General features: G+C 51.1%; 186 protein-coding genes (2 of these 186 only partly in view). 123 read left to right on the forward strand and 63 right to left on the reverse strand.

The genetic code is table 11. The features are described from left to right. From MKQ68_RS05045 to MKQ68_RS05105, 13 genes are all read left to right on the forward strand, one after another. Positions 1-2,277, forward strand: the 3' portion of a protein-coding gene (locus MKQ68_RS05045) for a SusC/RagA family TonB-linked outer membrane protein (RefSeq protein ID WP_264282338.1). 1,041 nt of this gene lie to the left of the window's left edge; the window shows 2,277 of its 3,318 coding nt (coding positions 1,042-3,318); its start codon lies off the left edge, out of view; it ends in the stop codon at positions 2,275-2,277. A gap of 5 nt (positions 2,278-2,282) precedes the next feature. Beyond that, complete coding sequence (locus MKQ68_RS05050) at positions 2,283-3,677, forward strand: RagB/SusD family nutrient uptake outer membrane protein (protein WP_244845786.1); 1,395 nt, start codon at positions 2,283-2,285, stop codon at positions 3,675-3,677. A 113-nt stretch (positions 3,678-3,790) separates the two neighbouring features. Next, complete coding sequence (locus MKQ68_RS05055; RefSeq protein ID WP_264282339.1) at positions 3,791-4,717, forward strand: ABC transporter ATP-binding protein; 927 nt, start codon at positions 3,791-3,793, stop codon at positions 4,715-4,717. A 5-nt stretch (positions 4,718-4,722) separates the two neighbouring features. After that, positions 4,723-7,005: a Gldg family protein gene (locus tag MKQ68_RS05060; RefSeq protein ID WP_264282340.1), complete on the forward strand. Its 2,283-nt coding sequence runs from the start codon at positions 4,723-4,725 to the stop codon at positions 7,003-7,005. A 152-nt stretch (positions 7,006-7,157) separates the two neighbouring features. Continuing rightward, on the forward strand, positions 7,158-7,727 hold the full coding sequence (locus MKQ68_RS05065) for an RNA polymerase sigma factor (protein ID WP_264282341.1): 570 nt from the start codon (positions 7,158-7,160) through the stop codon (positions 7,725-7,727). Between the two features lie 75 nt (positions 7,728-7,802). Next, the gene (locus MKQ68_RS05070) at positions 7,803-8,960 is read left to right on the forward strand and encodes a FecR family protein (protein ID WP_264282342.1); all 1,158 of its coding nucleotides are present in this window, start codon (positions 7,803-7,805) and stop codon (positions 8,958-8,960) included. Positions 8,961-9,178: 218 nt separating this feature from the next. Beyond that, on the forward strand, positions 9,179-12,598 hold the full coding sequence (locus tag MKQ68_RS05075) for a SusC/RagA family TonB-linked outer membrane protein (protein ID WP_264282343.1): 3,420 nt from the start codon (positions 9,179-9,181) through the stop codon (positions 12,596-12,598). An 18-nt stretch (positions 12,599-12,616) separates the two neighbouring features. Then, positions 12,617-14,083, forward strand: coding sequence for a RagB/SusD family nutrient uptake outer membrane protein (locus MKQ68_RS05080; protein WP_264282344.1), 1,467 nt, complete (start codon positions 12,617-12,619; stop codon positions 14,081-14,083). A gap of 2 nt (positions 14,084-14,085) precedes the next feature. Then, on the forward strand, positions 14,086-15,234 hold the full coding sequence (locus MKQ68_RS05085; protein ID WP_264282345.1) for a TlpA disulfide reductase family protein: 1,149 nt from the start codon (positions 14,086-14,088) through the stop codon (positions 15,232-15,234). A 9-nt stretch (positions 15,235-15,243) separates the two neighbouring features. After that, on the forward strand, positions 15,244-16,332 hold the full coding sequence (locus MKQ68_RS05090) for a TlpA disulfide reductase family protein (RefSeq protein WP_264282346.1): 1,089 nt from the start codon (positions 15,244-15,246) through the stop codon (positions 16,330-16,332). 141 nt (positions 16,333-16,473) lie between these two features. Continuing rightward, a complete protein-coding gene (locus MKQ68_RS05095; RefSeq protein ID WP_264282347.1) occupies positions 16,474-18,084 on the forward strand; it encodes a sensor histidine kinase in 1,611 nt (536 codons plus the stop codon). Between the two features lie 3 nt (positions 18,085-18,087). Further along, positions 18,088-18,501 carry a response regulator gene (locus MKQ68_RS05100; protein ID WP_264282348.1) on the forward strand — a complete coding sequence of 138 codons (414 nt, stop codon included), beginning with the start codon at positions 18,088-18,090 and terminating at the stop codon, positions 18,499-18,501. A 91-nt stretch (positions 18,502-18,592) separates the two neighbouring features. Then, positions 18,593-19,162, forward strand: coding sequence for a hypothetical protein (locus MKQ68_RS05105; protein WP_264282349.1), 570 nt, complete (start codon positions 18,593-18,595; stop codon positions 19,160-19,162). Here the strand turns inward: MKQ68_RS05105 and MKQ68_RS05110 are convergent. Further along, the gene (locus MKQ68_RS05110; protein WP_264282350.1) at positions 19,143-19,460 is read right to left on the reverse strand and encodes a DUF6122 family protein; all 318 of its coding nucleotides are present in this window, start codon (positions 19,458-19,460) and stop codon (positions 19,143-19,145) included. The genes MKQ68_RS05105 and MKQ68_RS05110 overlap by 20 nt on opposite strands. A gap of 267 nt (positions 19,461-19,727) precedes the next feature. Between MKQ68_RS05110 and MKQ68_RS05115 the strand changes: the two genes are divergently transcribed. Both MKQ68_RS05115 and MKQ68_RS05120 read left to right on the forward strand, forming a co-directional pair. Beyond that, the gene (locus MKQ68_RS05115; RefSeq protein WP_264282351.1) at positions 19,728-20,354 is read left to right on the forward strand and encodes a histidine phosphatase family protein; all 627 of its coding nucleotides are present in this window, start codon (positions 19,728-19,730) and stop codon (positions 20,352-20,354) included. A 126-nt stretch (positions 20,355-20,480) separates the two neighbouring features. Then, positions 20,481-22,535: a GH92 family glycosyl hydrolase gene (locus MKQ68_RS05120; RefSeq protein WP_264282352.1), complete on the forward strand. Its 2,055-nt coding sequence runs from the start codon at positions 20,481-20,483 to the stop codon at positions 22,533-22,535. A 167-nt stretch (positions 22,536-22,702) separates the two neighbouring features. Here MKQ68_RS05120 and MKQ68_RS05125 read toward each other — a convergent pair whose 3' ends face one another. Then, complete coding sequence (locus MKQ68_RS05125; RefSeq protein ID WP_264282353.1) at positions 22,703-24,130, reverse strand: glycosyl hydrolase; 1,428 nt, start codon at positions 24,128-24,130, stop codon at positions 22,703-22,705. A gap of 582 nt (positions 24,131-24,712) precedes the next feature. Here MKQ68_RS05125 and MKQ68_RS05130 point away from each other — a divergent pair. The 7 genes from MKQ68_RS05130 (at position 24,713) to MKQ68_RS05160 (ending at position 34,110) form a co-directional block, all read left to right on the forward strand. Further along, the gene (locus MKQ68_RS05130) at positions 24,713-26,824 is read left to right on the forward strand and encodes a HEAT repeat domain-containing protein (protein WP_264282354.1); all 2,112 of its coding nucleotides are present in this window, start codon (positions 24,713-24,715) and stop codon (positions 26,822-26,824) included. Positions 26,825-26,843: 19 nt separating this feature from the next. Next, positions 26,844-27,455 carry a hypothetical protein gene (locus tag MKQ68_RS05135; RefSeq protein WP_264282355.1) on the forward strand — a complete coding sequence of 204 codons (612 nt, stop codon included), beginning with the start codon at positions 26,844-26,846 and terminating at the stop codon, positions 27,453-27,455. A gap of 18 nt (positions 27,456-27,473) precedes the next feature. Continuing rightward, entirely contained in the window at positions 27,474-30,305 is a 2,832-nt protein-coding gene (locus MKQ68_RS05140) for a TonB-dependent receptor (RefSeq protein WP_264282356.1), read from the forward strand. A 9-nt stretch (positions 30,306-30,314) separates the two neighbouring features. Continuing rightward, positions 30,315-31,550, forward strand: a complete 1,236-nt coding sequence (locus tag MKQ68_RS05145) for a DUF4876 domain-containing protein (RefSeq protein WP_264282357.1) — start codon at positions 30,315-30,317, stop codon at positions 31,548-31,550. Positions 31,551-31,570: 20 nt separating this feature from the next. After that, positions 31,571-33,100, forward strand: a complete 1,530-nt coding sequence (locus MKQ68_RS05150; protein ID WP_264282358.1) for a DUF6850 family outer membrane beta-barrel protein — start codon at positions 31,571-31,573, stop codon at positions 33,098-33,100. Between the two features lie 204 nt (positions 33,101-33,304). After that, the gene (locus MKQ68_RS05155) at positions 33,305-33,631 is read left to right on the forward strand and encodes an ArsR/SmtB family transcription factor (RefSeq protein WP_264282359.1); all 327 of its coding nucleotides are present in this window, start codon (positions 33,305-33,307) and stop codon (positions 33,629-33,631) included. Continuing rightward, entirely contained in the window at positions 33,628-34,110 is a 483-nt protein-coding gene (locus MKQ68_RS05160; protein WP_264282360.1) for an SRPBCC family protein, read from the forward strand. Before MKQ68_RS05155 ends, MKQ68_RS05160 begins: the two co-directional genes overlap by 4 nt. Before the next feature lie 108 nt (positions 34,111-34,218). On the opposite strand, the gene MKQ68_RS05165 is transcribed toward MKQ68_RS05160, so the two are convergent. Then, on the reverse strand, positions 34,219-34,698 hold the full coding sequence (locus MKQ68_RS05165; RefSeq protein WP_264282361.1) for a hypothetical protein: 480 nt from the start codon (positions 34,696-34,698) through the stop codon (positions 34,219-34,221). Between the two features lie 136 nt (positions 34,699-34,834). On the opposite strand from MKQ68_RS05165, the gene MKQ68_RS05170 reads away from it, so the two are divergent. The 8 genes from MKQ68_RS05170 to MKQ68_RS05205 all read left to right on the forward strand — a co-directional run bounded on the left by MKQ68_RS05170 (position 34,835) and on the right by MKQ68_RS05205 (position 46,611). Then, on the forward strand, positions 34,835-35,980 hold the full coding sequence (locus tag MKQ68_RS05170; RefSeq protein WP_264282362.1) for a cytochrome-c peroxidase: 1,146 nt from the start codon (positions 34,835-34,837) through the stop codon (positions 35,978-35,980). A 75-nt stretch (positions 35,981-36,055) separates the two neighbouring features. After that, positions 36,056-36,436 carry a hypothetical protein gene (locus MKQ68_RS05175; RefSeq protein ID WP_264282363.1) on the forward strand — a complete coding sequence of 127 codons (381 nt, stop codon included), beginning with the start codon at positions 36,056-36,058 and terminating at the stop codon, positions 36,434-36,436. Positions 36,437-36,557: 121 nt separating this feature from the next. Beyond that, positions 36,558-36,914 (forward strand): response regulator, encoded by a 357-nt coding sequence (locus MKQ68_RS05180; RefSeq protein WP_264282364.1) that lies wholly within the window; start codon positions 36,558-36,560, stop codon positions 36,912-36,914. A 264-nt stretch (positions 36,915-37,178) separates the two neighbouring features. Beyond that, complete coding sequence (locus MKQ68_RS05185) at positions 37,179-39,512, forward strand: TonB-dependent receptor (protein ID WP_264282365.1); 2,334 nt, start codon at positions 37,179-37,181, stop codon at positions 39,510-39,512. Positions 39,513-39,578: 66 nt separating this feature from the next. Continuing rightward, positions 39,579-40,022, forward strand: a complete 444-nt coding sequence (locus MKQ68_RS05190) for a nuclear transport factor 2 family protein (RefSeq protein WP_264282366.1) — start codon at positions 39,579-39,581, stop codon at positions 40,020-40,022. 247 nt (positions 40,023-40,269) lie between these two features. Beyond that, positions 40,270-43,503: a SusC/RagA family TonB-linked outer membrane protein gene (locus MKQ68_RS05195; protein ID WP_264282367.1), complete on the forward strand. Its 3,234-nt coding sequence runs from the start codon at positions 40,270-40,272 to the stop codon at positions 43,501-43,503. Positions 43,504-43,522: 19 nt separating this feature from the next. Continuing rightward, a complete protein-coding gene (locus MKQ68_RS05200; RefSeq protein WP_264282368.1) occupies positions 43,523-45,043 on the forward strand; it encodes a SusD/RagB family nutrient-binding outer membrane lipoprotein in 1,521 nt (506 codons plus the stop codon). A 41-nt stretch (positions 45,044-45,084) separates the two neighbouring features. After that, complete coding sequence (locus MKQ68_RS05205; protein WP_264282369.1) at positions 45,085-46,611, forward strand: DUF5689 domain-containing protein; 1,527 nt, start codon at positions 45,085-45,087, stop codon at positions 46,609-46,611. 54 nt (positions 46,612-46,665) lie between these two features. On the opposite strand, the gene MKQ68_RS05210 is transcribed toward MKQ68_RS05205, so the two are convergent. Genes MKQ68_RS05210 through MKQ68_RS05220 form a run of 3 tightly spaced genes read right to left on the reverse strand, consistent with a single transcriptional unit; the run spans position 46,666 to position 49,095 of the window. Next, entirely contained in the window at positions 46,666-48,234 is a 1,569-nt protein-coding gene (locus MKQ68_RS05210) for an ArnT family glycosyltransferase (protein ID WP_264282370.1), read from the reverse strand. Between the two features lie 6 nt (positions 48,235-48,240). Next, positions 48,241-48,885: a phosphatase PAP2 family protein gene (locus MKQ68_RS05215; RefSeq protein WP_264282371.1), complete on the reverse strand. Its 645-nt coding sequence runs from the start codon at positions 48,883-48,885 to the stop codon at positions 48,241-48,243. Between the two features lie 42 nt (positions 48,886-48,927). Then, positions 48,928-49,095, reverse strand: coding sequence for a hypothetical protein (locus MKQ68_RS05220; RefSeq protein WP_264282372.1), 168 nt, complete (start codon positions 49,093-49,095; stop codon positions 48,928-48,930). Between the two features lie 247 nt (positions 49,096-49,342). On the opposite strand from MKQ68_RS05220, the gene MKQ68_RS05225 reads away from it, so the two are divergent. Next, the gene (locus MKQ68_RS05225) at positions 49,343-50,815 is read left to right on the forward strand and encodes a TlpA family protein disulfide reductase (RefSeq protein ID WP_264282373.1); all 1,473 of its coding nucleotides are present in this window, start codon (positions 49,343-49,345) and stop codon (positions 50,813-50,815) included. Between the two features lie 396 nt (positions 50,816-51,211). Here the strand turns inward: MKQ68_RS05225 and MKQ68_RS05230 are convergent, their stop codons facing one another. After that, complete coding sequence (locus MKQ68_RS05230; protein WP_244845552.1) at positions 51,212-51,985, reverse strand: TerC family protein; 774 nt, start codon at positions 51,983-51,985, stop codon at positions 51,212-51,214. Positions 51,986-52,178: 193 nt separating this feature from the next. Between MKQ68_RS05230 and MKQ68_RS05235 the strand changes: the two genes are divergently transcribed. Further along, positions 52,179-53,570: a M48 family metalloprotease gene (locus MKQ68_RS05235; protein WP_264282374.1), complete on the forward strand. Its 1,392-nt coding sequence runs from the start codon at positions 52,179-52,181 to the stop codon at positions 53,568-53,570. Positions 53,571-53,592: 22 nt separating this feature from the next. Then, positions 53,593-55,128 (forward strand): DUF6770 family protein, encoded by a 1,536-nt coding sequence (locus MKQ68_RS05240; RefSeq protein WP_264282375.1) that lies wholly within the window; start codon positions 53,593-53,595, stop codon positions 55,126-55,128. A gap of 33 nt (positions 55,129-55,161) precedes the next feature. On the opposite strand, the gene MKQ68_RS05245 is transcribed toward MKQ68_RS05240, so the two are convergent. Further along, the gene (locus MKQ68_RS05245; protein WP_264282376.1) at positions 55,162-57,078 is read right to left on the reverse strand and encodes an ATP-binding response regulator; all 1,917 of its coding nucleotides are present in this window, start codon (positions 57,076-57,078) and stop codon (positions 55,162-55,164) included. A gap of 372 nt (positions 57,079-57,450) precedes the next feature. Between MKQ68_RS05245 and MKQ68_RS05250 the strand changes: the two genes are divergently transcribed. The 12 genes from MKQ68_RS05250 (at position 57,451) to MKQ68_RS05305 (ending at position 70,805) form a co-directional block, all read left to right on the forward strand. Beyond that, entirely contained in the window at positions 57,451-58,101 is a 651-nt protein-coding gene (locus MKQ68_RS05250) for a FadR/GntR family transcriptional regulator (protein WP_264282377.1), read from the forward strand. A gap of 10 nt (positions 58,102-58,111) precedes the next feature. Continuing rightward, positions 58,112-59,329 (forward strand): MFS transporter, encoded by a 1,218-nt coding sequence (locus tag MKQ68_RS05255; RefSeq protein WP_264282378.1) that lies wholly within the window; start codon positions 58,112-58,114, stop codon positions 59,327-59,329. A gap of 71 nt (positions 59,330-59,400) precedes the next feature. Continuing rightward, positions 59,401-59,868, forward strand: a complete 468-nt coding sequence (locus MKQ68_RS05260; RefSeq protein ID WP_264282379.1) for a hypothetical protein — start codon at positions 59,401-59,403, stop codon at positions 59,866-59,868. Between the two features lie 31 nt (positions 59,869-59,899). Next, positions 59,900-60,439, forward strand: a complete 540-nt coding sequence (ybiA, locus tag MKQ68_RS05265) for a riboflavin biosynthesis intermediates N-glycosidase (protein ID WP_264282380.1) — start codon at positions 59,900-59,902, stop codon at positions 60,437-60,439. A gap of 124 nt (positions 60,440-60,563) precedes the next feature. Further along, positions 60,564-61,169 (forward strand): RNA polymerase sigma factor, encoded by a 606-nt coding sequence (locus MKQ68_RS05270; RefSeq protein WP_264283635.1) that lies wholly within the window; start codon positions 60,564-60,566, stop codon positions 61,167-61,169. A gap of 144 nt (positions 61,170-61,313) precedes the next feature. Continuing rightward, entirely contained in the window at positions 61,314-62,435 is a 1,122-nt protein-coding gene (locus tag MKQ68_RS05275; RefSeq protein WP_264282381.1) for a FecR family protein, read from the forward strand. A gap of 216 nt (positions 62,436-62,651) precedes the next feature. Next, the gene (locus tag MKQ68_RS05280; protein WP_264282382.1) at positions 62,652-65,984 is read left to right on the forward strand and encodes a SusC/RagA family TonB-linked outer membrane protein; all 3,333 of its coding nucleotides are present in this window, start codon (positions 62,652-62,654) and stop codon (positions 65,982-65,984) included. A gap of 13 nt (positions 65,985-65,997) precedes the next feature. Continuing rightward, positions 65,998-67,431: a RagB/SusD family nutrient uptake outer membrane protein gene (locus MKQ68_RS05285; protein ID WP_264282383.1), complete on the forward strand. Its 1,434-nt coding sequence runs from the start codon at positions 65,998-66,000 to the stop codon at positions 67,429-67,431. Positions 67,432-67,445: 14 nt separating this feature from the next. After that, positions 67,446-68,201 (forward strand): DUF4843 domain-containing protein, encoded by a 756-nt coding sequence (locus tag MKQ68_RS05290; protein ID WP_264282384.1) that lies wholly within the window; start codon positions 67,446-67,448, stop codon positions 68,199-68,201. Positions 68,202-68,226: 25 nt separating this feature from the next. Continuing rightward, positions 68,227-69,267, forward strand: a complete 1,041-nt coding sequence (locus MKQ68_RS05295; RefSeq protein ID WP_244845531.1) for a PKD-like family lipoprotein — start codon at positions 68,227-68,229, stop codon at positions 69,265-69,267. After that, positions 69,261-69,716, forward strand: coding sequence for a hypothetical protein (locus MKQ68_RS05300; RefSeq protein WP_264282385.1), 456 nt, complete (start codon positions 69,261-69,263; stop codon positions 69,714-69,716). Before MKQ68_RS05295 ends, MKQ68_RS05300 begins: the two co-directional genes overlap by 7 nt. 15 nt (positions 69,717-69,731) lie before the next feature. After that, a complete protein-coding gene (locus MKQ68_RS05305; protein ID WP_244845529.1) occupies positions 69,732-70,805 on the forward strand; it encodes a TlpA disulfide reductase family protein in 1,074 nt (357 codons plus the stop codon). A 53-nt stretch (positions 70,806-70,858) separates the two neighbouring features. On the opposite strand, the gene ligD is transcribed toward MKQ68_RS05305, so the two are convergent. The 7 genes from ligD to MKQ68_RS05340 form a co-directional block, all read right to left on the reverse strand. Beyond that, the gene (gene ligD, locus MKQ68_RS05310) at positions 70,859-73,717 is read right to left on the reverse strand and encodes a DNA ligase D (protein WP_264282386.1); all 2,859 of its coding nucleotides are present in this window, start codon (positions 73,715-73,717) and stop codon (positions 70,859-70,861) included. A 26-nt stretch (positions 73,718-73,743) separates the two neighbouring features. Beyond that, positions 73,744-74,649, reverse strand: coding sequence for a magnesium transporter CorA family protein (locus MKQ68_RS05315; protein ID WP_264282387.1), 906 nt, complete (start codon positions 74,647-74,649; stop codon positions 73,744-73,746). A 37-nt stretch (positions 74,650-74,686) separates the two neighbouring features. Then, on the reverse strand, positions 74,687-75,667 hold the full coding sequence (locus tag MKQ68_RS05320; RefSeq protein ID WP_264282388.1) for a GlxA family transcriptional regulator: 981 nt from the start codon (positions 75,665-75,667) through the stop codon (positions 74,687-74,689). Between the two features lie 121 nt (positions 75,668-75,788). Continuing rightward, positions 75,789-76,205: a VOC family protein gene (locus tag MKQ68_RS05325; protein ID WP_244845524.1), complete on the reverse strand. Its 417-nt coding sequence runs from the start codon at positions 76,203-76,205 to the stop codon at positions 75,789-75,791. A 142-nt stretch (positions 76,206-76,347) separates the two neighbouring features. After that, on the reverse strand, positions 76,348-76,863 hold the full coding sequence (locus MKQ68_RS05330) for a DinB family protein (RefSeq protein WP_244845523.1): 516 nt from the start codon (positions 76,861-76,863) through the stop codon (positions 76,348-76,350). A 358-nt stretch (positions 76,864-77,221) separates the two neighbouring features. Continuing rightward, positions 77,222-78,145 (reverse strand): helix-turn-helix transcriptional regulator, encoded by a 924-nt coding sequence (locus tag MKQ68_RS05335; protein WP_264282389.1) that lies wholly within the window; start codon positions 78,143-78,145, stop codon positions 77,222-77,224. A 21-nt stretch (positions 78,146-78,166) separates the two neighbouring features. After that, positions 78,167-79,099 carry a helix-turn-helix transcriptional regulator gene (locus tag MKQ68_RS05340; RefSeq protein WP_244845521.1) on the reverse strand — a complete coding sequence of 311 codons (933 nt, stop codon included), beginning with the start codon at positions 79,097-79,099 and terminating at the stop codon, positions 78,167-78,169. Positions 79,100-79,402: 303 nt separating this feature from the next. On the opposite strand from MKQ68_RS05340, the gene MKQ68_RS05345 reads away from it, so the two are divergent. From MKQ68_RS05345 to MKQ68_RS05360, 4 genes are all read left to right on the forward strand, one after another. Beyond that, entirely contained in the window at positions 79,403-80,845 is a 1,443-nt protein-coding gene (locus MKQ68_RS05345; RefSeq protein WP_264282390.1) for an MATE family efflux transporter, read from the forward strand. Positions 80,846-80,876: 31 nt separating this feature from the next. Beyond that, positions 80,877-81,332 carry an NUDIX hydrolase gene (locus MKQ68_RS05350; protein WP_264282391.1) on the forward strand — a complete coding sequence of 152 codons (456 nt, stop codon included), beginning with the start codon at positions 80,877-80,879 and terminating at the stop codon, positions 81,330-81,332. Between the two features lie 53 nt (positions 81,333-81,385). Beyond that, complete coding sequence (locus MKQ68_RS05355; protein WP_264282392.1) at positions 81,386-81,652, forward strand: SWIB/MDM2 domain-containing protein; 267 nt, start codon at positions 81,386-81,388, stop codon at positions 81,650-81,652. Between the two features lie 101 nt (positions 81,653-81,753). Next, positions 81,754-82,110 (forward strand): VOC family protein, encoded by a 357-nt coding sequence (locus tag MKQ68_RS05360; protein WP_264282393.1) that lies wholly within the window; start codon positions 81,754-81,756, stop codon positions 82,108-82,110. Positions 82,111-82,147: 37 nt separating this feature from the next. Here the strand turns inward: MKQ68_RS05360 and MKQ68_RS05365 are convergent, their stop codons facing one another. After that, entirely contained in the window at positions 82,148-84,553 is a 2,406-nt protein-coding gene (locus tag MKQ68_RS05365) for an ABC transporter permease (RefSeq protein WP_264282394.1), read from the reverse strand. Between the two features lie 142 nt (positions 84,554-84,695). On the opposite strand from MKQ68_RS05365, the gene MKQ68_RS05370 reads away from it, so the two are divergent. From MKQ68_RS05370 to MKQ68_RS05380, 3 genes are all read left to right on the forward strand, one after another. Further along, positions 84,696-85,772, forward strand: a complete 1,077-nt coding sequence (locus MKQ68_RS05370; protein WP_264282395.1) for an SGNH/GDSL hydrolase family protein — start codon at positions 84,696-84,698, stop codon at positions 85,770-85,772. 187 nt (positions 85,773-85,959) lie between these two features. Beyond that, positions 85,960-86,148, forward strand: a complete 189-nt coding sequence (locus MKQ68_RS05375; RefSeq protein WP_244845511.1) for a hypothetical protein — start codon at positions 85,960-85,962, stop codon at positions 86,146-86,148. A 60-nt stretch (positions 86,149-86,208) separates the two neighbouring features. Beyond that, on the forward strand, positions 86,209-87,450 hold the full coding sequence (locus MKQ68_RS05380) for an NAD(P)/FAD-dependent oxidoreductase (protein ID WP_264282396.1): 1,242 nt from the start codon (positions 86,209-86,211) through the stop codon (positions 87,448-87,450). A 34-nt stretch (positions 87,451-87,484) separates the two neighbouring features. Here the strand turns inward: MKQ68_RS05380 and MKQ68_RS05385 are convergent, their stop codons facing one another. Next, positions 87,485-89,572 carry a glycoside hydrolase family 76 protein gene (locus MKQ68_RS05385; protein WP_244845507.1) on the reverse strand — a complete coding sequence of 696 codons (2,088 nt, stop codon included), beginning with the start codon at positions 89,570-89,572 and terminating at the stop codon, positions 87,485-87,487. A gap of 342 nt (positions 89,573-89,914) precedes the next feature. Between MKQ68_RS05385 and MKQ68_RS05390 the strand changes: the two genes are divergently transcribed. From MKQ68_RS05390 to MKQ68_RS05425, 8 genes are all read left to right on the forward strand, one after another. Continuing rightward, on the forward strand, positions 89,915-90,421 hold the full coding sequence (locus MKQ68_RS05390; protein ID WP_264282397.1) for a DinB family protein: 507 nt from the start codon (positions 89,915-89,917) through the stop codon (positions 90,419-90,421). Positions 90,422-90,465: 44 nt separating this feature from the next. Then, complete coding sequence (locus MKQ68_RS05395) at positions 90,466-90,675, forward strand: hypothetical protein (RefSeq protein ID WP_264282398.1); 210 nt, start codon at positions 90,466-90,468, stop codon at positions 90,673-90,675. 58 nt (positions 90,676-90,733) lie between these two features. Then, positions 90,734-91,354 carry an RNA polymerase sigma factor gene (locus MKQ68_RS05400; RefSeq protein ID WP_264282399.1) on the forward strand — a complete coding sequence of 207 codons (621 nt, stop codon included), beginning with the start codon at positions 90,734-90,736 and terminating at the stop codon, positions 91,352-91,354. Between the two features lie 81 nt (positions 91,355-91,435). Further along, positions 91,436-91,912 (forward strand): hypothetical protein, encoded by a 477-nt coding sequence (locus MKQ68_RS05405; protein WP_244845503.1) that lies wholly within the window; start codon positions 91,436-91,438, stop codon positions 91,910-91,912. A 44-nt stretch (positions 91,913-91,956) separates the two neighbouring features. Then, a complete protein-coding gene (locus MKQ68_RS05410) occupies positions 91,957-92,577 on the forward strand; it encodes a FecR family protein (protein ID WP_244845502.1) in 621 nt (206 codons plus the stop codon). A 290-nt stretch (positions 92,578-92,867) separates the two neighbouring features. After that, positions 92,868-96,167: a SusC/RagA family TonB-linked outer membrane protein gene (locus tag MKQ68_RS05415; RefSeq protein ID WP_264282400.1), complete on the forward strand. Its 3,300-nt coding sequence runs from the start codon at positions 92,868-92,870 to the stop codon at positions 96,165-96,167. Between the two features lie 20 nt (positions 96,168-96,187). After that, positions 96,188-97,558, forward strand: coding sequence for a RagB/SusD family nutrient uptake outer membrane protein (locus tag MKQ68_RS05420; protein WP_264282401.1), 1,371 nt, complete (start codon positions 96,188-96,190; stop codon positions 97,556-97,558). A 13-nt stretch (positions 97,559-97,571) separates the two neighbouring features. Continuing rightward, positions 97,572-98,690, forward strand: a complete 1,119-nt coding sequence (locus tag MKQ68_RS05425) for a TlpA disulfide reductase family protein (RefSeq protein WP_264282402.1) — start codon at positions 97,572-97,574, stop codon at positions 98,688-98,690. 89 nt (positions 98,691-98,779) lie between these two features. Here the strand turns inward: MKQ68_RS05425 and MKQ68_RS05430 are convergent, their stop codons facing one another. Both MKQ68_RS05430 and MKQ68_RS05435 read right to left on the reverse strand, forming a co-directional pair. After that, positions 98,780-101,368 carry a fibronectin type III domain-containing protein gene (locus MKQ68_RS05430; RefSeq protein ID WP_264282403.1) on the reverse strand — a complete coding sequence of 863 codons (2,589 nt, stop codon included), beginning with the start codon at positions 101,366-101,368 and terminating at the stop codon, positions 98,780-98,782. A 412-nt stretch (positions 101,369-101,780) separates the two neighbouring features. Continuing rightward, positions 101,781-103,424, reverse strand: a complete 1,644-nt coding sequence (locus MKQ68_RS05435) for a cellulase family glycosylhydrolase (RefSeq protein ID WP_264282404.1) — start codon at positions 103,422-103,424, stop codon at positions 101,781-101,783. A 167-nt stretch (positions 103,425-103,591) separates the two neighbouring features. Here MKQ68_RS05435 and MKQ68_RS05440 point away from each other — a divergent pair, with 167 nt between their 5' ends. Together MKQ68_RS05440 and MKQ68_RS05445 are read left to right on the forward strand one after the other, a co-directional pair. After that, entirely contained in the window at positions 103,592-106,186 is a 2,595-nt protein-coding gene (locus MKQ68_RS05440) for a fibronectin type III domain-containing protein (protein WP_264282405.1), read from the forward strand. Between the two features lie 276 nt (positions 106,187-106,462). Continuing rightward, a complete protein-coding gene (locus MKQ68_RS05445; protein ID WP_264282406.1) occupies positions 106,463-106,690 on the forward strand; it encodes a hypothetical protein in 228 nt (75 codons plus the stop codon). Between the two features lie 8 nt (positions 106,691-106,698). Here MKQ68_RS05445 and MKQ68_RS05450 read toward each other — a convergent pair whose 3' ends face one another. The 3 genes from MKQ68_RS05450 to MKQ68_RS05460 form a co-directional block, all read right to left on the reverse strand. Further along, entirely contained in the window at positions 106,699-108,669 is a 1,971-nt protein-coding gene (locus tag MKQ68_RS05450) for a PAS domain-containing sensor histidine kinase (RefSeq protein WP_264282408.1), read from the reverse strand. After that, positions 108,629-109,060, reverse strand: a complete 432-nt coding sequence (locus tag MKQ68_RS05455; RefSeq protein ID WP_264282409.1) for a response regulator — start codon at positions 109,058-109,060, stop codon at positions 108,629-108,631. The genes MKQ68_RS05450 and MKQ68_RS05455 overlap by 41 nt, the downstream gene beginning before the upstream one ends. Positions 109,061-109,150: 90 nt before the next feature. Next, positions 109,151-110,254, reverse strand: coding sequence for a DNA alkylation repair protein (locus tag MKQ68_RS05460; RefSeq protein WP_264282410.1), 1,104 nt, complete (start codon positions 110,252-110,254; stop codon positions 109,151-109,153). Between the two features lie 89 nt (positions 110,255-110,343). On the opposite strand from MKQ68_RS05460, the gene MKQ68_RS05465 reads away from it, so the two are divergent. Then, a complete protein-coding gene (locus MKQ68_RS05465) occupies positions 110,344-110,841 on the forward strand; it encodes a PM0498 family protein (RefSeq protein WP_264282411.1) in 498 nt (165 codons plus the stop codon). Positions 110,842-110,950: 109 nt separating this feature from the next. On the opposite strand, the gene MKQ68_RS05470 is transcribed toward MKQ68_RS05465, so the two are convergent. Beyond that, positions 110,951-111,238 (reverse strand): hypothetical protein, encoded by a 288-nt coding sequence (locus MKQ68_RS05470; RefSeq protein WP_264282412.1) that lies wholly within the window; start codon positions 111,236-111,238, stop codon positions 110,951-110,953. 126 nt (positions 111,239-111,364) lie between these two features. Here MKQ68_RS05470 and MKQ68_RS05475 point away from each other — a divergent pair, with 126 nt between their 5' ends. Continuing rightward, positions 111,365-111,820 carry a NanQ anomerase/TabA/YiaL family protein gene (locus tag MKQ68_RS05475; RefSeq protein ID WP_264282413.1) on the forward strand — a complete coding sequence of 152 codons (456 nt, stop codon included), beginning with the start codon at positions 111,365-111,367 and terminating at the stop codon, positions 111,818-111,820. A gap of 13 nt (positions 111,821-111,833) precedes the next feature. Continuing rightward, positions 111,834-112,277, forward strand: a complete 444-nt coding sequence (locus MKQ68_RS05480; protein ID WP_264282414.1) for a hypothetical protein — start codon at positions 111,834-111,836, stop codon at positions 112,275-112,277. 2 nt (positions 112,278-112,279) lie between these two features. Here MKQ68_RS05480 and MKQ68_RS05485 read toward each other — a convergent pair whose 3' ends face one another. From MKQ68_RS05485 to MKQ68_RS05495, 3 genes are all read right to left on the reverse strand, one after another. Continuing rightward, complete coding sequence (locus MKQ68_RS05485) at positions 112,280-112,675, reverse strand: hypothetical protein (RefSeq protein WP_264282415.1); 396 nt, start codon at positions 112,673-112,675, stop codon at positions 112,280-112,282. A 99-nt stretch (positions 112,676-112,774) separates the two neighbouring features. Further along, positions 112,775-113,503 (reverse strand): phosphatase PAP2 family protein, encoded by a 729-nt coding sequence (locus tag MKQ68_RS05490; protein ID WP_264282416.1) that lies wholly within the window; start codon positions 113,501-113,503, stop codon positions 112,775-112,777. A 101-nt stretch (positions 113,504-113,604) separates the two neighbouring features. Then, a complete protein-coding gene (locus tag MKQ68_RS05495; protein WP_264282417.1) occupies positions 113,605-114,180 on the reverse strand; it encodes a hypothetical protein in 576 nt (191 codons plus the stop codon). Positions 114,181-114,334: 154 nt separating this feature from the next. On the opposite strand from MKQ68_RS05495, the gene MKQ68_RS05500 reads away from it, so the two are divergent. Then, positions 114,335-114,790, forward strand: coding sequence for a hypothetical protein (locus MKQ68_RS05500; protein WP_264282418.1), 456 nt, complete (start codon positions 114,335-114,337; stop codon positions 114,788-114,790). On the opposite strand, the gene MKQ68_RS05505 is transcribed toward MKQ68_RS05500, so the two are convergent. Continuing rightward, positions 114,787-115,509 carry an EcsC family protein gene (locus MKQ68_RS05505; protein ID WP_264282419.1) on the reverse strand — a complete coding sequence of 241 codons (723 nt, stop codon included), beginning with the start codon at positions 115,507-115,509 and terminating at the stop codon, positions 114,787-114,789. The genes MKQ68_RS05500 and MKQ68_RS05505 overlap by 4 nt on opposite strands. 78 nt (positions 115,510-115,587) lie before the next feature. Here MKQ68_RS05505 and MKQ68_RS05510 point away from each other — a divergent pair, with 78 nt between their 5' ends. The 4 genes from MKQ68_RS05510 to MKQ68_RS05525 all read left to right on the forward strand — a co-directional run bounded on the left by MKQ68_RS05510 (position 115,588) and on the right by MKQ68_RS05525 (position 121,712). After that, positions 115,588-116,262 carry a hypothetical protein gene (locus MKQ68_RS05510; protein WP_264282420.1) on the forward strand — a complete coding sequence of 225 codons (675 nt, stop codon included), beginning with the start codon at positions 115,588-115,590 and terminating at the stop codon, positions 116,260-116,262. Between the two features lie 50 nt (positions 116,263-116,312). After that, complete coding sequence (locus MKQ68_RS05515) at positions 116,313-116,531, forward strand: hypothetical protein (RefSeq protein WP_264282421.1); 219 nt, start codon at positions 116,313-116,315, stop codon at positions 116,529-116,531. Between the two features lie 99 nt (positions 116,532-116,630). After that, on the forward strand, positions 116,631-118,892 hold the full coding sequence (locus tag MKQ68_RS05520) for a S9 family peptidase (RefSeq protein WP_264282422.1): 2,262 nt from the start codon (positions 116,631-116,633) through the stop codon (positions 118,890-118,892). Between the two features lie 114 nt (positions 118,893-119,006). Next, positions 119,007-121,712, forward strand: a complete 2,706-nt coding sequence (locus MKQ68_RS05525; RefSeq protein ID WP_264282423.1) for a tetratricopeptide repeat-containing sensor histidine kinase — start codon at positions 119,007-119,009, stop codon at positions 121,710-121,712. Here the strand turns inward: MKQ68_RS05525 and MKQ68_RS05530 are convergent. Next, complete coding sequence (locus tag MKQ68_RS05530) at positions 121,694-122,176, reverse strand: hypothetical protein (RefSeq protein ID WP_264282424.1); 483 nt, start codon at positions 122,174-122,176, stop codon at positions 121,694-121,696. The two genes, MKQ68_RS05525 and MKQ68_RS05530, sit on opposite strands and share 19 nt — an antisense overlap. Before the next feature lie 81 nt (positions 122,177-122,257). On the opposite strand from MKQ68_RS05530, the gene MKQ68_RS05535 reads away from it, so the two are divergent. From MKQ68_RS05535 to MKQ68_RS05560, 6 genes are all read left to right on the forward strand, one after another. Continuing rightward, a complete protein-coding gene (locus tag MKQ68_RS05535; RefSeq protein WP_264282425.1) occupies positions 122,258-122,818 on the forward strand; it encodes a LemA family protein in 561 nt (186 codons plus the stop codon). Further along, the gene (locus MKQ68_RS05540; protein WP_264282426.1) at positions 122,815-124,761 is read left to right on the forward strand and encodes a DUF2207 domain-containing protein; all 1,947 of its coding nucleotides are present in this window, start codon (positions 122,815-122,817) and stop codon (positions 124,759-124,761) included. The genes MKQ68_RS05535 and MKQ68_RS05540 overlap by 4 nt, the downstream gene beginning before the upstream one ends. 225 nt (positions 124,762-124,986) lie before the next feature. Continuing rightward, on the forward strand, positions 124,987-125,727 hold the full coding sequence (locus MKQ68_RS05545; RefSeq protein ID WP_264282427.1) for an ROK family protein: 741 nt from the start codon (positions 124,987-124,989) through the stop codon (positions 125,725-125,727). 20 nt (positions 125,728-125,747) lie between these two features. Continuing rightward, positions 125,748-127,757 (forward strand): transketolase, encoded by a 2,010-nt coding sequence (gene tkt, locus MKQ68_RS05550; RefSeq protein WP_264282428.1) that lies wholly within the window; start codon positions 125,748-125,750, stop codon positions 127,755-127,757. 1 nt (position 127,758) lies between these two features. Next, positions 127,759-128,367, forward strand: a complete 609-nt coding sequence (locus MKQ68_RS05555; protein ID WP_264282429.1) for an HAD family hydrolase — start codon at positions 127,759-127,761, stop codon at positions 128,365-128,367. Between the two features lie 63 nt (positions 128,368-128,430). Further along, positions 128,431-131,055 (forward strand): MGH1-like glycoside hydrolase domain-containing protein, encoded by a 2,625-nt coding sequence (locus MKQ68_RS05560; RefSeq protein WP_264282430.1) that lies wholly within the window; start codon positions 128,431-128,433, stop codon positions 131,053-131,055. Positions 131,056-131,060: 5 nt separating this feature from the next. On the opposite strand, the gene MKQ68_RS05565 is transcribed toward MKQ68_RS05560, so the two are convergent. Beyond that, positions 131,061-132,884, reverse strand: a complete 1,824-nt coding sequence (locus tag MKQ68_RS05565; RefSeq protein WP_264282431.1) for a glycoside hydrolase family 127 protein — start codon at positions 132,882-132,884, stop codon at positions 131,061-131,063. A gap of 265 nt (positions 132,885-133,149) precedes the next feature. Then, positions 133,150-133,539 carry an SMU1112c/YaeR family gloxylase I-like metalloprotein gene (gloA2, locus tag MKQ68_RS05570; protein ID WP_264282432.1) on the reverse strand — a complete coding sequence of 130 codons (390 nt, stop codon included), beginning with the start codon at positions 133,537-133,539 and terminating at the stop codon, positions 133,150-133,152. A gap of 76 nt (positions 133,540-133,615) precedes the next feature. On the opposite strand from gloA2, the gene MKQ68_RS05575 reads away from it, so the two are divergent. Then, a complete protein-coding gene (locus tag MKQ68_RS05575; RefSeq protein WP_264282433.1) occupies positions 133,616-134,095 on the forward strand; it encodes a DinB family protein in 480 nt (159 codons plus the stop codon). Between the two features lie 35 nt (positions 134,096-134,130). Here the strand turns inward: MKQ68_RS05575 and surE are convergent, their stop codons facing one another. Then, a complete protein-coding gene (gene surE / locus MKQ68_RS05580) occupies positions 134,131-134,877 on the reverse strand; it encodes a 5'/3'-nucleotidase SurE (RefSeq protein ID WP_264282434.1) in 747 nt (248 codons plus the stop codon). Between the two features lie 75 nt (positions 134,878-134,952). Between surE and MKQ68_RS05585 the strand changes: the two genes are divergently transcribed. The 3 genes from MKQ68_RS05585 (at position 134,953) to MKQ68_RS05595 (ending at position 138,266) form a co-directional block, all read left to right on the forward strand. Further along, positions 134,953-135,867 carry a diacylglycerol/lipid kinase family protein gene (locus MKQ68_RS05585; protein WP_264282435.1) on the forward strand — a complete coding sequence of 305 codons (915 nt, stop codon included), beginning with the start codon at positions 134,953-134,955 and terminating at the stop codon, positions 135,865-135,867. 207 nt (positions 135,868-136,074) lie between these two features. Next, positions 136,075-136,929, forward strand: coding sequence for a DUF4349 domain-containing protein (locus MKQ68_RS05590; RefSeq protein WP_264282436.1), 855 nt, complete (start codon positions 136,075-136,077; stop codon positions 136,927-136,929). 197 nt (positions 136,930-137,126) lie between these two features. Beyond that, positions 137,127-138,266, forward strand: coding sequence for a putative sensor domain DACNV-containing protein (locus MKQ68_RS05595; protein ID WP_264282437.1), 1,140 nt, complete (start codon positions 137,127-137,129; stop codon positions 138,264-138,266). Positions 138,267-138,283: 17 nt separating this feature from the next. Here MKQ68_RS05595 and MKQ68_RS05600 read toward each other — a convergent pair whose 3' ends face one another. Continuing rightward, positions 138,284-139,009 (reverse strand): SDR family NAD(P)-dependent oxidoreductase, encoded by a 726-nt coding sequence (locus MKQ68_RS05600; RefSeq protein WP_264282438.1) that lies wholly within the window; start codon positions 139,007-139,009, stop codon positions 138,284-138,286. A 57-nt stretch (positions 139,010-139,066) separates the two neighbouring features. Between MKQ68_RS05600 and MKQ68_RS05605 the strand changes: the two genes are divergently transcribed. From MKQ68_RS05605 to MKQ68_RS05615, 3 genes are all read left to right on the forward strand, one after another. Further along, the gene (locus tag MKQ68_RS05605) at positions 139,067-140,362 is read left to right on the forward strand and encodes a S41 family peptidase (protein ID WP_264282439.1); all 1,296 of its coding nucleotides are present in this window, start codon (positions 139,067-139,069) and stop codon (positions 140,360-140,362) included. Positions 140,363-140,554: 192 nt separating this feature from the next. Further along, a complete protein-coding gene (locus MKQ68_RS05610) occupies positions 140,555-141,859 on the forward strand; it encodes a S41 family peptidase (RefSeq protein ID WP_264282440.1) in 1,305 nt (434 codons plus the stop codon). Between the two features lie 155 nt (positions 141,860-142,014). Beyond that, entirely contained in the window at positions 142,015-144,501 is a 2,487-nt protein-coding gene (locus MKQ68_RS05615) for a glycoside hydrolase family 95 protein (protein ID WP_264282441.1), read from the forward strand. 211 nt (positions 144,502-144,712) lie between these two features. Here MKQ68_RS05615 and MKQ68_RS05620 read toward each other — a convergent pair whose 3' ends face one another. Further along, the gene (locus MKQ68_RS05620; RefSeq protein WP_264282442.1) at positions 144,713-145,357 is read right to left on the reverse strand and encodes an HAD-IA family hydrolase; all 645 of its coding nucleotides are present in this window, start codon (positions 145,355-145,357) and stop codon (positions 144,713-144,715) included. A gap of 86 nt (positions 145,358-145,443) precedes the next feature. Further along, a complete protein-coding gene (locus tag MKQ68_RS05625; RefSeq protein WP_264282443.1) occupies positions 145,444-146,607 on the reverse strand; it encodes an MFS transporter in 1,164 nt (387 codons plus the stop codon). Positions 146,608-146,868: 261 nt separating this feature from the next. On the opposite strand from MKQ68_RS05625, the gene malQ reads away from it, so the two are divergent. The 3 genes from malQ to treY are packed head-to-tail and all read left to right on the forward strand — an operon-like array spanning position 146,869 to position 152,807. Beyond that, on the forward strand, positions 146,869-148,317 hold the full coding sequence (gene malQ, locus MKQ68_RS05630) for a 4-alpha-glucanotransferase (protein ID WP_264283636.1): 1,449 nt from the start codon (positions 146,869-146,871) through the stop codon (positions 148,315-148,317). Further along, the gene (treZ, locus tag MKQ68_RS05635; RefSeq protein WP_264282444.1) at positions 148,314-150,131 is read left to right on the forward strand and encodes a malto-oligosyltrehalose trehalohydrolase; all 1,818 of its coding nucleotides are present in this window, start codon (positions 148,314-148,316) and stop codon (positions 150,129-150,131) included. Before malQ ends, treZ begins: the two co-directional genes overlap by 4 nt. A 3-nt stretch (positions 150,132-150,134) precedes the next feature. After that, a complete protein-coding gene (gene treY, locus MKQ68_RS05640; protein WP_264282445.1) occupies positions 150,135-152,807 on the forward strand; it encodes a malto-oligosyltrehalose synthase in 2,673 nt (890 codons plus the stop codon). 2 nt (positions 152,808-152,809) lie between these two features. Here the strand turns inward: treY and glgX are convergent, their stop codons facing one another. Next, positions 152,810-154,936, reverse strand: coding sequence for a glycogen debranching protein GlgX (glgX, locus tag MKQ68_RS05645; protein WP_264282446.1), 2,127 nt, complete (start codon positions 154,934-154,936; stop codon positions 152,810-152,812). A 147-nt stretch (positions 154,937-155,083) separates the two neighbouring features. Between glgX and MKQ68_RS05650 the strand changes: the two genes are divergently transcribed. From MKQ68_RS05650 to MKQ68_RS05660, 3 genes are all read left to right on the forward strand, one after another. Then, positions 155,084-156,418 carry a cytochrome ubiquinol oxidase subunit I gene (locus MKQ68_RS05650; RefSeq protein ID WP_264282447.1) on the forward strand — a complete coding sequence of 445 codons (1,335 nt, stop codon included), beginning with the start codon at positions 155,084-155,086 and terminating at the stop codon, positions 156,416-156,418. Between the two features lie 2 nt (positions 156,419-156,420). After that, positions 156,421-157,440 carry a cytochrome d ubiquinol oxidase subunit II gene (locus MKQ68_RS05655; RefSeq protein ID WP_264282448.1) on the forward strand — a complete coding sequence of 340 codons (1,020 nt, stop codon included), beginning with the start codon at positions 156,421-156,423 and terminating at the stop codon, positions 157,438-157,440. A gap of 259 nt (positions 157,441-157,699) precedes the next feature. Further along, complete coding sequence (locus MKQ68_RS05660; protein ID WP_264282449.1) at positions 157,700-158,692, forward strand: phosphotransferase enzyme family protein; 993 nt, start codon at positions 157,700-157,702, stop codon at positions 158,690-158,692. 60 nt (positions 158,693-158,752) lie between these two features. Here the strand turns inward: MKQ68_RS05660 and MKQ68_RS05665 are convergent, their stop codons facing one another. Then, entirely contained in the window at positions 158,753-159,259 is a 507-nt protein-coding gene (locus MKQ68_RS05665) for a pyridoxamine 5'-phosphate oxidase family protein (protein WP_264282450.1), read from the reverse strand. An 80-nt stretch (positions 159,260-159,339) separates the two neighbouring features. On the opposite strand from MKQ68_RS05665, the gene MKQ68_RS05670 reads away from it, so the two are divergent. From MKQ68_RS05670 to MKQ68_RS05680, 3 genes are all read left to right on the forward strand, one after another. After that, a complete protein-coding gene (locus MKQ68_RS05670) occupies positions 159,340-159,714 on the forward strand; it encodes a DUF1304 domain-containing protein (protein ID WP_244839856.1) in 375 nt (124 codons plus the stop codon). 134 nt (positions 159,715-159,848) lie between these two features. Further along, entirely contained in the window at positions 159,849-161,633 is a 1,785-nt protein-coding gene (locus tag MKQ68_RS05675) for a hypothetical protein (RefSeq protein WP_264282451.1), read from the forward strand. A gap of 135 nt (positions 161,634-161,768) precedes the next feature. Then, complete coding sequence (locus tag MKQ68_RS05680) at positions 161,769-162,737, forward strand: glycoside hydrolase family 43 protein (RefSeq protein WP_264282452.1); 969 nt, start codon at positions 161,769-161,771, stop codon at positions 162,735-162,737. A gap of 47 nt (positions 162,738-162,784) precedes the next feature. Here the strand turns inward: MKQ68_RS05680 and MKQ68_RS05685 are convergent, their stop codons facing one another. Further along, the gene (locus MKQ68_RS05685; protein WP_264282453.1) at positions 162,785-163,258 is read right to left on the reverse strand and encodes a hypothetical protein; all 474 of its coding nucleotides are present in this window, start codon (positions 163,256-163,258) and stop codon (positions 162,785-162,787) included. Positions 163,259-163,346: 88 nt separating this feature from the next. On the opposite strand from MKQ68_RS05685, the gene MKQ68_RS05690 reads away from it, so the two are divergent. The 4 genes from MKQ68_RS05690 (at position 163,347) to MKQ68_RS05705 (ending at position 166,674) form a co-directional block, all read left to right on the forward strand. Further along, on the forward strand, positions 163,347-164,129 hold the full coding sequence (locus tag MKQ68_RS05690; RefSeq protein ID WP_264282454.1) for a DUF4846 domain-containing protein: 783 nt from the start codon (positions 163,347-163,349) through the stop codon (positions 164,127-164,129). A 90-nt stretch (positions 164,130-164,219) separates the two neighbouring features. Beyond that, positions 164,220-165,017 (forward strand): hypothetical protein, encoded by a 798-nt coding sequence (locus tag MKQ68_RS05695; RefSeq protein ID WP_264282455.1) that lies wholly within the window; start codon positions 164,220-164,222, stop codon positions 165,015-165,017. Between the two features lie 912 nt (positions 165,018-165,929). After that, complete coding sequence (locus MKQ68_RS05700) at positions 165,930-166,289, forward strand: hypothetical protein (RefSeq protein WP_264282456.1); 360 nt, start codon at positions 165,930-165,932, stop codon at positions 166,287-166,289. A gap of 4 nt (positions 166,290-166,293) precedes the next feature. Continuing rightward, positions 166,294-166,674, forward strand: coding sequence for a hypothetical protein (locus tag MKQ68_RS05705; RefSeq protein WP_264282457.1), 381 nt, complete (start codon positions 166,294-166,296; stop codon positions 166,672-166,674). A gap of 935 nt (positions 166,675-167,609) precedes the next feature. Here the strand turns inward: MKQ68_RS05705 and MKQ68_RS05710 are convergent. Further along, on the reverse strand, positions 167,610-168,254 hold the full coding sequence (locus MKQ68_RS05710) for a hypothetical protein (protein WP_264282458.1): 645 nt from the start codon (positions 168,252-168,254) through the stop codon (positions 167,610-167,612). A 32-nt stretch (positions 168,255-168,286) separates the two neighbouring features. Continuing rightward, a complete protein-coding gene (locus MKQ68_RS05715) occupies positions 168,287-168,793 on the reverse strand; it encodes an RNA polymerase sigma factor (RefSeq protein WP_264282459.1) in 507 nt (168 codons plus the stop codon). An 89-nt stretch (positions 168,794-168,882) separates the two neighbouring features. Here MKQ68_RS05715 and MKQ68_RS05720 point away from each other — a divergent pair, with 89 nt between their 5' ends. After that, positions 168,883-169,911: an MBL fold metallo-hydrolase gene (locus MKQ68_RS05720; RefSeq protein WP_264282460.1), complete on the forward strand. Its 1,029-nt coding sequence runs from the start codon at positions 168,883-168,885 to the stop codon at positions 169,909-169,911. On the opposite strand, the gene MKQ68_RS05725 is transcribed toward MKQ68_RS05720, so the two are convergent. Together MKQ68_RS05725 and MKQ68_RS05730 are read right to left on the reverse strand one after the other, a co-directional pair. Then, entirely contained in the window at positions 169,901-170,503 is a 603-nt protein-coding gene (locus MKQ68_RS05725) for a hypothetical protein (protein ID WP_264282461.1), read from the reverse strand. The two genes, MKQ68_RS05720 and MKQ68_RS05725, sit on opposite strands and share 11 nt — an antisense overlap. A 3-nt stretch (positions 170,504-170,506) precedes the next feature. Then, positions 170,507-171,133, reverse strand: a complete 627-nt coding sequence (locus MKQ68_RS05730) for a hypothetical protein (RefSeq protein ID WP_264282462.1) — start codon at positions 171,131-171,133, stop codon at positions 170,507-170,509. 91 nt (positions 171,134-171,224) lie between these two features. Between MKQ68_RS05730 and MKQ68_RS05735 the strand changes: the two genes are divergently transcribed. The 6 genes from MKQ68_RS05735 (at position 171,225) to MKQ68_RS05760 (ending at position 181,742) form a co-directional block, all read left to right on the forward strand. Next, the gene (locus MKQ68_RS05735) at positions 171,225-172,538 is read left to right on the forward strand and encodes a PQQ-dependent sugar dehydrogenase (protein WP_264282463.1); all 1,314 of its coding nucleotides are present in this window, start codon (positions 171,225-171,227) and stop codon (positions 172,536-172,538) included. Between the two features lie 98 nt (positions 172,539-172,636). Then, entirely contained in the window at positions 172,637-174,667 is a 2,031-nt protein-coding gene (locus MKQ68_RS05740; RefSeq protein ID WP_264282464.1) for a TonB-dependent receptor, read from the forward strand. Positions 174,668-174,948: 281 nt separating this feature from the next. Then, positions 174,949-175,284: a heme oxygenase-like domain-containing protein gene (locus MKQ68_RS05745; RefSeq protein ID WP_264282465.1), complete on the forward strand. Its 336-nt coding sequence runs from the start codon at positions 174,949-174,951 to the stop codon at positions 175,282-175,284. Beyond that, a complete protein-coding gene (locus tag MKQ68_RS05750) occupies positions 175,268-176,785 on the forward strand; it encodes a GAF domain-containing protein (protein WP_264282466.1) in 1,518 nt (505 codons plus the stop codon). Before MKQ68_RS05745 ends, MKQ68_RS05750 begins: the two co-directional genes overlap by 17 nt. Positions 176,786-176,802: 17 nt before the next feature. Next, a complete protein-coding gene (locus MKQ68_RS05755) occupies positions 176,803-181,281 on the forward strand; it encodes a chemotaxis protein CheB (RefSeq protein ID WP_264282467.1) in 4,479 nt (1,492 codons plus the stop codon). Continuing rightward, entirely contained in the window at positions 181,278-181,742 is a 465-nt protein-coding gene (locus MKQ68_RS05760) for a response regulator (RefSeq protein ID WP_264282468.1), read from the forward strand. The genes MKQ68_RS05755 and MKQ68_RS05760 overlap by 4 nt, the downstream gene beginning before the upstream one ends. 85 nt (positions 181,743-181,827) lie before the next feature. On the opposite strand, the gene MKQ68_RS05765 is transcribed toward MKQ68_RS05760, so the two are convergent. Both MKQ68_RS05765 and MKQ68_RS05770 read right to left on the reverse strand, forming a co-directional pair. Further along, entirely contained in the window at positions 181,828-182,481 is a 654-nt protein-coding gene (locus MKQ68_RS05765; protein WP_264282469.1) for a MarR family winged helix-turn-helix transcriptional regulator, read from the reverse strand. Positions 182,482-182,795: 314 nt separating this feature from the next. Continuing rightward, entirely contained in the window at positions 182,796-184,595 is a 1,800-nt protein-coding gene (locus tag MKQ68_RS05770; RefSeq protein WP_264282470.1) for an AMP-dependent synthetase/ligase, read from the reverse strand. Between the two features lie 99 nt (positions 184,596-184,694). Between MKQ68_RS05770 and MKQ68_RS05775 the strand changes: the two genes are divergently transcribed. Next, a complete protein-coding gene (locus tag MKQ68_RS05775; protein WP_264282471.1) occupies positions 184,695-185,264 on the forward strand; it encodes a Crp/Fnr family transcriptional regulator in 570 nt (189 codons plus the stop codon). Between the two features lie 201 nt (positions 185,265-185,465). Further along, entirely contained in the window at positions 185,466-186,602 is a 1,137-nt protein-coding gene (locus MKQ68_RS05780; RefSeq protein WP_264282472.1) for an FAD-dependent monooxygenase, read from the forward strand. Here the strand turns inward: MKQ68_RS05780 and MKQ68_RS05785 are convergent. After that, on the reverse strand, positions 186,599-187,063 hold the full coding sequence (locus MKQ68_RS05785; RefSeq protein ID WP_264282473.1) for a hypothetical protein: 465 nt from the start codon (positions 187,061-187,063) through the stop codon (positions 186,599-186,601). The genes MKQ68_RS05780 and MKQ68_RS05785 overlap by 4 nt on opposite strands. A 65-nt stretch (positions 187,064-187,128) precedes the next feature. Then, positions 187,129-187,449: a hypothetical protein gene (locus tag MKQ68_RS05790; protein WP_244839903.1), complete on the reverse strand. Its 321-nt coding sequence runs from the start codon at positions 187,447-187,449 to the stop codon at positions 187,129-187,131. A gap of 269 nt (positions 187,450-187,718) precedes the next feature. On the opposite strand from MKQ68_RS05790, the gene MKQ68_RS05795 reads away from it, so the two are divergent. From MKQ68_RS05795 to MKQ68_RS05805, 3 genes are all read left to right on the forward strand, one after another. Further along, positions 187,719-189,062, forward strand: coding sequence for a glycosyltransferase (locus MKQ68_RS05795; RefSeq protein ID WP_264282474.1), 1,344 nt, complete (start codon positions 187,719-187,721; stop codon positions 189,060-189,062). A gap of 154 nt (positions 189,063-189,216) precedes the next feature. Beyond that, positions 189,217-189,507, forward strand: a complete 291-nt coding sequence (locus tag MKQ68_RS05800) for a PepSY-associated TM helix domain-containing protein (RefSeq protein WP_264282475.1) — start codon at positions 189,217-189,219, stop codon at positions 189,505-189,507. A 5-nt stretch (positions 189,508-189,512) separates the two neighbouring features. Further along, complete coding sequence (locus MKQ68_RS05805) at positions 189,513-190,469, forward strand: PepSY-associated TM helix domain-containing protein (RefSeq protein ID WP_264282476.1); 957 nt, start codon at positions 189,513-189,515, stop codon at positions 190,467-190,469. 8 nt (positions 190,470-190,477) lie between these two features. Here MKQ68_RS05805 and MKQ68_RS05810 read toward each other — a convergent pair whose 3' ends face one another. Continuing rightward, the gene (locus tag MKQ68_RS05810) at positions 190,478-190,915 is read right to left on the reverse strand and encodes a response regulator (RefSeq protein WP_244839906.1); all 438 of its coding nucleotides are present in this window, start codon (positions 190,913-190,915) and stop codon (positions 190,478-190,480) included. Positions 190,916-191,249: 334 nt separating this feature from the next. Then, on the reverse strand, positions 191,250-191,723 hold the full coding sequence (locus tag MKQ68_RS05815; protein WP_264282477.1) for a CinA family protein: 474 nt from the start codon (positions 191,721-191,723) through the stop codon (positions 191,250-191,252). A 297-nt stretch (positions 191,724-192,020) separates the two neighbouring features. Between MKQ68_RS05815 and MKQ68_RS05820 the strand changes: the two genes are divergently transcribed. Continuing rightward, positions 192,021-192,731, forward strand: coding sequence for a DNA alkylation repair protein (locus MKQ68_RS05820; protein ID WP_264282478.1), 711 nt, complete (start codon positions 192,021-192,023; stop codon positions 192,729-192,731). 121 nt (positions 192,732-192,852) lie between these two features. Here MKQ68_RS05820 and MKQ68_RS05825 read toward each other — a convergent pair whose 3' ends face one another. After that, on the reverse strand, positions 192,853-193,599 hold the full coding sequence (locus MKQ68_RS05825) for a rhamnogalacturonan acetylesterase (RefSeq protein ID WP_264282479.1): 747 nt from the start codon (positions 193,597-193,599) through the stop codon (positions 192,853-192,855). A gap of 114 nt (positions 193,600-193,713) precedes the next feature. On the opposite strand from MKQ68_RS05825, the gene MKQ68_RS05830 reads away from it, so the two are divergent. After that, on the forward strand, positions 193,714-194,226 hold the full coding sequence (locus MKQ68_RS05830) for a hypothetical protein (RefSeq protein WP_264282480.1): 513 nt from the start codon (positions 193,714-193,716) through the stop codon (positions 194,224-194,226). Positions 194,227-194,293: 67 nt separating this feature from the next. On the opposite strand, the gene MKQ68_RS05835 is transcribed toward MKQ68_RS05830, so the two are convergent. From MKQ68_RS05835 to MKQ68_RS05845, 3 genes are all read right to left on the reverse strand, one after another. Beyond that, positions 194,294-194,638: a hypothetical protein gene (locus MKQ68_RS05835; protein ID WP_244839912.1), complete on the reverse strand. Its 345-nt coding sequence runs from the start codon at positions 194,636-194,638 to the stop codon at positions 194,294-194,296. A gap of 251 nt (positions 194,639-194,889) precedes the next feature. Continuing rightward, positions 194,890-196,596: a RagB/SusD family nutrient uptake outer membrane protein gene (locus MKQ68_RS05840; RefSeq protein WP_264282481.1), complete on the reverse strand. Its 1,707-nt coding sequence runs from the start codon at positions 196,594-196,596 to the stop codon at positions 194,890-194,892. 16 nt (positions 196,597-196,612) lie between these two features. Then, positions 196,613-199,837, reverse strand: coding sequence for a SusC/RagA family TonB-linked outer membrane protein (locus MKQ68_RS05845; protein WP_264282482.1), 3,225 nt, complete (start codon positions 199,835-199,837; stop codon positions 196,613-196,615). Between the two features lie 338 nt (positions 199,838-200,175). Between MKQ68_RS05845 and MKQ68_RS05850 the strand changes: the two genes are divergently transcribed. Then, entirely contained in the window at positions 200,176-200,925 is a 750-nt protein-coding gene (locus tag MKQ68_RS05850) for a DeoR/GlpR family DNA-binding transcription regulator (protein ID WP_264282483.1), read from the forward strand. 476 nt (positions 200,926-201,401) lie between these two features. Here the strand turns inward: MKQ68_RS05850 and MKQ68_RS05855 are convergent, their stop codons facing one another. After that, positions 201,402-203,255 carry an outer membrane protein assembly factor BamB family protein gene (locus MKQ68_RS05855; protein WP_264282484.1) on the reverse strand — a complete coding sequence of 618 codons (1,854 nt, stop codon included), beginning with the start codon at positions 203,253-203,255 and terminating at the stop codon, positions 201,402-201,404. Positions 203,256-203,591: 336 nt separating this feature from the next. On the opposite strand from MKQ68_RS05855, the gene MKQ68_RS05860 reads away from it, so the two are divergent. The 6 genes from MKQ68_RS05860 (at position 203,592) to MKQ68_RS05885 (ending at position 209,856) form a co-directional block, all read left to right on the forward strand. After that, complete coding sequence (locus MKQ68_RS05860) at positions 203,592-204,329, forward strand: (Fe-S)-binding protein (protein WP_264282485.1); 738 nt, start codon at positions 203,592-203,594, stop codon at positions 204,327-204,329. Then, positions 204,326-205,690 carry a lactate utilization protein B gene (locus MKQ68_RS05865; RefSeq protein ID WP_264282486.1) on the forward strand — a complete coding sequence of 455 codons (1,365 nt, stop codon included), beginning with the start codon at positions 204,326-204,328 and terminating at the stop codon, positions 205,688-205,690. The genes MKQ68_RS05860 and MKQ68_RS05865 overlap by 4 nt, the downstream gene beginning before the upstream one ends. Continuing rightward, positions 205,687-206,262 carry a LutC/YkgG family protein gene (locus MKQ68_RS05870; protein WP_264282487.1) on the forward strand — a complete coding sequence of 192 codons (576 nt, stop codon included), beginning with the start codon at positions 205,687-205,689 and terminating at the stop codon, positions 206,260-206,262. Before MKQ68_RS05865 ends, MKQ68_RS05870 begins: the two co-directional genes overlap by 4 nt. Before the next feature lie 126 nt (positions 206,263-206,388). Continuing rightward, a complete protein-coding gene (locus MKQ68_RS05875) occupies positions 206,389-207,906 on the forward strand; it encodes a sensor histidine kinase (RefSeq protein WP_264282488.1) in 1,518 nt (505 codons plus the stop codon). A 9-nt stretch (positions 207,907-207,915) separates the two neighbouring features. After that, complete coding sequence (locus tag MKQ68_RS05880) at positions 207,916-209,115, forward strand: DUF4407 domain-containing protein (protein ID WP_264282489.1); 1,200 nt, start codon at positions 207,916-207,918, stop codon at positions 209,113-209,115. A 33-nt stretch (positions 209,116-209,148) separates the two neighbouring features. After that, positions 209,149-209,856: a LytR/AlgR family response regulator transcription factor gene (locus MKQ68_RS05885; protein WP_264282490.1), complete on the forward strand. Its 708-nt coding sequence runs from the start codon at positions 209,149-209,151 to the stop codon at positions 209,854-209,856. A gap of 59 nt (positions 209,857-209,915) precedes the next feature. Here MKQ68_RS05885 and MKQ68_RS05890 read toward each other — a convergent pair whose 3' ends face one another. After that, the gene (locus MKQ68_RS05890; RefSeq protein ID WP_264282491.1) at positions 209,916-210,566 is read right to left on the reverse strand and encodes a peroxiredoxin family protein; all 651 of its coding nucleotides are present in this window, start codon (positions 210,564-210,566) and stop codon (positions 209,916-209,918) included. Positions 210,567-211,128: 562 nt separating this feature from the next. Between MKQ68_RS05890 and MKQ68_RS05895 the strand changes: the two genes are divergently transcribed. Beyond that, positions 211,129-213,321, forward strand: coding sequence for a bifunctional alpha,alpha-trehalose-phosphate synthase (UDP-forming)/trehalose-phosphatase (locus tag MKQ68_RS05895; protein ID WP_264282492.1), 2,193 nt, complete (start codon positions 211,129-211,131; stop codon positions 213,319-213,321). 101 nt (positions 213,322-213,422) lie between these two features. Here the strand turns inward: MKQ68_RS05895 and MKQ68_RS05900 are convergent, their stop codons facing one another. Both MKQ68_RS05900 and MKQ68_RS05905 read right to left on the reverse strand, forming a co-directional pair. Continuing rightward, positions 213,423-215,207, reverse strand: coding sequence for a glycoside hydrolase family 15 protein (locus tag MKQ68_RS05900; protein WP_264282493.1), 1,785 nt, complete (start codon positions 215,205-215,207; stop codon positions 213,423-213,425). A 41-nt stretch (positions 215,208-215,248) separates the two neighbouring features. Next, on the reverse strand, positions 215,249-215,803 hold the full coding sequence (locus tag MKQ68_RS05905) for a DUF8685 domain-containing protein (RefSeq protein WP_264282494.1): 555 nt from the start codon (positions 215,801-215,803) through the stop codon (positions 215,249-215,251). A 242-nt stretch (positions 215,804-216,045) separates the two neighbouring features. On the opposite strand from MKQ68_RS05905, the gene MKQ68_RS05910 reads away from it, so the two are divergent. The 3 genes from MKQ68_RS05910 to MKQ68_RS05920 are packed head-to-tail and all read left to right on the forward strand — an operon-like array spanning position 216,046 to position 221,625. Then, entirely contained in the window at positions 216,046-218,736 is a 2,691-nt protein-coding gene (locus MKQ68_RS05910) for a TonB-dependent receptor (protein ID WP_264282495.1), read from the forward strand. A 17-nt stretch (positions 218,737-218,753) separates the two neighbouring features. Beyond that, complete coding sequence (locus tag MKQ68_RS05915; protein ID WP_264282496.1) at positions 218,754-220,058, forward strand: DUF4876 domain-containing protein; 1,305 nt, start codon at positions 218,754-218,756, stop codon at positions 220,056-220,058. 4 nt (positions 220,059-220,062) lie between these two features. Further along, the gene (locus tag MKQ68_RS05920) at positions 220,063-221,625 is read left to right on the forward strand and encodes a DUF6850 family outer membrane beta-barrel protein (protein ID WP_244839951.1); all 1,563 of its coding nucleotides are present in this window, start codon (positions 220,063-220,065) and stop codon (positions 221,623-221,625) included. Positions 221,626-221,788: 163 nt separating this feature from the next. On the opposite strand, the gene MKQ68_RS05925 is transcribed toward MKQ68_RS05920, so the two are convergent. From MKQ68_RS05925 to MKQ68_RS05960, 8 genes are all read right to left on the reverse strand, one after another. Then, positions 221,789-222,409, reverse strand: coding sequence for a hypothetical protein (locus tag MKQ68_RS05925; protein WP_264282497.1), 621 nt, complete (start codon positions 222,407-222,409; stop codon positions 221,789-221,791). Between the two features lie 365 nt (positions 222,410-222,774). Next, positions 222,775-223,086, reverse strand: a complete 312-nt coding sequence (locus tag MKQ68_RS05930; protein WP_264282498.1) for an iron-sulfur cluster assembly protein — start codon at positions 223,084-223,086, stop codon at positions 222,775-222,777. A 3-nt stretch (positions 223,087-223,089) separates the two neighbouring features. Then, positions 223,090-223,521, reverse strand: coding sequence for a SufE family protein (locus MKQ68_RS05935; RefSeq protein ID WP_264282499.1), 432 nt, complete (start codon positions 223,519-223,521; stop codon positions 223,090-223,092). A gap of 2 nt (positions 223,522-223,523) precedes the next feature. Continuing rightward, positions 223,524-224,771 carry an aminotransferase class V-fold PLP-dependent enzyme gene (locus MKQ68_RS05940; RefSeq protein ID WP_285892327.1) on the reverse strand — a complete coding sequence of 416 codons (1,248 nt, stop codon included), beginning with the start codon at positions 224,769-224,771 and terminating at the stop codon, positions 223,524-223,526. Between the two features lie 21 nt (positions 224,772-224,792). Then, positions 224,793-226,121, reverse strand: a complete 1,329-nt coding sequence (sufD, locus tag MKQ68_RS05945) for a Fe-S cluster assembly protein SufD (RefSeq protein WP_264282500.1) — start codon at positions 226,119-226,121, stop codon at positions 224,793-224,795. Positions 226,122-226,127: 6 nt separating this feature from the next. Next, complete coding sequence (gene sufC / locus MKQ68_RS05950) at positions 226,128-226,892, reverse strand: Fe-S cluster assembly ATPase SufC (RefSeq protein WP_264282501.1); 765 nt, start codon at positions 226,890-226,892, stop codon at positions 226,128-226,130. Between the two features lie 22 nt (positions 226,893-226,914). Further along, positions 226,915-228,360 carry a Fe-S cluster assembly protein SufB gene (gene sufB, locus MKQ68_RS05955; protein ID WP_264282502.1) on the reverse strand — a complete coding sequence of 482 codons (1,446 nt, stop codon included), beginning with the start codon at positions 228,358-228,360 and terminating at the stop codon, positions 226,915-226,917. A 62-nt stretch (positions 228,361-228,422) separates the two neighbouring features. Beyond that, complete coding sequence (locus MKQ68_RS05960; RefSeq protein WP_264282503.1) at positions 228,423-228,749, reverse strand: HesB/IscA family protein; 327 nt, start codon at positions 228,747-228,749, stop codon at positions 228,423-228,425. Between the two features lie 133 nt (positions 228,750-228,882). Here MKQ68_RS05960 and MKQ68_RS05965 point away from each other — a divergent pair, with 133 nt between their 5' ends. Both MKQ68_RS05965 and MKQ68_RS05970 read left to right on the forward strand, forming a co-directional pair. Continuing rightward, positions 228,883-229,527, forward strand: a complete 645-nt coding sequence (locus MKQ68_RS05965; RefSeq protein WP_264282504.1) for a helix-turn-helix transcriptional regulator — start codon at positions 228,883-228,885, stop codon at positions 229,525-229,527. A 773-nt stretch (positions 229,528-230,300) separates the two neighbouring features. Beyond that, a protein-coding gene (locus tag MKQ68_RS05970) for a hypothetical protein (RefSeq protein WP_264282505.1) crosses the window boundary here: on the forward strand, positions 230,301-230,686 show its 5' end (the start). 619 nt of this gene lie beyond the right edge of the window; the window shows 386 of its 1,005 coding nt (coding positions 1-386); its start codon is at positions 230,301-230,303; its stop codon lies off the right edge, out of view.

Raw genomic sequence — 230,686 nt, forward strand, 5'->3', positions numbered from 1 at the left:
TATGGTTCCCGCGGAGCGAACGGGGTTATCCTCATCACCACTAAAAAAGGCCGCGCCGGTAAAACACGCCTCGATCTGAGCGTAAATTCAGGTGTTTCCAACGTGATGCGTATGATGCCTACGCTCAAGACGCCTGAGTACCTCGAAATGCGTAAACTCGGCTTCCAGAATTCAGGGGAAACACCCTCAGTGAACAATGCGCCGGACCTGGTGACCTGGGACCAAAACGCTTATACGGACTTCCAGGAACTGTTGATCGGTAATACGGCCAAAGCTACGGATGCTAACATTACGCTTTCCGGTGGCGATGCACGTACCAACTTCCTGCTCAGCGGCTCGTACCATCATGAAACGACGGTATACTACATGGACAAGTTCTACAAACGCGGCTCTGCCAACTTCAGTGTGAACCACCGTTCGCTGGACGAAAAACTGCAGGTAGGCTTTTCTGCTATGTACGTGGCTGATAATAATACGCTGGCAGTAGAGGACCTTACCAGCCGCGCTTACCAGCTGGCTCCGAACTTCCCTTTGTATAATCCGGATGGTTCGCTCTATTTCAATACGTTCTTCCAGAACCCGCTGGGAGCGATGATGCGTACGAACCGCAACAAAAGCTCGAACTTAAATAGCAGTCTTACGGTACGCTACAAACTCGCCGACGGTTTAGACCTTAAAGTGATGGGTGGTTTCGGTAGGGCCGATATGGACCAAACGCAGCTCACACCGCGCATTTCGCAGGATCCTACGCAAGCAACGGCAGTATCCCGCGCGATATTTGCATATGGCGTCAGCAACAACTACATTGTTGAACCACAGCTGAATTTCGAACGTACTTTCGGTAAAGGCAAATTGTCTGCACTCGTTGGCGGTTCATGGCAATACCGTAAGTCACGTCAGCCATTCTATACCCTGGCTAACGACTTCACATCCGATGATTTCCTGGAAAACATTTCCTCTGCAGCGACTGTAAGCACCCGTTCCAGCGCAACAGATTACAAATTCGCTTCTCTGCTGGCGAGGGTAAACTATGTATACAATGATCGTTATGTACTGAATGGCGTGTTCCGTCGCGACGGATCTTCCCGTTTCGGTCCGAATAACCGCTTTGGTAACTTTGGTTCTATCGGTGCCGCCTGGATATTCTCTGACGAGCCGTTCATGGCCGGACAGGATTGGCTGAGCAACGGTAAACTGCGCGGCAGCTTCGGTATTACCGGTTCCGACAATATCGGTAACTATATGTACCTCGATTCTTACAGCTCCAGCTCTTATAACTACAACGGTTACACAGGCCTCGTACCTACCCGTATTGCGAACAACGACTTCCGTTGGGAAGAAACACAAAAGGCGGAAGTAGCGTTGGAATTAGGCTTCCTCAACGATCGTATCCGTTTCACACCGGCTTACTATCAGCACCAGTCGTCTAACCAGCTGATCAACTACACGATCAGCGCGCAGGCGGGCTTCTCCAGCTACCAGGCCAACCTGCCGGCTACGGTGCAAAACAGTGGTTGGGAATTTACATTGAGCACGTCCAACATCACGAAAAAGGATTTCACCTGGACGAGCAACTTCAACCTGTCGGCCAACCGCAACAAACTGAAATCGTTCCCGAACATCCGGGCCAGCTCTTACTACACGAGCTACATCGTGGGCAACCCGCTCTCCAGTGTGTATACTTACCAGTATACCGGCATCGATGCTACCACTGGTTTACCCACTGTAGCCGACCTGGATAAAAACAACACCATCTCATTTGGTCTGTTCCCGATCGGGCGCGGCGACCGTGACTTCTATGGTACAAACTATCCGAAGTTTTTCGGTGGTTTTAATAACGCCTTTACCTACAAACAGTTCGCGCTCGACTTCATGCTGCAGTTCGTGAAGCAGGAGGGTAGCGATATCTTAACCACGACTTCGTATGCACCGGGTTATATCTTAAACCTGTCGGAAGACGCACTGGAGCGGTACATCGCACTTGAGCCCGTTCAGAAACGCCATGTGCGTTCCAATTACAACGTGGCATTCGGCAACCTGTTCAGCTCAGATATCATGCGTGTAGACGCCTCTTTCATCCGCCTGAAAAACGTCGCGATCAGTTATGATCTGCCTGCCGCAATGGCCCGTAAAATTCGCCTGAGCGCGGCCAGGGTGTACGTACAGGGACAAAACCTGTTAACGCTCACGTCTTATAAAGGATTCGATCCCGAAACACAGGGACTGTCGCTGCCGCCTTTGCGCACGATCACTGCAGGTTTAAAAATTTCACTCTAAAGAAGATGACGATGTTTAAATATAGCAAACGTATTATAGCGGGATTGTTGGTAGCAGGTAGCCTGTCTGCCTGTGAAAAACTGATCGAGATCGATCCGCCGGTCACTGAGATGTCGACACCATTAGTATTTGGCTCACAAAAGCTGGCCTTGTCTGCGCTCTCCGGCGCGATGAGCTCCACCGCCAATTCACAGGCATTCGGTATTAACCTGACCCTGCTCACCGGTATGGCCGCCGACGAAATTACCTACGCTGCCGGTGCCAATTTTGATGAAGTGTCGCTGAATACCTACATGCCGCTGTCTACCACCAGTGGTGTGAATACGATCAACAGCATGTGGTCGGACCTGTATAGCGGTATCTATCGTTTTAATGCGGTGATAGAAGGGGTACAGGCATCAACCGTTTTATCTGATTCTGTAAAAACACAGATCACCGGCAATGCAAGGTTTATGCGCGGACTCTGTTACTTCTATCTTACCAACCTGTTTAAGGATGTGCCGCTGGTGCTGGAAACCGATGTAACCAAAACAGCGTTGCTGCCGAAAGATTCTGCTGCCCGTGTTTATCGCCAGATCGTAGCCGACCTGGTGGCGGCGCGCGATGTGTTGCCTGCAGATTTTACTTCGCAGAGCGGCTCCCGTACGGTGGCTACCAAATGGGCGGCAAGCGCGCTGCTGGCAAGAGTATACCTGTACACCGAACAATGGGCGCTCGCAGAACAGGAAGCCACGAAACTGATCGATAACAGCCTGTTCACCATCCGTCCACGCACCGCCATACAGGATATTATGGTGCGGAATAACAGCGAAGCGATCTTCCAGTTTGGAAGTTACCTGAACGCGACCTCCGGTTACACCAACTTAGGCGTAACGCTCGGTGCCTCATATACCCAGTATTCAATGACACCTTCGCTCCGTAACAGTTTTGTGGCCGCCGATATCCGCCGCACGAACTGGGTGCGCGAATTTACCTACCTGGGTGTACTCACCTACCAGCCTTACAAGTATCGTAACGGCGCGGCCAACACCGTTCGTTTAGAAGCGCCTACCGTTTTTCGCCTGGCAGAACAATACCTGATCCGCGCAGAAGCACGCCTGCGCTTGCAGCGCCCGATCGATGGTCGTGAGGATATGAATGTGGTACGCCAGCGTGCAGGCCTGGATGCCAGCACCTCAACGGATCCCGCGGTACTTACGCTCGAGCTGGAAGAAGAACGCCGGCATGAGCTTTTCTGCGAATATGGTCATCGTATGTTCGATCTGCGTCGCACTGGCCGTTCCAACGCTGTGATAGGAGCCATAAAACCTACGTGGACGCCCAAAGCAGTTTACTTCCCGGTGCCACAGAGTTCCATTAATGCCAATCCAAACCTGGAACAAAACCCGGATTATCTATAGTTCCCATCCGGGGCGCTTACGGCGCTCCGGGTTTCTTTTACATAAGGTTATTTTCTTCGTTCACCATGGTGGCGTAGCGGTAGCCATTGCCATTACCAAAGGAAATTTTGTGTATGAATACAAGTATTGTCAACATCGAAAACCTTTCGCACCGCTACAGCAAAGCCTGGGCGATACGCGACATTAACCTGGAGATCAGGCAGAAGGGGGTGACGGGGTTCCTGGGCTCTAACGGCGCCGGAAAATCCACCACCATGAACATCCTCTGCGGCGTATTGAATCAAACCGAAGGAGAGGTGCTGATCGACGGCATCGACCTTCGTAAACAACCGCTGGAAGCGAAGAAACAAATCGGCTTCCTGCCACAGAACGCACCGCTGTACCTCGATCTGACTGTAGACGAATACCTGCGCCATTGTGCCTACATGCGCCTCATCCCCGATAATAAAATTAAGGCGGCGATGCAGGAAGCGAAAGAACGTTGCGGCGTAGCACATTTCTCCAAAAGGCTGATCAAAAATCTTTCCGGTGGATACAAGCAGCGCGTAGGCATTGCACAAGCGATTATTCACAAACCCAAACTCGTCGTACTCGACGAACCCACGAACGGTCTCGATCCTAACCAGATCGCCGAAGTACGCAACCTGATCAAAGAGATCGGGGAAGACCGCTCGGTATTGTTTTCCTCCCATATTCTCGCGGAGGTACAGGCTACCTGCGATACCATTAAGATGATCGAACATGGAGAGATGGTATTTAGCGGTACCGTAGATGATTTCAATAACTATATAGCTCCTTCATCGATGTTGCTGTTCCTCGAAAATCTGCCACCGCTGACGGAATTACTCGCCATCGAAGGCGTTACGCAGGCGAAGGTACTGGGCCGTAATAAGGTAAGGGTAAGCTTCGACACAGCACCTGCTATCGCGGAAAAGATGATCGAAATAAGTGTACAGCGTGGCTGGCGTTTACAGGAACTGCATCTCGAAAGAAGTTCACTGGAAGAGATTTTTGCAAAATTGTCAAATAAGATAAAATAGTTACGATGAAATTGACTTTCAGGATAGCCAAATTGGAACTGAGCAACCTGTTTTACTCCCCGGTAGCCTGGGTGGTATTGATCATATTTATGGTGCAGGGTGGATGGGAGTTCAGCGCCATGCTGGAACGTATGGAACGCACACACCAGATGGGGGCTTCCAGGCCGGGTATTACCGATACCATGTTTGCCAGCTACTTCGGCATCTTCACTAAAATAAAAGATTACCTGTACCTGTACATCCCTTTGCTCACGATGGGCCTTATCAGCCGCGAAACCGGCAGTGGCTCCATCAAACTGGTGTATTCATCACCGGTAAAAGTGAGTGCCGTGGTATGGGGTAAGTACCTCGCCATGGTGTTCTACTGCATGTTGCTGATGCTGAGCCTTGTGTTGCTGGCGGTCATGACAGCCATTTCCGTAAAAGACGCGGATCTGTCGCTGGTGTACTCCGGTATCCTGGGCCTCTTCCTGCAGATTTGCGCATACGCGGCCATCGGCTTGTTCATGTCATCGCTCACCACGTACCAGGTAGTGGCGGCCATTAGTACGTTGGCACTGCTGGCGGGCCTTAACTATGTAGGTAAATTGTGGCAGGACATCGATTTCGTACGTGACATCACTTACTTCTTATCGATTTCGGGCAGGGTAGATGAGTTTATCGGCGGACTGGTATCCAGCAGGGACGTGTTTTACTTCCTGATCGTGATCGTCCTGTTCGTAGGGCTCACTATCTTCAAGCTGCGGGGCGACAGGGAATCTAAGCCATTGCTGGTGAAAAGTATGCGTTACGCTTTGCTCATAGCTGTCGCTTTGGGATTGGGCTACATTACTTCCCGTCCGACTTTATCTGTTTATAAAGATATGACGGCCACCAAACGCCGCACGCTCACACCTGTTACACGCGATATCGTCAGCAAACTGAAAGGCCCGCTGGAAATTACAACGTACGTGAACCTGCTGGACGTAAACTATTTCGCTGGTTTGCCAATGTCCCGCAACAGTGATTTGTCCCGTTACGACCAGTACTTCCGCTTTAAGCCGGATATCGAGGTGAAGTATGTATACTACTACGATACCACCAAAAACGACGACCTGTTTGCTCGCTATAAAGGCGTGCCGGCTCCCGAAGTAGCCAGGCAGATGGCTAAAACCATGAAGCTGGACTTCGACATGTTCCTGTCACCTGCAGAAATTAAAAAGCAGATCGATTTAAGCGGTGAACAAAACCGCCTGGTCCGCAAGCTGACCTGGAACGGCAAAAGCACGATGCTGCGCATGTTCGACGACCTGATGCGCCAACCCGGCGAACAGGAAACTGCCGCTGCACTGAAACGATTGGTAGAAGGTCCTGCCAAGGCCGTTTTCCTTATCGGTCATAATGAAAGAAGCCTGCGTCGCATGGGCGATAAAGACATCAAACTTTCTACTGCTGAAATTACCTTCCGTAACTCTCTCGTTAACCAGGGTTTTGATGCGGTAGAAGTTACGCCAGGTGAAAGTATCCCGGCTGATGCAGCCGTGTTGGTGATCGCAGATCCGCTTACACCATATGACGCTGCTCAGCTGGAAAAAATCAAGCAGTATATCGATGCGGGCGGTAACCTGCTCATCGCCGGCGAACCTACACACCGTGGAAATGTGCAGCCGGTGCTCGACCTGCTGGGTGTGAAACTCGACGACGGCATTGTGCTGCAACGTAGCGAGGACTTTGCGCCTTCGTTGTTCCAGGCGCCGATGACGACGCAGGGCATGCAGTTGCTCGGCAGCAGGCCATCGCCGCGACTGGAGGCTGGTATGGTGTTTCCTGGCGCAGCTACCTTGTCATGGACGGGCGGCGGTGCATTTGATATCACACCGCTCGTGGCTACGAACGCCGGTAATTCCCTCCGTCGCGTAGGGCCCATTGCCGATAGTCTGCGCACGGTCACCTTCAACGCCGATCTGAAAGACGAGCGCGGTGCATTCCCCGTAGTAGCAGCTTTGAAAAGAACAGTGGGGCCGAAAGAGCAGCGCATCATCATATCCGGCGATGCCGATTTTATGAGTAATGCCGAACTGCTGCGCAGCAACCCGCAAACAGCCAATTTTGTGTTTTTGATGGAAATGTTCCGCTGGTTCAGTCACGATGAGTACCCGGTAAGCGTATACCGCGAGCCTTCTAAAGACGATGCCATCCTGGTATCCGCAGGTGGCGCCAATGCGATTAAATGGCTGCTGGTAGGTGTATTGCCTGCCCTCATCGCCCTGGGCGTAGCGGCCATGCTGCTGATCAGGAAGAGAAGATAATTTTAGTACCAACCATGTAGTAAAGGTCGCACCACTATTGGTGCGGCCTTTTTTGTGCGGAGTCCTGTCTGCCTGAAAAGGTTGCCTTGCAAATCCTTTTTCACTACATTTATACCGATTTCAACCAAAATGACCGCATAAGTGGAGTGCGAATGGCCGAGCATCTAAGTAACGAAAAGGAACTGCTGGCGGAAATAGGACGTTCCAATGAACGGGCATTCGAACAGATCGTCCGTTTTTATTTTCCGCACCTGCTGCCTTTCAGCGTGAGTATAACAAAAAACAGGGCGGTAGCCGAAGATATTGTGCAGGAGGCATTCATTCGCCTCTGGCAGCGCCGTCATGACTATGAGCAGTTCTATAACTTACGCGCCTGGCTGTTTACCGTTACTTCCAATCTTTCCCTTACTTACATTAAGAAGATGGCCCTCGAAGGCAATTTGCTCCGCCACCTGGAGCAGCCGGAAGCGTCGCGTGCTACCGAAGCGGAAGAACGGCTGCATTTTAAAGAAAGTGGCCTGCTGCTGCAAGAGGCCATGTTACGCCTGCCGCCACAACAGCGGGAAGTATATCGCCTCAGCCGGTACGAGGAACTGTCGATACCCGAAATAGCAGAAAAATTGCACCTTTCGCCCAATACGGTCAAGAACCATTTGGTAAAGGCATTGCAGTCTGTACGCGGGTTTATCAGCCAACGGGGAACTTTTTTTATATTTTTTTAGCGGGGACTAGTCCTAAACCATTTCCCGTTAGTTATATCATTGTTGCAACCAATTAATCATTTCATCTATTCCACCATGTTAACGGAAAACGAAGAAAAAGTCCGTATGCTCCTGGGCAGGTACTATCAAGGTACGATTGCCGGTGCGGAGGCTGCGGAGCTGGCTGAATTGCTGAAGGACGACCGTTACGACGGTATCGCGGAGGAAACGCTGATGGCGTTTTCCGGCGAGGTTTTGCCCTGGCATGACGAGCAGGTGGCGTTAGACCGGATGGTGGAGCGTTTAAAAGATGTAACGGCAGGTACGGCAAAACCTTTCTGGAGGCGCCCCTTACTACGCTGGACCGCCGCCGCGGCAGTATTGGTACTGGCAGCGACGGCCACTTACCAGTTCTGGCCACGCCCGCAGGCACCAGCGGTAGCGGCCGCCCGTTACGCCAACGATGTGCAGCCTGGCAGCAACCGCGCCGTGCTCACACTCGACGATGGTAAGCAGGTAGTACTCGACGATGCCGGTAACGGTCAGATAGCGCAACAGGGCCAGTACATTGCGAACATTGCGCCCGGACGTATTGCGTATACGGTGAATAGTACCATACCCGGACCGCTTAAATATAATAAGCTCTCCACGCCTAAAGGAGGTAAGTTCCAGTTGGTACTGCCGGATGGCACAGAAGTATGGCTGAATGCGAACAGCTCATTATACTACGAAACAACGCTCTCCGGAAACGAAAGAGTGGTGGAGTTGAGAGGGGAAGGCTATTTTAAAGTGGCGCCGCATGTGTTGCGCCCCTTCATTGTAAAAATGCCGGGCGGACGTAAAGTAGAAGTATTAGGAACGGAGTTCAATGCCAGTGCGTACGAAGAAGATGAGGTGATCACAACTACGCTGGTGAATGGTGCAGTAAAGGCAGACGGAACGTTGCTACGTCCGGGTCAGCAGGCCCGCTCCGGCAGCAATGGCGTACAACTGCAGCAGGATGCAGATGTAACGGCGGCCATAGCGTGGAAGAATGGCATGTTCGTGTTTAACGACGCCTCCATAGAAGACGTCATGAAACAACTCGACAGGTGGTATGATCTGGAAGTCGTATATGAAAAAGGAGCAGTAAAGGAGCGATTCAACGGCACCATCTCGCGTGAGGTGCCATTAAGCAAAGTGTTGGAGTTATTTGAATTAACAGGGCTAGTACATTTTAAAATAAACGGCAAAACAATAACAGTAAACTCCTGATGAACAGCTGCGTCAGGTAACAACAACGAACCATTATCTAGTGTAGATGAACAATGCCGCCAGGCTTAGCACGGCGGTGTTGTACGGCAACTATTCTTTGTAGCGATTATTTATCACCCAAAATCTAATGTATGATTTTTAATGCCTGGCATAAAGTCCAGCAGGGCTCCTCATGCCTGCCAACCAGCCTTTCGCAGCGGTTATTAAAAACCGGGTGCTTGTCCATCTTACTTCTTTTATCTACCATCGCCCTCAAGGCACAAACCGTAACATTGAAACTGCGCGACGAGCAGTTGTCCAAAGCATTTAAAGAAATCGAAAAACAAACAGGTTACACTTTCATTTATGGCAGAGACCAGCTGAAAGGTGCCCGTCCGGTTACGGTCAATGCGATCAATTCGCCACTCAATGGCGTACTGGCATTATTGTTCGCCAACCAGGACCTTACATACGCGATTAAAGACAACAAGTACATCGTGGTATCCGCGAAGCAGCGTTTGAATAATAGTAATGCAGTGCCCAACGAGAGCATCCAGTTTTTGTTGTCGGGGCGTGTCACCGATGATGGCGGTACGCCGCTGCCGGGCGTGAGTGTTCGGGTGCTGCCCACCGCAACGGGCGTAACTACTACTGCTACCACGAACGATAACGGGTCGTTCAGTCTCAATGCGCCCGACAGATCGGAACTGCAGTTCTCTTTTATCGGCCACGAACCGGTAACGGTGGAAGCCCGTGCGGGCAAAGCGTTAAGTGTAGTGCTGAAGCGTACCGCATCCAAACTGGAAGAAACGGTTATCACCGGCTACACTGCTAAAAGCGCCAAAGAACTCACCGGCGCCGTGCAGCGCGTTACGGGCGAGCAGCTGCGGAACAGTGTGATTACGCCCAACGCTTTATCTATGCTGAAAGGCAAAACCACGGGTTTGTATATTACCGAAAACTCAGGTGAGTCCGGCGCAAAGGGACAGGTGATCGAACGCGGACAGTCGTCTATGGCTACACCGACGAACGGTTACTTCGGTCCGTTGATCGTGGTGGACGGTGTGATCACGAACTACCAGAACATGCAGGACGCCGTAAACCCGGCCGACGTAGAAGATATTGCGATCCTTAAAGATGCTTCCTCCACCGCGATCTACGGTTCGCGCGCAGCGCAGGGCGTCATTGTGATCACCACCCGCAGGGGTAAGGCAGGTCGCACCGGCGTAAACCTGAATATGCAATATGGCATGATCCAGCCCGTGCGTGACATCCGTTTTATGAATACGACGGAGCTGATCTCCTTCATGGATAAACAAATGCAGCGATACTGGGAGCAAACGCCGTCTATACAGGCGCAATTCCCTAACGTGGCCGACTTCATCCAGCAACGCCGCGTGTACAACGATGCTGATAAAGCAAATAATTTCAACTGGGAAGATGCGATCTATAGCAATGGCAACTTCCGTAATACAGAGCTGAACATCAGCAGTGGTAATGATAAGACGAAGTTCTACGGCGGAGTAGCCTGGTATAAAGAAAATGGCGCCCTGTACGATAACAGTTTCGATCGCAAAAGCGTTCGTCTGAACATCGACCAACAGGTAAGCAAACAGTTTTCTGTGGCGTTCAACGTAAGCTCTATTATCGATAAAACCATCAAACGTAATGGCATTCCCGAGTTGTACATGATCCAGCCTTTCCAGAGCCCTTACAAGGCCGATGGAACATATGCCGATAGCCTGCCCGTGAAGCAATCCAGCAACTACGGACCGGTGTTTACCACCTGGACGCAGAACTTCCTGGCCGAAACGGCGTACGACAATACCGCGATCACCCGTGTGCAAAACCACCTGGGTGCCATCAAACTGAAGTACGACCTGTTCCCCTGGTTGTCTGTGCAAAGCGCCAACTCCATCAACTACATGAATACGAACGCCAATTCTTACCTCGATCCGCGTTCCTATTCCGGAAAGTTTGGCGGTTATCCATACCTGTTCAACGCTGCCAGCCTGATTATCCCGAACGGTACCCTTACCATCCGCGATACCCGTTATACCGATTACCTTACTTCCAATACCATCAACTTCCGCAAATACTTTGGCAAACATTCAGTGGCCGTGCTGGCTGGGCAGGAGTGGGGCAAACGTACCACCGAAGTGATGGCCGCCGATATGTATAATGTATTGCCTGGCGAACGTAATGCCGGTGCTGCCAAAGGTTACGGCAGCGCGGTGTACCTGGCTTATTATACTCCGGCTACGCCACCCGCAGCGCCAATCGGCAGCCTGCAGGAGCGGGCTACTTTTTCCGTGTTCGGACAGGCAGACTATAACTACGATCAGCGCTACTTCGCATCCGGTTCCGTACGTACAGATGCGACGACCAACTTCGGCCGCGCAAAAAGGTATGGCACGTTCTATTCCATCAGCGGCGGCTGGCTGCTCTCGCGTGAAGGTTTCCTCGATGGCGTAAAAGCGATCAACAACCTGAAACTGCGCGCAGTGTACGGCACTTCCGGCCGCGACCTGGGCGATGGCTATCTTAATACGACGTTCTATACAGATGGCCCGCGTTACGGCGCGCAAAGCAACATCGGTTCGTCGATCTCCCAATTGGCGAATCCCGACATCTCATGGGAAACCATGTATAGCACGAACGTAGGCCTCGATGTAAGCGTGTGGAACAGGATTGATGCAACGATCGATCTGTACCATAAACGAAGCAGTGGCCTGTTACAGAACGTGAGCCTTACCTCCGCACAAGGCTCGCTCACCCAGTACCAGAACGTTGGAGAGATCGTGAACAAAGGCCTTGAATTAATGCTGAACGGCCACGCTGTGAAAACGAAGGACTTCAACTGGATGATCAACTTCAACATCAGCTTTAATAAGAATGAACTCACTTCGCTTTACCAGGATTCACTGCGCGACAGTTATTCCAATACTTATTACCGCAAGCTGGGAGAGGACATCAACGTGATCAAAGCCATCGAGTTCGTAGGCATCAACCCTGATAATGGGAACATGATCCACCGTAACTACGATGCCGCCGGTAAGGCAGTAGATGTGGAGGGCATTGGCGCTACCACCAACCTCGCCAACTGGCGCCCCGTAGGTTCTGCTACCCCGAAGTTCTTCGGCGGCTTTACCAATACGTTTAAGTACCGCCAGTTCACCCTCAGCGCCGAATGGTGGTTCCAGTATGGTAACTATGTGATGATGTCGCTCGTGAACAACTTTCAGTCGCCCACGGCGCCGCGCCTGGGCCGTAACAACGTATTATTCGGCGATAACCAGCACGTATGGGAAGGCCCCGGCGATACCAAAGCTAATTACCCGGATGTGTTCAGCACCAACCCCAATGCATGGAGTGCGCTCACTTACCGCTCCTCCCGCCTATGGGGCGACGCGAGCCACGCGCGTTTGCGTAATGTGCGCTTTACGTACGAGCTGCCGCGTAAACTCATCCAGCAATGGAAAATGCAGCAGTTCAGCGCCTACGTAAGCGGCGATAACCTGTGGGTGTTGAAACGTAAGGACTTTGTAGGGGCCGATCCGGAAGGCGCAACGCTGAGCAGCAATACGGCCTTTGGCGGTGTAGGTACAGGCTTCGCTAACCCGCGTCGTTTCGTAGCAGGTATTAATGTTGGGTTTTAATCTGAAAAGCGTAATCACATGAAAAAATCAAGATACTATATATCCGCACTGCTGCTGTTGTCGCTGGCAGGTGCATCCTGTAACAAACAGCTGGACGAGCTGCGTCCGCATAACGTGATCTTCGAAGAGCAACAGTTTTCGTCACCAGCCGGTTATACGAGAGCCTTATGGGGCGCTTATTCCAGTATTGCGGGACTTGCTGTAACCGGAGGTTTCAACTATAACGACATTCAGCTGTTCCTGGGCGAGGCACATGGTAACAACATCCGCGCACTGGATGCGGGTGTAAACAAAAACACGAACGCCTTCAACTACCTTAATTCTGCGGAAAAGGACTTGTCCTATACCCACGATTACTGGCGCGGCAGCTACCAGGCGTTACTGCTCATCAACAAAATACTCGACAATGTTAAGCCCGAAGAAACGAATGCCGAAATCCTGCAGGCAAAAGGGGAAGCATTGTTCCTGCGCGCATACGTGTACTTTAACATCTCCCGCGTATATGGCAAACCTTATTACCAGGACGCGGCGAATAGTCCGGCCGTGATGTTGGTGACCACCGCTAATAATGGTACGGCATTCGCGCCGCCACGGGCGACCGTGAAGCAGGTGTATGAACAGGTGATCGCCGACTTACAGGCGGCGTTGCCCTTACTGAAGGCCCAGAAAACGAACAGTTTCGCATCCCGCTATGCGGTGTTTGGCCTGCTCTCCCGCGTATACTTATACATGGGCGGTACTTTCACCCAGCCAGATGTGGAGGCTAATAAAAAAGCCCGGGAGTATGCTGATTCGGTGATCCTGCATGGAGGTTACACGCTGTTACAGGGCGCTGCATATACGAGCTACTATGCATCTGACGCACCGGGCAACAAAGAAGACATCTTCGCAGTAAACGCCCAGTATAACAATGGCTCCATCTCCAGCTTGTTCGCGATGCCTTCTCAGATCAATTATAGTGGCGGATTGTATCGCCCTTCACCAGATCTGCTGGCGCAATACCAGCCTGCTGATCTGCGTAAAAAATTCTTCGTGAAAAATGTGACGCCCGGCAACCCGAACGATACGCTGGCCAGTGTTAAGTACATGTTAGGCTATGTATCGATTTATAGTCCATCGCCCAACCGCTACCTGCGCCTGGCAGAAGTGTACCTGAACCGCGCAGAGGCGGCGGTAAAGGCGGGTGACAATGGCGCGGCGCTTACCGACCTGAATGTCATCCGCAACCGCGCTGGTATCGGTGATACGGCTAATATCACCGGGCTGCCACTGTTCAATGAGATACTCAAACAACGCCGGATGGAACTGGCGTTTGAAGGACATAACAGCTTCGATTACTTCCGTAACGGGCTGCCGATGATCCGTAACTATACATCCGGTAGCTCCGGTACGATGAACATCAGTGCCACGGACCCGAAAATACTGCAACGTATACCGGCAGACGAAATCACCGGCAATGGTAACCTTACTCAAAACGAACAATAGTTATGAAACACACATTGTTTTTATCCGCAGCGGTGTTGACGACAGTCACCGCATCTGCCCAAAAGCCATTTACGCTCAAAGGCAAGTATCACGGTAGCCCGATCAGCCACATCTACCTTCAATACGCCGATGCTTCGGGTAAATACCTGAAGGACAGTGCCAGGGTGGTAAACGGTGCGTTTGCCTTCTCCGGTAACCTGTCTGGCACCACGATGGCCGGCTTGCTGGGTAACCCCGCTGCGCGTAGCATGGACGACCCCAATATCGCTTATGTCTTCCTCGAACCGGCTGATATGACGGTGGACGTTACTGCCAACAAGTTCAAAGACATTAAGATGACGGGCTCTGTTACACAGAACGAGATGGCGGCGCTTGACAAACAAAAGGCCGCGCTGAAAAAGGAGTGGGAGCCGTTCATGCGTAAACTCGATTCGGTGAACAAGATCGACAACTTTAAGTTCCAGGAAATGAAATCAGGCTTAAAGCCTTACCAGGAGCAGATGAAGAAGTTTGATTTTGCTTACATCGATAAACATCCCGATACTTATCTGGCTGCTTACCTGCTGCGCGGGCATGCAATGTCGCTGCCAACCGACCAGCTGCAAAAGTATTACGACGGTCTGGGGGCTGATCTGAAAACAACGATCGGCAAAAGTATGCACGACGAACTCGAACGTCGTAAGATCGGCGTGCCGGGCACAACAGCCTATGCATTCGCATCTACCGACATTAACGGTGCACCTTTTAACCTGGCAGACTATAAAGGCAAATATGTGCTGATCGACTTCTGGGCCAGCTGGTGTTTACCCTGCCGCAAAGGCAATCCGCACCTGAAAAAGTTATATGCCGAGTATAAGGACAAAGGCTTCGAGATCGTTGGTGTATCGGACGATGACAGCAAACCGGATGCATGGCGTAAGGCGGTAAACGACGATGGCATCGGCATCTGGAAGCATGTGCTGCGGGGGATGGACAGGGAAAAGCTGATGGCGGGTATTTTTAATCCGAATGACTTGTCAAAACGCTACGGCATTGCTACCTTGCCAACGAAGATACTGGTCGATAAAGAAGGTAATATTATTGGTCGTTATAGTGGGGGAGAAGAGGATGATGCGAAGATGGACGCCCAGTTACAATCCATATTTAAATAAAAGACGCATATGAAGAAAGTACTGTTACCCGCCATCCTGCTGTGCAACGTTAGCGCCTTCGCGCAAGCTACGCTGGAAGGCAACCTTGCCGGAGTGCCCGATGGTACCAGGATTTACCTGTCGCGCCTTGGTGGCGGCAACTCCGATTCTGCCGAAATAAAAGGCGGCAAATTCGTTATCAATTCCGCTGCTAAAGAAGGAGACGTATGGTTCCTGCGTGCAGGGCGAGGACAATCGGCCGGCAGCCTGCTGTTTTACATGGAACCGGGCAAATTGAAGGTAAGCAGCAAAAGCCCTAAACTGGATGATGCGACCTACAGCGGTCCTGCATACGCTGCTGATCAGAACAGCCTGAGCAAATTAGGCCAAACACCTTTGCTGGCTAAGCTGCGCGAGCTTAGCAAAGAGATGAGCGCCACTTACAAAACCGATACGGTCCGTTTTAACGCCGCCCGTAAAGCGTCGGAGTCACTGGAAGAAGAGCGTAAGGCACTTTACGAAAAGTGGATCAGCGAACATACGGCATCGCCGGTAAGCGCCTATGTATTGTCTATGCAACTGCGCTACGAAAATATGGACCAGCTCGATAAAGCGCTCAAATCCCTGAAGCCTGCTGCTAAAAATAACGCGGTGGCCAAAAAGCTGCAGCATTCGGTAGATGCATCCCGCGCAACGGCGATCGGTAAAATAGCGCCGGAGTTTACGCAGAACGATACATTGGGCAACCCGGTGGCGCTAAAAGACTTCCGTGGCAAATATGTTCTCATCGACTTCTGGGCAAGCTGGTGTGTACCATGTCGTAAAGAGAATCCGGCTGTTGTAAAGGCTTACCAGGCATATAAGGATAAAAACTTCACCGTACTGGGTGTGTCGCTCGATCGCCCCGGCGACAAAGACAAATGGATCAAAGCAATCCACGACGATGGCCTTACCTGGTCGCACGTGTCGGACCTTAACTGGTGGGACAATGCCGTTTCCAGGCAGTACGACATCCGCTCTATACCGGCTAACTTCCTGATCGGTCCTGATGGAAAGATCATTGCGAAGAACCTGCGCGGCGAAGCATTGGATAAAGCATTGGAAGAAGTGTTGAAATAGTAAAACTATTTGTGTACGAGCCGCAGCCTGTGAAGAGCTGCGGCTTTTTTATTTGTTAATCGACTGTTAATAGAAGAATGCTGCCCATTGACATATGCGTGCTGGATAGTTTTTTGTGGAAGTATTAACCGATACCACGATATGAATCCGAAACTGCAGCGCCTTATCAATAAACACTTACAAGAACCACCTTCCGATGCCTATGCTGAACTGCTGGCGGCCATCAGCAAGGAGTTTGATGCCATGGGCAAACTGGCGGACGAGAACCGGCACCTTAAAACGATACAATCCGTAGCGAAGGCAGGCAGCTGGGAGGCGCGTCCCGATGGTAACATCAAAACCAATGAGAACTACTGGTCAGATGAGTTGCAGCGGATGTTTGGTGTGGAGGAGATCGACATTCCGCTCACATACGAAACCTATCTCAGCTTCATGCATCCCGACGATCGCCAGCCTTATGAGGCGGCCGTGTCGCAGGCACTGGCCTCTACCTCTCATTTTGATATTGAGTTCCGGATGACGAACAATAAGGGCGAACAAAAGGTGTTACGCGATATCGGGGAGGTGATACGCGACCAGGAAACGGGTTTGCCTGTTACGGTGCTGGGCATTGCGGTCGATATTACGGACCTGCGGAAAACAGAATCCGATTTGTGGGAAGCCACCCGGCAGCTGCGCATCATGATGGAGAATGTGGAAGAGGTGTTCTTCTCGGTAGATCGCGTACATAATAAAATACTACTCATGTCGCCCGGCAGCAAAAAGCTGTATGGGTATGACTCGGATGCATTTATCAATAATAGCCGGTTGTGGATGGATATTATTGTAGAAGAAGATAAGAGCATTGTATACGCCAGCGAATTACAACTGGCACAGGGCGAGCGCGTAACGAACGAATATCGCATCCATCATGGCGACGGCGGCATCCGGTGGATAGAGGCCCGTATTACACCTACTTTGGATATGGACGGGCGGCTGGTGCGCATCGATGGACTTACCTCCGATATTACCCAGCGCAAGGAAGCGGAACTGGCGCTACTCGTGACCAACGAGCAACTGAAAAAGAGCAACGAGGAGCTGGACCGTTTTGTGTACAGCGTGTCGCACGATCTGCGTGCCCCGCTGGCGTCGGTATCCGGCTTACTTTCTTATATGATGGCGGATAACGCCGACCACGAATTTACGGCGGACCTTCAACTGATGAAACGCAGCATCGACAAGCTGGACGTGTTCATCCTGGACATACTCGACTACTCCCGCAACGCCCGTATGGAAATAAGTGCGGGCCAGATCGACTTCGCCGACCTGCTGGACGATGTGCGTAATAACCTCAAGTTCATGAGCAGCAATAAAGGCGCGGTCGACATCCGCACCCGGGTGAAACTCACACGGCCCTTTGTGTCTGACAAAAGTCGCGTTTACATCATACTCAGTAACCTTTTATCTAACGCCATACGATACCATAACCCCAATGCAGGCGACTCCTATGCAGAGATGGCGGTTTACACCGTGAGCGGCGGCGTTATGCTCGAAGTGAAAGACAACGGCATCGGCATTGAGCCGGCGTACCAGGAAAAGATCTTCCAGATGTTCTTCCGCGTGTCCGACAAATCAGCTGGCTCTGGCATGGGGCTATACCTCGTGCAGGAAACGGTGCAAAAATTGCGGGGTACTATCCAGTTAAACTCTTATCCCGGCGAGGGCACCCTATTTAGTATATTTTTACCCGACCTTCGCCACCTAAAACAGTAACGTATGGAGCAGCCCGAATTTGACTTTAGTAAAGTAATGATCGTAGACGATGCCGACATCGATCGCATCCTGGCAGAACGCATCCTGGCTAAAACCGCCTTCGCGGAAGAAGTGGTAACGGTCGATTCTGCCACCAGTGCCTTGGGCTACCTGAACGAAAATGCCACCAACCAGGAGTCCTTGCCCGATCTCATTTTCCTGGACATCAATATGCCCCGTATGAATGGTTTCGAGTTTTTGGACGAGTACCAGAAGCTGCCGGAAAACGTGAAGCGCAAGTGTATTATCGTGATGCTGTCGTCTTCGCTGCACCCTGAAGATAAGGAGCGTGCGTTGAGCAGTCCGTACGTATGCCAGTTCCTGAACAAACCACTCACCCGCGAAAAACTACTCGAAGTAAAAGGTGAGTTTAAATAAGTTTTCGGGGGATGCGCTAACAATTACCCTATGGAAGCCCGGCAAATCAGAAAAAAATGCTATGTTTCGTGTCCAAAAGCAAAAAAAAACTATGATTTCCCGTATCGTTATCCTGATGCTGTTGAGCCTGCCGGCCATGGCCCAGTCTACCACCAATCGCCTGAACTTTAAAAGCGGCCAGTCGCAAATGATCGGCGTTTACCAGGGCACCATTTTCGTAAACGGCCAGCGCGCCCACCAGTTCGCAACAGACAATATCGTGTATAAAAGCAAACGAAATAAGCTGGTGGAAGATAAAAACTCGGTGTTCCTCTTCATCGAAACCCTCGGCGAAGCAGGTAAAAAGAACCGCCTTAACGTATTCAACATCGTCTTCTCCCGCGCCGACTCCATCACCTCGGTCGTAGCCTCCGACGTTAAAGACTTCGACCGCGACGGTTACCTCGAATTTGGTGGCAGCGAAGTAGCTACCCCACACCCGTCTGCCGATTCACTGTATTACCTGCCCGCCGAGTTCTACGAGATCAAAAAAGGGCACGTAGCCTTCGATGCGGAGTATACACAAATGATCGATAACAAGGTAAACGGTACCTACCTGGTAAGTCCGCTCAACAAAAACGGGCAATGCTGTGTAGCCATTCCTAAAAAGAAGAAGAAATAAACAGGCAGTCAATCCCGTCCGTAATCATATGTAATAATAGGCCGATGCCCACTAACCGGGTATTCGGCCATATTAATAACAGGGCATACCCAAACATCGCCGGGTAACTGTGCAAAGGGTGGTACCCGATACTGCAACGGCAGGGATCGAAAATGGGATTGGCCAGTAAATGATCCAGGTCTACCAGCATCGTGAGCAACAGGATGATATACGCCTTTAACCACCCAGGCCTGTAAAAAGCCAGCGCAATAAGCAGCGGGAAGCCGAAGTGAAGGAAGTAATGAATGGTTTGTTGCATAGGCAGTAACGGGGCAAAAGTAGGGATAATTTTGTACGCATTTTCTGCCTGGTTAGAACGGACTATCTGGCTACTAACTGGCTACTTACTGCGGACTAACAGTAGAATAAAAGGCTACTTTCGACGGAAAAGGGCGCCAGTAGCGGCAGTTCAGGAATATGTATCGATATGAATGGGAGGGAAACAGGTGGAAAGTAATAGTATATTAACATTTTATGCGCCGTTGAGCGTCAAATCTACCCTCCATTTTTCGTACCTTTGCGTACCATGGAAAAGGAGATTTACATTATCAGGCACGGAGAAACGGATTTTAACAGGCTCGGCATCGTACAGGGCCGCGGTGTTAACTCAGACCTCAACCCGAAGGGTATTGCCCAGGGCGAGGCGTTCTACGAGTATTATAAACACATCCCCTTTGACAAAGTGTATACTTCGTCGCTCAAACGTACCCATCAGACTGTAAAGAAATTTATTGATAGTAACCTGCCCTGGGAGCAGCTCGACGGCCTCGATGAGCTGTCGTTCGGCGTGTGGGAAGGTGCCGACAACAAAGGCGACTGGCAAACAGCTTTCGCAGATGTAAACGCCTGCTGGTTAAAAGGCGAATGCGACCGGGCCTTTGAAAACGGGGAAAGCCCGAACCAGGCGGCCCTGCGCCTGAAGGCAGCGATGGATACCATCGTTGCTAACACCGAGGAAAAAACGGTGCTGGTGTGCATGCATGGCCGCGCCTTGTTGATCCTGTTATGCCTGTTGTACGAAACGCCGTTGAGCCAGATGAGTACTTACGGGCATCAGAACACCGGGTTGTACCGGGTGCAATATGCCAATGGCAAATACAAAGTGTTGCAGGTAAATGATGCTGCGCACCTCGCGGCACTCTCAGTTGTGTAAGTAAACTCCATCCTCCCGGATAAGATAAGCCGTTCTCAGCCGCTCATCAAATTTAAACAGATCATCATCCCGCACCCGCTGATTACTTCGTACTTTGGGCGCTTTATTAAGAAGAAGTATTAGCGAATGATGATCAGATTGAAGCTTACGGCACTGTGTTTAATGGTGCTGTCGTTACCCATCCGGGCACAGGAAAAGCCAAGAACCTCACAGGTAAACGTATTCCTGGGTACCTCCGGCGACCACGGGCAGCTTTCGCCCGCAGCGTCGTATCCCTTTAGCATGCTGAGTATTGTGCCGCAAACCTATCCCGCTATTCATACCGGGTATGAATACACGGCGAAACAATTCCTGGGTTTTGCGCACACCTGCTTCGAAGGCGTAGGTTGCCGCGGCAGTGGCGGTAACATCCTGGTACGGCCGTTCGTGGGAGCCAGTGATAGCGGCAAACTGCATAAACTCGCGCAGGCCGGCTCTCCAGGCGCTTACAGCGTAACGTTTACAAATAAGATCAGCGCAGCATTTACCGTATACGGGAAAGCAGGTTTACATCATTATCAATTCCCTGCCGGACCGAAAGGCTTTACCATAGATCTGTCGCATACACTGGCAAACGATTTTGTGGCGGAGCAGCACAATGCGCAGGGCAACAGCATCAAAGGCTGGGTAGAAGCGAAAACAACCTGTAATGCAGGCAAATACAAACTGTACTACAGCCTGGAGTTCAGTGTGCCCGTGACCGTAACCAGCACCGGCGACCATACCTTAAAGGTGATCCCGGTGGAAGCCGCCAACGATATCATGCTCCGCGTGGCTTTATCTTCCGTAAGTGAAGCCAGAGCACAGGAAGCATTGTCCACACTTACGTTTAATACCACGCACCAACGTGCCGCCGAAGGCTGGGAACAGTTGCTGGGCCGCATCTCCGTAAAGGGGGATAAGGAACGGGAGGCGCTGTTCTACTCCATGCTATATCGCACGTTGCAGTCGCCGTACGATGTATCTGAGCCGGACGGGCAGTACCGTGCCACTGACGGCAGCCTGCAAAAGACGAGCGGCAAACGTTATAACGGCTGGGCCATCTGGGATAACTATCGCACGCAGCTGCCATTGTTATCACTCATGTATCCTGATAAGTATGCCGACATGGCGAACTCCATTGCAGAAATGTACCTGCGTGGTAAGAAAGATTACGCCACCCAAACAGAGCCTTCTAACACGGTGCGTACCGAACATGCCATGGTTGTATTGCTGGATGCACTGCGTAAAGGCTACAGGATCGATATCGCCGCCATCCGTGAACAACTGATCAAAGAAGCCGACGGACTCGATTTCGGTACACCGGATAAGGCCCTGGAAGCGAGCTACGACACCTGGGCCCTGGCTGAAATACTCGCGATGAACGGCGATAAGGAGCTTGCCGCCAGGTACATGAACAAAGCGCTTAATTACAAAAACATCTGGAACAAAGACTTCCGCGATATCACCAAAAACGATGTGGACCGCATGCAGGCGCGCGGCCTGTACCAGGGCACGATCTGGCAATACCGCTGGTTCGTACCCTTCGATGTGAAAGGCCTTATCGGCTTAACAGGAGGAGAGGAGACGTTCGTAAAGCAGCTGGACCACTTCTTCGATAACGACTTGTACAACCACGCCAACGAGCCGGATTTGCAGGCGCCGCTGATGTACAACGCTACCGGTCAGCCCTGGAAGTCGCAACAGCTGATGCACGCTTACGCAGTGGATACCGTGATCCAATACTACTTTAACGATAACAGCAAAGGCATCGATCCTTTTGTAGACCGCATCTACAAAAACACGCCACAAAGCTACATTCGCACCATGGATGACGATGCCGGTGCGATGTCGGCCTGGTTCGTATTTGCCGCCTGTGGTATTCACCCTGCCTGTGTCGGCTGGCCGGTGTATTATCTGAATGTGCCGCTGTTCCCGGAAGTAAAACTGCAATGGCCCGGTAAAAAGCCGCTGCTGATTACGACGAATAATTTCAGCGATAAAAACGTATACATCGCAAAAGTGGAACTGAACGGCAAAGTATTATCCCGCAATTATCTCACGCAAGAGGAAATCGTGAAGGGCGGAACGCTGGTGATTACCGCTTCCGCGCAGCCGGTGAAAACGCAGGCCACGGAAAGATGGGTGAGTGAAGTGAAATGATCTTTCTTCATAGGTATAATGGTAAAAGAGGTAAGCATTACGCGATAACCCATATATCTTTGTTCATACCCAGACCTTGATAAAGCCTGGTATTTCCCCTGGTACAGAAATTAGAAGGGGGCTGACCAAATGATGATGGTCAGCCCCCTTTTAGTTGTTGCTCGTATTTAGAACGTAATGTACACCGGGCTTTCACCGATCGTTAACTCGATGGCGGTGTCGCCGCTCGCTTTCCAGTCGGCTTCTGTTGCTTGTCCGGTAGCGGTGGTCATGCTTTTTACATGGATGGGCTTAGATGGTACGGTCAGTGTTACTTTCGCGGTACGTGGTTTATAACCATTTTTCTCATGCGATTTTACACCGGTTGGCGACCAGGCCACCCAAATCTTTTTATCGGCATCGTTGCGGAATTCGTACACGTAAGTCTGGCCGTAATCTTTTTTCACCACGCGGGCAAAACGATAGTCACCCAGCACTTCATAGAACTGCTTCACTGCGTAAAAAGACATCTTAGGCACAAAGTTGCGCGTAAGGCCAGATGCTGCGTGAAATGCCGCTTCATCTTCATCATTAAAATAATAGAGGTAAGCACGGTTAATGTCCATCGGCGCGAAAGCGAGGAACGACCTTACCAGGTATTGTGCCTGCTGTAAGTCGGTGTGGCCCTGCCAATCCATTTCCAGGAACCAGTCTTTTCGGTTGGCCATAGCGCCCGGGGTGCAGGCATCATATCCAAACTCCGTTACCCACACTTGTTTGCCGGTAGCGTTGGTATTACGCCAGTTGATCACTTCCTGCACCGTTTTCAGGTAGGCAGCGGTAGAATCTTCCGGGTAGGTGCGGTTCCAGGGGTTGGGGTTGCCGGCACCTTGTGGAATAGTTGCATAGGTATGTACATTCAGTACGTCGTACAGTGGCAATACATCGGCCTGACCGTAAAACGTGCGTACGTCCTGTGAATAATCGTCTGCATTACGCGCCCAGATGGTAGGCGTAACGATCTTCGCCTGTGCATCGCCATCACGCAGTCCCTGTGCCATCTTCTTAAAAATGCTGCGGAATACTGTCTGGTCTACGCGTTTGCCCGGTTCGTTATCAATTTCAAAGGAAGTCGCCAGCTTTTCTGTCCCCGAAGGCCCGAAGTACTTACTCATCGCTTTGCCATAATCGTATGCCCACTGCTCTTTCCCTTTCCAGTAACTGGCAAAGTTCTCACCGGGGCCGAACTTGCCGAATTGCATACAGATGTCGATCTGGAAGCCAGCGGCTTTCCAGAACTTATAGAGGTCGTTTTTCCAATCCACCCCGTTAACAGCCATGGGAAGCGTAATAGGGTCGCCCGTATTGGCCACGTCCCAGTCGAGGTTATGGTAGTTACGCACCGTGCGCGATACCTGGTTGTACAGCTCCGGTTTAAAGAAAAAGTGCCCGTTAATGCCCAGGAAGTCTTTGATAAGTGGCTTGTTTTTGGCCAGCACGATCGTGTCTGGACCTCCGTTGCCCCCGGTGTCGGGGCCTGGTTGGGGCTTGTCTACACTCTTGTCGGCCCGGCAGGAGCATACAGCTACCACTGCCGCCGCGATACACGCTAGCATAAGTTGTTTCAATCTTGACATAGTTAAATTTTCTGGCCAGGCTCACATGAGGCCGGCGGTTTTTCGGTGATATAACGACCGCCAACCGCTCGTATTGTGTGTTGCTGCCAGCTTATTTTCTTCCAGACGGCCACTGCAACGGGGCTTCAGGGGTATTGTTTCACTAAAGCGCTGTAAATCCGGGCGTTCCGGCAAAGCGATCTTGGCTATCCCGCTACAGTAGTATATTTCAAATATAATTCAATTATGCTTTGTGTGAATATGAGTTGGGAATACGTCCATCAAATTTAATTAGCATAATCCATATAAATGCACTAACGTTGCAAAAAAAATGTTAAAGAGATTCCCAATCGGACCTATATTTTTCCGCTTTGCGTAAACGAGACAAGAAGTAGCGCGGTAATTTTGCGCTTTGCCAACTTCTCCATTCGTTAACCTCCGTGAGTGTATTTTATCATCAGTGAAGAACAAAAGAGAGCTATATAGATGAAATGGAGTTTTTTCAAACGGACATGCCTGCTCGCAGTTGGAGTGGCTTTTTTAAGCAGAACCGCCACCGCGCAGCAAATCCAGTCTCCTACCGTGAAGTCGAAAACCAGTTTCGCGATCGTAGTAGACCAGGAAACGTATCAACAGGTAAAAAAAGAAATTGATGCTTATCGTACAGCCGTAGAGCAGTCCGGGCTGGGTACGTACATCGTGGCAGGTAACTTTGCCAATCCCGGTGAACTGCGTAAGCTGCTGAAAGAACTGTATGCACGTCCCCAACAGCTGGAAGGGGCGGTGCTCGTAGGCGACATTCCTATCGCCATGGTACGCGACGCACAGTACCTCACGTCTACTTTTAAGATGAACCAGAAGATCAACTGGCAGCGTTCGTCTGTACCATCCGATCGCTTCTATGACGACTTCGGACTGGAGTTTGATTTTATTAAACAGGATACGGCGCGTAAGGATTACTTCTACTATTCCATCAGCCCTGATGGCGCGCAGCAGATCCATATGAATATTTACACCGCGCGCATCAAACCGCCGGTTATCGCGGGTAAAACCAAGTACCAGCTGATAGGGGAGTACCTCGTAAAGGCGGTAAATGAAAAGAAACAACAGAATAAGATCGACGATGTGTTCATTTCTACGGCACATGGTTATAATTCGGAGTCGATCAACTCGCAGACCGGCGAGCTGCTGGCGTTTCGCAGCCAGTTTCCTGATCTTTTCACGCCGAATCACCAGGTAAAGGTCTTCTCTTTCCAGAATGATCCTGCCCTTAAGTTCAGCCTGCTGTCGGCCCTCAAACAGCCGCAAACGGATATTGCGATCATGCACGGTCACGGTGATACGGATGTGCAGCTGATCAATGGTTATCCGTATGTATCTGCACCGGCACCATCTATCGAAAATATTACGCGTTACCTGCGTTCTAAAATACAGGCCGCAAAAGAAGACGGCCGCGATGTGCAGAAGGCGAAACAAGGTTTCGTGGAATGGCTGGGCGTGCCCATGGCCTGGATGGACAATGCGCTCGACCCGGAAGTGATCAAACAGGATTCGCTGTTCATCCGCAACCAGGACATTCACATCGACGACATCCTTAACACGAAACCCAATGCCCGTTTCGTGATGCTGGATAACTGTCTTACCGGTTCGTTCCACCTCGACGAATACATCGCAGGTTACTATCCCTTTTCCGGCGGCCGCAACATCGTTGCTGTGGCGAACAGTATTGGTGTGCTGCAGGACCTGTGGCCCGACCAGCTGATGGGTATCATGCAACATGGTGCGCGTATGGGTAATTGGTTCAAACACGTAGCGTATTTAGAAACGCATATGATGGGCGATCCTACTTTTGCGTTTGCCCGTAACAGTAACAGTCCGGATGTAAACGCCGCCATTACTGTTAAACAACCGGTAAGCTACTGGAAAGCCCTGCTGCAAAAGCCGGATGCCGACCTGCGTGCGCTGGCGCTCATTTACCTGGGGGCGCAAATGGATGCCAGGGCATATTCCGAATTATTAAAGAACGCGTACTTCACATCACCTTACGAAACCACGCGTATGCAGGCTTTCTCCCAACTGGAGAAACTGGATAATGCAGACTTCCTCGCGGTGCTGAAAGCGGCCACGACCGATCCATACGAGTTCATCCGCCGCAGGGCGCTGTACGAAATTACCGAAGATGGTGGCGACCAGTTTGTAGCGCCGGTGGTGAACATGATCGTCAACGATTATCACTCCGAAAGGATCGCCTTCAAACTGCGTGGGGTACTCACCTTTATTAATGCCGACCTGGCCCTGCAGGAGATCAATAAGCAGATCAACGACAGCACCATGGTACACTTTGCTGCTACCCGTGCCGAACTGGAGAAGTCGATCCGCGCGAACGAAAAGAAGGTGAAGGAGATGATCGACACCATTCTCGATAACTCCAAAACCGATAAAGTACGCCTGTTCGAGATCACGACCATGCGCGCTTATCGCTATCACCAGACGGTGCCGGCACTGGTAACGGTAGTGAAAGATGCAAAGAGCAGCGAGGCGTTAAGACTGGCGGCCCTGGAGGCATTGAGCTGGTTCCCGCGCTCGTGGAGAAAGGCAGAGATCGTAACCCTCTGTAAAGAAATTGGTGCGGACAATAACTATTCTGTAGAACTGAAAAAACAGGCTCGCAAGAATTTACGCCTCTTTATGTAAGCCATTCTAACCAACGAAGATGAAAAGATTACTCCCGGTAATATCCCTCTGCCTGCTGTCGCAACTCTCGTTCGCGCAGGTTAAAAAGAAAGCCATTCTGCCAGCCGATGTACAGATCCGTGCAGCGCTGATGGCGGCTCCGCAAGAATATCGCGACAGTGCTACCGTAATTGGCGTGTCGCCCGAAGGTAAGTGGATCACATTGCGCGAAGGCTCCAACGACATGATTTGCCTGGCGCCAAATCCCAAACAGCTGGGTATTTACGTATATGCCTATCCCAAACGCCTGGAGCCGTTCATGGCCCGCGGCAGGGAGCTGGCCGCACTGGGTAAACGCATCAATGAGAAAGATACTATTCGCGAAGCGGAGATAAAATCAGGCAAACTGCCTTTCCCGAAAGACCCTACCATTTTGTATGGTTACTGGGGTAAAGATGAGGAGCTGATACCTGAAACCGGCGAAATCAAGAACGGGCAGCGCCGTTATGTAGTATACATTCCCTATGCTACGGCCGCCAGCACCGGTATGCCGACAGAACCCAACATCCCGGGCATGCCCTGGCTGATGGGCGCCGGTACTTACAAAGCGCATATAATGATCAATCCAGAAAATATGGGGCATAGCCACTAGTCCCGCTAAAAAACACTTATGGAACAATTCTTTACAATTACACGCCATGTAATAGCGGGCATACTTTTGCTGCTGGTGACCGCCGGCGCTCTGTCAGCCCAGCGCCGCAACACGGCCACCTACAAGGTGTCCGGGGTGGTGAGTGAAACCACCGTGGGCAATACAAAAAAGGCGCTTCCCTATGCTTCTGTATCGTTGCCGGCTTATGGTATTGCCGCACAAACAGATGGCCAGGGTCGTTTTGAACTACAGAACGTACCTGCCGGTAAAACAATGATCAGCATCCGGTACATCGGCAAAGTGAACGTCGACAGCACGATTACGGTAAATAGTGATGTAACGCTTGATCTGCAGATGCAAACATCTGACTTCCGCCTGGCGGATATACAGATCACTGCACGCCCTGGTACAGGCACCAGTGGCACTTCTTCCCGCATTTCCCGCACGGCGATCGATCACTTGCAGGCGAACAGCCTGGCAGACGTGATGGCATTGCTGCCGGGTGGCATAACGGTGAATCCGAACCTCACGAACGCGAAACAGATCAACATCCGCAGCGTAGGCTCGGCCGCATCCGACCTCAATGCCTTTGGCACCACGGTGATGATGAACGGCGCGCCCATGTCGAACAACGCCAACATGCAAACCATGTCGCCCGCAGTAGCTGGCGCCACCGGTGCATTGGCCGGCGGTGCATCTCCCAACGCAGGTTTCGACGTAAGGGGTATTTCTATGAACAACGTAGAATCGGTGGAAGTGATTCGCGGCGTACCGGGTGTAGAGTATGGCGATGTAACCGCAGGTGTGGTAATCGTGAACACGAAGGCTGGCGCACAGCCCCTGAGTGTACAGGCGAGGGTAAACCCGAACGTGTACCAGGTATCTGCCAACAAAGGGATGGACCTGGGTAAAGAAAATGGCGCGCTGAACCTCGGTATGGACTATGCCTATAACACCAATGATCCGGTACAGCAATATCTCACGTACCAGCGCTTCACCGGCAGGGCTTTATACTCGAATCGTTTCTTTAAAATATTGTCCTCCACCACCGCGCTGGATCTTATCTACGGAAAAGATACCCGCAAACGTAACCCGGATGACCAGGTGACTAAAACGGCATCCAGCGGCCGCGATCTCGGCTTCATCTTCAACACCCGTGGTAATCTTTCGTTCGAAAACCTGTGGTTACGTAAGCTTGACTACGTAGCGAGGGTAGGCTTAACGGATAAGTCGAGCTACTACGAAACGCAATACACGGCCGCTAACGCACCTTACTCCATGACGACTGTGGACGGTACCATTCTGACTAACCGTCCGGGGCTGGATGCGGTAGACGCGCAGGGGAATAAACTGAATGGGTCAGATGGTGACAAATACGCCGTGTACCTGCCCAGTACTTATGTAGGTCGATATAACATCGACGGCAAAGAGTTTAATACTTACTTTAAAGCGGCTACCACTTTCTTCAACAAGATTGGTAATACCGACCACCGCTGGTTAGTGGGTGCAGACTTCAAATCAGATAAAAACTATGGCGCAGGTAAAACCTTTGCAGACAGCACTCCGCCATACCGTAACCTATCGGCCCTCAACGCTTCTTTCAGAACAAGGGCTTATAAAGATATTCCTGCACTCACCCAATTTGGCTTGTTTGCAGAGGAGAACTTCAGCGCCAACATCGGTGGTAACAGGCTGGATGTAACAGCTGGTGTCCGCTACGACCGGTTCAGTGGCGACCGCAATGCCATATCGCCCCGTATTAACGCGAACATAGAACTGATTCCCGGCTGGCTGAGCATTAACGGTGCCTGGGGACAACTGGCCAAAGCCCCCTCTATCCTGTACCTGCATCCTGAAAATGCTTTCTTCGAATACGTAAACATCAACGAACTGGCGAACGAAAGCATTCCGGCCGACCAGCGTGTATTGATGACCACCACACATGTTTTCAATACAGAGAACAACGACCTGGAAATCGCGAAAAACGAGAAAGCGGAAATTGGACTGGTGTTGAATGTGAAACAGGCGTCATTACGGGTGACCGGCTTTCGGGAAACGTTGAAGAACGGGTATGGTATGGATAATTCACTCAATACCTTCCGACCGGTGATGTTCAATGAATACACCCGTGTGGCCGGTGCTACATCGCCGGTGTACAACCTTACGGCGAGCAACCGCGTACTGGCGTCGTTCTATACGCCCACCAACAACCAGGTGGCCAAAACACAAGGCCTGGAAGCAGACCTGAACCTGGGTCGCTTTAAATCCATCCGCACCTCCTTTGCTGCCAACGGCGCCTGGATGCGCACCGAGACGTACAGCAACAACTACACCTTCTACGACGACCAGAGCAGCAATGCCGGCGCGTCAAGGACCCATGTGGGACTGTATGAGAAAGGCATGGTGAAACGTAACGACGAAACCGTAGTCACCAGCTTACGCGCTACCCATAACATTCCGCGTATCGGTTTTGTGATCACCTTCACAACACAAGTGATCTGGAACGATCGTAACTGGAACGTGTTCGGTAATGATTCCATCCCGGTAAAATACATTTCTAAAGATGACGGAGAAGTGTATGACTTCGATCCTTCCAAGTCGCAGGAGCCGGAGTTTAAAACCCTGCTGCGTCCTGTAAACCGCGCTACGTCCATCAAAGAATCATATCCTCCTTTGCTCACGTTTAATATCAACGTTACCAAAGAAGTAGCGGAATACCTGCGTGTATCATTCTTTGCGAACAACATGTTCAGGCACTACCAGATCACGGAGTCTAAACGTACGCCGGGTAACTTTGTGAAAAGAGGCGGCCAGTTCTTCTTTGGATTGGAATTATCGTTAACACTATAACAGGCAACCATGAAATACATAAAACAATTAATAGCAGCCCTGTCCATACCCGTATTGCTGGCTGGCTGTGAAAAAATAAACGACGCGCTGGATGCGGAAAAGGTAGGCGCCTACACCGTGTCCGTCACAGCATCCACCGAAATGTCCGGCGTGGCCACCGAAGGATTAAAAGTCGTGTTCGAGAACTTTGCGGAAGGCTTCCGGCTCGAAGCGGAACTGGGTGCGGGTGCTACGCCTATTAAAGGGCTGATTCCCGGTATGTACAGCATTAACGTATCCGGCAGAGTAGAAGGCGCCGACGGTGAAACGTATTACCTGAATGGCAGTAAGATCAACTATGCCATCTTTAAAAACAATGAGCAGCTGGAGATTTCAGTGAGCGGCCTGAAAGTAAGTCCGCTGGTATTTTCAGAAATATTCTTCGCAGGTACGAATCCTTTCTACTTCCGTAACCAGTTTTACGAGATCTATAACAATTCTGATAAAGTGATTTACCTGGATGGGCTTTGTTTCGCCAACTTGATGCCCAGTGCTGTGACGACGAATATGCCGACATGGCCCGCAACGGATGGTAACCAGTACGCTTATGCTGAACGTATCTGGAAAATTCCCGGCAACGGTACCGAATACCCACTGCAACCGGGCGAATCGTTCTCCATTGCACAATGGGCGGCTAATCACCAGTTACCGCAATACAGCCCTGCGTCACCGATCAACTGTTTCCCTGCGGAGTTCGAGTTCAACATGAACAACCCTAACTTCCCGGACCAGCCTGCGGTAGATATGACGCATGTATTTTACAATGCCAGTGCCTCCAAAGGCACATTGCCGCAATACCTGGTATCAGTGTTCGGTGGTGCGTACGTGATCTTCCGCGTACCGGCGGGTGAAACCTACGATCCGGTGAACAATGCCGAATTAAGAACGCGTAACCTCGCCAACGCAACGGCCACACAGCAATATGCAAAAATTCCCATCCGGTATATTTTAGATGCGGTAGAAGCAGGTAATAACCAGAACTCCATCGCTAACAAACGTGTACCATCCGTGTTAGATGCGGGTATGACGTATGTTGGCGCTACCTATAACTCACAGGGTGTTGCCCGTAAAGTAGGTGCTGTAAATGCCGACGGTACACCGATTTACACCGATACCAACAACAGTACCGATGACTTCGAACGTGGGGTAGTACCACAATTCAGGCGCCACGGGGCTAAAATGCCGTTCTGGAACCATATGAACTAACGCATCAAAACAGCACACTCATGAAGAAATTATATATCACCGTGGCGCTGGCCGCCGCCTGTCAGGCCACGGCAGCGCAGGATGCAGGGAATACACCCGCTTCGCTGGAATGGCGCCGCCAAAACAGTTTGTGGGAACAGTCTGGCAACCCGGCCGGTCTGAAACTCGATGCGCCCATCCGTTATTCGCATGTAAACGCAGGTTACGAATCTTACAACGGCGATTTCCGTCGCCCGCAGGAAGGTGCTTCCGGCAACCGCCAGTTCGTGCAAACCGAAGGAGCATTGTATGCCGACAGCTTCTACCTTTCCGGTAAATTCAGTTATACAAGAGATGCGGTGAAAGATGCGAAGTTCAACGCTTCCATCATCGATCCCTTTCGCGGAATGCCGTTCATCGTGGCCGATCTTAACGCCAGTGACTGGAGCATCCAGCGCTACGATCTGCAGTTCAATGCTACCACCCGTGCTTACGGTCGCTGGTCGTTCGGACTGGGCGCGCAATACCAGGCGTCCAGCGGTGCGAAGCAGCGAGACATCCGCACGGAGAACTACTTCTACTCCATCCGGGTAACGCCGGGTGTGGTGTATGCTTTGTCGGACAGGCAGCATATCGGCTTCAACCTCGATTATAGCAACACGAAAGAAGAAGGCTCCATGTCCAACGTAAACGTCTACGTTGATCAAACCTATTACGAACTGTACGGTTTGGGAACGGCAGTAAGCCTGCTGGGCGGCGGTCGTACCAACAACTATGAAGGCGACGCCTGGGGCGGATCGCTGCAATACGCTTACCGCGGCTACATCGGCGTATTTGTAAACGCCGGTTACAAAATCGAGGCCGAAGACCTCCATGTATCCTTCACCATTCCGCGCGACGGAGCTACCATACTACGCAAGTCATGGAATGCAGGCGTTACGCTTACCAACGAAACGCCGGGCCTGTTACACACGCTGGCCCTGCAATACAGGCAGCGCGATATGGATGGCATCCAGTATACAACAGAACGTATACCCACTGCCGGCTGGAAGTCGCTCGCCAAATATGTGCGCTCTACTTTCGCCAGCAAACAGGCGACCGCCATGTACCGCATCGGTGCCAAACGCGGCCGCGAGTATAAATGGATGGCCGATATCTCCGGTGCCTACACGAAGTTAGATGATGTGTACCTGTTGCCTTACTCCTTTAAGAAGACCGAAAACCTGAATGGCGAAATCGGTGGTAAAATGAACTTCGTATTACCCGGCAACAAAGACGCCCGCCTGCTGGTAGGCCTCAGCATCGGTTACAACCGCAACTTTTCCGCGGCTTACGAATACAACGGCGCGCATCCCGACTACCCGACGGTAACGGAGCTGGAAACAAATGATTACCGCTATATGGCATCCGACTATGTAAAAGCGGAATTGCCCGTAACCTGGTCAACCCGCCTGAAAGAAAGCGGCAAACAAACCCTGTTCCTGAAAGCGTACGGCAGGTATGTGAAGACGGGCAGCTACGATTTCAACGATCGGTATACGATCGGTGGGAGCGTAGGGGTAAACTTTTAATACCTTGTAGTGGAAGAGGGGCTGACCAGGAAATCGTGGTCAGCCCTTTTTTATTCATATATACCTGACAGGCCTTCCCCTGGCTTTTAGTTAACCCTGCCGGAGTGCCTTTCATTTACGCTTTCTGATAACCTCATTGAACCATAAAATTTATTTGTGCAAGTAAATGCTTGCATTTATATTTGCAAGCAGATACTTGCATATATGGAAGTCAGACGTGACGTATTTCAGGCAATTGCCGATCCCACCCGGAGGGATATTATTCTGATGCTGGCCGAGCGCCCGCTGAACGTTAACGAAATAGCCGAACACTTTCCGGTGAGCCGCCAGGCGGTATCGCTGCACGTAAAGGTGTTGGAGGAATGTGGCCTCATCATCGTAAAAAAGCAGGGGAGGGAACGCTTCTGCGAGGCACAGTTAACGCAGCTGGACGAGGTAGTAGCATGGATAGCGCATTGCCGGCAATTCTGGACAGGCAAGTTCCAGGCACTCGATCAATATCTACAGAAAACTAAAAATGCTAAAAAATGAGTCAGCATGTATTTAAGCTGGCGCACGAATTCGATGCGCCGCAGGCAATGGTATTTGACGCCTTTGCTACTGAAGAAGCCCTCAATGCATGGTGGGGACCCACAAACAGTCGTAATACAACCATCTCGCTGGACTTCCGCCCCGGTGGTACGTTCCATTACCGGATGGAGTCGGAGCAGGGCACGATGTACGCCCGCTTCTTATATAAGACTATTCAACCGCACAACCTGCTGGTATTTACGATCGCTTTTACCGATGCGAACGCCAATGTAGTACCGGCGCCGTTTCCCAACTTCCCGCGGGAAATAGAGTATACGTTCCGGTTTACGGAGGCGAGCGGTAAAACAAAGATCGATGTGACGGGTGTGCCGGTGCAGGCCAACGAGGTGGAGGCGGCAGCTTTCCGTTCCCTGAACGAAAGCATGCAACAGGGCTTTGGCGGTTCGCTGAAGAAGCTGGCAGCGTATCTATCCGCATAAAACAAAAGGGGCTGTATCAAGAGTTATTTGGTGCCCGATGGCGTGATTTTTCATGTATGCGATGCTCATGTCCATCCAACTACTTTTGATACAGCCCCTTTTTCCTGGTTATCGTGTAATCGTAAAGGTAATATCATTCACTTTTTCCAGTCCGCTCATCCCGCTGGCCTGGTAAGTAGCCGAATATAGTCCCGGAGCAGCCAGGTTGTACCCTTTGCTCAGGTCAATATCTACCGACACGCTGTCGCGCGCAGGTACTTTGATATACGCTTCAGCCGGTGGCGGCATGATGCGTTTGGCCATGGCACCGCGATAATCTACCGGTTGTCCGCCTGCTGTCTTCACATCCAGGAAGGAGCTCATAAAGCCTTCGAAGGGCGTGTGCCACTTGCAGAACTGAAGTTCGGTTTTAGTCGGATTGTACACTACAAAATGAAGCATCACTGGTTTTTCGGCACCGATTTGTGGGGCTACAGACATGGTAGTGACCAGTTTCCCCTTGGGGGCGCCTCCCTGCTGGGTGCTTTTGCAGGCGGTAAAGGCTAATGAAAACAGCGCAATGGCTGGCATGATCCCGTATCTTTTCATGTTTCCTGTTGGTTTGAGGCCGGGAAATTAAACCATTTTTTCCCGATCCGACATCAGCCGCCCGGCAAATTTGTCTTAAATTTGCGGCTTTCGGGCCTGGCGTGCCAACTCAGCCAGGTATTTAAGATTGGAAGCTATGAAGAAAATGCTCGTTCTCAGTGGGATTGCACTTGTTATGTTTGCGGGATATGCGTTTACCGGTACTACCATGCCGGATGAGCCCCTCGCTCAATCGTACCTCGACAGCATCCGCTCCCTGTACGCCCGGCCTGTGGCCGAGTGGCCACGCGCGCATGTAGACGATTCCATCCAATTCGAAGAAATGGCCGTATTGCCGCCATCGCCCTTCGCCGAAGACTCCTCCCTTAAAGAAATGGCCGCCCTGGGCAAAATGCTTTTCTTCGAGCCCCGGTTATCCGGCTCCAACCAGATTTCCTGCGCTACCTGCCACGAGCCCGAATTGGGCTGGAGCAACGGTCGTACCACCGGCATCGGTCACGATCATGCATTGGGTGAAAGAAACGTACCCTCGCTGTTTAACGTATGGCAGTACAAATCGTTCTTCTGGGACGGTCGCGTAAACAGCCTCGAAAAACAGGTACTGGCGCCACTTTCCAACGATATTGAAATGCACGAGCTGCCCGGCGCACTGGGAGAGGAACTTGCCCGCATTCCTGAATATAAGCAACGCTTCAAGTCGGTATTTGGCGGCAAAACCATCGAACTGGAACACGTCGCGGAAGCACTGGCCATGTACGAAAAGACCATCACCAGCCGCAGGGCGCCGTTCGATGCATTCGTATCCGGCAGGTACAACGCCATGAGCGATCAGCAGGTACTGGGCATGCATATTTTCCGCACTAAAGCTCGTTGTATGAACTGCCATAACGGCCCGTTCTTTACAGATAACAAGTTTCATAACATCGGCCTGGCCTATTACCAACGTAAGTTCCAGGACCTCGGCCTTTATAATATCACCCACAAAAAAGAAGACGTTGGCCGCTTCCGCACACCTTCCCTGCGCGATGTAGCCCTTACCCGTCCGTATATGCATAACGGTTTGTTCGACGACCTCGAAGGGATCGTAAGTCTGTACAATGCTGGCGGCGCCCGCACCAAACGGAAAGACTCGCAGATAGGCGATACACTCTTCCCCGAAACCAGCACGATACTCAAACCGCTCGGTATGACCGTGCAGGAAAGAGAAGCTGTCGTCGCTTTTCTGCACGCGATTAGCACCAGCACCTCATACCGCGTGCCACGCCCGCAATTGCCGAAGTAGTATCCTATTTGTACTCCCGCGATTAGTATTTACCCCCGATAATTACTACTTTCGTGTTCCTGCGGGACTACTATCATGAAAAGTTGGAGAATATATCAAAACTATCTGCTGTTGTTGGCTTTTGCCTTCAAGATAGTCTTTATAGGCTCTATGCTCACGCTGGCGACGCATAACATCTGCATGCAGCGCCTGATCGAGGAAGATAATAACCTCACCCGCCTGCTCTGCAAACAACGCAAACGCGACGAACAGGGACAGCATACGCAGGACGCATCCGTTTCCAAAGCGGAAATTTCCAGCAACCTGTTTAGTTTCAAGGATGTAGTGCTGCCCGTAGCACATTTCTTCCGGCATCGCCTGGCTGCCCTTTGCCAGTTGGACCGCTGGCCTGTTTTACTGCAACCCGTTTATCCGCCCGAAAAGATATTTCTCCGACACTGCTCCCTGCTCACGTGATTTCCTCCACCTGCTTACGGTTTGAATTACTGCCTTTTTAAAGCAGACTGCAACTATTATCGCACAACATACAAATACGCAGAATGGAACGTGCCCGATGGGCCGCCGTGTTACTTATATCATGAAGAAGAAAATATTGATCATAGAGAGACATATCGAAAGTGTTGGTTTTTACAAGGAACTGTTGACAGAAAAAGGCTATGAAGTAAGCGTGCTGACCACCGACATCCAGTTATTGCGTTTCGATTTCGTGATGCCCGATCTCTTTATTATCAACAGCCAGTTCGTTACTTTATCACCTGTAGAGATTTGCCGCCATCTTAAAAACAGTCCGCAAACCGCCACCATCCCGGTAATCGTCGTCTCCGGCGCGTCCGATCTGGAAACGCAGGCCATGCGGGCCGGTGCATCTGCTTTTATCGAAAAGCCATTCGTATCGCGTAAATTCCTGGAAGTAATTGAACAGTATCTGAATTAGAACATATAACATCGTATTGGGCTGACCATTAGCTGTGGTCGGCCCTTTTTTATAGATGTCCCTGGCGAAATTGCTACGCTTTGGTTATCAGCTGCAGGTCCACTCTCCGGCCGCCGTTGCGACGATTTCTTCATCTTCCTTCTCTTCCTTCATCTCTACTAACGCCCGACCGGGTAAATTGTCACTTCATGCCGCATTTTATACTGCTGGTCCCGTTTAGCTCGCTAAAGGCGGTAGAATGCGCCAATTTTGCATAAAAAACGAATGAAGCCATTGCTTTGGGCCTGTGCCCTGTTATTCCCCCTCTCCAGCCTGTGTCAACAGGCTCCTGCTACACAAAACGTAAAAGGCGTAGTGACAGACCGCCATACACACATGCCCTTACCCGGCGTTACTGTTCAGATCAACAAGTCCGGCACGGCCACCGATGCGCAGGGGCAGTTTAAGATCACAGGCATACCTGCGGGCAGGTATACGATCCAGCTTTCGCTGATCGGTTATGAACCAATGACCTTACAGAACGTAGAGGTAAACGCCGGTAAAGAAACCGTACTGGAGCTGTCGCTGGCCGAGCAGGTGGTGCGGTTGAAAGATTACACCGTTACGGCGCGTGGCAGGCATGATGCTATCAATCCACTGGCGCAGGTAAGTGCACGCCCGCTTAATATGGACGAAGGCATGCGGTATGCAGGCAGCCGTAACGATCCTTCGCGTATGGCGCAGAACTTTGCCGGGGTGATCGGCGGTAATGATGCCAGTAATGATATCGTGATCCGTGGTAACTCGCCTAATGGCGTTCTATATCGCATGGAGGGTGTGGATATTCCCAACCCGAACCACTTCAGTACACTCGGTGCCTCCGGCGGGCCGGTTACCATCTTGAATCCCAATACGCTGCGCAGCTCCGACTTTATGACTGGTGCTTTTCCTTCGCCATATGGCAATGCATTGGCCGGTGCTTTCGATTTGCGCATGCGTAATGGTAATAAAGATAAATATGAGTTCCTCGCAGAAGTAGGCTTCAATGGTTTCGAAGCAGCGGCGGAAGGCCCTATCGGCAAGCCTGGCAAAGCCTCTTTCCTGGCCGATTACCGATATTCTACCGTAGCCGTTATACAGTCGCTGGGCCTCTCCGTAGGTACAGGTGCCACGGTGCCGTATTACCAGGACCTTAACCTTAAAGTGCACATCCCCACCGCAAAGGCCGGCACGTTCAACCTGTTTGCCATCGGCGGGGTAAGTAAAATACATTTCGGGCCGGATGACGATACCACGGGTTTGTACGGCAGTGATAACAAAGACCGCGATCGTGATTATCGCTCCAAAACAGGCGTGGTGGGCCTCACGCATAGTTACAACCTCGGTCGCAATACCTTCGGCCGTGCCTTTGTAGCCTTGTCGTACGCACAAAACACCGCCCTCGAATGGATCGTGAAGGAAGACGAACCGTTGAAACCTTCGGTGGATGTGGACACCCGCCAGGTGAAGACGAGCGTGGGGTACCAGCTGGAGCACCGCATATCCTCCCGCCACCAGTTAAGCGGCGGGGTAACGGGCGACTTTATGGACCTTTCGTTAAACCAGGAATTTATTAAGGACGGGGATTCTACGATGTCGGTGTACATGAACAGCCGCCAGCACACAAACCTGCTGCGTGGCTGGATCAACTGGCAGCATCGGTTAAGCAGCCAGTTAACGGCGAACCTTGGCGTATACTCGCAATACTTCGTATTGAATAAAGCGATGGCGGTGGAGCCTCGCTTCAACTTAAAATACACCGCTAATTCGGGCCATGGCTTTAGTATGGGGCTGGGCCTGCATAGCCAGATGCAGCCGCTCGAAGTGTACTTCAGCGAGGCGGACGGGCAGCTGAGTAATAAAGACCTTGGCTTCAGTCGCAGTGGGCATGCCGTGTTGGGATATGAATACAATGCAGGCGAGCGTTTCCGCATCCGCCTCGAAACTTACTACCAGCACCTGTTCGACATCCCTGTAGAGAGGACGGCGTCGGCCTTCAGTATGTTAAATACCGGCGCGCAATTCGGCTTCCCGGATAAACCATGGCTGCATAACCAGGGTAAGGGAAAAAATTATGGGGTGGAAATTACGGCGGAAAAGTTCCTGCATAAAGGCTTTTACATCCTGTTTACACAAAGTTTGTTCAATTCCAAATACCGCCCGAGCGACGGCGTATGGCGCAACACCGCGTTCAATTCACAGTTCGTTACAAATTTGCTTGGCGGCAAGGAGTGGACGCTGAAGCCGGGTTTTACACTCGGTGCCGATACGAAGGTGTCGCTCGCCGGCGGACAATGGTACACACCGTTCGATGTACAGGAAACGGTGGCCAAAGGTTATGCTGTGTATGATGATACGCAGACGTTCGCGAAACGTTATGGCGCGTATTTTCGCTGGGACGTTAAAATATCTTTCACCTGGGAGATGGGACGTACCACCCAGAAGTTCTTTATGGATTTTCAGAACGTAACGGCCAGGAAAAACATCTACCTGAAGAGAATTAACACGACTACCGGTACCGTGTCGGACATTAACCAGATCGGATTTTTTCCTAACGTAAACTACCAGTTTACTTTTTAGAGGGATACAAGGCTGCGAAATAAGCCGTATCTTTTGGATCACCATCTAACCGTTAAACATTATACGATGATCAGAAAGATAGGCGCATTTACGGCCATGTGTGCAATACTGGCCGCCTGTACCACCGGCGATCGCAAGGTGAATAATAACGAGCAGCTTGCCCGTGAGTATTTCGACCACTTCAACAACCGGAATTGGGAAAAGATGACCGGTATGTACACGGACACGGTAGCGTTCAAAGATCCTGAATTTGGTACCGACGTGGTATTGCAAACGCACCAGCAGATCATCGCGAAATACCGTGGCATGCAAACCATGTTTCCCGATATCAGGGATTCTATCGTACAGTTGTATCCTTCGGGTGACAAACACGTGATCGTCGAATTTGTGTCCACAGGATCGTCCGGCGACAGTATAAAGTTCACACTGCCGATCTGTACGATCTTCGAATTTCGAGATGGAAAAATAAGTAAAGACTATACGTATTATAACATGGGAGAGGGGCAGTAATGCTCCTCTTTTTTTATGCAGCTATCTTAACCCCAATTTTTCTACTCCGCACAATGGCGCGCCGTTTCTACATTCTTCATGTTTAGATAACGCAGCCTTAACACGACCTTAACATTACACTTCTACTTTAGCGCCCTGAAAAATAGGACAGAAAAACACACGTCATCGTAACAACTAAGCGAAACGAACAATCGAATACCAAAGGTCAGTAATCACGGAGTAACAACACTTAAACAACTATTGTTGAATGAAACACTTTTTACTATTTATCACCGGCCTGCAGCTGTGTGCACACAGCATGGCGTCCGGCGCAACCGCCCCTGCTCACCCGGATGTAAACCGGGCCGCACGCATTAACTATGTTAGGGAAGATATAGTCGTGCGCGGAAGGGTAGTGGACGAAAACGGCGATCCACTCATCGGCGTAAGCATCCACCCCAAAAATTCTACGCAGGGCGTTTATTCCGACAAAGATGGTAACTACCTGATGGTAATGCCTGCTAATGGCGGTGTACTGGTGTTTTCGTACATCGGTTATCTTACCCGTGAAGAAACAATTAAAGAAACAAGAAGATTAAATATTACCCTGAAGCAAGACCCTAAAGCGCTCGGCGAAGTAGTGGTAACTGCCCTCGGTATCAAACGTGACGAAAAAGCATTGGGTTATGCTGCTACCGTAGTAAAGAACGAGCAGATCACCAACGCAATTTCCGGTAACTGGCTGGATGCATTGTCCGGCAAGGTAGCGGGTCTTAACCTGATCCGCTCCAATGGCGGTCCTACCGGCTCTATCAAAGTGATCCTGCGTGGCGAGAACAACCTCACCGGCGAAAATGAAGCGCTGATCGTGGTGGATAACGTGGTGATCAACAGCGGTAGTATGAAGCGTGTAGCCATCGCCGGCGAAAGCTCTTACGGCACCGGCAGCGATAACATGCCTGCGGACTACGGTTCCAGCCTCAATGACCTCAACCCGGAAGACATTGATAACATCACGGTGCTGAAAGGTCCTGCCGCTGCCGCATTGTACGGACAGCGCGCGGCAAACGGTGCGTTGATCATTACTACGAAAGCAGGTACGAAAGGTAAAAAAGGCCTGGGTATCACTGTAACCTCCAATGGTTCGCTGGAAGAAGTAAACCGCTGGCCCGACCTGCAATACCAATACGGTCAGGGTTTGAACGGTGACAACTATTATTCTTTCGGCGGCTCCGAAGATGGTGCTTCTACCAGCGGTACGAGCTCTGCCTACGGTCCTAAATTCGACGGACAAAAGTTTTACCAGTACGATCCCAACACGCAGCTGCGCGGTGAAGAACGTACGCCTTGGGTAGGTCATAAATCGGACGGTGTAAACTCTTACTTCGAAAGAGGTAATACGTTCACAAACTCTGTATCGGTAGATGGAGCAGGCGAGAAAACATCCGGCCGTTTGTCTTTCACGAATGTGAACAACAACTGGATCATGCCCAACACCGGTTACGGTCGTAATTCACTGGCATTCTCTGCCAACACCCGTGTGAACGAAAAATTCCAGGTGTCTACCAAATTGAACTATACCAACAAACGCAGCGAAAACCTGCCTGGTAGCGGTTATGGTAACCAGTCGGTAATGTACTGGTACATCTTCTGGCAGCCGAGCACCAGCATCGATGTACTGCGCAACTACTGGACGAAGGATGCCGACGGCAGGAAGATCAAATATCCTTTCAGCTCTTTCCCAGAAAACCCGTTTGCGATCGCCAACGAGTTCCTGAACAAAATGAACCGTAACAACATCGTAGGTAACGTTACCGCTACTTACAACTTCACCAAGGAACTGAGCCTGATGGCACGTGGATCGGTGGACCTCGCAGGTGAGCAACGCTCACAGCAACGTCCGTGGGATGCCGGTACCAAGCTGCCTTTGGGTAGCATCCGCCAGCAGAACATTTTCTCTTCTGAACTGAGCATGGACTTCCTGTTACGTTATAATAAACAGATCAATAAAGACTTCGATTTCTCTGCAACCCTTGGTGGTAGCCAGCTGAAGAACCTTTATACGAAAGACGAGCTGCGTGCAGACTCCCTGAAAGTGCCTGGCATCTACAAACTGGCCAACGCTGCCGGTCCGTTGATCGCCATGCCGGATAAGAGCAGAATGGCATTTAACAGCTTGTTCTTCCTCATCACCGGTGGTTTCAAAAATATGATCTATGTGGACATTACTGCCCGTGAAGACTGGGCCAGCACGCTGGCGCTGCCAGAGCGTAAAGGTAACTCCGCATTCTTCTATCCATCCGTTAGCTCCAGCTTCATCCTGAGCGAGATCTTCCAGCTGCCGAAACCGATCAGTTATGCGAAGTTCCGTTTGGCTGCTGCGTCTGTAGGTAGCGGCGGACAAGTTCCTTACTACACTTCTTACTTTTATACGGCGCCTCCAACCTTCCCTGGTGGCTTAACCAACCCGACGTTGCTGACCAACGCGGAACTGGAGCCGCTGCGTACCAACTCTTACGAGGCAGGTATCGAAGGTAAGCTCTGGAAGAACCGCGCTGGGTTTGACGTAGCGGTATATACCGGCAGCACGAACAACCAGATCCTGAGCCGTAGGATTGATCCTGCGTCCGGTTGGCCTTCCCAGGTAATTAACGCCGGTAAAGTACGTAACATCGGTGTGGAAGTGGCGTTGAACGGTACCCCCGTAAGCACGAAAGACTTTAAATGGAATACTTCTCTTGTATATTCTGCTAACAGGAACAGGATCGTAAGCATGCCGGATTCGTCGGTAGTTCTGCGTACCGGTCCAGTAGGCGGTGGCCAGATCGTTGCACGCGTTGGCGGCAGCATGGGTGACCTGTATGGTTATGGTTACAAACGTGCCCCGGACGGACAAGTTGTATATGATCCTGCTACCGGTTTCGCTAAACTGTCAGAAGGTGTTATTCACCTTGGTAATACACTGCCGAAAGGTAAACTGGGCTGGACGAACGACTTTACTTACAAACAGTTCCGCCTGAACTTATTGTTCGATGCGCAGTGGGGTGCCGTAGCACACTCGCTCATGCACTACAAACTGGCAGAGCAGGGTAAAATTACCAGCACACTGCCCGGCCGTTACAACGGTATCGTAGGTAATGGCGTAATCGAAGAAGCAGATGGTAAGTACAGGAAGAACGACGTACTGGCTACTGATATCGACTACTACTATCGCTCGCATTTTGGCGTAGACAATGCAGAAGGCAGCACCTTCCGCACTGACTTTATCAAGTTCCGCGAAGCCAGGTTCGACTATACCTTTAAGCCGGCCATGCTGAGAAAGATTGGTATACAGCGCGCCCAGGTAGGCATCTACGGACGTAACCTGGCCGTATGGTCACCTTGGCCGATGTTCGATCCTGAATTTGGTACTATCTCCGGTACAGACATCGTACAGGGTTTCGAGATCGCACAGTTCCCGTCTACCCGCACCTTTGGCTTTAACCTGACTATCGGACTTTAATCCTTAACGCACGATTATCATGAAGAAATTAGCATATATCATTCCGGGCATGGCGCTGTTGGCAGCCACCGTGCTCACTTCCTGCAGGAAGGACTTTGAAGAGATCAATACACACCCGATATCTACACCGGTAGCACTGCCAGAGCAGCTGTTGCCCACCGCGCTGGCCAATACGGTTACTTACAACATGCTGCGTAACCGCAACTTCAATAACGAGTTGATGCAGGTAACGATCGACATGAACGATGGTGACGGAAGAGTGTTTCGCTACGACTTTAACAGGAACTGGAGCGATTACCTGTACACGAACCTGTTCATACAACTCACCAACTTTAAAGACGTATACAAACAGGCGATCGATCCGCTTACATACGATAAAACCTATGTAGGTATTTCCCTCATCAGCCAGGCATGGATCTATTCCATTCTGACGGATACTTATGGCGACATTCCTTTTAAAGAATCGAACCTGGGCAGGGATTCCGGCATTACGGAGCCTAAATTCGATACACAGAAAGATGTGTACTTCGGTTGTTTTACCATGCTGGAAGAGGCCAACAGGCTGCTGAACGGCGCGGCTAACCTGAAAGTACCTGCAGCTGATCCTGTGTATGCAGGTAACGCCGCCAACTGGCGTAAGTTCGGTAACTCCTTGTATCTGCGTATGCTGATGCGTATCGCAGAAAAACCGGAAGTGAAAGACACGGTAGTGAAAAAGATCGCAGAGATCGCACAAACGAAAACATCTACTTACCCGATCATCGGTGCTGTTACAGAATCGGCTATTCTCCGCTGGACAGGCGTTGTGCCCTATGTAAATCCGTACAACACGGTAAGGGAACAGGACTTCCGTTCACCGGCGATCGCCAGCTTCTTTATTGATAACCTGGTGGCATGGTCCGATCCGCGTATCAACATCTCTTTAGGTAGTGATGGTATTAACCGTTGGGGTATCGCGCCTTCGAGCGAGGGCTTCAAGGGCGTACCAAGTGGTTATGAGCCAGGGCAGGGCTACGTAAAGAAATCGTACTTCTATTCCAATACTTCTAAAAAGTCAATGCAAACGGAAGAACTGGGCGGCATGATCCTGAATGCGGCAGAAGTAAGGTTGATCCTTGCTGAAGCTTTTGTAAGAGGTTATATCACTAACAGCAACGCACAAACGTATTACAACGCCGGCGCCCAGTTTGCTATCCAGCAATGGTTGCCAACGTGGACGGTAACCGACTTCCAGGCGTATATGGCTAACATCGACCAGGAGTGGGACGAAACGCTCGACCTGGAAGGTAAGCTGGAAAAGATCCACCTGCAGAAATATTATGCACTGTTTATGTGCGACATGCAACAGTGGTTCGAGTACCGCCGTACCGGTCACCCTGTACTTCCCAAAGGCGGTGGTTTGCAGAATGGTGGTGTAATGCCTGCCAGGATGACTTACCCGATCATGATCCAGTCTACCAACCCGACCAATTACAAAATAGCGATCGCTAACCAGGGGCCGGACGAAATCAGCACGCAAGTGTGGTGGCAGAAAAAATAATCGTGGTATAAACAACAATACTCATCAAGAAATTCAAGATAATGAACCGTTTCTTTAAATATTCCTGCATCCTGGTAGTGGCCGCGGTTGGACTGTTTGCCTGTGAGCAGGAGAAAACTTATCCCGGTGGTGTACTTTCCGATTACATCGCTATGCTGGACCTGCGCCAGATTTACAAAGACAAAGATGTGGTGCTCACCAGAGAAAACATGGCCGGTGCTACCCAGATCGCTGGTGTAGTTGTATCCGATCACCGGGGTGGCAACCTGCCTGCAGGTTTGCTGATGGTGCAGGACTTCCGCCGCCTGAACATGATCCGTGGTATCTCGATCCAGTTGGGTAATGCCGCAGGTGATTATGTTCCGGGCGATTCTATCGAGGTATCGGTAGTGGGTAAAAAATTAACTAAGGTAGATGGCATTCTTCAGTTGGAAGGTGTGCAGGTGTCTGATATCAAAAAGATCGCCAGCAACAAACCCATCCCGGTGAACCGTGTAAACAGCAACCTGTACCTGAAGTTCCCGGATCGTTACGAAAGCGTACTGTCCGTAATCGTTAAAGGTTCCTTCAACCCGCTGTCTAAACCCGGCGATCAGTTTGGTGGCGACTGGATTGTAACCGATGCGTTCGAGAACATCAAACTGCATACAGAAGCAAATGCAGAATTTGCGGATAGCACACTGCCAATGATGGCTAACTATTACGGTATTTTCCTGAATATGGTAAAAGACGGCAAGCCTGATCCGCAGTTCCGTATGCGCCGCAGCAGCGATTTCGTACGGCAGATGGCAGCTACGGAAGCACAACCGATACTCATCACCGGTTTCGTAAGCGACGTATCGGGTGGCGATGGCAACTACGAGTACATTCAGCTGATGGCAACCCGTGATATCGACTTCACCGTAACGCCCTTTTCCTTTGTGATCAATAACAACGCAGGTACTGCACAGCCAATAGGTGTGCCGGCACTGGGTTGGGCTACTGGTAACCAGCGTACGTATAAGATCAACATCAATACGGGATCTGCCAAAAAAGGAACATTCTTCTATGTGGGAGGTGCCAACAAGCTGATCAACGGTCCATCTTCTACCAACATATCAGCCGCTAACTGGGTGCGTAACTATGATTACGTAAACAAAGACGGGGAAGGTTTTGGTGTGAAAAAGAATGGTTGGATGGCCAACAGCGGTAACGCGTTCGGTCTCGCGATATTCGAAGGAACCACTGTAACGGAAGCTTCTGCACCAATCGACGTTATGTGGGTAAGCAGCGGTGGCAGCCTCTTCGCCGGTAACGCCGGTTACCGTGTAGGCAATACCGACTGGTACGATATCAACAACCCGGTAACCCTGGCCCCGCAGCCTTTCTACAGGGCAGGCACCAACACGACCTTCCTGTCGTACAATCCGGAAGATCAGGGCTTCTTCTACATCCTGGGCGGGGAGTACAACCTGGCCCTCCGCAGATGGACTAAAGCCCGTTCTCAAACCAACTGGCTGATGACTAAATCATCCACGCTGTCTGAACTCGAAAGCGATTCGCTGTCGACGAAGCTGAAAGAACAATAATCGCTGGTAATGCTGTGAATAAGCAAGGCCGTCCGGTTTTACCGGGCGGCTTTTTTATTCCTTCAATCTCAGCACCCACACCGTATCCAGACTCTTATCCCTCGTGGAAGCATTCACAAACTTCCCGTCCAGTCGCGTCACCTTGTAAGAAGGGAACACACCCACCGTTTGATAAACCGTGCCGACAGAATCAAGCGATGCCTTGCCTTTACGCGCCGTGTAAATCAAAGGCGCATTGCCTTCCCGCTGCACCGGGCCATTGTAAATAAAATCGAAGCTGTAGCTGTTGATGCGATAGAAGCGAACCGTATCGGTAATGCCCTGGCGATTGAGCCAGCCTGCCGTAGTAGAGCCGCCTTGGTAGGGCAGCAGGTGAGGATAGAAAAAGATATTCAGGAACAACGCCAGTGCAATGGATGCAACAGCGCCATTCGCTACCAGTTGCTCGTAGCTGCGCAGGCGGTACCACATAAAGGCTGCCAAAGCCGTAACCGCAAAGTAGATCGGCCACCCTGGCCCGCGGAACAAGACATTGATCGCTGCCGCTAATACAATAATGATCAGCGAAACGACCCGCTGTGTAGCCAGTACAGCTTTCGTGCGTTGCAGGCTTACCAGCCACGCTGCCAGTAACACCGCGAAGTACGGAAACAGGATATTGAGATAATGCGGTAGCTGAAATCGTGATAGCGAAAATACCAGCATCGTAAGCAAACCTGCCCCTAGCGAAATCCATTCCGTACCCTGGCGCAGGCGGCGTAAACGGACAAAGATGGCGGCGTACAGTAATAAACTGAAGGGCAGGAAGGCCCATAACAATGTATGTAAAAAGAAGAAAGGATCGCCTTTACCTTTGATCGGCCCTGTGTTGAAGAAGCGACCGAACTGACTGTCCCACAAAAAGAAGCGGATGCCCGACACCTGCTGCCGGCCGAAAACGACCTTGTCGGGTTGTGCGTCGAACTGTGCGTACAGGCAGTATAATTCAGGGAGGGTGAATACGAACGTGAGTATCAACCACAGGTACCATTTAGGCCGCCACAATTGTTTCCAGTCGCCCGTCATGCCCCAGTGAAGCAGCATGCCGCCACCGATAGGGATGAGTACGAACGGGCCTTTGGTCATGAGTGCGAAGGCGGCGAACAGTGAGGCCAGTACGATCTTTTCCTTTACCAGGTAATAGGAGGTGGCAATGAGGAAAAGCGTGAGGTATGGTTCCGCACGTACGTCGTTAGCACTGATGATCGCGTGTAACGCACACAGGTAAATGAGTGCAGCCGGACGGGCGACCGCATCTCCATAAAAATGTTTCGCGAACAGGTAAGTATAGCGTGCACCGGCCAGCCAGCAAAGGAATGCAGGCAGCTTCCAGGCGAAGGCGTTCATGCCGAAAAGGTGAAAGCTGGCAGCGCCGAGCCAGAAGGGAAGATGTGGCTTATCGAGCCAGTCGGCCCCGTCTGCATACAAATTGATCCAGTCGCCGCGTAAGACAATCTGTTTGGCAATGCTGGCGTACAACGCTGCATCGGGTTCCATCAGTGGGGTGAATAACCCTGGTACCAGCGACGCAATAACAGCGGCAATAAACCAGGGATAGTACTTTTCAAAGGACGTTTGTTGCATAGGATACTAAGATACAGTATCCAGCTGGTTTCTTTTGCGTAAGCGAATGCCGGATCTGTCCCACCATGCAAACAACCGCGATACCAGGAAGCCGGTGAGTACACCAAACGCCGCACCGCCGAGTATGTCTAGCGGGTAGTGTTTGCCTACGTACACCTGCGCATAACATACGAGCAAGGCCCATATCCATACCCAGTTCCAGTACAACCTGCGTATGCCCATCTGCCGCATGGCGAAGAACCAGAAGGCAGCCAGGGCAAAGTGATTGGAAGCATGTGAAGAAGGAAATCCATACCGCCCGCCGCAACCGATCAGCTGGTGAAGGTATAGCACCAGGTCGTCATTATGACACGGGCGCTCGCGTTGAAAGAAGGGTTTAAAAATGCTGGCACTGCCATAATCGGCAATAGCAAAGCAGATAAGGGTGCCTACCAGGAAAGCTACCGCCTTGTTTGGCCGGTGGCGTATCACGAAGTAAAGTACAAATGCATATAAGGGCACCCAGGTGAGTGCATTGCGTAGTAACAACATCACGGGATCCAGCAGTTCCACGTTTCCAAAATGGTGTATGCTGATAAAAAGCGTCTCATCCAGCTGCTGCAGCCAATCCGTCCAGGTCATAACAGGTGTTGTAAGTAGTTTAAAGATCATGGTTGAAGTTTGCCAAAAGGTTACGGGAACATGAAAAAAACGTTATATCGAGTCCTCCCGCGCCTGTTGATCTCTTTTGGTCTTCAATACAGGATCGTCTGTTACCTCGGGAGGCAGTATTTCCTCTTTGTCCTGCCGGTTCCGGCGGGCAAGGAAAATCACTAAAGCGATGGCGGCTATAGCCACTGTAAGTATCAAAGGCCAGTTCATGATAAGAAGCGCGCATCAATCGTACCAGTAATAGCCGTACTTGCTACAACGCCGCCCGCGCCGGCACAAAGTTTATATAAGGTTAACATTCAGGTCTGCAGCGAAAACGTCTTTGGGGAGAAACGGGTACAACCTGTGTGCTGCCCTGCACCGGTGGATGTTTTCGTAAAAAGTCATCAAGCCCACAAGATTTAACGGCTTTTCACGTTTAATACGATACCTTTAATCTACCTAACATTCCCCTGAGATGAAGCAACTATTATTCCTGTTATGTTTTAGCCCGTTATCATTACTGGCCCAACAACCTGCGATCACTTTCCGCGCCCCCCAGGCTACCTCCGGCAAGGTAAAAGTGGAGTATCCTGTAGACGGTAAGTATTTCTTTATCATGCGTACGGATACTGCTTTAAACCAGAAGGGTGAGCTGGTATGGCGTAATACAGAAACCACTCCTTCGGAGTTCAGCTTCGAGTACAAGGGTAAAAAGTATACCCTGTTCGTAAAGCCCGGTAAATCTTATACCATTACCGACCAGGGCGAAGGTGCTGATCGCACGTTCAGTATTACCGGCCCTGATGCTGCTGCCCAGGAGGCATTCAGCCGTATTAAGTTTCCTTTTTACGAGGAACTGGCATATAGCCGTTACCGCGCGCTCGATTCATCTTTCGCCAACAATGAAGCACTGTTACGGAAGGATATTGACAGTGTGATGGCCCCTTTCAAAACATTACTCGCCGGTAAGCAGATGGAGCAGGCCTTTTACGATCACGTGTACGATCATGTGCGGGCATTTTATGCGAATGTGATGCTGAGCGTCGCTTATTCTTATGTGGGAAAGGCGGTCCCGTACAAAGACAGCATTGGCTATGATGCTGCAAAATGGGCGCAGATCAACGAATATTTCCAGCGTGCGTTTGCCATCGCCGACCCGCACGACCTTCGGCTGCAGAAGGTGAACACGGTATACTGGTATACGTTTACGAACATCAACCTGTATCTCAAATACATAAAGCCCGCGCACGATGGCACCCTGGTGCCTTTCAGTCCAGACGAGCCTGAGTACCAACGCCAGTACGACATTGTCAGCCGCTTTCGTGATCCTGAACGGGAGTTTCAAACGGCCAACCTGCTATCGTTCGCGATGCTGCAGGGTTCCCGTGATAAGCAGCTTCTCGGCTGGTACGAAACTTTTAATGATATGTACCCCAATAACCCGTACGCCGCCCGCCTGGCGCCAGGTGTAGCGGCCGTGCGTGACTACCAGGACAAAATAGCACAGGACTTTAAACCCGGACAAAAGTTCCTGGAAGATGCGGCTTCTGTGAACACCATCGCGGAACTGGGCGCCAGGTTCAAAGGCAAAACCATCTACCTCGACCTCTGGGCGAGCTGGTGTGGCCCCTGTAAAGCCGAATTTGCCTATACGGGTGACGTAAAGAAATTCCTGGCTGAAAAAGGCGGCACAACGCTTTACCTATCGATCGACAACGAAGGAGCCGAAAAGAAGTGGAAAGAAGCGATCAAATATTATAACCTGGAAGGCTATCACCTCCGTGCCTCCGAAAAGCTCTCGGAAGACATCCGCAGGCAGTTTGGTAAAAACGGCAGCCTCTCCATTCCCCGTTACGCTATCATAAAAGACGGCGAACTGGTGGTAAACGATGCCAAACGTCCCAGCGCCGGCAAAGCCCTGATCGACCAGCTGGCGCCTTATTTCTAGCATTTCCTGTAACGTTATCATAAGCCCGTGCAGTCGCACGGGCTTTTTTTATGCTTGTCGGCATGTGTTGCCGCTCCAGTCTTCCCGCTCACTCAAATCGTTAAAATAACATCACCTTTTCTCCACCTAATAACCATCCTATAGGCAGGATAGCTACATCCTCCGACCATCCATGCTACATCCTAGGTTCACCCTAGGCTTATCATTCGTTCATCTTAGGTTCATCCTAGGCTCATGAACGAAGGTTGAACGAAGGTTGAACCTAGGTTGAGCCTAGGATGAACCTAGGGAGCAGGGAGGATCCAGCAACTATCCTTATAGGATGTTACCACCAGCGACGTACAGGGCACAAAAAAAGCCCGCACTATGGCGGGCTTTACGATTCATTTGTATGATTTACAACTCTTTAGTTGTATTTAATTTGATGGTTTTGGCCTGGTTACCCCGCAGTTTAATGTTCAGCATCTCTACGATCAGCGAGAAGCCAAGGCAGGAGTAGATAATGCTCTTGCTCACTTCCTGGTGGAAACCGCTGGCGATCAATACCACGCCGATCACGATCAGGAAGGAGAGGGCCAGCATCTGGAGGGTAGGCTGTTTGTTAATGATACGGGTAACAGGGCCGGCGAAGAGCATCATCACGCCGATAGACACAATTACGGCGATGATCATCACGAGTACATTGTCTACAAGACCTACAGCAGTCAAGATCGAGTCGAAGGAGAACACGGCGTCTACCAGTACGATCTGGAAGATCACGGCGCCAAGGCTCTTGAACTTTTTGGAGCCTGGCTGATCGGCTACATGGTGTTCCTGTAATTTATGATGTATTTCCAGGGTGCTTTTAACGATCAGGAAGAGGCCGCCCGCGAGCAGTATGAGGTCTTTCCAGCTGAGGGCGATCACGACGCCTTTCAGCCATTTAAAGGAGATAACGGGGTCCACAAGGCCGATGATCCAGTTAATGCAGAGCAGTAGACCTACCCTGAAGATCATCGCCAGGGCCAGACCAATGATGCGGGCCTTACGCTGCTGGTGTTCCGGCAGCTTGCCGGCTACGATAGAAATGAAAATGACGTTATCGATACCCAGTACAATTTCCAGGAAACATAACGTGACGAGGCTGATCCATACTCCTGGATCGGCAAAATTAGGGACGATGAACTCCATGTGTGTAGTGTAATTTTTTAATATAAGGCGCAAAAATCAACCCAAATTTCTACAAAGTGCATTAGAAACTGGTAAGAAATACGCCGTTGCCCGTAAAAAATACATAATTCACCCCACAAAAAGCGACAGATACCAAGCCTCACCCCCGAATCAGATCAAAAAACTGCATCTTTGCAGCGCCTATACCAACACGATGAACGCAAATACACCCGCAAACCTCACAGGTCGCTTAGCCCTTTACTTACTGATGGCATTGATCTGCCTGCCCGCTTTTGCTAAGGCCCAGGAGGCGTTTTTACCTGTCATCACGGATTCGGTGTACCTGAAGGCGCAGGCCGGCAGCTACGGCGATCGCTACAAACAGCGGATGAAGCTGCTGCCCAGCAAACACCGTAACGACTACCAGGAGATTTACAACAGCCGCTGGGAGCACGTGCAGCAGGTGTTCGATAAACGGGAAATCTACACCGATAAAAAGGCCATGGCGTACATGGACCGCCTGCTCACCACCATTCTGCAGGCCAATCCACAGCTGGATGCCAGCAACATCAAAGGTTACTTTTCCCGTTCCGCTGTACCCAACGCATCATACATCGGGGAGGGCATCTTCCTGTTCAACCTCGGTCTGCTCGATAAAATGGAGAACGAAAGCCAGGTGGCCTTCGTCATTTGCCACGAGTTGGCGCACTACTACCTGCAACACAGCGAAAACAGCATTCGCACGTACGTAGAAACGGTGAACAGTCCCGAAATGCAGCGGGAATTAAAGAACATCAAACGATCAGAATACGGCAGAAATGCCCGCCTCGATAAACTTGCCAAAGGCATCCGCTTCAATAGCCGCCGTCACAGCCGCGACCACGAAGCGGAAGCCGACTCTATGGCGATAGTACTGCTGAAACGCAGCCCGTTCGCAGCCTCTGAAGGACTCACCGCCCTGGCTTTGCTGGACCGGATCGACAGTTCGTCTGTAGACATGGCCACCTGTCTGCCCAAAACCTTTGACGCCGCCGCATACCCTTTTAAACCGAAATGGATAGCGAAGTCCAGCGGACTGCTCGGCGGCCATGCCACCCTCAAACGCGACGCCGCCATGGCCGACTCGCTTAAAACCCACCCGGACTGCTCCCAGCGCATCAAGCTACTGGCACCGGCGGTAAACGGCGATACGAAAACGAGTAAGAATCCACTGGACGCCACCACGTTCGCGGAACTGCGCGCCCGCGCCGGACGGGAAGCGGTGGCCTTCACCTGGGAAAATAAGCAGTACACCAACTGCCTGTACCTGCTGCTGGAACAACTGCAACATAAACCTGCCGACCCGTACCTGGTTACCCAGATGGGGCAGGTGTTTAACGCCTGGCATGCCGCGCAGCGTAGCCATACCTTGTCGAGGTATACCGATTCGCCATCGCCTTATAATGATCCCAACTATAACACGCTGGCGCAGTTCGTACAGAACCTGTACCTCGAAGATGTGGCCGCCGTAGGATATCACTACCTGGCGAAGTTCCAGTCGCAATTATCGCAGCATGCGCCTTACAACGAAACTTTAAAAGAAAGTACCCGAATCCTCCAACAATAAAAAAATGATTAAATCTCCTTTCATGAAGAAACATAGCCTGCTACTGCTGTTAATGCTGTGCACCTGCAGCCTGTTTGCGCAACTCAAGATCGAAAACGTTTACTCCGTTAAACTCCGCAACTCCGGCGTTATTTCCGAAAAAGGCCAGGTTAAAGGCTACTTCTTTTTTTACCAGAGCGATAAGATCGACAAACGTACGAACGAGTATACCGTACAGGTGGTAGATGAAAACCTCAATAAAGTACAGGACATCAAGTTCCAGGACGGTCGCGACCTTACTTTGCTGGAGGCTGCCTATAACGGTAACACGCTGGCCTTCCTCTACAAAAACAGCGAGAACAAAACCCTCGATATGAAGATTTACTCTATTGAAGGCAAACTGAAATTTACCTACACCGCCCCTTACGATAAAAAGAGCGAAGCCTGGATGAAACAGGTGGAAGAGCTGGCCCAGAGCGATAACGGTCTTAACAGTTCCGTATTTGACGTAGGTCAGTACGGTTACGTGGCCGTGGTACCGGTAATTGACGGTAAAGAGCGCACCTTCGAGGTAAGGTGTTACAACGACAAAAAGAAAAAACACTATACCTATCGTTACGACGATGGCAAATCTAAATTCTGCGTTGGTGAGTTTATCGGCGCTACAGACAGCCTGGCGTTCTTCACCGTGATGAAGAAATCGGGTACTTTGTCCTGGAACCTGAAGAAGTCGGTAGTAGCTATCAACTTCGTGAACAGCAGAAGAGCGTTCGAGCTCACGCCGGATATCGGGGACTATCGCATTACGCCTACCAACGTACTGCCACAAACCACACCGGGCAAAATCAGCCTGCTGGGTGGTTACTATGAAAGCGATGAAAACGTGATCTGGGATGCACCGCGCGGCATGGCGATCGTAGATCTTGATCCCAAAGGTAATGTGCTGAACTCTGTAGTATGTTCCTACGATACCGAATTGTCGAAGTTTCTGCCGGTGGGCGCGAAAGGTAAGATCAAAGATATCGGCTTCCTGTTCGTACACAAAGCGCTCGCTATGCCCGATGGCGGCTACACCCTTATTGCTGAAGGTTTCCGCAAAAAAGTAAGTGCAGGTAAAATAGCCCTGGCCGCAGTTGCGGGAGGTGGTAACTTCACTAACCTGGAAATAACCGACCTCGTAATGATGCGTTTCGACAATGGCTTCGGTCTTAAATCCGTAGACGTGTTCGATAAGAAAATGAACGTGGTTAGCCCGCGCGGTATGGACCTGGTAAGCCCGCAAATTGCCGCGATGGCCGTGAAAGGCATGGGCGGTTTCGACTATGAGTTTACCACCGGCGAGGAAGATAACTCCACCTTTAACGTTTGTTTCTCCGATTACGAAAAGAGCAGCGAATACAAAGGCCGCACTTTCAACACTGTTCGTTTTAACGGCACTAAATACAGCACCGATAAAATTGAGCTGAAGAGTAAAGCCAGCGAGATGGTAGTGTTACCCGCGAAGGCCGGTCACGTAATGATCTACGAATACTTTAAGAAAACAAAGAGTCTCGAACTGAGGATTGAGAAACTAGGATAATGAGAACGGCCGCACTTCAGGGTGCGGCTTTTTTTATGCCGTAAACTTCACCGTAAACACATGCCGCTCATCCGCATAATCATACTTCACCTTCCAGCCATTGGTCAGGCATATCTGCTGTACGATCGCCAGTCCGAGCCCGGTGCTTTGCAGATTGCCGCGGCCTTTGGAGAAACGGTCGAACAGTCGCTCGGGTGCGAAGTCGAGCGGGGCGCCGTTGTTGCTGATGTGCAGACTTTTATGGTCGGAGGTGATGCGGAGCGTGCCGTTTTCTGGCGTGTATCGTAAAGCGTTGGAATATAAGTTGGATATCATTACCTCGGCCAGGTAAGGGTTGCATTGCAACGTGGCATGGCCGATCTGCATCACGACGTTAATTTGTTTGGCGGCGAACAGGTCTTCCATCAGGAGATACTGTTGTTCCAGCAGATCATGGAGGGCGACCGGCCGCCTGTCCGCAAAAGCATTATTGTCAAGCTTAGCTAATAATAACAAATTACGGTTCAGTTTCTTCAGCCGCTCTACGCCCGTGCGGGCCTGTTCAATGTGTATGGCCATTTCTTCGTTTACAGGAAACTGGCTGATGCGATCGAGTTTAGACTGGATAATACCGAGTGGCGTTTGCAGTTCGTGCGAAGCGTTCTCAGTAAACTCACGCAGGGCGCGGTATTCACGCTGGCTACGGTCTGCCAGCTCTTTGAGGGAACGCTGCAGGTCCTTAAATTCCCGGATGGGGGAGTCGTATAACTTCAGCTTCTCGGGCGAGCTTACCGAGTATTGCCGCAGGCTATCGAGATTGAGGAAGAAGGGCGACCATATTTTACGGCTGTTAAAATAGTTGATCATTGCGCCGGAGAGGAGGAGCAGTCCGGCCGTGATGAGGAAAGTAAGGGAGATCGTGAACATGTATTTATCCCAGCCGATGTAATTCGTCATCGCCCGGATGCGGTAGTTACGTCCCCCGAACTCCCTTATCACATCCATGTAGTAATAGTTTTCATAGTCGCCCTGCTGGCGATCGTGCAGTACTACGTTGCCAAAAACGGGCTCACTGTTCGCGGGAGCGGTTGTCGGCGTGATTTGTGTAAACGGGTAGCCCGGAGGTTTGCCAACCTTTACATATTCCGCCGCCAGCCTCGTTTCCAGCGCAAGGTGTTCGCGCATTTCCGTCGTTACCTGGTTTTGCAGTACCAGGTATAACGTGATGCCTGTAATGATAAGCACCAGCACCGAGGCTATGATGAAGTCGCGCGTGGTGCGGTGCAGCAGCTTCATCAGTGCCTGAAATTTATAGCCCATGCCGTACACCGTTTTGATGTAGGCATGACCGCTTTGCGGCGTGATCTTTTTCCGGAGATTCATGGTGTGTACATATACCGTATCGAAGCTGTCGGCCATATCGTAATGGTCGCCCCAAAGGTGTACAGCGATCGATTGTTTGCTCACCACCCGGTTTTTGTTCACGATGAAATAGAGTAACAATTCATATTCTTTCCTGGTGAGATTCACCTCTTTGTCGTCGATATGCACCACTTGCGCCACCGTATCGATGCGCAGGTCATCGATCACGATCTCGTTCTGACCGTTAAACGATTTGCGGCGCAGTAGCGCGTTGATGCGGGCATTGAGTTCTTCCAGGTGAAAAGGTTTGGTGATATAATCATCCGCTCCCATTGCCAGTCCTGAAATCTTGTCTGTAAGCGAATCCCTGGCAGAAACGATCAACACCCCGGCATCACTTTTACGGGCTTTCAGCAGTTCGAGCAATTCGAGGCCGTTGCCGCCGGGCAGGGAAATATCGAGTACTACCGCGTCGTACGTGTACGCGTTCACTTTGATTTCGGCATCATTAAAATCAGTAGCTTTCTCACAACGGTAGCCTTGTTCGGCCAGGTAATTCTCCATCTCTTCCAGTAGCAGGGGTTCGTCTTCGACTAACAGTAACTTCATAAGTGCAATTATAATCCCCAAAATAGTAAAACTATTCATTTTCAGGCACCCTAACACCTTTAGAATTAATTAAGAATCGACCGATAGCTTTGTCCCGATTGTGATGATCTGTTACTTCTTTTAATGGGAAGATAACCCCAAAGCAGGAGCCTGGCAGACGCCGGGCTTCACTGTTTGCGGGAGAGACGATCCTGGTGGATACTGGTCGGTTTGTGAAACGTGTTGGTTCACTTATGTAACCAGCCAAATGCCGCTGGCCATCCCCAGTTGCGGCTCCCTTCAGCTGCATCGCTTCCGTCAACTAATTATTCTTGCCCCTTTCCACCAATCCACCTACCTTTGTAATTCATCAGATGATATGATGATTTGACTATGATCGTAAAGAAGTCACTGGCAGACGAAGTAGCAGCACGTTTACAGGAACAGATCTCGCTTGGGCAGTACAAGCCAGGCGAAAAGCTGCCCATTGAGCCGGAGTTGATGAAAGCCTTTGGGGTGGGGCGCTCCACTGTACGGGAGGCCATCCGCATATTGGTGAATACCGGTTTGCTGCGCGTACAGCAGGGCGCGGGCACCTTTGTAGATGCATCCACCGGAAATAAAGAACCCATTTCCCAGCGCTTACGGCGCGCCAACGCTGCCGAGCTGGATGAGGTACGTCAGCTTGTGGAGTTAAAGATTGCGGAAAAGGCAGCCTTGCATCATACACCGGAACACCTGGCCGTTATGAAAGCCGCCCTGCGCGATCGCAAAGCGGCTGCAAGGGCGGGAGAGAAGGAGGCCTGCGTGGATGCCGATATCGCCTTTCACGTTGCCATCGCCGAAGCGGCCGGGAACCAGGTGCTGGCAGACCTGTATAAAACGGTGTCGGTGCACCTGCGGGAGTGGTTCCTGCAAACGCATGGAGATACATCTTCCTTTATCGAAACACAACCACTGCACGAGCAGTTGTTGAAGCATATTACGGACGGGGAGGCGAAGAAGGCCTGGAACACCGCGTCTAAAATCATTTCTTGGCATTAAATACAGTTTTATGAAAGATACATCCGTATCTGTGGCTGCGGAGCCAGCAAAGCCGGTGCAGCAGACCGTTTTCTCCATTTTATTCTCTATCAGTTTTGCGCACCTCGTCAACGATATGCTGCAGTCGGTGATCCCTTCTGTATATCCCATCTTTAAAGAGAAATACCATCTAAACTTTACGCAGATCGGGTTGATTACGCTGGTGTACCAGCTGACCGCCTCGTTGCTGCAACCGCTGGTAGGTGTGTATACCGACCGCAGGGCGAGGCCGTATTCTTTACCGGTAGGTATGGCATTTACCCTTACTGGCCTCATCGCGCTGGCGTTTGCCAATAGCTTTTACAACATCCTGTTCTCCGTTAGTTTCATTGGCATCGGCTCATCGATATTTCACCCGGAGTCGTCGCGCGTAGCACACCTGGCATCTGGCGGAAAGAAAGGTCTGGCACAGTCCATCTTCCAGCTGGGCGGTAATGCCGGCAGTGCGATCGGCCCCTTGCTGGCAGCGTTGCTGGTAGCGCCGTACGGACAAATCAGCATTGCCTGGTTCTCGATCGTAGCGTTGGCCGGTATACTCGTGTTATCGCGCGTATCGGCGTGGTACGGCGCTCACCTGGCGGAGAAGGCTGCTCGTAACGCACCATTGCTCGTGTCGCCGTTCTCGCGTGGCAAGGTGATCATGGCGCTGAGCATACTGATTGTGCTGATCTTCTCGAAGTATTTCTACATGGCCAGCATGAGCAGTTATTATACCTTCTTCCTGATCGATAAGTTCCATATCACGACACAGCAATCGCAGGTATACCTCTTTATCTTCCTGGGCGCGGTGGCGGCGGGCACCTTTATTGGCGGGCCGCTCGGTGATCGTTTTGGCAGGAAATACATCATCTGGTTTTCTATCCTGGGCGCTGCCCCGTTCACCCTGTTACTGCCGTACGTTCCCCTGTTCTGGACCGCCGTTTTATCGGTGGTCATCGGCGTGGTGATCGCATCTGCCTTTAGTGCGATACTCGTGTATGCTACCGAGTTAGTGCCAGGTAAAGTAGGAATGATTGCCGGCCTGTTTTTCGGCCTCGCCTTCGGGATGGGCGGCCTGGGCTCGGCGGTGCTGGGTAAGCTGGCTGACCTTACGAGCATTGCTTATGTATTTGCAGTGTGCGCGTACCTGCCGCTTATCGGCATACTTACCGGACTATTACCGAACATAGAACGAAAATACAAAGCATAAATTTAACAGCGCCGGCAGTTTGCCGGCGTTTGTTTTTTTATATATTTGGTGCCAAATTGATAGCCCATCCTATGAAAAGATTATTCCTGCTCGCTTGCGGTCTGCTCGCCGTAACTTCCTTATTCGCACAGGGTAAAACCAGGTATCCGCCCGTAGCATTGGATACTATGACACAGTTTTTTTCCGACGACTCCTGGACCGAATCCGTATCTGTCATCGCTTTGAAACAAAAGGACAGCACTGGTGAGGTAACCACCTTCACCAAACGAGGTTTTTACTACGCCGAAGTGTTTAAATACAATGGCACACCGGCCAAACGTCCGAAGCCCGCGCAGGTATTGAAGTTTTACGCCAGCGCCATCAAAAAGCAAAAAGGAAAAGTCATTTACCAGGACGCGACCCGCCTCGACGCACAAATCCCGGCCGAAGGCTGGTCATACTGGATTAACGTCGCCATCATGGAAGATGGCCGCACGAAACTGATTATTTTGTCCGATGCGACGCCGCCGGTGGTGGATGAGGTGCCGGTGGATGGTTAGATTTCGGTGCCAGTCCTTTAACTTCGCAACTATGTACGATATCGATTGGCTGAAGGCGCAGCAAGACAGTAACGCCACCCTGAAATACATATTCTTCTGGGGCCACACTCCCCGGCAGGCCGATGTGGTAGACCAGTCGTGCTTCAGCCAGTGGTATCCATCTCCTTTTGAAGCAGATGGACATACTTACAAAACCGCCGAACACTGGATGATGGCACAGAAGGCCTTGTTGTTCAATGATACTGCCGCTTTCGAAAAGATCGTGGCCTGCCGCACCCCGGCTGAGGCCAAAAAGTTAGGCAGAGAGGTGTTAGGTTTCGATAACGATGCCTGGAACGCGGCCCGTTTTAATATCGTCGTAGCCGGTAACCTGCATAAGTACCGGCAGCATCCTGAGATGGGCGCGTTCCTCAAAAACACGGGCAGCCGCATCCTGGTAGAAGCCAGCCCGGTAGATAACATCTGGGGTATTGGCATGGCGAAAGATCATCCGGGTGTGATGAACGTACACAACTGGAGGGGACTGAACCTGCTTGGTTTTGCCCTGATGGAAACGCGGGATCAGTTGTAGTTACATCACCCTCTGATGCCACTTGAAACAACCCATAAAATATAATCCTCAATATGTATCTTTAGCCCACATCCCGGTTTTAAACCCTTTAAGTCTTGAATTTAAAAAAACTGGTGAAGGTTTGGTGCTAAACGAAGGTGCTGTATATAATGAGCCGGAATTGCTGGAGGCCATCGCAAGGGGCGACGGAGCCGCTTTCAGAGTGGTATTCGATCGCTATTGGGGTAAAATTCATGCCATGGCGCTCGCCTACACGAAGTCTGCCGCGATGGCGGACGATGTAGTGCAGGATGTATTCGTAAAAATATGGGTTAAACGGGCCGACCTGCCCGCGGTTCAAAAATTCGACAGTTACCTGTTTATTACCGGCCGCAACGAGATCATCAGTGCCTTACGCAAAAAAGTGGCGCATCTCCCGCTTGAATCGCACTTGCATGAAAGTTTACCCGGCGACGTGCCTGTACCCGACGAAGTACTTTCGCTAAAGGAATCGCAGGAGCTGATCAGCCGCGCGGTAGCACTTCTACCGCCCCAGCAGCAGCGCATTTACCAGTTAAGCCGCAAAGAAGGCCTCTCTCAGCAGGAAATCGCGGCGCAACTGAACATCTCTGTGTCGACCGTTAAAGTGCATATGAACAAAGCACTTCACACTATTAAACATTATCTCCACACCAATACCGATAAGGGTACCATGCTTTGGTGGCTGGTGCTCACGATCATTGCCCGGTAAATTCCACTGATATTCATTCGGCTTTTGCATGTATTTACCTGCGGAAGCGTCATCCGTGTGTAGCCCGAAAAAAAAGTTAGCGGCCGGCTAATACCTGGACGTTTTTCCCGCGTCTTTAAGGTGCGGACTATTCAAAAAGCGACTATGCAACCAACACTGGAAGATCTACTTGCCAAATACCTGGCCGACGAATTGCAGCCGGCGGAGCGGGACACGTTCCATCATATGCTGCAATCTGCCGCGCACCAGCAGGAGTTGGAAGTATTGATCGATGCTGCTTTTCGTGATAATGCCTTTGCACCTACGACGGATGCTGTGCGGGGCGAAGTGTTATTTGGTAAGATCATAGCAGCTGCCCGCCCGCCCGTACGCAGGATGCGTTGGTGGCGTTACGCGGCGGCTGCCATATTACTGGGCGCCCTGGCCTTTGGAGCCTGGCAGTGGGAGCTTGGGGGGCAGCACAGCCGACTGGCTACCGGTACAGTCATCGTGCCGGGCAGCAGTAAAGCGCAGCTGACACTTGGCAACGGCACTGTGGTAGAGCTGGACAGTACTGGCCGCCAGGTAATCGTGCAGGGTATTCGTCAGCACAACGGTCAGCTGGTATACGATGGCGGCGGTACAGCGGAGGGATACAACACCCTTACCGTACCCCGGGGCGGTCACTTCGAGGTGAGTTTGCCCGATGGCAGTCATGTATGGCTTAATGCCTCCTCTGTTTTGCGTTACCCGGTATCCTTTTCGGGCAGCGAGCGGCGGGTAGAACTGCAGGGACAGGGATTTTTCGAGATCAAACCAAATAGCAGCCAACCTTTTAAAGTAATGGTGAATGACATGGCCGTGGAAGTACTCGGTACCAGTTTCGATATTATGGCCTATACCAATGAAAGCCAGGTAAGCGCCACCCTGGTGTCTGGCGCGGTAAAAGTGAGCAGGAACGGAGCGCAGGTGGTTTTACGGCCCGGGCAGCAGGCGGTGCTGGCCCAAACGGGTGCCATTTACACGGTGCCCGAGGTAGATGTGGCTACAGTAACCGCGTGGAAAACAGGTTTCTTCGAATTTACGGATGTGGAGCTGCCGGTGATCATGCGCCAGCTGGAACGCTGGTACGATGTGGATGTAAAGTACGACCAGGCACCGTTGCATGAAAAATTCGCCGGCCGCGTAAGCCGTCATCTTCCGATCACCAGCGTACTGGCCATGCTGGAAAGCGATAAAGTAAAATTCACCATCTCGGGTCGCGAACTGATCGTAACGTCTAAATAAAACCAACTGTATGCATATAAGCTGAACAAACAACCATTAATGGAGTGCATAAAAAAACGGAAGTGCGCTAACACTTCCGCCACAACTTTGATACTCCTTTCGAACGTCCTGACAGACTTTTTTCAGAAACTATCAAAATCAACCAAAAGTATGACTTTTACCTTAACGGGAAAAGCCCCCTGGCTATGGGGAGTAACGACCAAAATCTATAGAGTGATGAAAATTACCGCTCTGCTATTACTGGCTGCCTGTTTACATGTAACTGCAAGCAGCTTTGGCCAGAAAGTAACACTATCCGTAAAACGTGCGCCGCTGCAAAAGGTATTGATAGAAATATCACGACAAACGGGCATTTCCATTATTTGTAACGAAACCATCAGCCAAAGTGTAGGTCCGGTAAGCCTGGACGTGCGAAATATGCCGCTTGGCGATGTGATATCCTTATGCCTAAACGGTAAAGCGGTAGGCGTGGTGACGCCAGACAACAGCATCCGCATTAAACCATCTTCCGACCTACATGCACATGAACAGGTAGTGGCAGACACGTCGCTGTTGCTGAAGGGACGAGTGGTGATGCAGGATGGAACGGGCATGCCGAATGCTACGGTGATGCCCGTACGCACGGGCGGGCAAGGGACACAAACCGATGCCTCCGGCTATTTCAGCCTACGTGTTCCAAACGCGCAAACGTCTGTAGCAGTGAGTTTTGTTGGTTTCACAACGGAGGTGATGGCGGCCTGGCCGCCGGCTGTTACAAAGGTGATCACGCTTAAGGCAGCCGTACGTACCATGCAGGACGTGGAAATCCGTACCGGCATGTTTACGCGCAGCAAACAGACATTCACCGGGGCCGTGGCTTCCTTTTCGGGGCAGGAACTAAAGGCGATCGGCAATAACAATATTATTCAAAGCCTGCGTACACTGGACCCCTCGTTCATCATCGCGGTCGATAATCTGCAGGGTTCCAATCCCAACCAATTGCCTAAAATAGAAATGCGGGGTAAAACCAGTCTGACCACCACTGAAGTGCGAGACCAGTTTTCCAGCGACCCGAACCAGCCTTTGTTTATTCTAAATGGGATGGAAACCAGCCTGCGTCAAATTATGGACCTGGACATGAACCGGGTGAAGTCGATCACGTTGCTGAAAGACGCGTCGTCAACCGCACTTTATGGGTCGCGTGCGGCCAATGGAGTGCTGGTGGTGGAAACCACGCCTCCGCAGCCGGGCCGCATGAGTGTTTCTTATACAGCCGACCTGCGCTGGGAAATTCCCGACCTGCACGATTATAATATGATGAATGCCGCCGAGAACCTTGAATTTCAGCAATTGGCGGGCATGTACCTCGATGGTACCCACCTCAATAGCATTTACCTTGCCCGCCAGTACAATGAGCGGCTGGCAGCAGTGAAGAGCGGTGTAAATTCTTACTGGCTGAACGTGCCGGTGAGGAATGCGTTCAGTAACGGGCATTCGCTGCGGGTATCCGGCGGTAGCCAGGAGTTTCAGTACGGTGTTGCCGGCAGCTACCGGAAACAGGATGGGGTCATGAAAGGAAGTGGCCGCGATACCTGGAGCGGTACGGTAGACCTGAGTTATCGTCATAAGAAAATAAATGTGACTAACCAGACGTATATCAACGGCTATAACGCAGACGAATCGCCTTACGGCTCTTTTAGTACGTTCGTGCGTGTAAATCCTTACTACCGCAAAACGAGGCCCGATGGGAGTTTAAATACAGACAAATACCTCGAAGTGTACCAGGCGGCCAGGGGATCGGCCGACTTCAGACTGGATACGGTGCGCGTCGCCAATCCACTTTACAATGCCACACTTAATGCTAAAAATAACAGCCAGAGCTTTAATGTACAAAACAACCTGAACCTGCTGTACGACATTTCGCCGGAACTGCGCCTCTCCGGTGGGCTGCAGCTTACGAAAGGTATTACGACCAATATCGTGTTTACGCCATCTGCCAATACGATGTACGACCAGGTGGATGTATTCGAAAAGGGATATTACCGTAACGCACGAAATGACCAGGGTGGCTACCAGGGAAATGTGATGCTCACTTATCGTAAAGTGCTGGCCAAAGTGCATAGCATTACCGGCAATATCCGCAGTGAAATACAGGAACAGAAAAATACCGTGGAGTCTTTTGCTGCTACAGGCTTCCCGGTAGGCGTGGAGCCCAATCCGGCATTCGCCTACGGGTTCATTACCGGCACTAAACCCACTTACACCGAGGTGATCGTGCGGAGGGTAAATGCACTGGCCAGTGTTAACTATGCTTACGATAACCGTTATTATGCGGACATTAACTATCGTTTAGACGGCTCCACTTCTTTCGGCGCGGAAAATAAATATTCGCCTTTCTGGTCGCTGGGGCTTGGCTGGACGATCAACCGCGAACGTTTCCTTGATAAAGTACGGTGGATAGATCTGCTCCGCCTGCGCGGTAACATCGGTACGTCAGGTAACCAGGCGCTGGGTAGCTTTGCCTCCTCTTCGATCTTTAAATACGAAAATCACCTCAGTATATTTGGGCAGGGCCTTTACCTGGACCAGCTGGGTAATCCTGACCTGGAATGGCAAAATACCCGCAGCACGAGCGTGGGTATAGATGCCGCCTTATTCGGCAACCGCCTGATGTTAACGTTGAACGCTTATGAAAAGCTTTCCAGCCCGTTGATTACTTCTGCCTCTGTACCCGCTTCTACCGGTACTTCGGTAATGCCATTCAACGTCGGCAAAATGCGCACGAAAGGCGCAGAAGCCATCTTGCGTTTTTCGCCGGTGTACCGCCCGCAACAGAACATGGTATGGACGATCGGGTACACCGGTGGGATGTATACCAGCAAGTATGACGGGGTTTCCAATGCGCTGAAAACGCTGAACGAAACGGCACAGGCTTCCGCATCGCTGCTGCGGTATACGGACGGGTACAGTCCGGACGAATTATGGGCAGTGACCTCCCTGGGCATAGACCCTGCTACAGGCAAGGAAGTGTTTGAGAAGAAGAATGGCGAACGCACTTTCATTTACGATCCGCAGGATATTGTACCACAGGGTAATGGCCGGCCGGAAATCGAGGGGGTACTCAGCTCTAATCTGAATATGAAAGGATTTTTGCTGGGCATCAATCTACGTTACAGTATCGGCAATTATATTTTTAACCGCGCACTGTACAACAAAGTGGAAAATATTTCACGCGGCGCGTTACAGTATAACCAGGATAAACGTGCGCTGGAGCTTCGCTGGAAGCAACCGGGCGATGAAGCTCAGTTCCGCAGCATCAGCATTACGGATGTGACACCGCTTTCATCCCGGTTTGTACAGCGCGAGAATTATTTGTCGGGTGAATCTATTAATGCCGGCTATGAGTTTCTGCCTAAATACCATCCCTGGCTGCGCAAGTCGGGCTTGCAGGGACTGCGTATCAACGCTTACATGAATGACATCTTCCGGTTGTCCAACATACGGGCAGAACGCGGCATCGACTATCCGTTCAGTAACGCGCTCGCCTGTAGTGTAAACCTCTACTTTTAAATTGAACTACTTTATGAGATATATTCTTTCATCTCTTTTATGCCTGTTGCTGATCGTTTTTGCCGCCTGCAATAAATTCCTGGATGTGCAGCCGGTGGACAAATTTCTCGACAAACAGGTATATGGCAATGCAGCAACAATCAAAAATGCGTTAGTCGGCATCTACCTGAATATGGCGAAGCCAGGATTATACGGCGAAGGACTCGGTGCTACTACGGTGGACGTGATGGCGCAATATTATACCGCTCCCAGCACCGCCGACACGTTTTACAGCGTTGCCCGTTACAACTACAACGACGCTTATGCGATGAACCGCCTGGGCAAGATCTGGCAGGCTGCCTATGCCGGCATCCTCAATACGAATCTTTTTATTTACAACGTGGAGGCCAGCCAGGGCATTTTGTCGGCCACCGAAAAACGGTGGATGCTCGGCGAGGCTTATGCCATTCGTGCGTGCCTGGCGTTTGACCTGCTGCGTTTATTCGGGCCCGTATATGCAAAGGACTCGCTGCGAAATGCTATTCCTTACCCGGTATTGCCAGGTACAGACGTACAGCCGCTGCTGCCCGCTAACCGTGCGATGGAAAACATCCTGGCTGATCTTAGCAAAGCGGCTGGCTTGCTCGAGGAGGATCCCGTGAGAACTGAAGGCGTGAAGCCGCAAGTAAATGATGGCGGCGACAGCTTTTTCCGCATGCGGAACAGACGCATGAATTACTTCACGATCAGGGCGCTGATGGCCCGTGCGTTTTTGTATCGCGGTAATAAACCGGCGGCACTCGCGGCGGCGAAGGAAGTGATCAATGAAGGCGGACAATTTTTTCCGTTCGTTTCCCCTGAAGCAGTGGCCTCCGGTGTGGCAAGGCCCGACCGAGTATTTTCTACGGAGATTATCACCGGCTTTGAGAACGGCGATATGAACGCCACGCATCTCACCTGGTTTAAAGCCGGCTCGATGGATAACCGCACCAACCTGTTAAGGCCGGACGCTGCTAACCTCGAAAGCGTGTTCGAGGGGCAGGCCAATGACATCCGTTATCGCAACTGGTTTTATGTGGATGCAATATCCAGCTCCGCCATTAAAACCTTCTTTAAGTATGATGCCGCGCAGCGAACGCCCTATACCCATTTTCAACCATTGATACGCTTGTCGGAGATGTATTATATCGTTGCGGAGTGTGAGCCGGACGAAGCCCTGGCCGCATCGTTCTTCAATACCATACGCATGAACAGGGGCCTGCCCGATGTAACATTTGCGGGTGACAAACAATCCTATCTCGACCGCGAGTACCGAAAAGAGTTTTGGGGAGAAGGGCAATTGTTCTTTTACTATAAACGCCTGAATAAAGCGGCCATCCCGAGCGGCGTAGCACCTAACGGAACGATTAACATGACCAACGCACAATACGTACCACCGGTACCCCTGCTTGAAACTGAGTTCAGATAACTAAACAGTATTGTATGAAATTATTACGGTTATATATTTTTTTATCAGTTGGATTGCTTAGCGCCTGTAACCAAAGCGACCTGCTGACCTTCAAGTCGTCCAACGACATTTACTTTAATTTCTTCGTGACCACCGTGCAGCGTGATTCGCTGAACGTAAATTTCTCCCTGGTGAAGGATGTGGCCGACACGTTTTTTATCCCCGTGCAGGTGTTGGGTAAGGGCGCTCCGCAAGTGCGGCCCTATACGCTACAGGTGAACCAGCAACTGACCACTGCGGAAGCCGGCAAACATTACGTAATACTTTCCCCGGCCGACAGCCTGGCCATCAGGGCCAATGGTGTAGACGGTGGTTTTAACATCATCATCAACAGGCCGGCAGACCTTCGTGAAAAGGCGTTTGAGCTGGTGCTCGACCTGGTGCCCAACGAGCATTTTACGACCAATATGAAGGTATTTAACTATGCCGTAAACCCGGCGGTAAAGGCCACACAGTGGAAAGTGAAGATAGAAGACATTCTTTACCGGCCCTTTGCGTGGGACGCCAGTGAGGCGTATGCGGGCACCTATTCACGGGCAAAACTCGAATTGATGATCGCCACGCAAAGCCTGTCGCTCAGCCAGTTTTATAACTCGCCATTATACTCGTCGACCCAGTTGAACAACTTTTCTGTAACGATGCAACGGTACCTCAACGCGCAACGGGCTGCGGGCAATACCATCTACGACACAGACGGTTCGGTTATGGTCATGGGGCCTGCCGCACAGTAACATTTTCACGCATCAACCTGAAGAAATGAAACAACTTTTAAATATATCACTGCTATTTACCTGCATGCTGCTGAACGCATGTATGAAGGATAAGGGGAATTATGATTATACGGCGATCAACCGCATCTCCATCAAGGGTGTAGATTCACTGTACATTCTCGATTTTGGTAGCCGGCTAACGATCCGCCCGCAATTGAGTTTTACAGATGGCATACCGGAAGATACTGCTAACTATAGCTACGCCTGGGTGCAGAACCGCCTGATCGGTTATACCGGGGTGCCGAAAGTGTTGTCGACCAGCCGTGATCTTGACACTACCTTGCGCATCGCGTATGGCAGCTATGAAATGTTTTACCGTGTAACTGACAAACGGACGAACGTTTTTACCGACGTGATTTTCACCCTCACGGTAGGTTCACCATCTTATGAAGGTTGGATGGCACTTTGTGATATGGAAAACGGCACCAGCCGTCTCGATATGATATCCCGCCGTGGTCCGCTGGACGTACTGTACAGGAATGTGTTGGATAGTGTGAGGTCGGGCTTCAAAACCGACAGCAGGCCCGCGTTCGTGTCCGTTGCGTATACGCTGCTGGCTCCCAGCAATGGTACGAATACCACTTTTATCGCCACCGCGAACAAAGCCACCCTGCTAGGGCGCGACTCACTGGATTACAATCCTACGGCAGATTTTACCAATCAATTCGTTGCAACAGCCCAGAAGCCGGTAGACTACACGGGCTCACGCATTTACCTGCGTATCTATGGCGGTGTACTGTATGCGGAAAACAGGCTGCACCGGGTAGACTCGCGCAACTTTTCGAACGCCGTAAACAGGCAGGATGCCAATACGACGTTCTTCAAACCTTCCCCATACGTGGCGCTCGGCGCATCGTCGTCTATCGTTTTCAACGAAGACAATAAGACCTTTCTTCGCCTTGCCTCCAGCGGTTCGGCCTGCCTGTCTATGAGCAATGCCACTTTGTTTAACTACACCCAGCCGGATATGAACCTGATGTGGATGGATTATTCTACCTACAATGGGGGGAGGCCTTCGCCGTGTTGAAACGGACTGACAATAAAGTGTTTCTGGCCAGGTTTATGACCACTGGTGCGAAACAAAACTTTTACGAGGAGATCACCGGAACAGATGTGGCGCTGGCGGAGCACTTCTGTGTAAGTCCGGAATATGGCTACGTTTTTTACAGCGTGGGCAGCAAAGTATATGAGTACGATTTTTCGCTGAAGAAATCTGTGCTTATGAAGGACTATGGTAATCGCCGGATCAGCGTCATGAAGTTCCATCGTTTTCTCTCACTGGAGGCTGCCATTTCTAACGCGTTTTACACCGAATTGTCCCGGAAACTGGCGATCTGCACATATGAACCCGGCAATCCATCTGCTTCCGGTGTGATGGAATTATACAACGTACCCGGCATTAACGGGCCGTTACGATTGTATAAATCTTATGAAGGACTAGGGAAAGTAGTGAGTCTCACCTACCGCGAACGATAACAAACAAAAACCAACATGAAGCAACATTTATTGACAATCGTATTATCGGCGGCCGCATTACAGGCCGTCGCCCAGGAGAAGTTTATCCTGAACGGGGAAATCGGCCATTACAACGCGCCTGCCTATGGGGTGCTGAACTATGTAGCGGGCACGGAGCGCCGCGCAGATACCTTCCGGATCAACGACGGAAAGTTTTCGGTAAGCGGCAGTGTGCCAAAAACGGTAAAAGCCACCTACTTCATTTCTCCCACCGGTAACGGACGTTATTACTCTATGGAAAGTGGTAACGTTTTCCTGGAAGCCGGTACCATCGCGCTGAAGAGCCCGGATGTGGCCTCCAATGCACGCATGTCGGGCACGCCCATGAACGATGGCTACCAGCAGTATCTCGATGCTATGCGTCCCCTGGCGTTAAAGCGCGACACTGTTCAGATGGTATACAGTAATGCTATTGCAAAGCTGAACACAGAAAAGGTGCAACAACTGAAACAGTTCATAGCGGCCCATCCGGAATCGCCCGTGGTAGTGACGCTGGTAAATGATTACCTCGGACAAACACCTTCGCTGGAACAGCTGGATTCTGCATTCCAGACATTGTCCGCCACTGCAAAATCCAGCTCCGCCGGGAAAGAGATGGCTGCCAAAATAAAAGCGTTGAAAGCGATCACCGTGGGGCAGATGGCTCCGGAATTTTCGCAGCAGGATACTGCGGGCGTAATGGTACACCTGAAAGATTTTCGTGGCAAATACGTGCTGCTCGATTTCTGGGCATCGTGGTGTGTACCTTGCCGGGCGGAAAATCCGCATGTGGTCGAGGCGTTTAACCGGTACAAAGACAAAAATTTCACGGTGTTAGGCGTTTCGCTGGACCGTGAAAAGGATAAAGCCGCCTGGTTAAATGCAATCCATGAAGACGGTTTAACGTGGACGCAGGTAAGTGACTTACACTACTGGCAAAATGCGGTATCGAAGCTGTACAGCATACAGGCGATTCCTGCCAACTTCCTGATCGATCCCCAAGGTCGCATCATTGCGACTAACCTCCGGGGTGAAGCGTTGGGTAAGAAGCTGGCGGAAGTACTGAAGTAAAATAAACCACCATTAATGATAGCAGCCGTTCCTGATTGGGAGCGGCTGCTTTTTTATTTCAATAGTTTAGCCAGATCAATACCCTTGCCCAAAACCGGTTTAAAAATATCCCCGTTCCGTTTGATGCGGGTCATCGCATTTTTGATGTTAAAGTCTTTTAGCTTCAATCCCTTCTTCACTTCCGACCAATCCAGCGGCATGGATACCGTGGCGCCGGGCTTGGGGCGGAGGGAATAAGCGGCGGCCAGCGTTGCTTTCGCGCGGTTTTGCAGGTAGTCGATGTACAATTTGCCTTTGCGGTTGCGCGTCATGCGTTCGATGCTGGTGAACTTTGGGAGGCGTTCATTTACCTGCGTAGCGATGATTTTTCCGAGCAGCTGGCATTGGTCGTAATCGTACTTGGCACCCAGCGGAATATAGATGTGAATGCCCGTAGAGCCGGAGGTTTTGGGATAACCTTCGATGCCCATTTCGTCGAGCACCTGCTTCACGGTGAGCGCCGTTTCGATCACCTGTTCAAACGTATTGCCGGTATCCGGATCAAGATCGAGGCAACACCAGTCGGGGTTATCCGGGTTATGGATCGTGCTGTTCCAGGGGTTCATTTCAATGGCGCCGGTATTGGCCATGTATAACAAGTCGGCCTCGGTTTGCGGCACCATGAAGTTTTTGTCTTCGCCCTCACTCGTCGTGTATGGGAACTGCTGCACCCAATCCGGTACCTTGCCGGTTACATCCTTCTGGTAAAAACTTTTACCGTTGATGCCGTTCGGGTAGCGGTTCAGCGACTGTGGCCGGTCAATAAGATATGGCAATATATACTGCGCTACCTGGTAGTAGTAATTCAGCATATCCCGTTTCGTGTAGCCATCATCCGGCCAGTATACTTTATCCAGGTTAGAGAAGCTGAGTTCATGGCCCTGAATCTGTCGTACCTGGCTCTTTTCGCTAGGGTTCAGCAACGTTTTGCGATCTGTCTTACCTGCGCCTTTCACCAGTTTTTTTACCGGGTTCGGCTGCTCGTCCTCCAACACCTCCGCGGTATTCAGCGGGATATCGGCACCTACACTGCTGGCCTTTTTATCCTCCCGCATGCCCTCAAAACTTGGGTGACGCATCACCCCATCGCTGGTTATTTCGGTGTAGCTTACTTCGCATACCAGCTCGGGCTTCAGCCAGGTAACCGTGGCGTGTGGCGGATTGGGGCGGAAGCGGGATGGTTTATTTACATCGGGTGTTTCGGTGAAAGGCACTTTCTTCACGATGAGCGGTTTGAAGAGCTGCATCATTTCTTTCTGTTGCTGCGTGTTGAAACCGGTACCGATCTTACCGGTGTACCTGAGTTGTTTGCCTTCATAAACGCCCACCAGCAGGGAGCTAAACGTCTTTGCAGAACCTTCGTTATTCGTGAAGCCGCCGATCACTACTTCATGTCGCTTGTTGATCTTCAGTTTCAGCCATTCGCGCGAGCGTTCGCCGGGGTAATACAGACTGTCGGCCTTTTTGGCAATAATACCTTCCAGCCCCATCTTCGCCGCCGCTTCGAGGAACTCGGTAGCAGTGGTAGAGAAGCTGTCGCTCAACCGGATGATGCTGTCTCTAGGTACCAGCGGGGCCAGTAATGCACGGCGTTCGGTGAGTGGCAGGCCCGTAAGGTCTTTGCCATCCAGCCATAGGAGGTCGAATACGTAATAGATCAGCTGCCCGTCTGCCTCGCTGCGCCAGTTCTGCAAATTGCCGAAGTTGGATACGCCTTCATCGTTGATCACACAAATTTCTCCGTCAACAATGGCATTGATGCCCCAGTCCTCAACGGCGGCATGTACGGGGTAAAATTTATCGTTAAAAGATTTATTATTCCGGGAGATGAGTTCCACCGTTCCTTTGTTGCTGAGCGCCACCGCGCGGTAGCCGTCCCATTTGATCTCGTACAGCCAGCCTGGTTCGTCGAACGGTTTGTTTACGAGGGTGGCCAGCATGGGGGAGAGCGTTTTCGGGAACGCTTTCTTCGGTGCTTTCTTCAGATCGGCTGCTGCGGGGGCTTTCGCCGCCGTGGTGCGGGATTTTGGAAGATCGGGGGTGAGGGCTTTATCAGCTTTTGCGGTTGCCTTTTTTGCAGCAGCTTTCTTTGATGTTGATGCAGTCGCCTTCTTTGCCGCGGCTTTCTTAGGCGCTGGTGCAGTTGCTTTTTTGGCAGCGGCCTTCTTAGTTGTTGATGCAGCAGCTTTCTTCGACGTTGATGCAGTGGCCTTCTTAGCCGCAGCTACCTTCTTAGGTGCTAATGCAGCCGCCTTCTTCGCTGTTGATACACCGCTTTTCTCCCCATAAATCCTGTCACTCGCTTTCTCCACTTCTTCCAACGTTCTATCCGTCACCACCGAGCGTGCCTTCCGCGTTACATCCGTTTCCTTAGCATATTTATCCCTGTGTTTGATCAGCAACCACGCATTATTCTCGGCATTCTTCAACTTCACCAACGCAAATTCGCCATTCAGTTTCTGCCCGTGCAGCGTGAACTTCAGTGAGCCGGACGCCAGCTGTTTCAACAACGCTTTATCGTCTTTCTTTTTATCTCCCGTGCTTTCCAGTGGTTCGTACGTGCCCTCGTCCCACACGATCACGGTACCCGCGCCGTAGTTGCCTTTCGGGATAATGCCCTCAAAACTCCGGTAATCGAACGGATGGTCTTCCACCATCATCGCCAGGCGTTTATCCGTGGGGTTCAACGATGGGCCTTTGGGTACGGCCCAGCTCTTCAGCACGCCTTCCATCTCCAGCCGGAAGTCGTAGTGCAGCCGGCTCGCATCGTGCTTCTGGACCACGAATCGTAATACACTTTTATTGGGTTTACCGCCCTGGGGCTCGGGAGTGTTCGAAAAACTACGCTTCTTTTTATACGTTGATAAAGCCATGACAGATGGGTTTTAACATGATGCAATTACAACCACTTATTACGCTTGAACCATAGATAAATAATCACGGTGACGGCCGCCATCAGCAGCATTACACCGGGGTAACCGAATACCCAACGCAACTCGGGCATAAACTCAAAGTTCATTCCATATACACCGGCAATAAAGGTGAGCGGCAGGAAAAATACCGAGAAGATGGTGAGTATGCGGATGGTTTCGTTCGTCTTTTGCGAGGAAACATTAAAGTAGATGGCCAGCAGGTGATTCGTATTCTCTGATAGCAGGTCGTAAAGGCTTTGCTGCTTTACGTACAGGTCGCGGAGGTCGCGGGTATGCATGTCGTCGCGGCCGGGTGGGTCGAGCCGTTCGATCACATCCTTGCTCAGCAATAACAGGTGGCGTATCACATCCACTTTACGTTTGATGTAATACAAGCCCTTCAGCATAGGCCCTTTACGGTTCTTTAGGAAAACCTGTTCTTCATAAAGGTCGATGGAGTGATTCAGCTTCATGCCGGGGGCTTCGAAACTGTTGAGCGCTGCCCGTACGATTTCGATCAATACCTGCAGCGGTGCCGTACAGTCACCGTCCTTTACGGCATGCTCGGCAATGTCGTCGAGGGCCGTCCAGCCGTTATAGTGAAGGGTAATAATATAATCTTCGCCGAGAAATATGGCCACTTTGTTTGTGAGTTCCTTCACCGTATCGGCCTGTGAACTCGCGTGCTCGCCATCGAAGTGACGGATGATCACGAAGCTGTATTGCTTTTGCTTTTCGAATTTAGGAAGATGGTCGGCCTGCAAGGCGTCTTTCATCCAGGCTTTATGCAGCTCGTAAGTTTGGGCAATGGCGCCAAACTCCGGATCGTCCGGGCTGGAAAGGTCTATCCATGTAAAACCGTGCTGTTCTTTTTCTGCCAAATCCTTGCGCATGCAGGTTCCGGTACAAAAAGAACACCATAAATCGCCGCTATACGGCGATCTGCCGGTTGTATTTGGCGCGGTACTGTACGGGAGACAAGCCCGTAAGGCGTTTGAAGGTAATGCGGAAGGCTTTGGGATCGGTGTAGCCCACTTTATACATCACTTCGTTTACATTTTCGCGGGTGCTTTCCAGGCTCAGTTTGGCAGCTTCTATTTTCACACGCTGTATATATTCCACCACAGTATTGGAGGTTGCTTTCTTAAACCGTCTCTCCAGGTTACGGCGGCCCAGCGCAAAGGCAGCTGCCAGCTGGTCAACGGTGATCCGCTCGGTGAAATTCTTTTCTATAAACTCCTGCGCCTTTTTGATGGGTTCATCTTCATGCTCTTTTTGCCCGTTAAAGATGATGAAGGGCGACTGGCTGCTACGATCAATGTCTATCTCGAATATTTTGGACGACAACAGCGCCATATCACGACCGGCATACTTTTCTACGAGATACAGGATCAGGTTAAGGGAAGAATAAGCACCGCCACTGGTATAAATGCCGCTCTCGTCGGTGAGTATTTTATACGGCTGCAACTTCACTTCCGGGAACAACTCCCTGAACTCGGCAGCCGCCAGCCAGTGTGTAGTACAACATTTTCCATTCAGCAAGCCGGTAGAAGCCAGTATGAACGCCCCGATGCACAGCGATACCACTTCGGCCCCGCTTGCATATTGCCGAACGATCCAGGGAACAAAGGCTTCATTCTGCGTGATGATCTCCCGCATATCGCCGTGCGTAGCCGGTATCACGACCATATCGGCCCGCAATGGATCGGTAATCGACAGTTCAGGTTTGATGGTAAACAGTCCATTGCCCAGGCGCACTTCCGGTTGCAGGCCCACCAGCCTCACCTGGAATAGCGGCGGCTTGCCTGCGCGCTCCACGGCCTCGTTCACCTTGGTAAACATCTTGTGGGTGGCTTCTATATTGCTCAGGCTTGTTTCGCCCTGGGGGATGATGATGGCAATCTGTTTCATACCTTCAAAACTAGTGGAAGTTGCTGTCGCGATCAACCCCTCAAAATGGCGTAATTACCACCCCGGCCACAACGAAAAAAAGGACCGCCCGCAGGCAGTCCTCTATCGGTTAAGCTGGCGGTTACGCTTTTGTACCAAGACAGTTCACCATCCATTTAATGCCGAATTTATCGGTAAAGTCTCCGAAGATGTCGCCCCATGGCGCTTGTTGAAACGGCTCGTGCACCTCACCGCCGGCCGACAGCCCATCGAACAGGCGGCGGCATTCGGTTTCGTCATCGCCGCCCAGGCAAACAAATACGGTGTTGCCGTGTATCGCTTTTTCGACACCACCAGGGAAATCGCTGCCCATCAACATGCTGCCATCGCCGATCGGCAGACTGATATGCATGATCTCATCTTCAACGCCGGGGCAGGCTTCGGGCAGATCTCCAAACCGGATCACGGATACAAATTCTCCACCGAATACCGACTTGTAAAAGTCGAATGCCGCCCGGCAGGTGCCTTTGAAATTCAGATAAGGATTTACGCCTAACATGGTCTTTTCTTTTTGAGGTGAATGATACCTCAAACTTACAGCTATCCAACACAACAACTGGTGGGCTACTGAGACAAAATGGGGGCAGATTGCGACATTTGTTTCAAATCAAAAGCCGGGGCGTAAACCCCGGCCCTCAACATTATCCACGTTCCCAGAAGGGAGTTGGTTCAATGCCCAATGCGCGTAAGTACACGTATCCTTGCCCGCGGTGATGGATCTCGTTTTCCAGCAGGTAATGGAAAGTACCGATGTTTGTATTCTCATACATGCCAAACGCTTTTTCTACCTGTTGCCAGCGCTCAGGAGCAATCTGCGGAAAGTACTGCTCGATGTCGGCTGTCACTTCGTCCCACAAGGCCAGCAGGTCAGCTTTGGTGTTAATGCCACCACGCGCCTCATCCATGTAACGAGGTATGCCGGGGCCGTAGCTCCAGTTGCCGGTAGCCAGTCCTCTCACGCCGCCTTGTGCCAGGTCGGTCATTTCCAGGGCCAGCATCGCAAACGGGCGCATGCCGCCGATGGAAAATTCAAACAATTCCTTTTCGGGAAAGTTTTCAATAATGCGGCGCGACAGGCCACGGTGGCCTTGCCAGTGGGCTTTTAATGCTTCAGGGGTAATAACAGATGCTGCGGATTCAATGATGTTGTTTGCCATGGTTTAAGTGTTTTTGTTTGACAATACAAAGCAACGACGGGGCAGTGACAACCTTATGTCAGTAGCGTAAAAAAAGTTTTAACGCCGTATCATGATAGTATTCGACCTGAACGTGTACGCGTTTCCCGTGCTAAAAACGGAACTTCGGGAAACAAGATCTTCTCATCAAACGCTAACGCAAATGCGTTAATCATATGTAGAGTGTCTTTACAATTGGTTAGAGCAATCAGAAAATTGGTCCCCAGGTTTCAACCGGGGGAATCCTTCTTCCTCCATCATCCAAAATCTATTACTATGAAAGAAAAAAGTTTGAGACTGTGTACCGAAACGCTTTACTGGATTACAATGGGCTGCCTGTTCACGGCTGGGTACCTCCTGGTGTCGGGTCATTTTTGAACGCCTGCGGCGATACCTTAAATTTCTTGCGGAATAACCTTGTAAAGTGGCTCCCCGAAGAGTAGCCGAGCGAGTAAGCAATATCTGCCACAGATTGTTCACCATGTATCAGCATTTCCCTGGCCCGCTCCAGCTTGCGGTGTTGCAGGTAACTGTAGTAACTCTGTTTATACAACTTCACGAACATCGCTTTAAACTTCGAGGGACTCACGCCAATGCTGGCGGCCGCATCGGCGATGCGCGGACTGGGACGGGTAAAGTCCTGCAGTAAGTCATTTACCAGTTGAATAAGCCTTTGCACTTCCGGTTTTTGCGTACTGCGTATGGGCTGTTGGGTAGCGGGCAACGATTGGGCGAGCAATTGCTGTATAATGCCTTTTATATAGAAGAAGTCGGCGCTGTTGTTGTGCAGGTGACGTTCCAGGTAATAGATCGTGTCCAGCTGATCGGGAGCCAGCGCAAACAAGGTAGGGGCCTGGTCGCCGGTAACGCGAAGGGATTGGAGATAGGAGGGTGTCATTACCGCCGCCAGCAGGATGAGTGTTTGTCCTGCATCTAATGCAATATCCAATAAGGTGTTCGTGAAGAAAGCCGCATATCTCGTCATTTGCCCCAATGGCGTTTTTTTACCGGCGATAGTGAAGTATATGGCGGCCTGGTGGCCGGTGAAGCCGATCAGGCTAAGCGATTGTGTGCTGTTGTGGCGAAGTATTAAAGGCCGGGAGGCTTTATAGCGGAGGTATACTACCGCCATGTCTGCGTCTATACGCCAGTGTTTGCAGTAGCTATCGCCCGTATCTTCCTTGCTCAGATCTACCGGCTCCGTGGTGTCTAATAACCATGAGATGTTCACTACGATCCTGTCGGGGGTATCGCTTTTCTCCATATAGATTGATTAATGCAGTGTCTATACCAAACCTTCAAATTGCCGTTGGTATTCCTTCGGGGATATGTTAAAACATTCTTTGAACAGCCGGGCGAAGTGGCCGGCGTTCCTGTAGCCCAGGTCATGCACGATGGTGGTGATGTTCATATTTGCCAACCGGAACATTTCCTTTGCTTTTAATAACCGGATGCGTTGATGATACTTGTGATACGTTGTATGATAGATAACGCGGAATAACTTTTTGAACTTGGTAAGGCACATACATGCGCGGCGGGCGGCTTCTTCCAATGGAGGAACGTCTTCATCGGTATTAGCCGCGATCGCATCATTTACTTCGATAAGCCTGCAGGCGCCGCTCAGCGAACGGTTACTGAAGATGGGCGCCGGATCGATCAGTTCATTGATGAAGAGGGAAAGCAGTTCATACGTACAGCTGCGGAGTTTGTGGAGGTCGGCCGTTTCCTGCAGGGCAAGAAGTGGTATTTTCATGAGCGCCTGCAGCATCCGGAGGTTGATAGACATCATACCCCTGAACCCCGATGGTTGCAGCATCTTCTTCAATCCCGCCATCTCGTGGCTGCTGTCGTTGGAGTTCGTAAAATAGTGACCGAATACCGCCGGCCCAATGATCAGTTGCAGGCTGTGCGGGGCCAGTGATGCAATGCTGCCGGACATCCCATAATATACCCGGTAAATGCCTGTCGCATCGCGCGATTCCGATAAATCGAAATAAAGGCAGTAAGCCGATGATGGCGGATCGGTAAAGGTGTGGTATTGTTTTACACCACAGTTATAAATCACGTCGATGCCATCTTCCAGCGTCCAGTGTTTAAGGCATCCGTCGGCCAGGTGTACAGGGAGTGATTTATCCGGATGTTTTTCGCCGGATGGCGTATAACTATATATCCACAAGTCTTCGAACGTGAGCTTGTCCTCAAAAATGACTTCAGCCATAGGGTGCTGTTTAGCGTGACGGTTTAAAAGTGCTCGGTATTAAAGAAGGGCTCTCGGATTGTGTCTGTCGGATGATGCGTTAGTGTTCTTTGTATCTGTTTAGTCTTATAACAGGCTGAGGCTTAGTATTGTTTAAAGAGCGGACGTTTTCTGAAACAAATATAAAGGTATACGGCGAAGCTGTTTTAAATCGCTTCAAAAATAAGTCTGATTGTGACGGATTAGTGTCGTTTTCTACAACATTTGCCGCTATCTTGTACAATCAACAATCCGGATGGTCTGATATTTGGGCCACAACGCTGTATGTCGAAAAGCAAGGATATGGGCGCGCGTTCGCTGTTAGAAGGACCTTTACTGCAATCCCTGATGAAGCTGGCGGTACCGCTGGTACTGGCCCAATTGTTACAGGCAACGTACCAGCTGATCGATGCCTTTTGGGTTGGCCGCCTGGGCGGTAACGCAGTAGCGGCCGTATCGGTCACCACGCCCATTACGTTCGTGTCTATCGCTGTTGGTGCCGGTTTTTCCATCGCAGGCTCCGTACTCATCGCCCAGTTCGTAGGTGCCCGTAACCAGGGTATGGTCGACCATGTAGCGGCGCAAACTATGCTGATGGTGTTCCTCGTATCGGTGGTGCTGGCCTTCCTGGGCTATACATTTGCGCCGGATATTATCCGCCTTATGGGTGTGAGTGAGGCGGTGTTTGAAGGCGCGCTCGGGTTCATGCGGGTGTCGTTCATCGGGCTGCCGTTCAACTTCATGTTTATCATGTTCATGTCGTTCATGCGCAGTGTAGGCCGGCCTGCTATTCCTCTTTACATTATTATGGGCACGGTAACGCTCAATTATATCCTTGATCCGATACTGATATTTGGCAGGAACGGCTTTCCTGCATTGGGAGTGATGGGGGCCGCCGTGGCGACGTTGAGTACGCAGGTGCTGGCCATCGCCATCGGGATGGGCATCTTGCTGCGCGGCCGGCAAGGAGTGCATATCCGTCCGCACGATTTTAAGCCAGACTGGAAGTACATCCGGCAGGCGTTTAACCTGGGGTTGCCGGCTTCTATAGAGCAGTCTATGCGCGGGCTGGGCCTCACGATGATGACCTTCCTTATTACATCTTTCGGTACCACTACGCTGGCCTCATTCGGCGTGGGGTCCAATGTGCTGCAGGTGGTGATGATCCCGGCGCTTGGATTTTCACAGGCAATATCGACCGTGGTGGCGCAAAATATAGGTGCCGGGCAAATTGAACGGGCCGAGCGGCTGGGCCGCCTGGGCGGTTTGATCGCCTTTTCCTTCTTAAGTGTACTGGGCCTGCTGGCCTTCGTCTTCGCAGCCCGGCTGGTCGCCGTGTTTGTTCCGGAAGACCCGGCCGTGATAGCCGGCGGCGCGCAATACCTGCGCACGATGTCGCTGGCCTGGGGTTTCCTCGGCTTTCAACTGGCGATGACCGGCGTTTTTAAAGGATCGGGCAACATGGTGTTGTCGATGATCATCGCATTGGTGTCTATCTGGGTATTACAGTTCCCGGTAGCCTACCTGCTTTCCCGCCATACTACGCTGGGTGCGCAAGGTTTGTGGTATGCTTTTCCGGTAAGTAATATCGTGATCGCCATCGTATCGCTGGTCGTATTTTTGAAAGGTGACTGGAAGAAGAAACGCCTCACCCGGGACGTTGACGAGGCGGCCGCACTGGAAATGGATGTGAACAAGGAGACGATGGTAGACGAGGGAATCCGTTAAAATCACTGAAAATCGACCTAAATTGATGGTTATGCCTAAGCGAGCGGCAGGAATTTTGTTATTTCGTAAAAAGAAGAACGCCCTGCAGTTTTTCCTGGTACACCCCGGCGGGCCATACTGGAAAAATAAGGACGAAGGGGTGTGGACGATCCCGAAAGGGGAGTATGAAACCGACGAAGATCCTTTACACGCGGCCCTTCGCGAGTTCCAGGAGGAAACCGGCATCGCGCTGGAAGGCGACTTTATCCCCCTGGAACCGGTGCGACAAAAGTCGGGCAAAATAGTGCAGGCATGGGCCATGGAAGGTGATCTGGACACTTCTAAACTCATTTCAAATACTTTTTTGCTGGAATGGCCACCAAAATCCGGTATGTTTGTGGAAGTTCCGGAGGTAGACCGGGGTGAATGGTTCGGGGAAAAGGAAGCCAGGCAGAAGATAAATCAGGGCCAGATTGGCCTCATCGACCAGCTGACAACCATTCTCTAAACCGGGTACCCGGCATATTTTATGGTACGCATTATATTTTAAAACACGTAATTATGGCAAAAGAAACGAAAAAAGCCGGTGCCGGACTCGCGGCCCCATTAACTCCAAGCCCTGAACTGGCAGCAGTAATCGGTAACACGCCCATGCCCAGAACAGAAATGACTAAGAAGATATGGGATTACATCAAAGAAAAAGGTCTGCAAGACCCCGCTAACAAACGTATGATCAACGCTGACGAAAAACTGCTGAAAGTTTTCAACGGTAAACAGCAGATCTCTATGTTTGAACTGGCGAAAGTGATGAGCAGCCACGTTAAGTAAGCTGAACCCGAACGTATAACAATGCCACCGTGTACTATACGGTGGCATTTTCGTTTATTGCCACGGATATACGATATTTGTTTCTCTAAATAAGTAAAAGGATGTTCAGGTTTAAAAAGATAGATCATGTGGCCATTACCATCCCGGCCGGAAAAAGCGACGAGGCAAAGGCCTTCTACGGCGGCATCCTGGAACTGGTTGAGATCCCCGGTAATCACCCGCGCAGTGCCACCTGGTACGAAATGGGCGATATACAACTGCATATCGTGGAAGAAGCGATGACAGGCCCCGTATCCGGCCGTCACCCTGCGTTTGAGGTAGATGATCTCGACAAGGCGAAAGAATACCTGGAGACGAACAACATCCAGGTATCGTATTCCTCCCTCATAGAAGGCCGTGAACGCCTGTTTTTCCGTGACCCATTCGGCAACCGCATCGAACTGATAGAATATTTGTAAAAAAAGCTGCCTCGTAAAGGCAGCTTTTTTTAGCCGGTTACTCGCTTCGTAAACTCTTTAACGGACTGTTCACCGCGGCTTTCATGGCTTGCAGGCTTACCGTGGCCAGGGTGATGATAAGGGCGAGCAGGCCCGCCGTGGCGAACATCCACCAGCTGATATCCACGCGGTAGGCGAACTGGTTCAGCCAACGGTCCATGGCCCACCAGGCTACAGGTGCTGCCAGGCAGAACGAGGCTAGTACGAGTTTTAGGAAGTCTTTCGACAGCAATTGTATGATACCGCTCACACTGGCGCCCATCACTTTACGGATGCTGATCTCCTTGGCCCGTTGCTCGGCATTGAACGCCGCCAATCCAAAAAGTCCCAGGCAGGAAATAAAAATCGCGATCAGGGCGAAGGCGTTGATGATGCGGGAAAGCGTTTCTTCACTTTGGTAAAGACGCTGCAGCTGCTCGTCCATAAACGCATACACAAACGGATAGCCTTTCATGTGCTGTTGCCATAACCCTTCCATTTTACCCAGCAGCCGGGGATAGTCGGTGCTGTGTACATTCACCATCAAGGTGCCTGTACGTTGCGGGTTGCGGGCGTATAACAGCATAAACGGTTTTACGTTCTCGCGCAGCGATTGCAGGTTAAAGTCTTGTATAACGCCCGCGATCTCCAGCGTTTCACCGATACTGGTGAACAATCGTGTGCCGGGTGCGTCGGCGATGTTAAGTCCTAGCTGCCGCGCCAACGTTGCATTGATCAGCGCCTTGCCCGAGTCGCCGGGGTGAAAGTTAGCGCCGCTCAGCAATTTTATACCGAAGGTGCTGATGAAATGCTCGTCCGCAGTGATGTTCAGCTGGTGGATGGAATGCGCTACATCGCCGCCGGAAAGATACACGCCCCAGTTGTTATACTCGAACTGCCCGGGGATGGCGGTCATCCGGCTCTGGGCTTTAACTTCCGGCAACTCCCGTACTGCCTGTGCAAAGGCTTCCGACTGATCTTTCGCCTCATTGGTAGGGAAGCGGAAAAGCAATTGCTGGCTTTTGTTGAAGCCAAGGTCTTTACTGCTGATATATTGAAGCTGGCTGTAGATCACGATAATTCCAGTGATCATGATGATGGATACCACGAACTGGAATACCACCAAAGAACGCCGCACACCGGCCGCCGATATGTGATTGGAAAAGTTGCCTTTCAATACCTTCACCGCCTGGAAGGCCGACAGGTAAAACGCCGGGTAACTGCCAGCCGCAAGCCCCGTTACGAGTACGATGCCGGCGAGCGCTATCCAAACCGTATAGTCATGCAGGAAATGGATATTGATGCTCGCCTGTGTCAACTGGTTGAGGTAGGGCAGCAGCGCAATCAGCAGTGGAATGGCGATCAGCACGCTGATCAATGACAGCAGGAACGATTCTCCCAGGAACTGTGCGATGAGACTGAATTTACCCGCACCGATCACCTTTCTCACACCTACTTCCCTTGCCCGTTTTGCCGCCCGCGCGGTAGACAGGTTCATGAAATTAATGCAGGCGATGACTTGTATCAGCACGGCGATCAGCACCAGGATGTACAGGAACGTGCGGCTCACGGGTTTGCCGGTGTCGGCGGCCAGCCCGGCTGTCGTATGTATTTCCGTCAGCGGTTGCAGGTGTAATACTTTACTAACGCCGCCCCGCTTCATCTCCTCACCGCCATGCCGTTCGAGAAAGGCGGGCAGCTTACGTTCCAGTGCTGCTGCATTTGCCTGCGGATGTAGTTTCACATAAGTATGTGTATAGTTGTTCCCGCTCCAGGTCTTATTGTTGCCGATGTCTTCACTATAACCATTAATGCAGATGAACATACCCGCCTCCAGGTGTGAGGCGCCCAGGCTTTCATCAAATACACCCGTCACTTTTAAGGGGCGTTTTTCCCAGGCGTTGTCCAGTTCAACGAGCTGGCCCACCGGGTCTTTGTCGCCAAATAGCTTTTCCGCCACATCCTTGCGGAGCACCATGGTGTAAGGTTCCTTAAATACCGTTTTGGGATTGCCGTACACGAAGTGGTAGCTGAAAACGTCAAAGAACGTAGAGTCTGTGAGCAGCGCCTGCGGCTCGTAATACGTATTACCCTGGTAACGCAGCAGGTGCTGGTTTACACCCAGGGTGGGGATAACGCGGGTATATTGTTTCACCTCGCCGAAGTCCTGCTTCATGGCGGCAGCAATGGGAGGGGAGGCAGTGGCCATATCCCTGGAGGAACTGGGGAGCTTTATGGACGTAGTTACGCGATAGATACCGTCCGCCTCCGCATGGTGCCGATCGTACCGCAGATGCCCGGTTACGTAGCACAAAATGTACAGGCAGCACAGCGTTCCGATAGCCAGTCCAAACACATTGATCCCCGTAAAAAGTTTGTTTTTACGCAGGAAGCGGAACGAGGAAAGGAAATAACTCTTGATCATGGCGGAAGGAGTTTGCCGGTGAGTACGAAATTAATGCCAGTAGCATTGGTGTTGATTATCAATATAGTTAGATGCGTATGCTGTCCGTTTTTGGTACAGTGGATTGTCCGCTTCCGGACTGGAAATATATTATATTTGAAGGATGATGCCATTTCGTTTACTGCCTGTACTCGCGCTATTCGCCTGTTCCAACGGCACCGCGCAAACGCCTGTTAAAAGCAATGATGCCCGTATCCGTTATACCGGCCGTGTGGCGTTCTCCGATTCCGCCGCTCAATTGTCCTGGTCTGCCACGTCTGTAAAAGTAAACTTTACCGGCACCGGATTAAAAGCTTTATTGAAAGATGAAAAGGGATTAAATACCTATAACGTTATCATCGACGGCCACATCACACAAAAGCTGGAACTGGATTCGACGAAGAAGCTGTACACCCTTGCCGCCGGACTACCAGCAGGTAACCACCAGCTGGAATTGTTCCGCCGTACGGAATGGGAGTTTGGTAAGACCTGGCTGTACGAACTGCAACCTGCGGCCCAAACAACCTTATTAAAAGCCCCCGCTGCTGCGAAACGTAAGATCGAGTTCTTCGGCAATTCCATCACCTGCGCTTATGCCGTAGAAGATACCTCCGGCAAAGACCGCGGCACCGCACCTTACGAAAACGCCTGGCTCAGTTACGCCACCATCACCGCCCGACACTTCGGTGCGGACGCGCACCTGACCGCCCGGAGTGGCATTGGTATTTTGGTCAGCTGGAGCCCGATCATCATGCCAGAGATCTACGATCGCACTGATCCCACTGATCCGCAAAGTCGCTGGAACTTTTCCAGTTACACGCCCGATGTCGTAGTGATCAACCTTTTCCAAAATGACTCCTGGCTGGTGAACCTCCCTAACCACGAACAGTTCAAAGCCCGCTTCAACGGCCAGAAGCCCGGCGAAGCCCAGATCGTAGCTGCGTATGCCGCATTCGTTAAAAAGATCCGCAGCCATTACCCGAAGGCCACTATCATTTGCGCCCTCGGTAATATGGACATCACCCGCAAAGGTTCGCCATGGCCGGGTTACGTTGAGAAAGCGGTAGCTTCCCTGAATGATAAACGTATGCACACCTGTTTCTTCCCTTATAAAGATAGTCCCGGCCACCCGTCGGTGAACGAGCAGCAGGCGATGGCGGATAAGTTGATTGCGTTTATTGGGGCGAAGATGGGGTGGTAATTATCTTCGCGGCAATATCGACTGGCGGCCATTAATTACTGAAGCGGATGTTCACTTTGCTGCGCTCGTGATGATGGGTAGAGCAACTGTCGCTGAAGTGAGTGACACAACGGCGGCCGCGCCTGGTGCTGAAGCTGGTGCAATGGTTATTATTTGAATTGAAGAAAGGGTATTATATTTACGATCTATGAAATATATCATCCCGATTTTGTTAGTAGCCCAGTTTTTCGTGGCTTGCGGCCAGAAGCCGCGGGTAGAGGAAATTCGCATTGAGGAAGTTGAATATGTACCCGATCCGGAGCCGCTGCCACGACCTGTGCCGCCAGCGAAGGATTCTTTGCCGGGCGATTCAGGAAGAATCAGCATTGGTCAATAAGTGCGATGGGTTGCCTTTCATGAATTAACGCTGCAGATGCAGCATCCTGAAGCATAAACAATGATCCACACAGATATCTGCATCATCGGTGCAGGCCCCGCAGGCGCTACCGCCGCTCTCCAACTCGCTTACAGCGGCGTGTCATGCACTGTCGTAGACAAAGCTGTTTTTCCCCGTGACAAGGTTTGTGGCGATGGGCTGAGTGGCAAAGTACTCACACTCCTCAACCGCATCGATCCTGCGATTGGCGCCAGATTGCTGGCGGCGCAGTTTAAACTCGACAGCTTCGGGGTCAACTTTGTAGCAGCCAACCGCATCGGCATCGATATTCCTTACGCAGCCAATTACCAGAAGAAACCGGGCGAGCCGCGAGGTTTCGTGTGCAAACGGATGGACTTCGACAATTTCCTGGTCGATGAACTGAAACGCTGTCCGCACGTGCAGTTGCTCGAAGGGGTTGATATTAACCGTCATGAATTACAGGCAGATGGTTACCTGTTAAGCGACGCCAAAAACAATACGCAGATCAAAGCGAAACTGGTGATCGTGGCGAATGGCGCGCATTCTACCTTCACAAAAGAGGTGGCCGGCATTCATATGGAGCCGGAACATTATGTGGCGGGCATTCGCGCATATTATAAAAACATCAGCGGACTGCATGCCGATAACTTCATTGAACTACACTTCCTGAAAGATATGCTGCCAGGCTACTTCTGGATTTTCCCGTTGCCCAACGGCGAGGCGAATGTAGGCGTAGGTATGCTCAGTAAATCCATCCGGCAAAAGAAAGCGAATCTCAAAAAGATGCTGCTCGATACGGTGAACAACGATCCTGAAATGAAGGAGCGGTTTAAACATGCAGAATTGATCGGCTCCATCGATGGTTACGGTTTGCCATTGGGCAGTAAAAAACGTCCGCTTTCCGGCGAACGGTATATGCTTACCGGCGACGCGGGGTACCTCATCGATCCTTTTACGGGAGAAGGGATCGGGAATGCGCTATATACCGGTCGCATGGCAGCGCAGCAGGCGATTAAATCACTGGAAGCAGATGACTATTCGGCGGCGTTCATGCAGGCGTATGATGAAAACGTGTACCGCGTTTTAGGTCCCGAGCTGACGATGAGTACGAAATTGCAAAAGCTGATCAAATACCCGTTCATCCTGAATATGCTGATGAAAATGGCGCGTCGTAACAAAGAGTTGCGTACGTTGCTGACAAGCATGTTCCATGAGGTGGATATTCGCAAGAAGTTGGCCCAGCCTACGTTTTATCTTCGCTTATTGTTTGGTGGAAAATAAAGGGACTGCGCAACACATGCGCAGTCCCGGAAGGTTATTGCTTCAATATTTGTTTTGTAAATACCTGTTCGCCCGCTGCTACCCTGATGATATACATGCCGGCGGGTAATCCGCTCAAATTCGCAAACTGACCATTATCGATCTGCTGCACACCCCTAGCCGGAGCACCGTTCAGGTTATACAGCTTTACGTCCAGCCGCGCCGCCGTGGTGTTGGCAACTGTAATGCGTACGCGGTCGCTGAACGGGTTCGGGCCGAGTGTGAAGCCGGCTTTGTTCAGTACCGGTGTAGCGGCCGGTGCTGCCTGTCTTGCGCCGGAAGGCGGCGTGTAGAACTGGCTGGCAGGCACCACTTCGCGCGCTTGTGAGGTACTGGCCCACTCGAGTTTACAATCAGCACCACCATTATGTTCAAAATATTCCAGTTTGATGTCGTAGAGCTGGTTGGCGTTCAGCGTTACGGTCGCCGAATACTCCACGCCCCAGTTATCAACCCACTGATCGATCACCAGCACATTATTGATCCATAACCTGCGGCCGTTGTCGCTGTTGAGGTAAAACGTATACGTTTCGGAATAACGTGGTTTAATGCGGCCTGTCCACCGAACGGAGAAGCTGTCGGCGCGCATGGTGTAGTCCGGCGAACCGGTGTACCAGTTGAAGTCGATCTTATCTTCCGTGCGTGTCAGTTTATGGGTGTTGAAATTCATGCCCTGGTAGTACTCGCCTTTGAGCCCGTCGCCGGTAGTGCGGTTCAGTACGAACGAAGAAGTGCGGTCATTCCAGTCGGCGCCGATCCAGTTGCTGCTGGCGGTGCGTACGGTGGAAGCGCCGAGGTAATTATCATCAGCATATAAGGTGAGGGAATAGCCTTCCGGTAACGTGAACGATGTGAGATCGTCGTTCAGTGCGCCGCGGGCTACCATAGCGTTGTGTGTGTAACTGCCGGGTGTAAAGCCGATGGAGTAGCCACCGTAGTTCAGGTCTTTGTAAAAGAAGGCCTGGTCGAGGGTAGCAGCGGCTTCGAACAGCATCACGGCGCTTAGTTGCGTGGAGTAATCCGTGGTGGCGCCCGGTTTAGTGGTCCAGTTGGGATTGGCGAGCAGGTTGGCACTGTTGATACCGCGGCCATTCAGCCCGAGCGCGCTTGTCTTGATGGCGTTGATATAACGGTTGCGGGTGGAGGAACTGAGCGCGCCTTCGCGTGCCAGCAACGTGAAGTAACGAACGAAGATGCCTTTGAACAAACCGCCATCGCCGCCGCCGGTTTCATTTGTATAGAATACTCCGTTGGACAGGCGGCTCGTCATCGCATGTTCTGCCGAAAGGATGGCGTCGTTCAGGTAGGTGCTGTTACCGGTTACCTGGTACATCTCCAGCGCCGCGCCAATCCAGGTACCTACGTTGTACGAAAATACCCAACCGGGATTCGTGTTCACGGTATTGGTGCCGGCATCGTAGCTGTCGTACACTTCGCCGGTAGTCGGGTTGACGAGCGTACTTTTCATCCAGTTATAAATGCTTTGCGCGCGGCTGAGGATGGTGGCATTACCATTGGTTTGATACAGTCGCAGCATGAAGATCAGGGCCGGCGCATTGGCGCAGGCATTAAAGCTGTTCGGCGTGCCTTTGTTCCATTGCAGGGCATAACTGCGCTCGGGGTGCATGCCCGTTTGCAGGTCGGTCCACAGAGCGTTTACGGCGTTCAGGTACGCAGTGTCGCCGGTGTGCTGGTAGGCGCGCAGGCAGGAGATGGCCATCCATTCCATATCATCATAAAAGTAATTGAGATAGGTGTTGCCATTGGATGCTTTGATGCCGTAGAGGAGATTCTTCATCCGGGTTTTGTAGGTGTTGCTGCGGGTACGCAGGTAGCCGTCGGTAAGCGCATCGATGCCGTTGGCGTTCCACCAGTAATTGAAACCAGTATGTGCACCGCCGCTGGTCTGGTTGTAATACTGGCCGTTGGATGAAATGAACGAGGAGTGCAATACGCCTTGCAACGCTTCGGCCGGACCGTTATACACGGTGGACTGCGAACGGGCATTTTGCGAAAGTAACAGGGGAGTGGCATACAGGCACATAATAAGGCCCGCACGCATAGCGTGTAGAAACTTTTTCATACGTGTGTAAAATGGGTTTTGATTTGGTTAAAAGAAAACGTGGACGTGGGTTCAAGGGTCAACTACCGGTCTTTCATTCTGGCTGTGAAGTCTTATACCAAAACAAATATAACGAATCAGCAACATGATAAGAACACCCCGAAAATGAGCTTATATGTTTTAGCAAATCGCCCTGGCAATACAGTATTCAGGTTTTGCCATATCAGGCGCTAAACAAAAAAAATAAAATATTTTATTTAGCAGGATGCGGATGCAATGGTGTCGCACGAAACCCTGGATATGTCGCGTTTACCCCCGGTAGTTGGATGGGGAAATGCAGACCTTTGATGAAAACGGAACAAGATGCAAAAAGAACTCGCACAACAGGCCGCACAGGCCGTAGCCGAAATGGGCACCACGTTCGCATTATTCGCTCATCAAAAAGTAAATGAAGTGCCTTTCGCCGGCAGCTGGACGCCCGCGCAGGTAGTGGAACATACGTTGCTGTCTGCCGAAGGCTGCATCGCCCTGCTCGACGGCGATACCTCCGAAACCACCCGCGATGCCACTGCGCATGTACAGGAGCTGCGCGACATGTTTCTCAATTTCGATATCAAGATGCAGTCACCGCCCGATATTGTACCACCGGATACAACGTACGACAAGGCCGCGCTCACCGATCGTCTCAACACACTGCGAAAAACGGCGGAGCGGGTCATTGCAGCCCGTGACCTGTCACGCACCTGCACCACGTTCGAGTTCCCAACCATAGGATACCTTACTGGTTTGGAAGTGGCTAACTTCTTCATTGTACACACGCAACGGCATGCTCATCAATTAAAGAATATTTATGGTGCGATGGTGCAATAGGGGCATGGAACCATTTTTGTGCCTGTTAACCCAAATACTATCTTATGAGCACACCCGATAAACCGCAGTCCACCCCACCCGGCGGCAACGCCAGTAATCCCGCACCCGGACAATCCGAATCGCCCGGCAAAGGACTCATCGATAAGAAAGGTGAAAAGTACCTGCGCGAAGCGGGCAACATAGAAGATATGCCCGATCCGGAGGAGGATCAGGAGGCGATCGACCAGGAGAAAAAGCTTCGCGAAGACGAATAGGTGAAGTCCTTTACCAACAAGTCGCACAACCGGTTTAGCCTTCTGCGACTTTTTGAGTATGTTTATACCCGAAATCAGATTGACCGGTTTGGTAAATACCTTACATAACGAGAAGTGGCTGCTCCAACAAGTGTCGGAGGGAGATGAGAACAGTTTTGAACAGCTGTACCGGCATTACTATCCGCGGCTTCGTCCATTTGTCTGCAAACACACCGGTTCCGACGCACAGGCGGAGGAAATCATCCAGGAAACATTTATCCGCATCTGGCTCAACCGCGAGAAGCTGCCTGAAGTGACGCATTTCAGCGCCTGGGTGTACAAAGTTGCGTCGCGGGAATTCCTGACCGCCCTGCGCAAAAAACTGACGTACGAAGAAAAGATCGGTGCGCTGCAATATGCTGCCGGGGAAGTGGCCTCTTCGCCCTTTGAACAAATGCAGGTGCGGGAAATAAAAGCCCTGGTGAGCGAAGCGGTAGAGCGGCTGCCCGACCAGCGCCGTCGCGTGTTTCGCATGAGCCGCGACCAGGGTTTGAAGGTAAACGAGATCGCTGAACAGTTGTCGATATCGCCACAAACCGTTAAAAACATGCTGACTACCTCGCTCAGGCAGATCCGCGAACACCTGGCGGCTGCAGGCCATCCTTACTTGTTGATCTACCTCATCCTGAACATCCTGTAAAAAAATCCCCAAGAGAATAGTACTATTTGCTTTTTCCTGCTTCTTACATGGCGGAAAGGCTGTCCGTTTTATTAGCGTTATATGGAGCAACAAAGATTTACATACCTGCTGGAACAATACCGTACGGGGCAATTAACGCCCGCGGAAGGCGAGGAGCTGTTGAAAACCGTGCAAACGGACGACGATGCCTGGCTGGTAGATAACATCGCCTCGCTGATGGCGATGGAAGCCGAAATACCCGCAGTGGTAGACGAGCAGGTGGTGCAATCGAACATCAACCGCGTACTGGCTATCGATAAAGGTGCCCGTGTACGCAAAGTCCGCACGTACCGCTGGGCGGCCGCTGCTGCGATAGCGTTGCTGCTCGCCGGTGCCGGGTACACGTTGCTGAAACAAAACCCGTCGGTAAAAGATACGGTCGCCACGGTCCCTGCGCCCGACGTTGCCCCTGCCACCGGCAAAGCCACGCTGGTATTGGCCGATGGATCGAGTGTTGCACTGGATGAAGATAGCGTACGCGCCATCCGCCAGGGCATTCTGCAGAAGGGGGAGAGCTGATCTATGAAAATACAGCGGGTAACGCCCAACTGAGTTATAATACCTTGTCAACTCCCCGCGGCGGCCAGTTTCGCGCCACATTGCCGGATGGCAGTAAGGTGTGGCTGAACGCTGCCTCGTCCATCACGTATCCTACCGCCTTCGGCGACAAGGAGCGGAGGGTGCAGGTGAAGGGCGAAGTATATATAGAAGTTGCGGAGAACGCGCAGCTGCCTTTCTTCCTGAACGCCTCACCGGTGGAAATCGCCGTGCTGGGTACCGCTTTTAACGTATCAGCTTATGAAGATGAAACACACATCACGACTACGCTCGTCAGCGGCAGCATTGCCGTAAACGCGGGCGGTCGCGCTACGCCGGTGAAGCCGGGTCAGCAGGCTGCTTACGCAAATGATGTTTTCCAGCTGAACGAGCAGGCCGATGTGGAACAGGCGACTGCCTGGAAGAAGGGTGTGTTTTATTTCAAAGATGCGGGTCTGGACGTGGTATTACGCGAACTCGCCCGCTGGTATGACGTGCAGGTGGTATATGAAGGCGTGGTGCCGCGCCGCTCTTTCAGAGGCGAAATTGGCCGTGACCTCTCGCTGCAACAGGTGTTGAAAGGCCTGGGCGATATGGGCGTAAAATTCAGGATAGAAGACGGGCGCCGCCTGGTGGTGACGCCATAATCAGATACATCAGGGAAACTTTTTAATAACCAGCTATTATCAACCAAATGGAGATTCAGCCAATCTAGAAGATCATCCTGGTCCAAATAAAAAACCGGGGCGGTTGCACCCGCGCCCGGCAATACGTATGGACCAGCAGCTAACAACAGTCCGCTTAAACTATTATTGCATCACTTCAATCCAAACACTGCAAATCTATGCAATGGAATTGTAATGGTAAGGCCCTTTCTATGCCCGGGCCCGTATCAACCAAGAAAGAAAATCACCGGCGAAGAAAAATTGCGCTAATTATGAGATTAACGGTCCTTTTGATGATGGTGGCCTGTTTTAAAGTAACCGCCGCCAGTTATGCGCAGCAGGTAACTTTTAAAGGACGGCAGGTAACACTGGAGGAAGTGTTCAGCGCTGTGAAGCAGCAAACCGGCTACCTGTTCTTTTATGAAGGCGGCAGCATGCGCGAAGCGCGCCCGATCAGCGTAAACGTGGAAAAGATGCCCCTGGAGGCTTTCCTGAAAGATGTACTGCGCGACCAGCCGTTAGACTACAGCATCGAGAACAAAACAATTTTTATCAGGAAACGAGTGGTAATCCCTTTCGTTACGCCGCAAGACCCGACGGTGGAGGTGACGGGGAAGCTCCTGACCAGTAACGGTGAAGCCTTAATTGGTGCAAGCGTTGGAGTGAGGGGCGGAAAGGCGCTGGTAGTCGCCGACCTGGAAGGTCGCTTCAGGCTGCGCGCCAAAGTAGGCGATGTGCTGTTAGTACGTTTCATCGGTTTTGATGATAAGGAAGTGAGGGTGACACGCGGCGGCGACCTGGGAAATATCCTCGTCACGCAGTCTACCACGAAGCTGGATGAAACGGTGGTGCAGGCTTACGGCTTTACGTCCAAACGTATGAATACCGGTAACATTGAAAAAGTATCTGCAAAAGAGATTGAAAATACAGTGGTGGACAACCCGGTGCTGGCCCTACAGGGCCGCGTGGCGGGCGTGATCGTAACACAAACCAGTGGCGTGCCGGGCGCGCCTATTAAGGTAGAGATCCGTGGTCGTACACAGTTAGATGGGGACATTGGCGCGGATAATGAACCGTTATTCATCATCGATGGTGTGCCGATGGCAGTGAGTAATATGGGTATGAGCAGGCTGACTTCTGCAGCTGCTCCTGCTGGTAAATACGGCCTCAACCCGCTTTCGACGATGAATATGTCTGACATCGAAAGCATGGAGGTGTTGAAAGATGCGGATGCTACTGCGATCTATGGTAGCCGGGGTGCGAATGGCGTGATCCTCATCACGACCAAACGCGGAAAGGCAGGTGCCACACGAATCAACGCCGACGTACGTTCAGGCTTCAGCAAAGCGAGGGTGCCTGAAATGTTAAGTACCCGTGAGTACCTGGACCTGCGCTATGAGGCATTGCGTAATGACAATAAAACGATTGGTGCCGCAGGGAACTATGATCTTACCCAATGGGATACCACGCGCGACAGCCGTGTTGCAGAAACGCTCATCGGTGGTACTGCAGAATTTACCAACGCCAGCGTATCTATGTCCGGAGGTGGCCAGGCAGTCCAATACTATATTGGTGGTAACTACGATAGACAAACCAATGTATACCCAGGTAAAATGCCGGTTACACAGGCTGCTGCACACTTTAATATCAACAGCAGCTCCAGGGACGGCAAATTCAGCGCTCAGCTGAAGGGTGATTACTCCAGCAACGTGAATAATGCACCTTCTACAGACCTCACTAGCAAGATCAACCTGCCGCCGAACTTCCAGTTATATGATTCCGCCGGTAACATGGCCTGGAACGAGAAAGGGATCAACAACGGAGACAATCCGCTGGCATACCTGCTGCAACAATACAGTGCCAAAACCGATAATATCAATGGTAACCTGATGCTGAACTACCGTGTTACACCGGAATTTGTGTTGCGCACTAGTTTAGGTTACAATGGTATTTTCCTGGACGAATTGGCGATTACGCCCAAAACCAGCCAGAATCCCAAGCCTAATGACGGAAGGCCGGTAACGGGTGCTTCGCGTTTCAGCACCAACGTATTTAAAAGCTGGATCGTGGAGCCGCAGGCGGAATACACCAAAAACATCAGGCAGCACCGTATAAATGTGCTGGTGGGCGGCACTCTGCAAAGTCAGCGTAACGATGGCTATAATATCAGTGTAACAGGTTACACCAGCGACGATTTCCTCGGATCGCTGACGGGCATTGTGGGTTCGAACATCAACAGCCTGGGCAGTACGATGACGCAGTATAAGTATGGAGCGTTCTTCGCAAGGGCCAACTATAATTACAATAGTAAGTACATCGTGAATCTTTCTGCCAGGAGAGATGGCTCCAGCCGCTTCGGTCCTAACTACCGCTTCTCCAACTTTGGTGCAGTGGGCGGTGCATGGTTGTTTACCAGCGAAAACTTCATGAAAGACCTGCCGAAGGTCAGCTACGGTAAACTGCGTGCCAGTTATGGTGTAACAGGTAATGACCGTATTGGTGATTATAAATACCTCGACGCTTATACGGCGAACGTTTTTGCGCCTACGTACCGGGATTCAAGTGCCCTGGTGCCGAGTTCTCTGTTCAAGCCAGACTTGCACTGGGAACGTAATAAGAAGTTTGAGGTGGCGTTGGAACTGGGTTTCCTGAGAGATCGTATCCTGGTGAACGTGGTGCGTTATCACAACCGCGCATCCGATCCGCTGGTGAACTACCCGCTGCCTTCGATGACTGGTTTTACGACGGTAGCTGCTAACCTTAACGGGGTGTTGATCGATAATAAAGGATGGGAGTTTTCATTTACGACGGCCAACTTCAAGAAGAAAAATTTCGACTGGACGACCAACTTCAATATTACCCTGCCGAAGAACGAGTTGGTCCGCTTCCCGGACCTCGCGAAAAGCAGTTATGCCACCAAATACATTATTGGCCGGCCGCTGAACCTGGTAATGGCTGCTAAGTTTTTGGGCATTGATCCGCAGAATGGCCTGTACGCACTGATGGACCGTGACAAGAACGGTACGTTTGGCTTCCCGGGCGATCTGGCGCCCATCGGCGACACCGATCCCGACTTCTATGGCGGTATGACTAACACCTTCCGCTATAAAGGATTTACGCTGGATGTATTGCTGCAATTCAATAAACAGTTAGGCAGAAACTGGGCGACCTCATTAGCAACGTCAGGTTTTACGCCGCTGCCTGTCGGCGGACCACAAAACATCGTGAAAGGTTTAGGAGAACCTTGGCGCCAGCCGGGTGATCAGGTGCTCATGCAGAAATATACGACAATCACGCCTGCGTCTAACTCCCTGTACGGCAACTACAATATGCAGTATTCGGATTACGTCTATGCAGACGCTTCTTTCCTGCGCGTAAAGAACGTGTCGCTGGGATATACGCTGCCGGCAGAATGGCTGAAGGTGATCAAGCTAAGTAATCTTCGTCTGTATGCACAGGCACAGAACCTGGCTACCTTCTCTTCATTGAAAGGTGGCGATCCTGAGTCAATTTTCCTGACCCGCCTGCCGCCATTGCGTACGGTGGTATTTGGCATCCAGGTAGGAATTTAATCTTTGCTTAAACAAGAATTATGACATTTAACAATAAACAAATCAGGTATATCGCTGCCGCAGCATTTGGTTTGATGGCGTGGACAAGTTGCGCCAAATTCGTGGATGTTCCTTTGCCCATCAGCCAGATATCCAACGAGGCTGCCTTCGCGAACGATGAATCCACACAGGGGGCCATGCGCGGCATTTATGCTGCCACACAAAACGTGTTTGGCTCCGGACCATATGATGGTACGCTTTCCGTATTGCTTGGCATTAGCTCCGACGAGTTAACGAAGCTGAGTTACTCCACCGACGAACAGCTGTTTTTTGATAACAACTTGTCGGCTCAATCAAGCGGTGTGAGGGCCATCTGGGGTGGTGCTTATTCGTATATGTACATGATCAACAACCTGATCCTGGGTGTGGAAAGATCAAAAGGCATCAGTGCTACCGGCAAGGCCAACTTCCTCGGAGAAGCGCATTTCTTAAGAGCGTTGAACAACTTCTACCTGGTAAATCTCTACGATTCACTGCCGATGATCGTGACGCCGGAGTACACCGTAAACGCTCTTTTATCACGCACAGCGCCTGAGAAGATGTGGGACCTGATCGTGAGTGACCTCGACTTCGCAGAGAAAAACATCACCACCGGTTACAACATCCCTGGCTTACGCTACCGCGCTAACCGCGATGCCGCAAGAGCGTTACAGGCCCGCGTATTCCTCTACCGCCAGCAGTGGAAAGAGGCGGAAGAGAAAGCAACGTCCGTCATCGAATCAGGCAACTTTCGCCTCGAAATACTGGACAGCGCTTTCCTGATCAAATCAAGAGAAGCGATCCTGCAGTTCGCGAATGCCGGTACTAACCTGTATACGCTCGAAACGGGCAAGCTGAATAACACCCGCCTGAGCGCCTATACGGTGGCTGCCTTTGAACCTAACGACCGTCGCAGAACGAAGTGGGTGAAGGTGACGACAGATGGTTTTGGCTCTCCGTCAAAAACGAAGATTACCAGTAACCTTACGCCGATGACACCCGAAGCTATCCCGGTACTCCGCCTCGCAGAGCAATACCTCATCCGCGCCGAAGCACGCGCTATGCAGGATAATCTGCCCGGTGCCATCCAGGATGTTGACAGCATCCGCTTCCGTGCGGGACTGCCTTTGCTGATCAATACCAATCCCACCATCGATAAAGAAGCATTGTTACTCGCTATCGAAAAGGAACGTCAGACAGAACTGTTTGGCGAAATGGGCCATCGCTGGCTGGATGTGAAACGTCGCGGACAGGCGGATGTCATTTTTGGGGCACGCAAACCAAGATGGCGTAAAGAAGCGGCGTTCTTCCCGATACCTTTCGCCGACAGGCAGAACAACCCGAATCTTGGTCAGAACCCAGGTTACGAATAAAACACCTCTGCTCATGAGAAATTATATAACAGCACTATTATGCCTGTCTGCCCTCTCTGCCTCCGCGCAGTATAGCGGCAAGTTTACCGTAAAAGGTAAACTAACGCAAAAGGCCACGCAGGACACGATTTACCTGCATTACTTTGCCGATGGTAAACAGATGACGGATTCGATGGTCACCGTAAAGGGAACCTTCCAGTTCAAAGGCGAAATAAAGGAGCCCGTAGTGGCCTACCTGGGCTTCCGTGGCGCCCGCGATCGCCGGCCAGACAATCGCAAGCTTTACCTCCAGCCCGGCACGATCGTACTCACCGGCACCGATTCTGTGCGCCACGGCAAGATCACCGGCTCCACGATCAATCGCGACGCTGAAGCGCTCGACAAGGTGGTACGGCCTTATATGGACAGTGTTATCGCCCTTCGCATGAAGGCCATGCGTTTAACGAAGGAAGAAAAGGCGGCGCCGGAATTTAAGGTGCTGGAGGCTAATTTCCGGGAGATGTTAGACTCCTCGGAAGCCGTGCGCATCCGTTATGTGAAGGCACATCCAAAGTCTTACACCTCCCTCGAAACGGTCAGCAACATGGCCGGCATGGTCATTGATTATGAAAAGATCAACCCGCTGTTCCTGTCGCTCGATACCACGCTGCAACAACTGCCGATGGGTCGTACGCTCGCAAAACGGATGTTCGTGGCAAAGAACACAGGCATTGGTGTAAAGCTGGCGGATTTTACGTCTAAAGACACATCCCGCAACGATTTGCGCATGTCCGATGTAGTGAAAACGGGTAAAGTAACGCTCATTGATTTCTGGGCCAGCTGGTGTGGCCCCTGCAGGGCGGAGAACCCGAATGTGGTAAAAGCGTTTAACGCATTCCACGATAAGGGTTTTAATATCCTCAGTGTGTCGCTCGACGATAAGCTGGCGTACTGGAAGCAGGCGATCGTCAAAGACGGTATGCCCTGGTACCATGTGAGCGGGTTGCAAAAGTGGGAAGAACCTGCTGCCAAATTATATGGCATAGAAGGTGTTCCCGATAACTTCCTGGTCGACGGTGAAGGCCGTGTAATCGCCCGGGGACTGCGTGGCGAAGCCTTGTACAAAAAGGTGGAAGCCGTTTTAAAACAGTAATCGTTTTTTCCCTGAAATAAATAATACTAGACTATGAAAAAGAGGCCCGGTGTTTACCGGGCCTCTTTCATTATCTCCAGTCCGCCTGCTTACTTGTTGTTCACGAATATCTTCTTCGTATACACGATCTTGTTCTTGTCACTCACGACAAATACGTACATCCCGTTGGGCAGGCCCGATATACTCACCGGTGCGTTTTTACCGGATACCCTCAAGACTTTCACGCGCACCCCGTTAAGACTGTAGATGCCTACATCGTACAGGCCTTCCTGTAACGGCCCGTTGAGGTACACCGTTCCGGAAGCGGGGTTCGGCCATATGGACGGTAAGTCCAGCTTGACCCTCGGCGGTGCCACGGCGGCCAACGGAGATGCCAGCAGCAGGCTGTTAGGATAGGTGAACGGATAATCCAATTGTGCCTGGCGGAACTGTGCTTCGTATATGTCATTCCAACCGAAGGCAGTATCCGCCTGGTTCTTCAGGTTGTATTGGGCGGCACCACTCCAGAAGTGGATAAACTCACCCATGTTCAGCCTGCGGATGTATTGACCGTTCCTTTGTGGGAAGTAAGCTGCCAGCAGATCGAAATACCTGTTCAGGGCATCGCTCGAGTCGGCCGTGGTGTAGATAGGGTAGAACCAGTTCTTGAACCAACGGGTGCCGGCACGTGGGTAGGTGTCTGTCTTGGTTTCCATGTCGGCCAGCAGTTCTGCAGCTTCCAGGTTCCAGCCCAGGCGTTTGTACACATCGTAGTTAAAGATCTCTGCCCATTTGCTGTCGCCCCAGATCAGGAAGGAGTGGCCGCCGTCTACGTTTTTCGCAGAGAATTCCACGATATGCGCTACTTCATGCGTACTGGCCCCGTAGTTCCAGCTGTTACGCTCGGCCCACTGTCCGCCCAGGTCGATGGTATTGTGGTAATCGTGCGCAGAGTCGTAAGTGGTAGCCGGGTGACCGCCAGAGTAGCCTGCTATGCTGTGAAACACTGCATACAACCGCGGATCGCTGAAGGAGCCGTAGTTCTGTTTCGTGTACTGCCACACGTTCGCAAAGTCGCTGAACATCCAGTTAATGGCCGGGCTCACCGCGCTGTCGTAGTACACGGCGATCTGGTCATTATAATAAGTGCGGGTCAGTAGCTCGTCATGCTCAAACCAATGTTCCCGCCAGGTAAGTGGTGCCGCGCCGGTGGGTGTTGCTTTTTTCGTGAACACGTAAGCCGATCCGCCGTTCGCGTTTTCTGCACGCAGCCTGTAATAATAAGTTGTCAGCGGCGTGAGGTCGCGGGAGTGGTATTTGGTGTTGTTTGCCGCGACGATAGCATCGGTTACCCAGTTCACGCTGTCGGTAGAACGTTCTACCCGGAAGTTGGTTTCTGTAGTCGAGTTGTCGGTCCAGGTGAGTACCAGCTGGTAGCCATCGGTGTTCATGGCCGCCAGTCCGGACGGTGCCGCCGGTACCGCGCTGTTGGTAGCGCCGGTGCCGGTACCGTACAGTTCCAGCTCGGCAAATTGTGTCAGGCTATTTCCATTGTTCGCTGTGATATGTAAACGATAGTAAGTGTAAGCGGTGGTGTTAACGAACGCATATAGTTTACGCTGGTACCGATCGGTAAACTCCTGGTTGTTCTTCGTACTCAGCGTCGTCCAGGTAGATCCGTTGTTCGATCCCTGTAACACCCAGTTTTTAGGGTCGCGGGTGGCAAAGTCGTTGGCGGAAGTTACGGCGTAACGGGTGAGGGTAGCGCCGCCTGGCAGGTAATATTGCACCCAGGTGCTGGCAGCCGATGCGAGGTATTTACCATACGCGCTGTTGTCAAAGGCTTTCAGATAACCTTCGTTGCCGCCGGTATTATACTGGTCGCTGAGTGTCGCATTGGTAAAGTCGGTTACGTCGGTACCCACGGTGGCCGAAGTGGTCGAGATAGAAGCATGTGCTGTAGCCACCGATACGCCTGCTGCATTCTGGGTACGAACGCGGTAGAGATAAGCCGTGCCGGTAGCGGTACTGCTATCGATATAACTGGTTTTGTTACTGTCCAGCGTCGCTATTACCCTGAAGCTGCTGCCGGTCTGGCTGCGCTCTACGAGGTAATTGGTTTCTGTAGTAGCATTGTCTGTCCAGTTCAGCTGCACCCGAAAGTTGCTGATGTTGCTGACAGATAGTCCTGTTGGTGCCGCCGGTGTAGCCGCCAGTAGTTCCCACTCCGCAAACTGGGTGGCAGTAGCGCCGTTTACCGCGGTGATGTTAAGGCGGTAGTACAGGTAACTGTTGGTATTCGCAAAACTGTAAGTCTTGCGCAAAAAGCGGGTGGCAAAGGTTTCGGCGGTGCGGGTATCGAGGGTGGTCCAGGAGGTGCCGTTGTTCGAGCCTTGCAGCGTCCAGTCGCGCGGATCGCGGGTAGCTGCATCATTGGCCGAGGTGATGGCATACTGTGTAACCACGGCGGTAAAGGGCGACTGGTACTGTACCCAAAGATTTGTTTGTGGAATGTAGTACTTCGTAGCAGTGCTGTTGTCGATGAGGTTAGGGTAGTTCTCATTGACTTGTACGGTATTGTTGTATTGCGCGGTAATCGTGCCTCCGAGGTTTGTAATATCGGATTGGGCATGAGCAGCACCGGCAAAACAAAACGCTCCCGCACACAAGATGGCCTTGTGTAAAAGTGTCATGTTCATAATAGGATTGCTTGTTTTAAGTTAACTATAGATGATGGACTGAAGATTTAGATTTGGTTTAAACATGTGCTCGGGTTAAGTTTAGTATTGTCTTCGCTCAGAAATGCAAGGGCCACAAAAATCTATACCTGAATTTAAGTAATTAATCGATACGCCGCTAACGCCCTCATGTCGCGGATCACTGCTAAATGCAGTGGCCCGCGATGAGCGCATCAACTTATCCTGTTGTGATTGAAAGGGTTATTGCTGCTTACCGTTTAGTGCTATGCTAAACGGCTATACGCTGTTTTAAAAATAGTTTGCGGTATGGTGGAGGGTTCGGGTTTGCTTATCATTTAGCAGGGGAGATATTTTAGAACAGCTGTTCAGCCATCGTCATCATATGTTTGCAAACAATGATGAAGTGCGCGTTCTACACCCGCTCTAAAACAATCTCCTTCAAACTTCCTTTCCCAGTCATTCTCTTCACACGTAAAGTATGCCTGCCTGCCCGCAGGTTGGATACAGGCTTCCCATCTACCGAAATATCATATCCCTCGATAGCTGACACTTTGTACTTACCGTCTGTCACCACCGTGAATGTATACTGCAACCATTCACCCGCCTCAAAGTTCACCACTTCACTGCCGCTGATGTCAACGCCGTCGTTGCGGTAGCTGCGGCCGCTGTTGCCGCCTTGCAGAGCGGGATTGGAGATGCGGTAGTTCGCGGTGTCGAGGTCGTAGTAGGCCACGCCGTTCGGCCCCAGGTCATAGTCGATGGCGTTGATCACCAGGCGTTCCTGCAACAGGTGTTCCTTAAAGGGGATAGCAGTGGGAGAGAAGGGCTGCCGTATCATCGCATCGATCACATCGCGGTGCAGGATGTTATTACGGATGTTCGCATCCGACGCGAGTTGCATCATGCCTGCAAAGGCTGCTTCTGCGGATGGAGCAGCGGCCTTTCCCGACCAGTAATCCAGTATGCGCTGATAATTGTCGTTCATCGGAATTTCCAGCGGGTTGTTATGCCCCAACTTTTTCAGCGGCCACCATGCCCAGCCGATATTGTTGCGCTCCAGTAAACGTATGGCTTCTGTAAACCAAACGTTGGAGTTCTCGCCGGTTTCACCCAGCCATACCGGAATGTTGTATTGATCTCTCGCTTTAATGATATGGGCGATTGATGCATCGTCATTATAGTTCCAGTATTTGTGATAGCTCAGCACCATATTATTATCCCAGGGCGGAAAAATACCATTGTAGTTATTGCCCCAGCCGTTTCCTTCTATGATGATGATGTGCCGTTTGTCTACACTGCGGATCGCCTGCGTGATCTCCATCATCAGTTTGCGCAGCGGTGCATTGGTCTTTTCTTTCAGGCCGTTCTTATCGTTTTCCGGGTCCTCAAAGCCCCAGTTAGGCTCGTTGATAATATCATAGCCGCCTATCCAGGGTTCGTCTTTATAACGTGCTGCTAATTTCTTCCAGAGGGCGATAGTCCTTTCCTGCAGGGACCTGTCCTGCCACAGTGATGGTTTCGAGGGATCCCGGTCCGATATATTCAGGTCGTTGCCTTGTCCGCCAGGGGCGGCATGCAGGTCGAGAATCAAATACATGTTGTTGGCCTTACACCAGGCGAGCAGACTGTCGGTCATGTCAAATCCTTTCTGGCGGAATACAGGGTCTGCGGCCGATTCCACTACCAGATCCAGCATGTAAAGGTTGTAGTGCATAGGCAGTCGCACCGAATTAAAGCCCCAGGCTTTCATGGAGTCGATGTCTGCCCGGGTGGTATGGTTGGCAAGCCAGGCGTTATAGAACTGTTGCGTTTTCTGTTCGCCGGTGAGTTCTTTCATTCGCTCGCGGATGCGGTATTGCTGCTGGCCGTTGCCGGTTACGCGCAGCATATAACCCTCCTGCAACATCCAGCCGCCAAGGCCGATGCCTCGTAGTAATACGTTCTCGTTCTTTTCATTGACTATGCGGGTGCCCGCTGTTTTCAGGAAGCCCTGTGCCTGTGTGTACTGGGTCATCAACGCGGCAAGCGTAAAGCCGCAAAGCAATCGTCTGAGCATAACGTGTGGTGTTTGGGACTATTAAAGTAACAAAAATAATCGCTTGCAAACGCTAAGATTATTACCGCCTGCCCCTTTATTTGGGTAGTGCGATTGATAAACCAACATCTGAATCCAAAACCCTTATTTCGATCTAGAACACTCATTATTTAAATAAATCAACCAACATGCATCAATTGCTACAAAGGCTCTGCCTCTGTGCGGGCGCGCTATGCCTTGCCGCGCCGGCATTTTCACAAACAGATATTACGGAAGACGGGGGCGTAATTACGTCGCCCCACATCAACTGGAACAGCAACGAAAATTTCCCTAAACTGATCGACAACTACCCCGGTACCAAATACCAGTATGAGTCGGGAGCGTTTACGGTGGTATACGAGGCGAACTTCCCTTCCCTGGTGACGCAATACGCGGTGACCAGTGCCGCAGATAATCCGGATCGCGACCCGATGAACTGGGTGCTGGATGGGAGCAATGACGGGGTGAACTGGACTTCCCTCGATCAGCGCTTTGGTCAGTTTTTCAACGCGCGCCTGGAACGCCAGTTGTTTACGATCGCTACACCCGGCACTTATAAACAATACCGCCTCATCGCCTTTGCAACCCGTGAGGGACGATATATTCACCTGGGCGAATGGGAACTGCTGTCGCCAGTGAAAACCGCGATACCCGCATCCTTAACGGCTACGCTCGTTCCTGGTCAACGGGTGAAAATCGGCTGGAAAGACAATGCAACGAATGAAACCGGTTATTCGGTGGAGCGATCTACCGATGGCCGCAATTATCACATCGCAGCGCTGCTGCCACCGAACGCTAAAAGTTATATCGACAGCAATCTCGCCACTGATCAGCAATATGCTTACCGCGTACGCGCCATCACCACCGAAGGTGCAGGCAAAGCGTCCCCGGCGGCGATCATTCGCACCGAAAAAGGTCCGTCTTTGGATGATATTACCGACTTCAAAGAAGGCCGCCTCACTGCCCGTTACGCCTACAGTGGGCCGGAGGGTTTATCTAAACTGACCGACAATACACCGAACAGTTTCCTGCATATGTGGAACAGCCCTTCCTGGCTGCTCTACTACCTGCCAGGCGGCGCAGTCGTGACACAATATGCCTTCACCGTAAGCAACGAATCTGCTGAATACGACCCCAGCGACTGGACGCTCGAAGCCTCCAACGACTCGCTCAACTGGACGGTCTTAAACACGCAGCACAAGCAACAGTTCGAGCGTGGTACCCGCAGGGTGTACGCTTTCGCGAACAAATCAAACTACCAATACTACCGCTTCCAGCTCGCCAATAATTCCTGGGGCATCAATCTTTCCGAACTGGAAATACTGGGTAAAGGTGAAGGCTCGCTTAGCAAAGACAAACCGGTAACGGCAGGCAACTTTCATGCACAAGGCGTATCTCCTTACCAGGTGGTGTTAGCCTGGAACGACGATGCCAACGACGAAACCAGCTATCGCCTCGAACGTTCGAAAGACAGCATCCGCTGGAACACGGTCGATAATCTCAATCCCGGTACGACCTTGTTCTACTCCCGCAACCTGACGCCGCAAACGAAGTATTACTACCGCTTAAGCGCCATCAACCGTAATGGGCGCTCGGCATACACCTATGTAAGCGCGACCACTACGCCCGACGAGTCGCCCCTTTACTGGCAGGAACATTGGCTCGAGCATCGCCAGCTGCTGAAGCGGGTGCACAATAACAAAGACGTCGCTTTTTATTTCGACAACGACGTGCCCGCCAACACTACCTGGATGTTTACGGAGTTTACCGCCGCCTGGAAGTACATCAAAAAAACGTACGGCACGTTCTGCGATCCTAAACTGTATGTAGTGTTGCATGAGGATAAGTACCACGGTGGCCACGCTGCTGCAGTATGTGACTCCAACCACGACTACCGTAATGTGATCGACCTGGGTGGGGAATGGTCGTTCCGCAACGATTGGAACATTGGTGCGCCGGTGCATGAGATCGGGCATATCGTGGAGGGTAACTCTAAAGATGTGCGCGAATCGCCGGCCTTCTCCATCTGGGGTGATAGCAAGTGGTGTGAAATTTTCAACTACGACGTATACAAAAACATCGGCTGGGCAGAAGATGCCAAAGCGGTGTATGACCAGATGCAAACGCATTCGGATGTGTTCCCACGACCTGGTACTTATTGGTTCCGCGACTGGTTCTACCCGCTGTATACCCGCGGTGACAGCAGCGTAACGCTGAACCGCTATTTCGAACTGCTGGCAGACTATTTCCCGCAGCATAATGGTGTATATACCCGCCGCATGAACATGGGTGAGTTTGTGCATTTCTGGAGCGGCGCCGCTGGTTATAACCTGAAAGCGCAGGCAGATACGGCTTTCGGCTGGAACGATGAATATGAGATGCAGTTCAAACAAGCCCGCATCGACTATCCGTTCACCTACCCCGAAAACTGCCGTCCCAGGCCACTGCCTTCCAAACCGTGGAACCAGGCGCACGAATATCTGACGGCGCTGTGGCCTAACCCTGCCTCCGGCACGTTGTATTTCAACGGTCCGAACGATCGTACGGTTTACACGGTAGAGGCCTACGCGCTCAGCGGGCAAAGATCCCTCACAGCCCGGGTGTCTGGTAAAAATGCACCGATTGACGTTTCAGCACTGCACACGGGTTTATACTTGTTTGCGGTGAGCGATCAATCGGGTGTGTTGTTTACGCGTAAAATATTGATTACTAAACCTTCGGGTAAAGGTAAATACCAGGGTTAAGCTATTTAGGTTGATAAACAGAGCCCCGGTGTCTACCGGGGCTTTTGCGTTTAATTTCTGTTAACAGGTTAGCGTAGAGATTAAGGGTACTTTTAGGATTACATCATTTACTAGTTAAAATTTTCTTTAGGTTGATAAGCCCCGGTGTTTACCGGGGCTTCCATTTTTAAAAACGATAGACTGCCATAATAGCCGGAAAATGAACTTATGATTAATAAATCTCAAACGGCATATTTCTTGCAACTAATTGCGTAAAATTGAATAAAATACAGAAAAATGATGCAGACGATGAGTGACCATAACCAGAAAATACCTTTCGACTTCAGACCAGAAGATATGATTCCGGCAGTGAGAAGTTTTGAACCCGTTTTATACCGTCAGGGCAACCTTTACTATTGTTTACTTGGTGCAGATGCCGATAATGGCATTTTAGGCTTCGGCGCAACACCCCGCCAGGCAATTGCCGACTGGGAGCATAAGTTAAGGTCCAACATGAATAAGTAATTTGTAGTTTATAAAGGCAGGTAAATGTTAAATGCCGCGCCCTCTCCATGTTTACTTTCGGCCATGATAAGCCCCCCATGGTTTTCTACGATCTTTTTACATAAGGCCAGTCCAACGCCTGTACCGGCGTACTGGTCTTTGTTATTTAGCCGCTTAAATATCAGGAATATCTTATCCGCATACTGTTGCTCGAACCCAATGCCGTTATCGCGCAGCACAATGCGGGCAAAGGTTTTTGCTGGGTTGCCTGCAGGCGCTTCCACGGGCAGGTCTGCCTTGTTCACCACATCATAATCGATCGCGATTTTTGGTGCCGTGGTGCAGAACTTCAGCGAGTTGCCAACGAGATTGCGGAACAGTTGTACCAATTGATGATGAATACCCCTGATCACAGGCAGCTCCGCACATCGCAGGTACGCATGCTTTTCTTCTACCAACAGGTCAAATTCGGCGAATACTTCTCTCACAACGAGATTTAAATCCACGCTGGCCGGCAATTGCAGGTCGTTCGACAGGCGGGAGAAGTTTAAAACCTGGCGGATGAGTTCCGACATATGCGCAGCTGCCTTGTTGATTTTCGGGAGAAATTTATCGCGCAGTTGCTTATCGTCCGGACAGTCGCTGATCAAATCAGAGAAGGTCTGGATCTTACGCAGTGGCTCCTGTAAGTCGTGGCTGGTGATATAGGCAAATTGCTCCAGTTCGCGGTTGGAGCGTTGCAGTTGTTCGTTGATGAGTTGCAGTTCGGCTGTTCTTTCACGTACCAGTTCTTCCAGCGTTTCCCGCGCCTGCATTTCCTCAGTAATATCCAGCAGGGTGCCAACCACACTTTCCGCATGCCCCAGTTGATCGAAGAACACCGTTCCCTGCATACGCAGCCATCTTTGTCCGTTATCATTCAACCGGAAAAAGCGGAAGGGGATGTCGAAATGTCCGTTACTATTGGGCTTGAACGACTCGCTGGCAGCCGTTACCAGGGCGTTTACATCTTCTGTACTAACGTGATCAAGTAATAATTCTAAATAGATGTTATCGGTTTCTTCAATGCCGCAGATCGCCAGGCTTTCGTGGCTGAGCGAGAATTCGTTCGCAGGTACGTAATAATCCCAGGTGCCCAGCTTTGTAGCGGCCACGGCCATTCTAAAGCGTTCTTCCTCTTCCTGCAGCTTACGCTGTACCTTCTTTTCTTCGGTGATGTTCCGCACTATCTTAGACGCGCCGATTACCTCGCCGCGTTCATTTTTAATAGGGGAGATGGTGAGTGATACATCGATCAGCTGCCCGCTCTTCGTCAGCCTTTTCGTTTCAAAATAACTAAGTCTCTCACCGTTACGAATGCGTTGCAGGATCAGCGGTTCTTCCATATGCCTGTCCTGCGGTACCAGTGTCAATATTGATTTGCCGATGATTTCCGAAGCGGCCCAGCCGAACATGCGTTCCGCCGATTCGTTCCAGCTGGTCACGATGCCTTCCAATGTTTTACTGGCGATCGCATCTTCAGAAGAAGTAACGATCGCCGCCAGGTGAAATGCTTTTTGCGCCGCCTGTTTCTGATCGGTTACATCAATGAGAATGTTTACGCCACCTACCAGTTCGTCGTTATCGTCGAATATCGGCATCGGGTTAGTGGTAACGACGCGGCGGCTACCGTCGGGCCGTTCAATCAGCAGTTCTGAACCCTGCATCACTTTCCCTCCGCGCATGGCAATGCCGAGCGGACTTTCCTCGAAAGGCATCGGCCGCCCGTCTGTATGAAATATTTTAAATGAACCGCACCATTTTTCTTCGCCGATTTTCGGTTCCCGCCCCCAGAGTGTCACAGCGGCGTTATTGTACATCTGCAGGAAACCATCCCGGTCACAGGCAAATACGGCTAACGGTAAACTGTGTAATAACTTGATGTACATGCCTGCCGAAGCGCCGGAATGGCGTTCGTTGCTAATGAGTGTTTTGATGAAGTCCAGGCTGTAAGTGTCCATCTTGGTCGTGTTTAAAATAGTTCTCGAGCTTTGCTACCAGCAGGGACAGGCTGGGCTGTTTCTCTACATAACCTCTCGCGCCCATTTGCGCAGTTTCCTGTTTATCACGCGGGGCCGAGGAAGTGGAATATATGATCACAGGTGTTTCGTCCAGGTGTGGGAGTTGTTTGATCGCCCGCAGGCATTGCCGACCGTCCATACTCGGCATGTTCAGGTCCAGGAATATATAGTCAGGCAATATCGCGCGATCGCCGAGGTTTGCGATCGCCTCCTTACCATTATCGAACACCAGGCACTCTATATTTTCTCCAATCTGTTTGAGCGCATATAAAAAAATCTCCTGGTCGTCCGCATCATCGTCAATCAGTACACACGTAAATTTTTGGGCCATGCTGATGTTTATGGTTTTCTTCAGGTTCCGGCACTAATATAGGGAAAAAATAAATTCAGCAGGACTGATAATTAAGGCAGAGATCGATAGCTAAGTCAGCCGTAGCACGAAGTTTCCCGGCGTTTGCTCTGTTCCGTTCAGGATCACCGCCACCTGGTGGCTGCCCTCGTAATACCGCCGCGTTGTGATCGGTTTGAACGATTGCCTGCGCCGGATGTTCTGGCTTTCGCCAGGCAGCATATCGCGTTCGCTGATCTTAAATACTTTACGTGTAAACTGATCGCGCTGCATGCGGTAGTAGATCGCATACTCCAGCCGCACCTTCTGCAAGACCGCATCATTATTCTTCACCGTAAAACTGAACTCCAGGTAATCGCCAGACTGTACTGTTTTCGTATGTATTTTAAAAGCACTGAAACCGAGAAAGCTGCTGTCCAGTGCATAATGGCTAAAGATGGCCGCGTCGCCGCGTTTCAGCATCGTACGGCAACCGTGTTTGATGATCGCATCTGTTTCCGGACCCAGGCCTTTCCACCGAACGGCCACGTCCAGCACGAGGGCCGGATGTTCTTTGGATATGTCGTTCAGGTTGTTGGCCACACTTTTACGCACCGATGGGTCGGGGTCCTGCTTCAGATTTTCGAGGATGGGCAGTACGAGCGCGGGGTCTTTCTTCAGCATCGGTACTGCTATGGCCCAGGGCAAACGAGGGCGTGCGCCTTCGCTGGATAGTCGCCTTACGTGCGGACTTTTGTGTTTTGACCAACGTTCCATCTGTTTCAGCATTTTATCACCATACTGTAACAGGAACGGGCGTACGGCAAATTCACAGGAGATGAACTGCGTTACTTCCTCCAATGCTTTAACAGAAGGGCCGTAGTGCTGCAGGCCGTAACATTCGATATAGTCCGGCAGGAACATGAACACCAGTGCGTACTCCCCGAACTTACGCCTGCGCAGTTCCACCAGCAGGGCCGATATTTGTTGCAGTGCAGTGGGGTAGTCCTGCGAAAGGTGTGCGTGCAGTACCTGTGTGGTATGGCGCATTCGCGCTTTTAGCTCCATATCGTACAACGCAGGTACATCAACGTCCCTGAGGAACCGCGCTTTATTAAAGCCCGGAACAGCAGTGTGGAGGCAGGAAGCCAGCTCTTTATAAAACGAAGTATTGTAAATATCTTTTAGTAATCCCATCTGTGGAAAGATAAGAAACTTGGATAAAAGTAAAAGTCATTTCCGGATGCGTCTGCCTAAACCATCTTTTTTCGCTACATTTACGAACTATGATCATCCGCAGCAATAATATCATGGAGGAGTACCTCCGTACGCTCAATTACGACTTCCGCACCACGCCTTACGAGCTGCCGGAAGCCATAGCCAGTGTGCTCGATAAGGGATTTTCGCAGCATGATAACACGATCCTGCTTACTGCGCTCAACGAACAAACTACGCTCCCCGTGTTCAATGATGACCAGGAGCGGATGGATTTTGAATACACGAATAACAAGTTCACCACCGATTCGCCGGAAGAAGACGATGAGCTGGACTATCTTCGGCGCACCCTGGAATGTGCCAATCGTATTGCCAATAAATTGAAGGAAGAGTTTCCCGGTAAGATATTTAAGGTATTGGTCTTCTTCAACGAAACCAATTTCGAAAGCGATCATATGGCGCTCTTCGCATCTTCATCGGTACGCTTCTACGAAGTAAAACAACCCGACGGCGAAAACGATCTTGAAAGCTACGAGGGCGAAGCGGTTTTAGAGATAGAAGTGCAATAATTACAACTTATTATAGTGAAGGGCGTCTCTGATCGGAGAGGCCCCTTTTTGTATATATAGTTCGCTCACCTATGCTCCCATCTTTTGAAACCCGCGCCCCCGTTTATTTTTACATCGTCTGGTAATTGGCTCTGACGATCAGTTCTATCTGGTGCCAGTTGATGGGTTCATCGGTACGATAGTCGTACACCATGTTGCGGGCAAACTTCCGGGTGGGAGGGAACACCACCAGCTGTATACAATCGGCATATGTGTTCACCAGCCCGATATGCCTTCCCCTGGCCTTAAACAGGCGCAAGTCGCCGCGTTTCAGTTCCTTCAGCTGGCGTTGCACTTGCCTCAGTACCTGTTGAAAGCGGGCGATAATCTCTTCGTAAATCGGTGTTCCGTTCTGCATGATGTGGTGTTTATTCTATAAGTCGCAAAAACGGGACTTTTTACCCAGTTGATCGCGTTAAGGAATCATTAAGGAAATGTTATGGGGCATTTTCCTATCTTTCCACCCTAAACCGATAACCAGGTTATGATCCTAGACACGCTTCAGAATGCGCACCTTTACTTCGGCCTCGGCGATAAGTTTGTAAAGGCGTTCGAATATCTTGTTAAAACAGATTTTAATGCACTGCCCAAAGGCAAGTACGAAATAGACGGACAAAACATCTTCGCGATCGTCAATGAATATGATACGGTAGATGCGTCTGCAGAACAGATGGAAGCGCATAAGAAATACATCGACGTGCAATACATCGTAAGCGGTGCAGAACTCATCGGGCACGACTTCCTGCAACAAAAGGAACCTTCGAAAGCATATGATCCGGAAGCTGATTATATGTTGTTTGCAGAGAAGCCATCTTTCTTCAGCAAGCTGGAAAAAGACCATTTCGCAATTTTTTTCCCCAGTGACCTGCATATGCCGAACCTCCGCATCGACGCGCCTGCAGCGGTGAAGAAAGTAGTGATCAAGATCAGCGTTAACTGATAACCGGAATAACATGAAGTACCTGTTATGGCTGCTCCTGTCGGGAGCAGTATTACAACAACCAGCACCTAAACACCTGCTGTTGGATCAATACCAGCAGCTGCTTCCCGGCGCACTTTGCCAGGATGCGAAGGTGCACGAGAATGACAAGCAGGCGAAAGGTCGCACCACCTTCCTGGACCGCGACTTCCGCACCGAGTATTTTGCCGGGGCGAAGTCGGTGCGGTTTTATGAATGTGAAGACCGCCGTTTTCACCTGGCGATGGTGAGTCTGGAATTTAATACCCCACGTGAGCTGGAAATGGCCATGGGTGCCATCACAGCTTCGAAACGCACCGCCTTCCGCCTGCCGGTACGCACACGGTTTGTGCCGAAGCGTCTCGGTAACGAGCTGCTGATTATCTACTCAGAAACATTTACGGATAAGCGCTTCCAGGACCTGGTGAACGAGCCATAGCGTTATCGCTGCACCTGTTGGAACACAATCGTTGTATCCAACGGCGAAGCGCCACGGATAGCGATATCCGCCATCATCAGGCTATCTTTTTCATATACCAGGAAATTGTACTCATGGCGATCACCGCCGTTCGTTTTAATGTGCGGGAAGCTGGCTGTAATGCTGTCCCGGTAAAAGAAGCGCCACTCGTTACGCCCCGGAGCGTCCGGTATAACGGCGACGGAATCACGCCTGAAGCTTACTTTGCGCAGCAACGTATCCTGCGTTTGTAGTTCGATCCGGAATTTACTGAGACTGATGCCATGCCCCAGCAATACTTTTAATTGATTCGGATCCTTACAGGCAGAAAGAAGAAGGAAGGCAGATAAGACGAGCAGGCCATTTTTTGCAGGCTTCATGAGGAGCGTTTTTGTGTTTAGGTTCAGGACTGGTGTATCGTTGGTTTTGTCCTCAGCTGCGCTAAAATATCAAATTTTATGAAAAGGAGTAAAGCAATCTCAGAATACGGGATAGGATTTGCGATGTTTCTTGCTCCACCGGTATTGGTGCGTCCAGTAAGCTACTTTCATAGACAGATATCCGAAGCCCGCGCCGGCCAGTACATCGCTGATGTAGTGACGGTTGTTGGCAATGCGTAACGCTCCCACCGTAGAGGCCAGGCCGTAAGCAGCGTATGGCATCCACTTAAAGCGATGCTTATATTCTTCACTTAGAAAAGTCGCCGCGGCAAATGCGTTGGCCGTATGCCCCGAAGGCCAGGAATTGTAAGTGGTTTCATCCGGCCGCAATTGGCGGGTTACCCGTTTCAGCGCATTTACGGTAACGTAGTTCAATACCGCGCCTTTAGCGAGTATCAGGCTGCGCTCGATTACCGGGTTGCGGGACTTCACGCCTAATGCGTCCAGTCCGTACGCAATCACTACGGGGGAGTATTGCAGGTAGTTATCGATCTTGGTACTGAAGTCGCGCATATTCACGTTACGCATCTCTTTGATCTCCATCTTGATCGCATCATCCCCGTTTGCATTGGTCAGAATGCCGGAAACGACCAGCCCCACGGGAACGAACAGTTGTTGACGGGAATAGCGGATAGGAGGCGGAACACGGAAGGTATCCGGTTTAGACTGGTTGACCATAATATTGGCCGGCTGCACGGTGTCGGGATTTAGCTGCGCCTGCGCCAGGGTACCCTGACACAGCAACAGCGCCAAAAAGCCAATTCTCATGTTGTAGGTTTGTATTCACATATTAAACAAAAAATCCGGGAAATCCCGGATTTTAATGAAATATGCTGATTAGAGTGGCTTTAAGGCGAAAAAACTATCGGTTATTGCGCCATCACCCATTCTTCGAACTCATCTGCCAATCCATCCGGATTACCTTTCATAGTCCAGGCAACCGGTTCGTCGTAGTATTCCAGTTCGTGGATGATTACCGGTACATCGCGGCCGAACTTCTTACGGATCACACCATCTTCATGGAGGCGGCGGGAAAGGCTTACCACGATGTGCATGAAGGTCTCCTGTATTTTAACGCCCTTCTCGAAAGCTTCATCGTAATCGGCTTCCTCTTCCTCATCAGAATAGTAGAACGGAAGCGTTTTTACCCAGGCGTCAAACGCGTCGTCTTCATCACCGCCGATATTCAGTTCTTCGTTCTGCAGCCAGAAGGCGTAGTTCCATTTGGCTTCTTCCTGGTAAGACGGCGCTTCGCCGGGGGCGCTCAGTTTCCAGTTGGTAACCGTATTGTAGCCAACGGTAAGCATGGGCAGCCGGAGGTCGTCGCTGATATTACTTTTATAAAAAGAGATGACGTAAATATCGTCGGTGTCCTCGTCTGAAAAGGCCATTACCGCAGCCTTTATCTTATCGTATGTTTGTTTGATGAAATTTTCGGTAGTCATGTTACGAAGGTAAGGTGAATTTCCGTTAGCCGCGTACCTGCAGGCGATCATTTAATTTGGGCATTTCGATCGTCGCCATTGTATTTTCGCGCGCTGCCGGCAGTTCCGTTTACGGGTGCTTACTATATTTACGTTACTTATCCCTTTTGCGATCATGAAAAGATGTTGGCTGTTGATAATCTCGGTTGGCTTGGGCAGCTGCGGTTTTTACGGTAAAAACTTTCGTCCCACGCCTTATGACGATGGTAATGCTATAATAGGTTATGCGCCCACCGGTCGCAAAAAAGAAAAGACGCTCACCTTTCCTGCTGCGTCCTTTACGAGGGCACTTAAACAATATCGGTCAGAGAACGGTGCCTTCCCCCAGGAGCTGCACATCCTGAAGTCGTACAATGAAAAGTCCCGCGCCGCTATGCAGGACATGTCCGATATGGGCTACACCAACATGCGCATTACTTATTTGTTCCTCGATTCGATGGAAGTCGATTTTGTACGGGTGCCTAAATGGACGCAGGATAGCGATGATAAAACAATGGAGATGCGTATACTCGGCAAGTTTATATTTACGATGCGCGATTCGGCCCTGTTTACCAATACCATAGTGTATTAATGAGCGAGCTTTCGCATCCTGTAAGCATTCATCGCCGTTTCGCCCAGTTTGTTGATCAGCCTGTAATTGACCACCACACCCACCGCCGCACCGATCACCGGTACCAGCTGGGCCATCTTGGCCAGGTCGATATGATCGCGGTATTCCTGCTGAAAGCGTAGCCAGTCGAACGATTCCGGATCATCCGGCAGTTGTGCCGCACGTTGGTCCCAGTTAACGATCTGCTCAAACACCTTTTGCCTGTGTTGCTGGCTGCTGAACGCCAGTTGAAATACGTGCAGGATGAACAACCGCTCCTTAAAGTTTTTGATATCGAAGCCGTAAAACGAGGCGATGTCGAACAACAACTTCAACTTTATCGCCAGTAGAATGGGGAAGTCTGCGAGTCCGAGCAATATACCGCCCGCCCCGGTAATGCCACCTTCGGCTGCTGCGGTGTGGCGGTAAATATTCACCCGCTTGCGCACTGCTTCTTCCACCTCGAACAGTGACGTAAATTCCTGTTGCGTAGGTGCAGTGTAAGTGGCGCCGAACAGCACGCCGCGTACCATTTGTTTGATCGTGACCGTAATGGCCTGGTGTACCTTTTCGGGGATCAGTTTATTGATGCGGTCCTGCACCCGTTTGGTGGTACGTTCCATCCAGGAGGGGCGTTTACGCATGCGGTACTGCCAATGTTCCATTTCAAGCCTGGCTTGTTGTTCGTATAACATGCGCATAAAGCAGCATAAGCGATGCCAGAAAAAAATACTAAATAAATGAGTGTTGTTTGCTAATAAATTTAGTAATTTGCGGTCATGGTAGAGCATGAAGACGTGCGGGTAAACTATTACTTCGCCCTGAACAATAGCGTTGTGCGGCTACAGGCGTCTGATCTTCGCCTGATGCCCTCGCTGGCAGCGGAACTGGAGCCGCTGCGGGTTACTGGTTCGCGACTGTTTTCGTTACAGTTTACGCCGGTGTTCGGGTCGAATAATACCATCTGGGAGAAGGCTTTTAACGGCCTGGTTGTGCGGTTAAAAGCTACCAGCACCGAGCGCTGGACCGTGGAGCTGGACAAAACCGGCAAGATCCGCTATGTGCAGTACGTACATGAATTGCAGGACCTCTGGCGCGGACTGTTCGACGAACCCCTGCAGCGGCGCGTCGGCGATGTTAAGGTCGAAACCCCGATCCGCCAGCTGCGGCCGGATTACCGCGTAACGCCACCCGACAAAAGCGGCGGAGGATATCCCCGTGCAGCCCTCATATCGCCCCGGCCGCAACAGTTCTATATCACCTGGGATTGCCTGTATGTAATGAGCACTTTGCCCCTCGTGGTCTGGAAAGTAGTGGAGGACGACGCCTATTATTCCTATGCCGGACGTAAATGGGGTTTTCAGTGTGTGTATGGGAAGGTGGATAAGAAGCTGACGGATAAGATGGCGGAGTGGGTGAAGGGGGAATTGGTGGATAAGGGGGCGAAGAGGTAGCCTGAAGCTACACGACATTGAATGATAGCGATTCGCAGAAGCACGATGCGATGATCGGGACAATGAATGGTTGCGGTCCGCAGCAGTACGATGCGATGATAGGGACATTGAATGATAGCGATTCGCAGCAGTACGATGCGATGATCGGGACATTGAATGATAGCGGTCCGCAGAAGCACGATGTGATGATAGGGACAATGAATGGTTGCGGCCCGCAGAAGCACAATGTGATGATAGGGACAATGAATGGTTGCGGTCCGATGGCGTAGGATGCGATCATCCGGCTAAAGATTGTCAAGAATCAGCTAATTCACGGTAACCTGTAAACAGGCAATGTGTGTATTTTAGTTCGTTACTAAAGATGAATTATGGGGAGTGCATTTCGTATCGTTACCATCCTTGCGCTGCTGGCCACATCTGCCACTGCGCAAACCATTACACGTTTTCAACCTTCGCGGCAGGAGCTGATCGCCCGTTATAAACGGTCGGCGATGATGGATAGCGCGACGAAGAACACCGTATTTAAATCGTCGGTGGATGCACATTGGCTGCCGGGCGGCAAAGCCTTCTGGTACTGCAACATACTGGCCGATAGCCTCGAAGAATATATTTATGTGGATGCAACGACCGCCTCGCGGAAACCAGCGTTCGACATGGATGCGCTAACAGCGGCGTTGCGTGCTGCGGGTGTGAATGTTAAGTCCGGACGGCCTGGCATTACAGCGTTGTCGCCGGAAGCAGCGGGCCTCAGGTTCGAAATGAATAAAAAGTGGTATCGATACCAACAGGGCCAGGTGACGGCTATCCCTGATCAACCGCCGGTGGCAGGGGAAAGTAATCAACCAGGCATCTCTCCCGATAAAAAATGGACCGCCTTCATCAAAGACGGGAATGTATTTGTCGCCTCATCACAAGGCGGCGCGCCGGTACAGTTTACCACAGACGGCACCCCTCAAAAGCCCTACGGCCGCCTTAGCTGGAGCCCGGACAGTAAATACCTGGCCGGCTACTATATACAACCGGTACAGGATTCTTCTGTATACTACATCCTCACCGCCGTACCCAACACCACACGCGGGCAACTGCGTTCGCAACCCTACAAGCAACCTGGTGATCCGTTCACGACGTACACAATGTTCGTTTTCGACATCACTCAACGTAAAACGATGAAGACCGACGCGGAGCCCATCGACTTCCTGGATGCGCCGCGACTGCATTGGCTTAAAGATGCCCCCGCGCAATTTACCTACGAAAAGACGGATCGCGGTCACCAGCGCTTCCGGGTGATAGGGGTAGATGCTGCGAGCGGCAAGACACGAGCGATCGTAGACGAACAGACCAAAACGTTCATCTACGAATCGACAATGATCAACGAATACCCCGGAGGCACGAACCTGCTACTGCGCAGCTCAGAAAAGGACGGCTGGAAACACCTGTACCTGGTGGACCTGACCACCGGCAAGGAGCAACAGGTAACGAAAGGCAATTGGATCGTGCGGGGTGTGGACAGTATAGACGTGAAGAAGCGGCAGATCTGGTTCCAGGCCAGCGGCATGCAGGCGGGAGAGGATCCGTACAATGTACACTACTACCGCATCGGTTTTGATGGGAAAGGGCTGCTACCGTTAACGCCGGAAGTGGGTACACACGACATGAAGTATGCGCCGGGTGGGCAGTACTACACAGATACTTATTCACAGGTAAACGTGCCACCGGTAACGAAGCTGCGACGGGCAGCCGATGGCAAAGAAGTGTTGCTGCTGGAAAAAGCGGATGTGTCGCGGTACAGGCAGTCGGGCGCTAAGCCGCCGGAGCCCTTTGTGGCGAAGGCCCGGGATGGCGTTACGGACATTTATGGCATCGTCAGTCGCCCGTCTGACTACGATCCGAATAAGAAATACCCGGTTTTGGAAAATATCTACGCCGGTCCGCACAGCTCCTTCGTTCCGAAAACATTCACCCCTTACAGCGAAATGCAAAGCCTCGCGGAATTAGGGTTCATCGTCGTAATGATCGACGGCATGGGCACCGCCAACCGTTCCAAAGCCTTTCATGATGTGTGCTGGCAAAACCTGGCAGACGCGGGCCTGCCGGACAGGCAGCTGTGGATACAGGCGCTTGCCAGGCAGTATCCATACGTGGATGCTGAACGGGTAGGGATATACGGCACCTCTGCGGGCGGACAAAACACCGTATCTGCACTATTGTTCCACTCCGGGTTCTATAAAGCAGGCGTATCTGCCTGCGGTTGCCACGACAACCGGGTCGATAAACAATGGTGGAACGAGCAATGGATGGGTTACCCTGTTGGTCCGCACTACGACGCGCAATCCAACGTTACCAATGCCGCCCGGCTACAAGGCAACCTGTTGCTGATCGTCGGGGAATACGATACGAACGTGCCCCCGGAATCTACCTACCGCGTAGCGGATGCACTCATCAAGGCCAATAAGGACTTCGACTTCCTGGCCGTACCCGGCATGGGCCATAGCGACGGCGGCCCATATGGCCGCATGAAGAAACGTGACTTCTTCGTGAAGCACCTGATGGGCGTAGCGCCACCTGCACATAATAATGGAGAGTTGCCGATAGGCGTGGAGGTAGGAAGGGAGCGGTGGACGTTTAAATAGGTCTTTCGATAATATTGTCATCGTTTCCCGTAAAACCGGCAAGGCCGTCGGCGGACAGGTATTAAACTTCCTGCAGGATGTTTCTATCTTTACGCGACTGACGCCAGCCGCCTTATGAGTACAACCCTCGTCGCCTCGTTTACTACCCGCCTGCGCCCCAGGGCTGCAGTGTTTGTACAGCATGCAAAACGCGTGGTGCTGCTTCTGGCACTGTGCTGCCCTGCATTGTATACAAATGCTCAAAACAGCCCTGCGCAACTCATGAAGGGCCTGCCGGCCTCCCATGTATACACGCTGAAAGATACCACCCTGATCAGGGAAATGCTGACGTATGGGCATCATTGCCTAGTAAAAAGGGGAGAGCTGAAGGCGGACCTGGATACGGCGTTCACACTCGTGTCACGGGCATACGATATGTCGCTTAAAATTGGGTATAAGTTTGGGGAAGTAACGGCGGGCAATATCATGGCGCAGCATGCTTACGAGTCGCTGGATATGGAACGTATGCTCTCCTGGTTTCGGTATGTATGTGGGGAATATAAAGTGTGGTACCTGCGTAGCGCCGTGTCGGTCATCTTGCCCGCTAACACCCCGCAAGAAATCGATGTCGCCATGCGGTATGCAAAATTAATGCGGGAGGTGGCTGCGGAAAGTAACATGCCCGATGTGGCAAATGAAGCGGAATACTACATTGGTAACTTCCATGCAAAAAAAGGTGATCAGCAGGGACTGAAAAAGGCCTATCTCAACATGATCCATTATCACCGGTCGAAGAATAACCCCAGGAACGAACTGGAAGCCTGGGGCGTACTGGCCAGCCGGGAAGATGGCTCGGACACATCGTTTCCGAACCGGCTTTATATCGCGGAAAAGGTGATCGCACTCAGCAAAAGTACCGGGCATTCCGCTTACCTCTCCGACGCCTACCTCAACCTGGGATATGGCTTATACGTGCAGGGTAAGATCGACCGGGCAGAAGCGGTGCTGCTGGAAGCGGAAGAAGTGCTGTTACATGCGGGTATCAAAAAACGCACCTTTGTGTTTGAACTGCTCGCCCGTATTTACTCTGTAAAAGCCAACGGGTCACGCGCACTTCACTACGCTCGGGCTTCGCTGGAAAACGTCCGGCAGTACGACGCCACGCCGTCAAATATCAATGTCTACACCGTTCGCCTGGCAGAGGTGATGCTGCATTTCGGGAAGGAAAAGGAATACGAAGAACTGTTGCGGGATATGCGCACAAGCGGTGCTGCGGCAAAGTCAACGGACTGGTTCTTTATAATTTCATATGCACAGATTCTACGCCGCTCCAATCCTGCCGGTGCTATCGAATACCTGCTCGATCGCGCTAAACATGTTCCGTTTACAGACCTGATCCGGAAGGTAGAATACCACCGGGAGCTGGGTGTCAATTACTCCTGGCTGTCGGACTACAACAACAGCCTGCAACATATGAAGGAGGCCGATAAGCTGATGGCCGGACTGGATAAACGCTACCAGGGGACGTTTGCAGATGTGTGGCTGAATGTGGCGAAGGTATCCTGGCATGCCGGGTTGTACGATCAGGCGAAATATTACCTCGACCGGGCCGACAGCATCCCGCGTGGACTGGTGCCCATTACCAGCCAGGTGTCTGCCGAGTATTACCGGTTTAAGATCGACAGTGCGCAACGTAATTACCTGGCCGCCCTCAATCATTATATCCGCCATAAAAACTTCAGCGACAGCCTCTTTAACGTAGAGAAAATGCGGCAGATGGAAGAACTGAACGTTCGTTACGAGACCGATAAAAAGGAGCAACTGCTTGCGCAAAATGCGAGGGAGATCGTATGGCTGAACAGCCAGCAGGCACTGGGCCGGCAGCTGCTGGAGGAAACGAAGATCAATGCCCTGCAACAGGAACGTTTACAACAACAGAACGTGTTAAACCTGCGTAATGAAAGTAAACAACGGAGCGACTCGCTGCGGCATTCGGAGGAGACCAACCGCCTGCTGAACAAAGATGCCGCCATGCAGAAAGCCCTGCTTGGCCAGGCGCGCAGTGTGCGTAACCTGATGATCATCGCCGCGATATTACTGGTATTGCTGCTGCTCGCCACCTACAGCCGCTATATCCTCAAACAACGCAACAACCAGCAGCTGCGGCAGCAACAGGCGCTCATCACCAATAAGAACGAATCCCTGCAAAAGCTGGTCAGCGAAAAAGAATGGCTGCTCAAGGAAGTGCATCACCGCGTGAAAAATAACCTGCAAGTGGTGATGAGCCTACTTAATATCCAGTCGCATTACCTGCAGGACGATACAGCGATTTCCGCCATCCGTAACAGTCAGCACCGGGTTAACGCCATCTCACTCATCCACAAAAAACTATATCAGTCCGATAACCCGGCCATGGTAGATATGCAGCATTACATCAAGGAGCTTACCGACCAGTTGCGCGAGTATGCCGACCAGCGGCAGGACATACGCATGGCCTTAAACATTGCGCCCATCGTGCTGGACATCAACAAAGCCTTGCCGATAGGGCTTATCCTCAATGAAGCGATTACCAACGCTTTTAAATATGCCTTTCCGGACGGGCGGCCCGGCGAAATCGTGATCGGCTTAATGCAGCCGAAGCTCAATGAAGTGTTACTAACGGTAACGGATAATGGCATTGGTATGCCCGATGCGGAACAGCGCGCAGCAGGCAATTCTCTCGGGATGAGTCTGATGAAGGGATTGAGCTCGGATATGGATGCGGAGTTCAGTATTACGGGCGATAACGGCACCCGCATTGCCGTAAGGTTGCAGCTGGACGATCAGGCTTCATCGGGGTAAAGTTTTTCTATCTCCCTTAAAGCAGTAGCCAGTTCGTGTCGTGCGTCAGCAGGTAAATGCCGTTTCGGTACACCAACTAATTCTTTCTTTTTACGGTAGAAGAAGATGCGGTCTCGAAAGCGCAGGATCCGCCGGTTTTCTTCATAATAATAGAAATCGTCGAACGGGATTACGTAGTCCGCGTACCCGCTAAGCACGCGCAGCACACTGATCGTCACGGTTTTGGTCTGGTAATCGAAACTGATGTCCGACAAGTGTTTGGTGAAAAGAGAGAACACAAAATAGAGGATGCAGATGATCGTGACGATCTGTTTATCTGTATCAAAATTAAGTACAAAACTTCCCTTGACAATTGATACCAGGTAAAAGCAAAGGAGCAGCACGCACACCGTAAACAGTGCCGACGCCAGGTAACCGGCGCGGCTTTTCAGTGATGGGTTATAAATAATGACGGTTTCCGGCATGCTTAAAAATAGTAAAAACCTGTATACCTGCCAGTGATTGAAAAAAATCTGTTAATTTCCCACATCCTTAAACCAAAGCGAATGAGCACTACTTTAATTGTTGTTATCCTTGTTGCAGCCGTGATACTGGTATGGGCTGTATCCCTCTACAACCGGCTGGTCGGCAGCCGAAACCGGGTAAAGGAATCCTGGAGCGGGATCGACGTGAGCCTCAAAAAACGCTACGATCTCGTACCTAACCTGGTTGAAACGGTGAAAGGCTATGCCCGGCACGAACAGCAAACGCTGGAGAAAGTAACCAGTTACCGCACCGCGTCGATGAACGCCACCACCCCCGAACAAAAAGCCGAAGCCGCCACAGGGCTCACCCGCGCACTGGGCTCGCTGTTCGCAGTGGCCGAAGCTTATCCGGATTTAAAAGCGAACGGCAACTTTCAGCAGCTGCAGTCAGAGCTGGCAGATATTGAGAACAACCTGGAATCTGCCCGCCGGTATTACAACGGTACGGTGCGCGAGAACAATAACCTGGTAGAACGTTTCCCGTCCAACATCGTAGCGGGTATGTTCGGGTTTACCACCAATACGTTTTTTGAGATCGACAATACTGCTCACCGCGAAAGGCCCAACGTTTCTTTTTCATGATGAAACATTTACTGCTATGCCTCCTGGCCCTGCTACCACTGGCAGGCCGCCTGTCCGCACAGGATTCCGTTTACGCCGGGGAGCCCGAACAATATTATTCCGAAGGCATCATCCACTTTCATACAGACCTCCAGGTAGAAAAGGACGGTAACCTGAAGGTGGTGGAACATATCAAAGTGTTCGCCGCCGGCAACATCATACAGCGCGGCATCATCCGGAAGATACCGCAAACGCGCCCCAACAAGTATGGCCGCAATAAGCGTGTACCCATTGAGGTGACTGACGTGCAAAAGGACGGAGAGCCGGTGCCGCACGTCATCACTACGGAAGGGAATTATTTGCAGATCCGTATTGGCGACGCTAACATCATGCTTAACACTGGCGTGTACGAGTACACGATCAGTTACCACTCGCGCGGCCACGTAGGCTTCTTTGAAGGTTTCGACGAAATCTACTGGAACTCGACAGGGACGGAGTGGGAGCTGCCGATCGTAAAGGCCTCTGCAACGGTCCGACTGCCGGAGGGTGCGAAGGTGATACAGGCTGCCTGTTACACCGGCCCCGAGGGATCAAAGGCTTCTGATTGCACCATTACTTACAATGATAGTCTTCAACCAACGTTCCACGCTTCCCATTTATTGAAGGAAAGAGAAGGCCTGACGGTGGCCGTCGGCTTCACGCCCGGCATTATTCAACGGCCTGCACCGGCAGGCATGTGGGAGCAGCTGTGGGATTGGATCGATGCTTACCGTGCGTACGTGCTGGCCGTATTGGGACTGGGTTTCTTGCTGCCTTACTATTACTTCACCTGGCGCAAACACGGCAAAGACCCGGAGAAGCCGGTAGTCGTTGCGCGTTTCGATCCGCCCAACGGTTACTCACCTGCGGTGTTGCGCTTCCTGCATAAAAAGGTGGTCGACAGCAAATCCCTCGCTGCGGCGTTGGTGAATATGGCCGTGAAGAAGGTGGTGGCCGTTCGTAAAGATCATACCGGCTTTTACCTGGATAGGAAAGAGGGGGCGCCGTCTAAACTGGCCACCGAGGAACGGCAGCTGTTCAGCAAAATGATGCAGAGTAACCTCACGCTGGAGTTGTCGGACATCAACAAATACAAAATCCGCGCGGGCCGCGAGGCGTTCGAGGACAGTGTGAAGAACCAATACAACCTGAAAGATTACTTCCTGAAAAATAGCCGCCAGATGTGGATCGGCGGACTGATAACCCTGGGCGTCCTGCTCACCTACCTCTTGTGCGTAGATTTCGGTGCCCTGTTCGTAGTGTTCATCGTGCCCTTCGCCGCAGCAGGCGCCGCTATGTTGTTCGCCGGCATACGCGCGCTGAAACAGGGCTGTGCAGGCGTATTCCTGATCGGTATGGGCTTTATGTTCCTGGTAGTACCTTTGGGGGCCGTATACGGCGTGCTGCAACACCTGCCGCCGGTATCCATCGCATTCGTGTTCATCCTGCTGGCTGCGTATATTTTGTTCGTGCGGCTCATACAGGCTCCCACGGAAGATGGCGCCGCGTTACAAGCGCAAATTGAAGGTTTCCTCCTATACCTCACCGTAGCCGAGGAACACCGCCTGAATATCCTCACGCCGCCCGAACATACGCCACAGTTGTTCGAGCGCCTGCTGCCTTACGCCATTGCGCTGGGAGTGGAGAATGAATGGGGGCAGAAGTTTAAGGATGTGCTGGAAAATATTCAATATGCCCCCGAATGGTACAGCGGTGGCACGCTCAGTTACGCCCATTTCGACGATGCATTTACCAATCGCTTCGCCTCTACGGTCGAAAAGGCGGGCAGAGCCCCTGCAGCGTCATCTTCCGGCAGTTCGTCCGGCAGTTCCTCTTCCGGTAGTTCCAGCTGGAGCAGCGGTAGCAGTAGTAGCAGCGGCTCGTCCGGTGGTGGTGGCGGTGGTGGTGGTGGCGGAGGCTGGTAATAGCTTTTTAGCCATCTGTAAGTTCTTTTCTCAGCCGCCGTTGTGTCACTCACTTCGGCGGCTGTTTCGCAACTTAACCCCGATAAAATGTACAACACAACCCTTCATTCGTAAGTTGTCCGCCGCTCCGCGGGCACGTAGCTTTACAGGCACCTGGGAGGCCGCCCAACAATCCGGCGGCGAAAACGTTATTCTTCCGGGCATCAAACGTTAATGATATTTCATATGAACCAGTCGCCTCTTGCCGGCAACATCCTTACTGTGGATATTGGCGGCTCGCACATCAAAGCTGCCATTATTGACCCGCATGGAGCTTTCGTGCAACCGTACGAAGCCGTTAAAACGCCTAAAAATCCCGACCCGGCGCGGGTAATCGATATCATCCGGGAACTGGTGAAAAACTTCCCGCCGTATGCAATGGTATCGGTAGGTTTCCCGGGGTTTGTGGACAAAGGTTTGGTAATTACAGCGCCTAACCTGGGTACAGACAAATGGTACGGCATGCACCTGCAACAACGCCTGGAAGAGTTGCTGGCCCGGCCGGTACAGGTACGGAACGACGCCGACCTGCTGGGATTAGGTCTTATCACCGGCAAAGGACTCGAAATGGTGATCACCCTTGGAACGGGATTTGGTACTGCTTTGTTCTCCAACGGAAACCTGCTGCCACACCTCGAAATAGGGCAGCATCCCATCTCTTCCAAACACACTTACGATACGTATGTTGGCGCCCGCGCACTGGAAAAAGAAGGAGCAGAGAAGTGGAACAAACGAATGAAAAAGGTCATATCTGTACTGCAAACGGTGTTCAACTACGATCACCTTTACATCAGCGGCGGCAGCGCAGAAAAGATTAACTTCAGTCTCGACGGAAACATTACGCTGGTATCGGCCAAAGACGGGCTGAAGGGCGGCGTAAAACTTTGGATGTCGGCAGAAAAGGAAGCCGTATTACAGGAACTTTAAAAAAAATAGCAGCACATATTATGGGATCTTACTCAGTAAACATTGCAGAACAGGCGATCAATACCGCTCGGCTGCTGGCCGTCGACGGCGTACAGGCGGCTAATTCAGGTCACCCGGGCATGCCGATGGGCGCAGCGCCGATGGCACATACGCTCTGGGGGCACTACATGCGTTACAATCCGCAAAATCCACATTGGGCCAACCGCGACAGGTTTGTACTGTCAGCCGGCCACGGCTCTATGTTGCAATACGCTTACCTGTACCTCACGGGCTATAACATCACCATCGATGACCTGAAAAAGTTCAGGCAGCTCGGCAGCAAAACCGCCGGTCACCCCGAATACGGGCTGCTCGACGGCATAGAAGTAACGACCGGTCCACTGGGACAGGGCTTCGTAAACGGCGTGGGCATGGCCATTGCACAAAAACACCAGGCAGCACGCTTTAACAAACCAGGCTTCGAACTGTTCAACTATCACATCTACGCCATTTGCAGCGATGGCGATATGATGGAGGGCATTACCTCCGAAGCGGCTTCGCTGGCAGGTCACCTGCAGCTAGGCAACATCATCTACTTTTATGATGATAACCATATTTCGATTGAAGGCGATACGGCGGTGACGTTTAGTGAAGACGTAACCAAACGCTTCCAGGCATACCATTGGCATGTACAGGAAGTGGCTGATGGCAATGATCTCGGCGCGTTGTCTGATGCAGTGCATAAAGCCTTGCAGGAAACGGACCGCCCATCACTCATCAAAGTACGCACGCATATTGGGTATGGCAGCCCGAATAAGGTAGATACGGCCGGTGTACACGGCTCTCCGCTCGGTGCCGATGAGATCAAACTGGTAAAACAACGCTTCGGCTTCGATCCGGAGGTTTCATTCGCCGTACCGGAAGATGTGTTTAACTACTACCGCGAAGCCGGCGACAAAGGCGCATTACTGGAAAAAGAATGGGATGCCCTGTTTACATCCTACAAAAAACAATATCCTGAACTGGCGGCTACTTATCTCGAAGAAAGTAAAGGCCAGCTGCCGGCAGAATGGACGCTGGACTTACCGGAATTTGAACCGGTGAAAGGCGGCATCGCTACCCGTAAGGCTTCCGGCAAAGTGCTGAACGCCATCGCTGCCGGTTTACCCGGACTGCTCGGAGGCTCGGCCGACTTGTCGCCCTCTACGGACACGCACCTGGACAAATACAGTTCTTTTGCCGCCAACGACCGCCTGGGCCGTAACTTCCATTTCGGCATCCGCGAACATGCGATGGGGGCTATACTGAACGGCATGGCGCTCACGCCGGGCACGATCCCGTACGGCGCCACGTTCCTCATCTTCTCAGAGTACATGCGTCCGCCGATAAGGCTGGCTGCCATCATGAAAATACGGCCCATCTTCGTGTTTACGCACGATAGCATTGGTTTGGGTGAAGACGGCACCACGCATCAACCTATAGAACAATTAATATCGTTACGTTCTATTCCAAACCTCCTCGTAATACGCCCTGCCGACGCAAACGAAACCGCGCAGGCATGGCGTGTGGCCATACAACATACTACCGGCCCGGTGGTGATCGTGCTCACGCGGCAAAACCTGCCGGTGTTAGACCAGCAGCGTTACACAAAGGCAACTTCGCTGGAAAAAGGCGCATATGTATTGTCAGAAGCGCATGCAACACCTGAACTGATTCTCATTGCCACCGGTTCGGAAGTGCAACTGGCCATACAGGCGCAGGAGAAGCTGAAAGAAGAAGGCATCGCGGCAAGGGTAGTGAGCATGCCATCGTGGGAGCTGTTCGAAAAGCAGGATGCGGCTTATAAGGAGTCCGTACTGCCAAAAAGTATTCGCCGCAGGGTATCCATAGAGGCCGGTTCCACACTGGGTTGGCTGAAATATACGACCGAAGACGGCGATGCGATGGGTATCGATACATTCGGCGAATCGGCACCGGCAGAGGCATTGTACAAACACTTTGGCTTAACAGTGGAGGAAGTAGTAAGGCGATCAAAAGCGTTAAAAAAATAACATGGATGCAACCAATGTAAAAGTACTTTTCCTGGATGTAGGCGGCGTATTGCTCACCAACGGATGGGGACATAAATCACGCGAGAAAGCGGCGCAGCTGTTCAACATCAGCTATGCAGAAATGAATACGCTGCACGATTTCATCTTCAACGTGTATGAGATCGGCCGTATTTCGCTGGACCAGTATCTTGACTTCACCGTGTTTAATCACCCGCGTGATTTCACGAAAGAGGATTTTAAAGCGTTTATGTATTCGCAGTCAGAAGCATTGCCCGATATGCTGCCATGGCTGCTGGAGTGGAAACGGTCGGGCTGCGCGTTCCGCATCATTTCCATCAATAACGAAGGAAAAGAACTGAACGATTACCGTATCAAAAAGTTTCGCCTTCACGATGTGTTCGACGCATTTATTTCCTCCTGCGAAGTAGGCATGCGTAAACCGGATCCGGGCATCTTTCAGCTGGCAATGGGCATTGCGCAGGTAAATCCCGATCAGTGTTATTATTTCGACGATCGTGTCATGCTGACAGAAACCGCGCGGGGACTGGGCATCAACGCATTTCATCATACGGACTTCAATACGTCTAAAAGTATCATCGAAAAATTGTAGCTTCATGGATGGTCGGGGAGCGGGTATAACGTTCCCCGGCTACACGAAGCTAAAACCGGTGATATGACAGCAGAAGCAACAAGATTAGCGCAGCATTACGATAAGAAAGAGAATTGGCTGAAGTGGGGACCGTACTTGTCGGAGCGGCAGTGGGGCACCGTGCGGGAGGATTATAGTCGCGACGGCAACGCCTGGGACTATTTGTCGCACGACATGGCACGCAGTAAGGCATATAAGTGGGGAGAAGACGGCATAGCCGGTATCAGCGACGATAAACAATTGCTTTGCCTGAGCCTCGCACTCTGGAACGGCAAAGATCCTATTCTGAAAGAACGCCTCTTTGGCCTCACAAACGGGGAAGGCAATCATGGCGAAGATGTTAAAGAACTTTATTATTATCTCGACAATGTTCCTACACATTCGTATCAGCAATACCTTTATAAGTATCCGCAGCAGCCTTACCCGTACAATTGGCTGGTGGAGGAAAACGGGCGGCGCGATAAGCGACACCCCGAGTTTGAACTGACCGATACCGGCATCTTTTCCGACGATAAATACTTCGACGTGTTTTCTGAATACGCGAAGGCCGGTACAGATGATATCTGCATTCGCTACACCGCGTATAACCGTGGAAGTGAGCCTGCTCCTTTACACCTCATTCCGCAACTCGTTTTCCGTAACACCTGGAGTGGCCAGATCATGGCGCAACAACCGCTGATCACCAATACCGGTGATGGCGTACTGTTGTTGCAAAGTGAAGGATTGGGTACTTACCGTTGTTACGTAGATGGTGCGCCGCAGTTGCTGTTCACCAATAACGAAACAAATCACCAACGTCTCAGTGGCAAACAAAATCACGTGCCTTATGTGAAAGATGCGTTCCATGAGTGTGTCGTGCAGCAACGTACGGAGGCCGTAAGCCCGGTACAGGAAGGTTCTAAAGCAGGCATCTGGTATCAGTTTGAAGTACCCGCCGGCGGCAGTGTGGAAGTGCGTTTGCGGCTTACGAATGCTACGCTCAAAAAGCCCTTCGCGACCTTTGAGCAGGTGTTTAATGATCGCAAAGCAGAAGCAGACGCCTTCTACGAAACAAAACACGCGGCAGCCAAAAGCGAAGATGAGAAGCGGATGCAGCGCCAGGCCTGGGCGGGTATGTTGTGGAACAAACAATTCTACGCATACAACGTAAACCAGTGGCTGCACGAAGATCCCGATCATACGCATTGCGACAACTACAAACGGAACGCCCGCAACAGCGAGTGGAAACACTTTGTAGCGGAAGATATTATCTCCATGCCCGACAAGTGGGAGTATCCCTGGTTTGCCGCCTGGGACCATGCCTTCCACGCATTAGCTTTTGCCACGATCGATCCCGATTTTGCGAAAGACCAGCTGGCGTTGCTGGTAAAGGTGCGGTATATGCACCCGAACGGACAGCTGCCTGCCTACGAATGGGATTTCAGTGACGTAAACCCGCCGGTACATGCCATGGCGGCCTATAAGGTGTTTAAAACAGACTGGGCGCAGAAAGGCAAGCCGGATTATGTGTTCCTCGAAAAGGTATTTCAGAAGCTGCTGATGAACTTCACCTGGTGGGTAAACCGCAAAGACAGCAACGGCAATAACATCTTCGAAGGCGGCTTCCTGGGGTTGGATAACATCGGCATCTTTAACCGCAGCGCGCCTGTGCCCGGTGGTGGCTATCTCGAACAGGCCGACGGCACCAGCTGGATGGCCATGTATTCACTGAATCTTACACAAATCGCGATAGAACTGAGCTTGTATAACCCGGTGTACAAATCGATGGTGATCAAGTTCTTCGAACACTTCCTGCACATTGCCGGCGCCATCACACACATGGGAGAGGAGTCTGAAGGTTTGTGGGATGATGTTGACGGCTTCTATTACGACGTGCTTCGCCGTCCCGATGGCAGCTGGGACAGGTTACGCCTGCGCTCCATCGTGGGCCTAATTCCCATGTTCGCCACGATATTGTTCGACACGCCTACCTGGGAAAAGTTGCCCGATGTAAAAGAAGAAATGGACCGCTTCGCCCGCCGCCGCCCCGACCTGGCAGCGCTGGTAAGCCGCTGGCGCGATGAAAAAGGCGATGAGCAACACTTGATGTCGCTGCTGCGTGGCCATCGCTTAAAGCTCCTGTTACGCCGTATGCTCGATCCGAACGAGTTCCTGTCTGACTACGGTATTCGCTCCTTGTCTAAAATATACCACGATAAACCTTTCGGTTACTGGCTGAACGGCGCCGACTACTCCGTACGCTACGCCCCCGGCGAAAGCGAGACGAACATGTTCGGCGGCAACAGCAACTGGCGCGGCCCGATATGGTTCCCGTTAAACTTCTTACTGGTAGATGCACTTTACAGTCTGCACGACTACTACACTGCCGATTTCCGGGTAGAGTATCCGACCGGCTCCGGCCAATATAGCTCCCTGGCGGAGATTGCTGCCTCACTTAGTGAGCGGCTGAAAAAGCCTTTCCTGGAAGATGCCAACGGCAGCCGTCCTGTATTCGGCGGCGATCCGTTGTATAACCGGCCGCATTTTAAAGACTACATCCTGTTTTATGAATACTTCAACGGCGACAACGGCAAGGGTCACGGTGCAAGCCACCAGACCGGCTGGACGGGCCTCGTGGCGGTGATGGACCCGTTGTGTAAGATCCATTAACGGGGCTACTCCGCCTTCGCAGGATCCACTAACACCGGCAGCCACACCCTGAACCGTGAGGCCTCGCTTTGCGTATTACCCGCCGATGCGTAGTCGCACAACGTGAGCGTAGTGGTGCCGGAACCGCCTTCCTTATAAGATTCCATTATAAATGGCGCTTTCAACTGTAGCCAGGTAGCGCCGCGTACGGGCGTCAGATCAACGTATCCCTGTTTATTGACTACAGGTGTTACCGGCATGCTGTTGTCCGGTCCGCCGAGGCGCGCATCGCGTGTGAGTACGATGGGGCCGCGGGTGATGGCAATATGGTGGTTTTGCCGGTGCAGGCGTCCACGCATATCGAGTGTAAGCTTCAATTGATCGCCAGGTTGCCACGTGCGGTCGATGCTGACGTATTCACCCGCTTTGATAGCCTGAACCGGCTCGCCGTTTACGGTGAGAGTGCTCTGGCTACTCCATGCAGGGATGCGCAGTTTGATAGGGAAACGTGTGGCTTTACGCGGCTTCACCGTAATCGTGATAGTGCTGTCGGCCGGGTAGGTCGTTTGTTGTGTGATAGTGGTGTTGTTTACTTCATAGCTGCCCGGCAGGTAAAAGTTGATGCGCGCACCGCTGCCTTCCGTCATGACCGCGGTGGAGGGCAGGGTAAACAATCCGCGCGGACCACTGGCCACACAGCAATTGATACCCATGTGGCATTGCTCACTGCCTTCCATTCGTAAGCCGGCTAAGGGTGTATACTTAGCCCAGTCGCTGCCGTCGGCGGACATAGCGCCTAATAATGCATTATAGAAACTGATCTCGATAGCATCCGCGTATTTGGCGTCGCCGGTGAGGCGTAACAGTTGTTGGCTTAGTTTGATCCAGGTGGCTGTTACACAAGTTTCCTGGTAATGTTTCATGGGCAGCGTTTGCCGCGCCGCGCCACCAAACCAGCACTCCATCGCCGATCCCGAGCCGGCAATGTTAATTTCCGTCTGTCGGATGTTTTCCCAGGTTAGTGCTACGGCCTGGCGGTATCGTGCGTTGCCGGTAATACGGTACAGCTCCAGCAATCCTTCGTAACATGACATCATCTCGTACGCCTTTTGTCCCTGGTCCCACCCAAACCATTTACCAGGCCCCGGCTGCGGCCAGCGTTGCGCTACGTTCACAGTGCTTTTGCCGATCAGCTGTGGGCCTTCGGGTTGTTCCCATTGTTGTACGATCGTCTCGGCGAAATCCAGGTACTTTTGTTGTTTGGTGCGTTGATATAATAAGACGATGGGTTCTAATACGGACGTAGCGGCCATACCACGATGGTTGCCTGCTTTTACGAGCAACATGTTCCGCTCCTGCAGCTCCTTCACCAGGTGGTCCGCGGCGCGACCGGCAGCATGCAGGGCGGCCTTATTGCCGGTGAGGTCGTACCAGGAGAGGAGCCCGAGCATACAGTACTTGCGTCCCCAAACATCCCACTGCTGCAGGTGTTTGTCGGGGGCATAGTTGCCGATGTAGCCGTCCGCGGACTGGCTTGCCAGTAAGCCTGCTACGGCTTTATCCAGCAGGGCTTTCAGCTTCGGTTCCGGGCGATAGCGATAGGCCAGCACGGCGGACGTAAACCATTTACCCCAAAACTCGCTCTGCCAGCAACGGTCTTCGTGCCGGTCGTTAAATGGCGCAATCAGTTTGTCAACGTCCTGGGCGAGGATGCGATGCTCGTAGGCAGCGTTCAGCCGTTCGGCAGGGTAACCTTCAAGGTGTTGCCTGTAAACCGGGGCCAGTACGTCCTTCGGTGCCTGCGCTTGTACAGCGCACGGGAATAATAGGATCAGGAGGAAGCGATGCATGAACGTGGATTTGTGGAGAGAGTAAGATAGGGAAAAATGCTTGGAAGCGAATACTAGCGCGAATGTTTGCTTCATTTCATTCACAATGACGATCAAGGTACGATCGTCTCCCCACCGTCATTGCGACCGCAGGGAAGCAAACTTCGTGTGTAGTCTCCGCGTCGCAGACATATGATGGCGTTGTTGGAGCGACTGTCGCCGACATCTGCTTCAGTCGCTTTCCGCTATCGCGGGCAAAAAAATACCGTGCGTTCGCACGGTACCCTTATTTTTCATAAATCTCCAACGGCAGCCCGTCAGGATCGGTAAAGAACGTAAACTTCTTTTTCGTGATCTCGTCCACGCGCACATCTTCTACCGGAACATGATGCTGGCGGAGCTTCTGGGCTTCGGCATCCACATCGTCTACCTCAAAAGCCAGGTGCCGTAAACCCTGTGCTTCAGGCCGCGATGGGCGAGGGGGAGGCGAGGGGAAGGTGAACAACTCGATCAGGTATTGGCCGTTCAGTGACAGGTCCAGCTTATACGACTGCCGCTCGAGCCGGTAAGTTTCCTTAATTACCTGGAAGCCCAAAACATCCGTATAGAAGGCTTTGGACCGCTCATAGTCGGAACAGATGATGGCAATATGGTGGACTTTATTCAGCTTCAACATAAACGGCTCATTGTATAAGTGGCCGCAAATCTAAAAAAATATTCTTTGCTGGCCGGATTATTGTGACAAATCGGCCATGACAAATAAAAAAACTGACGTGGTAACGGAGCTGGTTACGCTCATTAAAAAGGGCAATGCACACGTCCCTCTAACCGATGCAGTGGCGGATTTACCGGCAGAATTACGCGGTAAAAAAGTACGCGGACTACCGTATTCCATCTGGCAACTGGTCGATCACCTGCGTTTTACGCAATGGGACATAGTGGAGTTCAGCACCGCCGAAGGACATGAAAGCCCGGAGTGGCCCGCTGGCTATTGGTCGGAGCATATAACGGAGGTATCCGACGAATTATGGAACGGGGCCTTGCAGCAGATTGCCAAAGACCAGGAACGTTTCTTCAAACTATTGAAAGACAGGGCAGACGAGTTGCTGCAGCCATTCCCCTGGGGATCGGGACAGTCGTTGTTTCGCGAAGCAGTATTGATCGCCGACCACAATGCTTATCATGTGGGGGAGATCATCGTGCTGCGAAGATTGTTGGACGCATGGGAATAAGATAAGGGCTGACCATCACTGATCAGCCCTCGTTATTATTTCGTTTTCACTTGTTCTCCGTATTGTGCGAGTGCCTTGTTCAGCTCCTCTTCATGCGTAAGATCGAGTCGCAGCGGGGTCACAGACACAAAGTTGTTCTCCACCGCCCAACGGTCCGTGCCCTCTTCGGCCGGTTCCAGCGGGGTTACCGTGAACCAGTAGTGTTTACGGTTCATCGGGTCTACGCCGGGTACGATCGTGCCGTCGTACAGGCGTACCGACTGGCGGGTCCAGCGAATGCCTGTAGGCTCGGAGGGAAAGTTTACATTATAAAGACTGAGGCCAGGCTTGTTCAGCAACAGCTCCAATACTTCTACTACATAAGGTTCCAGCGCTTCGAAATCAGGCTCCGTTTTGCCAACAGGAGTACTGAGGGCGATGCCTTTGATACCCAGCAACACCGCCTGTTTAGCGGCAGCCAGCGTACCGGAGTGCCACATGCCGTTACCCAGGTTAGGGCCCATGTTGATACCGGATAACACCACGTCCGTTTTGGACAAATGGGTACCCAATGCCACACAGTCGGCGGGTGTACCGTTCACACGATAAGCCTCAATGCCTTCAAACTGGATAGGCGATTTCTTATAGGATAGCGGTCGGGAATGCGTTACTGCATGGCCCATAGAAGATTGCTCCACATCGGGGGCTACTACCTTTACTTCCCCGAAACGGGAAGCCGCCTTGGCCAGGGCCGCAATGCCCGGACTGTATATGCCGTCGTCGTTCGTGATAAGTATTTTCATACCCCAAACTCACCCAATACCATGCCATTGCTTTGGTACTCTTTTTGACCTGCTGAGTTACATATGCCTCAAAACATGAAAACAGTAAACCTCTTGCATAACCCCAAAGCCGGGGACAAAGAACACTCAGAAGATAAGCTGATCAAGCTGATCGAATCGAAAGGCTTTAAATGTATTTATTCCTCTGTAAAAGAAAAGGGCTGGAAAGATATTGATCCGGAAGTGGACTTCCTGATCGTAGCCGGCGGTGATGGCACCGTGAGGAAAGTAAGTGTGGCACTGCTCGAAAACGACCTGAAATACCCGATGGCGCTGCTGCCCAAAGGCACCGCGAATAATATTGGTAAGTCACTGGAGATCGCAGGCAAAGAGGCTGATATCATTGCTTCCTGGCATGAAGAGCATACACGTAAATTCGATGTAGGAAAGATCAGTGGATTGGACCGTCCCATGTACTTCCTGGAGGGTTTCGGCTTTGGTGTTTTCCCCAAATTGATGAATGATATGCGTGATGGGGCAGACAAAAAAGATGTGTCGCCGGAGGAGCGTATCGATAACGCATTACACGTGTTGCACGACATTATCGAGAACTATAAAGCCAAGAATTGCCAGATATTAATTGATGGCGTGGACCACTCCGGCAACTTTTTATTAGTGGAGGTAATGAACACGCCTTCGCTTGGCCCGAATCTTGATTTGAATCCTTTAGCGAACACAAATGATGGAGAATTTGAGGTAATACTGATCGCCGAAAGTGAACGTGAAAAGTTCGCTACCTATGTGTGGGATAAGCTGCGGGATGGCAATACACCTTTCAGCTTTTCCATCCTGAAGGCAAAAGAACTGACTATCACCTGGGAGGGCGTACATGCGCATGTAGATGATGAAGTCATTAAAGATATAAAAGGCGTTGTGTTCGAAATCAAAGTGAAAGATGGCGCCATACAATTTTATGTGCCCGAAAAACAGGCATCCATCAGTAACGAATAACCGTTTACACCACCACTGACACGAAAAGATGGGGCTGTCTCAAAAGTAATTTCTACCCGTTTTTATACGGGTACCTGATGGAGAAATTTTTCGTTTACGCGATTCTCATGACGATCAAACTACTTTTGAGACAGCCCCTTTTTTCATTTTAACATTTCTGATAGGTTACCTTTTTACGGCTTGCGCATAAAAGTAAAATCCCACTTTATGCGCAGAACCTTGTACTACTGGGCCATCGTGCCCACATGGCTGCTTATTGCCTGTAACGCAGCACCGCACCGTGCGGGCAACTTTGAAGGAGCCGCCGATACAACTTCGGTCAATCAACCGGCTGATATACTTTCACTCAAATCCCCCGAACGAAAACGCATGCGCACGGCCGATTTCCGCTGCCGTGTACAAGACATTCACCAAACCTCGGAGCGCGTAGAAAAGCTCGTTCGTTCCCTCGACGGCGTCGTGGAAGAAAGTACGCAACTCAACGAATATACGGCATCAAACGACGTTCGTTATTCCACAGATTCGCTCAAACGGGTACAGCTATATACTGCAACTTCCACTTTGAAGGTGCGTGTACCCGTTAAACACCTGGACTCCGTGATCTACACGCTTTCGTCACTGGCCGAGTTTATGGACTATCGCACACTGGCAGATACAGATGCCTCGCTGGCTTACATCTCCAATAACCTGCGGAACGCAGACGTAGCGCAAATCGGACCAACAAAGAATGATAAAGCGATCGATATGAACCAGGTAAACCGCGATGAAAAAGACCGGCAAATCGACCGCATGATCGCCAACATGCAGATCGATGAAAACGTGGCTTACGCTACGATCACCGTCGCCTTATTTCAACCCGAAAGAGCAGACGTAATCATGATGGCCGACCCCGCAACGTTGACGGAAGCGCCATTGATGCAAACGTTCCTCTACAAACTGTTGGCTGGCTGGAAGTTGCTGATGGTATTACTGCTTGGCCTGGTGGGATTGTGGCCGGTGTGGTTGATGATGGCAGTTGGGTATTGGGTGTACTACCGGATTATTCATCGGAAAACAGCATAAAGAAAAAGGCTGCATCAAATACGATGCAGCCTTTTTGCATTAGAATTAAAAGCTTACGGACCACGTAGTCGAATTCTGGAAAAAGATACATGTTGCCACAGCGAATCGGGCGCTTCCTTTTCCCGCGGATAAAGTATTAAATTTGCCGTAAGTGCGGGTGCAACCAACCGCACTTTATTACGAGTTATATGGAATTGATGAACGAATCGACATACCAGGCCGGGGCCAAAATTGCCGGAACAGTTGAAGATCACTTTTTAAAGCATATCGCCCTGGCGGCCGACAACGGGGAGGAAGACCTGGCCGCCGTACCCTCAGCAAAGATTATCGAAACGATGATCGACGTGGCCTTTTGGGCCAGTCTGCGCAAAGAGGAAGGCAATGAACCACGCATTTCTCTCGCCTTCCTGAAACCCTCGCAGGCCGGGCGGCCACTGATGTTTGAAAAGAAACTGCCGCTCTCGCCGAAGGTGCTGGTAAAACTGGCGCCAGGAGTAGAGAGGGCTGGTGTATACGTAGGCGTGTGGTACGAAGACGGAGAGCTGTACATCTGGGGCACCACCATCAAATTACCGAATTACTGTTTTGTACTGGACGTATCCGAGCCCGGACTGCTGGTCGTAAAACATCGTCGTATTATCGGTTTAGGTAAGTTTGCCAACGTGGCCGTTTTAAAAGGCGACCAGGTGAAACTGGTGGATGAAGCCAGTGCCTTATTGAACGATACCCCGGCCATGCTGGGCTCCCTGCTGGGGCACAATGCCTCTGCACTTTGGAATAATTCTGTAAACGTGTTGATCCAGATTGCCGTATCCATGCGTGCCCACAAGCACGGTGGCATCCTGCTGGTAACGCCCTATGGCACCGATACCTGGAAGGAGTCGATCGTGCATCCGTTGCAATACCAGGTCGCGCCGGCTTTCACGGGCGTGTCGGACTTGCTGCGGCAGGACAGTAATAAAGTAAGTGAGATTTACTGGCAGAACGCCTTACGCCGCGAGGTAGATAACATCACCGGTTTAACCGCCGTAGATGGGGCTACATTGATCAACGATCGCCATGAACTGCTGGCATTCGGCGCGAAGATCATGCGTGCAAGCCGCTCGGAACCAGTGGAGCAGGTCCTGTGGATGGAACCTGTGATAGGCGGGCATCCTTCGCTGATTCACCCATCAAGCATCGGCGGCACGAGGCACTTGTCGGCCGCACAGTTCGTGCATGACCAGAACGATTCCATCGCACTCGTTGCTTCGCAGGACGGGAACTTTACGATCTTCTCCTGGTCGGGGCAAACGCAGATGGTGCAGGCGCATAGGATCGATTCGCTGCTGTTGTAACATATTGAAAAGGGCACCTACGGCAACTTCGCCACCAGTCTTTCCGGCATGTATTTCAATGCCGTGTAAATCATCTTCCACTTCAACCCGGGAACGATGATGAACCCGCTGCCTGCATTCACCACCGCATTGGCGATGAACGACGGTTCCAGCATCAATGATTCCGGTAAACCCAGTCCGGCGGTCATTTTGCTGCGGATGTAACCGGCCACGATCACATTGACGGTGATGCGTCTTGGGAAAAGGTATTGGCGTAATCCCGCCAGGTATTGTGTAAAGGCAGATTTGGTACTACCGTAAATAAAGTTGCTTTTCCTGCCACGCACACCTGATAGGGACGATAGGCCGATGATCCTTTCCAGCCGGTCGTTTGTCTGGTCCATCGCAATCAGGTTGATAATCGATACGGCGCCTGCATAGTGCACCTGCATCATGCGGAAGCTGCCTTCCCAGTCGAGCAGCGCTTCTTCGTTATTTTTCAGATAACCTGCCGCGTACACGACGATGTGTGGTTTCTCCGGCAACTGCGTGTAGAAAGCGGCATGACTGCGGAAGTCGGCCGCATCGAAGTACAATACGGTCACCAGGCCCGGTTGTTTTACCTCCCGTTGAACGAATGAGTGCAGTTCGTCCGTACTGCGCGAGGCAGCGATGACGTGGTAACCCTTTTGGGTGTATTGCAGCAGGGCGGCCTTTGCCACATCGGAATTGGCGCCCAGGATGAGTACAGTTTTAGCAAGCATGCGTAAAGATAATAATTTGACTAAATACGCTTATCTTGCTCAGAACCCATTCATACCATGAAACGTTTAACCTGCCTCTTTTTACTACTCTCCGCTACAGCGACCTATGCACAGCAAAGTATACCCTTCACCCCCGAAATGAAAATCGGCGCACTGTTGTTCAACAGGGATTTCAAAGAAGCCGCTGCACTGGCAGATGAGACACGCGCCACAAAAACGACAGTAAGCGATGGTGACCTGGTCGTTTACGCCCGTGCCTATGCTGCCAACGCCGATACTGTGAAAGCCCTGGCTTGCCTGCACCAGGCGATTGACAAAGGCTTCTGGAAGATCAACGACGTGACTAAAACCGAGATCAATGATTTTTTGAAAGGCCCCCGGCTGGACAGTGCGCTGGATAAGATCCGCGAACGCACGCGTCCCTACCGCGATGGCACTGCCATACTCGACAAGTCAGAAAAGGAACTGATTACAAACATGGTGCGCAGGAACCTGCAGCAGATGTACGTGGATTCGGTAGCGGGCAAACTGATGGCGGACGAGATCGGACAGCTGGCCGATACAGGCTTCCTGTCTCGTATAAGTAACGCAAAAGTATTCATAGACACGCTCTCTGAATTTCTTCGCAAACGGTCGAACGATAAACATTTTAATGTAGGCATCAACGGTGATGTGAACGAGCATACCTCCAAGGATGTGCCCTGGACGTTGAACGATCGCAACTTCGGTTTTAGCCAGGCTGCGGTTTGGCCGGGCAATATTGGTTATATCCGGTGGGATGAACATGTGATGTTCGGCTACGAGGCCGCCCGTTACGCATTGAACTTCCTTCGTCACACCCGCGCTATTGTGATCGACCTCCGGCAGAATGGCGGCGGGGCGATCATCGCAAACAGTTACTTTTATTATCACCTTTTCGAGCCCGGAGACAAACGTCCTCACGACATGATGTGGCAGAAGGGACGGCACGACCGGAAGTGGCGAAGGGCCAGCAACTCGATCACGGTATCGAATGTCAAACTTTCTCTGACAGATAAACCCATCTACGTACTCACTTCCGGTAAAACTATGTCTGCTGCCGAACAGTTTGCCTTTACGCTGAAGGAGTTGAAAAGAGCAACCATCATTGGTGAAAACACGGCCGGTGCGGGCAACCTCGTAAGGCCGTGGTTCGAAGGTTATTATGTGATGATGGTACCCGTTTCCCGTTTCGCCACCAAAAAAGGAAAGACCGTCGAAGGCGTCGGCGTTGCACCAGACATTCCACTGCCCGCGACGAGCAGCGATGCGGAAGTGCTGGCAGCGGTAACGGCAGACCTGGATAACAGGACAAGATCGTCAGCTCGCCGCTGATCGTCAGCAACTACCGCGAAGATTACACATGATGGTTGCTTCACTTCGTTACCAATGACGGGGTGGAAGAGGCTACAGAAAACGATCCCAGTCTACAACACCGCTAACGTTTAGCACTACTTTTTGTTGAACGGTGCAGATAAACCGATGTTTATCCGCTATCTTGGCGGCCTATTTATCTCAAGACAAACCATGAAGAAAATAACCTGTCTCGCGTTTGCCGCGCTGTTATCGGCAACCGCTCTCCAGGCACAGCGCCGCAAGGGCACGATGCCTATCATCCCTGGCCATATTGAATCATTCTACGATCAGGGCAGGTACAAGGAAGCTGCCGCTGTCGCTGATGAACACCGCGCGCAAAAGGTCGCCACCACGGCATCGGAAATGTTCACTTATGCACGCGTATATGCCCGTACCGGTCAAAAGGCTAAAGCGATCGCCAGCCTGAACGAAGCCATCGACAAAGGTTTCCTCAACATTAACGATATTAAGAACGACGAAGCGTTGAAGAGCGCCTTAAGCGGCGCGCCATTGGATAGTGCGGTAAGTAAGGTGCGTAACACCGCCCGTCCTTATCTGAACGGCAGCGCAAAGCTAAGCCAGGCCGAAAAGGAGGAAGTGATTGCGTTGGTGCGTAAAGGTTTGAGAAATACTTATTTCGATACCACACTCGGTAAGTCCATGTCGCTCGACCTTAAGCGTATGCTGGACGGGGGCTTTTATTCGCAGATCGATTCTTCCGGCGCGTTCCTGCGCGAGGTGGTGAACTTCCTGCGGGCCAAAACGAACGATAAACACTTCTGGGTAGGACCTAATTATGGTGCCTTGTCGGAGCGGGTGCCTAACGTGAGCGCTACTACGCCAGGCGAAAGAAATTTTGGTTATAAAGAGATCGCTATTCGTCCGGGTAACATTGGTTACCTGCGTTGGGACGAATGTATTGCCGGTGAAGAGGCGTACAAAACTGCCCAGAATGCGCTGGGCTTCCTGCGTAACACCAGGGCCATTATCATCGATATCAGTCATAATGGCGGCGGTAACGGTAATGCATCTACTTTCCTGTACCATTACCTTTTTCCACCGCAGGACAAACGTTTTGAAACCTTGCTGATCAAGAAGTGCAGGGGCGAGGCCGACTGGCATCGCAGCGAACCGACGGTAACGCCGCTTCCGGGTGGACCGTTCCTGGGCGATAAACCGGTCTACATCCTCACTTCCGGCAATACGTTTTCTGCGGCAGAATACTTCGCTTTCGTTATGAAAGAGTTGAAACGCGCCACCATCATTGGCGAGAATACCGGTGGCGGTGGTAACCCGGTAAACATGCTGGCGGAGAAGAACTTTTCGATGTACATACCCGTGTGCCAGATCACGACCACCGAAGGTAAATCCCTGGAAGGCAAAGGCGTAGCACCGGATATTGTATTCAAAACCAAAGACTGGCAAAAAGAGATGCTGGAGGTCGTAACCGCAGATCTCAGGTCAAAAGGAAAATAACTTCGAAAGCCCCGTACATCACGGGGCTTTTTTGTCCATCTACTCACCTGCTATAAAATATCTAAAGACTAACGGGAAAATACCATCACTCACAGCCAATCCCGTGTTAGGATCGTACGTGTTGAAGAAGTAAATTGAGCTGCTAATCAACGCTTATGAGAACATTCCGCATACTGATGACCATATCGCTTGCCGTAACAGGCAGTACCGCCGTAAAAGCACAGTCACCATTGAGGCTTTGGTACGATAAACCGGCTTCTGAGTGGGTAGAAGCGCTGCCCATCGGCAACGGGAAGATCGGGGCCATGGTATTCGGAAGGGTGGAAGATGAGTTGCTGCAGCTGAACGAAAGCACGTTATGGAGTGGCGGCCCGCTGCGCAAATCGGTGAACCCGGAGGCTTTCTCCTACCTGCAGCCCATACGCGAAGCATTATTCAATGAGGACTATTCGAAGGCAGATCAGCTGACGCGTAAGATGCAAGGCCTGTACACCGAATCGTTCATGCCCCTGGGTGATCTGCAACTGCATCAATCCCTGAATGGTGCGACAGCAACTGCCTACAAACGCAGCCTGGACTTCGCCACGGCAACGGCCCTAACCACCTTTGAAGCAAACGGTATCAAATATACCCGCGAGATATTTACTTCCGCTCCCGATAATGTAATGATCATCAGGCTTACGGCGAGTAAACCTGCTGCGCTTTCGCTGGATGTAGCCGCCGGTAGTCAACTGCGCCATCGCATTACCTCCAACGGCAGCAATGAACTGGTCATGAGCGGTAAAGCACCTTCGCATGCAGATCCCAGTTATTATAACCCGAAAGACCGCGAACACGTGATCTACGAGGAGCCGGGTAGCTGCAATGGCATGCGTTACCAGGTGCGCGTACGCGCCGTTACGAAAGGTGGTAAAGTACTCACAGACACGCTGGGCGTTCATATCAGCAACGCATCTGAGGTACTGTTATACGTCGCGGCGGCCACCAGCTTCAACGGTTACGATAAATGCCCGGATTCGGAAGGGAAAGATGAAAAGGCCATTACGTTATCACTGGTGAAAGCTGCCGTACAGAAAGGTTATGCAACCATCGCGGCCGCACATAAGGCAGACTTTGCCAAATACTTCAACCGCGTAAAATTGCAGTTAGATGCGACTACTCCAGCCAGGGACATACCCTCCGATGAGCGCCTCAAAGCCTACACTGCTGGTGCCGTTGATCCGGAACTGGAATCGCTGTTCTTTCAATACGGCCGTTACCTGCTGATCTCCTGCTCACGCCCCGGTTCACCACCCGCTAACCTGCAAGGGATGTGGAACAAGGAACTACGGGCACCCTGGAGCTCTAACTACACTATCAACATCAATACACAAATGAATTACTGGCCCGCGGAGGTCACGAATCTCACAGAAATGCACGAGCCTTTACTTACCTGGCTCAAAGGCCTGTCTGTAGTAGGCGCCCGTGTAGCAAAGGATTTTTATCATGCAGATGGATGGGTGGCTAATCATAACTCCGACATCTGGTGCCAGGCCAATGCAGTAGGCGATATCGGCGGCGGTGATCCTACCTGGGCCAACTGGCCGATGGGCGGCAACTGGCTCACCAGGCATCTTTGGGAGCATTATGCGTATACGGGGGATAAAAAGTTCCTGGCGGAATATGCCTACCCGATCATTAAAGGTGCGGCGGAATTCAGCTCCTCCTGGCTGATCAAAGATAAAGATGGGCTACTCGTTACGGCACCCTCCACCACACCAGAGAATAAGTTCAAAGATAAAGACGGCAAAGGCCAGGGTGTTTCTATCGCCACCACGATGGATATGTCTATCATCCGCGATGTATTCAGCAACCTGAAAGAAGCCGCGCAGGTATTAAACCGCGACAAGGCCCTGGTAGCAAAGCTGGACACGCAGCTGCAACAACTATATCCGTTCAGGATCGGTCGTAAAGGGCAGTTGTTGGAATGGTATAAGGATTTTGAAGAAACAGAAACCGAGCATCGCCATGTGTCGCACTTATACGGCCTGCACCCGGGCTACCAGATCACAACAGCGCAGCCCGAATTACTCGCCGCTGCCCGTAAAACCCTGGAGCTGCGTGGCGACGCTGGTACCGGCTGGAGCAAAAGCTGGAAGATCAACTTTTGGGCACGCCTGCTCGATGGCGATCATGCTTACTTATTGTTACGCCAGCTGATGCGCTACATGCCGCCTACAGGCAACGGCGCCGGTGGGTTATATCCTAACTTCTTCGACGCGCATCCTCCATTCCAGATCGATGGTAACTTCGCCGGTACGGCCGGTATAGCGGAAATGCTCTTGCAAAGTCACCGCCAGCCATCACCGGGTGTTTATGAAGTACACCTGCTGCCCGCACTGCCCGCCGCCTGGAAGTCAGGCCGCGTGACTGGGCTAAAGGCACGTGGTAATATGACGATCGATATCACATGGAAGGATGGCAAAATCACCTCCGCACGCATCGTGAATAATGATGGAAAACCATTGGTAGTAAGGGCTGCCACGCCGCTTAAAGCGAATGTGAAATCCGAAAAGGTAACAGTGGAAGGCAATGATCACGCAATCGCGCTCACAGGCGTGAAAGGAGCCGTGTACCTGCTTCATCCCGGTCAATCCCGGTAAAGGCTGTCAAACACAATAATCACGCGCTCACAGGCGTGAAAGGAGCCGTGTACCTGCTTCATCCCGGTCAGTCCCGGTAAAGGCTGTCAAACACACCGATCACGCTGACAGGTGCGAAAGGTGCTATCTACCTGCTTCATCCCGAGCAGTCCCGGTAAATGCTTCGAAACATAACGATTACCCGAGAACAGGTGTGAAAGGAACAATGTACCTACTTCATCCCGATCAGTCCCGGTAAATCGAACATGCTGTAAAATACCTGTGCGCCTTCAGCCTTGAGGGCCACAGGATCGGAGTGTTTCGCGTAACCGAACACGGAAAATCCACCGGCAATACCAGCCTGCACACCGGCTTTACTATCTTCCACTACGATGCACTCTGCTGGTGCAAAGCCCATCTCTTTAGCGGCGTACAGGAAAATACCGGGATCAGGTTTCCAGCTATTGATGTCGTAGCCGCTGTAAATGCGGTCTGTAAAGAAAGGAAGCAGTCCTGTCAAACTTAAATTCAATTTGATCTTCTCTACCGGTCCGCTGGAAGCCACGCAGAACGGGACTTTCAAAGAAGTCAACAGTTCGCGGATGCCTTCTACGGGTAATACTTCTGACTGAAATACTTCGTACGACTGCTTACGGAACGACTGTTCAAAGTCGGTCGGGAACGGGGAGGCAGCCTGCGTTTGCAGTACGCTGAGCACATCTCTCAGCCGGCGGCCGCTAAATTCGCCCACGGCCTCTTCAAAGTCCATGGCTACGCCATATTCAGCGGTCATGTCGAGCAATACGCGGATGCCGATCGTTTCGCTATCGACCAACACGCCATCGCAATCAAAAATGAAACATGCGGGTTTGTTCATAAGTAGTCATCAGTTATTTAGTTCATTAGCCTTTACAGGGTCGGCGGATATCAGGTTGACGGTAAATATATAAAAAGGACAAATACCTAGGTAGTGGCAGGTTCTTCTTTCAGCTGCGAAACCAGTACCGCAATGAGTACACCAAAACAGGAAACGATGGCGAACGTCCAGCGCAGCCCGATTGCTTCAGCCAGGAAGCCGACTGCCGGCGGTACCAGTAAAAAGCCGAAATAACCTACGGTAGATATAGCTGCAATAGACGCGCCATTACTCATTTTGCTGGCTTTACCACCCAGCGCGAACACTAATGGCACCACACAACTCACGCCCAGTCCGGCCATCATGAAGCCCAGGCTGGCGGTAACAGGGTAGGGCAGCAGGGCTGCGAGCAGTAATCCGCAGAACAATAAGATGCCGCTATAACGGATCATGGGGGCGGCACCCCAACGGTTCACCAGTTTGTCGCCACCGAACCTGCCGGCGGCCATCATCACGGTATAGGCAAAGAAGCCAACGCCCACCCAGTTATCGGACACATGCACGGCTTTCTGAAAATAGATGCCGCTCCAGTCGATCATGGTACCCTCGCAGCTCATCGAGCCAAAAGAAATCAAACCATACTTTACCAATGTTTTATCGGGCAGTGCAAACCCTTTGCGACCAGTAGGGGCAGGCGGTTGTTTCAAACTACCGGGAAAAGCGTAGAAGCCGAGCAGCACCATCGCCAGTCCAACCCCCAGGAAGTGCCAGGAAGGTCCGATCTTAAAATAGATCATCAGCGCGCCGAAGCCAACAGCCGAAAAGCCGGCCACGCTCCATATGCCGTGAAAGGTGGTAATAATAGATCGGTCGTACAAAGCCTGCACACCTACAGAATTGCCGTTCATCGAAATGTTCAGCAGGTTGCGGGAGCTGCCGAAGGCAAACAGGATAAGTACCAGCTGCCAGGTTTCGTTGGCAAAGCCGATAAGACTTAACATAAGGTTAAAGGCCAATGCGCCGGCGAACATGATGCTCCGGCTGCTGAAGCGCTGCAACAACGCTCCGGTTACGGGTAAAGTAAGCATGAGCCCTACGGGTAGCGCCAATAACACGCTGCCCAGTTCCGCATCGTTCAAGGATAATTTTTGCTGGATATCCGGTATCCTGGAGGCCCAGGAAAAGTAGCCGAAGCCGGATATAATGAAGAATAAGGTGATCGCCCACCTGGCTTTCTTCGGATCATTCATCTGTTCATTCCCTTTATTCACATGGCAAAAATAAATGTTTCGTTCCGCCTTTGCAGTAATTCTTTCACAATCCATGCGCCAACTGCTCCACAAGTCCCCACACCGTTTCCACAGCGCTATTCAGTTTTCTCCCGCAGCATGCAACTGGCATAGATTTTATTTTGTTATCATATTGGAAAATAACCCCGTATCAAACCCAAGGATTATGAATCAACAGCAGGAACGGAACGCCGGAATTTTAATGCACATCACATCGCTGCCTTCCCCTTCGGTGTAGGCGACCTGGGATACAATGCCCGGGAGTTCGCCCGACTGTTGCACCGGGCGGGACAAAGCATCTGGCAGGTATTACCGCTCAATCCTACCGATAATTCAGGTTTCTCGCCTTACAGCGCTTTATCGGCCATGGCAGGCAATACGCTGCTCATCAGCCCGGACTGCCTGGTAGAAGATGGCCTGCTGCACGCCAGTGATCTGAAAGCGCACGCTCTTCCGCAACAGGGCAAGGCGGATTTTAAGGCCGCCCGTATCATCAAAGACAAACTACTGGCAAAGGCCTACGATAAGTTCAATGACGGCGACTTCCCCCCGCTGAAGGCTGCCTTCGACCAGTTCTGCGAGGCGCAGGCATGGTGGCTCGACGACTGGGCGGCATTTATCGTGCAAATGACGGCTTGTAAGGGCAAACCCTGGTACGAATGGCCGGAAAAGTATAAAAACCGCAGCGAAGGTCCGTCGGAAGAACAGATGCGCCGGGAGAAGTGGACACAGTTCATCTTCGAACGCCAGTGGCAGGGGTTAAAAGCTTACTGTCACAGCCTCGGTATCCGCATATTCGGCGACCTGCCTTTTTACGTAAGCTACAATTCGGTGGATGTGTGGGCGAATAAGGAATTGTTCCGCCTCGGTCCCAAAGGTGAAATGATCAGCGTGGCCGGTGTGCCGCCCGACTACTTCAATGATGAAGGGCAACTGTGGGGCATGCCGATCTACGATTGGGAGCAGCTGAAACAAACGCGCTACAATTGGTGGGTGCAGCGCATCCGCCGCAATATGGAGTGGTTCGACCTGCTGCGTCTCGATCACTTCCGCGCCTTCGCGGCCTACTGGGAAGTGCCTGCAGGGGAGAAGACGGCGAAGAAAGGCGAGTGGGTGAAAGGGCCAGGCAATGAATTGTTCCGGCTGCTGCAAAAGGAAATGAAATCGCTGCCATTGGTAGCTGAAGATCTGGGGGAGATTACGGACGACGTGTATGCGTTGCGCGATAAGTTCCAGCTTCCGGGTATGAAAGTGCTCCAGTTCGCTTTTGGGGAAGATATGGGTACTTCGCCACACATTCCACACCATCATGCAGAAAACTTTCTCGTGTACACCGGTACGCATGATAATAACACAAGCAAGGGCTGGTACTTCCAGGACATGGACCGCAACGGCCGCAGGCGTCTGAACCAGTACACCGGCAGGCGGGTGGCAGATAAAGATGCGCACCTCGTTTTATGCCGGCTGGCCTATAGTTCCATCGCTAAAACGGCTATACTGCCCATGCAGGATGTGCTGGGGCTTGACGGCTCTGCCCGTATGAACAAACCGGCCGATACCGGGGCCAACTGGTTGTGGCGCATGTTGCCCGGACAGTTCTCCGAAACGGTGGTGGCTATGTTGAAAGAGTGGACGCTCACATATGGGCGCAGTAATTGTGAATCATCCAATCAAAAGCAGGAAAAGACATGACGATATATCCCCAACAAGGCGCAGTGATGTCGAAAACAGGCACCTGTGTATTCAGGGTGTGGGCGCCGGAACGAAAAAAGGTAGAGCTGATCATCAGTTCGCCCGTGCAGGAACAGTTAACTATGCTACGGGAAGAAGAGGGCTACTGGAGTTATGAAATGCCAGGCTGCCCGTCCGGACTACGCTACCACTACTTATTAGATGGCGAACTTCACCGCCCCGACCCCGCATCCCGCTGTCAGCCCGAAGGCGTGCACGGCGACTCCGAAGTAACAGATGGCCTGTCCTTCAACTGGACCGACCAGCAATGGAAAGGCCTCGCGTTAAAGGATATGCTGATCTACGAGCTGCATACCGGCACGTTCACCGAACAAGGCACCTTCCAGGGCATCATCAGCCGGCTCGACGATTTGCTGCAGCTCGGTATCAATACGATCGAGATCATGCCGATCGCGCAGTTTCCCGGAACGAGAAACTGGGGGTACGATGGCGTGTATCCGTATGCGGTACAGTCTTCCTACGGCGGCTGCCAGGGCTTACGCCAGCTGGTAGATGCCGCGCATGCGAAAGGCCTTGCGGTGGTGCTCGACGTGGTGTATAATCACCTCGGCCCCGAAGGTAACTACCTGCCGGAGTTTGGTCCTTACTTCACTGATAAATATCACACCCCCTGGGGTTCCGCGATCAACTATGATGATCGCGATTGCGATGCGGTGCGTGGCTACTTCCTGCACAATGCATTGATGTGGCTCGACGAGTTTCATATCGATGGTTTAAGGCTGGATGCAGTACACGCCTGGTGGGACAGCAGTGCGGTCCACTTTGCGGAGGAACTGTCCGCCGCGGTAAAAGACCTCGAAGTAAGAACGGGCCGTAAGAAGGTGCTGATCGCAGAAATCGACTTGAACAATCCGAGATATATTACCCCGGCAGATAAAGGCGGATACGGCATGCAGGGACAGTGGTGCGATGAGTTTCATCATGCGATACATGGCTTGCTTACAGGCGAAAAGAACGGGTACTACGAAGACTTTGGTGAGGCGGAACATATGGCTGCCGCGCTGGAACATGCGTATGTATACACCGGTCAGTATTCAAAACATCGCAAACGCCGTTTCGGTGCATCGCCGAAGAACAATGCGCGCAGCCAGTTCGTTGTGTTCACACAGAACCACGACCAGGTAGGCAACCGCATGCTGGGCGAACGCTTGATCAGTTTGGCGGGTGAATCTGCCGCCAGGCTTGCGGCCGCTACCATGCTGCTTTCGCCTTATGTACCGTTGTTGTTCATGGGAGAGGAGTATGGCGAAACCAAACCGTTCAGCTACTTCACCAGTCACTCCGACGAAGCATTGATCAAAGCCGTGCGCGAAGGCCGCCAGCAGGAGTTTGCCGCCTTTCAAACCGGTAAGGACGTACCCGATCCGCAGAGCGAAGAATTGTACAAACAATGTGTGCTGAACTGGAAAACATCCGGCCCGATGTACGAATACTACCGTCACCTGATCGCTTTGCGTAAAGGCCGTGCACCGTTGCAGAACGATGCGCCGGACAGTATGATCGTGCATCCTGCCTATCATGCAGCGGTATTGTCGTTCGAAAGACATGCGCCGGAGGAGAAGCTGCTGGTGTTGCTGAACTTCGCGAAGGAAGAACAGCAATGTACACCGGCGCCCGGGTGTTCACTTAAAAAGATAAGTGATTCGGAAGATATCAACTGGAATGGAAAAGGAAAAACCGCCCCGGACGAAGTGCCCGTTGGTGGAAGTATTACGTTGCCGCCACTGTCTGCAGTGGTATATGAAATGATCTGATATATGGAAAATAGTAACATCAACCTGTCCGGCGCCACGTATCGCCTTCAATTCAACGAGCGTTTCACGTTTGCGCATCTCGATAAAATAATTGATTACCTGCACCAGCTGGGTATTACCACCATTTACGCCGCGCCCATATTCGAAGCCTCTCCCGGCAGCCTGCACGGCTACGATGTTTGCAACCCGCACCTCATTAGTCCTGCCATTGGCACGATCGAAGCGTTCCGTGAAATAGGCAAAAAGCTGAAAGAGCGCGGTATGACCTGGCTGCAGGATATCGTACCGAACCACATGGCCTTTCATATGAACAACCATTGGCTGGCCGATGCGCTGGAACGTGGTCCGCACTCGCCGTACTACAACTTTTTCGATATCGACTGGCAGTCGCCCGAGCCTTCGCTGAACGGCAAGGTGATGGTGCCCTTCCTCGGCAGTACGCTCGAAGAGTCGATCGAAAAAGGTGACATACAATTGGCCTTTACCGATGCCGGTTTTGTAGTAGCGGTGAATGGGCAGCAGTACCCGTTGTCGCTGCCAGCTTACGATGCTTTGCTGGAGGTAGTAGACGACCAGGAGGGCCTGCGCTTACGGCAGCTATTGCGGTCGATGAAAGACGAAGACATTATCAGTTTGCCGCTGAAAGAGTGGCGCTCGTATAAGGAGAAGCTGTTTGCGGGACAGGACGCGGAGCTGCCGCAATTGGTGGTGGAGAAGGTGAATCAGAACAAAACGCAACTCACTAACTTATTGAAGCTGCAACATTACCAGTTTCACTACTGGCGGGATGCGGATACGATGATCAACTACCGCCGTTTCTTTACGGTGAACGAGTTAATCACATTAAGGATGGAAGACCAACAGGTGTTCGACGAATACCACACCTTCCTGCACCGCCTGTACCGCGAAAACCTCATCCAGGGCTTACGCATCGACCATATCGATGGATTGAAAGATCCGGGCAAATACATCGACCGGCTGCGCGGACTGTTTGGCAACAATTGTTACATCATTGCGGAGAAGATACTGGAACATAACGAGCAGCTGCCCGAACGTTGGGCCCTGCAGGGCAGCACGGGCTACGAGTTTCTCGCGCTGGTGAACCAGTTGCTCACCGACAATGGTGGGGTAGAAAAACTTTCGCGTTATTACCGCGGACAATTCCCCGAGCTGGCCGATTACAACGCGCTTGTGTACCGTAAAAAGAAGATGATGCTCGAAAAGTATATGGGGGGCGAACTTGAACGCCTGGCCCACTATGCTTACCAGCTCAAGATCGCCGACGGTATCGACAAAAAGAAGTTTAAGCAGGCCCTCGGCATGTTCATGGTGCATTTGCCCGTGTATCGCTTGTACCCGCTGGAGTGGCCGCCTGTACAGGAAGACATCGCCATCCTGGACCAGGCCATGGAAAAGGCCAAAGAGAAAGAACGGGCATTGGAAAACGTGCTGGAAACCATACAAGGCTGGTGGGAGCAACCCGTGAACAACAAAAAGTTCAACGATAACCTGCTGGCCTGGTTTAAACGCGTGATGCAGATCACCGGACCGTTAACTGCGAAAGGAGTAGAGGATACGGTCTTCTATGTATACAACGCCCTCATCTCCCACAACGAGGTGGGCGACTCACCCAGTGCATCGCTGCATACGCCGGAGGATTTTCATAAAAGGTTAACCACACGCCAATACTTATTTCCGCAATCACTGAATGCTACGGCCACGCACGATACCAAACGTGGGGAAGATGCACGCATCCGCCTGAACGCCCTCACCGCCGTGCCCGACCGCTGGATACAGCAGGTGCAGGAATGGCACGCATTGAACAAATCGTTTATCAAAGGCGAAGGTGAAGAAGCTGCACCCGGGCTGAACGACGAATACTTCATTTACCAGTCTGTACTCGCCGGCCTGCCGCCGGATGCGCAAGTGGACGATTCGTACATCGAACGGGTATGCGCCTACGTTATCAAAGGCTTGCGAGAAGGGAAGGTCAGCACTAATTGGACGGAGCCCGATGAGGCTTACGAAACCGCTACGACGGACTTTATTCGCAGTATTCTTACATCAGCGGAATTTAAAGAGAGCCTCGCAGGATTTTATAACATCATCGCTAATCACGCGATGGACCATTCCCTGTCTCAAACACTGATCAAACTTACCGCGCCTGGTGTGCCTGACATTTATCAGGGCTGCGAACTGTGGGATTTGTCTTTTGTGGATCCCGATAACAGGAGGGATGTAGACTATGATCTGCGTCAGCAATATTTGTCAGCGTTGAATGAAAAGGGTAACGTGCATAACCAGCTTACCTGGGCCAGGGAAGGCCGTGCGCAGGGCTTTGAGAAGTTTTACCTCACGTATAAAACCTTACAGCTGCGTAAAGAACATGCAGCCTTGTTTGCAGAGGGCGATTACGTGGCCCTGAATACCAATCGTCCGGCAAATGTGATTGCCTACGCGCGTTGTAACCGGAACGAATGGGCGGTAGTGGTTGCGCCGTTGATGGCCAGTGCAGCGAATGAAGTAACGGAGAAGGATTACGTGATACTGGCAGATGGCGCGCCTTCTAAATGGAGGAATGTATTGACCGGAGAGGTGATACAGGTAACAAATGCAAGGCTGCCGTTATCTGTGTTACAGAAATTCCCGGCAGCCCTGCTGGTGAGTGTGATGTAAGTTTACTTTCTCACTACTTTGTGAGATAATACCATAATCGAGAGGCCATCCACCTGGATGGTCTCTTCTGCTTTATAAGTAGCGCCTTCTTCCACACCGTTAACTGTGTCGATGGCGACTGTCCAGTCTTTGGCGTAAGAAGAGGCAGGCAGTTTAAAGTCCAGCGACTCATGGTGTGCGTTAAAGATGATATAGAAGCTGTCGTCTATTACTTTTTCGCCCTTAGGGCCCACCTGGTGAATGGAGCGGCCGTTCAGGAATACTGCGACCGTTTTAGCAAAATGTTGGTTCCAGTGTTCTTCACTCATGTCACCGCCGTCAGGTAAAAACCAGGCAATATCTTCCACCCCAATACCTTTGATCGGTTGCCCGCGGAACCAGCCTTTACGGCAAAACGCCGGGTGTTGCTGGCGGAAGTGGATCAGTTTTCGGGTGAAGTCCAGTAAGTCTCCATCCACCTTATCCCAGTGCAACCAGGAAATTTCGTTATCCTGGCAATACGCGTTGTTGTTGCCATTCTGCGTACGACCCATCTCGTCGCCGGCTACCAGCATGGGTACGCCCTGGGAGAGGAATAACGTGGTAAGCAGGTTACGCTTCTGCCGGGCACGACGCTGGTTAACCAACGGATCGTCGGTAGGGCCTTCTGCACCACAGTTCCAGCTGCGGTTATGACTTTCGCCGTCCTTATTGTCTTCGCCGTTTGCCTCGTTATGTTTCTCGTTATATGATACTAAGTCGTGCAGGGTAAAGCCGTCATGTGCGGTAATGAAGTTTACACTCGCACTAGGCCGGCGATAATCTTCTTTGTACAGATCGGAGCTGCCCGTAAAACGTTCGGCCAGTTCACCCAGCACACTATCGGCACCCCGCCAGTAGTCGCGCACACAGTCGCGGTACTTCCCGTTCCATTCTGCCCAACCGGGAGGGAATTTACCTACCTGGTAACCGCCATCGCCAACGTCCCAGGGTTCTGCGATGAGTTTCACCTGCGAAATCACAGGGTCCTGGTGAATAATGTCGAAGAAGGCACTGAGGCGGTCTACTTCATGCAGCTCGCGGGCCAGTGTAGCAGCCAGGTCGAACCGGAAACCATCTACGTGCATTTCAAGTATCCAGTAACGGAGGCTATCCATGATCAGGCGCAGTACGTTGGGCAAACGGGCGTTGAGGGTGTTGCCCGTACCGGTATAATCCATGTAATACCGGCGGTCTTCCGTTAAACGGTAATACCCGCCATTGTCGATGCCGCGGTACGAAAGGGTAGGACCCATATGATTGCCCTCGCCGGTGTGGTTATACACCACATCGAGTATCACCTCGATGCCGGCCTTGTGCAGGGCTTTCACCATCTCCTTGAACTCCGTTACCTGTTCGCCCGTAACGCCGTTGGAGGCGTAACGTACGTCGGGCGCAAAGAAGCCGATGGAATTGTATCCCCAGTAGTTCGTCAGTCCTTTGTCCGCCAGGTGCCTGTCCACGATGAAGTGATGCACCGGCATCAGCTCAATGGCCGTAATACCCAGCTCTTTCAGGTATTGTATCGTTACCGGGTGACCAATGCCCGCGTACGTTCCACGCAGATGTTCGGGTATATCGGGATGGGTTTTGGTGAGGCCTTTCACATGCGCTTCGTAAATCACCGTCTGGTGATAAGGGGTTTGCGGCGGCTCATCGCCTTCCCAGTCGAAAGCCGGATCTACCACTACCGATTTCGGAATGAACGGGGCGCTGTCCAGCCCGGAGTAGCTGAGGTCCTCATCCGGGTGCCCCACTTCGTAACCGAATAGCGCATCGTGCCAGTCGATACGGCCGGCAATGGCTTTAGCGTACGGGTCAATCAGCAATTTGTTCGGGTTAAAGCGAAAGCCGTTCTGCGGCTCGTACGAACCATGCACGCGAAAGCCGTAAAGCTGTCCGGGTTTGAGGTCGGGCACGTAGGCGTGAAATACGTGGTGTGAGCGCTCGGCGAGCGGGATCTTCAAATATTCTATTTCATCCTTTGGGGTTTTAAATAGACAAAGTTCCACGCTTGTCGCGTTTTCGGCGTATAATGCGAAATTCACTCCTTCTCCGTCCCAGGTAGCACCTAGCGGGTAAGGGTGACCAGGGTAAGCGATCATGTTCATAAGCTAACGATATATGGGGATAAGAGGTATCAAGGATAGTGCCCTGATTTTTTATCTTTGTAAATCTTTGCAAACTGACTTTTGTCAGGTGCCCGAATGCCCTGAGTTAATAATTTTACAAGCGCATATTACTATCAACAGAAGCTTATGAACGATTTTATCGCCGCCCGTTCGCAGATGGCCCTTTCGCTTGGTTTTCACATCGTATTTTCCTGTATCGGCATGGTCATGCCTTTTTTCATGGCCGTATCGCACTTCTATTGGTTAAAAACCAACCAGGTCGTGTACAAGAACATCACCAAAGCCTGGAGTAAAGGTGTGGCGATCTTCTTCGCTACCGGCGCCGTATCAGGCACCGTATTGTCGTTTGAGCTGGGATTGTTGTGGCCCGAATTCATGAAACATGCCGGCCCGATCTTCGGTATGCCTTTCTCCCTGGAAGGTACCGCCTTCTTTATTGAAGCGATCGCACTGGGTTTCTTTTTATATGGATGGAATCGTTTTAACCGCTGGTTCCACTGGTTTACTGGTTTGGTCGTAGGTATCAGCGGACTCGTTTCCGGCATCCTTGTCGTGGCAGCCAATGCGTGGATGAATAGTCCGGCAGGCTTCGATTACGTAAACGGGCAATACCTGAACATTGATCCTATTGCCGCGATGTTTAACGATGCCTGGTTCTCCCAGGCCTTGCACATGACCGTGGCCGCTTTCGTGGCGACCGGCTTTGCCGTGGCAGGTGTGCATGCGCTGATGATCGCGAAAGGCAAGAACGTCGAATTTCACACCCGTTCGTTCCGCATCGCTGCCATCTTTGCCTGTGTGGCGGCGGTGCTGCAGCCATTGAGCGGCGATATTTCTGCAAAGGATGTGGCGCGCAGGCAGCCGGCGAAACTAGCGGCCATGGAGGCACACTTCGAAACCCGGAAGTCGGCGCCGTTGATCTTAGGTGGCATTCCTGACGAAAAGAATAAAACCGTTAAATACGCCATTCCACTGCCCGGCATGCTCAGCTTCATGGCACATGGCGACTTCTCCGCCGAAGTAAAAGGGCTGGATGCGATCCCGGAAGATGAACATCCGCCGGTGGCCATCACCCACTACGCTTTTCAGATCATGGTGGGATTGGGGATGGTGATGATGTTATTGTCATTCATATATTTCATTGCCCTCTGGAAAAAGAAAAGCTGGCTGCGGAGTAAGTGGCTGCTCAACTTTTTTGTACTGGCCACGCCTATGGGCTTTATTGCCGTCGAAGCCGGGTGGACCGTCACCGAAGTAGGCCGGCAGCCCTGGATCATTCATGGGGTGATGCGCACCGCCGATGCCGTTACACCAATGCCCGGCATCGCGTATTCGTTTTACCTGTTTACCGGTGTATACGTGTCACTTGCACTCATCGTTACGTTTATGCTTTACCGCCAGATACAGATGGTCGATAAGCTGTATGATGTTCTTCCCAACGAAAACCCTGAAAAGCACTAAGCATGTTGTACGTCGTTATCGTTTACCTCTGGGCTTCCATCTTGTTGTACCTGCTGTTGGGCGGGGCAGATTTCGGGGCCGGTATTATTGAATTATTTACCTCTGAAAAGAACCGCAACCGCACGCGTAAAACCACCTACCAGGCCATCGGCCCGATATGGGAGGCCAATCACATGTGGCTCATCATCGCGATCGTGATCCTGTTTGTCGGGTTCCCGGCGATCTATTCAACCATGTCGGTGTACCTCCATATTCCGCTTACCATCATGCTGATAGGCATCATCGCGCGGGGCACCGCCTTTGCGTTCCGGCACCACGACGCCGTGGTGGACGATTGGCAAAACGTATACAACCGCATCTTCACCTGGTCGAGTTTTGTAACGCCGCTTTTCCTCGGTATTATCGCCGGCAGCGCCGTGAGCGGACGGATAGACACACAGGCCGTGAACTTCCTGGATGCATACATCTTTAGCTGGCTGGATTGGTTTACCGTGGCCGTGGGCTTTTTTACTACTGCGATCTGCGCGTTCCTGGCAGCTGTTTACCTGATTGGAGAAACGGATAATGAAACCGACCGCAAACGATTTATCCATAAAGCACAAACTTCCAACATCCTGGCCGTATTCTGCGGTTTCCTCGTATTCACCGCCGCCTACTTCGAAGGCATTCCTTTGTTCCAGTGGGTATTTGGCAACCTGGTAGGAGCGGTGGCAATTACCGCAGCTACCTTGTCGCTAATACTGCTCTGGTACTTACTGCGCCAGGGAAAAACGAAGATATTACGGGTGTTGGCGGGCTTCCAGGTGACGATGATCTTACTCACCGTAACCTGGCAGCACTATCCGAATATCGTACTGCTGGCCGATGGCGGTTACCTGTCACTCACCGAGCACCATGGTCATGCTAAAACAATTTCTTCCCTGGGATGGGCTTTGCTGTTGGGCAGCATTTTCATTTTGCCGGCGTTGTTCTACCTGATTTACAGTTTCCAGCAGAAGAACGGCGCGAAAGAGGCGCATTAGCCTTCATCGTCATCATATGTTTGCAAAAGCGAAGATAGGAGCGGAAGGTTGCTTCCCTGCGGTCGCAATAACAGAGTGAGAGACGATCGCTGCCCCCTTATCGTCATTGCGACGAAGAAAGCAAACCTTCGCTGCAGTGTCCGCGAAGATCCCACGCAAGTGTGCTTCGCTGGCATGCGCAACGGAGGCCTCAAAAATACTTCCGCAGAGATCGATCTTTTATGTATTTTTGCTGCCCCCGACCCAATATTTCCTTTTTATGCAGATTTTTCCTACCCAATACTCGACCCTTTCGGCGAAGGCGCTGAAGCATCGTATTGCAGATAGCTACCGTTTAAAGGTGCGCAGTTGCCGCTACCTGATGCGGGGCGTGAGCGATACCTATGTCATAGAGGCCGAAGAAGGCAAATTTATATTTAAGATCTACCGCGATATGCACCGCTCACTGGATGCCATCCAGGGCGAGTTGGAGCTGATGAACATCCTGCAGCGCGAAGGCGCCCGCATTGCCGGTGCCGTAAAGAACCGCGCCGGACGGGAGATCGAATCTTTCCAGGCGGCGGAGGGTATGCGACATGGCGTACTCACACACTTTGCGAAAGGCAAATCTTCGCAGGAGCTGTCGGATGCGCAGCTCGATGTATTGGGCCGCGAGATGGCGTTTAATCACAACGTGACCGCCAACCTGCAACTGCATTACGAAAGACCGGTATACGATTTCGAAACAACGATGCACCGTCCTTTACAGAATTTGTCAGTTGCGTATGCGGATTACCCCGACGACTACGCCCTGTTGAAGGAAACGGCGGCCGAAGTAGAAGCGAAACTGCAGCAGTTTGATTTGGACAACTTCAGCTATGGGTACGTGCATTTCGATTATTTCCCGAAGAATTTCTTCTTCGATGATCAACAGTTCACCTTATTCGATTTCGACTTTGCGGGGCGTGGCTGGCTGGTGTACGACCTGGTATCTTTGTACAGTCACTTTACGATCATGCTCCGAAATAAGCTGATTACGGAAGAAGAGGCCCGTAGGCAGCTGCACCGCGTACTGGCGGCGTACCGCGGCACACGCGGGCTGTCGGAGGAGGAACAGGCGGCCATACCGTACCTGAACTTCACGTTCCTCTTGTTTTACCTGGAGTTCCATTATCTCAACTACGACGACTGGTCCAACACCTTCTGGGGCGAGCGGCATATGAAATCATTCGCCAAACATATGCGCGATCAGTTGAGCATACTACCGCTATAAAACAAAAGCGGGACAGCAGTTTTACCTGTTGTCCCGCTTTGTGGTCAGATGGCTACATTCTTATACCGTCAGTTTCCCCTGCACACCATCGTCCATGCGGCGACCCGTAACAGCGCCCACGGCTATCTTTAAAAGCGATACCGCTTTGTTATTCTTTGTATCCCAGTAGTACGCGTCCCTGGGCGTTACTTTAATGATCTCGATCGTAGGATCATCTTTGCCTTCGGTGAACCACGCTTTCGCGATGGGCGTCCACAGTTCTTCCACCTTCTGGCGGTCTTTCAGTAATTCCGCTTCCCCGTATACACTCAGGTATTCGGAGCTGTTTTTATTCGAATAGAAAAGTTGTACGCGGTTATCATTTTTGATCTCGTGCTCCTTTTCCGTGTTCTCTTTGCTGAAGAACCAGAGGCAGCCGTCGTCGTCGACCTTCATCGTGCTCATCGGGCGCGAGGAGAGGGGAGTTTCGGCAAGATTGGTTACAAATATGCAGATATTGGCCGCATCCACCAGTTCCTTCAGTTTGGCGATCGCTTCTGTGCCTGCCAGGTTTTTGGTATCATTCATGGTGTATGGTTTTTGGTATTACAGGGTTACAAAGATTGTTCCATGCCGGTAATGCTGTATTTTAGGGGCAAAATATCCTTATGCAGATACTATTTTACGTATTGGTGGCAGCGGTCGCTTTATTTCACCTCTATATTCTGTGGCTCGAGATGTTCGCCTGGGATACAAAGGCACCGGGTGTTTTCACCAACTTCCCCAAACACCTGTTTAAGGATACTAAGGCCCTGGCCGCTAACCAGGGATTATACAACGGCTTCCTGGCGGCAGGCCTCACCTGGTCATTCTTTATTGATGATCCGTACTGGAAGATGAATGTGAGTCTGTTCTTTCTCGGCTGCGTTGCTGTTGCAGGCATTTACGGGGCGGCTACTGCGAGTAAGAAGATTTTATTCGTACAGGGAATGCCGGCGATTATCGGCATCATCATCGGGTTGATTATACGTTATAACGGGTAAGCCTTTTATAAACGGATTTCCGCCATCAAAATGAAAAAACATACCAGATACTAAGTGTGGGTTTGCGGGGCTATGTTGTCGCCGTTATCTTTGCGGCCATAATTTACTTTTAACCGTTAACACCCATTGTTACAATGAAAAAACTGATTCCTACTGCAGCATCGCTGTTGATTGCACTCAACCTCAGCGCCCAGGTCCAACAGGAAGAAATCGAATCTTCCGAACTGTTATATCGTAAAGTGAAGAAGCCTACCATGGCCATTCCACAGGGACCTGACGGAGAAACACCCACTACACCAGTGAGAACTGGCCGGTTAAAAACCATCACACCCACGCGCAAAGCCATCACGCTTACACCTGCGCAACAACTCATCGTTACCGAAGCCGATGCACCCAGCATGACGACAAGATCGCTCACCGTCGTATGCGCATCACCGGTAGTAGACGAAGCGTTGGAGCCGGTGTACAATTCTGTAAAGGCCCACATGCCTTTGTACCTGCCGTACAAGAACGCTAAAACCGGCGTATGGCAAGGCTTTTATTACAGCTGGGATAACAACAAAGACGGTGCTAAAGACCTTCATGCAGCAATCGACTACGGTAAAACGGAAGTCGCCGCTAATGAAGATCCAACGTTCGCCATCTATTCCATCGCGCCCGGTAAAGTAATTGACGTGCGCTGGAATAACGGCGGCGGTAATACGGTAGTCATCGAGCACACGGCGCCCGATGGTTACAAGTATCGCAGCACCTATCTTCACCTGCGCAATGGTTATGATAATGACCGTGCCAATGCGAAGAACTCACCAACCGACAAGTACAAGAAGTTTGCGAACAACGGCACTACCAGCCAGCTTTGCTGGGGTACCAACGCACAAACCATCAAGGTGAAAACAAACGACTTCGTACAGGCCGGACAATTCATCGCTTATGCCGGTAACACCGGCTCTGGCGGTATCGGTGTGATCCTCGATGACGATGGTACCTTTACTGATAAAGCTGAAGGCACCCGTTCTTACAACGTGCACCTGCACTTCGAAGTGAGCGTGAAGGATACGCGTCCCGGTCACACCAACGAATGGGTGCGGGTAGATCCGTATGGCGCTTACAACCATGCCGGCGTAGATTGTTACGACCTGGAGGCTAACAGTCCGTTCGCCCGCCTGTATGCACCGTTCTACCCAAGTTTCCACAACGTTCCGCTCGACCTGATCAACAAACATTGGGACTACTACACCGGTATGGGCATGGCCCTGCAAACCGTGAGTGTAGATCGTAATGGCGGCAACCTGTATGCTGCAGGCTCCTTCCAGTGGGGACTGCCGGGCGCCTGGTATACGCGTTTTTATATGAATGCCGACACTTACCAGCAATACTTCAATCAGTATGATAAAGCTGGCTTTCGTCCGCGCCAGTTGTCTGTAACGAAAGATGGTAGCGGCAATCCGCGGTTTTCTGCCATATGGGAGAAGAAGCCTGCCGGACAGGCGGCTGTATCTGTCCACAACCGCGACGATGCTAACTTTGGTACCCTCTGGAAAGAGTATGTGACCGATAAGAAGTGGCATGTACAGGAACACGTAGACTACACCGTAAACGGTAAACGCCTGCACGCCGCCGTGTTCGTGAACAAACCGAACGACAATGGCTTCTACCTGTATTATGGCATGAACGCCGCCGACTTCGACAAGAAGTTCGACGAACTGTATAAGAACTGGGAACTGACCAGCATCAACGTAAACGGCAATACCGTGGGTGGCGTATGGCGTCCGAAGAAGAGCAACTATGCTGCCTTTTACGGCCTTACATCCGCCGGTTACCAGACCAAGTTCAACGAGTTCTCCGGTCAGGGCCTGCGCCTGGTAAAAGTGCAGAACTACGACGATAACGGTCGCTTCAGCGCCATCTGGGCTAAATAAGTCATCGCATCAAACTGTATAGCAACGGCTCCTGTAAAGGGGCCGTTTTGCTTTTGTAACAGCTCATCACAATTTACACCTAACATTTAGGGATAATTTTTACATTCGTCCTGACTATTCACTAAAAGTAATTTGATGAAAAAGACGCTGTTTAGCCTGTTATTTCTTTTACCCGTATGTGCAACACAAGCCCAGGCCTCTAAGCCCGGCAACCCCGTTTTCGAAGGCTGGTATGCCGACCCGGAAGCAGCCGTATTCGGCAAGAAGTACTGGATCTTCCCAACCTTTTCTGCCGCCTACAGCAAACAGGTACACTTCGACGCCTTTTCGTCAAGCGACCTGAAACGTTGGAAAAAGCATAAGAGCGTGCTCGATACCGCTGCCATCAAGTGGGCAAAGATCGCCATGTGGGCGCCTTCGATCGTAGAAAAAGAAGGTAAGTACTACTTCTTCTTTGCTGCCAACGACATCCAGAAAGAATCAGAGATAGGCGGTATCGGCGTTGCGGTGGCCGACAAACCAGAAGGTCCGTATAAAGACCACATCGGCAAGCCGCTGATCAACCAGATCAAGAACGGTGCGCAGCCCATCGATCAGTATATTTTCAAAGATAAAGACGGCCAGTACTATATCATTTACGGCGGATGGGGCCATTGCAACATTGCCAAACTGAATAACGATTTTACTGCACTGGTACCGTTCGAAGACGGCTCAACTTTTAAAGAGATCACACCCGAGAAATATGTAGAAGGCCCGATCATGTTCATCAAAGACGGCAAGTACTATTTCATGTGGTCCGAAGGCGGCTGGACGGGCCCTAACTACAGTGTATCTTACGCTATTGCCGATTCACCCATGGGCCCCTTCAAAAGGATCGACAAAATCCTGCAACAGGACCCTACGATCGCTACCGGTGCAGGCCACCACTCCGTGATCCACAATCCCAGGACGGACAAGTGGTTCATCGTATACCACCGCCGCCCCTTAAACGTAACCACCAGGGACCATCGCGTTACCTGCATAGATGAAATGACGTTTGATAAAGATGGGAAGATATTGCCGGTGAAGATGACGTTTGAGGGAGTGAAGCCGATGAAGTTGTAGTAACATTTTTGCATAGAAAAGCTGTACCGATGGTGCAGCTTTTTTTATTACCTGCACTCCCCCCGTCCCCATGGTATGGTATCAAATATCAGCTTATGATCGTCCGAAGGGAACGCTGGTTCGCCTGTTACGAGGAAGCTGTCTGGCAGCGCTTCGTAGGCATGGTCGCCTGCTATGCGGAATACGATGTGGCGGATGGAAATAATACCTTCACTGCTGAATTCATAGTCCCCACGCAGGATGCTGTCGCGCATTATACCACGGAAGGCACCTTTGCTATCGTCTTTTTCCAGGAAATTATAAGTAAGCGAACCGGCTACTGAATCCGACGCCCGGGTGAGTTGAAGGTAGAACGAGTCTTTGCCGGTCACCCGTTGAAAGCACAGGGTGCTGGCAGGAGCGTTGACAGCGATGGAAGGTGTATCCGTACGCGTTGTATCAGAATGTTCCGCCGACCGGTTACCCTGGTTGCAGGCGCAGAACGCCATGGCGATCAGCGGCAATAAGATGCCTGGTTTCATATCGATGTATTGTTTCCCGAATGAAGACAAAAAACATTCCAGTTATGGAAAGGTTCACCTCCCGCATCTACTGAAAAATAATTGTAGTATGACCCGCCACCTGCTGTTTTTATCCTTGCTGATGCTATCCGTCGCACCATCATTCGCCCAAACTACCGGGAATATCCCTTTACCGGCCGGTTTTAGCCGCTTATCAGCGGAAGCCGGATCTTTTGCTGCCTTTTTACGAAAAGTGCCGCTAAAGGCCGATAAGACCGTGTATTTGTACAATGGTCAGCGCAAGGCCAACCAGCAGGCCCAGTTTGCCGTGCTGGACGTAAGCGTGGGGAATAAAGACCTGCAGCAGTGTGCCGATGCGGTGATGCGTTTGTATGCCGAATACCATTATGCCGCAGGCGAATATAGGAAGATCGCCTTCGAGGCTACGGACGGCACCTTACTGGATTACGCCAGCTGGCGGGATGGGTATCGGTATAAACTCAGGGGATCGCGCCTGCAAAAGGTAAAGTCTGCCACGCCTTCCACCTCCCGCGCATCCTTTGGCGCCTTCCTGGACGTGGTATTCAGCTATGCCGGTACTTTGTCGCTGAGCCGCGAACTGGCACGTGTGTCCAACCAGCAGGATATCCGGCCAGGTGATGTGGTCCTGCAAGGCGGCTCGCCCGGGCATGCCGTGATCGTGATGGACGTTGCCGTGAACGGGGCGGGGGAGAAGCGTTTCCTGCTGGCACAGAGCTACATGCCGGCACAAAGCATCCATATCCTCAATAACCCTTCTGCTGCCAGCCCATGGTACCAGGCCGCCTGGGGCGCCAGCCTTGCTACCCCCGAGTGGACCTTCGGACGTGATTGTTTATACCGTTGGCGCTAGTTGGGGGGATATGATAGTTGTTGCAACAGCTGTTAACATCCACATGACCAGTTGCTTCGTAAATTACAGATCATCCAAAAAGTACTGCCTATGGCGACCGCTACCTCTCTATTTCAATTCACCGGCCGGTTGGGTAACCTGGTCGGCTATCGCGTGAAAGGCAAGCTGCTTTTCCGCACTATGCCCGAAACCGTAAGACAAACGGCCGCTACCCGCCGCGCCGCCCGCGATTTCGGCACCGCCAGTCACGCCGCTGCCACCCTGCGCCACGGCATTGCCCGGGAAATCATCCTCCATCACGATGACACCTTCGCCAACCGCCTGAACAAGGCGATGGTCGGGGTCGTTAAGGCTGACATCCAACGTAAGGCCGGCCGCCGCGAAGTAACCACCGGTAACCTGCATGCCCTGAAAGGCTTCCAGATCAACCAGCACAGGGACATTCGCTGCGCTCACGCCGTACAACGCCTGCACAACGGCAACATCAGCGTGACCGTTACACAGCCGCTCGCGCAGTTCCATAGCAAGACGCCCTACATACAGTTCCGCGCCATCGCCATATTCCCCGACATGGAAACGGGAAAGAGCGACGTTACGTCCAGCGAGGTCGTTACCCTCCATAACGAGCAAAGGATAGACGCCTTCTGCCTTACCATCCCTACAGCCAACCGGGGCGCCTGCATCGTGATCCTCGAAGCCATCGCCTGCAGAAGTGAGAAAGGTAAGCCAGTACAAATGGGCTATCGTAAATTCAATGCCTTCGACATTATCGAAGTATTGCCTCCCGCTAAGAAAGAGAAATCCACCCCATCCCGCCCCGCCCCGCGTAAGCAGCCCGTTGTTACCCGGGCCACCACCCGCCCAACCCAACACACCGACCCCGGTTAGCGCCGACTCCCGTTCGTAATGGCGTCCAGTAATACCGGTCGCCCGCCCCCTCATGCCCTTACGCCCCAAAACACACTTTTCCCCCTTCATTTTTTTCCTGGTCGGATGATTTTTGACGGAATATGCCATGTATGGTACGTCATACCATGCTCAAAAGCGTCATTTTGATGCAGGTATACCCTTTCCGGGGCGCTACCGTATTAAGTCCACATCAAGTCCACCTCACCTCCGGTAATATTGGTATGGTATCCCTTGGATATCCCTTGGTTATCCCATGTTTATCCCTTGGATATCCTATGCTTATGCCATGGTTATCCCTTGGAGATCCCATGATTATTCCGTGTTTATCTCATGCTCATGCCATGGTTATCCCTTGGGTATCCTATGCTTATGCCATGGTTATCCCTTAGAGATCCCATGATTATTCCGTGTTTATCCCATGTTTATCCCATGTTTATCCCTTGGTTATGCCGTGGTTATCCCTTGGATATCCTGTGCTTATCCCATGTTTATCCCGTGTATATCTCATGGTTATCGCATAGTTATCCCTTAGTTATAGTTATCTGCGTCCTATGTGAAAGGCATGGAGGTCTCTGTTGCTCGCTTGCAGATAAGTATGCACAGGCTTCACGCAAAGTTTGCTAACCTATCGTGCCAATTGTGGCGAGTGCTCCCTCCGCAACTGGTCATGGCGAATGAAATGAAGCCACCTTCGTGTGTATTCTTCGCGCGAGTGAATGACGGCATGGAAGCAATGCTATGATGCAATTCCACAGCTACAGTAACGCCATATTCACTAGCACTCGTAATATGACATCTACCATACTCTTGTTTTGATTGTTTTAAACTTTCAAAACATTTTGAAATTTCAATAGTTCGATCTATCTTTGTTTCAGTAAAAGCGATCAACGTATGAACATCCTCGCCTACATCATTTACCTGTTGCTTACTTATGTGATTACGGTGCATGTGGGATTGGTTTTCTATCGCAATGGGCGTGTGTTTATGTTGTCGTTGCTCCATAACGACGAGCAGCTTACCAGCTTTATCAACAAGATGTTACTGACCGGTTACTACCTCTTCAATCTTGGCTATGCAGCCCTGATGCTCCGTACCTGGGAGGTGATCCACACCTGGACGGAGTTGATATCCAGCATTGCTACAATGACCGGTAAGATCATGCTTACGCTGGCGATCGTACACTTCTGTAACATGGCTTTTATTTATTTCCTCGGGAAACGCAACAACGTCATTCTTAACGCTAAAGTTTAACTATATGGAACGCTCTTTTAATTTCCTTGCCTACCTGATCTATTTACCCCTCGTGATCCTCGTAACCTGGTACGTAGCGCGTACATTGTTCAAAAATGGCCGGGTGTTTATGCTGGATATATTCAACGGTAAAACAGAGATCGCATTTGCCACCACGCGTTTATTCGAAACAGGCTTCTATCTGCTGAACCTGGGCTTCGCGTTCTGGATCATGAACATCTACAACAATGTAGAAGATAATACGCAATTGCTGGAAGTACTGAGTCATAAAATCGGGGGCTTTTGTATTTACCTCGGTGTCATGTTGTTCTTCAACCTTTACCTGTTTTTCAGAGGAAGGAGGGTGGCCCGCGAACGTGCGAGAATGCAGGAATTGCCTGGATAGTGTGTGTTAATAATTGTAAGGAAGAAGGTCCTCCTGGTGAGGGCCTTTTTCGTCTCCCATACCGTCATTGTGACCGCAGGGAAGCAAACTTCGTGTGCAGTCTTCTCTCCACCGTCATTGCGACCGCAGGGAAGCAAACTTCCGCACTAGTCTTCGCGTTTGCAACATACGATGACGAATTTCCTTCAATTAATACAAAATAAAAAGGCGGTGAGAACACCGCCTTCAGTTATTTTAACCATATCCTATGAAAAACCTGATACAAAGATAGGCGCATGTAGCTTGTTGTCAACTGTAAGTTGGTGAACGTTGTGTTTTACTTGGTAAACGTATGTGAAGTAGTGTTGTTAACTGGAATTTAACGAGTGAGGTAGTGCGAGGACAAGAGCGGAGGTTTGCTTCGCTGGTAGCCGTGGTGGATGGTTTGCAGTAGAGACACTCGCAATGACGATTGACGTACGATCGTCTCCCATACCGTCATTATAACCGCAGGGAAGCAAACTTCGTGTGCAGTCTCCGCGTTTGCAACATATAATGACGATTGAGGTACTATCGTCTCCCACACCGTCATTGCGACCGCAAGGAAGCAAACTTCCGCACCAGTCTCCGCGTTTGCAACATATAATGACGATCAATCCTTCAATTACCACAAAACAAAAAAGGCGGTGAGAACACCGCCTTCAGTTATTTTAACCATATCCTATGAAAAACCTGATACAAAGATAGGCGCACAAATTACTTTGTAATGCCTGATCTCGTAAACGACTGGTTTTTGGTAGTGAACGTCTTTAGATCGCTGCTGTTAACAAGATTTTAACCACGGCTATAATCAGGCAGGCGATGTGTGCTGCAGTGGGGTGTTGAACCACGCTGCATAATAGCAACAATACGATGATCCATTCCTCTTTCATGGGTGTTGTTTTTGAAGGTGTTAGCTATTTTTCAAACTCATCCAGCTCTCGTAACAACTGGCTGGCTTTACGTATCGGGGTCATCTCCTGGCCATTCATCACGAGTCGTTGGAACCACTTCTTATCCATGCTTTTATAGCTGAGATGCCTGTACAACCAGAGGCCCGCCCAGGTAAAGATAACGGTGATAACAAGGTAGATGATCGCAGTAACAGGCGGCTGCTCGCTGAACATCGCAGGCTTTACCTGGAAGGTGACGAATACAGGCAGCTGTACGAACGATACGCGGGCTACCTGTAAACTCGACGATTCCAGGCGGGCGAGTTTACGTTGGGTGTCCATCACATTGCCGGAGTTGCTCATCGAACGTATTAATGACATGTGATAAATGTATACACCGACAGCTATCGCAGAAACGATCCAGTGGATGCCGGCGGAAATAACGAAGAATATTTTATCGAAGGTGAGTGAGTAACGGATCAGGAAGGCAATGAATGCCAGCCATATCAATCCGAATACCACCCCTACGAGTTTGATGTTGTACAAGGGACGCATCACGGCATCCACTTTCTGTAACTGGATTTCCTTTACGATGCGCATGTTCAGCGCCAGGTTCCGCTCCAGCTTGCGGTCATAGGCCGCCCATATGTTTTTGAGTTCCTCTTCCATCTTTACTGTTTTTTTACGTGGTATAAAATGAATCACTTCACCATCCCGGCCATCTTCACCCGCAGCTGCTGTTTGATCCTCCCGATCCTGGTGCCAACGTTACTCTCAGAAATGCCTAAGATGTCGGCTATCTCGGCATGTGTCTTTTCATCCAGGTACAACAACATCAACGCCCGCTCCAGGCTGGGTAACGCCTGGATGAACTGTTGCAGCATTTGCAACTGCTGCTCGTTATGTTCATCTCTACTGTCATCGGCAATCTCTATCAAATGCCCTTCGATATTAGGCGCACGCGGTATCTTCTTGTCTTTCCGGTAAAAGGAAATGGCGGTATTCAAAGCAACCCGGTACATCCAGGTACTGAACTTAACATGAACAACTGCCTGCCGGTAAGACTTCCACAACTGGTAAATGATCTCCTGCGCCAGGTCTTCCCGGTCGTCGGGATGCTGGCAGTAGGAGTGGCAGATCTTAAAGATGATCCGCTGATGTTCGTTCATGAGCTGCAGAAAGGCCTCGTCGGCGGATGGTTTGTTCATTGTATGTAATTAGTCGCAGGATGGGCCGAAAAATCACAGTTGTCGAAAAAAAGTTTGAAGGAGCCATTCAAATATAGAACTTAGCAGCCATGAGGCTTAAAGTTTTTGGTCAGCTCCCGCGCGGCACGGATATGGCGCGCATCCTTCACTCCACCAACTACCACGAAGGACAATTTCATAACCAGGAACCAACGGTCCTGATGAAAGACGGCTTTAAGCTGCGTGACTTCTGGAACTTCTTTACTGCCAGGAACACGCGCCCGCCCCGCCCGCTGCCCACGGTGAAACGGGACCTGAACAACCCGCAGCCCGGCGAAACGGAGCTTACCTGGTTTGGTCATTCCTCTTATCTTATCCAACACGAGGGACTCAATATCCTGGTAGACCCGGTGTTCAGCGGTCATGCCTCCCCGTTCCCGGTGGCCGGTAAGGCTTTCGCCGGGGCCGACGCCTACACGGTAGCAGATATGCCTCCTATCGACCTGCTGATCATCACGCATGACCACTACGATCATATGGATTATGCCACGATCACAGCCCTGCAACCCAAGGTAAAGCTGATCTGCACGTCGCTGGGCATCGCCGCGCATCTGCGCCATTGGGGTATCCCGGAAAAGAAGGTGTTGGAGTTCGACTGGTGGGAAACGCAGCAGGCGCATCCCGCTATTGCCTTAACGGCTGTTCCTGCCCGCCACTTCTCGGGTCGTTCATTGCGCCGTAACGGCACCTTATGGTCGGCCTTCGTGCTGGAACTTACGGGCAAACGCATCTTCCTGGGAGGAGACAGCGGCTATGGCCGCCATTTTGCCGAGATAGGCCGCCGCTTCGGCCCGTTCGACCTGGCTTTGCTGGAATGCGGACAGTACAACGAGCGCTGGCCCATGATCCACATGATGCCGGAAGAAAATGTACAGGCAGCGATCGACCTGCAGGCAAAGGTGCTGATGCCGGTGCACTGGGGTAAGTTCGCACTGGCCTTGCATACCTGGGACGAGCCCATCAACCGCCTCGTTACCAGTGCAAAGGAGCGGGATATGGCGATCGTTACGCCAAAAATAGGAGAGCGGGTGTTGATAGGTACGCATCACCCGCAGGAGGCCTGGTGGCTTACTGTTTAATGTGCGGAAAATCTTTGCGCAGGCGGTTAAAGGTCCTGTTCGTCACACTGTCTACCTGCTCGGGCTTGTCCCAACGAAATTTACCTTCGTTGAACAACCAGGTAATATCGCTGTACTTTGCATCCATCAACTGTGCGTTCAGGCTGCCTTTCGCTTTCTGAAACTCTTCCATCCGCAACTCCGGTATTTGCGGCGTAACGGCTCCCGTGCGACGCAGCCGCTGTGTTACGAGCAGGCGGATATGGCACTGCATCACGGCATCTACATTTAGTATACGGCATACTTTGGCAGCATCTACGAAAGTGGCTTTGCGCAGATCGATACCGGCCTTTTGTAACAACTGGTTCGTGGTTTCCCAGGGTTGTATCGCTACGGTAAGCTGCTCCTGTTCCCTGGTTAAGGTCTCGTACAAACGTTGCTGGAAACGGACGCCCCTTTCTGCCGCTTCTTTGTAGTGGTCTTCCGCAGAAGCCGACCTGGCCTCAATTTCGAGATAGAAGGGCAGGATGGCTATCTTTTTAAAGTTTGACTGAGCCATCGCCTGCATGCTTATCAGTATTGTCAGTACGCTCAGGACTATTCGCATCTTCATCAGTTATAGTTTGGTGTAAGGAAATTCGCTGCGCACATGCTCGAAAGAGCGCGTCATCACCTTGTCTATTTGTTTAGGCTTGCGCCAGTTGAAGGCATTGTTCAGATCTTCGAACTTCCATATTTTCTTGCCAGATTTGCCATCGAAAAATTGCACGTGCAGGTGCCCGGTGGGCAGGTACAACCCGTCCTGCTGCGGCGTCATCGGATGGTACCGGGGCGATCCCTGGAAACGTTGTACCAGCCTGTCGCGAATGTCGCAGGTGAGTATCGCATCTACCCCTAAGATACGCGATATCTTTGCAGGGTCCATAAAGGTCACTTTTCTCAGGTCGATGCCGGCCTTTTGCAATAGCTCATTCGTCTTTTCAATATCCTGTATCTCTACCAGTAACCGGTCTTCATCTTCTGTGAGAATATCGTGCATACGCTGCTGGCATTGAATGCCTTTCTCTACCTCCAGCCGAAACCGGGCTTCAGCCGATGTGTCCCGAACGGATTGCAGCATGATCTCCATATGAAAAGGCAGAATAGCGATCTTATTATGATGATAAGCAGGTTGGGTATTTTGAGCCATGGCGGGTAAACAGAAAGCCAGGGCCAGGATACAAACGATCAGGCGTAATTGCATAAGTATCAGGGAATGTTTATCGGCTCCAAATTTAGGGATTATTACGGTATGGCAAAGTAATTGATGCATTCCCGCGACTAATAGCCATATTATGAGACGTTTAATACCATTTCTAGGGGCAGGATTGTGCATGATCGCCGCTGCCTGTGGTGACGGAGGAAAGAAAGCCGGGGCAGACAGTGTAGCGCAAACGCATACAGGCGATTCCCTGCCGGCACCATTTGCCACGGAATCGACAAAGAAATTCAGTAAAGTGATCGGGTGGGACAGCAGCCGCACGCCCACTGCGCCGGAAGGCTTTACGGTAACGAAGTTCGCAGACGGGTTTAACAATCCCCGCTGGATCTATATATTACCAAACGGCGATATCCTCATCGCAGAAGCATCTACCAAACCTAAACTCAAAGACAAGGTAGCGGCCGTAGCCAGCGGCAAGTCCAAATCGCAAAACCTCGGCAACAGCGCCGACCGTATCACCCTGCTGCGCGACAGCAACGGCGACGGTGTGCCGGAATCACGCAATACGTTTCTCTCCGGCCTGAATCAGCCGCTCGGTATGCTGCTGTTGAACAACAACTTCTACGTAGGCAACACCGACGGCATCCTGATGTATCCTTATAAAGAAAACGCCAACACCATCAGCGGTGAAGGTAAAAAGATACTGGAACTGCCTGCCGGTGGTTATAATAATCACTGGACGCGCAACCTGCTGGCATCGAAAGATGGTAAACACATTTACGTATCGGTAGGTTCCGCCAGTAATGTGGCCGAACATGGCCTCGAAGAGGAAGTGCGCCGTGCGGCCATCCTCGAGATCAACCCGGATGGTACCGGTGAACGCATTTTTGCATCGGGTTTACGCAACCCGGTGGGCATGGACTGGGCACCGGGTACAAACACGCTGTGGACGGCCGTAAACGAACGCGATGAACTGGGAGATGAGCTGGTGCCGGATTATATGACCAGTGTGAAGGAAGGCGGTTTTTACGGCTGGCCGTATTCCTATTTCGGTCAGCATGAAGATCCGCGTATGAAAGGGCAGGGTAAGGAGCTGGTAGCCAAAGCGATCGTGCCGGATGTACCATTAGGTTCGCATACCGCATCACTCGGACTGGCTTTTTACACAGGCGAGGCATTCCCGGAGAAGTACCGTAATGGTGCGTTCGTAGGCCAGCATGGTTCCTGGAACCGGTCTGTCTTGTCTGGTTATAAAGTAGTATTTGTGCCTTTTGCAGATGGAAAAGCGGCCAACGGGTACGAAGATTTCCTCACCGGTTTTATTGCCGACGAGCCCAAGGGCGAAGTATATGGCAGGCCGGTAGGTGTAGCAGTAGCGAAAGACGGTTCCCTGCTGGTGGCGGACGATGCGTCGAACACCATATGGCGGGTGACTTACAATAAATGATTTTGTTAACCGAACAAAGAAGACGCCGTATCTTTCCAGCAGGAGAGATGCGGCGCATGTTTTACGGCCGCCGTGCGGAAACTAATGTGATAATACTCATGAGATATTTTATACCGACGTTGCTGCTTTGTGGCCTTACGCAATTACTGCATGCGCAACAGGCAGATACGACTCGTTTGTCAGAAGTGGTGGTAACGGCCTACCCGGGTAACCAGTCCCTGGTAAGTTTACCGGCGTCTGCTGCGGTGCTGAGTCAGCGACAGTTACAATTGCAGCCCGGCGTTACATTGGTGCCGGCGTTGAATACCGTGCCGGGCATCCGGATGGAGGAGCGGTCGCCCGGCAGCTATCGTTTATCTATACGGGGCAGCCTGTTACGTTCGCCCTTCGGCATCCGCAATGTGAAAATATACATGGATGAAATGCCGCTTACCGATGCGGGCGGCAACAGTTACCTCAACCTGGCCGATCCCGGCGGCATTGGTAGTATAGAAGTACTGAAAGGTCCGGACGGCAGCCTGTTTGGCGCTAACTCCGGTGGCGTTGTGCTGCTGAGGCCTTTTGCTTCGGAGGATACGGGCAGTGTTACGTTAGGCCTGCAGGGCGGCTCTTACGGTGCCTTCCAGGAGCGCGCCGGCTGGAACGCGCAGTGGGGTAAAGTAACTTCCCGCATTTACCAGGCCTGGCAGCAAAGCGACGGCTATCGCGATAACAGCCGCATGCGCCGCCTGTACCTGCAATCGCTGCAACAGTGGCGGTATAACGAACGTAACAGCCTGAAGCTGCTCGCCTTTTACAGCGATCTTGGTTATCGTACACCCGGCGGACTTAACGCCGCACAAGCCGCTGCTGATCCACGTGCCGCCAGGCCTGCCACGCCTACGTTGCCCGGTGCGGAAACGCAAAAGGCAGGCATCTACAACCGCACTTTCCAGGCCGGGCTGGTACACGAAGCGGCGTTTACACCTTTCCTGAAACATGTGGTGTCGGTTAGCGGCGCCACTACGCACTTCGAAAATCCATTTATTACGAACTACGAAGCACGGGATGAAAACTCCGGTGCCGTGCGTACCTACCTCTCTTTACACGATAAAAACATTGGCAGCACTTATTACGATTGGAATGTAGGACTGGAATGGCAGCAAACCGGTACCGACATTATCAACTACGGCAACCGCGCCGGTAAACGGGATACGGTGCAGGCAGCGGATAAGATCACGGCGAGACAGCAGTTTTATTTCACCCGCTTTACATTCCGTTTTCCATTTAAGCTAACGCTGGAAGCTGCTGCGAGCCTGAACTACTTCCGGTATCATTTCAGCAATGATAGTACGGCTACGCAAACACGCCGTTTCTCTCCGCAGCTGATGCCGCGGGTGGCCTTGTCTTATCGCCTCACACCGTTTACAGCATTACGCGCTTCGGTGAGTCGCGGTTATTCGCCCCCGGCCACTGCGGAAGTTCGTGCATCCGATAACGTGATCAACACCGCCTTACAGGCAGAAAACGGCTGGAACTATGAACTGGGTTTCCGCGCCAGCGATGCTGCAGGACTTTTCTGGCTGGATGCAAGTGTGTTCCAGTACCGTTTGGAAGATGCGATCGTTCGCCGGTTGCGGGATGACGGTACAGAGTTTTTCGCGAATGCCGGCGGTACAAAACAAAATGGCCTGGAAATACAAGGCCACGCCTGGCTGCTGCGCCCGTCTGCCCACCGCTGGATCAGGGGCATTCAGCTCAGCGAAGCCTGGACTTTCAGCGATTTTAGCTTCCGTGACTACAAAAGCGGGGCAGATGACTTTTCCGGGAAACAACTCACCGGCGTGCCGCGCCATGTATTGGTCAGCGGACTGCTGCTCCAATTCCCGGCAGACGTTTACCTGTTCGCGCAGCATAACTATACAGAAAAGCTGCCGCTTAACGATGCCAATACCGCTTTCGCTGATTCGTATCACCTGTTGCAGGCCAAGGCCGGCTGGCGTTTCCGTAACATCACTATCTATGCGGGTGCCGACAACCTGCTGAATGAATATTATAGTCTGGGCAACGACTTAAATGCCCTGGGCCAACGCTATTTCAATCCTGCGCCGGAACGCAACTACTACGCAGGTGTCTCTTTTAGATGGTAGACGCGATTTATAGGATGTCATCTGCTTGCTTGCGGCCATGCGGGAAATTAGCCGCTGCGGACAGCGTTCGTGAACTGGCGCACGACACCGGAAGATATAGCCACCGTTGGGGCATTGCTGGAAGAGGTCGCGCAGCACTACAGGTAACGCATCTTAACACGTTTTTGGCCAGCGGATTAGGTGCGATCGTACGGGCGTGATGAAATAATACCTGCATAAAAAGCGGCCGCTATCCCGCTTGTACAGCCGCTTTTACCCGTCAGAAGGAAAGTGTGTAAATAATGCCACACTGTGGTGTCCGTTATTTATTCTATGTTTATGGTATTTTTAAAGCGATTTTCCGTCTGAAAGTAGAAAATATTCATCCTCCGGCAGATCGGGCTTTCGCAGCACTTGCCAAGAGGGCAGGCTGTGTTTCAGAAAGCTCTACCTTGGGCGGTGCGATTATTGTAAAGATGATCTGCAGCCAACGAGGCGTTACCATCGGTAACGGCTTTTCTTTTTTTAATGGGTATGGCGAACACACGCTGCCGGCGCGCGAGCCGTTTTGTGCGTACCAGCAACTACATGGGGGAGCCGCAGCCACGAACATTTTTAATTATGAGCCAGTTCTCTAAATACGATTCAGAATTTTGCGGCAACCTGCCGATCCATATCATCAACACCGTGCAAACGTACGGGGTGTTGCTGATTGTAGATAAAGTATCCGGTCGCCTGGTGCAGGCCAGCGAAAATACGCCTGCCGTATTTAATGCGTCCGCACGGGAAATGGTGGAGGGAGGAGTGGTGTCGACTTGGTTAGGCGCTGCTGCCAATGCCGAACTACAGGCATTTGCGGCGTTGGATGCCGGTAACGAGAAGGCCGCCGTATGGCAGATCGGCTCTGGCTTTCACCATGTGATGATGCATACGACGAAAGACCTGGTGCTCGTGGAAATCGACATCACCGGTACCGCCGAAGTAAACAGCACGTTCACCGATACTTATCAAACGCTCAAATCGGCCATTAGTGCCATTGAGCGTTGCGACAATATTGACGCTTTGTGCGAAGTCACCGCCCGCGAACTGAAGGCGGTATCGGGCTTTGACAAGGTAATGGTCTATTCTTTTGATAAAGACTGGAATGGCCTGGTACTGGCGGAGGCGATGGAACCAGGAATGGAAACCTATATGGGCTTTACGTTCCCGGCATCGGACATTCCCAAACCTGCCCGTGACCTGTACCTCCGTAATCCATACCGGTTCATCCCCGACAGAACGTTCGAGCCGGTTAAGTTGTTCCCGGTAATTAACCCGGTGACGCACGCATTCGTTGACCTGAGCGATTGCAACCTGCGCGGCGTAGCGGCGGTACACCTCGAATACCTGAAAAACATGAACGTAACGGCCTCTATGTCCGTACGTATCATCAAAGATAACGAGTTGTGGGGCCTCATCGCCTGTCACCACCGTACGGCCAAGGAGGTATCCGGGCAGCTGTGCGCGGTGTTTGAGCTGATGTCGTCCGTGATCTCCGCGAAAGTAGGCGCACTGGAACATAAAGCGTTTCACGACCTGAACCGCCGCCTGGGCGATGCGTACACCCGCCAGATCGGCAACATCTTCCAGGATGGAAATATGGTGCAAACGCTGTTAAGCGGCCAGCCTAACCTGCTGGAGCTGTTTGACGCGAGCGGGGCCATTATCACTTTCAGGAACGAGGTGCATTCGATCGGCAAAACGCCTGATCGTGCGCAGCTCGAGGACCTGCTGTTATGGCTGCACCTGAAAGAACTGCGTAAAGTATTTAATACGGATTCGCTTTCCCGCCAGTACGACATCGCGAAGGAGTACAGCGGCATCGGCAGTGGATTGCTCGTGATCCCGATCAACGCCGCGCGCGATGAATACGTATTGCTGTTCCGGAAAGAGTATGTGCAGACGATCAACTGGGGTGGCAACCCGGAGGAGCGTATCCGCTTTGAAGAGAATAAACAGATTTATCACCCGAGGCACTCCTTTAAATTGTGGCAGGAAAATGTGGAAGGCTACTCCCGCCCCTGGCTGAAAGAGGAAGTGCTGACGGCCGAAAATATGAGAAGCTTTATCTTTGAGCATATCGCTTCTACTTATAATTAAAATAAAGTTTAATGTTGATGCAGCAGCATTACATAGTCGCATTGGGTGCCTCCGCAGGCGGTCTTGAGGCTATCCAGGAATTTTTCGACCATATGCCCCGCACGGAGAACCTGTCCTTCGTGATCATCCAGCACTTGTCGCCGGATTTTAAAAGCCTGCTTGTAGAGTTGGTAGGCCGCCACACTCATATGAAGGTGGTGGAAGCCGCGGATGAGCAACCCGTGCAGAAAAACTGCATCTATGTTATTCCGAACAATAAATTCATTTCCATTAAGCGAAATAAACTGGTGCTGGCCGTTAAACAGCATGACAGCGCACCTAATAACGCCATCGATATTTTCTTTTCCTCCCTCGCGGAAGAAAAGAAGGACCGTGCCATCGCGGTAGTATTATCTGGCACAGGCTCCGATGGTACCAAGGGTATAGCCAAAATAAAAGAGTTGGGCGGTATGACATTAGTGCAGGAGCCGAATACGGCCCGCTTTGACGGTATGCCCAACAGCGCTATCAATTCTGGTAATGCGGATGTGATTACCACGCCGGCAAAAATGCCCGATGCCATCCTGTCGCTCATACACGAACCCAGCGCCTCCACACTCAATAAGGTAGAACTGGACGAAGAACTGCTGAACCAAATTTTTGAACTCATCGCGAAAGAAGCGGGGCAGGACTTTCACTATTATAAAACCCCCACCATCCTGCGCCGCATCAGCCGAAGGGTAGTGATGGGTAATTTTAAGGATGCCGATGCTTACGTTACACACCTGCAGAAGGACCCCGAGGAGGTAAAAAGCCTCGCGAAGGATTTCCTGATAGGGGTGACGCGGTTTTTCCGCGACGCAGAAGCTTTCGTGACTTTACAGGAGAAGGTGCTGCCTGGCATGCTGGCGGCAAAAGAAGATGGCGGACTGGTGAAGGTTTGGATACCTGCCTGCAGCACCGGCGAAGAAGCTTATTCCGTAGCCATTGCCGTCGAAGAAGCGATCCTGCGCAGCGATAAACGAATCGACGTAAAGATATTTGCTACGGACATCGATGCTGCCAACCTGGAAGTGGCCTCGGCCGGTGTATACCCCGCTACGATTGAAAAGGATGTAGACCACGAATTGCTCGAGAAATACTTCCTCTTCAGGAACAATACCTATTCTATCAGCCCGCGCATCCGCAAACGCATCGTTTTCGCAAAGCACGACATTATAAAAGATCCGCCCTTTATAAAGAACGACCTGGTATGTTGCCGCAACATGCTCATTTATATGAATCCTGTTTTGCAGGAACGGGTTTTTTCGATTTTGCATTTTGCTGTGAATACGGGCGGATACCTGTTTTTAGGTCCGAGTGAAAACCCAACTTTCGAAAGAACGACGGTGCAGCAGATTAGCTCCAAGTGGAAGATGTATCGCAAAACGGCAGAAAGCAAACCCCGGCCATATCTTTCAGATGGCTTCCGGGTGCTGCCTTCGCTGCAGAACGAACAACTGAAAATTAAACGCATTAAGGAAGGGGAAACCCGCGGCCAGCAGGACTTGTGGGACGATGTGAAGGCAACCGTAACGACTGATCTTGGCTTCCTGGCGGTTTACATAGACCGCAGTTTCGAGATCCGCGAAACTATCGGTAATTACGAGTTGTTACTGTCCCTGCCCAAAAAGAACCTGAGCCTGAACTTCGTGCGCATGCTTCCGCAAGACCTGTCTATCACACTCAATAAGGAAATCCGCAAGGCATGGAAGACCGGGCAGAAGGTGAAAATAGAAGGGTTAGCATTCGTCAGGAGCAGCGAAACGCAGTTGCTGAATGTGATCATCAATCCGCATGTACCGTCCTCCGAAGAACTTACCCTGGTGGTGATCAGCAAAGGTGGTACACAAACAGGAAGTAATGGTCAGCAGCACATGGTACAGCAGGCCGTTAATGGCCAGGACCATGACTATATCATGAACCTGGAATCGGAGCTGGCGGATGTGAAGAACAGTCTGCAGATGGCTGTCGAAGACCTGGAAACCACCAACGAGGAACTGCAAAGCTCCAACGAAGAACTGCTCTCTTCCAACGAAGAATTGCAAAGCTCCAACGAGGAACTGCAATCGCTGAACGAGGAGCTGTACACACTCAATACTGAACACCAGTTGAAGATCCGCGAACTGGTGGAATTGAACGATGACCTTAACAACTATTTCCGCAGTACAGATATTGCCCAGATCTTCCTGGACAATAACCTGAACATCCGGAAGTTTAACCCGGCCTCTGCCAGCATGATCAATTTTATTGAGAGTGACCTGGGCAGGCCGATATCGCATATTTCCAACAATATCCGCTACGAAACCCTGCTGGAAGACATCCGCCAGGTGCAGCGTACGCACGAGGTGGTGGAAAAAGAAGTGGAACTGAACGAAGGCCGCCACCTGCTGATGCGCATTATGCCTTATGTAACCCGCGACGGGCGTTATGAAGGACTGATCATCACGTTTGTTGACATTACCACCATTACTGATCTCAACAATATCGTAAGAGGTGTGTTCAATGCCAGCGTGAGTGGCGTTTTCGCGTTCAGGGCCGTGCGGGACAACCGGGGTAAGATATCCGACTTTACAGTGATCGCTGCCAATAACATGGCGCGCCGGTTATTCGAACTGGAAGAGAAAAAACTGGAAGGTGAGGGGATGAAAGCCCTGTTACCGCAGCTCTCCGTCAGCGAATTAATGGACCAGTACATTTCCGTAGTAGAGAATGATAAGAGTGTTACCAGGGATGTGTATCTCGAAGATAGAGACCGCTGGTTTGAGCTGACTGCCGTGAAGATGCACGAAGGCTTCGTAGGCACGTTCACCGACATTACGGATAAAAAACGTGGCGAACAGCGCATCCGCAAAAGTTATAGTGAACTGAACGAGGCAAAGGAAACGCTTAAAAAGCTGAATGCCGAACTGGAAGATAAGGTGAGGGAGCGTACCCGCGAACTTTCCTTCAGTGAAGAACGTTTCCGCCTGGTAGCCCGGGCGACGAACGATACCCTGTGGGATTGGGACCTGGCCAGCAATAAAATCTGGTGGAGCGAATCGTTCGCTAAAATGTTCGGGTTTTCCAAGCCCGACTTTAGCCGTGCCGAATGGGCGCAGCATATTCACCCCGACGAGCGCGCCCAGGTAGAGGCGGCGCTGTACGGCGTCATCAACGAAAACAAAAACCAGTGGAATTGCGAATACCGCTTCCGGCGGGAGAATGGCGAATATGCCCACATCCTCGACCGCGGTTACGTACTGCATAACGAGTTTGGCGTGCCTTACCGTATGCTCGGTTCCATCCTCGACCTTACCGCGCAAAAGCAGGCGGAACTGGAAGTGGCCAGCAATATCGCCCAACGCCAGTTCCTGGCCGAGTCGATGCCATTAATGGTGTGGACCGCAGACGCCGATGGCAAGGTCGACTTCGTAAACCGCCAGTTCGAGTTTTATACCGGCATCTTCTACGACGATGCCATGGAGGGTGGCTGGCAGCAAGCCATCTGGAAAGAAGACCTGCCCATGCTGCTGGATACCTGGCAACGTGCTGCCACCGTCAAGGCCGACTTCCACTGCGAGGTACGGGTGATGGTGAGCAAAAAGGACTTCCGCTGGAACCTGTTACGCGCAAAAGCACGTAAGGACCAGAAAGGAGCGCTGATCAGCTGGGTGATTACCACTACCGATATTCACGAACAAAAAGTAATGAATGAGATACTGGAGGAAAAAGTAGAGGAGCGTACCCGCCAGCTGCTCGCCATCAACCGCGAGCTGGAAGCCAGCAACAACGACCTGCAACTCTTTGCCTCTGTGGCCTCCCATGACCTGCAGGAGCCGCTGCGTAAGATCCATATGTTCTCCAAACTGGTAAAAGACCGCCACGATGGCGATCTGCCGGAGGATACCCATCTCTACCTGGATAAGATTATGCAGTCGGCCAGGCGTATGAAAGCGCTGGTTATCAATATATTGAACTTCTCTAAACTCTCTGCCGACCAGGCCGAATACACCAAAACGGACGTGGCGCAGGTGGTAAAAGAGGTAATGGACGACTTCGAGGTGATCATCCGGGAGAAGAATGCGGTAATAGAAGTGGGGGATATTCCGCCGCTGGCCGTTAACCGCCTGCAAATCCAGCAGGTGTTCCAGAACCTGATCAGTAACGCCCTGAAGTTTACGACGCCGGGCGAAGCACCCAAAGTAAGCATTACCGGCTACCGGGTCGCCCAATTGTCATTTACCGCTCCGGAAGACCCGACAGGCCGCTGGTGCCGTATCTCTGTAAAAGATAATGGAATAGGTTTTGATACAGAATATAAAAACCGCATCTTTGGGCTCTTCCATCGGTTGAATTCTAAAGACAGGTTTGAAGGTACAGGCATAGGCCTTGCTATTACCAAAAAGATAGTGGAAAAGCACAACGGTATTATCACTGCGGAAAGCAATGAGGGAGAAGGTGCGGTATTTACAATAATTTTACCCATGGACCAATGAGTATTATAGAAGCAGCCAGCAGCGCAATAACATACAAAAAAATTCTACTGGCAGAGGACGATGAGGACGACAGGCTCATATTTTCAGCCATTGTGAATGACCTCGGTAATGCAAGCGACTTTGTCTTTGAGACCGTAGAAAACGGCATTGACGTCATCCAATACCTTAAGCGGCATGAAGAAGAATTGCCCAGCCTGATCATCCTGGACCAGAACATGCCCCGTATGAATGGCCGGGAAACACTGGCTGCACTGAAGGCAGATGACCGTTTCGCGCATATTCCCGTAGTAATATATTCTACTTACAACGATTCCCGCCTGATCAATGAATGCATGACCGGCGGCGCAGATCAGATCATCACCAAACCAGATTCCTTCGAAGGCTTCCGGGACATGATCCTGAAACTCTCTGCGCGCTATTTACAGGATGCTAATCCTGCATTGAAGCATAAGTCAGCTTAATGCTAAAAAGATAAGTGGGGTAGCCGGCGTATACGAATTTCCCATATATGGGTAGACAAATACCCAGCTACACACAGCTTACGCATTATACGCCGGCAGGTTCATCGCCGCGTAAACTCGCATATATAATTTTTCGCTCGTTATTGAAAAGATGGTCATGGTAATCGTCCAGCTTGCTCAGCAGGAACAACAGATCGTGTTTTTCCTCCCTGGACAGGTTGCCGGAAGCCAACGTACTCACTCTCGCCATTTTCGCAAACACCTCCGTTAATACTGATCTGCCTTTCGGCGTGAGACTCAGTAACTTGCTACGCTGGTCGGTCGTGTCGTCCTGCTGGTCTACCAACCCCGCGTTTAACAGGCGGCGGATGATTTCCATACCGGTAGGCTTTTCGTGAATGTTTTTCGTGATCAGTTCTGTTTTTTTCAACTGACCGTCCTTGAGCAAAGTGGCCAAATAACTGAACTCTTCTGCGCTCTGTAGCGGGGTGTGCTGCAGCGCGTTACGCGAATACAGGCGAACATAGCGGTGCAGCCGCACTACCTTTCGCCCGATAGCTGTTTCGAGGGTAACATCTACTTCTGTGTTATCAGACTGTTTCACTGTTTTCCGCTCTCTGCGCACCTTGTTCCCCAGCCAGCTGGCAAAGTCCGATATATCGGCCTGCCCGGGGGCTCTGTGCTCCTGCTCGAATGTTTCGAGGTGAGCGACGAGGGAGGTAAGTAATGCATAATTCATAGTCGATGGTATAAATTAGTGTGTATAAATGCTTTCCTTATTTCTTTTAGTTTGATGACATCTTATTCACTATGTTGCAATACTTCTCCGTTACCAATGGCGTATATATACAAGCATAAAATGTCTGTTGTCTTAGCTCGGGTTTACTCCGTTTGCGGGCCTCAGGGACGGGGGTAGTGTTTTGCTGTAACCAGATTTTGGATTTCCTTGCCTTCTAATAGATCACGCATCACGGGTACCGAGTTTTAGTTCACGGCCCTTAAGTTAACCACACTTCGCGAAATTGACAGATTTAATTTGTTAATGGGCAGAATTTATGGATGAACATCATAAATCCGTTCGATGGCATCCTTATATTTCTCCATCACGATCTTTCTCTTAAGGCTGAGCTTGGGCGTCATTTCCCCGGTTTCGATGCTCCATTCACGAGGCATGAGTTCGAAACGTTTGATCTGTTCCACATGGTTAAAATAGTTATTAAAACTCTCGACCACTTCTTTGAACATTTCCAGCACTTTGGGTTCGCGTATAGCAGCTTCATTCGTCGTAAACGTGAGGCCGTTTTGCGGCATCCACTGCTTTAACATCGTGAAGGATGGAACAATGAGGGCGCCTACAAACTTGCGCTCGTTACCTACTACCATGATCTGCTCCACGAAGGGGCTTTCTTTCATTTTATTTTCGATCGGCTGCGGGGCTACATACTTGCCGCCGCTGGTCTTGAACAATTCTTTTTTACGGTCGGTGATCTTCAGGAATTTCTGATCGATCCACACACCAATATCCCCCGTATGCAGCCAGCCGTCAATAACGGTTTCTGCGGTAAGGTCGGGGCGTTTATAGTAGCCTTTCATGACGGTAGGGCCTTTCACCAGGATCTCTCCATCTTCTGCTAACTTTACTTCAATGCCGGTAATAGCCGGGCCTGTTGTACCAAAGTAGCGGTCGCCCAATGGCTTCTTGCGGTTCACGCTGATTACCGGGCTGTTTTCGGTGGGGCCGTAGCCCTCGTATACAGGAATTTGTGCGGCGTTGAAAATACGCAGGAGTTTTTCGTTACAGGCGGCGCCACCGGTTACAATAAAGGTGATGCGACCACCGAGCGCCTCGCGCCATTTACTGAACACGAGTTTGTTGGCAATCCTAAGTTTAAAATTATACCAGGCGCCATGATCTTTCTTCACATCGTATTTGCCTGCGAGCGATACCGACCAAAAGAAGAGTTTACGTTTAAGGCCGGTAAGTTCATTACCTTTCGACATGATCTTCTCGAACACCTTCTCCAGCAAGCGCGGCACGGTAGTAAATCCATCGGGTTTGATCTCGCGGAGGTTGTCGGCGATTTTTTCCATACTCTCGGCGTAGTAAATACTGATGCCGCTGTACAGGTAGATATAAGTACATGTTTTTTCGAAAATGTGATTAAGCGGCAGGAAGCTCAGTACCTTCGACTCCGGCGCATCTTCAAAAGGAAAACTTTCTTTGGAAAAGAATACGTTGCTGATGATGTTGCGGTGCGTGAGCATCACGCCTTTCGGCTGGCCGGTGGTGCCTGAGGTGTAGATGATCGTCGCCAGGTGTTCCCAGTCAATTTCCGCCTTCACCTTTTCCACTTGTTGCAACAGTTCGGGCGTAGCACCGTCCATTACTTTGGTCCAGTGATCGGCCTGTGGCGTTTCGTCAAACGTAAAGATGTTACGCAGGGAGGGAACATCATGGCTGATGCTGCGTGCTTTTAATAACAACTCTTCGCTGCTTACGAACAGGTATTTAACAGCCGCGTCGTTTAAAATGAATTGTAATTCCTGTACGCTGCAGGTAGGGTAGATGGGCACCAGGATGGCGCCAGTCTGTTGTACGGCAATATCCGTAAACACCCATTCCGGACGGTTGTTACTGATGATGGCGATCTTATCGGCGCCTTCCGGCGTGTAGTCGTTACCGCTTACACCCAGTTGCAGTAATCCTGCGCTGAATTTGTTAGTGATCGTGCTAACATCTTGCGTACTGTAAGGTTTCCATTCGCCGTTCACCTTCGATACCAGCATCTCCTGTTTCGGGAACTTCTCTGATTGGAACTTAACAGCGTCGAACAGTCTGTATGGTTTTAACATAAACGTAGGGAATTACAGATGGAAAGATAAAAAAAATCTGCAATGTGGGTTGCAGTAATAAAGTTAAAGTCTGCTATCTTTATCGTTTAACCGGATCATATGACCCCTTTTACAGCAGCCATACATACGATAAGTCCATTGTCGCCCGCCACTATAGCAGCTTTCGATGCGGAAGTAATTCACATGCCCAGGGTACAACGATACACGCAATTACTGGAAGTGGGCGATGTGGCCCGGCAGTTTTTTTACCTGCAACGCGGCCTGGCCCGGGTGTATTATTACCATAAGGGTGTGGATGTGACAGACTATTTCGCTATCGATCAGCAGTTTATCGGCGGGGTGGAAAGTTTGTTTACGGGGCAGGCATCTAAAAAGGCGATACAAGTGCTGGAGAACAGCGATGTGTATGCTATTTCGTCGGAGGCATTGGAAAGACTGAGCCGCGAATACCATGAAGTGGAACGTGCCGGCCGTCGCCTTGTTACCTTCGCCTTCCTGGAAGGACAACGCCGTATCGAGTCCATCCGCTTTCACGAAGCAAAGGAGCGGTACCGCGAGCTGGACCAGAAGTACCCGGGACTGCTGAATCGTGCGCCGCTGAAGTATGTGGCGTCGTACCTGGGTATCACGCCCGTGAGCCTTAGCAGGTTGCGGTCGCAGCTGGATTAAACCGCACAGCTATGAACTATGTTGCACCTCACCCCGGCCATTACACCCGTAAGCCCGGGCATGTTGCCAGCGCAGCTGGATGGATGCGCGCACCGCTGAAAAACATGATGCAGTTCAACTGGTTACGCTCACAGGTTGCGCCCTCCCAATTAATTATCATATGAAAAGTGATTTTAGTTTTGTTTGCTTCAACTTTGCAGTATGAAAGTAACGATTCTCGGCGCGGGTATAGCAGGACTTACCACCGCCATTGCCCTGAAAAAGGCCGGCATACCTGCGCAGGTATTTGAGGCCGCCCCACAAATTAAAGCCGTAGGCGCCGGATTAGGATTAGCGCCCAACGCCATGTTGGCCCTCCAGAAACTCGGACTCTCCGAAAAGATCATTCCCCTCGGCGCCCGTTTACCCCATTTCTCCATTCTCACCCGCGAAGGCAAAGTCATATCGCGCAACGACAGTAACGTGATCGGTGAAAAGTATGGGTTGGATAACTTTACCATTCACCGTGCGGAATTACATGAAGCGTTGTTGTCGGAGTTGAATCCCGCTGATATATTCACCGGCAAACGTGCTGTAGACCTGGAACGGATTGGCAAAAGCATCCGTTTACATTTTGCAGATGGCAGTACCCACGATACCGATTGCCTGCTGGTGGCAGATGGTATTAATTCGGCCGTACGCGCGAAAATAGTACCCGATGTGCAGGTGCGTTATTCCGGATACACCTGCTGGCGTGCCGTGATTAATTATACCGGAGATGAGCCGCCCGGTGCCACAGAAACCTGGGGCGCACAAGGCCGCGTGGGCGTGATACCTTTAACGAAACAACGCATCTATTGGTTTGCCTGCATCAACGCCAAGGCCGGCGAGCAACGCTATCGTAATTATACTGCCCGCAACCTGTACGAACACTTCCGTCAATACCACGATCCCATTCCTTCACTGCTCGCACAAACCCAGGACACGCAGCTGTTGAAGAACGACATTTACGACCTGAAGCCCCTGAAACGTTTCGCTTACGGGAATGTATTGTTACTCGGTGATGCCGCGCACGCCACCACGCCGAATATGGGACAGGGAGCCTGCCAGGCAATTGAAGACGCAGTGGTGTTAGCCGACGAGTGGCAGCGGCATGGTACGTTCGAATATGCATTCCCCGCATTCGAACAACGCAGGCTTGCACGAACGACAGATATTATCAACCAGAGCCGTACGATCGGGCAGGTGGCGCAGTTAGAGAACAGCTTACTGATCGGCGCGCGCGATTTGCTGCTGCGGTCTATGCCAGCCTCGTTCCGGATGAAGCAGTTCGATAAATTGTATACCGTAGACTTTTAATCTTCTATTTTAGGTGGTCGGTTAGCCATTACGCCCCACACCAGGTTGATGAGGTATATCACCTGCGCAATGGCCGGCACTACTGCGGGTGCTGTAACCAGCAGTACTGAAATCCATACTGTGCGTTGATAAGTGCTCACGTCCACATAAGCCTGTTGGCCTGCAGCGCCGCGCACAAACCAAACGAAGAAGCCAACGATCAAAACATACGTGAGTAACATCAGCGCAACAGACACCCAGCTGAGTGTGCGGGAACGTAAGTGTTTATCAGTAATACGGTACAACAACCAGTTCACGATAAAGAAAATGATGACGGGCAGATACAGATAGATAGGGGAGATCACGAAGTAAGTGTCGTGCATGTGGATGTCGAAGCCCTCCGGCTGCAATGGCCATATGAGTAAGGTAATAAGGCTGGGCAACAACAACCAGTTATAGGGCTTGTTCAAAAAGTTACGCATAAGGCGAAGATAAAAAAAAGGCATAACGTGATGTCATGCCTTTTTTTCTTTAGTTTGATACGATACTACACCTTCGACGATGTATACTTAGGCAGCACGAACAACTTTACGATCGTGTGTGCCACGATGGAAAGTACCACTACCACCAGCAGTAACAACGCCTGTTTGCCTGCAGTATCAAAAAGATCGACAATGGGAGAAATACCTTTACCTGCGTACAACACGGTAACCAGGTAAGCAATGACACCCGTAATCCATAACGTGAGATGTGACCAGAAATACTTCTTCTTTTGGAATCCTGTTTTGCCGAAGGAGGTAAACAGCAAAACAACGTGCGCAATAAAGAAAGCAATCGCTAACACGAGCATTGAGGTAAAAGCAATCATAGTTGTATATGGTTTAATAGTTAGTCATGCTAATTTAATCATTCTGATGAGAAAAACAAGAGCAATCACTGCGATGAAAACGTGCTAAATGGTATGGAAATAAACTGTTTAAACATGCAATACCGCTGAAGTGAGTGACACAACGGCGGCTGAAAAGCGAACCTGATGCTGGTACCCCTCGGTAGAAGTACGTAATCCTGTAAATCACGATTGTAACGGAAGTACGGTCCGTTTTTGTGGAGTTACTTTGTATCGTAAAACAGTTTGACATGCAACCCCAAGAACGTAAAAAAATACTCTTTGCGAACATGGCCGCAGATGGCCACTTTAATCCCCTCACCGGTATAGCGGCCTGGCTGCGCGACCAGGGGCATGATGTACGTTGGTACACCAGCAAGTTTTATGAAGAAAAGATACAGCGAATGAACATTCCCACCTATCGTTACAAACGTGCGCTGGAAGTGAGTGCCGAAAATATGGACGAGGTGTTCCCGGACCGCGAGGAAAATAAAGGCAAGCTGGCCAAGTTGAAATATGACATGAAGAATTTCTTTATCCTGCGCGGACCTGAGTTTGCGGAGGACATTAAAGAGATTTACGAAGAATTTGCCTTTGACGTATTGGTAGCCGACATCCTGTTTGTGGGTGCCCCGCTGGTGCGGGAGGCACTGAACGTACCAACGGTGATCATCGGCGTTTGTCCGCTCATGGAAAGCTCCCGCGACCTGCCGCCTACCGGTATGGGCATGGTGCCGGCGAGCAACTTCCTCGGCCGCGTGCAACACCAGCTGCTGCGCTGGTTTGCACGTAAGGTGATCTTCAAAGAAGTGGGCGATTTTATGAACGAGGTGTACGCACGCTATGGCATTGCTCCCGTTAAAGGCGTATTGTTCGACGGCTGGATGCAGAAGAGCGACCTGCTGCTGCAAAGTGGTGTGCCCGGTTTCGAGTTCAAACGCAGTGATATGAATCCAAACGTTCGTTTTGTTGGTGCCCTGCTGCCCGAGCATTTGAAACAGGCGAAGCCATTTAAACTCGGCTATAAACTTGCCCATTACAATAAGGTGATCCTCGTAACGCAGGGCACTGCCGAACGGGATGTGGAAAAGCTGCTGGTACCCGTGCTGGAAGCTTACAAAAACACCCGTTACCTGGTGGTGGCGACCACCGGCGGCTCCCGCACCCAGGAGCTGCGTGAGCGTTACCCGTTCGATAATATTATCGTGGAAGACTTCATCAACTTCAATGAAATCATGCCCCTGGCCGATGTGTACGTGACCAACGGCGGTTACGGGGGTGTGATGCTGGCCATTCACCACGGTTTGCCGATGGTGCTGGCGGGTATACACGAGGGTAAAAGCGAGATCACTGCCCGCGCCGGTTATTTCGGATTAGGTGTAAACCTGCGTACCGAAACGCCTTCGGTAAGCCAGCTGCGCGGTGCGGTAGAAAAGGTGCTGAAGGAGGAAACGTACCGTACGAACGTCGCCAAACTGGGGGCGGAGTTCGCGGCATACGACACCAACCGCCTGTGCGAACAGCATATCATGGAGCTGCTCGACAGCCGCGCTCCGAAAGTACGCCGCCTGTCCGGACAGTTCTCCCTTTCCTGAGTCGTCTTAACAGTTATATACCCCCTAAACCGCTGCCTCGTGGAATTGGCAGCGGTTTTCCCTTTTTGATAAAAAAATTCCCGATCCGATCTAACCGGCAAAAAGAGGCATAGTACTTTTGAGGATTATGCAACCCGGAAAAGGTAACAATACTGTGGAATCAACTAAAAATCAAGCTCCTAAGAAGAAAAAGCAGGGCAAATCGACGTTCGGCCGCGTAAACGCATGGCTGCACCTCTGGCTGGGCCTGGTAAGCGGCATCATCGTGTTTATCGTGAGCGTGACGGGCTGTATTTATGCGTTTCAACGGGAGATTACCGACATCACACAACCTTACCAGTTTGTAGAACAACAGAACAAGCCTTACCTGCCGCCATCCCAGCTGCGAGCTATCGCCGCGAAGGAGGTGTTTGGCGAAAAAGGGGAGGGGGTGTTAATAAACTGAGCGGCGTGGCTTATGGTCCGGGTAAATCGGCGATTGTGAACTACGGTAACCGCAAAGACGGCTTCAAAGCTGTTTACCTGAACCCTTACACCGGCGAGGTGGTCGGCAAAAAGGACTGGAACAAAGACTTTTTCCGTTTCATCCTCGATGGTCACTTTTACCTCTGGATGCCGCCTGCGATCGGTCACCCGGTGGTAGCCTGGGCCATCCTGATCTTCGTGGTGTTACTGATTACCGGTTTAATTATGTGGTGGCCCAAAAACCTGAAGAAGGGCAACCGCGACAAAAGCTTCAAAATTAAGTGGGGCGCGAGCTTTAAGCGCGTGAACTACGACCTGCATAATGTACTCGGCTTTTATGTAATGCTGCTCGCCCTGGTCATCTCCCTGACCGGGCTGGTATGGGGCTTCGAATGGTTTGCCAAGGGCAGTTACTTCGTGGCATCCGGCGGTAAAACGCGCCCGGTAGTTCGTGAGAAGGTGTTTTCTGACAGCACAGCACTGGCGAGCGTGTCGTTACCGGAGGACAAACTGTTTGCACAAATGCACCAGCAGTACGTGGGTAAATACAAATACCTGTCTGTTTCCTTCCCGGCTGCCAAAGCAGATCCGATCGTCGTAAACTTCAACCCCGACGATAAAACTTATTACCGCCGCCTGTTCCGTTATTTCGACCGCCATTCCCTGGCGGAGATCCCAAGTAAGGCCTTGTACAGTAAAGAGTATGAAAAGGGCTCTTTTGCCGATAAGCTGTACCGTATGAACTACGATATTCACGTGGGAGCTATTGGAGGATTAACCGGTAAAGTAATCGCCTTTTTCGTTTCGCTGATCTGTGCTACGCTGCCGGTGACAGGCTTCCTGGTATGGTGGGGTAAACGCAAAAAGAAACCGGCTGCGAAAGGCATCAGGGTGCCAAAGCCAGCCGGTAAAGCTTCCATTCCGGAAGTATCTATCGCTTAATAATATTGTTACATGCTCATGAGTGCCGGGAACGTATAGCGTTTCTGGCTAAACTCGTAGAAGCGTTTGCCAGTGGTAAGGCACTCCTCGAAAGTGTTTGGTTTGATTACGTAAGAGCTTGCGCCCATGGCCATGCATTCCTTCATCTGTATCTCGTTCAGTGAAGTGGAGAAGATGATGATCGGGATATTACGGTAGCGCTCGTCCGCCTTCAGTATTCTGAGCGTTTCGCTGCCCGATAACTTGGGCATGTTCAGGTCTAAAATGATCAGGTCCGGTAAATTAGATTGTATTTGTGTTTGTTGCAGGTAATCGATTACCCCCGTGCCATCCTCCACGAAATAGATATTGGGAGACAGGGACAGTTCGTCAAATACGATCTGCATGATCGAACGGTCTTCCGGATCATCATCGGCCAGTAATATTTTAACGTGCTGGTTGCTCATAAATACTTCAAAAAAATTTTCTCTGTCTTAAGCGGTGCTGCATGTTGGCATTAGCTGAAATGCACAAAATTCCTTCGCTGAAATAAGGTGTTACTATCAAAATTGGTACAGCCGTTAAAATGGACTGCTTTTCGTTTCAGATAAAGCTAAAATAAGTCTTTCTCTTTCATCATAGATAAATGAAATATTTGTTCTTTTAATTTGTAAAGTGTTTAATTTGATTTGCTTGTACAGGCGTTGAATCCATGATTGCATTTTAAGTAGACGGCAGTGGTGTGGATGTATTTCTACGATCCGGAGGACGTATAGTTATGATAAATTCTATGCCAGAATACTACTTGTTCAAGCATTGGGCGAGCAGTTCCAGGGCTTTAGAGGCGAACTCCCGTTGTACGGCCTCCATTTCTTCTTCCTTCGGGATAATTTTTTCTGATAACACTATTTTACCCTGGAATGAAATGGCAACGTAGGCAAACAGGTTATAAACCTGCTGTTCCGGAACCGGCGTTGCGTATCCTGTAATCGCGAGGCCGTAATCACTGAGGAACATCCTGGCTACACCGAGGCTCATTTGCTCGGCCACCTTACCGGAAACACAGTTGGTATTATTTGCTTCTATTGGTTCCACCCCAAGGTGCAATGTTTTTTGCCCGAGGTTATAGGCCGTAATGCCTCCCTGGAAAAACTGCGTCGCATTTTTTTCGAGCGATAAAAGTGACTGTATATGTCCGGACGTAACACTTTCGGCTACGGCGAGGCTGTGGGAGGATTGTGCAAGCTGTTGGGCAATGTCCTGGCTGTAAGGCATAACGTGTGTCTTTTTTAGCAAGACCGGTTCAAGTTTTATGCCATGGGACGGAAAAGAAAAAGGGCGGTAAGAATACCGCCCTCAAAAATTTTAACCATATCTTATGAAAAACCTACACCAAAGGTACGCCCGGTGGGTATATGGTGAGAATGGCGTTTCGTGAACGGCCGGTTTTAGTTGGTAAACGTAACAGTTTAGCCGTTGTTAACAACCCATTAACGAGCTATCGAGCTTTGGTCCTGCCTATGTGGCTGGATGTGAATCAATTGCGTTATATTTAGGTATAAAATCGCCTTTATGAGTACCGCTGCAAGCATTCTGGCCGAGCTGGAGAAGCTGGGCACTGCCCAAACCAGGAAAACCTGGCTGAACCACGGCGCGCAGGAGCCGATATTCGGTGTGAAGGTGCAGGATATGAAGGTGATACAGAAGCGCGAGAAGAAGAATTACCCGTTATCCATGGAATTGTACCGGACAGGCAACGGCGATGCTATGTACCTGGCCGGCCTCATTTCCGACCCGGTCAAAATGACAAAGGCGGACCTGCAGGAGTGGGCCGACCTGGCTAACTGGAGTATGGTGATCGAGTACACCGTTCCCTGGACTACCGCCGAAAGCAGGTTTTCCCGTGAACTGGCCATGGAGTGGATACAATCAGCCGATCCCAAGCTGCGTGCTTCCGGCTGGAATACCTACAGCTCACTGGTTGCTATCAAAAGCGATGCGGAGCTGGATACCACCGAAATTACCAGGCTTATTAATAAAGTCGGCACTGACATCCACACCGAAGAGAATCGCGTTAAATATACCATGAATGGCTTCCTGATTGCGGTCGGGTCCTATGTGCCCGCTTTATCCGGGATAGCGGAAAAGCAGGCCGCAGCGGTCGGCCAGGTTACCGTCGATATGAACGGTACGGCCTGTAAAGTGCCGGATGCCGTAGCCTACATTCAAAAGGTGGCGGCAGCAGGAAAGCTGGGTAAGAAACGAAAAACGGCCTTCTGCTGATAGCGGCGTTATAGTGGAACGGTATAGCTGTTACACAGGGCTAACAAAGGAGTTGCCATGGACTTCCTGTAGCATTGTAGCAGAATTATAGTAGAATTACAGTAGAATTAGCGCCTACTTTCTACCGTTTAACCACCCTCTCTGCCAGCTCTAGCCCCAGTGCTTTTATGTCCTTCAATACCAGCTGCGCTACCAGTCTCGCGCCCAGTTCTGAAAAGTGCGTATTATCATCCTTACCCCCGGGATAATTCGGGTGTTCGCCCGGCTGCAACTGCAGGAACAGGAGTTTGGACGTTTCGGGACCGAACTGCTGGTATAATTTACGGCTGGCGGCATCCAGGTCGATGAGGGCGACTTTTTGCGCGGCGGCTACTTCGAGTACGTAAGGGGTATAATCATGCGTTTCGGGAACAACACCGGTGCTATCGAACCGGCGGCGGCTTACGGGTGTGATCAGCACTGGGGTTGCGTTCTTTGCACGGGTTGCCGTAATGAACCTGGTAAGGTTAGCTTTGAACTGCCCGGGCGTGGTGTAGCTCTTCTTCGTCGATACTTCATCGTTATGACCAAACTGGATCAATACATAGTCGCCTTCCTGCAGGTCGTTCTCTATCTTTTGCCACAAGCCTTCGGTAATGAACGTGCCCGAGCTGCGGCCATTCTTTGCATAATTCTCCACGGTCACCGTAGAATCGAAGAACCAGGCGAAAGGCGTTCCCCAACCGGTTTCGGGATAGGCACGCGGTTCTTTAACAGCCATGGTGGAGTCGCCAGCCAGGTATACTTTTATTTTCTTTTTTGGAATGATAAATGATGATAACAGCAGCAGGGAGCCTGCCAGTAGCAGGTTGGTAGTAGATCTGGCCATGAATAACGTGAATTTACAAGGCATCAAAATAAGGATTGTCGCCAAGTGATGAACGTTTTTCTACGCAAACGATCCCGAGATATGTATTAATTTGTCAATTCAAATATCCTACTGATGAAAAGAACCATTTTGCCCCTCATGGCATCCATGCTGCTGCTGCTCGCGGTGAGCTCAGCAAGCGCTCAATTGAAACGTTTTAGTATCGGCCCTTATGTAGAAGGCGGCTTTCCTGTCGGCGATCTTAGCGAAACCCACAACACTGGTATCGGTGCCGGTTTAAATGCCGATATCAAACTGCTGGCAGGCTTTACCGCGACGGGCTCCGTTGGTTACATGCACTTCCCCGGTAAAGATATTACGCTCGACAATGGGGTAGAGGCGGAAGTAAAAAGCTTCGATGCTATTCCAGTACGACTGGGTTTAAAGTATAAGCTGTTTTCGGTGTTGTATGCGAAGGTGGAGGCAGGAACAGCGCATCTTACCAAAGAAGATGCAGGAACGGCGTTTATCGTATCGCCTGGTGTAGGTGTGCGCATCCTGATGTTCGACATCCAGGGTAAGTATGAAGCCTGGTTCCGGGATGGTTCTGCGGGCTTCCTGGGTGTAAAGGCCAGTATCAACTTTTAAGCGACAGAAGATAATAGAAAAGGTTCCCTGTTCCGGAAAGGAGCAGGGAACCTTTTTGCGCTGCACCTTAATCGGAGATGCTGACATTAGTGCGCATGCGCGATGTTTTTACTCTCTTAACGGTTTGTGCTTCTACCATCAGGTACATCAGCAGTTCCACCGGCATCGCGTAGGTTTGCTCGCGAATCTGGTTAAGTTCGTTGAACATGCCAAAGCGCTCGAGCACGGGTGCCAGCTGCGTTTCCAGTAAGGTGTCGTTAGCCGGCATGCCAAACTGCACCGAGGTGAAATCTTCGTTCACTCCATGGATCTGCAGCACGACGAAAAACGGTTTTAACACCGCGCCGGGCAGAAAGTGGGAGGAAGGAAACCGTAAATAGATTTGTTTCTCCGTCACGTTTGTGTAGGTCATAGATCGGAATTGATAGAAATATATAGCCTTGTTACGTTGGTTTGGGTGATCCCCTTCGTCTTTAGAACAGCATAGATAAATAAAAAGTTCTGGATTATTCCTTAATCGTTGGTTATTGTACTGCGCTAATTTACCGCAGTCATAAGTTGTTGATATCTATCCGTTTATGGCTGCGCTGAAGGTGCAGTCATGTTAAATAAAAAACCGGCACCAAAAAGTGCCGGTTTTTGCTCATAAACATGTAGGTGATACTATTGTTCCCAACCCAGGTTTTGCACCAGGGTGTATCCGTTGTTCTTGTAAAGATTGATCTGATTCACCGGCAGCGGGTTCAGGTACAGGCGGTCATTGTCAAACACACGATCGGTAGATGACAATGGCGCGGGAATAATATATCCCTCTGTACCATTGGTGAGCGTAGCGTCCGTTGCGGGGAACTGCGCTTTCGTGATCCATGCGCCGCGGTTAATGTCGACATTTTGTTTCGTGTCGGTATAAGCCAGTTTCTTCCAGCGTTTCAGGTCGGTAAGGCGGTTGCCTTCGAACATCATTTCTACGCGGCGTTCACGACGAATTTCCCATAACATAGGCGCTACGGTAGGGTCGCGTTTAGGATCGTCGTAAGGCACATCGCCACCCGCTGTTGCTGCCACCGGTAAACCGCCTACAGTTTTCAGCCGGGCGGTCTTAGCCCTGTCGCGAAGCAGGTTGATAGACTTGTCGAGATCAGCTTGCGTTAACTGGCCCAGTTCGTAGGTTGCCTCTGCATAATTGAGCAATACTTCGCCCAGGCGAATGATAGGTGCATCTGTCTGGTTAAGTGCATTATTACCTTCCGCTACATCCTTTACAGATTCGTTGAGGAATTTGTGGCTGGAGTAGCCGGTGGTGCTGTAATTGGATGCCACTTTGATCACGCGGTATTGTTTCACGAACGTAGCAGCCAAACGGCCGTCGCGGTTTGCAAATACCTGGTCGATCGTTTTATCGCCCTGGTAGTTGGGAGATACACCAATAGGCAAACCGTCGGAAGCGAGGTACGATTCGATCGCATTTTTAGATGCACCGCTTTGCGCTTCTTTATTGTTATAACTCATCAGCGCATGCGTAATCTGATTCGTTTCGTATTTGCGGTACAGCAGCACTTCTTTCGAAGTGGCCAGGCTCATGGAGCTGAAGATGCCGCGATAGTCAGCGTCCAGTGAATATTTGCCGGCAGTCATCACTGCTTCTGCAGCTGCCTTCGCAGCGGTGAGGTATTCGGTTGCTTTCGCCTGGTCAAGATTGTGATATTTGAACCAGGTGCCTTCGTGCAACATGATACGCGAGAAGAAAGCGTTGACTACTGCCCGGTTCACGACCAGGCCCGCATCGCCTGTTACCGAAGGATCTTCCACGCGAACATTCGCTGCAGCGTATTTCAGGTCGGCCAGGATGCTGTCAACAACCAATACACGTGGATCGCGCGGTTTGTATAACTGGGCGAAGTCGGTTTCTGTTACAGGTGCGTTATAAAATGGTACATCACCAAACTGGCGGACCAGGTCTGCATATTCAAGTGCACGGAAGAAACGTGCGACGCCAATCCAGTGATTGGTGGCTTCTTCTGCCATGGGAACGATCTTAATCCTGCTCATCCAGGTGTTGATCTGGCGCACGTTATTAAAGCTCCATCCGCCACCGCTGTTGGGTGCCTGTTTGGTAAACGGTGTTGGAGTCATCGGTGCAAAGTCGTCATTCAGACTTTGTATGGAGAAGTAAGTACCCCAGGTGTTACCACTGCCATAACCGCTAAAATAAATAGGGTAGTAGCGCCAGGAGAAGATGCGTACATTTCTCTCCGAAGTCCAGTAGGTGGCGTCGGATAACTCGTCCTTCGGGGGACGGGTGATAAAGTCTTTTTTACACCCGGTGATTACCAGGGCGCAGCATGCAATTATATGAAGGATCTTTTTCATTGTTGTCGCTTTAAATTTAGAGAGTCACCTGGAGGCCAAATGCAAACGATCTGCGATACGGATAGTTTCTGCCGAATGTAGCGGTGGAAATGCCGCTGTAACGGTAATCTACTTCAGGATCGATCGGCACATGCAGGTTGTCTTTTTCCCACAGATTTTCACCGCTCACATATACCCTCAGGCTTTGCAGTCTGGCTTTTTCTGCCAGGCTTTTAGGCAACGTATAACCCAATGATACGTTCTTCAGGCGCAGGTATGACATGTCGAGCAGGTACCTGGTTTGCGGGAAGAAGTTTTGGTTAGCTGCCTCGGTGGTAACGGAGGGTTTCGGGTAAAAGGCGTCTGTGTTGGTCGGCGTCCAGTAATCCATCTGGTGCTCATACACAGCGTCGTATGGTCTGAAAGATGGGATGGTCATCATACTGGGAGCCCAGAGTTCTCTTTTACCAACACCCTGGAAGAAAATGTTGAAGTCAACGCCCTTCCAGTTAGCGCCCAGGCGAATGCCATATTGATAACGCGGCGTGCTGTTACCGATCACCCGCATGTCGCCATGGTCGGTAATGGAGTTGCGGCCGTTATTCACCACGCTGTCGCCATTAAGGTCTTTGAATTTCACATCGCCGGGGCCATACCAGAACCAGGCCGCGCCCAGTCCTTCCAGGTATTTCTGGCTTGCAACACCCTCTTTCAGAATATATTTGCCAGTGGCATCTGTAATCAGCTTGCCATTGCCATCACGCTGAAAGTCGTCTTCTGTAAACAGCCTGTCTGTTTCATAACCCCAGATCTCGCCAATATACTTACCCTGGTAGTTTCCTGTGATCGCGCTACCAGAAAACTTAGTAAGTTTCTCCCTGAAGTCAGACAGGCTAAGGGTAGCGTTAATAGACAACTCATTGTCGAATGTATGGTTACCATCGATGCTGATTTCCCAACCGGTAGTCTGCAATTCGCCATAGTTACGGGGAGGGGCGCTGCCACCGAAAGTGCTCGGCAATTCAACACCGGCGCTCACCATGTCTTTGGTAGTCCTGCGATACCAGTCAAAAGTAAGCCCGATACGTTCTTTCCAGAACCTGGAATCGAAGCCGAAATCAAGCGTGTTGATCGTTTCCCATTTCCACAGCGGTGGTACGATCCTAGGTGAGTTGGCGTTGGTCGAAAGCATGTTGGCGCTTCCGATCCACCAGTTTGAAACGGCCGTAGTGATCGACGGACGGAAAGTCGCGTTGCCCAGCGTTACGTCGGAGTTGCCGATAGAACCGTAAGATGCGCGCAGTTTGAAGTAGGGTAATACATTTTTGATGCCGGACATAAACTCCTCTTCTGTGATGATGTAACCGGCAGAAGCGGAGGGGAAGAAGCCCCACTGATCATGTGCAGGGAAGTTAGAGGAACCGTCGTAACGACCGTTGAGTTCTAACAGGTAGCGGTTCTTAAACGCATAGTTGATACGCCCGAAGAAGCCCATCGTTGCCCAGTCATCATGCGAAGACCCAACGATCTGGTCACCATTCGCGAGGTTGGGTTCTCCTACGTTAGGATCTATCACGCCGTTTCTCCTCGTGAGGGCATAGTTGTTCTCCTGCGTCTCGGCATCCATACCCGCCATCACTTTAATTGAATGGTCGGAAATGTCTTTCTGATAAGTAGCGAATGTTTTAAAAGTGTGGTTTTCGTACGCACGGTTCAGGTATTGTGCGTAGTCGTAAGTGGTGGTATACGTTTCGTACCTCAGGGGAACGCCGCTCCATAAGTTCCATGCCGTGAGCGGTCCGCCAACTTCGCGGACGCGTGCCTGCTGGTTGGTATACGTGTAGTCGGCATCGAGGGTAAGGCCCGGGATGATTTTAAACGTACCGCCCAGTGCGTAGCGGTTGTAGTTCACTTTCGTGCCAGACATCTGGGCTGCCTGCATTTCCGACACTACGTTACGTACGGGTTTGCCATCGATGGTGCCGTACGGGTGAATAGAATGCCAGCGGTACAGGTAGTACAGCGGGTCGAACTGCGTGTTCTGGAACGAGAACGGAGTTTTCTGGTCTGTGCGGGCCATCATTACGCGGCTGCGAAGGTCCAGCCAGCTGGTTACCGCCGTGTTAACCGTCAGGTTAACGTTAGCGCGCTGAAACTTGTCCGTCTTCACGTTCATCAGGCCTTCCTGGTTCAGGAAGCCCAGGCTTAAATTATAAGTCGTTTTATCATTACCACCCGTGAAGTTAAGGTTGTGATTCTGTTGCGGGGTCCAGCTGCGGATGAACAATTTGTTTACATCCCACGGCCTGAAGTAAAACAGTGCACCATCACGGATCTCGTAATCGCGGCCTTCCACCATTTCAGGGCCAAGGTCCTGGCCGCCATACTGTTGCTTCCATTGTTTTACGCGTTCAATGCTCAGCGAGTCTACGCGGCTGCCGATATGGCCAAAGAACTTTGCTCCGGGCGCTTCACGCTGGCGGGCCAGGAGAGCGTAGGTAAGGCCGTCATCGTCCGTAACATCAGGCAGGCTGGTAGGTTTAGACCAGGCTATGTTGTTGGAATAAGAGACCCTGTTCTGCGTATTCTTTTTACCCGTTTTAGAAGTGATAAGCACAACGCCATATGCAGCGCGGCTACCATAAATTGACGTGGATGCCGCATCTTTTAATACGGAGATAGATTCGATATCGTCGGGATTCACCATCAGCAGGCTCTGAATTTCCACGTTATCCAGTAGTATCAGCGGCTGTGCACCACCGCTGGCGTTCGTAGAACCTGTCATACCACGCAGGCGGATGCTCGGGTTGGTACCAAGGTCGCCGCTCACCGTTGTGATGGTCAGGCCGGGAACAGTTCCCTGCATGGCTCTGCCTGCGTCGGTAACGGTGCGGGCCTGCATCGTTTTGGCCACATCCACCGTACTAACAGCGCCCGTAAGGTTAGCCCTTTTCTGCGTACCATAACCCACTACCACCACCTGGTCGAGCGAACGATCGTCTACGGCAATGGATATTTTGTAGTCGTTAGACGCGCCCAGGGTAATGGTCTGCGCTTTGTAGCCGATGAAGGAAACAGTGAGGGATTTGGTTTCCTCCGGTACGGTAAGGGTAAACTTGCCTTCTGCATTGGTGCTGGTGCCTAATGTTTTACTGGCTTGTACCGTAGCGCCAATTACCGGCCCGCCGGAAGCCTGGTCCAATACTTCGCCGGTAATCTTCCTTTGTGCCCATGATACTGCAAAAAGCAGCAATAGCAGCAAAGTGCTTAGTAACTTTTTTCATAAATAGTTTGTGTTTAGCGTAGCGAAAACAATAACTCGGAATAGATAAATAAGTCGTTTAAAGTAAAGTCCTATGATTTTAATTGGTCGTCTGGTTACTCACCGTCCCAGGTGCTTTTTGGTTGATGTCTGTTCTCTATTTGCGTTTTTGTGCGTTTTTACGTGTTCAATTTAGGGAGAAAATCGAAAATAAAAAAGAGTTCATGGAAAAATAACGCAAATTCCGGCAGGAAATGTAATTTAGGTTAAGGAAAGATGCAAGAATCAGACATAGCGCAATCCAACATAATTTTTATTTTTGCACATCGATACCAGCTATGCTAAAAGAAGAAAGGCAAACATTTATCATGCGCCAGATCAACCTGCACAACAAAGTGCTCTCGGCTGATCTCAGCGCGATGCTCAGCGTATCCGAAGACACAGTCCGGCGCGACCTGAAGGAGCTTGCAGAAGAAGGCAAGGTGCTAAAGGTGCACGGCGGCGCCATCGGAAAATCGTTCCATTATCCGTTTAACGGGAACAGTGAAGTGTACGCGCTCGACGCAAAACAGCAAATAGCCGCAAAGGCAATCCGTCTCCTGAAGGACGACATGTTCATCCTTACCGGTGGCGGTACTACGATGATCGAGTTCGCCAAAAAGATACCCGAAAACCTGCGCGCCACGTTCTTTACGATTAGTCCACTGGTAGCCATTCAGCTGGCCGAACATTCAGAATTAACGGTGATTACCATCGGCGGACAGCTCAGCAAAAGCTCCAACGTACATATCGGCTCGAGTGTTATTAACCAGCTGGCAGATATCAAGGTCGACCTTTGCCTGTTCGGGACCAATGGACTGTCCGTACAGGAAGGCATGACGGATTCGGACTGGGAGGTGGTGCAGGTGAAGAAGGCGATGTTGCGGGCTTCCAAAAAGATGGCAGTCATGAGTATTGCCGAAAAACTCAACTCCACCCAGCGAATGAAGGTATGTGATATTAACCAGGTCGATTACCTGATCACCGAACTGGCGGCGGACAACCACTTCCTGTCGCCATACCAACATTTGGACCTGGAATTACTGTAACGCACGCCCTGAAACATCCTGTTTACAAGCATTTCCAGGGAATAGCCCTTTTGAAAGGCCCGCCAGATAAGCGCTATGCCCTTTCGAGGCCCTTTCGGGGCCCTTTCCGCAGTGCATTTTGTGCCCAGCGTACCCGGCAGTAACATCGGGGGAAATGCCGTTGAAGGGAGTTTTTTTTAGGTTTGTGCGATAGGCGAACCCAGGAAATGACTGAGCATCGCTTCCGCCGTCATCGCGACTGAAAGGAATCGAACCTCCGCTCTTCGCGGTATAAGAATGGCAGTCCTGAACTACTTGGGCGAAGACCGAACACGATGTTGGCTTCACTTTGTTCGCCATGACGGAAGGGAGAGCCGCTTCGCCCAAAAGCGAAACTGCCGTACAAGTGAGTGACACAACGGGGGCTGATGAAAGTGATAATGTTTGCTCAAAAATATTAAAGATAAAGCGGGAGAGTACCTCCCGCTTTCGTGTTTTTATACCTTACGGGGAAACTTCTGTAGTTTGCCCTCGATCAGGCTGATCCAGATGTCGCCGTTTTTGTCGGCAACAATTTTATTGATAGATGAATTGCCCGCTTTATGCGTCCATTTTACCTGGTGAGTAGCCACATCGATCGCGATGAGCAGGCCGTTTTTGGTGCCGGCGTATAAGGTGCCGTTGCTCTCCAAAAGCGGGCAGGGGTTGTGTTCGTAACCATATTTCGCGTCGGCGTACCAGAGCAGCTCCATCGCTGGTGCCGAGGTGGATACGGCGATTACCGTGTCCTCCATCAGTTTGGCGTATACAGCCTTTCCGTCCGGCGACACCTCCATGGCCTCGCGCACGCGATAGCGGTTGTTGCGCCAGATTGTTTGTCCGGTCGAAAGATCGATTGCCGTCATGTAGCGGTCGGGCGCTACTATGAATACGCGGCCGTTAACGATGGCGGGCTTCACGTTGCCGGGGGAGTACAGCTTTTGTTGACTGCCATTGTTCCATTTCCATTTCAGTTCGCCCGTGGCCTTGTTAAGGCAATACAGGTGCCGGTCCCAGGCGCCGAACACGATCTCTTTATCGGTGGTGGCGGGTTTGCCCTGCATTTGTCCGTTCATGGAATCGTTCTTCCAAAACACCTTTCCATTATTGATATTGATGCAATAAAACGCATGGCTGCCCACGCCGATGTATAAACGATCGCCTTCCACAATACCCTCGCTAATTACAGGTTCGGTCACCGGGAGTTTCCATTTGTCCCTGCCGGTTTTCGCATCCAGGCCGTGAATGTAACCGTCTACGGTGCCAACGGTGATAATACCTTTGCCAGCCAGCGGCGTGGCGTAAATGGAGCCGGTAAATTGCCTGCGCCAGTTTACTTTCTTGTTCGCGGCGTTCAGGGCGATCACTTCACCCTGTGAGTTGCCGAAAATCACCTGCGTTTCCAGCGGTAAAGGGCCGGTAAATGAGGCGGAGGTGTCCTGGAAAGTAAACACCGGTTTTACCTGCGGAAATTTATCGTTGATGCTGTAATCGGGCAGGGGAGAGGGCTTCACGTCTTTGATCGCATCCGCGTTCTGCAGGCTGAAGGCTTTGAAAGGCACTGCCTCCTGCATAAGTGTTTTTTCCTGGAAGATGGCACTGTCGTTCCGCAACGTTACAATGTTATACCCCGGCAAATCCGTGCCTTTGTACGGCAGGGAAGAGCGGCCCATCACACCGGGAATGCCGCCGAAGTTGTGCACAGACAGTTTATGTCCGTGCCCGCAAAGCGCCAGGCGGGTGTTTTTGGATTGCAGGAAGCCCGTAATATTCTGCCAGTTATCGAGTCCGTCGCCTAACGGATAGTGGCAGAGCGAAATCACCGTTTTGCCCGGCGTAACGCGCTGGGAAAGGGTTTTCTTCAGCCAATGAATGTCTTCTTCCTTGATATGGCCATCGCCCATTTTCATATACGGACCGGTGTTATAACCGACGAAGATGTATTTATCTTTCTCGAAATAGAACCGGTCGTTGCCCCACAGTCGTACGAATGTTTGCGCGGCGCTTTCGGACCAGTTAGTTTCATGGTTGCCCGGAATAACGTACAGCGGATACTTCAGGTTTTTGAGGATCGTATGCACTGCGTTCAGCTCTGCATCAGTGCCGGTGTTAGTAAGGTCGCCCGTTAACACGACAAAGTCGAACGGCTGGGTGTTGATCTCACTCACGATACCGGCCAGTCCTTTTTCGCTGGGAATGCCGGGTGATACGTGTATGTCGGTTAAAAAGGCAAAACGGATAGGCGCAGCCGTTTGTGCCCGCGCCTGCAGGGCGCCAAAGATAATCAGGATGCCTGTCAGCAACTTTCTCATAGTTCTCAGCATGATGTGAATGTAAAAAAGTGTAAAGCGCGCAAAGACATACTGCCGGCGAAACCGGAAGAACAGATCAATGTAAAAAAGCAACTGGGACACCTAAAAATAGCAAAAGCCTTTTTAAAAGCAAATCTTTTGGGAAGGATGGTACAGGATGCCAAAACTCGTCGCGGGACTTATTTTTAAGGGGCCGTTATGAAAAACTGATCTTTCGCTGATTACATAATGGCGTAAAATGCCCGTCCCGGTTTTTAAATGAGGCAATATAGTACCAGCTTTGGGTAAAAATCACATCCGGGAAGCGCCTAATTTTACGAACAGATATTGAGCTTTATGAGAGTAGGATTATTTATTCCCTGTTATGTAGACCAGTTCTATCCCAACGCGGGCATCGCCACTTTGCAGCTGCTGGAAAAGCTGGGCGTGGAAGTGGTGTACCCGGCGAACCAGACCTGTTGCGGGCAGCCGATGGCCAACTCGGGCTTCGAACATCTTACCGAAGGATGTAACCGCCTGTTCGTGGACCAGTTTGCCGGTTTCGACTACATCGTATCGCCTTCGGGAAGCTGCGTGTTGCATGTGAAAGATCACCTGCACCTGCATGATCGCGAGCAGGAGGCCGAACAGGTACGGACGAAAGTATACGAGATCACCGCTTTTCTTACCGATATATTACAGGTGACGGCCTTGCCCGGACGTTTTCCGCATAAGGTGGGCTTACATCAGAGCTGCCACGGACAGCGCGGCCTGCATTTGTCGGCCATGAGCGAACTGGTGGCGCCCAAGTTCTCCAAACCCTTGCAGTTACTCAACATGGTAGAAGGTATAGAGCTGATCCCGCTGAAACGGGAAGATGAGTGCTGTGGTTTTGGGGGTACCTTTTGCGTAACCGAAGAAGCGGTATCTGTAAAGATGGGGAAAGACCGGGTAAGCGATCACCTCGAAAACGGCGCACAATTTATAACCGGCACGGATATGTCGTGCCTGATGCATATGGAAGGCATATTACGCCGCCGGAACAGTCAGGTTAAAGTGATGCACATTACAGAAATACTCAATGCCGGATCATGAAGAACCACGCACAATTATCGCAGGAATTTAATGCCAACGAGCCGCGTGTAAACTGGCACGACGAAACCCTTTGGTGGGTGCGCCAGAAGCGCGATAAGGCCGCCAATACGCTTCCTGAATGGGAGCAGTTACGCGAGGCAGCCTCCAGTATCAAATACCACACTTTATCTAACCTGAACGACTACCTGCAGCAGTTCGAAGCGAACGCGGAGCAGAACGGCGTAACCGTACACTGGGCCGCCGACGCGAAGGAACATAATGAGATCGTACATCGTATACTGGCTGCAGAAGGCGTGAACCGCATCGTGAAAAGTAAATCGATGCTGACGGAAGAATGCCATCTGAACCCTTACCTGGCGGAGAAAGGCATTGATGTAATCGATACCGATCTGGGCGAACGTATTGTGCAACTGGCGGATGAGCCGCCGAGCCATATCGTGCTGCCCTGCATTCATAAAAAGAAAGAAGAGATAGGAGAGTTGTTCCACGAACACCTGGGCACTGCCAAAGGCGAAGCAGACCCGCAGGTACTGACCGCCGCCGCGCGGGTACACCTGCGTGAGAAGTTTTTAACCAGGCGGGCGGCCATTACCGGCGTCAACTTCGCGATCGCGGAAACGGGGGAGTTCGTGGTATGTACCAACGAAGGCAATGCCGACATGGGCGCGCACCTCGCGGATGTACACATCGCCTGCATGGGCATCGAGAAACTGATCCCGCAGCGCAGGCACCTGAGTATTTATTTACGTTTACTCGCCCGCAGCGCCACCGGCCAGCCGGTAACAACGTACTCCAGCCATTTCCGCCGCCCGCGCGCCGGGCAACAAATGCATATTGTACTGGTAGACAATGGCCGCAGTACACAACTGGGCCGCGAGGAGTTCCGTAATTCATTAAAATGTATCCGTTGCGGGGCTTGTATGAACACTTGTCCCGTTTACCGCCGTAGTGGCGGACATAGCTACCATACTGCCATCGCGGGCCCGATAGGGGCTATCCTGGCGCCTAACCTGGATATGAAACAATATGCAGATCTGCCGTTCGCGTCCACGCTGTGCGGCTCCTGCTCCAACGTATGCCCGGTGAAGATCGACATTCATGACCAGCTGTATAAATGGCGGCAGGTGTTGATGAAAGATGGTCAGGGTGGTGCCGCTAAAGGTCTTTCGATGAAGGCGATGAACTTTACGTTATCCTCGCCCGGCGTGTATCGCACTGCGGGCAAAGCAGGGCGCTGGTTCTTACGGAACGTGCCATTCGTGGTGAACAATCCGCTGAACCCCTGGTATAAGCAGCGTGACATGCCCGAGGCACCTAAACAATCCTTTGGCGAATGGTATCAACAAAACAGGAAAAAATGACCAGCAGGGAAAAGATCTTGGCCGCCGTAAAAAAGAACCAGCCCGAGCTGGCGCCGATGGCGGAATATATACAACCCGAAAGGGCGGAGGACCTCGTCGCCAAATTCGCGATCGTATTAGATGGCATTGGTGGTAAGGCTGTCATGGTGCAGCGTATGGAGGAGATTCGCCAGCATTTGCAGGAGCATTGGCTGGGCAAAGGACGCATTGTATCGATGGTGCCGGAGCTGCGCGACCTGGGTGAGCAGCCATCGGAAGTGGACCCGCATCAGTTCGAGAACGTAGAGCTGGCGATATTGCCCGCCCATTTTGCCGTGGCGGAGAACAGTGCGGTATGGGTGACGGAGGAGTTGTTGCAGCAGCGTGTGTTGCCCTTTATTACCCAAAACCTGGCGGTGATCGTGCGGCGCGAGCGGCTGGTAGCCACGATGCACCATGCCTACGAGCTGATCGGCAATGGCGATTACGGGTTCGGTACCTTCATTGCGGGCCCGTCCAAAACCGCCGACATTGAGCAGTCGCTGGTGCTGGGGGCGCATGGGTCGAAAAGTATGACCGTATTTTTGTTATAATAGGGGAGGCGGTGAAAAACACCGCCTCTTGTTTTTCGGGTTCATCCCATATTTGATCTTGTTAATCACATTTCCCGCTCGTGCTCCCGCCTGTTTATTATCATTGCGGTAAATATCACTCCGCACATGAATCAATTCCGGAAGATCGAATTTTGGCTGGCGACCGTGTTCCTTTTGTTTGTACTGTTTGGCACCTTTTACAATACGGTGAACCTGAGTATTTACCGGTTACATGCTATTTACGGCAGCGCCTTTGCGCGGAGAGGGATGGTATTCGACTACTACATTCACTACCTGTTGCCCACGCTGGCGATCTGGCTGGCGCGGTACGGCGTGTTCGTGACGGCGGGCGCCTGGATCATGGCTCGGCTGGTACCGGCACGGAAATATGTGCAGGCGGCATTGGTGGCGGCAGGACTGGCGCTGATCTTATTCCTGGTTACCCTGGTGGCCAATTCCTACCTGAAGGGCGATCTGCTGGGGGTATATGCCACGAAACGCGGTGCGCATATGCACTTTGCGAAACTGGCTTTTTCGTCTACTATGCTGTTCGGCATCATGTACGCCGGTTATGCCTTGCTGCAATTGTGTTACTTCGAGTTCCTGGCGGACTATATGGAGCGTAATGCGGGTCTGCGCAGGAAAGTAACGGATGTAATGATCGGTATGGCTGCCTGGGCGGTACTGACAGCAGGCTTTTTCGCGATCGATCAGTACTCCGTGGCCCGTTACTGGCTGGCCATGTCGCCGGCTTTGATATTTTGTTACATGATGATCGAGTACCGGTTGCTACCGCGGTATTATAAAGTAGCGCGTAACCGTTGGTTCTTTTTTCGGGAACTCATCGCTTATTTGGTCCTGTCTTCACTTGCCTGCGTAGTCATGTTCATTGTGGTCAGAGGCCGCTGGAGTGATGCCGCGGTGATGTTCGCGCTTGGTTTTACGGCGGTATTGGTGTTGGGAGCGATATTACCGCTCACCTGGAAGCGATATGAAAGTAATTTGTCCCAGGAAGAGAAAGTGAAAGACCTGCAAATTGCACTGGGCAGCTCGTCCGCCAATCTTGATTTCCTGCGTTCGCAGATTAATCCGCATTTCCTGTTCAACGCGCTGAATACATTATACGGCACCTCTTTGCAGGAAAACGCATATCGCACCAGCGAAGGCATTCAAAAGCTCGGGGATATGATGCGTTTTATGCTGCACGAAAATCACCAGGAGCAAATCAAACTGGGAAAAGAGCTGGCATACCTGCATAATTACATTTCCCTGCAACGCCTGCGTGTACAGGAGTCGCCCGATATACAGATAGAAGTGCATATCGACGATACGCATTGTGATCACTATATCGCCCCCATGCTACTGATTCCTTTCGTGGAGAATGCCTTTAAACATGGCATCAGTCTGCGCAACCGTTCGCGTATATCCATCACATTGAATTGTGATGCCAAGCATATTTATTTCGACGTGCACAATACCGTACACCAGCGGCCCGACAATGATCCGGAGCGCAACAGCCTGGGCATCGGTCTCAATAATGTAAAGAATCGCCTGAACCTCCTGTATGCGAAGAAGCATGAGTTATCGATCCGGCAAACGGCGGCGGAGTTTTTCGTACACCTTACCATACAGGTATCAAAATAAAATACACCTATGCAGCAACAACCCACCAATCCACCTGTAACCGATACGCCGGTAGATGGCCTCAGCCGCTTCCTCTGGTGGCTGGCCGCCGCTGATGCGGACATTTTGAAAGATTGTAAAGCCGATAAAGAACGCTATCGCATCGTAGGCATCGCCGTGCTCGTTACCTGGATGTTTGCGACATTAGCCTGGGGATACTTCTTTTCTACCGTGCTGAATGACGATATGATTGTGGCCGCATTGGCCTTATTCTTTGGCTTCGCAATATTATCCATCGACCGCAGCCTGATCGCCGCGATGTCGCGCAACCAGAGTGGCAATAAGTTTGTACCCGTTGCATTTCGGTTGCTATTGGCGGTAACGATCGGCCTGTTCATTTCGCAGCCCGTCGTATTAATGTTGTTCCAGAAAGATATACAGGCGCAGATCGTATTGAACAAACAAACCAAACTGGATACCTTCCGCAAAGAACTCGGCGAACTGAACGCCGCGCGTAAAAGCGAGATCCAGGGCGGGCTTGATGGCTTGAATGCAGAAGTGCGGACCAAAGAAGAGCAGGTAAAAGATTATAAAGATGCCTACATCCGTGAAACCGACGGTACCGGCGGCTCCGGCAGGATTGGTGAATCAGCCATCGCCCGGGTGAAGAAGAGCGAATACCTGAAGGCAGAAGAGGATCTGATCAAATTGCGCAAAGCCAATGCGCCTAAGATCCTGGAACGGGAAGCCCAGCTGCAGCAGCTGGTAAAGGAAGATAGCGTGAAGGAACAGGCGTACATCATCACACTTACCGACGGCTTCCTTGCGCAGACCGAAGCACTGACAGACCTCACGGAAAAACATCCGCCCCTGAAGCAGCGTTACCGCCTGGTGGTTTTTCTCATCACACTGATAGAAGTAATGCCCTTGCTCACAAAACTCCTGATGCCCAAAGGCGAATATGATGAAAAGCTCGCCGCCATTACCGCACAGAGCATTTCTGACGCGCAGCTTGGCTTAGAGAAAGGAAAGGTGCTGCAGCATCACTATCACGACATTGCCACCGCCGCCGACCAGGAAACGATGGACCAACTCTTCGAGCTGACCCGCGACGCCCGCCGCCAGCACGCCCGTGATCTGGTAGAGGAGTGGAAGGAGCAGGACGGTAAAAGGTATCCTGCCTTGTGGACGAGGGCGCGTAAGATGCTGATGTTGCATCGGACGTGGTAATTATTTCACTAACTTGGAAGCAGAACTGAACATATGAAGCTGAATGCCATCGCCATCGACGACGAACCCGTAGCGCTGGAAGTCATCCGCTCCCACGCATCCCGCGTACCTTTCCTGGACATGAAAGGCTTTTTTACCAATGCCTTCGAGGCAGCAGATTACCTGCGCCGCGAAAAGGTCGATTTGCTGTTCCTCGATATCAAAATGCCCGACATCAACGGCATCGACTTCCTGACAAGTCTGCCCGATCCGCCCATGGTCATTTTCACCACCGCCTATTCGGAACATGCCGTACAAAGCTTCGAGCTGGACGCGATCGATTATCTGCTTAAACCCTTTTCGCTGGCCCGTTTCCTGAAGGCCTGCAATAAAGCATATGCCCTGCTTCAGTTCAAAGCGGAAAAAGTGGTACAGCCTGCTGCGGCCAGCTTCATTTTTATAAAAAGTGGTTACGAGCAGTTTCGGGTGGAGTTAGATGAGATCCTGTACCTGGAGAGTGCGGGTAACTATGTAAACTTCGTATTCGCCGATCGCAAGCTGTTATCGCGTCTCAGTATGCAGGAGGCCGTGTCGTTGCTGCCATCAGCGCAGTTTACACGGGTGCATCGCTCCTACATCGTTGCTAATAACAAAGTACAGCGCATCGACCGCAACTATTTGTACGTAAACCAGTTTCCCATCAGTATTGGTGCGGCTTATGCCGATGCGATCGAGAAAGTGGCAGGAGGGAAGTTGGGGTAAAAAGATGGGCGCCCAAAAGAAGGCGCCCTTTATATCTCTATGTATATCTGCTGTTAAGGTCAATTATGAATCCGGGCCACCAGCCTGTTCGCATTGGCGGCATAGTTCAACGCGTGCAGTAACTCTTCTGCATTTACCGATTGTTGCAGGTAAGTATCGCTACCACCATACACAATGTTTTTAGCAGGGTTTACCACATAAGTGCCCGGTACCGGTACGTGCTCATTGATGCCCGAAACCAGGTCCCAGATAGGCGCTGCTTCGTGGTAAAGGCCCAGCTTTTCGGCCACCGCGTTGTCTTTATCATGAATAATATCGAATGTTAACCCGTATTGCGCGATCAACGGTTCAATAAATTTCCTGTCTTCGGAAGTCAACACCAGCAATGTTCCACCCGCCTGGCGGACCTGCGCATGCAGTGACTGTAAATGCTGTAAATGTTGAATGCCATAGTCGTTCCAGTGTATGGAGAAGAAGCTGAGTACCAGCGGGCGCTCCAGCAATTCTACCAGTGCTACAAAACCCTGTGCATTGGCACCGGAGAGATCCGCGTTCTGGATAATCTCATCTTCATGAAAAAACAGCGGCGGCACTTTATCGCCTGCTACCGCTACTGGTAAACGGGCAGCGCTGTTCTTATAATATTTTACAAAACGTTCAGGTAAAGCGTAGGTAATGTAATCGCCGTATTTATGGTTGTTTGTAGACATCTTTAATGTGGTTTAAGGTCGTTTAAAAAATGGGGGTCGAAGTTGTAGGTATCGTTCGTTATGCATTTTATCACATGCCGCACATGACACAACACGCGGAGTGAGCGCCCAGGTACGGCCTGCAAGTGGCCATTTGCTGTCTGCCATAAAAAGGCATGGTTGGTTTTTGATTGTTCATGCGATTCGTTTTTACGTTGTTTTGAACTGATTTCTTAGTAAAGATAAGTACTTTTTAAATACAAACCCATAAAGTCTATAAAAATAGTAGGGTAATAGAAAATATGACAAAAGTAGCCTGAATTGTCATAAAATATAAGAAGTCGGAACCGGGGTGGAGGAGGGGCTATACCGCCCTATACCAGGGGACTTACACCGGCCTTTTTTTCTGAATATGATGTTTGATAATCGTTAACGTATTGATTAATAATCGTATTTGTGTTAAAGTTGGGTCGATTTTTGATGTAATAACTCCTTCCGGCCCGCCCGGTATCATTATTTGTTAATATATAAAGCCTGACTATAGTAAAGACGAACGCTCACTTATAAAACGAAAAATTGGCCTATGAAGACAATTATAGTTTCTAATCGCCTGCCGGTGAAGATGAAAGAGAAAGACGGGGAGTACATCCCCATGCCCAGCGAAGGAGGCCTCGCGACAGGGCTTGGATCTATCTACCGGCAAGGTGACAATGTTTGGATCGGGTGGCCTGGCACGGTAACGGCCGAAGAGCATTACGGCCAGATAGAGGAAAAACTCAAAAGCCAGAACCTGAAACCTGTATTTCTGACGCAGGAGGAAATCAACAATTTTTATGAAGGATTTTCTAACGAAGTGTTATGGCCGGTATTCCATTACATGTCTACCTACGCCCGCTACGAACAACAGTACTGGGATTATTATGTACAGGTGAACCAGAAGTTTAAGGCCGCCATCTTAGAAGTGGCCGAACCTGGTGATGTCATCTGGATACATGACTATCAATTATTACTGCTCCCGCAAATGATCCGCGAAGAGCAGCCGGATGCCACGATTGGCTTTTTCCAGCACATTCCGTTCCCGTCGTATGAGTTATTCCGGCTCATTCCGTGGCGCAACGAGCTGCTGGAAGGTATGCTGGGTGCCGATTTATTAGGTTTCCACACCTTTGATGATGCGCGGCACTTCTTACAGGCGACCAGCCGTTTGCTGCCTGTTATCACTTCTTCCAACATGATTACGGTGAACGACCGTTCGGTGGTGGTGGAAACTTTCCCGATGGGGATCGATTACAAAAAGTATGAATCACTGGCTCACATGCCATCTGTCGCTCACCAGGTACGTAACCTGCGTGAACGTTTTCAATTACAGCATATCGTGCTTACGATCGACCGGCTCGATTACAGTAAGGGCATACTGCAGCGTTTACAGGCGTTTGAACTGTTATTGCAGCTGCACCCCGAGTACATCGAAAAGATCGGCATGTGTATGATCGTAGTGCCCTCGCGCGACAATGTGCAGCAATACAGTGCGCTGCGCGATGATATAGATAAACTCGTCGGCAACATCAATGCCCGCTACCGCACCATGGGCTGGGCGCCGATCCATTATTTCTATCGCAGTTTTCCGCTTGAAATTCTATCTGCTCTATATAACCTGGCCGACATCTGCCTGGTGTCGCCCATGCGCGATGGTATGAACCTTGTAAGTAAGGAGTATGTGGCCAGCCGCATCCATCACGACGGGGTGTTGATCCTGAGTGAAATGGCTGGCGCTTCAAAAGAGTTGATCGATGCGGTGATTGTAAACCCGAACAACATCGGCGCAATCGCCCGCGCGATCGACGAAGCGATCAATATGCCGATACTGGAACAACGGCGCAGGATGCTGCCCATGCGGCAAATCGTAGAGAAATTCAATATTCATCACTGGGTAAAATTATTTATGGATACGTTGAACGATGTGAAGAGAAACCAGCAATCGATGCTGGCAAAAAGAATCAATACAGAAATGGCGCAACAGCTCGCCACCCGCTACGCGGCCTCCGGCAAACGCGCGTTATTCCTCGATTACGACGGAACACTCGTTGGCTTTAAGGTAAACATCGACCAGGCGAGTCCGGATGAAGAACTGTACGCCTTGCTAGAAGAGCTGGCCAACGATCCGGCTAACAGCCTGGTCATGATCAGCGGCCGTAAATACGAAACCATGGAACAATGGTTCGGCCGCCTGCCGATCGACCTGATCGCCGAACATGGCGCGTGGGTGAAGCTGAAAGACACCAAATGGGTGCAACAGCCAGGCCTGCAGGATCAATGGAAAAAGGATATTCAGCCTGTGCTGGAAACTTTTACCGATCGCACCGCGGGATCTTTCATCGAGGAAAAAAGCTATTCACTGGTATGGCATTATCGTAAAGTAGAAGAGGGGCTTGGTGAATTACGCGCCAATGAACTTATGAACACGTTGCGTTATTATACCGCCGACAAAGCGTTACAACTGCTGGCCGGCGACAAGGTAATTGAAGTGAAGAACGTGGAGATCAACAAGGGTAAAGCCGCTAACGCATGGTTCAAATCGCACGACTACGATTTTGTGATGGCCATGGGAGATGATCTTACGGATGAAGATATCTTTAAAGCATTACCGGAAGAGGCGATCACCATTAAGGTAGGCAGTTATATGAGTGCTGCGCGCTTTTACCTGCGTAGTCACCAGGAGGTGAGGCATGTGCTGAAAATGCTTACCAAAGCGGGTGGACAAACCATTGCGAAGTAACAGATTATCAGGAATCGATAAAAAAAAGGCTGCTTAACTGCAGAAAGTCACGATCCATACTTAAGAAGAAGGGCTGACCGCTTTGGTCAGCCCTTACTTATTTACAAAAATATCGGTCTGTCCAGCTTCATCGCAATGCGATAAGCTGCGTTCATCAGTCCCACGTGGCTGTATGCCTGCGGGAAGTTGCCCCACTGGCTGCCATCTGTAGCATCCACGTCTTCGCTGAACAGCAGCAGGTGATTGGAATACTGCAGCAGGTTCTCGAATTCACGCATGGCATCGTCCAGCCGGCCTACGCAGGCCAGTGCCTCTACATACCAGAACGCACACACGAGGAACGTCGTTTTAGGTTTACCGAAATCGTCGGAGTGCAGGTAGCGGTAGAACAGGCCGTTGCTGGCTTTCAGTTCTTTCTCCACTGCTGCCAGGTGATCGCGGGCGCGTTCGGAAGCCGGGTCGAGGTAGTTCATCATGATCAGCTGTAACGTACTGGCATCGAGATTGAGGCTGCCGGCGGCGTTGGTATACACTTTACGCGTGGCATCGTAACAGCTTTCGATGTGAATGCCAGCCTGGTCTTTCAGCCTCGCAGCCTTTTGCTCCAGCTCTTTATTGCCGATCGTTTTCGCCATCTTTTCCGCCGCAGCGCAGCCCGCCCACTGAAACAAGTTACTGTAACAGTGAATGTTCGCAATGTTGCGGAACTCCCAGATGCCCGCATCCTTTTCGTCTATCGTACGTTCGATCTTACTCAGAATAAAATCGATCCAGCGCTCACTGTCCTTCCGCTCCGAAAAGATGAAACGGTGGTCGGTGTACAGCGGCAGCATGGAGATCAACACTTGGCCGTAAATATCGTTCTGTATATGCTCGTATGCCTGGTTGCCGATACGCACAGGCTGGTTGCCCATGTAGCCGTCCAGGTGGGGGAGGATGGTCTCTGTCAGCGCCTTCTGGCCGGTAATGCCATAAAGCGGCTGGTAACGGAAATCTTCCGAAAGTGAAATATCGGTCACATAATTAAAGTAATGCTCCATCTCCTCGAAATGACCGATGTGGCTGAGCGCCGTGAGCACATAATAAGTATCGCGTAACCAGCAATAACGATAATCCCAGTTACGACCGCTACCCGGCGATTCGGGCAGGCTGGTGGTGCTGGCGGCAATTACCGCACCGGTGTCTTCGTACTGGTGTATTTTCAAAGTTAGGGCCGAACGTATCACGTAAGTCTGGTAGAAACCCGCGATCGAAGAGTGTTTGATCCAGGTACGCCAGTAAGCGGTCGTTTCCCGCAGGAAGTGTTCTGCCGTACTTTGCAGCGGCGCTTCCAGCGGATTACCGTACGTCATCACCAGGTATTTCGTTTCATTCAGCACGAAATACTGCTCTTCTATCAAATAGTTGATGGGAATGTTCGTGGTTACGCGAATGCGTTCTTCACAACCTGCAAATTCAATATGATTGCTGCCGCGGAACATGCCCAGCTGGGCACCGCCGTAGTCGCAAACAGGTTTACAGGTCACTTTAATGCGCGCGGAACTGGAGAGCGGTTCGATCTTGCGGATCAGCATCAGCGGCTTAAAAAATCGCTCAAACTGCAAAAATCGCGGTGCAAAATCAGTAATGCGATAACTGGTATCACCGTGCGTTACCTCCGTACAGAGTATGTTCGTGTTGTCGAGGTAATACTGTTTAGACTCGTATTCCCCTTCAGGCAGGATGGAAAACTCGCCGCCCTTCTGTTTGTCCAGTAAGCCGCCAAATACAAAGGAGCTGTCCATGCGTGGCCAGCAAAGCCAATCTACATTCGTATTGCGGTTAATGTGCGCAAGGAAGGCACAGTTTCCAATAATGCCGGTCTGATAGGTATGTCTTGTATTCATGTGCCATGACTCACAAAACATGTTCCAATTTGTAGGGATCGCTACTCTTCTTTGGAACCTTTCTCGCCTGTAAACCAATGTTCTTTATCGCGAAACAGCACGTTAAACGTCGTAAGCGAGCCATAGATGCGGGTAATATACTGTTGCATGTTTACTTTGTCTTCATCGCTCAGCAGCTTATGCGCATTAATCTGCTGCTCCAGCACCCGAAGCCGGTCGCGCACCATCACGATCTTATGAAAAAACACGTCAATAGGCACTTCTTTGGCTTTCAGTGTCGCATCTTTCGGTTGCATCACCAGCGTGCCGCCCGTCCACCGGTCGCCCAGCTTCACCGTTTCGGTAAAGCCACCCCACAGCCGAAGTATTTTCAGCAGCGAGGCTTCCACTTCCGATACCGTTTCCACCTCGACCGTTTTGTTTTCCGCATTCAACACCTCGAAGCGCGGGTCCGTTTTATCCACCTCGCGGATGCCCTCGTTCATAAAAGTCACCACATACTGTGCGTATTTCACGCCAATGATCACCCCCGGGCCATATTGCGTATGTTGTACACGGGAGCCCACGCCAAGTACCAGTTCTTCCATTTCCTGCATAGGATTTGATTTTTGAATGGCTAATATAATGAATATGTAACCAACTGCTGCAATTCTCTTCAGCCCCCGTTGTGTCACTCACTTGTACTTTCTTCGCCGCTATTGATCTTTTTTTAAGCGTTACCTACTCAAATAGTGAGGTTAATTCCCAATTTGACAATATAATTTCCCGATTCGAGCAAGATTAGGTGGGCGGATTCAGGAAATTTGCGGCTTATTTATCACTGTAAGCCAGCCGACCGATGAGATTAATACTAGTGTTGATGTTTTTTGTTGTTAGTATTCCTGCCTATGCACAACAACAGCTGACTATTAAAGTAATAGACAAAGACAAGAACAGGCCATTACCTTACGCCACCGTGGGACTTCCCGCCCTGGGCAAGTCGGGTTTTACCGACGAGCAGGGCATGATCCGTTTCGAGGTGCCTGCCGGACAGCGCATAGCGGTAAAAGCTACCTACGTTGGCCGCCGCGAAGCATCTGATACTATTCCCGCCGGTGCCGCCTCCTTTACCGTTTTCCTCGAATCTTACTCCCTTAAACTGCGCGACGTAGAAGTGAACGGTGTACGCATGCGTGCCCAATCCAACTCGTCGTTCGTCATCGACCGCGAGGCGATTGAGGCCATCCAGGCGTACAGCCTGGCGGATGTGATGCAGTTGTTGCCGGGCAAGGAGATACTGAATCCGAATCTGCAATCCATTAACCAGCTGACGCTGCGTTCCGCTACCGGCGATCCTTCGGCCGACCGTAACAACTCGTTCGGTACGCAATTGATGATCGATGGGATGGCGATATCGAACAATGCGAATATGCAGACCAGCGATATGCGTTCCGGCTTTATGCAATCCTTTATCAACGGCAATTCCTCTTTCGGCTATGGCGACGTAGCAGGCAGCGGCCTCGACCTGCGCCAGATCCCCGCCTCCAATATCGAGAAGATAGAGGTGATTTACGGGGTGGCGCCTGCCAGGTATGGTGATATGACCGATGGTGCCGTAATCATCGAGCGCAAAGCCGGCGTGTCTGACTATCGCGCCTCCGTACGCCTGCAGAATGGTATTACGAATGTGTCCATTAATAAAGGCGGCAAACTGAAAGGCCGCAATGGCGTAATCACCGGTAGCATCGACTACGTGAACAGCATTGCCGACAAACGTGATAACCTGAAAACTTACAACCGTGTAGGTGGTGGTTTGATGTGGACCCGCGCATTTGGCGCGAAGGAACGGTTTACCAATACCATGTCGTTCGACGTATCCACCCGTCTTGATAATGCTAAACAAAATCCGGATCTGGATAATCGTAATATCTCGAAGTTCGTCGATTATAGTTTCCGCTATGGTACCCGCGGCAGCTATCGCGCCAAAAAGAAGTGGCTGGATAACGTTTCCTATAACCTGGGCGTTTCATACGGCGTACAGAATAGCCGGGATGAAACGTTTTACAATCCAGGTGTGTTCGGCGCCAGCGACGCCATGGAAACCGGTATTCACGAAGGTGAGTACGTTCCACCCTTCTACGTAGCCGTGCGCGAGATCGATGGTAAACCATTTACCGCATCCGGCCGCCTCGAAATGAATACCGCGAAGTTATTTACAGGCAACGTACAACACCAGCTTTCCGCCGGTATCACCGTCAGTTATGACGACAATTTCGGTAAAGGCCGCCTGTTCAACCCGCTGCGTCCGCGTAACCGGGAGCAAAGCGGTACCGGCCTGGCAGAACGTCCTTACTACTTTAGCCGCGACATCCACCTGGCGCAATACGGCCTGTACCTGCAGGACGATATGACCACTACCGTGGCCGGCATGAGATTGAACAACAACTGGGGTGTTCGTCTCGACAGGCAGGGAAATAATTTTAGCGTGATGCCCCGCCTGAACAGCTCACTGGAAATCACGAAAGACATTAGCGTGAATGCTGCTTTTGGTATGAACAGCAAGGCGCCTGGCCTGGCTCATATGTATCCTGGCCCGCTTTATTATGACATACCGCTGTTAAGCTATTACACGAACAATCCGGCCGAGAACCTCTACCTGGTGCATACGCAGGTGTACGATATTACCAATACGGACCTGAAGAACTCTATCAGTATGACATATGAAGCGGGTATTAACGTTCGCCGTCCATTCTTCAGCTTCTCACTAACCGGTTATCACAAGATCAATCGTAACGGCTTCCTGTCAAATACAGATTACAACACGGTCGTATTACCGACTTATGCTATCACGAGCAGCGTGCCCGGCCAGAAGCCAACGTACGAAACGAACGGCAACTTCAGGTTCCTCACGAGTTACCGTACAATGGCAAACGGCACGTACAGTCGTAACCGCGGGTTGGAGTTGATCGCGTCGACAAAAAAGATCGAGGTGATTCAAACGGCACTGAACTTCTCCACCGTATACAATCAAACCTATACTTACAACCCGGGTGATCAGTTCGTGGTGCCTGCCCAAATTGACTATACCAGGGAGATGCTGCTCGGCGTGTTAAAGAACAGGACCAACCGTTACCAGGAGTTGACCTCTACACTCAGCACCACGCACCACATCCGCGCGATTGGTTTGCTGATCAACTGGCGCATGCAGGCCAGCTGGTTACGGGAAAGCTACAGCTCCGACGATGATGGCCGCCCTTACGCTTATATCAGCAACAATTTCGAAAAAGTGCTGATTCCCGAAAAAGACCGTGCCAACCCAGCCTATAACGGTATTAGCAAACAGCCGACTGAAAGTACGGATACGAAGCAGCCGATCATTGTTACGAACTACCACCTGCGTATCAGTAAAGAAATACTGAAAAAGTATCGTTTCTCCTTTTACTCGAACAACTTCTTTAACTATCGTCCTTTTGTGATCAACGCCTCCAATTCAAGAGTTTATTACAACCAGGACCCGGCTTTTGGTGCGGAGATCAGTTTACAATTCTAGAACATTAAAGACATTATATGAAACGTTTAATATGGATATTGATGCTGCTGCCGACCGTGCTGGGCGCCTGCTACAAGCGGGAGCTGCCAGACGTGAAGCCGGCCGATGTGAAGCTGAACATACAGTATGAAGATGAATACAGCTTTTTGAGTACGGCCGGCGCTAAAGTGACGGTATATAATACCGTGACAGGACGCAGCTACACACAAATAGCCGATTCAACGGGTAAACTCAGCTTTTCTGAGATACCTTCCGGTTACTATGACTTCAGCGCAACGATCGCCTACGCGCCAGCGGTGTTTACTGCCCTTACAGGAATAGCAGCTGAGGATACAGTGAACTTCAGTTTCTCTGCTACCCGCCAAACCGTCAACGCAGGTTCTGTAAACGACCTGAACATGCCATTGGCAACCGGCAGGGTAGGCGACCTGGTATTGAAACAAATTTTTTACGCCGGTTCCAATACTTCTACCGCCAGCGGCTTTAGAGATCAGTTTGTCGAAATCTATAACAACTCCGGTGACACGATCAATGTGAAGGGCCTTTGTTTTGCGCAACTGGAAGGCAATCGTTCCGCGGGGATGAGCAGTACTAACGTATTCCAGGCAGACGGTCAGTATGATTGGCAGCGTAGCTACGGCATGCCCGATAATATTGATGCCAATCGCAACTATGTATACTGCAAAACCGTATACCAGGTGCCGCCGGAAGCGGACAAATTTCTTCCACCGGGCCAAAGTATCGTGATTGCGCAGAATGCGCAGAATCATAAAGCACCTTACGTAGCCAACGATGGTAAAACCATATCACCCGCTCGTCCTGATCTGACCGTAGACCTGAGCGGGGCAGACTACGAAACATTCCTGGGTCTTGGGCTCGCATCTGACCTGGACAATCCCGCAGTACCCAATATGAAAGTGATCAGTTATTTCGGTACAGACATGATCCTGGATAATCCGGGGCGCGACGGCTTCGCAATATTCTTCCACGATGATGTCGCCAGCCTGCCAGCTTACGCGGTACCACGTGCGGACGGGCAAGCCCCATCGGCCAGTGTAAGGCTGAACATCCAGGTGCCGGTCGCTGCAATTGTAGACGCTGTAGAAGTTCAGCATGCTACCGTTTCGAGCCGGTTTCCGAAAAAACTGCGTGCCGCGCAGGATGCAGGTTATGGCTTCGTGCCGGGCGGTCAGTATTCGTCGCAAGCCCTCATCCGCAAAACACTACGTACCGTAAACGGTCGTATTGTCGTGCAGGACAGTAACAATTCCACCAACGATTTCGACATTATTTCACCGGCAACACCGAGAGCATTTAAGTAATACCATGATTGAGCAATTAAAGAAGATAGCAGGATGCGCGCCCATGTTGTTACTGACGCAGTTAACAGCTGTTGCGCAGAATAAACCGGACAGCAGCCGTGTACTGCTCAATAATACCATCGAGCGCGAGAAATGGAGCGCTTACACTTTCACGCCCTCCGGCATCCGGCAGGCAGGATATGCCTTCACACAAGTAGGTTTATCCTACGGTTTCGAAGCCGGTGATCTCCGGTTTCCCCAACAGGCACAGTCGCAGCAAAACATCAAACTAAACACCCGTGGCCTTGCATCTATCAAACGCTGGACTTTATACGGCGAGTTTAACTATTCGCGCAATTTGTACGATAGCCTCGGTTTTGCTCACCGTACCGACTATATGGAACCTAATCCCTATTACCTGGCCAGCGTTAAAGCCGGTCACTGGGATGAAGAAATTTACCACCTGAAAGGCCTCGCCACCTACGACCTCGGTAAACGCTGGTCTGTTGGTGCCGGCGTTGTGTATGACGTAGCCAACGGCGCCCGTAATATCGATCCCCGCCCGGCTTATGACAAATACCGCCTGAACATGCTGGCGGATGTTGCCTTCACACCTGCGACGAACGTTAAAATAAGCCTCGGTGCACAATATGGCTATGGCACGGATAAAACGAGCGTAAACTATTCCAATGATGCGGAACATAATATTCCGTCTGCCACGAACTACCTGGTATACGATTTTATGGGCTATGGATACTACCTGCCCCGCATTCAGAATACAGTGCAAAGCAGATCTATGCTGCGTGCCCTGAATGCAACCGTATCGGCACCGGTTGCAGGCGGCCAGATCTTCACTTCTCTTCGTTACCAGTATCGTAAGGACACGTTGTTCCGCGATTTTACCGGCTCAAGCGGCGTGGAGAACCGTAAGCTCGGCGTCTTCCGTCTCAAAACCTACGGCGGCACCATCGCCTGGACCCGCAAAGCGGCCACGCAGTGGGACTTCTTCCTAGATGCTGCCATGCAGGAAGGAAAGGATATGAACTACGTAGTATTGAATGGTTTTAACTACCGCTACATCCACGATTACACCCGCGCCATGGTATCCAACAGTCGCTATCCGGCTTTCAATGCGGGCCGTACATACACGGTGGCCGCCGAGGTGCATAATATCCAAAAACTGGACGGTAACACAGAACACAAGCTATACGCCGTATATGGCAATGTTTCCGCCACCGCCCGCTGGCACCTGCCAGCAGCCAATAACAACGGATGGCTGCTCGAAGTACAACCCGGCGCGTACCTCGATATGGGTACGAGCCTGCGTTTGCCGGCTAACCAGGAGTCGCTCTTTACCAAGGGGGTGGCCTATCCCGAATGGCAGTACTACAAAACGAACAAGCTGAATGTGGCCGCCAAAGCCGGTTACATAAAGCAACTGCGCAATCACCAGTACGCATTGTTCTACCTGGCCATGAAAGGTGAAACCGCATTAAACGCTTACGATGCGCCTGTTACTGCTGATGGAACGTTTTATCCGCACGGAAGCCGGTATGGGCTCAGCGCCAACCTTACTTTCAACTTTTAGACTCCAGGCAGCGTAGCTGTCTTTACTACCAGGCGTAAGATTATGGGGCTGACCAAAATTATTGGTCAGCCCTGATTTATTCGGATAACTGAGGAATACATGCCATCCTTTAAGCGATTATCAACGCCTTCATTTTGCTTTTTTGGTCAGCCCCTTATTTGCATTAAAAGGCCCGCAACCACCCGGTACGTTCCTGGTTCGCAGCCCTGCACAGGCCGTCCTGCCCGGTGGCACTAAGGTTCAACGCACATTCCAGCTCTTCGCCCGCCAGGTAGCTGTGGCGGCCTTCGCTGCGGATGATCAGCTGACCGTCGGCTTCGCCAAGGGCGTGTGCAAGATAGGTGGTGCCTATTGCGCCGTAGTAGTCGGTTTCATGGCATTCCATAATGAGGCCCGGTGTTTCAACCCGGGGTGAAATGCTGTTACCCGCGCAGTCGAAGGAGCGCATCAGGTAGCTGTAAGCGCCATCTGTAGCGGGCCGCTCGTCCCGGCAACGAATATAGATCGTATGGTTGTCGTCGTTCAGGTACACTATGAACTTCCGCAGGAAGTCGGCCGCCACCGCCTGTTTGCGGCGCTCCGGAACGATCTTCACGGAACGGCTGTTCAGCAATTCGTCCACACTGAGCTCACGGTATCCTAATTCCAAAGGATTCGCCATCGCCAGTGTAGAGAGGGACGGACGGGTACTGATCTGTTGTTTTTTGGTGTTCGCCCGTTCGCAGCTGCCGCATAAGAATGCCAGCACTGCCAGTGCCAGGCAGGCAATAAAATTCGTTTTCATTTTCTTGTAAGAAGATGGTTTAATTGATGATAGAAATGATTCGATTAATGGGTTAACTGTGTGGAGAAGTACACAATGGTTTTACATAAAATCAAGGATTAACGTACTACATGTCTGCATTCATTTTGCTAATAATTTTAGTAATGCAAATATAGCTATTCTTCTATTGCTGCCAAATATTTTTTACCTGCCCGGAAGGCTTGCTGCTGTTGAAGTGTGCGACGCAACGGCGCTCTGGTAGCGTGTTTCAGCTGACTGAAAAATATTTCCACTGCTGTTGGAACGCGCGAAAGACTGACACTTTTTCACAACAAAAAAGGCTGAAAGGAATCCCCTCAGCCTTCTATAATTCGTTGTTGTAAACACTACATAAAACCCAGTTCCAACCGCGCTTCCTCGCTCATCATTTCTTTGTTCCAAGGTGGGTCAAAGGTGAGGCGAACATCGGCATTGGTAACGCCTTCGATCGCCTGGATCTTCTGGGTTACTTCCTCGATAATACTGCCTGCTACGGGGCAACCGGGCGCGGTGAGGGTCATTATCACCAGCACGCCGCCGTTTTCCAGGATGTCTGTCTTATATACCAGGCCAAGTTCCACGATGTTCACCGGGATCTCCGGGTCAAACACGGTCCTCAGCGCTTCGTCCACTTTATCTCTGATCTGTGCTGCGTCCATATCCTAGTTTTTTTGTGCCTGTTGAACTTTATAACCCAACGCATACATCTTGATTTGCTTCACCATCGACGCCAGTCCGCCCGCGCGTGTCTGGCTCAAATGGCCTGTAAGACCAATCGCGTTGATGAAGTAAAAATCCGTATCTGCAATGTCGGCGGGTGTATGGCCCGATACCGCACTTACGACCAGCGCTACCAGCCCTTTCGTAATCTGTGCATCACTGTCGGCGGTAAAGTGCAACAGCCCGTCCTTAAATTCCGCATGTAACCAAACTTTTGACTGGCAACCGCGGATCAGGTTCTCGTCTACCTTGTATTTCGGGTCCATGGCGGGCAAATCTTCGCCCATCTGGATGATGTGCTCATACTTATCCGACCACTCCTCAAAAAGGGCAAAATCGTCGATTATCTTATCCTGGCTTTCTTTGATCGTCATTTCTACCTTTTAAGCAATTTCATGGCTTTGTTGATACCGTCCACAAGGCGCTCGATCTCTTCAGGAGTGTTGTAGAAGGAGAGCGAGGCCCTGGCAGTGCCGGGAATGCAGTACCGGTCCATCAACGGCTGGGTACAGTGGTGTCCTGTACGTACTGCAATGCCTTGCTGGTCCAGTAGTTCGCCCACATCCGTAGGGTGACTGTTACCGATCACGAACGAGAAGGTCGGGCCGCGGTGTTCCGCCATACCGATCAGTCGTAGTCCGTCGATGGAAGACAGTCGCTCCAGTGCGTATTCCGTGAGGATACGTTCTGTGGTAGCAATCTTGTCTAAGCCAATGCCAATGATATATTTCACCCCTGCGGCCATACCGATGGCGCCTGCGATATTAGGCGTACCGGCTTCGAAACGCAGTGGTGGATCTGCATATACTGTTTTGTCGAAAGAAACGGTTTTGATCATGTCGCCGCCGCCCTGGTAGGGGGGCAGTTGCTCCAGCCAGCTCAGTTTACCGTACAGGGCACCGATGCCTGTAGGACCATACAGCTTGTGGCCGGAGAAAGCCATGAAATCAACGTCCAGTTCCTTTACATCTACTGCAATGTGTTGCACGGCCTGCGCAGCATCCAGCATTACCGGAACTTTGCGGGCATGTGCCAGGCGGATGATATCACGCACCGGGTTGATCGTGCCCATCGTGTTTGACACGTAGGTGATCGCTACCAGTTTCGTTTTATCGGAAAGCATACGTTCGAACTCGTCCATCAGCAGTTCCCCATTTTCGTTAATGGGCACTACTTTCAGTACGGCTTTACGTTCTTCGCAGCATAACTGCCAGGGCACGATGTTAGAGTGGTGCTCCATGGCCGAAATGATGATCTCGTCGCCTTCTTTAATGAATTTTTTACCGAAGGTATAAGCCAGCAGGTTGATCGCATCCGTTGTGCCTTTCGTGAAGATCAGCTCTTCTGGTTGTGCGTTGATGAACCCTGCTACGGTGGTACGGGCTTCTTCATACGCCATCGTCGCCTTTTGGCTCAGCGTATGAACACCGCGGTGTACATTACTGTTATACGTGTTGTAGTAAGTTTCGATCGCACGGGTAACGGCCAGCGGCTTTTGCGTGGTAGCCCCGTTATCAAAGTATACCAGCGGTTTGCCGTTCACAGTCGTATGAAGAATGGGAAAATCCAGTCTTATCTTTTCAATATCCAGCGGTATCTGTACCATCGTTTCTGCTACCTTCATGACTCATTCATTTTAACCGTATTACTCAGGCAGGTGACTGGCGATCAGTTCATCTACGTGGGCACGGAGTGCGGGGATCTTGATTTTTTCGGTAATGTCGAAAGCAAAGGCGTGTACCAGCATGGTACGTGCAGCTGCTTCGCCAATACCGCGGGAGCGCAGGTAGAACATCGATTCCTCGTCGAACTGACCTACGGTCATACCGTGGCTGCATTTCACATCATCTGCGAAAATTTCCAGCTGCGGTTTGCTGTAAACAGTAGCGGTATCGCTTAACAGCAGGTTGTTGTTCTGCTGGAAGGCGTTCGTTTTCTGCGCGTCTACATGCACATAAACTTTACCGTTGAACACACCTGTTCCCTTGCCTGACAATACGCCTTTATAGTGCTCATTGCTGTTGCAATTAGGAATACGGTGGTCCATTAAAGTATGGTTATCTACCAGCTGAGAACCATTCACCAGGTACAAGCCAAACAGGTTTGTTTCCAGGTGTTCGCCTTCGTGGCGTACCTGCAGGTTATTACGCACCAGGTCTGCATCAGAAATAGTGAGCGTGTAATTGCTGTACACACTATCGCGCTCCTGGCGGATCACCACGTTGTTGATCAGCCTTGCGTTCTTACCGCCGCTTTGCACGTGGTAATGCGTAAGGTTAGCAGTCGCTTCGGTCACCACTTCTGTTACGCTGTTCAGCAACAGGGTAGCTTTCGTATCGAGGCAAACGGCCGATTCGATCAGCGTGGCCATGCTGCCTTTACGGCCTACCCAAAGGTGGCGCGGTTGCAGGAAGGCGTTATGCGAGGTATGGTAAAGGTGAATGATGTGCAGTGGTTTTTCCACTACCGCTTTCGCCTTTACTTCGAAGAACAGTCCATCGGAGAACATCGCGGTGTTCAGGTTGCCGAAGTGTTGTTTTTCGAGTATTTCGTTGGTAGAAAAATATTGGGTGTAAGCCGCTTCGTTGCGCGCTTCGCTCAGGCGGCTGATCAGCATTTCCGTTGCGGGTGGCAGGGAGGAAAGGCTGGGAATCAGCTGACCATTCAGCAGTACCAGGCGGTATGCATCCAGGCCCTGAATGATCGCTTCTTCCGGCAGGGACAGGCCGTCAGCAGATTCGTACAGTTTCGTACAATCCGTTTCGAACTGGTCTTTCAGGAAGGGGAGGAGATTGGTGTATTTCCACTCTTCCAGCTGCGTCGTGGGAAAGCCCATCGACTGGAAGCGACCAAAGGCGCTTTTACGGCGCTCGATCAGGTCGGCCGTTTCCTGCTGGCCACGCTGGCTGATGAAGCCATCGAAGCTTTTGGAAAGGCTTTCGTATAATGGTATGTTCTGTACTTGTGTCGTCATGTTTGCTTATTGTACTTCCTGAATAGCTGCTTCTTCTTTCAGCCAGTCGTATCCTTTTTCTTCCAGTTCCAGTGCCAGTTCTTTGGTGCCGGATTTGATAATACGGCCATTCCACAGTACGTGTACGAAATCGGGAACGATATAATCGAGCAAACGTTGATAGTGTGTGATGATCACAAATGCATTGTCTTTGCTGCGCAGTTTATTTACGCCGTTAGCAACGATACGCAGTGCGTCAATATCCAGACCAGAGTCGGTTTCGTCGAGGATGCTGAGTTTAGGGTTCAGCATAGCCAGTTGGAATATCTCGTTACGTTTCTTTTCGCCGCCAGAGAAACCTTCGTTCAGCGAGCGGTTCATCAGTTTAGCGTCAAACTCCACCAATGCCTGCTTTTCGCGGGTAAGGGCCAAAAACTCTTTTGCAGTAAGTGCTGGCTGATTGTGGTAAGTGCGCACTTCATTCACTGCAGTTTTCAGGAAGTTGATATTGGAAACACCAGGTATTTCTACCGGGTACTGGAAAGCGAGGAACAGACCTTCGCGGGCTCTGTCTTCAGGCGACATTTCCAGCAGATCTTTACCGTCGAAAATCACCTCTCCACCGTTCACTTCATATTGCGGACGGCCGCTGAGTACAGAAGCCAGGGAGCTTTTGCCCGAGCCGTTAGGGCCCATGATGGCATGTATTTCGCCTGCGTTGACCTTCAGATCAATACCTTTCAGAATTTCTTTGCCTTCTACCCCTGCTTGCAGGTTTTTAATGTTAAGCATGTCTTACTTTAATTTTTATAAATCAGCCCACACTGCCTTCGAGCGTAATGGACAATAATTTCTGTGCTTCTACCGCAAATTCCATCGGCAGCTGGTTCAATACTTCTTTCGCATACCCGTTAATGATCATCGCTACTGCTTTTTCAGAGTCGATGCCGCGGGCATTCAGGTAAAACACCTGGTCTTCACCGATCTTGGAGGTAGTGGCTTCGTGCTCTACCATCGCAGATGCGTTTTTAGACTCGATGTAAGGGAAGGTGTGCGCACCGCAACGGTCGCCGATCAGCAGAGAATCACACTGGGTGAAGTTCCTTGCATTCTCCGCGCGTGGACCGATTTTCACCAGTCCGCGATAGGTGTTATGACCGTTGATAGCGGAAATACCTTTCGAAATGATACGGCTACGGGTGTTTTTACCGAGATGGATCATTTTTGTTCCGGTATCGGCAATCTGCTTTTTGGAAGTTACCGCTACGGAATAAAATTCACCGATGGAGTTATCGCCCGCCAGTATTACGCCCGGGTATTTCCAGGTGATGGCCGAACCCGTTTCTACCTGTGTCCAGGAAATCTTTGAATTTTTGCCTTTACAGATACCGCGTTTGGTCACAAAATTATAGATGCCGCCTTTACCGTCTTTATCACCAGGATACCAGTTTTGAACGGTAGAGTACTTGATCTCGGCGTCGTCCAGCGCAATCAGTTCCACCACCGCTGCGTGCAGCTGGTTTTCATCGCGCATGGGAGCTGTACAGCCTTCAAGGTAGCTTACGTAGCTGCCTTCGTCGGCAATAATGAGCGTACGTTCGAACTGGCCGGTGTTCTTCGCGTTAATACGGAAGTACGTGCTCAGTTCCATCGGGCAACGAACGCCTTTTGGAATATATACAAAGGAACCGTCGGAAAAAACGGCGGTATTAAGTGCAGAGAAGATATTGTCGGAGTGCGGAACAACAGAACCAACATATTTGCGCACCAGGTCAGGATGTTCCTGAACGGCTTCGCTGAAAGAGCAGAAGATGATGCCCATTTCAGAAAGTTGTTTCTTAAAGGTGGTGGCTACAGATACGGAGTCGAACACCGCATCCACCGCTACGCCGGTAAGGGCCATCTGCTCTTTAAGCGGAATGCCCAGTTTCTCGAAAGTGGCCAGCAGCTCAGGATCTACCTCGTCCAGGCTGTTGTACTTCTTCATGTTTTTAGGGGCGGCGTAGTAAGATAATTGCTGAAAATCTATTTCAGGAAGATCAAAGTTCTGCCACTCCGGCATGCGCAGCTTCTGGAAGGTATGATAGCCTTTCAGCCTCCACTCCAGCATCCACTCCGGTTCATTTTTCTTTTGTGAGATGAAGCGGATGATATCTTCATTGAGGCCCGGAGGGGCAATTTCCATGTTGATATCCGTCTCAAAGCCGAACTCGTAATCCCGTTCCGCTATCTCTTGTAATATTTCGTTGTCCGTACTCATACCTTGGTTGTGTATATATGCTATTCTTCGTCAAAATTTTAACCCCGGGCTGCAAAAATAAGCTAAACCGCGAAGCTTTCCCCGCATGAGCAGGTGCGCGACGCGTTCGGGTTGTTAAAAACCAGGCCTTTGCCGTTGAGGCCGCCTGTGTAGTCCAGTTCTGTGCCGTAAAGGTACAGCAGGCTTTTGGTGTCTACTACTATTTTTACACCTTTATCTTCAAATACCTGGTCGTGCGGCTTTTCCTCGGTATCAAACTTCATCTGGTACTCAAGCCCCGAACAGCCGCCGCCCTTTACACCAACGCGTACGAAAGTACCGGGCACGTGGTTCTCATTCACCATCAGCTGATCTATATAAGTCTTCGCCTGTTCTGAAACGGTTATCATAAACGATTGTATTTAAATGAGTTATTGAATCAGTTCGGGAAGTTTTTCCGGATGATCTGATCGGGAATTTATTTCCAGTGCTGATTGAAATATGAAGCAAAGTTACGACATTTGTATTAAAACAAGTAGGAACTTGGAAAATTATAAGGCTCAAATATCCACCGCGGCAGACCGTTTTTTAACGCTGCTGAAAACCGGCGGCCCGCAGACGGCATCCGGTATGGCGAAGGAGTTGGGCATTACCGGCGAAGGCGCCCGGCTGCATCTTTTGAAGCTGCAGGAGGAGGGCCTGGTCGAAGCCGTAACCGAGCCTAAAGGAGTAGGGCGTCCGCAGCAAATATGGTCGCTCACCGAACGCGGCAACCGGCGTTTCCCCGATTCGCATTCTGATCTTACCGTTCAACTTATTAACACCATCGAAGAAGTATTGGGCCCCGACGCGCTCAATAATGTGATCGTGGCCCGCGAGCAGGCCATCAGCGACCGCTATTACGAAGCATTGTCGCTCATCGATAACCTGCCCGATAAACTCGCCCGCCTCGCGGAAATGCGTCACCGTGAAGGCTACCTGGCCGAATGGCGGAAAGACGGCGAAGCTTTTTTATTTATCGAACACCATTGCCCCATCTGTTCGGCTGCCAAAGTCTGCGGAAACATCTGCCAGGCCGAACTCAAAACCTTCCGCCGCATTTTCGGCGAACATGCCTCCGTCGATCGTATCGATCACCTCTTGTCCGGCGCTAAACGCTGTGTTTACAAGATCGTTCCTCTTTCTTAGCCATCTTTTTTCTCTCTTATCAGCCCCCGTTGTGTCACTCACTTCAGCGGCAACGCGTGCTTCCACTTTTCAATTTTCCCTTTCCGTCATTGCGAATGAAATGAAGCAATCTTCGTCGATAGTCTTTGCTCAGGAATAGCTGTCGGTGCCGGGCGTCAGATATCCAGGGTGTAAACCCTGTTCCGAAGTATTATCCACTTAACATCCTTGCACCATCCTTGCAACTGCCTAGGTTCATCCTAGGTTCAACCTACGTTCAACCTACGTTCAACCTACGTTCAGATACGAAACATTAACGAAGGATGAACGAAACATTAACGAAGGATGAACGAAGGGTCCGTAAAGGATCACTAAAGGATCATCGAACGATCACCGAAGCAAGCAGCTGCAATACTCACAGCATGCAGCAACTCTCCCAAACCATACACGAGATAGTCGCAAATAAATCAGCGGGAAGCCGCCACAGCCGTAGTCTGGTTAACAGTCGGTTAACATTTTATTTCGGGAGGAAGCAGCGAAAAAATCCGAATTTAACTCCCGGAAACGAGCAGAAATATTTCACAATAACAGATACACGAAATACTAAATCCAGATACTAAAATCTTTCTATCGTCTTGCCTTAACCGGTAAGGCGTTAGCCCCAGCTATGGTTTCAAAATCGCCATAGCGCTCATTAACCTGTAAAGAACACATAGTATATCACCATATTCCTGTAAACGATGACTCAATTTTACAAGCAATGTAAATTGAATGGATTTTTATTGCCCGGATTTTTGTTACTGTTGTTTGTTTTTAACCCTTTTAAACAAACGCTCGCAGAGGGTAGTAAGGAAATGAACGCCAATGGCGGCAGCCGGGCATTTATGTATAGCACCACGGTGCCCAACGCTACCAATATCTATCCTACACTTGGTACGGTAAAGGTATTTGTACGCCCCGGCGAAACGATTCACGTGGGTTCCAGTGCGCAGGGGATAGGCGGAGGATACATCGTACTTCGTGCACCTAACGGCACAACATATTCAACGCAAAACTATGGCGCTACGGGAAGAATAACGAACCGCTCACAGGAAGTGGCAGGGCCTTTTATTCTCTTGCTCAACCTCGGTGGTTACGCGTCGGCAACTTTCCCGGTAAGTAATACCCAGGGCGGTATCTG

It is taken from the genome of Chitinophaga horti (genome assembly GCF_022867795.2).
Classification (GTDB): Bacteria; Bacteroidota; Bacteroidia; order Chitinophagales; family Chitinophagaceae; genus Chitinophaga; species Chitinophaga horti.

Bases quoted from the DNA above. Each gene is read 5' to 3' on its own strand.
- MKQ68_RS05180 (WP_264282364.1), top strand. From the start codon at position 36,558: ATGAAGAAGAAAATATTGATCATAGAGAGACATATCGAAAGTGTTGGT.
- MKQ68_RS05735 (WP_264282463.1), top strand. From the start codon at position 171,225: ATGAGACGTTTAATACCATTTCTAGGGGCAGGATTGTGCATGATCGCC.
- MKQ68_RS05510 (WP_264282420.1), top strand. From the start codon at position 115,588: ATGGTAGAGCATGAAGACGTGCGGGTAAACTATTACTTCGCCCTGAAC.
- MKQ68_RS05320 (WP_264282388.1), bottom strand. From the start codon at position 75,667: ATGAAACAGATTGCCATCATCATCCCCCAGGGCGAAACAAGCCTGAGC.
- MKQ68_RS05960 (WP_264282503.1), bottom strand. From the start codon at position 228,749: ATGATAACCGTTTCAGAACAGGCGAAGACTTATATAGATCAGCTGATG.
- MKQ68_RS05830 (WP_264282480.1), top strand. From the start codon at position 193,714: ATGAAAAGAACCATTTTGCCCCTCATGGCATCCATGCTGCTGCTGCTC.
- glgX (WP_264282446.1), bottom strand. From the start codon at position 154,936: ATGAACATGATCGCTTACCCTGGTCACCCTTACCCGCTAGGTGCTACC.
- MKQ68_RS05350 (WP_264282391.1), top strand. From the start codon at position 80,877: ATGCCTAAGCGAGCGGCAGGAATTTTGTTATTTCGTAAAAAGAAGAAC.
- MKQ68_RS05555 (WP_264282429.1), top strand. From the start codon at position 127,759: ATGGATGCAACCAATGTAAAAGTACTTTTCCTGGATGTAGGCGGCGTA.
- tkt (WP_264282428.1), top strand. From the start codon at position 125,748: ATGGGATCTTACTCAGTAAACATTGCAGAACAGGCGATCAATACCGCT.
- MKQ68_RS05925 (WP_264282497.1), bottom strand. From the start codon at position 222,409: ATGAAAACGAATTTTATTGCCTGCCTGGCACTGGCAGTGCTGGCATTC.
- gloA2 (WP_264282432.1), bottom strand. From the start codon at position 133,539: ATGTTGAAGCTGAATAAAGTCCACCATATTGCCATCATCTGTTCCGAC.
- MKQ68_RS05455 (WP_264282409.1), bottom strand. From the start codon at position 109,060: ATGGCCCAAAAATTTACGTGTGTACTGATTGACGATGATGCGGACGAC.
- MKQ68_RS05205 (WP_264282369.1), top strand. From the start codon at position 45,085: ATGAACCGTTTCTTTAAATATTCCTGCATCCTGGTAGTGGCCGCGGTT.
- MKQ68_RS05055 (WP_264282339.1), top strand. From the start codon at position 3,791: ATGAATACAAGTATTGTCAACATCGAAAACCTTTCGCACCGCTACAGC.
- ybiA (WP_264282380.1), top strand. From the start codon at position 59,900: ATGTACGATATCGATTGGCTGAAGGCGCAGCAAGACAGTAACGCCACC.
- MKQ68_RS05080 (WP_264282344.1), top strand. From the start codon at position 12,617: ATGAAAAAATCAAGATACTATATATCCGCACTGCTGCTGTTGTCGCTG.
- MKQ68_RS05860 (WP_264282485.1), top strand. From the start codon at position 203,592: ATGAGAGTAGGATTATTTATTCCCTGTTATGTAGACCAGTTCTATCCC.
- MKQ68_RS05135 (WP_264282355.1), top strand. From the start codon at position 26,844: ATGAAAAGATTACTCCCGGTAATATCCCTCTGCCTGCTGTCGCAACTC.
- MKQ68_RS05470 (WP_264282412.1), bottom strand. From the start codon at position 111,238: ATGCAGAACGGAACACCGATTTACGAAGAGATTATCGCCCGCTTTCAA.
- MKQ68_RS05495 (WP_264282417.1), bottom strand. From the start codon at position 114,180: ATGACTACCGAAAATTTCATCAAACAAACATACGATAAGATAAAGGCT.
- MKQ68_RS05120 (WP_264282352.1), top strand. From the start codon at position 20,481: ATGATGATCAGATTGAAGCTTACGGCACTGTGTTTAATGGTGCTGTCG.
- MKQ68_RS05850 (WP_264282483.1), top strand. From the start codon at position 200,176: ATGCTAAAAGAAGAAAGGCAAACATTTATCATGCGCCAGATCAACCTG.
- MKQ68_RS05890 (WP_264282491.1), bottom strand. From the start codon at position 210,566: ATGTCTACAAACAACCATAAATACGGCGATTACATTACCTACGCTTTA.
- MKQ68_RS05210 (WP_264282370.1), bottom strand. From the start codon at position 48,234: ATGCAACAAACGTCCTTTGAAAAGTACTATCCCTGGTTTATTGCCGCT.
- MKQ68_RS05515 (WP_264282421.1), top strand. From the start codon at position 116,313: ATGATCGGGACAATGAATGGTTGCGGTCCGCAGCAGTACGATGCGATG.
- MKQ68_RS05390 (WP_264282397.1), top strand. From the start codon at position 89,915: ATGCAAAAAGAACTCGCACAACAGGCCGCACAGGCCGTAGCCGAAATG.
- MKQ68_RS05910 (WP_264282495.1), top strand. From the start codon at position 216,046: ATGAGATTAATACTAGTGTTGATGTTTTTTGTTGTTAGTATTCCTGCC.
- MKQ68_RS05690 (WP_264282454.1), top strand. From the start codon at position 163,347: ATGACCCGCCACCTGCTGTTTTTATCCTTGCTGATGCTATCCGTCGCA.
- MKQ68_RS05215 (WP_264282371.1), bottom strand. From the start codon at position 48,885: ATGATCTTTAAACTACTTACAACACCTGTTATGACCTGGACGGATTGG.
- MKQ68_RS05710 (WP_264282458.1), bottom strand. From the start codon at position 168,254: ATGGAAGAGGAACTCAAAAACATATGGGCGGCCTATGACCGCAAGCTG.
- MKQ68_RS05590 (WP_264282436.1), top strand. From the start codon at position 136,075: ATGCGCAGAACCTTGTACTACTGGGCCATCGTGCCCACATGGCTGCTT.
- MKQ68_RS05190 (WP_264282366.1), top strand. From the start codon at position 39,579: ATGATCAGAAAGATAGGCGCATTTACGGCCATGTGTGCAATACTGGCC.
- MKQ68_RS05445 (WP_264282406.1), top strand. From the start codon at position 106,463: ATGATGCAGACGATGAGTGACCATAACCAGAAAATACCTTTCGACTTC.
- MKQ68_RS05650 (WP_264282447.1), top strand. From the start codon at position 155,084: ATGAACGATTTTATCGCCGCCCGTTCGCAGATGGCCCTTTCGCTTGGT.
- MKQ68_RS05530 (WP_264282424.1), bottom strand. From the start codon at position 122,176: ATGCCGGAAACCGTCATTATTTATAACCCATCACTGAAAAGCCGCGCC.
- MKQ68_RS05385 (WP_244845507.1), bottom strand. From the start codon at position 89,572: ATGAAAAAGTTTCTACACGCTATGCGTGCGGGCCTTATTATGTGCCTG.
- MKQ68_RS05665 (WP_264282450.1), bottom strand. From the start codon at position 159,259: ATGAATGATACCAAAAACCTGGCAGGCACAGAAGCGATCGCCAAACTG.
- MKQ68_RS05125 (WP_264282353.1), bottom strand. From the start codon at position 24,130: ATGCTAGCGTGTATCGCGGCGGCAGTGGTAGCTGTATGCTCCTGCCGG.
- MKQ68_RS05425 (WP_264282402.1), top strand. From the start codon at position 97,572: ATGAGAAATTATATAACAGCACTATTATGCCTGTCTGCCCTCTCTGCC.
- MKQ68_RS05770 (WP_264282470.1), bottom strand. From the start codon at position 184,595: ATGTTAAAACCATACAGACTGTTCGACGCTGTTAAGTTCCAATCAGAG.
- treY (WP_264282445.1), top strand. From the start codon at position 150,135: ATGGAAAATAGTAACATCAACCTGTCCGGCGCCACGTATCGCCTTCAA.
- MKQ68_RS05575 (WP_264282433.1), top strand. From the start codon at position 133,616: ATGACAAATAAAAAAACTGACGTGGTAACGGAGCTGGTTACGCTCATT.
- MKQ68_RS05705 (WP_264282457.1), top strand. From the start codon at position 166,294: ATGGAACGCTCTTTTAATTTCCTTGCCTACCTGATCTATTTACCCCTC.
- MKQ68_RS05750 (WP_264282466.1), top strand. From the start codon at position 175,268: ATGAGCCAGTTCTCTAAATACGATTCAGAATTTTGCGGCAACCTGCCG.
- MKQ68_RS05810 (WP_244839906.1), bottom strand. From the start codon at position 190,915: ATGAGCAACCAGCACGTTAAAATATTACTGGCCGATGATGATCCGGAA.
- MKQ68_RS05615 (WP_264282441.1), top strand. From the start codon at position 142,015: ATGAGAACATTCCGCATACTGATGACCATATCGCTTGCCGTAACAGGC.
- MKQ68_RS05090 (WP_264282346.1), top strand. From the start codon at position 15,244: ATGAAGAAAGTACTGTTACCCGCCATCCTGCTGTGCAACGTTAGCGCC.
- MKQ68_RS05235 (WP_264282374.1), top strand. From the start codon at position 52,179: ATGAACGCAAATACACCCGCAAACCTCACAGGTCGCTTAGCCCTTTAC.
- MKQ68_RS05260 (WP_264282379.1), top strand. From the start codon at position 59,401: ATGAAAAGATTATTCCTGCTCGCTTGCGGTCTGCTCGCCGTAACTTCC.
- MKQ68_RS05775 (WP_264282471.1), top strand. From the start codon at position 184,695: ATGACCCCTTTTACAGCAGCCATACATACGATAAGTCCATTGTCGCCC.
- MKQ68_RS05500 (WP_264282418.1), top strand. From the start codon at position 114,335: ATGAAAAGATGTTGGCTGTTGATAATCTCGGTTGGCTTGGGCAGCTGC.
- MKQ68_RS05465 (WP_264282411.1), top strand. From the start codon at position 110,344: ATGATCATCCGCAGCAATAATATCATGGAGGAGTACCTCCGTACGCTC.
- MKQ68_RS05050 (WP_244845786.1), top strand. From the start codon at position 2,283: ATGACGATGTTTAAATATAGCAAACGTATTATAGCGGGATTGTTGGTA.
- ligD (WP_264282386.1), bottom strand. From the start codon at position 73,717: ATGGCTTTATCAACGTATAAAAAGAAGCGTAGTTTTTCGAACACTCCC.
- MKQ68_RS05865 (WP_264282486.1), top strand. From the start codon at position 204,326: ATGAAGAACCACGCACAATTATCGCAGGAATTTAATGCCAACGAGCCG.
- MKQ68_RS05095 (WP_264282347.1), top strand. From the start codon at position 16,474: ATGAATCCGAAACTGCAGCGCCTTATCAATAAACACTTACAAGAACCA.
- sufC (WP_264282501.1), bottom strand. From the start codon at position 226,892: ATGCTTAACATTAAAAACCTGCAAGCAGGGGTAGAAGGCAAAGAAATT.
- MKQ68_RS05700 (WP_264282456.1), top strand. From the start codon at position 165,930: ATGAACATCCTCGCCTACATCATTTACCTGTTGCTTACTTATGTGATT.
- MKQ68_RS05685 (WP_264282453.1), bottom strand. From the start codon at position 163,258: ATGAAACCAGGCATCTTATTGCCGCTGATCGCCATGGCGTTCTGCGCC.
- MKQ68_RS05680 (WP_264282452.1), top strand. From the start codon at position 161,769: ATGAAAAAGACGCTGTTTAGCCTGTTATTTCTTTTACCCGTATGTGCA.
- MKQ68_RS05105 (WP_264282349.1), top strand. From the start codon at position 18,593: ATGATTTCCCGTATCGTTATCCTGATGCTGTTGAGCCTGCCGGCCATG.
- MKQ68_RS05220 (WP_264282372.1), bottom strand. From the start codon at position 49,095: ATGAACTGGCCTTTGATACTTACAGTGGCTATAGCCGCCATCGCTTTA.
- MKQ68_RS05405 (WP_244845503.1), top strand. From the start codon at position 91,436: ATGGAGCAACAAAGATTTACATACCTGCTGGAACAATACCGTACGGGG.
- MKQ68_RS05245 (WP_264282376.1), bottom strand. From the start codon at position 57,078: ATGAAGTTACTGTTAGTCGAAGACGAACCCCTGCTACTGGAAGAGATG.
- MKQ68_RS05855 (WP_264282484.1), bottom strand. From the start codon at position 203,255: ATGAGAAAGTTGCTGACAGGCATCCTGATTATCTTTGGCGCCCTGCAG.
- MKQ68_RS05490 (WP_264282416.1), bottom strand. From the start codon at position 113,503: ATGAGAATTGGCTTTTTGGCGCTGTTGCTGTGTCAGGGTACCCTGGCG.
- MKQ68_RS05535 (WP_264282425.1), top strand. From the start codon at position 122,258: ATGAGCACTACTTTAATTGTTGTTATCCTTGTTGCAGCCGTGATACTG.
- MKQ68_RS05295 (WP_244845531.1), top strand. From the start codon at position 68,227: ATGAAACAACTTTTAAATATATCACTGCTATTTACCTGCATGCTGCTG.
- MKQ68_RS05435 (WP_264282404.1), bottom strand. From the start codon at position 103,424: ATGCTCAGACGATTGCTTTGCGGCTTTACGCTTGCCGCGTTGATGACC.
- MKQ68_RS05745 (WP_264282465.1), top strand. From the start codon at position 174,949: ATGCCACACTGTGGTGTCCGTTATTTATTCTATGTTTATGGTATTTTT.
- MKQ68_RS05255 (WP_264282378.1), top strand. From the start codon at position 58,112: ATGAAAGATACATCCGTATCTGTGGCTGCGGAGCCAGCAAAGCCGGTG.
- MKQ68_RS05660 (WP_264282449.1), top strand. From the start codon at position 157,700: ATGCAGATTTTTCCTACCCAATACTCGACCCTTTCGGCGAAGGCGCTG.
- MKQ68_RS05795 (WP_264282474.1), top strand. From the start codon at position 187,719: ATGCAACCCCAAGAACGTAAAAAAATACTCTTTGCGAACATGGCCGCA.
- MKQ68_RS05290 (WP_264282384.1), top strand. From the start codon at position 67,446: ATGAAATTATTACGGTTATATATTTTTTTATCAGTTGGATTGCTTAGC.
- MKQ68_RS05145 (WP_264282357.1), top strand. From the start codon at position 30,315: ATGAAATACATAAAACAATTAATAGCAGCCCTGTCCATACCCGTATTG.
- MKQ68_RS05165 (WP_264282361.1), bottom strand. From the start codon at position 34,698: ATGAAAAGATACGGGATCATGCCAGCCATTGCGCTGTTTTCATTAGCC.
- MKQ68_RS05225 (WP_264282373.1), top strand. From the start codon at position 49,343: ATGAAGCAACTATTATTCCTGTTATGTTTTAGCCCGTTATCATTACTG.
- MKQ68_RS05240 (WP_264282375.1), top strand. From the start codon at position 53,593: ATGAAGAAACATAGCCTGCTACTGCTGTTAATGCTGTGCACCTGCAGC.
- MKQ68_RS05835 (WP_244839912.1), bottom strand. From the start codon at position 194,638: ATGACCTACACAAACGTGACGGAGAAACAAATCTATTTACGGTTTCCT.
- MKQ68_RS05815 (WP_264282477.1), bottom strand. From the start codon at position 191,723: ATGCCTTACAGCCAGGACATTGCCCAACAGCTTGCACAATCCTCCCAC.
- MKQ68_RS05715 (WP_264282459.1), bottom strand. From the start codon at position 168,793: ATGAACAAACCATCCGCCGACGAGGCCTTTCTGCAGCTCATGAACGAA.
- MKQ68_RS05935 (WP_264282499.1), bottom strand. From the start codon at position 223,521: ATGACGATCAAAGAAAGCCAGGATAAGATAATCGACGATTTTGCCCTT.
- MKQ68_RS05605 (WP_264282439.1), top strand. From the start codon at position 139,067: ATGAAACGTTTAACCTGCCTCTTTTTACTACTCTCCGCTACAGCGACC.
- MKQ68_RS05415 (WP_264282400.1), top strand. From the start codon at position 92,868: ATGAGATTAACGGTCCTTTTGATGATGGTGGCCTGTTTTAAAGTAACC.
- MKQ68_RS05905 (WP_264282494.1), bottom strand. From the start codon at position 215,803: ATGCAGGAAATGGAAGAACTGGTACTTGGCGTGGGCTCCCGTGTACAA.
- MKQ68_RS05840 (WP_264282481.1), bottom strand. From the start codon at position 196,596: ATGAAAAAGATCCTTCATATAATTGCATGCTGCGCCCTGGTAATCACC.
- MKQ68_RS05790 (WP_244839903.1), bottom strand. From the start codon at position 187,449: ATGATTGCTTTTACCTCAATGCTCGTGTTAGCGATTGCTTTCTTTATT.
- MKQ68_RS05730 (WP_264282462.1), bottom strand. From the start codon at position 171,133: ATGCAATTACGCCTGATCGTTTGTATCCTGGCCCTGGCTTTCTGTTTA.
- treZ (WP_264282444.1), top strand. From the start codon at position 148,314: ATGACGATATATCCCCAACAAGGCGCAGTGATGTCGAAAACAGGCACC.
- MKQ68_RS05755 (WP_264282467.1), top strand. From the start codon at position 176,803: ATGCAGCAGCATTACATAGTCGCATTGGGTGCCTCCGCAGGCGGTCTT.
- MKQ68_RS05655 (WP_264282448.1), top strand. From the start codon at position 156,421: ATGTTGTACGTCGTTATCGTTTACCTCTGGGCTTCCATCTTGTTGTAC.
- MKQ68_RS05160 (WP_264282360.1), top strand. From the start codon at position 33,628: ATGAGTCAGCATGTATTTAAGCTGGCGCACGAATTCGATGCGCCGCAG.
- MKQ68_RS05065 (WP_264282341.1), top strand. From the start codon at position 7,158: ATGGCCGAGCATCTAAGTAACGAAAAGGAACTGCTGGCGGAAATAGGA.
- MKQ68_RS05880 (WP_264282489.1), top strand. From the start codon at position 207,916: ATGCAGCAACAACCCACCAATCCACCTGTAACCGATACGCCGGTAGAT.
- MKQ68_RS05675 (WP_264282451.1), top strand. From the start codon at position 159,849: ATGAAAAAACTGATTCCTACTGCAGCATCGCTGTTGATTGCACTCAAC.
- MKQ68_RS05305 (WP_244845529.1), top strand. From the start codon at position 69,732: ATGAAGCAACATTTATTGACAATCGTATTATCGGCGGCCGCATTACAG.
- MKQ68_RS05460 (WP_264282410.1), bottom strand. From the start codon at position 110,254: ATGGGATTACTAAAAGATATTTACAATACTTCGTTTTATAAAGAGCTG.
- MKQ68_RS05430 (WP_264282403.1), bottom strand. From the start codon at position 101,368: ATGAACATGACACTTTTACACAAGGCCATCTTGTGTGCGGGAGCGTTT.
- MKQ68_RS05540 (WP_264282426.1), top strand. From the start codon at position 122,815: ATGATGAAACATTTACTGCTATGCCTCCTGGCCCTGCTACCACTGGCA.
- MKQ68_RS05335 (WP_264282389.1), bottom strand. From the start codon at position 78,145: ATGGAGAAAAGCGATACCCCCGACAGGATCGTAGTGAACATCTCATGG.
- MKQ68_RS05175 (WP_264282363.1), top strand. From the start codon at position 36,056: ATGAAAAGTTGGAGAATATATCAAAACTATCTGCTGTTGTTGGCTTTT.
- MKQ68_RS05170 (WP_264282362.1), top strand. From the start codon at position 34,835: ATGAAGAAAATGCTCGTTCTCAGTGGGATTGCACTTGTTATGTTTGCG.
- sufD (WP_264282500.1), bottom strand. From the start codon at position 226,121: ATGACGACACAAGTACAGAACATACCATTATACGAAAGCCTTTCCAAA.
- MKQ68_RS05725 (WP_264282461.1), bottom strand. From the start codon at position 170,503: ATGAAGATGCGAATAGTCCTGAGCGTACTGACAATACTGATAAGCATG.
- MKQ68_RS05765 (WP_264282469.1), bottom strand. From the start codon at position 182,481: ATGAATTATGCATTACTTACCTCCCTCGTCGCTCACCTCGAAACATTC.
- MKQ68_RS05695 (WP_264282455.1), top strand. From the start codon at position 164,220: ATGGCGACCGCTACCTCTCTATTTCAATTCACCGGCCGGTTGGGTAAC.
- MKQ68_RS05070 (WP_264282342.1), top strand. From the start codon at position 7,803: ATGTTAACGGAAAACGAAGAAAAAGTCCGTATGCTCCTGGGCAGGTAC.
- MKQ68_RS05525 (WP_264282423.1), top strand. From the start codon at position 119,007: ATGAGTACAACCCTCGTCGCCTCGTTTACTACCCGCCTGCGCCCCAGG.
- MKQ68_RS05820 (WP_264282478.1), top strand. From the start codon at position 192,021: ATGAGTACCGCTGCAAGCATTCTGGCCGAGCTGGAGAAGCTGGGCACT.
- MKQ68_RS05870 (WP_264282487.1), top strand. From the start codon at position 205,687: ATGACCAGCAGGGAAAAGATCTTGGCCGCCGTAAAAAAGAACCAGCCC.
- MKQ68_RS05895 (WP_264282492.1), top strand. From the start codon at position 211,129: ATGAAGACAATTATAGTTTCTAATCGCCTGCCGGTGAAGATGAAAGAG.
- MKQ68_RS05585 (WP_264282435.1), top strand. From the start codon at position 134,953: ATGAAAACAGTAAACCTCTTGCATAACCCCAAAGCCGGGGACAAAGAA.
- MKQ68_RS05185 (WP_264282365.1), top strand. From the start codon at position 37,179: ATGAAGCCATTGCTTTGGGCCTGTGCCCTGTTATTCCCCCTCTCCAGC.
- MKQ68_RS05920 (WP_244839951.1), top strand. From the start codon at position 220,063: ATGATTGAGCAATTAAAGAAGATAGCAGGATGCGCGCCCATGTTGTTA.
- MKQ68_RS05450 (WP_264282408.1), bottom strand. From the start codon at position 108,669: ATGGACACTTACAGCCTGGACTTCATCAAAACACTCATTAGCAACGAA.
- MKQ68_RS05250 (WP_264282377.1), top strand. From the start codon at position 57,451: ATGATCGTAAAGAAGTCACTGGCAGACGAAGTAGCAGCACGTTTACAG.
- MKQ68_RS05560 (WP_264282430.1), top strand. From the start codon at position 128,431: ATGACAGCAGAAGCAACAAGATTAGCGCAGCATTACGATAAGAAAGAG.
- MKQ68_RS05155 (WP_264282359.1), top strand. From the start codon at position 33,305: ATGGAAGTCAGACGTGACGTATTTCAGGCAATTGCCGATCCCACCCGG.
- MKQ68_RS05195 (WP_264282367.1), top strand. From the start codon at position 40,270: ATGAAACACTTTTTACTATTTATCACCGGCCTGCAGCTGTGTGCACAC.
- MKQ68_RS05085 (WP_264282345.1), top strand. From the start codon at position 14,086: ATGAAACACACATTGTTTTTATCCGCAGCGGTGTTGACGACAGTCACC.
- MKQ68_RS05915 (WP_264282496.1), top strand. From the start codon at position 218,754: ATGAAACGTTTAATATGGATATTGATGCTGCTGCCGACCGTGCTGGGC.
- MKQ68_RS05900 (WP_264282493.1), bottom strand. From the start codon at position 215,207: ATGAATACAAGACATACCTATCAGACCGGCATTATTGGAAACTGTGCC.
- MKQ68_RS05475 (WP_264282413.1), top strand. From the start codon at position 111,365: ATGATCCTAGACACGCTTCAGAATGCGCACCTTTACTTCGGCCTCGGC.
- MKQ68_RS05395 (WP_264282398.1), top strand. From the start codon at position 90,466: ATGAGCACACCCGATAAACCGCAGTCCACCCCACCCGGCGGCAACGCC.
- MKQ68_RS05100 (WP_264282348.1), top strand. From the start codon at position 18,088: ATGGAGCAGCCCGAATTTGACTTTAGTAAAGTAATGATCGTAGACGAT.
- MKQ68_RS05325 (WP_244845524.1), bottom strand. From the start codon at position 76,205: ATGTTAGGCGTAAATCCTTATCTGAATTTCAAAGGCACCTGCCGGGCG.
- MKQ68_RS05370 (WP_264282395.1), top strand. From the start codon at position 84,696: ATGATGCCATTTCGTTTACTGCCTGTACTCGCGCTATTCGCCTGTTCC.
- MKQ68_RS05480 (WP_264282414.1), top strand. From the start codon at position 111,834: ATGAAGTACCTGTTATGGCTGCTCCTGTCGGGAGCAGTATTACAACAA.
- MKQ68_RS05150 (WP_264282358.1), top strand. From the start codon at position 31,571: ATGAAGAAATTATATATCACCGTGGCGCTGGCCGCCGCCTGTCAGGCC.
- MKQ68_RS05330 (WP_244845523.1), bottom strand. From the start codon at position 76,863: ATGGCAAACAACATCATTGAATCCGCAGCATCTGTTATTACCCCTGAA.
- MKQ68_RS05355 (WP_264282392.1), top strand. From the start codon at position 81,386: ATGGCAAAAGAAACGAAAAAAGCCGGTGCCGGACTCGCGGCCCCATTA.
- MKQ68_RS05375 (WP_244845511.1), top strand. From the start codon at position 85,960: ATGAAATATATCATCCCGATTTTGTTAGTAGCCCAGTTTTTCGTGGCT.
- MKQ68_RS05360 (WP_264282393.1), top strand. From the start codon at position 81,754: ATGTTCAGGTTTAAAAAGATAGATCATGTGGCCATTACCATCCCGGCC.
- MKQ68_RS05885 (WP_264282490.1), top strand. From the start codon at position 209,149: ATGAAGCTGAATGCCATCGCCATCGACGACGAACCCGTAGCGCTGGAA.
- MKQ68_RS05060 (WP_264282340.1), top strand. From the start codon at position 4,723: ATGAAATTGACTTTCAGGATAGCCAAATTGGAACTGAGCAACCTGTTT.
- MKQ68_RS05365 (WP_264282394.1), bottom strand. From the start codon at position 84,553: ATGATCAAGAGTTATTTCCTTTCCTCGTTCCGCTTCCTGCGTAAAAAC.
- MKQ68_RS05380 (WP_264282396.1), top strand. From the start codon at position 86,209: ATGATCCACACAGATATCTGCATCATCGGTGCAGGCCCCGCAGGCGCT.
- MKQ68_RS05875 (WP_264282488.1), top strand. From the start codon at position 206,389: ATGAATCAATTCCGGAAGATCGAATTTTGGCTGGCGACCGTGTTCCTT.
- MKQ68_RS05200 (WP_264282368.1), top strand. From the start codon at position 43,523: ATGAAGAAATTAGCATATATCATTCCGGGCATGGCGCTGTTGGCAGCC.
- MKQ68_RS05345 (WP_264282390.1), top strand. From the start codon at position 79,403: ATGTCGAAAAGCAAGGATATGGGCGCGCGTTCGCTGTTAGAAGGACCT.
- MKQ68_RS05670 (WP_244839856.1), top strand. From the start codon at position 159,340: ATGCAGATACTATTTTACGTATTGGTGGCAGCGGTCGCTTTATTTCAC.
- MKQ68_RS05930 (WP_264282498.1), bottom strand. From the start codon at position 223,086: ATGGACGCAGCACAGATCAGAGATAAAGTGGACGAAGCGCTGAGGACC.
- MKQ68_RS05110 (WP_264282350.1), bottom strand. From the start codon at position 19,460: ATGCAACAAACCATTCATTACTTCCTTCACTTCGGCTTCCCGCTGCTT.
- MKQ68_RS05140 (WP_264282356.1), top strand. From the start codon at position 27,474: ATGGAACAATTCTTTACAATTACACGCCATGTAATAGCGGGCATACTT.
- MKQ68_RS05315 (WP_264282387.1), bottom strand. From the start codon at position 74,649: ATGCGCAAGGATTTGGCAGAAAAAGAACAGCACGGTTTTACATGGATA.
- MKQ68_RS05740 (WP_264282464.1), top strand. From the start codon at position 172,637: ATGAGATATTTTATACCGACGTTGCTGCTTTGTGGCCTTACGCAATTA.
- MKQ68_RS05940 (WP_285892327.1), bottom strand. From the start codon at position 224,771: ATGAAGGTAGCAGAAACGATGGTACAGATACCGCTGGATATTGAAAAG.
- MKQ68_RS05505 (WP_264282419.1), bottom strand. From the start codon at position 115,509: ATGCGCATGTTATACGAACAACAAGCCAGGCTTGAAATGGAACATTGG.
- surE (WP_264282434.1), bottom strand. From the start codon at position 134,877: ATGAAAATACTTATCACGAACGACGACGGCATATACAGTCCGGGCATT.
- MKQ68_RS05720 (WP_264282460.1), top strand. From the start codon at position 168,883: ATGAGGCTTAAAGTTTTTGGTCAGCTCCCGCGCGGCACGGATATGGCG.
- MKQ68_RS05600 (WP_264282438.1), bottom strand. From the start codon at position 139,009: ATGCTTGCTAAAACTGTACTCATCCTGGGCGCCAATTCCGATGTGGCA.
- MKQ68_RS05115 (WP_264282351.1), top strand. From the start codon at position 19,728: ATGGAAAAGGAGATTTACATTATCAGGCACGGAGAAACGGATTTTAAC.
- MKQ68_RS05760 (WP_264282468.1), top strand. From the start codon at position 181,278: ATGAGTATTATAGAAGCAGCCAGCAGCGCAATAACATACAAAAAAATT.
- sufB (WP_264282502.1), bottom strand. From the start codon at position 228,360: ATGAGTACGGACAACGAAATATTACAAGAGATAGCGGAACGGGATTAC.
- MKQ68_RS05785 (WP_264282473.1), bottom strand. From the start codon at position 187,063: ATGCGTAACTTTTTGAACAAGCCCTATAACTGGTTGTTGTTGCCCAGC.
- MKQ68_RS05230 (WP_244845552.1), bottom strand. From the start codon at position 51,985: ATGGAGTTCATCGTCCCTAATTTTGCCGATCCAGGAGTATGGATCAGC.
- MKQ68_RS05565 (WP_264282431.1), bottom strand. From the start codon at position 132,884: ATGCATCGCTTCCTCCTGATCCTATTATTCCCGTGCGCTGTACAAGCG.
- MKQ68_RS05520 (WP_264282422.1), top strand. From the start codon at position 116,631: ATGGGGAGTGCATTTCGTATCGTTACCATCCTTGCGCTGCTGGCCACA.
- MKQ68_RS05280 (WP_264282382.1), top strand. From the start codon at position 62,652: ATGAAAATTACCGCTCTGCTATTACTGGCTGCCTGTTTACATGTAACT.
- MKQ68_RS05610 (WP_264282440.1), top strand. From the start codon at position 140,555: ATGAAGAAAATAACCTGTCTCGCGTTTGCCGCGCTGTTATCGGCAACC.
- MKQ68_RS05285 (WP_264282383.1), top strand. From the start codon at position 65,998: ATGAGATATATTCTTTCATCTCTTTTATGCCTGTTGCTGATCGTTTTT.
- MKQ68_RS05275 (WP_264282381.1), top strand. From the start codon at position 61,314: ATGCAACCAACACTGGAAGATCTACTTGCCAAATACCTGGCCGACGAA.
- MKQ68_RS05485 (WP_264282415.1), bottom strand. From the start codon at position 112,675: ATGAAGCCTGCAAAAAATGGCCTGCTCGTCTTATCTGCCTTCCTTCTT.
- MKQ68_RS05420 (WP_264282401.1), top strand. From the start codon at position 96,188: ATGACATTTAACAATAAACAAATCAGGTATATCGCTGCCGCAGCATTT.
- MKQ68_RS05595 (WP_264282437.1), top strand. From the start codon at position 137,127: ATGAACGAATCGACATACCAGGCCGGGGCCAAAATTGCCGGAACAGTT.
- MKQ68_RS05825 (WP_264282479.1), bottom strand. From the start codon at position 193,599: ATGGCCAGATCTACTACCAACCTGCTACTGGCAGGCTCCCTGCTGCTG.
- MKQ68_RS05620 (WP_264282442.1), bottom strand. From the start codon at position 145,357: ATGAACAAACCCGCATGTTTCATTTTTGATTGCGATGGCGTGTTGGTC.
- MKQ68_RS05400 (WP_264282399.1), top strand. From the start codon at position 90,734: ATGTTTATACCCGAAATCAGATTGACCGGTTTGGTAAATACCTTACAT.
- MKQ68_RS05780 (WP_264282472.1), top strand. From the start codon at position 185,466: ATGAAAGTAACGATTCTCGGCGCGGGTATAGCAGGACTTACCACCGCC.
- MKQ68_RS05340 (WP_244845521.1), bottom strand. From the start codon at position 79,099: ATGGCTGAAGTCATTTTTGAGGACAAGCTCACGTTCGAAGACTTGTGG.
- MKQ68_RS05545 (WP_264282427.1), top strand. From the start codon at position 124,987: ATGAACCAGTCGCCTCTTGCCGGCAACATCCTTACTGTGGATATTGGC.
- MKQ68_RS05440 (WP_264282405.1), top strand. From the start codon at position 103,592: ATGCATCAATTGCTACAAAGGCTCTGCCTCTGTGCGGGCGCGCTATGC.